Here is a 225,044-nt window from a genome sequence, read left to right on the forward strand (position 1 = left end):
GCCGAACACGACCTCCTCGATCGCGCCGAACACGACACGTCCCTGGTGCACGCCTGTCCTCCCCGGACAATTCGTTCTTGTTGTTAGGGACGCAATCTAGCCGACCCCGCCGGAGCCGTCATGCGCGAAGACGCTGGCCGTTTGCAGCGCAAAGGCGGGCTGTTGAAGATGAGATGTGGCGGCGGCCGGCGCGCACGCCTCGTCCTTCGAGACGGCGCTACGCGCCTGCTCAGGATGAGGCTCATCGGCGCCGGTGCCCGTCGAGAACTGCCGCCGCGCACTCCCCCCTCATCCTGAGGAGCCCGCTTAAAGCGGGCGTCTCGAAGGATGGCTGCAGGGAAAATCTCTCCAAGGCGAGTCCTTGCCAAAAAGGCAGGGCCAGCAACCGGCCGCTATTCCCTCAAAACACCACGCCCACGCGCGTGCCGCGCTTCCAGGCGATGCGGCAGCGCTTCTTGGTGTTGACGTGCAGCAGCTCGAAGCGATCGGGAATCGCCACCTGGCCGCCGAGATCGACGCAGGCCCCGCCGGGCGAATAGTCGATCAGCGTGCACGGGATCACCGGCGCGCGCGGGTCGGTGATGATCTTGGCCTGGCGTGACACCAGGCCCGCGGGCTTCACACGGACGAACTTTCGCGGATGCATTGGCACGTCTCCTCCAACTCCGCAGGTCGCGGCGGCTGATCTGTCCCCAATCATGGAAAAGAGTTGATGCGATCCGCCTAAGGCGCGCCCGAGAATTTTAACGAAAAGTGTCAGCGAAAGGCAAAAGCAGCGGTAGCGCAGTGCGCTTCCCCTCTCCCCTTGTGGGAGAGGGTGGCTTCGATGCGAAGCATCGAAGCCGGGTGAGGGGTTCTATCCTCGCGAACGGTCCCACGCGCGGCAACAACCCCTCATCCGGCGCCGTAGCCGACGCTACGCGTCGGCGTATGCTTAAGACGGCGGCCGTAGGCCGCCTATGCCACCTTCTCCCACAAGGGGAGAAGGGAAGTCACCCCGTCACCCCCTCCACCTCCGCCCCCACATCCGCCCCCGGCGGCACCGGCATCGGCACCGTCACGTAATCCTTCGGCAGGTTCACCGGCCGGTAGCCCGGCTCCACCGCCATGCGCTTCAGCACGCTCTCATGCACATGTGCGCCTTCGGGGATCAGGCGCGGCTCGCCATCGGGGATGTAGAAGCCGAAATAGACTTTCCGCGCCGGCCATTCCCTGTACTTCGCGCGCTTCGGCAAGAACTCCAGCACGCGCCAGGCCGCCGTCATGGAATCGTGCAGCATGCCGCTCTTCCCAGTATAAGCGGGCTCGACGTAGGTGAACGGCGAATTCTTGCGCTGGACGCCCCAGGCGAGCTGGTTCACCGTGCGCGGGTTGAACCTCAGCCCGGCCTTCTCGGCCTCGTCGATCATCCAGAGCAGCGGATATTTGGACTGCCCGCTCTCGGCCTCCGGATAGCCGCCGCCGACGTCGCAATGCACGCCGGCGAACCACACCTGCATGATGTCCTGCGGCACCTTCTTCTCGTCGGGCACGTAGCGGTTGCTCCAGAACTCCTGCGGCTCCGCGTAGGGCTTCAGGCGGAACATGCGCCGCCGCTCGTCGATCGCGATCGCCTGCCGGAAGATCCTGATGCTGGGATCGCGCAGTGTGAAGGCGAGCTCCTCCAGGCTCGGCCAGTAGAAGCGATCGGCGCGCGGCACGATCACGCTCGCCACCGTGTCCCAGACGCCGACGAAATGGATGGTCGGCCAGCGCGTCGAGGTGATGCGCGCGAATTGCGCGGCGAGGTCGAATTCGTCCTTCGGCAGCGGCCCGCTCTCGTCGAACACGATGTTCTTGATATCCTCGACGTCGTTGCCGCGCCCGCTGCCCGAATATTGCTTGTAGGCAATGAGGCCGCTGCCGGCGAGGTTCGCCTGCTCCGGCGAGATCAGACCGATCTTGTGGATCAGCCCCGCCAGCACGCGCACGGTGTAAGCCCCGCGCGAGAAACCGAACAGGTAGATCTTGTCGCCGGGCGCGTAATGCTGAACCAGGAAGCAATAGGACGACAGCACGTTGTCATCGAGCCCGTATCCGGTGGCGAGCCCCCACACCAGCTTGATGTTGGCCTTCCAGCGCCCCCACGTCGACGGCTCCGTCATGGTGCCGACCCCGGGATCGTAAAACACCATCTGCCTGGGCTGCGTCTTGTCCGTCTTGCGCAGGCAGCGATAGAGCTTCAGGACGTTGGAGATGTTCTCCGAGATCTCGTTGCCGGTGCCGTCACAGCAGATGACGAGATTCTTGCCGGCGGGCTTGTGGTCGGCGGGGTGGGCGGATTCCATGGGATGCGCCTCCGGGTGATGCTACCCGGGCGAGTATAGCGGAAAATGGAGGGCAGCGAGGAGGCGACGTCGCCGGCACCCGGTCCCATGGCCGAAGGCTGTGTTGACATTAACCTCTTGTTAACCATGCGGTTGCCTAATGTTGACGATGGGGGATCACCATGTCGGCCCATGTGACGCGGCGGAAGTTGATGCCTGTTTCGGCCGATCCGGCCATCCGGTCGGTGGCGAGGCTGGCGGTTCGCGCCAGGGCCGTCCTACAGGGCAGAACGCCTGTCCTACGGAGCAAAGCCATGTTCGCAAGGGACGACTTAGTGGACAATCTCAGCCGCGATCTCGATCGCGCGCGCGGCAGACGCGATGCGCTCGCATCCGAAGCCACGACCCTGGCGGCGCAGATCGCCGAAATTGAAGCCCGCCTTTCGGAGGAGAAGAAAAGGCGAGAGCGTGAGCGCGTCCTGAGCGAGATCGAACTGATCAAGACGCGAATCAAGCAAGCCGCCGGAGCGTTTGCACCTGTCGTGGACGGCCTCTCCCGGGCGGTCGAATCGGCTGCGGCCGTTGTGCCCGAGGCGCGCGAGCTCAATAGTTTCCTGGTGTCGGTGGCGACCGAGGTCGACAGCGTGCTCGATCCCCTGTTGCGTGAACTGGATCAGCGCGCGGATGCAGTGCGATCCGGCCACGCGGCGCTGGACTTGCCGAGTTCGGCCGTTGAAGCCCCGCCCATCGAGCTGCCGAAGGACACCAACGAACGCCTGCTTCGCTTTCCGGCCTGGCTGTCCCGCGACAAGGAAACGGACAAGAAGGAAACCGCCGAGAGCCCGCGCAGCACGGCGGCGTGAAGCATCGGCGGCTGGGCTCTACTCCGTCATTCCGGGGCGCGCCCCTTGGCGCGAACTACGGTGCGCAATTGCGCACCTGAGAATCCATTGCTCAACGGTCACCGCGGCTAAATGGATCCCGGGCTCTCGCTTCGCGAGCCCCGGGATGACGACCTGTTATTTGGCTCGCTGGTCGTCCGATCCGCAGCCCGGCTCGACCACTCAGCTCGCCGCGCGGCGCAAGAAGGCCGGAATATCGAGAACGGCCTCGTCGGGCGCATTGCGTGCAGGCGCGCGGCCGTAAGCATCGAGCGGCTGAAGCGCCGGCTGTCGCGCATGGTCCAGGCCCGGCCTGGCCGGTGGGCCCACGGGGTGGTGCGGCTGCGGGCGGAGCGGCGGGCTTCCCGCTTGCGGAAGGGCGGCGCTGCGCTCGATGCGATCGGCGATGCGGCGGCCGTCGTTGCGCAGCCTGCCGGCGAGCTGGGTGAGGGCGGTTTCCGCTGGTAGCGCCTGCGCCGGATCGAGATTATCGATACCGGTCGCCACCACCGAGACGCGGACGATGCCCTCTAAGCTTTCGTCAAACGACGCACCGACGATGATGTTGGCGTCCGGGTCGGCCTCGTCGCGAATGCGGGTCGCCGCTTCGTCGACCTCGTACAGCATGAGATCCTTGCCGCCGGTGATGGAGATGATGAGGCCACTGGCCCGCTTGATCGAGGGATTCTCGATCAGCGGATTGGAAATAGCGGCCACGGCGGCTGCGAGCACGCGCTTCTCGCCGGAAGCCTCGCCCCGTCCCATCATGGCCTTGCCCTTCTCCTTCATGACGGAGAGGACGTCGGCGAAATCGAGATTGATCAGACCTTCCTTGACGATGAGGTCGCTGATGCAGGCCACGCCCGAATAAAGCACCTGGTCGGCAAGGGCGAAGGCATCGGCGAACGTGGTCTTCTCGCTGGCCACACGGAACAGGTTCTGGTTCGGGATGATCAGGAGGGTGTCGACTGTCTTCAGCAGCTCCTCGATGCCGGCTTCGGCAAAGCGCATGCGGCGCTGGCCCTCGAAGTAGAACGGCTTGGTGACCACGCCGATGGTGAGAATGCCGAGCTCGCGCGCGATTCTGGCCACGACGGGTGCAGCCCCGGTGCCGGTGCCGCCGCCCATGCCTGCCGTCACGAACACCATGTGCGCGCCGGTCAATTGCTCGCGGATCGTGTCGATCGCCTCTTCGGCTGCGGCGCGTCCCAGTTCCGGCTGCGAGCCGGCGCCGAGGCCTGCGGTTACCCGCGTGCCGAGCTGGATGAGGCGCTTCGCCTTCGACATCGCCAGCGCCTGTGCGTCGGTGTTGGCGACCACGAACTCGACACCCTGCAGCCCGGCCGCGATCATGTTGTTGACGGCATTGCCCCCGGCGCCGCCGACGCCGAACACAACGATGCGGGCCTTCATTTCATGGATATCGGTATTGCCAGTCATTCTTCCCTCGCGATTGCTCCGGCAAGCCGGGGATTAAAGAAAGTCTCGCGTGCTACCTGCAAGCATGATCCGGAAAAGTGCGAAGCGGTTTTCCGAAAAGATCATGCTCGAACAAAAACCTGGAGCGCGATGACGATTCATCCCAATCTCATCGCGCTCTAGCCGCGCGGTCTGCTTGCACGATGAAGGCGGCCAGATGTCCCAACCGGCGCGCCGCGTGTCCTGCGATCGAGCCGCCAGGGCGGCGATCGCTCCGCAGCGCCGCCACTTCGTCTTCCAGTCGTGCCGCCCATGCATTGGCGGCCGTCGTCTCGGCGGTCGCCTGCGTCAGCTCGATGGCGAGGCGATCGGCACGCTCGCGCTCGCGCTCGAACACGGCCCTGTAGGCGGCTGCGACGGATTCGAGCCGCGCGATCTCCGCCTTGAAGACCTCGGTCTTGACGGCCTCGATCCTGGCCAGGGAGGTCGCGATGGGATCTGCCCGGCGGGCTCGTCGCGGGCGCGGCGTGTAGCGGAGAGCGGCGAGATCGACGCTCACCACCGCCTTGCCGTCAGCCGACCGCGAGCGCGGCAACCGCCGACGCCGCGCCAGTGCCCGCGCGGCCTCGCGCGAGACATTGAGGCGGGCACCGAGATCGGCATACGTCAACAACTCAACGCACATCGGCGCTTCTCCTGGAGCGAACCGGGAAGGCATTTCGAGCTAATGATGGCTGGACGATTACCGCAGGCTAGGGTGCGTTGGTTAATGGACGGTTAACGCGCGAGGGGGGTGTTTACGGGTGGCGTCACCGTGCCGGCCTTGGGTTCGCAGGGTACCAGCTGCCGCGGCTGCGTCGTGTCCGTCTTGCGCAGGCAGCGATAGAGCTTCAGGACGTTGGAGACGTTCTCGCTGATCTCGTTGCCGGTGCCGTCACGGCAGATGACGAGGTTTTCGGCTCGGTTTCCGGTCGGCATCGCGCGCGTGCTCCACGGGATGTGCCTCAGGGTGATGCTGCCGGGGCGAGTAGAGCGGAATAGAGGACCGCTGGTCGCGCTGATTTTGTCCCCTTGCTTACCCGTGCTGTTTTGAAGCCATTGGCGAATCTTAGAGATTCCGCTAACGATGCCCGGTGAAGGGAGGCTCATTTCTTGCCCGACATTGTTTCTAAGGCAAAGCGATCGTCAATGATGGCCGCCGTCCGGCAGCGGCATACCAAACCTGAGCTAAATCTCAGGCAGGCCTTACACCGCATAGGGCTTCGATATCGCTTGCATCGGAGAGATCTGCCTGGGACTCCGGACATCGTGTTCGTTCGGTCCCGTGTAGCGGTTTTTGTCAACGGGTGTTTCTGGCATCGACATCCTGGCTGCTCGAAGGCGACTACGCCGAAGCTCCGAGCTCGATTCTGGCGAGAGAAATTTGAAGGCAATGTCGCTCGTGATCGTCGAGCCCAATCTCAGTTGAGAAAGATGGGATGGAAAGTCGTTGTAGTGTGGGAGTGCCAAGTGAAGAATAATGAGTCGGCATCGAAGGTAGCCAAAGGCCTGTTATATGCTCGTCGAGCGCAAAATAGGCAGGCTGCACGGGGGCGATAAGGATAAATCGGATAGAATGCGCGTCGTAAGTCTCTTTAGCGGAATAGGCGGTTTTGAGTTGGGGCTGGCGCGGGCCGGCTTCCGAACGGTCATGATGTGCGAGAGCGATCCCTTGGCTCGCGCCGTGCTCCGTCATCATTTTCCCGACGTCCCAATTCGCACCGATATCCGCACACTCAAGAGACTGCCTGCATGCGAAATTCTAACGGCAGGTTGGCCATGTCAGGACTTGAGCCAAGCTGGTAGGACCGCGGGTATTGCAGGTGACCGTTCCGGATTGATCTCTGAAGTTTTCAGATTGGTGCAGGCAACCAAAACGAAACCTGAATTTATCCTGCTTGAAAATGTTGCCTTTGCGCTTCACTTGCAGAAGGGAGCGGCCCTAAGGTTCGTCACGTCTCAGTTGGAGATGCTCGGCTACAAGTGGGCTTACAGAATTCTCGATAGTCAGCATTTTGGGGTTCCTCAGCGGCGGCGCCGATTGTTCATTTTGGCATCACGACAACTCGCGCCAGAGACGATCCTTTTCCGCGGGGCGCTCAACATCTCGCCTGAGGCCCACTCACATCCGCAGCAGTATGGTTTCTATTGGACGGAGGGAAATAGAGGATTAGGGTGGTCGCCCGAAGCCGTGCCCCCATTGAAGGGAGGTTCTTCTCTTTCCATTCCATCACCTCCTGCCATCTGGAACAAGGATGCACGTTCGTTCGTGACGCCGGGCGTCTCCGACGCCGAACGAATGCAGGGATTTCCAGAAGACTGGACAGATGTCGGCGCTTTAAGGAACGTCAAGAAGAGGGCCCGATGGAAGCTAGTAGGTAACGCCGTCAGCGTTCCTGTGGTCGAATGGATTGCAAAATCGCTAGCGGAAGAGGTCTCAAGCCCCCTTGAGATGGTACCTGCGAAACGCGGGTCCAAAATCAGTACAGCGGCATTTGGTCAAGCAGATCATCAGGCGATTTTCCTCAATCCGGATCATGAAGGTCCTGAAGTTTCCCAAATTGCGACTCGCCAAACAGCCAATCGCTATTTCCGTTGAACGTGAGATTCGGCTTTTTACGCAAGGCGAGGCAGGTGCCGACGGCGACGGCCTCAAATCGGACTCGAGGGAGCGCTCCACCTTTGCCCGCGCGATAAAAGGCGCTCGGATAGTTGGCGTGTATGAACTGCATTGTCTTGTCGAATTCAGCGCGCTTCGCCTGAACCTTTGTCTCTGAAATAATCCTATTCGACTTGATGACATGCGAGTCGAGGAAACGACGCACGTCGTGCTTGAATTGACTGTAGTGGTCCGAATAGACCAAGAATCGAGTAACGAGTTCCTGACGCTCGCTCTCTGGATCGGCTGATTTTGCTATTCGCGGCGTTAGTTCCTTGAAGATAGGTGTTGCTGCGCATTCAAGAATTAAGTCAAGGAAGGGGCCACGGAAGGCTCCCTTTCTGATCTCGGCATCGTGCAGCGTTTTCCCTGTTGTATTGAGGCGCCTAAAGAGCTCGATCCGGGTGCTTTCGTCGGTCCCCTCATCGAGCACAAACGATCGGATTGGGGTGTTGAACAGTCGCTTTTGAATTGTCGACGGAAGCTGCGAGTACTTTAGTCCAGTTAAAACATCGAGCCTGTCTAACGCGCCTAGGGCGAACTCATCGTTCGCAAAGCGTACGAGGGTCCGGACCCGCTGTGAGCCGTCAACGATCTCTAGACGTCCCTTGACGTCGTAGAGGAAGATTGGCGGTATCGGAATTCTGAGGATGACACTCTCGATAAAGTACGACTGCGACTGGTCTGACCAACGCAGCGTTCTTTGGTATTCCGGAATATAGATGTCGCCTTCTTGCTCCGGTTCTTCTCTAAATTTTCGAACTAGGAGCTCTACAGGGTAGTCGGTAACGACATATCGAGCCTCCCGACGAGCTTCTTCGACGACCTCAATCATTTCATCGTCGGACGGATGGAGCGGCAGCTCCGGAGAATCTTCGTCGCTCATTCAAACTTCCTCGTAGGTGCAACATCCAAGCGCAACCAAGGGTGGTTGGTCAATCAGTCTAAAGAAGCGCTCCAAAGGAGGGGCGGCAGCGTGCTGCAATAACCGCTCGGCGTGCAAAAACAAAAACGGCCGGATCTTCCGATCCGGCCGCTACTCGAACTCTTACTCGGCTAAGCCTACGCCACGCGACGCAACTTAGCCCCCGCCCTTATCCTAAAAATCTCAGCTCGCCTGCTTCGCCGGCTGGGTGTCGCCGACCTTCTTCTGGATGGCGCGCTTCAGCTCGACCGCGCGCGGGGAGAGCGCATCGGTGTTGGCCTTGAGCAGGTAGGCGTCTAAGCCGCCATTGTGGTCGACGCTCTTGATGGCGTTGGTGGAGACGCGCAGGCGCACGTTGCGGCCCAGGGCTTCCGAGATGAACGTCACGTTGACGAGGTTCGGCAGGAAGCGGCGCTTGGTCTTGATGTTGGAGTGGCTGACCTTGTGGCCGACGAGGGGGCCCTTGGCCGTCAGTTCGCAGCGGCGAGACATGGCATAAATCCTTTAGTTCGAACCCCCAACGAGTGCGGCCGCCATTTCGGCGCCACGGGGGCAAATTCTTTCGTCCTTGCAGGGAGCGGGCGGACGTATAGGGGGGAAGGGGCCTTGCGTCAAGGCGACGGGCCGTTTTTGGCCCGTCGTCCCGGGGCAGGCAGAGCCCGAACCCGGGATCTCGTGCCCCGCGCTCGGTGTCATCGCCCGGCTCGACCGGGCGATCCAGTACGCCGCAGGGGCGCGGCTGACCAGAGGCACTGCGGCGTACTGGATGCCCCGCCTTCGCGGGGCATGACAGCTGAGGGTGGGGAGAGCTCGGAACGCCTCCCCTTTACCTTCCGATCACCAAAACGGCAATGATTGTCGCCCCTTACCATCACATAAAGGGCGTATTCGCCGTCGAAGAGTCCGGTGGAGTTCCCGGGGCTGCATGCCCCGACACATTGTTTGTCGCCGGTTTTGGCTTAAGTAACAGCATATCGCGCTCTGATTGGATTGTTTCGTGCCGATAACGCTTCATTTCGCGCAAGTCCTGCGCTCAGCCTGTCTGTGTCGGGGCGTCCGCTTGGACGTCCCCTTGGCCGGCCGGCTGATGGCGCTTTGTGGCCTGGCGGTGGTGCTGGGCTTGGCGTCCGGCGCAGCGCCCGCGGCGGCGCAAGGCAAGCTCGAGGCGCAATATGAGGCGACGCTGGCGGGCATTCCCGTCGGCAAGGGCGCCTGGAACATCGATATCCAGGACGACGTGTTCTCGGCGGCGGCCGCCGGCGGCACCACCGGGCTTTTGAAGTCGTTCACGGGCGGGTCCGGCACCGGCGCCAGCCAGGGGCGCGTCGTGGGCGGCGCGCTGGTTGCGACCGGCTACCAGGCCTCCACCACCACCCAGAAGAAGACCGAAGAGATCCGCATCACCCTCGACAAGGGCAATGTGAAGGATTTTGCCATCCTGCCGGAGCCGCCGGTCGATCCCGACCGCATCGTCGTCACCGAGGCGCACCGCCGCGGCGTGTGGGACCCCATGACGGCCTCGCTGCTGCGCGTGCCCGGCACCGGTGATCCCGTTTCGCAGGACGCCTGCCACAGCTCCGCGCCGGTGTTCGACGGCCGCATGCGCTACGAGCTCAAGCTCGATTTCAAGCGCATGGAGACCGTGAAGGCGGAGAAGGGGTACAAGGGCCCGGTCGTGGTCTGCGCGATCTATTTCGTGCCGATCGCCGGCTACATCCCCGACCGCCCGGTGATCAAATACCTCGCCGCCCAGCGCAACATGGAGATCGCGTTCGCCCCCATCGCCGGCACGCGCATCCTGGTCCCGTTCTGGCTGAAAGTGCCGACCCCGCTAGGCCCGGCCATGCTGGAAGCCACCAGCTTCATCACCGCCCCCCAGCCGCCACGGGTCGCCAAGACGCAGTAGGCGAGGAGGCCGCACCGCTCTCTCCGCCGTCATTCCGGGGCGCGCCCCCTTGGGCGCGAACCCGGAATCCATCAAGCCGCAGAGACGGTTGCGCGATGGATTCCGGGCTCGCGACTGCGTCGCGCCCCGGAATGACGAGCGTTCGGTGGCGCCCTAGCAATATCAACGACTTACCTACTGTGCATGGGGTTGTTTTCGCACTCTTCGTTTGACCAGCCCGCGTGCTCAGGGAATCCATTTGACTCCTCCCCGATTCTGATTCGACTCGCTGCCGTCCCCAGCTTTAACCACCCCGGTCGCTTGTGTGCCCTCGCAAAACTCCATCTAGTGCGCAACCAAGACGAGTCCCGCGACATGTTGCGTGAACGGAACGGGACTCACAGGGGAGTCAGCGATTCGGCCGCGATTCGTTCTAGAGTCGTTCCGAGGCTTAAAGCGAACGGGAAAAGCGTCGCAAAGTGAGACAGTTGCGCGGGATTTGGAGAGGGCGTTTTCACACGCCGGGCGATGACAGCGGCAGCGGGGGCGCCCACCCCAGCGTTCGGAGACATAGCCGACACCTCGGCGTCGCCCCTCCGCCCCATCCAGCACTGACATTCGCCCAAATCGCCATTACCTAATCCGATAGACATGGCTTTTTCCTCCTCCCCCTTCGCCTCCGAGCGCGCACCCGGCGCGGGCGTCACTGCGGTGCTCGGTCCGACCAACACCGGCAAGACCCATCTCGCCATTGAGCGGATGCTGGCGCATCCCTCGGGCATGATCGGCCTGCCGCTGCGCCTGCTCGCGCGCGAGGTCTACAACAAGATCGCCGCTCGATCCGGCGAGGCCAGCGTCGCGCTCGTCACCGGCGAGGAGAAGATCAAGCCGAAGAATCCGCGCTATTGGGTCTCGACCGTCGAGGCGATGCCGCGCGATATCGACGTTTCCTTCCTCGCCGTCGACGAGGTCCAGATCGCCGCCGATCTCGAGCGCGGCCACGTCTTCACCGATCGCATCCTCAACCGCCGCGGCCGCGACGAGACGCTGTTGTTGGGCGCCGCCACCATGCGCCCGATCATCGAGCGCCTGTTGCCGGGCGTGTCCATGATCACGCGGCCCAGATTGTCGCAGCTCGAATTCGCCGGCGACCGCAAGATCACGCGCCAGCCGCGCCGCACCGCCATCGTCGCGTTCTCGGCGGATGAAGTCTACGCGATTGCCGAGCTGATCCGCCGCCAGCACGGCGGCGCCGCCGTGGTGCTGGGCTCGCTGTCGCCGCGCACACGAAACGCGCAAGTGGCGATGTTCCAGAACGGCGACGTCGATTATCTCGTCGCCACCGATGCCGTCGGCATGGGCCTCAATCTCGACGTCGACCACGTCGCCTTCGCCTCCGACCGCAAGTTCGACGGCTATCAGTTCCGCCGCCTGACACCGTCCGAATTCGCGCAGATCGCGGGCCGCGCGGGCCGCGCCACCCGCAACGGCACCTTCGGCACCACGGGCCGCTGCGCGCCGTTCGAGCCCGAGCTCGTCAACGCGCTGCAGAACCACACCTTCGATGCGGTGAAGGTGCTGCAATGGCGCAATTCCAAGCTCGATTTCTCCTCGCTCGGCGCGCTCCAGGTCTCGCTGAACCTCGCCCCCGGCCACGAGACGCTGACGCGCGCGCCGATCGCCGAGGACATGCGCGTGCTCGATCACGCCGCCCGCGACGGCGAGGTGCGCGATATCGCGCATGGCAAGGCCGCCGTGGAGCGGCTCTGGGAAGCCTGCCAGGTCCCGGACTACAGAAAGCTGTCGCCGGCCGCCCATGCCGAGCTGGTGACGACGCTATACGGCTTCCTGATGCGCAAGGGCTGCATTCCCGATGCCTGGTTCGAGTCCCAGGTCACCCAGGCCGACCGCATCGACGGCGACATCGACACGCTGTCGGCCCGAATCGCCCAGATCCGCACCTGGACCTTCGTCGCCAACCGCCCGGACTGGCTGAAAGACCCGGAACGCTGGCAGGGGATCGCGCGGGAGGTCGAAAATAAATTATCGGATGCGCTCCATGAACGCTTGACTGAGCGTTTCGTTGATCGCCGGACCAGTGTATTGATGCGCCGCCTGCGGGAGAACACGAGCTTGAATACTGAAATCGGCAAGACCGGCGAAGTCATCGTCGAAGGCCATGTCATCGGCCGTCTCGATGGCTTCACCTTTGCACCGGATGCGGCGGAAGCCGGCTCCGATGCGAAAGCCTTGCAGGCTGCAGCGCAAGCGGTGCTCGCCGGCGAGATCAACGCGCGCGCCGAAAAGCTGGGCAATGCGCCGGACGAGCAGTTCGTGCTGACGTCCGAAGGCATCATCCGCTGGACCGGCGATGCCGTGGCCCGCCTTGCCGCCGCAGACGAGGCGCTGCATCCGCGCATCCGCATCATCTCCGACGAGCGCCTGACCGGCGCGCCCCGCGACAAGGTGCAGGCGCGGCTCGAGCTCTGGCTCAAGACGCACATCGAAAAGCTGCTCGGGCCGATGTTCGAGCTTTCGAAGGCCGAGGACGTCACCGGCATTGCCCGCGGCATCGCCTATCAGCTGGTCGAGGCGCTCGGCGTGCTCGAGCGTCCGAAGATCGCCAGCGAGCTGAAGGATCTCGACCAGCCCTCGCGCGCCGTGTTGCGCAAATACGGCGTCCGCTTCGGCGCCTATCACATCTATTTCCCCGGCCTGCTCAAGCCCGCCGCGCGTGCGCTCGCCGCGCTGCTCTGGGCGCTGAAGCAGGACAATGTCGATCTCTCCGCGCTCTCGGGCGCGCAGCATCTGGCCTCCTCGGGGCGTACCTCGTTCCCGGTCGACAAGGCGCTGCCGCGCGATGCCTATCGCGTGCTCGGCTACAAGCAGGCCGGCGAGCGCGCCGTGCGCGTCGACATCCTGGAGCGCCTCGCCGACCTGATCCGCCCGGCGCTGGCCTGGCGCGAAAATTCGCCGGGCGAAAAGCCCGCCGGCGCGTTCGACGGCCGCAGCTTCGTGGTGACGCAGGCGATGACCTCGCTGACCGGATCTGCCGGCGAGGATTTCGCCTCCGTGCTGCGCGCGCTCGGCTATCGCATGGAGAAGCGCCCGCCGCTGCCGCCGAAGCCTGTGGTCGCCGAGCAGGTCGTGACCGAGCAGATCGTCACTGAGACCGTCGCGGCCGAGACGCCGCCCGCTGAAGGCAGCGCAGAGACCTCGACCGAGACTGCGGCTGAAGCCGTTGCCGGCCTGCCGGCTGAGGCCCCGGCCGCTGAGGCTACGGCCGAATCCGTCACCGTCGAAGACGCGCCCGGCATGGAGCCGCACGACGAGCCCGCTCCTGCGGAGGCTCACGAGGAGCCGGCGCTGGAAGCGTCTCCGGAAGCGCCCGTCACGCCCGAGGACGCCCCCGGAATCGCGCCGCCCGCAGAAGAGGCTGCGACGCCCGCCGAGGCTGCCGGCCTCGAAGCGGCTGCCGCCGAGACCGCCGCGACGGAAGCTGCTGCATCCCCCGATGCTGCCGCGCCTGAGGCAACAGTCGCACCGGCCCAGCCTGAGCTGGTCGAGGTCTGGCGCCCTGCCGGTCGTCACGAAGATCGCAAGCCGCGCCACGAGCGCCATCGCCATCAGCGCCACAACAACCAGCGTCCGCGGCCCGGCGCTGAGGCTGGCGCTGCACCCGATGCTGCGAGCGCCGCGCCCGGCGAAGCCGCCGACGGCGCGAAGCCGGGCCATCGTCACGGCGGCGGCCATCGCCGCGATGGCGGCCGCGACTTCCGCAAGCCGCGTGAAGGCGGCGAGGGCGGTGAGCGTCGCGACGACCGCAATCGCAGCTTCCAGGGCAAGGGGGACCGCGACAAGGATCGCGATCGCAACCGCGACAACAAGAAGTTCGGCGGAGATCGCGACAAGGGCCGCGACAATCGCGGCCGCGACCGCGACAAGGGCCGCGACCGCCGTGATCGCGAGTCGGGTCCCTCGCTGCGTCCCTACGCCTCGAGCGCGAACCCGCGCGAGCGCGATCGTCCGATCGATCCGAACTCGCCCTTCGCCAAGCTCGCCGCGCTCAAGGAGCAGCTGGGGCGGAAGGAGTAATCCCACGACGACGACGACCGAGCGGCAGCGCATCGACAAATGGCTGTGGCACGCGCGCGTGGTGAAGGCGCGCACCTCCGCGGCCGAGCTCGTCGTCACCGGCCATGTCCGCGTCAACGGCGTGCGCGAGACATCGCCGGGCCATGCGATCAAGCTTGGCGACGTCCTCACCATCGCGCTCGATCGCACCGTGCGCGTGCTGAAGGTCACCGCCTTCAACGAGCGCCGTGGCGATGCCGCTTCGGCTCGCGTGCTCTACGAGGAGCTCGGGACGCGCAATTAATTGCGCTTTCTATTCATTTCTTGGTCGATCAAACACACAAAGCCGTCATGATCGGGCCTTCCCGACCTTGCGGCGCCCGGCCATCCGCGCTAGGCAAGCCGCGACTTCTAAAAGAGCTTTTCGGAGCGTTGGATGACTTACGTCGTCACTGAAAACTGCATCAAGTGCAAGTACACCGACTGCGTCGAGGTCTGCCCGGTCGATTGCTTCTACGAGGGCGACAACATGCTCGTCATCCATCCCGACGAGTGCATCGATTGCGGCGTGTGCGAGCCGGAATGCCCCGCCGACGCCATCAAGCCGGACACGGAACCGGGCCTCGAAAAGTGGCTCCAGGTCAACGCCGACTACGCCAAGAGCTGGCCGAACATCACCCAGAAGAAAGAATCACCTGCCGACGCCAAGGAATTCGACGGCATGGAAGGCAAGTTCGAGAAATATTTTTCTCCGAACCCCGGCTCTGGGGACTAATTCGCGTCCAAACTTAACCCTAATAGCGGCGCTGCCGCCGAAAACCAGCCCTCAAGACCCCTAAATCATTGATTTTTGCGGGAAATGTGCTATATTGGGCACATTAAGCCGAACCCCGTCAGCCCCGTTGGCCCCTCTGGGTTCCCGTGAAACCAAATGTCGAACAGGGGCGTGGCAGTTTCCGCGCGCAGGCTGTGTCACAGAAAACGCGTAAAAAGAGTACTTCAGCGAGGGCTTCCCATAAGGAGGCCAAAAAAGTCGCCGCGGCCAGCCGTAGCGCATCCAAGGGTCGGACCGCGACGAAGGCGCCGGCTGCAAAGTCCTCGAAGAACAAAAGAAGCGCAATGCCTAACAAGACTGCCAAACCGGCCGCGAAAGCGACCGCTGCCAAGCCTGCTGCCGCCAAGCCTTTGAATGTCAAGCCTGTGACTGCCAAGGCCCCCGCTGCCAAGCCCGCCGCGACGAAGGCCCCTGTTGCCGTTGCGCCCGCCAAGGCTCCCGTCGCCGCCAAGCCGGCTGCCAAGCCCGCGGCTGCGCCGAAGGTCGAGGAAAAGAAGGTCGTGACCCAGCGTCAGGGCTTCAAGGCCAACGAGTTCGTGGTCTATCCCGCTCACGGCGTCGGCCAGATCCTGGCCATCGAGGAGCAGGAGATCGCCGGTGCGAAGCTCGAGCTGTTCGTCATCAACTTCATCAAGGACAAGATGACGCTGCGCGTGCCGACCGCCAAGGTCGCCAATGTCGGTATGCGCAAGCTGTCCGATCCGGCCCTGGTCAAGAAGGCGCTGGAGACGCTCAAGGGCCGCGCCCGCGTCAAGCGCACCATGTGGTCGCGCCGCGCCCAGGAATACGAAGCGAAGATCAATTCGGGCGATATCGTCGCGATCGCGGAAGTCGTGCGCGACCTCTATCGCTCGGAATCGCAGCCCGAGCAGTCCTACTCGGAACGCCAGCTCTATGAAGCGGCGCTCGACCGCCTGTCCCGCGAGATCGCGGTGGTGCAGCACTCGACCGAGACCGAAGCGGTCAAGGAGATCGAGGCGCAGCTCGCCAAGAGCCCGCGCCGCAATGCCAAGGCGGAAGCTGCCGAGGGCGAGGCCGACACGGATGCCGAGGGCGATACCGACGATACCGATGGCGACGACAGCACCGTCGCCGACGAGGCCGCGTAAGCCGGCACCGAACGCAAGCAATCAAAAGCCCGGCCGTTTGGCCGGGCTTTTTGTTTGGCTTCCTGAGGCCGCGGGAGTTCGGCTCTACGCGCCGCGCGGCTGGGTCCAGATCGCGATCGGCTGCTGAATGCCGCGGACCGCCCGCGCCTCTCGCGCTTCCAATGACTGAAACGTTGCGGCTGCGCCGCCCAGCTCGGCCTTCGCCTGGCTGACGAGGTCGTCACTTGCCACCAGCGCGCAGCCCAGGGTGCGGGTCAAGGCCTCGAGACGGCTTGCCACGTTGACGGTCGCGCCGATCACGGCAAATTCCAGACAGGTCTGCCCGAGGTCGCCGAGCACCACCGGCCCATAATGCAAGCCAAAGCTCACATGCAGCTTTGGCTCGCCTGACGCTGCCCGCTGATCGTTCCAACGCTCCGCCGCCGCGATCATAGCCTGGGCACATCGCAGCGCGTTGCTGGCGTCGTGCTCGCCGGCAAAGGGCGTTCCGAACGTCGCCATCAATCCGTCCCCGAGATATTTGTCGAGCGTGCCGCTATGGCGGAAAACCTCCTGCTCCATCAATCCGTGGAATTCCCGCAACGTCCGCACAACCTCCTGCGGCGAGCGTCCATCGGCAAAGGCCGTGAAGCCGACGATGTCGACGAACAGCACCGCGACGTGTTGCGTGCGCACCTGCTTCAACGGCTCGTCCTGTTTCGACAATTCCGCCACGACATTGGGGGAGAAGTAGCGCGCTAGGTTGCCGCGCTCGCGCTCCACCGCGGCATGCCGGACCAGGAGGTCGTTGCTGCGGCGGACCGCGAGCGCCAAGGTCATGGCCACGATCATGAAGACGACGATCTCCTGGATGCGAACGTGGAACACGATCTCGCTCGGCGAGATCATCGCAAACAAGCGCTCATCGTTGCCTGTCGCGGCCGCGATGCGGGCCGTCAGCGCAGGATCGCGATCGGGTTGCCACCAGACCCAGGCGATGCCGATGATCCAGAGCGCAGCCGTCCACATGCCGACCGCAATCACAGTCCGCCAGGTATAGGCCAATGTGGCGCCCGCGAGCAGCACGAAGAAATAGATGAAGTTGCCGGAATGGAACTGCATCGCGACCGGCCAGTACGAGGCTCCGAACGGATTGGGAATCACGATGAGGCACGTGAGCAGCGCCAGGTCGCAAAACAGGAGTGCCAATTCCGGCCGTGACACGCCCACCCGCCCAACCCTGACCTGGGCCCAGCCGATCAGTGCGAACAAGCCGAGCAGCGCCACGTAGTAGAGCTGCTCCCAGGCCGGGTTGATCGCCATGATCAGGCAGCCAATGACGACCAGGGCGACATAGCGCGCCCGCACCGCAAGTTGCAGGCCCTCCCGCTTGGCGGACGCCAGCGCGGCCTGTGCGAACTGAACTGTTTCGGCACCGCGCTCGATCGGCGCGGGCGAAGCCGCAGCCGGCAGGTTGAAGCGCTCGACGAGCATTGTCACGGCAGTCTCCTCACAGTCTCCACACTTGGGCCTTCAGCCGCTGGTTCGCTGCGCCCTTGCCGAGACGCTGATTTCATTCCGGCGGCCTTCTCCGTCAGCCGCTGCCGCAACCGACGTCCACCAGTTCCCCAAGGCATCGATCAACGGCACGAGCGCGTGACCGGCGGCCGTCAGATCGTACTCCACGCGCAACGGATAACCGCCGAATTCCGTGCGGCTGACGATGCCGGCGTCCTCCAGCTTGCGGAGCTCGAGCGCGAGCATCCTGTGCGAGATGGTCGGATTGTCTCGGCGCAAGTCGCTGAAGCGCTTGGTGCCCTGCTTCAAATAATAGATCAGCAGCGTCGGCCAGCGACCGCTCAGAATCTGCATCACTTCCTCGATCGGACATCTCGACACGAGATCCTTCATCGGCGCCTCCAGGTTACAAAAAAGTTCGTAATTTACTTGATGCGGCGAGCGGCTAGGGTCGCATCACCGCTGCGCAGCGTGATCATCAGAAATCACGGAGAATGGATCATGGACCCAATTCTACTCTACGGCTTTCCGAAGGGAAGCTCCATGGGGCTCGTTGCGGCTCTCGAATGGCTGGGCAAGCCATATCGGCTGTGTCGGATCGATATGTTGGGCGAGATGCGAAACCCGTCATACGCCCGTATCAATCCGCGACACGAGACGCCGGTCTTTATCACCGGGCAGGGCGAGGTGCTGACGGAAACGATGGCGATCGCGGCCTGGCTAGAGGCCAGGGATGTCGAACGCCGCATCAGCTTCGATCCCTCTTCGCGGCAAGCCGATCGCATGCATCAGCTCATGGCATTCGTGAATACCGGTTTCACCGCCGCCTTCGCGCCGCTGTGGGCCGCATTGGAAGCCGAAGCCATGGAGCCTGCCGCGAAGTCGGTCCTGCGCGCCTTCGGCACAGCAAGGGTCATCGAGCGTCATGACAAGCTCGAAGAAATGATCGAAACGCAGCAATTTCTGCTCGGGGACCGGCCGACCCTCGCCGACGCCGTGCTTGTCGGTGTCGCACGCTGGCTCGACTTCCACGCGGTCGCGGAGAGGAGCCGCTGGCCGAAGCTGGCGGCGCTGCGCGCGCGCCTCGAAGCCGATCCCGCGGTCCTCTACGCCACCGCTCTGGAGGACGGCGGGTCTGATCCGGGAACGGGATCGTGCACAGGCCACGTCGCGCTAGCCGAATTGATCGCGCAGTTCGGCAAATAGCGGCCGGTGCGCACGCCTCGTCCTTCGAGACGGCGTTGACGCGCCTCCTCAGGATGAGGCTCATCAGCATCAGTGCTCGTTGAAAACTGCTGCCGCGCACTCCGCACTCATCCTGAGGAGCCCGCTTAAAGCGGGCGTCTCGAAGGATGGGCCGCAGGGAATGCTCTCAAATGGCGATAGCGCTCCTACTTCACCGGGCGCTTCTCGAGCTTCCTCGCCAGCGTCCGCCGGTGCATGCCCAGCCGGCGGGCCGCTTCCGAGATGTTGAAGTCGGTCTCGATCAAGGTCTGGTGAATGCGTTCCCATTCCAGCGTCTTGATCGAGGTCGGCCGCGAATCGAGCGCGACCTCGGCGTTGCCTTCGGCCTTGTGGAAGGCGGCCTCGATGTCGTCGGTGTTCGACGGCTTTGCCAGATAGTGGCAGGCCCCCAGCTTGATCGCCTCGACCGCGGTGGAGATGCTGGCAAAGCCGGTCAGCACCACGATCAGCATGTCGGGATCGTGCTTGTGCAGGAGCTCGACGCAGGCAAGGCCCGAGGCGCCGCCGAGCTTGAGGTCGACCACGGCATGACCGAAGGTGCGTTCCTCCAGCACCTGGCGCACCTCCTCGATCGAGGCGGCCAGCACGACATCGTAGCCGCGGCGCTCGAACGAGCGCTTCAGCGTGCGGGCGAAACCCGCATCGTCCTCGACGACGATCAGCGAACGGTCAGGCGTCAAAATTTCCTCCGATCGCCAATGTTGCGAGCGGCAGCGTGAGGCGCACCGTGGCGCCGCGCTTCCTGTGGTTCTTGGCGCTCACGGTGCCGCCCAATTTGCGCACGACGTTCACCACCAGGAACAGGCCGAGCCCGCCGCCGGCGCGGCCCTTGCTCGACTGGTAGGGCTTGCCCAGCTGCGCCAGCATCTCCGGCGCAAAGCCCGGGCCGCGGTCGGAGATCGACAGCACGAGATTGTCGCCCTCGCGCTCGGCGACGAGCTCGACCCACTCGCGCGAGACCTCATAGGCGTTGTCGAGCACGTTGAAGATCACCTGCTTCAGCGCGACGTCGGAGACGATTGCGACGTCCTCGCCGAAGGTGTTGACGAAGTAGAGCGTGCGGGCGGAGCGCGCATTGCGCCATTCGTCGACCAGCGCGGTGACGAAGGCCGTCACCGTCGTCGGTGAGGAGCCTTCACCGCGCGCTTCGCCCGCCGACACCAGGATGCCTGTCACGATCGACTTGCAGCGCTGCAACGAGGTTTCCATCTCCGCGAGGTCCTCGGCAAGCTCCTGATCGGCGGCAAGATCGGGCATGCGGCGCCAGTCGCTGAGGATTACCGAGAGCGAGGCGAGCGGCGTGCCGAGCTCATGCGCCGCACCGGAGGCGAGCAGGCCCATGCGCACGATATGGTCCTGTTCGGCGGCATGCTGGCGCAGCGCCGCCAGATGCGCGTCGCGCTCGCGCAAATTCCTGTTGATGCGGGTGACGAACACGACGAGCAGCACGGCGTTGAGCACGAAGCCCAGGAGCATGCCTGTTACGGTGAGCGTATAGGTCTCGCTCAACAGATTGGGCGGCAGATCGAGCGGCCGGTAGGCCAATGTCAGCCAGACGAAGCTGGCGCAGGTCAGCGCCACCAGCGACCAGGTCGATCGGGCATCGAGCAGCACCGCACCGAGCGTCACCTGGAGCAGGAACAGCGAGGTGAAGGGATTGGTGGCGCCGCCGGAGAGATAGAGCTGCGCGGTCAGCGCGGCGACGTCCAGTATCAAGGCGACCAACAGCTCGTTGTTGGTGATCGCAGCGCGATGGCGCACCCAGACCAGGCTGGAGACGTTGAGCAGCACCAGCGCGCCGATCACCGCGCCCATCCGCTCCAGCGGCAGGGGGATGTCGAGGCCGAAATGCACGGCACCGATGGTCACGATCTGGCCGACCACCGCGGTCCAGCGCAGCTGGATCAGCAGCGCCATGTTCTTGCGGTTGGTCTCGTCCTCGGTCGGCATGGTGCCGATCAGCTCGCTGCGCGCGTCGGCCTGCGATTGCAGCGCGACGGCTTGCCCGTCACGCCCAAGCGTCTGGGAAAGCGTTTTCCCGTCGTCAGGTCGGCTCGACGATCGTTCCAGCATCTGATCCCGTCCTGCGGGCGACGGCATCCGAGCCGCCGGCCTTGTCGTGGACGAAGCGCCTGCGACGGAACAGCCCGCCGCCGAATGTGACGAAAAGTCTGCCGGCCAGCATGAAAGCCAGGGTAAACCACGTCAGCGCGTAGATCAGGTGGTTATTGGGAAAGCGGATCACGGTCAATCCGCCGATTGGGCCGCCGGCGATTTGTGATCCGGCGTCGGCGTCCACGAAGAAGGGCGCGACCTCGCCAAGACCGCGCGCCGTCGCAATGGCGGCGACGTCCCGCGAGTACCAGCGGTTGTGCTGGGGCACGTTGGTCCGCAGGAAACCGCCCTTCGGCTCGGTGATGCGCAGGAGGCCGGTGATCTCGACCCGACCTTGCGGATTGCCGTCCCGGCGCGTCGATGCGTCGCGGCGCTCGGACGGCACGAAGCCGCGATTGATCAGGACCAGCGTGCCGTCGTCGCGCGCAAGCGGCGTCAGCACCCAATAGCCGGGGCCTTCCTCGGTAACGGCCTGAACCAGCGTCTCGCTCTCATGCAGGAAGCGCCCGCTGAGGCTGACGTGCCTGTATTCGTCATTTGCGGCGCTGACGGTGGACCACGAAGCGGGCGAGGGAATCGGCTGAGCCGGCGCGTGGACGCGCTGCTCGACCCGGTCGATCAGCGCCAGCTTCCAGGCGCGGCGCTCGATCTGCCAGACGCCGAGCGCGATCAGAAGCACGAAAGCGATCAGCGAGAGGACGGTGAGCCACAAGGACGGGGGCCGCGCAGCGTTGCTGCGGGCATCTCCGTCCTTGCCTGCCACGGTCCCGGTTTCGCTCACTTCATTCCGCTCATCTGGTGCATCGGCATCATGTTGCTGTTGAGGTGGCTCATCACCCACAGCGAACCCGACAGCGCAATCACCACCATCACAATGGTGAAGATCAGCGCCATCATGGTCCAGCCGTTCTCCGACGTCGTGTTCATGTGCAGGAAGTAGACCATGTGCACGACGATCTGCACGATGGCGAAGGCCATGATCACCAGCGCGGTGATCTGCTTGCTCGGCAGCGCGCCGCTCATCACCAGCCAGAACGGGATCGCGGTGAGCACGACCGAGAGCACGAAGCCGAGCATGTAGCCCGAGAACGTGCTGTGGGCGTGGCCGCCTTCGTGGTGATGGTCGTGCGCGCCGGCTGCGTGGGTATCGGTGCTCATCGCAGAACTCCCAGGAGATAGACGAAGGTGAAGACGCCGATCCAGACCACGTCGAGGAAGTGCCAGAACATCGACAGGCACATCAGGCGGCGGCGGTTGGCCTCGATCAGGCCGAACTTTCCAACCTGCACCATCAGCGTCACCAGCCAGATCAGGCCGCAGGTGACGTGCAGGCCGTGAGTGCCGACCAGGGTGAAGAAGGCGGAGAGGAAGGCGCTGCGCTGCGGCGTGGCGCCCTCGTGGATCATGTGGGCGAACTCGAACAGCTCGATGCCGATGAACGCGGCTCCGAACAGGCCAGTGATCGCCAGCCAGGCCTGCGTCTGCGCGACCTTGTTCTGCTGCATCGTCAGCATCGCAAAGCCGTAGGTGATCGACGACAGCAGCAGCATCGAGGTGTTCACCGCGACCAGGGTGAGGTCGAACAGGTCCTTCGGCGCGGGGCCGGCGGCATAGTTGCCGCCGAGCACGCCGTAGGTGGCGAACAGGATCGCAAAGATGAGACAGTCGCTCATCAGATAGATCCAGAAGCCGAGCGAGGTGCTCCAGCCTTCCGGATGCGGATGCTCGTCGGCGAGGTAGAAGACCGGTTCGCCGGTCTGCGAGGGATGAACAGCGGCAGTCATTTACTTGGCTCCGGCGAGCAGCTTGGTGCGCGCGTCCTCGGTCCGGATGACGTCGTCAGCCGGAATGTCGAAGTCGCGGTGATAGTTGAAGGTGTGGCCGATCCCGACGGCGAGCATCGCGATGAAGCTCAGGGCGGCGAGCCACCACATGTACCAGACGAGAGCAAAGCCCATCGCGGTGGCGAAGCCGGCGAGGATGATGCCGGTGCCGGTGCTGCTGGGCATGTGGATCGGCTTGAACCCGGTGAGCGGACGCTGATAGCCGCGCCGCTTCATGTCCCACCACGCGTCATTGTCGTGAACGACCGGGGTGAAGGCGAAGTTGTAGTCCGGCGGCGGCGAGGACGTCGCCCATTCCAGCGTGCGCGCGTCCCAGGGATCGCCGGTGACGTCCTTGAGCTGCTCGCGCTTGAGCAGGCTGACCGCGAACTGCATCAGCATCGCGAGGATGCCGATGAAGACGAACACGGCACCGATCGCGGCGATGACGAACCAGATCTGCAAGGACGGATCGTCGAACACGCGCAGGCGGCGGGTCACGCCCATCAGGCCGAGCACGTAGAGCGGCATGAAGGCCAGGTAGAAGCCCGTGACCCAGAACCAGAACGACATCTTGCCCCAGAACGGATCGAGCTTGAAGCCGAACGCCTTCGGAAACCAGTAGTTGATGCCGGCGAACGCGCCGAACACCACGCCGCCGATGATCACGTTGTGGAAGTGCGCGATCAGGAACAGGCTGTTGTGCAGTACGAAGTCGGCCGGCGGCACCGCGAGCAGCACGCCGGTCATGCCGCCGATCACGAAGGTCAGCATGAAGGCGATGGTCCACATCATCGGCAGCTCGTAGCGGATGCGGCCGCGATACATCGTGAACAGCCAGTTGAACATCTTCGCGCCCGTCGGGATCGAGATGATCATCGTGGTGATGCCGAAGAACGAGTTGACGCTGGCACCCGAGCCCATCGTGAAGAAGTGGTGCAGCCACACGAGGTAGGACAGGATGGTGATGACGACAGTGGCGTAGACCATCGAGGTGTAGCCGAACAGCCGCTTGCCCGAGAAGGTCGAGGTGACCTCGGAGAAGATGCCGAAGGCCGGGAGAACCAGGATGTAGACTTCGGGGTGGCCCCAGATCCAGATCAGGTTCACGTACATCATCGGGCTGCCGCCGAAATCGTTGGTGAAGAAGTTGGTGCCGACGTAGCGGTCGAGCGACAGCAGCGCGAGCACCACGGTCAGGACCGGGAAGGAGGCGACGATCAGCACGTTGGTGCAGAGCGAGGTCCAGGTGAACACCGGCATCTTCATCATGGTCATGCCGGGGCAGCGCAGCTTGACGATGGTGCAGATCAGGTTGATGCCGGATAGCGTCGTGCCGACGCCGGCGACCTGCAGCGCCCAGATGTAATAGTCGACGCCGACGTCGGGACTGTAGCCGATGTTCGACAGCGGCGGATAAGCCAGCCAGCCGGTGCGGGCGAATTCGCCGATGAACAGCGAGGCCATCACCAGCACCGCGCCGCCGACCGTCATCCAGAAGCTGAAATTGTTCAGGAACGGGAACGAGACGTCGCGCGCGCCGATCTGCAGCGGCACGACATAGTTCATCAGGCCGGTGACCAGCGGCATCGCCACGAAGAAGATCATGATCACGCCGTGGGCGGTGAAGATCTGGTCGTAGTGATGGGCGTTGAGATAGCCTTCGGAGCCGTTGAACGCGAGCATCTGCTGGCCGCGCATCATCAGCGCGTCGGCAAAGCCGCGCAGCAGCATCACGATGCCGAGGATCATGTACATGATGCCGATGCGCTTGTGGTCCACCGTGGTGAACCATTCGCGCCAGAGATAGCCCCAGAGGCGGAAATAGGTGAGGGCGCCGAGCAGCGCGGCGCCGCCGAGCGCGACCACCACGAACGTGCCGACGACGATCGGCTCGTGCAGCGGCAGCGATTCGAGGCCGAGCCGGCCGAAGATGAGCTTGAGAAGGTCAGGAGACATGCGCGTTCTCTTTAGGAATCTGACTTCAGGAATCGGACTTGGGACGCTGTCCGAGGAAGAAGGACGAGGACTTCAGCGGCGTGAACGACGGCCGCTTCAGGCCGGCACCCAGGAGCGGCGCGAAATCGGTCGGAGCCTTGATCGAGGCGGTGGTCTGCCCCTGCGGCGCATCCGGCGTGCAGGTGCCGGCGACGAAGGTCGGCTCGGGTCCGAGCACCGTGCCGCGGCGGGCATACTTGTCGTAGGCGAGCGGCAGGGTGTTGTTCAGGCCCTGATGGCCGTTGCCGCCCTTGGCGTCGATCGCCATCATCTCGCTTTGACACATCTTGCCGGTCTCGACGCACATGTTGAGGATCAGGCGGTAGAGATCGGCATCGACGGTGCCCCAGCGCCGCACCGGCTCGTTCTGGCTGGGCTTCTCCAGCTGGAGATATTCGGCGCGGCCGAGCGAGCCGCCGGCCGACTTGGCGCTGGCGATCCAGGCGTCAAAGCCGTTGTCGTCGAGCCCCTTGAAGTTGAAGTGCATGCCGGAGAAGCCGGCGCCGCTATAGTTCGCCGAAAAACCCTTGTAGGTGCCGGCGTGGTTGACGACGGCGTGGAGCTTGGTCTCCATGCCCGGCATCGCATAGATCTGGCCGGCGAGCGCGGGGATGTAGAACGAGTTCATCACCGAGGACGCAGTGATGCGGAAGGTGATCGGGCGATCGACCGGAGCTGCGAGCTCGTTGACGGTGGCGATGCCGTAGTCCGGGTAGATGAAGAGCCACTTCCAGTCGAGCGCGACGACGTCGACCTCGAGCGGGGCCTTGGACTTGTCCACCGCGCGCTCGGCATGAATGCGGCCGAGGGTGCGATAGGGATCGAGCAGATGCGTGCCCATCCAGGTCAGCGCGCCGAGGCAGACGATGATGAGAAGCGGCGCCGACCAGATCACCAGCTCGAGCTTGGTCGAGTGATCCCAGTCCGGCTCGTAGCGGGCCTCGGTGTTGGACTGGCGGTAGCGCCAGGCGAACAGCACCGTCAGCGCCATCACGGGCACGACGATCAGCAGCATCAGGACGGTGGAGATGATGACGAGGTCGCGCTGTTGCGCTGCGATATCGCCGGCTGGCGCCAGCACGACGTAGTCGCAGCCGCTGAGCGCGGCAGCCAGAGGTAGTAGCGCCAGGATCTTGAGACGAGACACGGGCCGAGCCTTATGAGAATGAGTTTCCTTTGTGGGGCCAAGGGGTAGCTGCGGCGCAACAATCCGGACATTGGACAATTTGTCCAATGTTGCAGTGCGGGAGGTTGGGCCAGATAGGGCCAGATTGCCTGGGCCCCGCCGGGCGGTCGGCTTTGGTTTTCAGGACGTTAAGGGCGCACGAATGGCGACGGCACAGACCCCCGAAATGGCAAACCTCCACACGGGCGAGCACGGCCACGACCAGGCCAGTCCCGGCGAGATCGCCATCGGCGTCATCATCGGCCGTACCTCGGAATTCTTCGACTTCTTCGTCTTCGCGATCGCCTCGGTGATCGTGTTTCCGCGTCTGGTTTTTCCGTTCGCGAGCGAGCTGACCGGGACCCTCTATTCCTTCATGGTCTTCGCGCTGGCCTTCATGGCCCGTCCGATCGGCACCGTCATTTTCATGACGATCGACCGGGAATACGGCAAGACGGCCAAGCTGATCTCGGCGCTATTCCTGCTCGGCACCGCCACCGTCGCGCTCGCGTTCCTGCCCGGATATCAGGAGATCGGCGTCGCCGCGATCTGGCTGCTGGCGCTGGCGCGCATCGCGCAGGGTCTGGCCTGGGGCGGCGCCTGGGACGGCATGGCTTCGCTGCTGGCGCTGAATGCGCCGGCCTCCCAGCGCGGCTGGTATGCGATGGTGCCGCAGCTCGGCGCGCCGCTCGGGCTGATCGTGGCGAGCGCGCTGTTCGCCTATTTCGCCGGCCTCCTCTCGGCCGATGATTTCTTCGACTGGGGCTGGCGCTATCCGTTCTTCGTCGCCTTCGCCATCAATGTCGTCGCGCTGTTCGCGCGCCTGCGCATGGTGACGACGGAAGAATACGCCACGCTGTTCGAGACCCGTGAACTCCAGCCGGCGCGGATCTCAGAGACGGTCGCGCGCGAAGGCCAGACCATCATGCTAGGGGCCTTCGCGCCGCTGGCGAGCTTCGCGCTGTTTCACATGGTCACGGTGTTCCCGCTGTCCTGGGTGTTCCTGTTCACCCACGAAAGCCCGGTGCGCTTTTTGATCATCGAGATCGTCGCCGCCGTGTTCGGCGTCGCCGCGATCGTGGCCTCCGGCATCATTGCCGACCGCGTCGGGCGCAAGTCGCTGCTGATGGGATCGGCGATCGCGATCGCAGTCTATAGCGGCTTCGCGCCGCAGCTGCTCGACGCCGGCGCGTTCGGCGAGACCATCTACATGGTGATCGGCTTCATCCTGCTCGGCCTGTCCTTCGGCCAATCCTCCGGTGCTATCGCCTCGAACTTCCGGCAGGCCTATCGCTATACGGCCTCGGCGCTGACCTCCGACATGGCCTGGCTATTCGGCGCCGGCTTCGCCCCGCTGGTCGCACTGCTGCTCGCCACCAATCTTGGCGTCATCGCCTCGGGTGCGTATCTGCTGTCCGGCGCGTTCTGGACCCTGCTCGCGCTCTGGCTCAGCGGCCAGCGCGAGGCGGGGGACATGGACGCAGGGCGCTGATCACGCAGCGCATGCAGGGTGGGCAACGGCGCTGGTGGCGCCGGGCCCACCTCTAGGCATCACCCCTCCCGCTGCCGCAACAGCGCTTCGACATCCAGCCGCTTGGTGAACATCGTGAGCTTCCCGTCAGGCCCGAACGGCCATTGCTCCCGCGGCTTGTCCCAATACAGCTCCACGCCGTTCTGGTCGGGGTCGCGCAGGTAGAGCGCCTCGCTGACGCCGTGATCGCTGGCGCCATCGAGCGCAATGCCGGCCGCGAGCACCCGATGCAGCGCATCCGCCAGCGCGGGGCGCGTCGGAAACAGGATCGCGGTGTGATAGAGCCCGGTCGCATCAGGCGGCGGCGGTGAGCCGCCCTTGCTCTCCCAGGTGTTGAGCCCGATGTGGTGGTGATAGCCGCCGGCCGCGATGAAGGCCGCCCCCGAGCCCATCCGCTGCATCAGCTCGAAGCCGAGCACGCCGCAATAGAAGCCGAGCGCACGATCGAGATCGGCGACCTTGAGGTGGACGTGGCCGATCCTGGTGCCGGCAGGAATGGTGGGGCTTTGCGACATGTGAATGTTCCCTCGAAAACATGCACGTAAGCCCCGCTTCGAGCCAGTGCTACGGCCAAACTCGAAACCCATCGTTTCTGAATGGGAAACTAAGCCAGCTCCGACACCTCGCCCTCGGGCAGGCCGAACTCGAACGTGTTCAGCGTCATCGACACCAGCGTGTAGTAGCCGCACAGCCCGATGACCTCGACGACGCCGCGCTCGCCGAGCAGCTTGACCGCTTCGTCGTAGAGACCTTTCTCGACGCCGTGGCCCTCGTGCAGCGACTTCGCGAGATCGTAGATCATCTTCCCCATGGGATCATCGAAGTCGGGGGTGCGGCGGTCGCGGATCGCATCGATGATCTCGCCCTTCATGCCGCCGGCGAGCGCGAGGCGCTTGTGCGCGTACCATTCGTAATGCGCGGTCCAGTGCCGCGCCGTCACCAGGATCGCGATCTCCGACAGCTTGGCCGGGAAGATCGTGTCGAACCGCATGACCTCGCCGAGCCGCGTGGCGTGCCGGGCCATCTCGGGACTATTGAGCCAGGCCATCATCGGCGGCGGCGGCTTGCCGCGCTTGCCGGCGATCGACTCGTCATAGGTCTGCCGCTGGCTCTCGTTCATTTCGCCAGGCGAAAGAAGTTTTAGGCGCATTGTCGTTTCCTCTTTGTTTTCAAAGCTCGCCGCAGCAATGACTATAACCGATAAGTGGTTGAATTCCGCGGGGGCTTGGCCCAGACTCGCTGGCAACAATTCGAATGTTGGGTGATGGAAACGACCAATGACCGATCTCAAAACCAGCGATTCCGAATCCGCCGATCTCGAAACATTCCGCAACGATACCCGCGCCTGGCTAGAAGCCAATTGCCCGCCGGAGATGCGCAAGCCCGCAACGTCCGATGCCGACGTGTTCTGGGGCGGACGCAACGCGAAATTCTCGTCCGAGCCGCAGCGCATCTGGTTCGAGCGCATGCGCGACAAGGGCTGGACCGTGCCGGATTGGCCGCGGGAATATGGCGGTGGCGGCTTGAGCGCGGCCGAGCACAAGGTGCTGCGCGCCGAGATGGCGCGGATCGGCGCCCGGCCGCCGCTGTCGAGCTTCGGCATCTGGATGCTCGGGCCGGCGCTCTTGAAGTACGGCAACGAGGCCCAGAAGAAGGAGCATCTGCCGAAGATCGCCGCGGGCGAGATCCGTTGGTGCCAGGGCTATTCGGAGCCGAACGCCGGTTCCGACCTCGCTTCGCTCCAGACCCGCGCCGAGAGCGATGGCGACGACTTCATCATCAACGGCCAGAAGATCTGGACTAGTTACGCCAATTACGCCGACTGGATCTTCTGCCTGGTCCGCACCGACCCGACCGCAAAGAAGCATGACGGCATCAGCTTCATCCTGTTCGACATGGCCTCGAAGGGCGTCTCGACCAAGCCGATCCTGCTGATCTCGGGCTACTCGCCGTTCTGCGAGACCTTCTTCGACAATGTCCGCGTGCCGAAGTCGCATGTCGTCGGCACCATCAACCGCGGCTGGGACGTCGCGAAATATCTGCTCCAGCACGAGCGCGCGATGATCTCGGGGATGGGCGAGCGCGGCGTCGGCCGGCCGCTCGGCCAGATCGCGGCCGATTCCGTCGGCACCGATGGGCAGGGCAGGCTCGACGACGCCATGCTGCGCGGTAGAATCGCGACCTTCGACGTCGATGAGGCCGCGCTGGCGGCCTGCGCCGAGCGCGCGGTCGATCTCGCCAAGGCCGGGCAGGCGCATCCGGCGTTCTCCTCGGCGATGAAATATTACGGCACCGAGCTCAACAAGCGCCGCCACGAGATCCTGATGTCGGCGGGCGGCGTCGATGCGCTGGAATGGGAGAGCGAGCGCTCCAGGCAGGGCGCGCGCCCGCGCGCCTGGCTGCGCACCAAGGCCAACTCGATCGAGGGCGGCACGTCCGAGGTCATGCTCGGCATCGTCGCCAAGCGCATCCTAGATCTGCCGGGGGCGTGAGGTTTCCGTCATTCCGGGGCGCGACGAAGTCGCGAGCCCGGAATCCATTCATCCTCCCCCTCTGCCGCCCGATGGATTCCGGGCCTGCGCCTGCGGCGCATCCCGGAATGACGAACCAGATAGATTTCGAATCGGAAACACGCATATGGCCCTCGTCCTCACCGAAGAACAATCCATGCTCCGCGACTCCGCGCGCGGGCTGATCAGCGACAAGGCGCCGGTGTCGCACCTGCGCCACTTGCGCGACAGCAAGGACCCCACCGGCTTCTCCAAGGATCTTTGGCATTCCTTCGCCGAGATGGGGTTTGCCGGCTTGCTCGTGCCGGAAGAGTTCGGTGGCAGCGGTCTCGGTTTCGTCGAAGCCGGAATTATCATGGAGGAGATCGGCCGCACCTTGATGCCATCGCCCTTCCTCGCGACGTCAGTGGTGGCGGCATCAGTGCTGACCCGCGGCGGCAATGCCGCGCAGAAATCGGAATATCTGTCGAAGATCGCGAACGGCTCGCTGCTCGCGACGCTCGCGATCGACGAGGGCGCCAAGCATCGCCCGCTGCAGACCAGCCTCAAGGCTGTGCGCGCCGGCAACGGCTTCAAGCTCTCCGGTGCCAAGGCGCTGGTGATCGACGGTCATGTCGCCGATCTCCTCATCGTCGCCGCGCGCACCGCGGGCTCTGCCGGCGAACGCGAGGGCCTGACGCTGTTCCTGGTCAACCCCAAGGCCAAGGGCGTTGCGATCGAGCGCACCATCATGGTCGATGCGCACAATGCGGCGCGGATTGAATTCGCCAATGTCGAGGTCACCGCCGACAGCGTGCTCGGCGAGGTCGACCAGGCGGCTGGCCTGCTCGATGGCGTGCTCGATATCGGCCGCGGCGCGGTGGCCGCCGAAATGGTCGGCCTCAGCGATGAAGTGTTTGGCCGCACCGTCGAGTATCTGAAGAGCCGCAAGCAATTCGGCAAGCTGATCGGCGAATTCCAGGCGCTGCAGCATCGCGCCGCCGAGCTCTACATCGACATCGAGATCACCCGTGCTGCCACCATGAAGGCGCTGCAGGCACTGGATGCCGACGTCGTCAAGGCCGCACCCGCCGTCGCCGTGGCAAAAGCCCGCGCCGGCACCACCGCCACGCGCGCGGTGCAGGAAGGCGTGCAGATGCACGGCGGCATGGGCATGACCGACCAGTTCGACATCGGCTTCTTCATGAAGCGCGCCCGTGTCTGCGAGGAGCTGTTCGGCGACGCGAACTACCACACCGAGCAGCTGGCGCGCGCGCGGGGTTATTGAGATGCTCTCGTAGGGTGGGTTAGCACTGCAGAAGCGCGAAGCGCATCTGCAGTGCGTAACCCACCATCTTCGTCCGGCAAACGCGGAAGCATGGTGGGTTACGCCGAGCAATTGCGCTTAGCGCAATTGCAAGGCTAACCCACCCTACGACGTTCGCCGGAGACACCCCTTACCGCATCGGCGGTGCGTACTGCACACCGCCTGCGTTCCACAGCTGGTTCATGCCGCGCGGGATCTTCAGCTTCGACTTTTCGCCGATGTTGCGGTCATACATCTCGCCGTAATTGCCGACGTGGCGGATGATGCGCGCGGCCCAGTCCTTGGTGAGGCCGAGCTGCTCGCCGTAACGGCCTTCGGTGCCGACGAGGCGCATCACCTCCGGCTTCTTCGACTTCAGGGCCTCGTCGATGTTCTCCGAGGTGACACCGAGCTCCTCGGCGTTGATCATCGCGTAAAGCGTCCACTTCACGATCATCATCCAGTCGTCGTCGCGCTGGCGCACCACGGGGGCGAGCGGCTCCTTGGAGATCATGTCCGGCAGGATCATGTGGTCGCCGGGCTTCGTCAGGTTCAACCTGAGAGCATAGAGCTGAGAAACGTCGGCGGAGAACGTGTCGCACTTGCCGGTGTCGTACGCCTTCACCACGTCGTTGAGGTTATCGAACTTCACCTCTTCATACTTCATGTTGTTGATGCGGAAGTAATCGGCGACGTTGAGTGTCGTCGTGGTTCCGTTCTGCACGCAGACCTTGCTGTCTGCCAGGTCCAGCGAGGTCTCCTTGTTGCGCGTGCGCGGCACCATGAAGCCGACGCCGTCGTAATAGGCCACGGCCGGGAAATACAAATCGTAGTCGAGCTCGCGCGCCATGCTCCAGGTCGTGTTGCGCGAGAGGATGTCCACCTTGCGGCTCTGCAGCTCCTTGAAACGCTCGTTGGCGTCGAGCGGAACGAACTTCGCCTTGCCGGGGTCGTTGAAGATCGCAGCGGCCACCGCGCGGCAGAAATCGACGTCGAAGCCGGTCCAGTTACCCTTGTCGTCGGGGATCGAGAAGCCCGGCAGGCCCTTGTTGACGCCGCACAGCACCTCACCGCGGCGAACCGTGCGCCTCAGGGTGCGGGTGTCGTAAAACTCGTAAATGATCGCGCCGATGGCGACCAGCACGGCGATGGCGACCCCGATCAGCAGGCCGCCACGAAAAGTGCGCATCATGTTGCTCTCTCGAAAAATCGGGAAAAGGAATCAGGCGAGGACGGAGTGCATGATCCGGATCCGGACGGCCGCGTTGGCGCAAGGCACGCTGCGGCCGTCCGAAGCAATCATGTCGGGATCATGAACCTTAGAGCTCGGGCTTCTGCCGGATGACCACCTTGGTGCCGACAGGGACGCGATCGTAGAGGTCGGCGACGTCGGCGTTGACCAGGCGGAAGCAGCCCGAGGACACCTTGGTGCCGATCGTGTCGGGTCGGTTGGTGCCGTGGATGCGGTAGACGGTGGTGCCGAGATACATGGCGCGGGCGCCCAGCGGATTGCCGGGTCCGCCGGCCATGAAGCGCGGCAGATAGGGCTGGCGCTGGATCATCTCCGGCGGCGGCGTCCAGTCCGGCCACTCCTTCTTGTTGGTGATGGTCACCAGCCCCTGCCACTGGAAACCGTCGCGGCCGACGCCGATGCCATAGCGGATGGCGCGCCCGCCGGGCTGCACCAGATAGAGGTGACGTTCGGCGGTCGAGACGATGATGGTGCCCGGCGGCTCGGTGGTGCGGAAGTAGACCACCTGCTTCTGCCATTCCGGCTCGAGCTGGTATCCGTCATCGGCGATCAGGCCCGGCTCGTCGCCGCGGTCCGGCTGCTGGGCGAAGGCGTGCGGCGTGGACAGGGCCAGTCCCATCGCAGCCACGAAAATCCCGGTCAGGCGACGAAAATTCGTCATTTCAAGCTCTCCCCGCTGCCACAGCGCAAATCATTCGGAACCATCAAACCTGAGGGGCAAGTTCATGGCAAGTTGATGGCGCGCCGTCCTGGCATGTCACGAGAATGCTTTGGTTTTTTGACGGGCTCGGCGCAATGCCACGAACAGGGGATGGCGCGAAAAGCATAGGTGGTACCGCAGTGGTGGTCCGCTCCCTCCCCCGCTTGCAGGGGAGGGTTGGGGAGAGGGTGCTTCCGCAATGGGACACTCCCCCAGAGGATAGAACCCTCACCCGCCGCGCGGGACGATGCTCGCATCGCCCGGAACGCGGCGACCTCTCCCGCAAGCGGGAGAGGCTTAGATCGAACGTGGTGAGATCGAGGCCGACAATTTGCGCCAGCTAAATCTTGTTGCTCTCCGCCGGGATCCCGAGCCGCCGCACGATCTCCGCCGCGACGGCGCGGGCTTCGACGCGCGAGCCGATGCGGGGGCTGCGAAACCGCCGCCCCGAATGCAGCCGGATCACCACGATGCAATGCTCGTCCTCGGAGCGGCCGCGGCGCTCGACCGTGATCGTTTTCACGTCGGGTCCGGCGATGCGGTCGGCGCGCAGGCTGCCGTCGCCCCACAGGCGCTCGACGCGAATATCGTTCGGCCCGATGATCCAGAACGCGCCAGTCGCAAGGTTGGCATAGCGATAGACGGCGAATGCGGCGATCGCGCCCAGCGGCAGCAGCAGGATATCAACATGGCTCGGCGAGAGGCCGCGCCACAGCTTGTAAGCATAGGGGGCCGCGGACAAAGCCACCGCGATCAGTGCGACGATGCGGATCTCCCGTGCAGGAAACGCCTCGAGAGGCTCGCCGAGATGCATCTCGGGATTGCTGGCATCGAGCGGGTTGCTCGGCGCCTCGACATTGGGAACGTCAAAATGCGCCGCGATCCACGCCACGGTGTCGCGGACATGGGTGACGTCGGAAATCGGCGGCGAGGTCAGCCGCTCGCCCGAGGCCAGGGTGAAGACGAGCTGGAAGCGGGCCTTCACCCGCTTGCTGCCGGGGACCTGTAGCGCCGTGATCTCGTCCTTGCCGACGAGGCGCGTCCGGAGCTTTCCGAACGGCCGCTGCCGCCCGATCAGGATCTCGTCCGGCGTGATGATCCACACCACCGCCGGCGCCATCATGATGCCGACGACGAATCCGGCTCCCACCAGCAGCGCCACCGTCGATATCGTGATTTCCAGGAGGTCCTGCGTGAACAGACCCGGCGTGAAGCAGAGCGCAACGGCAGCCGCACAGCCGGCCACGACCAGCCGCTGCGCGATCGAGGAACCTTCACGAAGGCGGATGTCGGTGCTGGTGGTCGCGTCCATTGCGGGCGGCTGATTGCGTCGATTGCGAAACTCCACGGACGGCTCCGTGGTGTCAAGCAACAAGGGCGACAATTGAAGCCCGCCGCGCGATGACCGTGCAGCGTCAGCTGCTCGCGTTCAGCAGCTTGGCCACCGTGCGATCGATCTCGTCATAGCTGCCTTCGCCGGCGTGCTGGAACACGATCTTGCCGCTCTGGTCGACGATGTATTGCGCCGGCCAATATTGATTGCGATAGGCGTTCCAGGTCTTGGACTCATTGTCCTGCGCCACCGGATAGGTGATGCCATGGCGCTTCAGCGCGGCCTGCACGTTGGCGGCGGAGCGCTCGAACGGGAATTCCGGCGTGTGCACGCCGACCACGACGAGGCCTCGATCCCGGTACTTGGCGTAGAGGCCGGTGACATGCGGCAGCGTGTTGACGCAGTTGACGCAGCCATAGGTCCAGAAATTGACCAGCACGACCTTGCCGCGGAGATCGGCGATATGAAGCGGCTTCGAGTTGAACCAGTTGGTGATGCCGGTGAAGTCGGGCGCGGCCTGCTGGTTCGCGGCGGCGGTGACGACAGGCGCGGCGCGTGCGGCCTCGTCGCAGATGCCGGGGATCACGGCGCCGGTCACTGTGATGCCGATCAGTGCAGCAGACATTGCGAGCAGCTTGAGAGTCATGGAAAGTGTCCTCCGGTGAAGATGAGGTGGGATCACAGGCCGATCTGGCCGGTGGGGTAGAAGCCGGTGAGCCACGCCACAATCAGCGTGTCGTATTGAAAATAGGCGGCGACCGCGAAGCCGATCACGACGACGCCAAAGCCCTGCTGCAGCCGCGGTGAGATCCGGGCCAAGCTGCGTACGCGCGTGGTCGCGGCCTGTCCGCCATAGGCTATTCCCAGCATCGGGATCGCAGCGCCAATGGCATAGGCGACCAGCAGCGTGCCGGCCCAGGCAACGTTCTTCGACGTCGCCACCAGCGTCAGGATCGAGCCGAGCACGGGCCCTGCGCAGGGCGTCCAGACCAGTCCCAAGGTGGTGCCGAGGATCAGCCCACCGAGTGCGCCGTCGCGCTGCGTAGCGCCGATGTTGCCGAGATCGAGCCAGCCGTTGATCCGGATCGACAGCCATTCGAACGGCGCCGGCCACAGCATCAACAGGCCGAAGCCGAGCAGCAGGACCGCTGCCGCCTCGCGCAGCACGTTCGGATCGAAATCGAAGGCCCGCGTGATCGCGCCGAGCGCCAGCGCGACCATCGAGAAGGAAAAGACGAAGCCGAGCGCGATCATCGCGGGTCGCAGATGCCCCGCGCGCCCGATCGAGGCGCCGAGCAGGATCGGCAACATCGGCAGCGTGCAGGGCGCGGCGATGGTGAGGATGCCGGCGAGGAGAGCAAAGAGCAGGTCGAGCATGAGGCACTCGTGAGGGAGGTCACGAGGGCTGTTCGCGTGCGGTGGGGCGGTCGTTACGCAGCGTCACGGCTTCGTGACGGGGGCTGTTGCTTTGCAGAGCACGGTGGCCGCGGGCTCCCGCTTCTCCCGCTTGCCGGAGAGGCCGGCGCACTCGCAGAGTGCGGCGGGTGAGGGTTCTTTCCTCTGGGGGGAGTGCCCCGTTGCGGAAACACCCTCTCCCCAGCCCTCCCCCGCAAGCGGGGGAGGGAGCGCACCGACCGCGGAGCCGGCAACCACTCAGGCCCAAATAAAAACGACCCGGACGGGGCATCGTCCGGGTCGCTGGAGGTCTTGGGAGGTTTAACGAAACCGTATGGAGCTTTATAGAAGGGAAGTTTTTCCGCCTGATGTTGTCGTTTGTTTCAATTGTTTCGTCAGTGGTAACGCTTCCGTGTCCGGGGAGAGGGCCAAAACGGAGATCCTATCCCCTTGAAAACATTGTTGTTAAGCGGCGAAACGGTCGACGCCGGCGCCCTTAAGCAAATCGGCGAGTTGCTTGCGCGCATAGAACATCCGCGTCTTCACCGTGCTCTGGGGGATGCCGATGATCTGGCCGACCTCCTCCACCGACTTCTCGTGGTAATAGACGAGGTTGATGATCTCCCGATGCGCCGGCGACAGCTTCTGCACGCAGGCGCGCAGGATGGCGCTGGTGTCGCTGCGGTCGAGCGAGGTCTCCGGCGTGTCGCAACCATCAGGGATCTGACGCACGTCCTCCTGATCGATGTCCTCAAAGCGGCGCTGGCGCATCGCGGTCAGCGCCTTGAAGCGGGCGATCGAGAGCAGCCAGGTGGACACCTGCGAGCGGCCCTGGAATTGGCCGGCGGTCCGCCACACGTCCAGAAACACCTGGCTGACCAGATCTTCCGCCGTGGTGGCGTCGCGCACGATGCGCAGGATGAATCGGTACACCCGTACATTGTGCCGGCAGTAAAGGATGTGCATGGCCGTCCGGTTGCCGTCGGCAATGCTTGCGAGGAGCATGTCGTCCGAGGTCGCCTGAGCGGCAATGATGCTCTGGCTGGCTTGGGCGTTGATGGCAATGACGTTCGGCATGGACTTGGCTCCCCGTAGCGCCGCAACCGAGCGGCGTTTCCTTGGGTCAAAGTGTTAATGAGCCAACGTTTCGGGACGTCTGCACGAAAAGCGGAAAATGGTTTCGTGCGCCGTCAAATTGTTTCGCCGGACAGGGTGCGACGAAACATTCGGGGCAAAAAACCTTGTGATTTCAACGTACGGAAAATACGGGGTGGGGATTCGGGGCCGGACGGGCGCGCCGCGGAACGAATTTAGGGGGATTGCGTTTGGTCGCGCCGCACCTACCGCTGTCGTCCCGGGGGCGATAATCTCGTAGCCCGGATGAAGCGCAGCGAAATCCGGGGCAACTCCATCCGCGGCTACAGCACCCCCGGATTGCGCTGTGCTCCATCCGGGCTACGGCAGAGCGGGTTGTGCCGCTCGCCCTACGCCTTCTCGCCCTGCGGCGAGAACAGATAGCCGCCGCCGCGGATGGTGCGGATTACGGCAGGCTTGGCCGGGTCGGGCTCGATCTTGCGGCGGATGCGCATGATGCGCAGATCGACCGCGCGGTCGAAGGCTTCGGCGTCGCGGGCGTTGGCAAGCTCGAGCAGGCGCTCGCGCGACAGCACGCGCTTCGGATTGGCGGCGAACACCTTGAGCAGCCCGAACTCGGATGCGGTCAGCGGATGCTCGTTGCCCTCGTCGTCGCGCAAGGCCTGCGCTTCGAGGTCGAGCCATTTGGTGCCGAAGCGCACCAGCTGCTCCTTGTCCGACTTCGCCGCCGGCGCGTCTGCCGCCTTGGCCGGTCCGCTCCGCCGCAGCACCGAGCGGATGCGCGCCATCAGCTCGCGCAGCTCGCAGGGCTTTGCCACGTAATCGTCCGCGCCGAGCTCGAGGCCGACGACGCGGTCGATCGGGCTCGCGGTCGCCGTCAGCATGATGACGGGCACGTTGATGCGGCTCTTGAGGTCGCGGATGATCGAGAGCCCGTCTTCCTCGGGCATGTTGAGGTCGAGCACGACGAGATCAGGCATGCTGCCCTGGATCGCGGCGCGCAAGGACTTGCCGCCGTCGCACAGCGTCACGGTGAAGCCGTGCATCTTGAGGTAATCGCCGACCATCTCCCGGGCCGGAGCCTCATCGTCGACGATCATGATGTGCTGGCTTTGGGTCATGGGCTTTGCATCATGGGCTTTGCATCACGGGCTTTGACATCACGGCGCTTCAGTCGCAGGGAGGGTGATGGTGAAGGTCGAGCCCTTGCCGGGGCCCTCGCTCTCGGCGGTCACCTCGCCGCCGTGCATGTCGATGATACGCTTGACGATGGAGAGACCAAGTCCCGTCGAGCTCTCCCCGGCGGTTGGCTTGGCCGACAGCCGCTGGAACCGGCCGAACAGCCGGCCGAGGTCCTCCGGCGACAGCCCGGCGCCCTCGTCGCTGACGCTGACGATGGTGTCGCTGCCCTCGTGGACCACGGTGACGTCGATCTTGCCGCCGATCGGTGAGTATTTGATGGCGTTGCTGATGAGATTGTCGATCGCCTCGCGGATGCGGTCGGTGTCGCACATGGTGACGATGTTGGGCGGCGCCGTGACGCTGATCGCCTGCTGCTTGTTGACCGCGAGCGGCTGGTTGGCCTCGGCGACCTCCTTGACCAGGGCGGCGACGTCGACCGGCTCGCGGCGGATGGTGATGTCGAAGGCATCGGCCATCGCGTCCGAGATCAAATGATCGACCATCGTGGTCAGGCGCTTGGTGGCGTCGCGGATATGGTCGACCTGGGCGACGACCCCGCTTTCCGAGGCGCCGGTCGAGATCAGCTCCTTGAGCATCTCGGTGCGCCCGAGAATGACGCCGAGCGGGTTCTTCAGGTCGTGCGCGACGGTGCCGAGAATCTCGTTCTTGAAGCCGTTGGCGCGCTGCAGCCGCAGCCATTGGGCCGAGAGGCGGCGGTTGGCCTGCATCAGGGCGCGGGTGCGCTGGGCGACGCGGTCCTCCAGCTGGGTGTTGGCGTCCTGCAGCTGCTGGTAGAGGATGACGTTGTCAAAGGCGATCGAGAGCCTTGAGGAGAAGATCTCGACCAGCGAACGGTCGGTCTCCGACAGCTCGCGCTCGGCCTGGAGCAGCACCACGACCTCGCGGCCCGATCCGGTGCGCAAATAGATCACGCTGCGATGGTCGGCGAATTCGTTCTTGCGGCGCTGGAACGCGGCCTCCACCATCTCGCGCAGCTCGGGGTCGAGCGCCTTCGACGAGGTGGTGCCGATGAAGCGGCTGTAGCAGCCGCTGCCGGCGAGCACCGAGAGCTCGGGGTCGATGCCGCCATTGTCGCGCAGCACCAGGATGCCGGCGCAGTCGACGTTGAGCAGCGAAGCGAGCTGGGTCAGGACGCCCTCAGCGAGCCGCTGCATCGACTTGAAGTCGTACAGCGTGGACGCCGCGTCGATGATGATCTCCAGCCCGCGCCGGGTCTGCACCATGCGCTCAAGCTGCTGGTAGGAGCGCAGCGCCGCGGTCAGCGAGGTGAACAGCTTGTCGGCGGTGAGCTCGGTCTTGGCCTTGTAGTCGTTGATGTCGTACTGCACGATGACGCGCCGCTCCGGCGCCTGGCCGGGCTGGCCGGTGCGCAGGATGATGCGCACGGTCTCGTTCCGGATCTCGTTGCGGATGAACTCGACCAGCTCGAGGCCGGCGACGTCGGTCTCCATGATGACGTCGAGCAGCACGGCGGCGACGTCGCGGTGCTCGGCCATCAGCTTGCGCCCTTCGGCCGCGGAATAGGCCGACAGGATCTCCAGGCTCTGGCCGTTCAGGCTGTAGTCCGACAGCGCGAAACGCGTACCGTCATGCACGGCCGGATCGTCATCGATGACGGCGATCTTCCATTTCCGGGCGTTGCTGTCCTCCGACGCGGTACCGGTGTCGTCGATCAGGTGGAGGACATCGTCCTGTTCGGCCATTGCGAAGATCCGTCACTTTCTGTGCTTTGCGCGCCGCCCTTGGCGACGCGGGGCATGATAATGCGAAAAGTAGTGCCTTGTCCCAGCTTGGATTCCAGCATCATCCGGCCGCCGAGCTGCTGGGTGACGAGGTTATAGACGATATGAAGGCCAAGTCCCGTGCCGCCTTCATTGCGCCGGGTGGTAAAGAAAGGGTCAAAGGCCTGGCGCTGCACGTCCGGGGTCATGCCGGCCCCGTCGTCGGAGAAGCTGATCTCGATGTCCTCGGTGCCGCGCGGCCGCGCCGAGATCGCGATCCGGCCGGCGCGGCCGTCGGCGAAGGCGTGGTTGGCGGCGTTGAGGAAGAGGTTGGTCAGGATCTGGCCGTAGGAGCCGGGATAGCCGTCGAGCAGCAGCCCCTCGGGGACGTCGACCTCCAGCGTGATCGGCGAGCGCTTCAGCACGGGCTTGAGGCTGGCGATGATCTGGTCGGTGGCTTCGCTCAAGGAGAATTGCCGCCGCTCGGCATGGGAACGGTCGACCGCGACCTGCTTGAACGACTGGATCAGCTCGCCGGCGCGGGTCAGATTGGCGACGAGCTGCTGCGAGGCGTCGCGCGAGGACTGCACGAATTCCTCCAGCTGTGAGCGGCGCAGGCCGCCCTCGCCCTTGAGCTGGGCTTCGAAAATCTCGGTGCGCCGGGCAAAGCTCGAAGCCACCGTCAGGCTGATGCCGATCGGGTTGTTGACCTCGTGCGCAACGCCGGCAACGAGGCCGCCGAGCGCGGCCAGCCGCTCGGCGTCGATCAGGTTCTGCTGCGCGGTGTTGAGCTCGAACAGGGCGCTCTCGGCCTTTTCCTTGGACGCGCGCAGCTCGTCCTCGGTCCGGCGCTTGGCCATCGCGTTCTCGCGGAACACCTCCACCGCGCGCGCCATGGCCCCGACCTCGTCGCGCGCTTTCGTGCCCTGCACCTCGCGGTCGAGATCGCCGAGCGTGATCGCCCGCATCGCGGACATGATCTGCTGCAGCGGCAGGCGGATCGACAGCGCGATCAGGACGCCCGCGGTGAGGATGATGCCGAGGAAGATCACCGCGATCGACAGCACCCGGCGTGAGATATCCGCCAGCGTGCGGTCGAATACCTCCTGCGCCTTCTGCTCGCGCTGGCGCATCTTGGTCGAGAGGTCGTCGATGGCGCCGATCGCCTCGGCCTGGCTGGCGTCGATGGTGTTGCGGAGCAGCTCGGTGCGGCTCGCAAGCTGCTCGGAGAGTTTTGCAAAGCCCTCGCGAAGTGCGGCGGTGCGGGCCGCGAGCCGCCGCAAGGCCATCTTCTGCAGGTCGTTGTCGGCGAGATCGATCATGACCGGGATGGTCCTCTCGATCGTCTCGGTATGGCGGCGCGCGTCGTCGGCGGCGCCCGACGACTGCGACAGGTAATAGGAATTGGCCGCGACCAGCATCGCGGTGAAGGCTTCGCGGGATTTGCCGAGCGAGGGCCAGATCAGCGCGTCGCGATGGCCGGTGGCACCCTCGATGATGGAGTAGAGTCCCGCCATGTCCCTGGCCGGGCCCTGCACCTGCTCCTCATAGGTCTTGGCGATGGTGGACTGCACGCTGCGCAGCTCGCCGAAGCCGTTGAGGAAGCGGTCGGTGGTGCGCTCCAGCTCCTCGACCGAGCCCGACAGCATCGGGTCCTTGGCGGCGCGATTGGTCAGCGTGCCCAGCACCGCCTCGCGCAGCAACAGGATCTCGGCGAACAGGTCCGGACTCGGCTGGTTGATGTAGCGGTGGATCAGGTTCTGCAGCCGCCCGGTCTCGCTTTCGAGCAGCGCCAAGATCCGGTCGGACTCGCGCACCTGGCGCACATCGTCCCAGGCCGAGCCGAGCACCTTGGCGCCGTTCCAGATCATCGCCACCAGCACCACGACCACGGCGGAGTTCAGCGCGGCGATCGACAGGATGCGCCAGCGGATCGGCACCGCCCGTAAGAGGCCGACGATGCGCGCGCGCAGCTGCCCGATCGGGCCGGGTGGCTTGTCCGCGTGATCGCTATGTCCAAGCGCAGCCAACAGGCCTCACTCCACCTTGCGAATCCGTTCGATCAGCGCGGCCGCCGCGGGGTCGCGCGCGGCCTTGGCGTAGATTGCGGCCATGGCGTCCTCGAACGGCTTGCGGTCGATGTCCCTGATGATGGTGACGCCGGCTTCCTGCGCCTTGCGCTGCGACTGTTCCTCGAGGTCGCGCCACTTCTCGCGCATGAACCGGCTGGAGCGCTGCGCGGCCTCCTTAAAGATCGTCTGCTCCTCCGCCGACAGGCTGTTCCAGGCCTTCAGAGAGATCACCAGCACCTCCGGGCTCATCGTGTGCTCGGTCAGCGTGTAATGGCCGGCATGCTTGTAATGGTTCGTGGTCACGAAGGATGGCCAGTTGTTTTCGGCGCCGTCGATCAGATGGTTGGCAAGCCCGGTGAGCACCTGCCCGTAGGGCAGCTCGACCGGTTCGGCGCCGAGCGCGCGCATCATCTGGCTCATCAACTCCGACTGCTGCACGCGGATCCGCAATCCCTTGAGGTCCGCGATGGTCTTCACCGGGCGGACCCCGTTATAGATCGAGCGCGCACCCGAATCGTAGAAGGCGAGCCCGACGAAGCCGTAGGGCTCGAAGCTACCGAGGATCTCGCTGCCGACAGCTCCGTCCAGCACCTTCTGCATGTGCTCGATGGACCGGAACAGGAACGGCATCGCCAGCACGTTCATCGCCGGGACGAAATTGCCGATCAGGGCGACATTGGTCCGGTTGAGGTCGATCGCACCGGCCCGGGTCTGCTCGATCGTCTCCTTTTCCTCCCCGAGCTGGCGGGAGTGGAACACCTTGATCTCGTGGCGGCCCTTGGTGCGCTCGGCGATCAGGGCGCCCATGTAGCGCAGCGCCTGGACGGTCGGGTAGTCCTCGGCCTGGGTGTCGGCGGCGCGAAATTCGCGCGCAACCGCACTCGTCGCGCGCATGCTCGACGAGACTGCGGCAAGCAGAAGCGCGACGAAGATCACCCCGGTCCGCGAGAGTTCGGCACGGCTCAACACTGGCACACTCAACCCCTCAGTGGTGGAGTCTATGGCGGAAGGAAAAGGTTCAATGCAATCTAAAGCGTTTTCAAGCGAAGTGGATACCGGTTCGCGTAAAGAAAACCCGTCAAATTAATAATTTAGAACCCGTTCCGATCGGAACGGGGCTCCAGCAGAAGTTAAGGGAAGCCCCATTCCGTCCCCGGCCAGCGGGCTGATTGTGCGGCGCGGCCGGCGTTCATTCCCGGTTGAAACGGCCACTGCCGGGCCTTAAGCAGGACAGCCGCCACGTCGACCGCGGCCTGGGAAGAGCCATCCTGATGTCAGCCTTGCGCCTTTTGCAGCTCGTTGCCGCCTTTGCGGCCCTCGCATTGGCCGCCCCTGCGCGGGCTGCCACCGAGATCGCCTGGTGGCACGCCATGTCCGGCGAGCTCGGCCGGCAGCTGGAAAAGCTCGCCGCCGACTTCAATGCCTCGCAATCCGATTACCGCATCGTGCCCGTCTACAAGGGCAATTACACCGAGACGGTGACGGCGGCGATCTTCGCCTTCCGCTCGCGCACCCAGCCCGCCATCGTCCAGGTCAACGAGGTCGCCACCGCCACCATGACCGCGGCCAAGGGCGCGATCTATCCGGTGTTCAGCCTGATGCGGGACCAGGGCGAGCCGTTCTCGCTCAGTGATTATCTGCCCGCGGTCTCCGGCTATTACACCGATGCGGCCGGCAATCTGTTGTCCTTTCCGTTCAATTCCTCGACGCCGATCCTCTATTACAACAAGACCATGTTCCGCGACGCCGGCCTCGATCCGGAGGCGCCGCCGAAGACCTGGCCGGAACTGGGAGCGGTCGCCAAGCGCCTGCGCGACCGCGGCGCTGCTTGCGGCTTCACCACGTCCTGGCCGTCCTGGATCCATGTCGAGAATTTCGCCGCCTTCCACAATCTGCCGCTGGCCACCCGCACCAACGGCTTTGCAGGCCTCGATGCGGAATTGACCATCAACAATCCGATCGTGGTCAAGCACGTCGGCCAGCTTGCCGAGTGGCAAAAGACAAAACTGTTCGACTATAGCGGCCGCGGCCAGTCGGCCGAGCCGCGATTCCAGAAAGGCGAATGCGGCATCTTCATCGGCTCCTCGGCCACGCGGGCCGACATCAAGGCGAATTCGAAGTTCGAGATCGGCTACGGCATGATGCCCTATTGGCCCGACGTGAAGGGCGCGCCGCAGAACTCGATCATCGGCGGCGCCACGCTGTGGGTGCTGCGCGACCGTCCGCGCGAGGAATACAAGGGCGTGGCGCGCTTCTTCGCCTATCTGTCCCAGCCCGGCGTGCAGGCCGCCTGGCACCAGAACACCGGCTATCTCCCCGTGACCCGCGCCGCGTTCGAGCTGACGCGCTCGCAAGGCTTCTATGAGCGCAATCCGGGCTCGGCGATCTCGTTCGAGCAGATCACGCTCAATCCGCCAACCGAGAACTCCAAGGGCATCCGGCTCGGCTCCTTCGTCCTGATCCGCGGCGTGATCGAGGACGAGCTCGAGCAGGCCTTCGCCGGCCACAAGAGCGCGCAATCAGCACTCGATTCCGCCGTCGAGCGCGGCAACAAGCTCTTGCGCCAGTTCGAGCGCGCGAGTCCCGAGCGGTAGGGTGTGTTGCGATTACGTCTCGCCGCCGCTGCGAACGAGGTGCGCTCCCTCCCCCGCTTGCGGGGGAGGGTTGGGGAGAGGGTTCTCTCCACGTTGGGATTGTCTGAAGTCTGCGGAGAGTGTCCCCACGTGGAGAGAGCCCCCACCCGGCGCTTCGCGCCGACCTCCCCCGCAAGCGGGAGAGGTGCACCGTTTCCTTGGCTTGCACCGGGTCAACCAAAGTTGCCCCTGCATTCGATACGCGAGTGCAGATGACAATCACGCCGCAACAGCTGCCTCACTTCGCCGACGCCGCAAGCTTCCGCGCTTTCCGCTCCGCGTCCACGCAATGGCTGCCGATCGCCCTCGACATCGCACGTAGCCATGGCCTCGATGCCGGCTCGCCGCATGTGTTTGCGACCGGCACCAATCTCGTGGTCGGCCTCGGCGAGACGCTGATCCTGAAGATCTTTCCGCCGCTGCTCGCAGCGCAGTTCGTCTCGGAGCGCGTCGCGCTGACGCAGCTCAAAGGCCGTCTGCACCTGCCGATCCCCGAGATCGTCGCGGAGGGGATGCGCGACGGCTGGCCCTATCTCGTCATCACGCGCCTCGCCGGCACGCTGGGTTCGGAGGTCTGGCCATCACTGCCGGAGCCGCAGAAGGAGCGCCTGCTGCTCCAGATCGGGGAGACCATTGCGAGCGTGCAGCGCGCGCCGCTTGGACCGCTCGCGCATATCGAGCCGCGCTGGGACGCGTTCATGCGCCGGCAGATGCAGGCTTGCCGTGCGCGGCACGAGCGTCTCGGCCTCGCACCAAAATTCCTCGAGGGCCTCGACGACTTCCTGCGCGATGCCGCAAAGCTGATCCCGATGGACGCGCCGCCGGTGATCCTGATCGGTGAATACATCCCCGAGAACTTTCTGCTCGCCTGTGACGACGGCCAATGGTCGCTCGGCGGCCTGTTCGATTTCGGCGACGTGCTCACGGGGTGGAGCGACTACGATCTGCTCGGCCCCAGCGCCTTCATGGCGGCGGGCCGGCCGGGCAGGGTGAAGAGCCTGCTCGAAGGCTTTGGCTATGCAAGGCTGGACGCGACGCTCAAGCGCCGCCTGATGGCCCTGATGCTGCTGCACCGCGCCAGCGACCTCAACAGCCACATCTGCATCGAGGGTTGGCAGGAGCGGGCGGATGATCTGATCGAGCTCCAGGAGCTGATCTGGGCTACCTGATCGACGGCGGTCACCGCCCCGTAGTTTGGCTTCTTGTCCGTCGAAACACGGTCAGCCCTTGGGGAAAAGCGGGATTGCCCACGGAAATCGTCAGGCCGGCGTGGACTCCGCCATCCGGGCACGCCACCATGCAACCTGCGATTCGGCTTCGCTGGTTCGCAATCGTGGATAGGAGCCGATCTTCCGCCAAGTCGACGCGGCTCTTTCCACTGGCGATCCCGCTCTAGGGCGGGACCCGGCGCTCCCTTCCATCAGGAGCGCTGCGCTACCAACGGCCCCCTCCACAAGGGCCACCCGTCTCCCCCTCCCGTTCGAAAGCGAGGGGTTCGAAGCGAAGGCCGTCCGGTCCACCCCGGGCGGTCTTTGTGCTTTCAGCAGGCTTCGAATCAAATTCTTCAGCACAACTGAAATCGCGTACACACTACGCACAGTAGGATTCCTCCTACAAGACACTTGAGGACACACAGTCCTCAAACAACGGGGACAAACTCGCGCCGCATCCTTGTCACGCGACCCACGAACACCCTGCGTGAAACCCCGGCGCCGTGCGCGAGCTCACCAAATAGGCTATCAAATTTTTCGGTCTATTTTTTATGCAAATATGCGTTTTTGTATGCACATGCGAAATTGTGCGTGGAGCTGCATCCACTTGGGGGCGCAGAAATCCTCTATAATTTCAGTTGCTTATGCATCTTTAGTCTTCCGTTAAGCCTTGGCACAAACCTTGCGAATCCAGTTCCAGCCAAAAACCTTTGTGTTGGAGCGATTTCATGAAGCGCCGCGATTTCCTCAAATCCGTTTCCGGGTTGGCCGCTGGCGCGGCGCTCCCGGCCATGCCGTCCGTGATCTCCCCGGCCAAGGCCGATGCCCGCTCGGAGACCTTGCTGATCGTTTCCGAAGGCGGCCCCAACAATCTCGACATCCATGGCATCGGCACCAACGTGCCCGGCTATGAAGTCTCCTGGAATTGCTACGACCGCCTGATCAGCCACGAGATGAAGAGCGGTCCCGGCGGCGTGCCCTATTACGACCGCGACAAGTTCAAAGGCGAGCTCGCCGACGACATGAAGATCGACGACATGTCGGTCACCTTCAAGCTGAAGAAGAACGCCAAATTCCACGACGGCGCGCCTGTTACCGCGAAAGACGTGAAATGGTCGCTCGACCGCGCCGTCAGCGTCGGCGGCTTCCCGACCTTCCAGATGAGCGCGGGTTCGCTCACCAAGGCCGAGCAGTTCGTCGTGGTCGACGATCACACTGTGCGCGTCGACTTCCTGAAGAAGGACAAGCTGACGATCCCCGATCTCGCCGTGATCGTGCCCTGCATCGTCAATTCCGAGCTGGTGAAGAAGAATGCCAGCGAGAAGGATCCCTGGGGCCTCGAGTTTACAAAACAGCAGACCGCCGGCTCCGGCGCCTACAAGGTGACGAAGTGGACCGCCGGCACCGAAGTGATCATGGAGCGCAATGAGGATTGGGTCGGCGGTCCGCTTCCCAAGATCAAGCGCGTGATTTGGCGCATGGTGCCGCAGGCCGGCAACCGCCGTGCGCTGCTCGAGCGCGGCGATGCCGACATCTCCTATGAGCTGCCGTTCAAGGATTTCCAGGAGATGAAGGCGAACGGCAAGCTCAACGTGGTGTCGCTGCCGTTCTCCAACGGCATCCAGTATATCGGCATGAACGTCACCAAGCCGCCGTTCGACAATCCGAAAGTGCGGCAGGCCATCGCCTATGCGCTGCCGTATCAGAAGATCATGGACGCCGTGCTGTTCGGTCTCGGCAATCCCATGTTCGGCGCAAAGGACAAGGCCACCGAAGTCGCCTGGCCGCAGCCGCACAAGTACAACACCGACATGGAGAAGGCGAAGGCGCTGCTGGCTGAAGCCGGTTACGCCAACGGCTTCGAGACCACGATCTCGTTCGATCTCAACTTCGCCGGCGTCAACGAGCCGCTCTGCATCCTCGTGCAGGAGAGCCTCGCCCAGCTCGGCATCAAGACCACCATCAACAAGGTGCCCGGCGCCAACTGGCGCACCGAGCTCAACAAGAAGGAGATGCCGCTCTTCACCAACGTCTTCTCGGGCTGGCTCGATTACCCCGAGTACTTCTTCTACTGGTGCTATCACGGCAACAATTCCGTCTTCAACACCATGAGCTACAAGTCGGCGGCGATGGACAAATTCATCGACGGTGCGCGCACCGCGGCCGCCACCGGCGACAAGGCCGCTTACGATGCCGACGTGAAGGGCTTCGTCGATCTCGCCTTCGCCGACGTCCCGCGGATCCCGCTGTATCAGCCGTTCGTCAACGTCGCGATGCAGAAGAACATCAGCGGCTACCAGTACTGGTTCCACCGGCGGCTGGATTATCGCGCGATGGCGAAGGGGTGAGGAAAGCGAATAGGGAGTGGCGAATAGCGAGTAGGGGGACGTGATGGTCGACAGGAGCGAATATCCATTCGCCACTCGCTATTCGCCATTCGCGCGAGCGGAGCGAGCACCATGCTGACCATGATCGGCAAGCGCCTGATGTTCGCGGTTCCCTCGCTGATCGGCGTCGTCATCGTCACCTTCCTGCTGACGCGCGCGCTGCCGGGCGATCCCGCCGCCTACTTCGCCGGCCCCGCCGCGACCAAGGAAGCCGTCGAGCAGATCCGCAAGAAACTCGGCCTCGACAAGCCGCTGATCGAGCAGTTCTTCCGCTATGCCAACGATCTCGCGCATGGCGATTTCGGCAACTCGCTGACGACGGGCCAGCCGGTCGCCACCGAGATCCGTAACCGCCTGCCGGCCTCGGCCGAGCTGACGCTGCTCGGCCTGTTCGTGTCCGTTGCGATCGCCATTCCGCTCGGCGTGCTCGCGGCAACGCGGCCGGGATCATGGATCGATCATCTCTGCCGGGTCACGACCACGGCCGGCGTGTCGCTGCCGGTGTTCTTCACCGGCCTCGTGCTGGTTTATGTCTTCTACTTTCGCCTGGGCTGGTCGCCGGCGCCGCTCGGCCGTCTCGACGTGTTCTACAGCGCGCCGCCGACGGTAACAGGCTTCTATCTGATCGACACTTTGATCGCGCGCGATCTCGAGGCGTTCCGCTCGGCGTTGAGCCAACTCATCCTTCCCGCAACGACGCTCGCGATCTTTTCGCTGGCGCCGATCGCACGCATGACGCGCGCGTCCATGCTCGCGGTGCTCGCATCCGAATTCGTCCGCACCGCGCGCGCCAGCGGCCTGTCGCCGGCGACGGTGATCGTCACCTACGCGTTCCGCAACGCGATGCTGCCGGTCATCACCACGCTCAGCATGGTGTTCTCGTTCCTGCTGGGGGCCAACGTGCTGGTCGAGAAAGTGTTCGCATGGCCGGGCATCGGCTCCTACGCGGTGGAAGCGCTGATCTCCTCCGACTTCGCGCCGGTGCAGGGTTTCGTGCTGACCATGGCCGTGATGTACGTGCTGCTCAATCTGATCATCGACATTTTGTACGGCGTGATCGACCCGCGCGTGCGGTTGGAGGGCTAGACTATGAGCTCCGTAGCGCCTGCTGTTGAACCTGTCGGCCCCGCCCGCACGTCAGGCCTCGTCGCGATCCTTGAACAGACCCGCTATGTCCTCGGCGAGAACAAGGTCACGGGCTTTGCCTTTGCGTTGCTCCTGATCATCGTGTTCGCCGCGCTGTTCGGCCCTTACGTGGTGCCGTACGATCCGCTCGCCTCGGATACGGCCGCTGCGTTGAAACCGCCGTCGGCGGCGCACTGGTTCGGCACCGACCAGCTGGGCCGCGACATCTTCAGCCGTGTCATCGTCGCCACGCGCCTCGACTTCTTCATCGCGATCGCCTCGGTCGCGCTGGTGTTCCTGATGGGCGGCCTTGCCGGCATCGCGGCCGGCTATTTCGGCGGCTGGACCGACCGCATCGTCGGCCGCATCGCCGACACCATTATGGCCTTCCCGCTGTTCGTGCTCGCGATGGGCATCGTCGCCGCGCTCGGCAACACCGTGCAGAACATCATCCTGGCCACCGCGATCGTGAACTTCCCGCTCTATGCCCGCGTCGCCCGCGCGGAAGCCAATGTCCGCCGCAATGCCGGCTTCGTGCAGGCCGCGCGTCTGTCAGGCAACGGCGAGTTCCGCATCCTCCTGGTGCACATCCTGCCGAACATCATGCCGATCATGATCGTGCAGATGTCGCTGACCATGGGCTACGCCATCCTCAACGCCGCCGGCCTCTCCTTCATCGGCCTCGGCGTCCGCCCGCCGACGGCGGAATGGGGCATCATGGTCGCCGAAGGCGCGGGCTTCATGGTGTCGGGCGAATGGTGGATCGCGCTCTTCCCCGGCCTTGCCCTGATGATCGCCGTGTTCTGCTTCAACCTCCTCGGCGACGGCCTGCGCGACATCGTCGATCCCCAGCGGAGGACGTGATGCTCAACCTCCAAGAAAAATTCTCCAATGATTTCAGTCGCCATTCTACTGTGCATGGGGTTGTTTTCGACCGTTTGAGTGACGGGAGCCGGCCATGACGGCCCAGCCCCTGCTCGACGTCCAGGACCTCACGGTCGAATTCACCACCCGACGCGGCATCGTCAAGGCGGTGCAGCACGTCAACATCTCCGTCGCCAAGGGCGAGACGCTCGCCATCGTCGGCGAGTCCGGCTCCGGCAAGTCGGTGACCTCCTACGCGGTGATGCGCATCCTCGACCGCGCCGGCAAGATCGCCGAGGGCTCGGTGATGTTCTCCGGCATCGACGTCAAGGCGGCGACCGAAGACCAGATGCGGGACTTGCGCGGCCGCGAAGTCTCGATGATCTTCCAGAACCCGCGCGCCGCTCTGAACCCGATCCGCAAAGTCGGCGACCAGATCGAGGACGTGCTGCGCACCCATGTGCAGCAGGCCCAGGTCGCCGACCACGGCGAGAAGGCGATCGAGGCGCTCGAGCAGGTCAAGATCGCCCGCCCACGCGAGCGGTATCACGCCTATCCGTTCGAGCTGTCGGGCGGCATGTGCCAGCGCGTCGTCATCGCGCTCGCGCTGGCCTGCAATCCGCAGCTGCTCATCGCCGACGAGCCGACGACCGGATTGGATGTCACCACGCAGAAGGCGGTGATGGACCTGATCGTCGAGCTGACGAAACGCCGCGCGATGTCGACCATCCTGATCACGCACGATCTTGGCCTCGCTGCCGCCTATTGCGACCGCGTCGTCGTCATGGAGAAGGGCCGCGTCGTCGAGACCGCCACCGCCGCCGACATCTTCGCCAACCCGCAGCACCCCTATACGAAGAAGCTAATGCGCGCGACCCCGCGGCTTGGTGTGTCGCTGCGCGACTTGCTGCCCGAGGAAGAAAGCAGAGCCGCCATGGCCGGGCTTGATCCGGCCATCCATCACACTTCGCAAGACCCCTCTCAGCTGACAGACCCCCGGGTCAAGCCCGGACGTGACGAGAATCCAAAACCCCTCCTTCTCGTCGACAAGCTCGTCAAGGAATATCCCCGCCAGGGTGCGACCGCCGTGCTCGGCAAGCTGTTCGGCCGCAAGCCGCCGGTCGAGCCGGACATGTTCCGCGCCGTCGACGGCATCTCCTTTGCCATCGGCCATGGCGAGAGCGTCGGTCTGGTCGGCGAATCCGGCTGCGGCAAATCGACCACGTCGATGATGGTGATGCGCCTGCTCGACCAGACCTCCGGCCTGATCCAGTTCGACGGCGAGGACATCGGCGGCATTCAGCCTGCCGCCTTCGCCCGGCTGCCGCAGCGCAGCCGCATCCAGATGGTGTTCCAGGACCCGACCGACAGCCTCAACCCGCGCTTCACTGCGGCACGCGCCATCGCCGATCCGATCATGCAGCTCGGCGACATCAGGGGACGCGATGCGCTGCGCGCCCGCTGCGAGGAGCTCGCCACCATGGTCGGCCTGCCGCACAATCTGCTCGACCGCTTCCCGCACCAATTGTCCGGTGGCCAGAAGGCCCGCGTCGGCATCGCCCGGGCGATTGCGCTGCATCCCAAGCTCGTCATCCTGGACGAGCCGACCGCGGCGCTGGACGTCTCCGTGCAGGCCGTCGTCCTCAACCTGCTGCAGGACCTCAAGGCGCGGCTAGGTATGAGCTATCTGTTCGTCTCGCATGATTTGAATGTAGTGCGCCTGTTGTGCGATCGTGTCATTGTGATGCGGACCGGACGGATCGTCGAGGAGGGCTCTTCCGAGCAGGTTCTCGGCGATCCCAAGGACGACTACACCAAGGAGCTGCTGACGGCGATCCCGCATCCGCCGTTGCCGATCCACTGAGACTGCACTGATTGCTTGAGAGCGTGATGGCCGAACCCCTGGACGACTATATCGACGCCGTATCGAAGGCGCTGGCGCTGCCGATCGAGGAGGCCTGGCGGCCTGCCGTGCGCGCCAACCTCGAGGTCTCGCTGCGGCTTGGCCGTCTGGTCGACGAATTCGCGCTGCCGGACGAGACCGAGCCGGCGCCGATCTTCACGGCCTGACACCATGTCCGCCAAGCCAGAGATGACGGCCTCCGAGATCGCAAGTGCGGTTGCGGGTCGCAAGATGTCCGCGCTCGCTGCCACCGAGGCTGCGCTCGCGCGCATCGAGCAGCATGACGGCATCCTCAATTCCTTCACCGACGTCACCGCCGAACGCGCCCGCGCGAAAGCGCGCGCGATCGATGCCGACATCGCCGCGGGCAAGAAGGTCGGCCCGCTTGCCGGCGTACCCTTCGCGGTCAAGAACCTGTTCGATGTCGCGGGCCTGCCGACGCGCGCCGGCTCGAAGATCAACCGGGACCTAGCGCCCGCCAAGCGCGATGCGACGCTGATCGAGCGGATGGAGGCGGCCGGCGCCGTTCTCGTCGGTGCGCTCAACATGGGCGAATACGCCTACGATTTCACGGGCGAGAACATCCACGACGGTCCCTCGCGCAATCCGCACGACACCACGCGGATGAGCGGCGGCTCCTCCGGCGGCTCGGGCAGCGCCGTCGGCGGCGCGCTGGTGCCGATCGCGCTCGGCTCCGACACCAACGGCTCGATCCGCGTGCCGTCGTCCTTCTGCGGCATCTTCGGCCTGAAGCCGACCTATGGCCGGCTGTCACGCGCGCGCTCCTTCCCGTTCGTGGCGAGCCTCGATCATCTCGGCCCGTTCGCGCGCTCCGTCGCCGATCTCGCGCTCGCCTATGACGCGATGCAGGGTCCGGATGCCGACGACGGCGCCTGCACTACGCGCGGGTTAGAGCCCGTCACGCCGCGGCTCGATGAGTCCATCTCCGGCCTGCGCGTTGCGATCGCCGGCGGACACTTCCAGAAGAACGTGTTTCCGGAAGCGGTCGAAGCCGTCAGCCGCGTCGCCCAGGCGCTGGGCGCAACGCAAGTGGTGGATGTTCCCGAAGCATCGCGCGCCCGTGCGGCGGCTTACGTCATCACCACCACCGAAGGCGCTTCGCTCCATCTCGATCGCCTGCGCAAGCGCCCTGGCGATTTCGACCCGGCGGTGCGCGACCGGCTGATCGCGGGCGCCATGGTGCCGGCCTCGCTGGTCGACCGCGCGCAAAAATTCCGCCGCTGGTATCGCGCGCAGCTTGCCGAGATCTTTCGATCGGTCGACGTGCTGCTGGCGCCGGCGACGCCCTGCACCGCGCCGAAGCTCGGACAGGTCAATTTCAATCTCGACGGCGTCGAGCTGCCGGTGCGCGCCAATATCGGAATCCACACCCAGCCGATCTCCTTCATCGGCCTGCCGGTGGTCGCGGTCCCCGTGCCGCTCGAGCCGCTGCCGATCGGCGTGCAGATCATTTGTGCGCCCTGGCGCGAGGACATCGCGCTGCGCGTCGCGCACGCATTGGAGAAGGTGGGCGTCGTCGCTGCGCCCGCGCCGAGAGGGTTCTAAGATGCAGATCGATCTCCCCGACGTGATCGCGGAAGTCAAAGCCGCGTTCGAGCGCTATGAGCAAGCCCTCGTCAGCAACGACGTCGCCGTGCTCGGCGAGCTCTTCCGCAACGATCCGCGCACCTTGCGCTACGGCATCGGCGAGAACCTCTATGGCTACGAGGCAATCTCCGGTTTCCGCGCCGGCCGTTCGCCGGTCGGGCTGAACCGCCGCACCGCCAAAACCGTGATCACCAGCTATGGCCGCGACACGGCCGTGGCGTCCACCTTGTTCTATCGCGATACGGCTCCCGGCAAGGTCGGCCGGCAGATGCAGACGTGGATACGTTTCCCGGAGGGCTGGCGCGTCGTTGCCGCTCATGTCAGCCTCATCGAGGAGCCGAAAGAGACCGTATGACGCTTGATGATCTTCCGCAGGGCGCATTGCCGGCCGAGCCGGTGGTGCCGCGCGTTGACCGTGCATCGCCGTCGCTGCTGAAGGTCACGCGCGCCGAGGAGCTGCGGCTGCAGCTTGCCGACGAGATCGTGCGGGGAACGCTGGCGCCGGGCTCGCCGCTGGACGAGACCGACATCGCGCGGCGCTTCAACGTCTCGCGCACGCCGGTGCGCGAGGCGCTGCGCCAGCTAGTGGCGAGCGGCCTCGTCGAGGCGCGGCCGCATCGCGGCGCCGTGGTGGCGCGGCCATCCGTCGAGCGGCTGAAAGGCATGTTCGAGGCGATGGCGGAGCTCGAGGCCTTGTGCGCCGGTCTTGCCGCCGAACGCATGTCGGCGGCGGAGCGTCACGGCCTGGAGGCCGTCCACGAGGAGCTGCGGGTGCTGAGCTACACCGGCAATCCCGAGCGCTTCCACGAGGTCAACGAGCGCTTCCACAACGCGATCTACGCCGGCTCGCAGAACGGCTACATCGCCGAGATCACGCTCGCGACCCGCGTCCGCGTGCAGCCGTTCCGCCGCGCCCAGTTCCGCAACCTCGGCCGCCTCGCCAAGTCGCAGGCCGAGCACGACCGCGTCGTCGTCGCCATCATGCGCGGCGACAAGCAGGGTGCCGCCGCCGCCATGCGTGCGCACATCGAGCTGGTGCGCGGGGAGTATGAGATCTACGCGGTGTCGGTGTGAGTTGCGTGTTCACCACGAGGTGAAGGAGAGGCGTCGGTTCTCAGGAACCCGGCTTTGCACCGATCGTTTCCTCCCATCGATCCGATAAGGAGAAAACACCATGGCCTCCTCCGAGAAAGATCCGCGCCATCACACCCAGAAGATGAAGCAGCGTCTACAGGAGACGGTGACGCATCTGCGCGAAGACATCCGCAAGGTCGACGAGCCCCAGCTCACCGCGATGTTCGAAACGTCCGCAGAGGTGCTGTCCGGCCTCGTCAAGGCGTTCGACGATTACGACAAGAAGAACGAAGCCGCCTGGCGCAAGTCGGCGTGAGGCCGCGGTCGCTGTCTACGCCGTCGTAGCTTCAGCCATAAACTTGCGCCAGCCGCCATAGGCGGTGATGTCGCGAGCTTCGCCCAGCACTTCCGGCTCGACCAAAAATCCCTTCACGCTGCGGCCGTCGGCGAGCCTGATCGTGCCGATCGCCATGGGCGCGGGAATCGCGTTGACGAACTTGCCGAAGGCGGAGGACGACAGCGACCAGATCTCCAGCTCGATCGCAGCGCCTTTGCTGGCCTCAACGCGCAGCATGCCCGGCTTCGGCGGCGTCGTCTTGAGCGCATAGAGCTTGTAGTCGGGCGCGGTCTTCGTCGCCTCGATCAGCTTTCCGTTCAGCGCCGTCAGCTCGCCGTTCAGCGCCATGCCAGTGAGATGCGCGCCGACCACCGCAATCGGGATTTCATCGCCATTGCTTGCGGGCAGTGGCGCGAGCGGGGCCTGTGCCACACCTTTCGCGCCGACCGTCAGTTTGGTATCGGCATGGAACACCCGGCCGATGCTCGCGAGCAGCGCGTCGCGCCCTGCGGGCGCCAGCAGCGTGATGCCGAACGGGATGCCGTCGCTGCGCATCGCAGCCGGCACGGCGAGGCCGCAGAGGTCGAGCAGGTTGACGAAATTGGTGTAGGTGCCGAGCCGGCTGTTGAGCTCGATCGGATTGGCCAGCACCTGCGCGGTCGTATAGGCCGTCGGCGCCGTCGGCAGCACCAGCGCGTCGATGTTGGCGAACGTGCGCTCGGCGATCTTGCGCAGGCCCTGCAGGCGATAGAGCGCCGAGAAGGTTTCCGCCGCGGTCAGCCGCGCGCCGGCCGCGGTGATCTCCCGCGTGACGGGGTGGATCGTGTCTGGCGCGGACGCCAGCAGGTTCTTGATCACGAGGTAACGCTCGGCGACCCAGGGGCCCTCATAGAGCAGCCGCGCCGTCTCGTAGAACGGCTCGAGGTCGAACTCGACCAGCTTTGCCCCGAGCGCGGTCCATCGCTTCAGCGCATCATTGTAGGCGGCTTCCGCTTTCTTGTCGCCGAAGAAGATCAGCTGGCCGTTGCGCGGCACACCCAAGCGCAGGTTTGCCGGCATCGGCGTGATCGCGCCGAACGGCCGGTCGCGCGAGAATGGATCGGCCTGGTCGGGGCCGGCCATCACCGACAGCGCGAGTGCGGCATCGTCCACGGTCAGTGCGAACACCGAGATGCAGTCGAGCGTGCGGCAGGCCGGCACCAGGCCTGCGGTCGAGATCATGCCGAGGCTCGGCTTCAGCCCGACGATGTTATTGAGCATCGCCGGCACGCGGCCCGAGCCGGCGGTATCCGTGCCGAGCGACAACGGCACGAGCCCGGCGCCGACCGCAGTGGCCGAGCCCGAGCTCGAGCCGCCGGGAATGAGATCCTCGCGGATCGAATTCCGGGGAATGCCGTAGGGCGAGCGGACGCCGACGAGGCCGGTCGCGAACTGGTCGAGATTGGTCTTGCCGATGATGATCGCCCCCGCTGCGCGCAGGCGCTCGACGGCGGTCGAGTCGTGCGTGGGCGTGTAGGAGAAAGCCGGGCAGGCCGCGGTGGTAGGGAAGCCCAGCGCGTCGATATTGTCCTTCACCGCGACCGGCACGCCGTAAAGCGGCAGGCTGGCAGCATCCGCCCGGGCCGCGAGCTTCTCTGCTTCCGCGATCGCGTCCTTCTCGTCGCGCAGGCTGATGAACACGGCAGGATCGTCGTGATCGCGGATGCGCTGATAGGTCCGCGCGACCGTCTGCGCCGGCGTCAGCGTCCCCGCGCGGTGCGCGGCCACAATCGCGGCGATCGTTTCAGGCTGCTCGGCCCCCATGGCGGCAAAACTCCGGCAATTCGTCCTCGCCCGGAGTGAAGCAAGCGATGTGCCATTGTGTGCAGAATCCGGGCAGGATGATCGTGCCGGATCCTATCGTGCGATCAGTGGCTTGGGGGACATTTCGGCCGGCGCCCGGCCGGTCGCCTCAGTGACCTATCTGCCCAAATCATAGGCAGTCGGGATCAGGTGAAGCCGGAGAGGATCCGGAGCAGCTGTGCCCGGTTCTCCTTGCCGATCTTCGCCTCGACGTGCCGCTCGTGCTCGGCTGCGAGCCGCTTGAATTTCGTCAGCGCCGTCTCGCCCTGCGCGGTGAGGTGCAGCGCATGCGAACGCCGGTCCTGCTTCGACTTGATCCGCTTCACCAGCTTGCGCTGTTCGAGGCTGTCGAGCAGGTGCACCAGCCGGGCACGCTCGATGCCGAGGCGTTTTGCCACCGCCATCTGCGACAGGCCCGGATTGGCGCCGATCACGGTCAGCACCGAATATTGCGTCGGCCTGATGTCGACCTCGCCGAGCGTCTTGATGAAGTCCTGAAAGATCCAGATCTGGAAGCGCCGTACCGCATAGCCGGCGTGGCCGACCAGTGCGTCGAGGCCGATGTCGTCGGCACCATCGCGTGGTGCTGCGCCGTTGCCGGCGCGCTTGCGCGGGGCGTGGCGGCCGTCGGCCCGGGATGCTGTGGCTGTCACGTCGTGTCTCCTGTCGCGCAACCCTAGCGCCCTTGGACCCGGAGCGAAAGATTGTTGTTGACGACAACAATTGGCGTGCCCAACATTATAGGCCAAAGCAGCCCGGAACGAGGCCGCGGCCGATCCTGTAACCGGGATGGAGGAGGAAACACATGACAGTCGCCTCACATGGTGACGTTGCAGGCCTGTTCGCAACGCCAAGGACCGTCGCAGAGCATCGGCCCGACGGCAGCATCGTTCTGCGCTCGCCCGAGCCTCTCGGCGAGACTGCGCGCTGCACCGGCGATTGGCTGGAGCAATGGGCGCAGCAAAGGCCGGATGCGATCTTCCTGGCCGAGCGCGGCAACGTCGAAATGCCCTGGACCACCGTCACCTATGCGCAGGCGCTGCGGAAGGTGCGCGCCGCCGCGTCCTGGATCCTGGCGCAAGGGCTCAGCGCGGACCGCCCCGTCGCGATCCTCTCGGACAACAGCATCGATCATGCGCTGCTCGCGCTCGCCGCCCAGCATGTCGGCGTGCCCTCGGCGGCGATCTCGCCGGCCTATTCGCTGATGTCGAAAGATTTCGACAAGCTCAAGAGCATGATTGCGCTGCTCGATCCGGGCGCGATCTACGTCTCTGCGCTCCAGCCGTTCGCGCCAGCGCTGGCCGCCATCAAGCCGTTGCACAGCGCACACATCATCAGCGGCAATGCCGATGACGTCGACGCGCTCGCGTTCCACGCCATTGCGGCAACGCCCGAGACGCCTGACGTCGCAAGAGCCTTCGCCGCGGTGACGCCTGATACGATCGCAAAATTCCTGTTCACCTCGGGTTCGACCGGCACGCCGAAAGCCGTCATCAACACCCAGCGCATGCTGACGTCGAGCCAGCAAGCCAAGGCGCAGACCTGGACCTTCCTCGAACGGAGCCGCGATCTCGTCATTCTCGATTGGCTGCCCTGGAGCCACACCTTCGGCGCCAACCACAATTTCAACCTCGTGCTGCGCAACGGCGGCGCGCTCTACATCGATGGCGGCAAGCCCGCGCCCGGTCTGTTCGCGACCTCGCTCGCCAACCTCAGAAGCGTGATGCCGACGGTCTATTTCAACGTGCCGCGCGGCTTCGACATGCTGATCGCGGCACTGCGCAGCGACGAGGAATTGCGCCGCCGCTTCTTCGGCGAGGTGAAATTCGCCTTCTATGCCGGGGCCGCGCTGCCGCAGAATCTGTGGGATGCTCTCGAAGAGCTCTCACTCGAGACGGTCGGCCGCAAGCTGCCGATGGTCTCGGCCTGGGGCTCGACGGAAACCTCACCGCTCGCCACCGACTGTCATTTTCTCGCCGAGCGCTCCGGCAACATCGGCGTGCCCATTCCCGGCACCGAGCTGAAGCTCGTCACCTCCGGCGACAAGCTGGAGGTGCGGGTGCGTGGCCCCAACGTCACGCCCGGCTATTGGAAGGCACCCGAGCTGACCAGGCAAGCGTTCGACGAGGAGGGCTTTTACTTGATCGGCGACGCGGTGAAGCTTGCCGATAGCGCGCGCCCCGAGCGCGGCCTGTTCTTCGACGGTCGCGTTGCCGAAGACTTCAAGCTCAATTCCGGCACCTGGGTCAGCGTCGGCGGCTTGCGCGTTGCCGGCATCGCCGCGCTGGCGCCGCTGGCTCAGGACATCGTCGTCGCCGGTCACGGCGGTGACGAGGTGCGTTTCCTGGTGTTCCCGAATATTGCGGCTTGCCGCGCCCATGCCGGTCTGCCCGAAACGGCGGCGGCCAGCGACGTGCTGGCGCACGACAAGGTCCGCAGCGCCATCGCGCAGGGTTTGGCGAAGCTGAAACAGCAGAGCGCCAACTCCTCCGGTCACGCCACCCGCGCGCTGCTGCTCGCCGAGCCACCGTCGGTCGACGGCGGCGAGATCACCGACAAGGGCTACATCAACCAGCGCGCCGTGCTGACGCGCCGCGCCGATGCGGTAGCGCGGCTGAACGATGATGCGTCGGGTGAGTGGATCGGATTGTAAAGGCCGAGTTAGCGACGCCACATTCCGCTGTCATTCCGGGGCGCGCCTCTTGGCGCGAGCCCAGAATCCATTTCACCGTAGGGGTGGTGCACGATGGATTCCGGGTTCGCGCTACGCGCGCCCCGGAATGACGAGTGGGATACGCCAACAACCCTGTCGCAATATCCTGCCGATTCTTTTGTTGCCTAAGCAACTAATCTGTGCGAACCGTTCCAGACAGAGATGACGGCGGGCGAACCGCCGCGTTCTTTTCTGGAGGAAGCAATGCGCGGCAGAAGGGGTGCCGTCGGCAAATGCCGGCGCATGATCGGGAGTGACGGGAGCTTGCGCGCCGCGCGCGACCCGTCAGGTGTCGACGCTGCCGGTGACTGCGCCGAGATTTTCGTGCAGCCGGCGCAAGAGATCGATCAGCACCTCGCGTTCGTCCTTGCTGAGGCAGGACAACAGCCGTCGCTCGCGTTCGAACGCAGCGACGATCACCTTGTCATGGGTGGCGCGGCCCCTTGCCGTCAACGAGATCGAGTGGGTGCGGCCGTCGTTCGGGTCGGTGCGGATCGACACCAGCCCGCGCTTTTCGAGGCCGGCAAGCGTCCGGCTCACCGGCCCCTTGTCGAAGCCGATGACGTGGCAGATGCGCGAGGCCGGGATGCCGGGTTCGATCGCCAACAGCGACATGATCCGCCATTCGGTGACGTTGACACCGAACTCGCGCTGATAGAACGCGGTCGCGCTGTTCGAGAGCTTGTTGGCGATGAAGGTGATGAACGCCGGGACGTAACGGTCGAGATCGAGCGTCGGCCCTGCATCATGGGGCGCGGGCTTGTGGCGGGCTTTGGTCGAGGACGGCGGCATATCGGGTTTCTGACTCGCGGCGGGCCCAAAGACCTAAGGGCATGCGTCGTCCTTTCACAAGATCAAAATGAGGGAGGTCTTCCATGACCGCATCCGGTGCTGCGGGATCGGGTGTCCCGCATCTCGACGTCGACCCCTTCGACATGAGCTTTTTTGCCGACCCCTATCCGGCGCATGAGCTGCTGCGGGAAGCCGGCCCGGTGGTCTATCTCGACAAGTGGAACGTCTATGGCGTGGCGCGCTATGCCGAGGTCCACGCTGTGCTGAACGATCCCGCAACCTTCTGCTCCAGCCGCGGCGTCGGCCTTTCCGACTTCAAGAAGGAGGCGCCGTGGCGACCGCCGAGCCTGATCCTCGAGGCCGATCCGCCGGCGCACACCCGCACCCGCGCCGTCCTGTCAAAAGTGTTGTCGCCGACCGTGATGAAGCAGGTCCGTGACCGCTTTGCCGAGGCGGCCGAGGCGCGTGTCGATGCCCTGCTGCAGATGCGCAGCTTCGATGCGATCGCGGATCTCGCCGAGGCCTATCCTCTGTCGATCTTTCCAGATGCGCTGGGTCTGAAACCGGAAGGGCGCGAGCATCTGATTCCCTACGCAAGCGTGGTATTCAACGCGTTCGGCCCACCCAACCAGTTGCGCCAGCAGGCGATCGAACGATCGGCGCCGCATCAGGCCTATGTCGCCGAGCAGTGCCAGCGCGAGAATCTGGCGCCCGGCGGCTTCGGCGCCTGCATCCATGCACAGGTCGACGAGGGCGCCATCACGGCCACCGAAGCGCCGCTGCTGGTGCGTTCGCTGCTGTCGGCCGGACTCGACACGACAGTCAACGGCATCGGCGCTGCGGTGTATTGCCTCGCGCGCTTTCCTGATCAATGGCAGCGGCTGCGCGACGACCTCACGCTCGCACGCGGTGCTTTCGAGGAGGCCGTGCGCTTCGAGAGCCCCGTGCAGACCTTCTTCCGCACCACCACCCGTGAGGTCGAGCTCTCCGGTGCGCGAATCGGTGAGGGCGAGAAGGTGCTGATGTTCCTTGCCGCCGCCAACCGCGATCCGCGGCGCTGGGATGCCCCCGACAGGTACGACATCACCCGCCGCACCTCCGGCCATGTCGGCTTCGGCTCCGGCATCCACATGTGCGTCGGCCAGCTCGTCGCCCGCCTCGAAGGCGAGGTGATGCTGACGGCGCTGGCGCGCCGCATCGGGAGAATCGAGATCACGGGCGAGCCGAAGCGCCGTTTCAACAACACGCTGCGCGGGCTCGACAGCCTGCCTGTGACGATCACCCCGGCCTGACGAGGAGCTTGATGCCTGCCATTACCTTCATCCATCCCGACGGCAAGTCCGATCGCGTCGAGACCGCAGGCGGCGAGAGCGTCATGCAGGCCGCGACCCGTCACGGCCTCGACGGCATTCTGGCCGAATGCGGCGGCAACGCGATGTGCGCGACCTGCCATGTCTATGTCGACGAGAGCTGGCTCGCGCGCCTGCCAGCGATGGCCGACGACGAGGATGCGCTGCTCGATGGCACCGCCGCTGAGCGGCGACCGACGAGCCGACTGTCCTGTCAGATCACGATCACGCCCGATCTCGATGGGCTCGTCCTGAAGTTGCCAGAGCGGCAGGTCTGATCTGCCAAGCCGTCGGATCTTCGCAAAATATCAAACAGGGAGGGAATGATGAAACATCTGAAGTGGACGCTCGCGCTGGCTGCGAGCTTGGTGACCGGCGCGGCCAATGCCGAAATATCGGACAACGTCGTGCGCATCGGCGTGCTCAACGACATCTCCGGCATCTTCCAGGACACCAATGGCATGGGCTCGGTCGAGGCCGCGCGGATGGCGGCGGAGGATTTCAACGGCGGCGGCAAGGGCATCAAGGTCGAAATCGTCTATGCCGATCACCAGAACAAAGCCGATGTCGGCAACGCCATCGCGCGCAAATGGCTCGACGTCGAAGGCGTCGACGCGATCGTCGACGTGCCGAACTCGGCCGTCGGTCTCTCCATCAACGCGCTTCTGCGCGACAGCCGCATGACCTTCCTGGCGTCCTCGACGGCGAGCTCGGATCTGACCGGCAAAGCGTGCTCGCCCAACACCATCCAATGGGTCAACGATGCCTGGGCGACCGGCAACACCACCGCAGCCGCCATGGTGTCGCGCGGCGGCAAGGATTGGTATTTCCTCACGGTCGATTACGCGCTCGGCAAGGGCATCGAGGCGGAGGCGCAGAAATACATCGAGGGTCACGGCGGCAAGGTGATCGGCTCGTCGAAGCATCCGCTCGGCACCTCCGATTTCGCGTCCTTCCTGCTGCAGGCGCAAAGCTCGAAGGCGCAGGTCATCGGGCTCGCCAATGCAGGCGGCGACACCATCAACGCGGTGAAACAGGCCGCCGAATTCGGCATCCAGCAGAGTGGGCAGAAGCTCGTCGCCTTCCTGCTCTTCATCAACGACGTTCACGGCATGGGCATCAAGGTCGCGCAGGGCCTCCAGCTCATGGAAGCCTTCTACTGGGACATGAACGATGATACCCGCGCGTTCGCCAAGCGTTTTGCTGCACGGCCCGGCATGAACGGCAAGATGCCGAGCGGCAATCAGGCCGGAGTCTATGCTTCCACGCTCGCTTATCTCAACGCCGTCGCCGCCACCGGCAGCGACAATGCCAAGCAGGTCGTGCCCGAGATGAAGAAGTTCAAGGGCAAGGACAAGCTGTTCGGCGACACCGCGATCCGTCAGGACGGTCGCGTCGTGCATCCGATGTACCTGTTTGAGGTGAAGAAGCCGGAGGAGTCGAAATATCCGTACGACTATTACAAGCTGGTCGCGACGATTCCCGCAGACCAGGCGTTCCGCCCGCTCGCGGAAGGCGGGTGCGAGCTGGTGAAGTAGCGGCCGCGAGCGCGGCGCAATTGCACCCTCTCCCCTTGTGGGAGAGGGTGGCTTCGCGAAGCGAAGCCGGGTGAGGGGTCTCTCTCCTCACGAACAATCGCGAGAGTTGAGAGAACCCCTCATCCGGCGCCGTAGCCGAAGCTCTGCTTCGGCGTTCTTAAGAACGGCGGCCGAAGGCCGCCTATGCCACCTTCTCCCACAAGGGGAGAAGGGAGTAAGACTACACCACCTTGCTCGACCCCTGCGTGATCAACCGCGCTGCGCGCTGGTCTCGCGCGTAGATCCACAGCCAGCTCAGCGCGACGCTGAGGCGGTGGCGCAGGCCGATCAGGAAGTAGATGTGGGCGATGCCCCAGATCCACCACGCGATGGTGCCGCGCAGCTTGATCTTGCCGAAATCGATGATTGCGAGCCGCTTGCCGATCTGCGCGAGGTTACCGGAATGCTTATAGCGGAACGGACCCGCTGCAGCGCCGCGCAGGCGCGCTTTGATGGTCTCCGCGACGTGACGGCCCTGCTGCTTGGCGGCCGGCGCGATGCCGGGCACCGGCTTGCCATCCCAGGCGTTGATGCTGACGGTATCCCCGATCGCGAAGATCTCGGGATGGCCTGATATGGTGAGGTCGGCCTCGACCAGCACGCGCCCGGCGCGATCGTGCACTGCGCCGAGCCATTCGGCAGCGGGCGAGGCGCGCACGCCGGCGGCCCAGATCCGTGTCTTGGCCTCGAGCAGTTTGCCGCCGAACACGACGCCCTCGCGATTGATCTCGGTGACGGCCTGCCCGAGCACGACCTCGACGCCGATCTTTTCCAGCGAGGCCTGCGCATAGGCTGATAGCTCGTCGGGAAAGCCGGCGAGCACGCGCTGGCCGGCCTCGATCAGCACGACGCGGGCCTTGTGCGTGTCGATGTTGCGGAAATCGGCGGGCAGGGTGTGATGCGCCATCTCGGCGATGGTGCCGGCGAGCTCGACGCCGGTCGGGCCGGCGCCGACGATCACGAAGGTCAGCCGTGCCGCGCGCCGCTTTGGATCGATCTCGCGCTCGGCGCGCTCGAACGCCACCAGGATGTGCCGGCGCAAGGTGGTCGCGTCCTCCAGCGTCTTCAGGCCGGGCGCGAACTGCTCCCATTCATCGTGGCCGAAATAGGCGTGCCGCGCGCCCGTGGCCAGCACCAGCGTGTCGTAGGGCACCTCGCTGCCGTCGTCGATCAGCACGCAGCGTCGTTCGGCATCGACGCCGCTCACGGTGGCGAACAGCGTCGTCACCTCGCGCCGGTCGCGCATGAGATGACGGATCGGCCAGGCGATCTCGCTGGTTGCGAGCGAGGCGGTCGCGACCTGGTAAAGCAGGGGCTGGAACAGATGATGATTGCGGCGGTCGATCAGCGTGATCTCGACGGGAGCGCCCGCAAGCCGGTAAGTCGCCTCCAGCCCGCCGAAGCCGGCGCCGACGATGACGACGCGATGGGGATTTGCGGCCATGATTTAACCCTCGATCTCGCTGCTGCTCGCCTTCATTTAAGTGCGGATTGGGCGCCGCGGTCCAATAGAGGTCATCAATCGTCGCATAGGCCTGATGTATCGATCCGGCGCGAAAAAGCGCCGCAGCCTCCCGGACCGGCCCTGGGCCGGCCTCGGCCGAAGTGAGTAGAATTATAATTCTTGCCATCTCAGATCGGGGCGAAATATGGTGCAGGGCGGGCGCTGAGCCATTGGCGGCGCGACATATTTTGCGTTCAATAGAGACAGGCCTGGAGCGGCGATCACCCTGCTTCCAGGACCGATAATTAAGGAGGGAGTGTTATGAGGACGGCATTCTGGCTGGCGGGCGCAGCGGCGCTGGTGCTGGCAAATCAGGCATTCGCCGGAGACACCATCAAGATCGGCTTCGTCTCGACCTTCAGCGGCCCGACCGCCGTGATCGGCAACGACATGCGCAATTCCTTCGAGCTCGCGCTCGATCATCTCGGCCGCAAGATGGGCGGCAAGCCGGTCGAGGTGATCTACGAGGACGACGGGCAGAAGCCCGACGTCGGCAAGCAGAAGACCGAGAAGCTGGTGCAGTCCGACAAGGTCGACTTCATCGTCGGCTATATCTGGTCGAACGTGCTGCTCGCCTCGCTCAAGACCGCGGTCGATTCGAAGACCTTCCTGATCTCGGCCAATGCCGGTCCGTCGCAGCTCGCGGGCGAGCTGTGCTCGCCTTACGTGTTCTCGACCTCCTGGCAGAACGACCAGACCCCGCAGGCGGTCGGCACCTATATGAACCAGAAGGGTGTCAAGTCGGTGTTCCTGATCGGCCCGAACTATGCCGCCGGCAAGGACATGCTGGCCGGCGTCAAGAGCACCTTCAAGGGTCAGGTCGTGGGTGAGGAATATACGGTGTGGCCGAGCCAGCTCGACTTCTCCGCCGAGCTCTCCAAGGCGCGTGCCTCCGGCGCCGAGTCGATCTTCGTGTTCTACCCGGGTGCTGCTGGCGTGCAATTCCTGAACCAATATGCACAGGCCGGGCTGAAGAGCACGATGCCGCTCTACACCGCCTTCACCATCGACGAGCTCTCGCTGCCGCTCCAGAAGGAGAATGCGCTCGGGGTGCCCGGTGCGCAGCAATGGGTCAACGACCTCCCCAACGAGCAGAACAAGCGCTTCGTCGCCGACTACCGCAAGAAGTACCCCGGCCTGCGCCCGACCTTCTACGGCGCGCAGTCCTATGACGCCGCGAACCTGATCAACAGCGCCGTCGTCGCCGTGAAGGGAGACACCTCCAAGAAGGACGAGATGAAGGCCGAGATGGAGAAGGCCAACTTCAAGTCGGTGCGCGGCGCGTTCAAGTTCGGCAACAACCACATCCCGATCCAGAACTTCTATCTGCAGGACGTGGTCAAGGATTCCGAAGGCCAGCTCGCCTTGAAGACCGTCGCCACCATCGTCGAGAACGATCAGGATCGCTTCCACGAGAAGTGCAAGATGAAGTGAGCCACAAGCGACGTAGCCCCTTCTCCCCTTGTGGGAGAAGGTGGCGCGAAGCGCCGGATGAGGGGTTCTCTCCCCTTGCAAGATTGTCCGTGAGGAGAGAGACCCCTCACCCGTTCCGCCGCTTTGCGGCGAGCCACCCTCTCCCGCAAGGGGAGAGGGGAAGCAGAATTGCCTACACCCTCGGCATGCTTGCCGGGCGCACCTCGCGCGCTTGCGCTGCGAGCCTGATGCCGGCGTTGGCCGCGCCAAAACCCTGATAGTTCCTGCGCTCGACGATCTCGAAGAAGAAGCGCTCGTCGAAGATGTGGGTGTAGACCTGGAAGAACTCGCCGTCGCCTTCGCGGTCGTAGAGGATGTGGTTGGCGCGCAGCTGCGCCATCAGTTCGGGCGAAAGATCGTATTTGGCTTCGATGTCGTCGTAGTAATTGTCGGGGATGTCCAGGAAGCCCGCGCCGCGCTGGCGCATCGCGGCGACGGTCGCAAAAATATCCTGACACGCGAAGGCGACATGCTGCACGCCCGAGCCGAAGAACTCGGAGATGAAGCGCGCCGGCAGGGTGCGGTTGGCAGAGGAGCCGTTGAGCACGAAGCGCAGGCTCTGGTCGGCGTTGATGACGGCCTGGCTCTGCACGAGGCCTCTGGGGTCGGCGATCTCCATCTGCGGCAGGCGTTTCAGATCGAGAATGCCGGTGTAGAACAGCAGCCAGGTCAGCATCTCGTCATAGGGCATCGACTGCGCGATGTGGTCGACGGCGACCAGCGCATCGGCGCTGGCGTCGCTTGCGACAGGCTCGAAATCGGTGTCCCAGTTCTTGCCGGCCTGGTCGAGAAAATAGAGCAGGCTGCCGCCGACGCCATGGATCGCGGGAATCTCGAGTTCACCCGGTCCGACCGGCTGGTAGAAGGTGCGCGCTTTCAGCGTCTCGGCACGCTGCATGGCGCGGTCGGCGTCGTCGACGTCGAGCGCGATGGCGCAGACGCCGGGCCCGTGGGTGACATAGTGCGAATGCGCAAAGCCGTCGGTCTCGCAATTGATGACGAGCTCGACCTTGCCCTGCGACCAGCGCTCCACCGCCTTGCTGCGGTGCTGGCCGCTCTTGCGGAAGCCGAGCTGTGAGAACAGGCGGCCAAGCTCGCCGGCCTTGCTCTCGTTCACGGCAAATTCGATGAAGCCGGTGCCGCGGCTCTTCGCCTTCGGGGCCAGCGCCTTGCCGGCGAAATTCGGCCAGTCCGGTGCGAGCTGGTCCTCCAGCAGAATCAGCGAGCGCAGGCCATCGACGGCGGTCTGTGCGGCCGAGCCGGCGCGGAACTGGTCGTTGAAGATTTCCAGCGACAGCGGTCCGGCATAGCCGGTCGCTGCGATCGCCGCCATGAACGCGCCGACCGGCAGGTCGCCCTGGCCGGGGAAAGAGCGGAAGTGCCGGCTCAATGACAGGATGTCGAGCTCGAGCCTTGGCGCGTCGGAGAGCTGCACCAGAAAGATCTTGTCGCCGGGGATCGAGGCCATGGCGCGGGTCGGAAAGCCAGGTGCCAGCGCATGGAAGCTGTCGAGGATGACGCCAATCGCGGGATGATCGGCGCGGCGCACGATCTCCCAGGCGTCGCGGTAATCGTTGACGTGGCGGCCCCAGGCCAGCGCCTCATAGCCGACGCGCAAACGACGTTTCGCGGCGCGATCGCCAAGCTCGCGAAAATCGTCAGCCGCGCGGTCGATGCCGCCGAGCGCGGCGGGTGAGACGTTGGAGCAGATCAGCAACAGATCGGTGCCGAGCTCCTGCATCAGATCGAACTTCCGCTCCGCGCGGGCGAAGTTGCGCGCACGCTGCGGCTCCGGCATGCCCTCGAAATCGCGGAACGGCTGGAACGCACAGATCTCGAGATTGAGGTCCGTGCACATCTTCGCGATATCGCGTGGGCCGGCGCCGAACGACAGCAGGTCGTTCTCGAAGATTTCGACCGCATCGAAGCCCGCGGCGGCGATGGCGCGGAGCTTTTCGTCGAGGCTGCCTGAGAGGGAGACGGTGGCGATCGAGCGCTTGTTCATGCGGCCTGCTCCATGATCTGCCCCGGCGAGATCGTTTGCCCGGTACGCGCGGCCGCGCTGACGGCTTCGACGACGGCGAGCGTTCCCATCGCGTCCTCGACCGAGATCAGCGGCTGTTCACGGCCGGCAATCATTGCGCAGAAATGCCGGAGCTGCTCGACCAGCGGATCGAACGCGGGCGGCGCGATGGTCGCGCGCGACAGCGGCGCGTACCAGCCGGGCTGCTCTGTGTATGACCACAGCTCCATGTTCGGCACGGAGAGCGAACCCGCCGTCCCTGCGAAGATGTAGCAGGGCTGGTCCTGCCTGGGATAGGCCGGGTTCTCGCCTGAGGAGAGCTCCCAGCTCCACGGCGCCGGCGTCGCATCCGACACGGTTACCGTGCCCAGCGCGCCGTTGGCGAAGCGCAGCAGCAGCGCGGCGGTGTCCTCGACCGCGAAGCCGCGCACCTTGTTCGAGGTCAGCGCCTGCACCTCGACGATCTCGCCGCAGATGAAGCGGAGATTGTCGATGTCGTGGATGAGATTGATCAGCAGTGGCCCGCCGCCTGCCTCGCGCCGCCAGGCGACTTCGAAATAATCGTCGGGCTTCTTGAGGAGCCATAGCCCGACCACGGCCGTGAGCTGGCCGAGCTTTCCGTTCGTCACGGCCTCGCGGGCCGACTTGATGACGGGATTGTGCCGCCGGTGGTGGCCGACCAGCATCGGCACGCCGGTGCGTCCCACCGCCGCGCACAGGCGTTGCGCGGTGGCAACCGTCTCGGTCACCGGCTTCTCGATCAAAGCCGGCACGCCGGCTTCGGCGCAGTCGAGCGCCATCGGCAAGTGCAACGTGTTGGGCGACGCAATGATGAGGCCGTCGGGCTTCTCTTCGGCCAGCAGCGCGCGATGGTCCGCATAGCAGGGCACGCCATGCGCCCGCGCATATTCCTTCGCGGCGGGCGAGGGGTCTGCGATGCCGGCGAGCACGCAATCCTGGGAGGACTCGATCAACTCGATATGGCGACGGCCGATCAGGCCGGCGCCGGCCACGGCGATCCGCATTCTCGCGCTCATGCTGCACTCTCCTCCATGGCGCCGCCGAGGAAGAGCTGCCCGATGCGCGGATCGTTCAGAATGCGCCTGGCGTCATCGACCATGCGGGTCTGGCCAAGCTCCAGCACGATGCCGATGTCGGAGATCTCCAGCGCCGAGCGCGCGTTCTGCTCGATCATCAGGATGGTGACGCCGCGATCGCGCAAGCTCTTGAGGATGTCGAAGGTCTGCTGCACCATCAGCGGCGACAGACCGATCGAGGGCTCGTCGACCAGCACCAGCTTCGGCTCGAGCAGCAGCGAGCGGGCGATCTCGAGCTGCTTCTGCTCGCCGCCTGATAGCGTCGAGGCCTGCTGCGCGGACTTGCGCCGCAATGCCGGAAACAGGTCGAGCGCCGCCTCGATCCGCTTGGGCAGGTCGAGGCCCTTGTCGGCGGCGACGCCGCCGAGCTCGATATTGTGGCGCACCGACAGCTCGGGAAAGATGTTGCGGCCCTGCGGCACATAACAGATGCCGGCGTTGAGCAGCGCGCGCTGGCTCAAATTGGTGACGTCGCGGCCGGCGAAGCTGATCTTGCCTTCGCGCAGCTTGAGCAGGCCGAAGATGGCCTTGAATACCGTCGATTTGCCGGCGCCGTTCGGGCCGATGATCGTCGTGATCGTGGCTGACGGCACGGCAAACGTCGTGCCGTTCAAGATCGTCATCTTGCCGTAGCCGCCGACGAGATTGTGGACCGAGAGAATGGGATCGCTCATTACGCGCTCCTAATGTCCGAGATAGGCTTCGATCACGGCGGGGTTCTTGCGGACCTCGTCGGGCCGGCCCATCGCCAGCACCTTGCCTTCCGCCATCACCATCACGCGCGAGCACAGCGACATCACGAACTCCATGTTGTGCTCGATCACGACGAAGGTGGCGTTCTTCTCGCGGTTGATCGCGACCAGGCGCTCCTTGAGGTCCGCCAGCATCGACGGGTTGACGCCGCCGGCTGGCTCGTCGAGCAGCACCAGGCGCGAGCCGCCCATGAAGGCCATGGCGGCATCGAGCAGTTTTTGCTGACCATAAGAGAGACCCCCAGCCGGCTCGTCGGCGAGATGGTCGAGCTTGAAGAATCCGATCATCTGGTTCGCGGCCTCCGTCAGCCCGGCATCGGAGCGGCCGACCAGGCGCGAGGCCATGTTGCCCTGGTGCTCCTGTCCGGCGAGGATCAGGTTCTCGCGCACCGAGAGCTTTGGGAACACCTGCAACAGCTGGAAGGTGCGGCTGACCCCGAGCTTGTTGAGCTCGGAGGGACGCAGGCCCGTGACGACCTGTCCGTCGAGCTTGACTTCGCCGCCGGTCGGCGTGAGCTGGCCGAGGATGCAGTTGAACAGCGTGGACTTGCCGCAGCCGTTCGGCCCGATCAGGCCGAGGATCTCGCCCTCGCGCACGTCGAACGAGACCCCGTTGACGGCGTGAATGCCGCCAAAGCTCTTCTTGATGTCGGTGACTTCGAGGACCGCACTCATTGCGCCGTCTCCAGGCGCGACTTTGCGACGGCGCGCAGCGCGGACGCCGCCTTGGTGCGGCGCTCGGCGAGATATCGGTCGAGGATTCCGAGAATGCCGGTTGGCGACCAGATCAGCAGCAGCATCACGGCGACGGCGTAGAGCATCAGGTAGTAGCCTTCCGTGAAGCGCAGCCATTCCGGCAGCAGCACCGCGATCATCGCGCCCAGGAACGGGCCGAAATAGAAGCCGGCGCCGCCGACGATCACCATCAAGAGGAGGTCGAGCGAGAGCGACAGGTTGAACGGCACGGGATCGATATATTGCGTCAGCGGCGCATAGAGCGCTCCGGCGACGCCGCCGAGCGCCGAGCCGATCGCGAACGCCATCAGCGTGTAGCGGCGGGTGTCGACGCCGAGGGATTGCGCGCGCAACGGATTCTCGCGCAACGCCATGAAGGCACGGCCCCAGGGCGAACGGATCAGCCACCACACCGCAAGCGAGACGATCGCGAGCGAGCCGAGGCAGACATAGTAGAACGGCAGCGGCTTGTTGGTCGCGATGCCGAAGATGTGCGGACGCGGAATGTTGGAGATGCCGTAGATGCCGCCGGTCAGCCAGCTCTCGTTGCGGAACACCAGGAAGGCGAGGGTGGAAAAGGCGAGGGTGACGAAGGCGAGGTAATGGTGCTGCACGCGCAGTGCGGGATAGCCGAGCACCCAGCCGATCGCAAAGCTCAAGACGATCGCCACCAGGATCGCCGCCGGCAGCGGCCAGCCATGTGTGGTCATGATCGCGGCCGCATAGGCGCCGATGCCGACGAAGGCGCCTTGCGCCAGCGAGACCTGGCCGGCATAGCCGAGCGTGAGATTGAGCCCCATGGCGGCGATGCTCATCACCGCCCATTGGCTCAGGATGAACAGGCCGTAGCGGTTGAAGTTCATGGGGACGATGATCAGCGCGGCGATGATGGCAAGGCCGAGCGCGATCTTCAGGGGTTTGGCGATGCCGCTCATACGGTGCGCTCCTCGGCACGGCCGAGCAAGCCCTGCGGCCGGAACAGGATGACGGCGATCAGGAACATCATCGGCACGGCGGCGCGATACTGCGTCGAGACATAGGCCGCCGCGAGATTGTCGAGTACGCCGATCAGCAGGCCGCCGGCGATGGCGCCGCGCACCTGGTTGAAGCCGCCGACGATCGCGGCGATGAAGGCGGCCTGGCCCAGCACCTCGCCGGACGAGAATTTTGCGAGGTAGATCGGTGTGATCAGCAGCGAGGCCAGCGCCACCAGGAAGGCGTTGATCAGGAAGGTCAGCAGGATCATGCGCTCGACCGGGACGCCGATGATGCGGGCCACCGTCGGGTTCTGCGCCGCCGCCTGCATCTGGTGGCCGAGCGAGGTACGGCTCAGCAGCGTGGTCAGGCCGAGAACGGCGAGGATGGCAACAGTGAGCACGCCGATGCTCTGCAGCGACACAGCATGGCCGAGGATGGAGATGTCGCCGGTCGGCACGATCGAGGGGAAGGGCGAAGCCTCCGCGCTGTAGAACTGCTTGACCGATTCCTTGATGGCGATCGCGAGCGCCATGGTCGCGATCGCCAGCGGTAGCACACCGTGACGCATCATCGGGTCCACCAGCAGCATCTTGAAGGCGAGCCCGAGCAGGATCAGCGAGAGCAGGATGCCGAGGATGATCGCGAGCCAGAACGGCGCGCCCACATGCATCGCGGCCAGCATCAGGAACGCCGGCAGCATCACGAACTCGCCTTGCGCGAAATTGATAGTCTGCGAGGTCTGCCACAGCAGCGTGAAGCCGACCGCGACCAGCGCGTAGATGGCGCCGGTGGCGAGCCCCGCGACCAGTAGATCGAATAGGTTGGACATGTTCCCCTCTTTCCTCTCCCTCTCCCCGCTCTCTTTCTTCTCCCTCTCCCCGTACTTACGGGGAGAGGGTTGGGGTGAGGGGCTGTCTCCGCGTAATCGATTGTCACCGTCGTCGCGGAAGCAGCCCCTCACCCCGCCCTCTCCCCGCGATGGGGCGGGGAGAGGGAGACGAAAGATCTCTCCCCGCGTAGAGCGGGGCGAGGGAGAAGGGCCACGCTTCACTTCACCTTGGGCAGCACCTGCTTCACCACCTGCTTGCCTTCGACCACCTCGACCAGGAAGCTCTGGCGGTCGATGTCGCCGGTGTCGCTGAAGGTGACGTCCATCAAAATGCCCGGCTCGTCCGCGGCCTTGATGGTGAGGCCGTGCAGCGTGTCGGCGAACTTCTTCGGGTCGACCTTGCCCATCTTTTCCGTGGTCGCCTTCACCATGTAGACGGCGAGGTAGCCCTTCAGGCCGTTATGATCGGGGACGTAATTGTACTTCTTGGAGAACTTCTCGCGGAACGCCTTGACCAGATCGACCGGCGCGTCGGTGGTGAGGCCGACATGGCCGCGCGCGCCGTTGGCGGCATCGCCCGCGAGCTCGATCACCTTCTGGCCGATCAGCGTGGTCTCGCCCATCAGCGGCGCGGTGACGCCCTGGCGCTTCAGCTCCTTCAGGATGCGCGCGCTCTCTTCCTCGTTCAGGTAGACGAACACGGCGTCGGGATTGGCGGCCTTGATCTTGCCGACGTCGGCGGCGAAGTCGGCCTGGCCCGCTTCGGTGGAGAGATCGGCGACGACCTTGGAGCCGAGCCGGTCGAGCTCCTTGACCACGACGTCGCGGCCACCGCGGCCGAAATCGTTGTTGACCCAGACCACCGCAACGGTCTTCGCCTTCATCTCGTCGTGGATGTACTTTGCGACCTTCGGCATTGAGGATTGCTGGCCGAAGGAGGTGCGGAACAGGAACTTGTTTCCTGTCTGCGTCAGCTCGGCGGCTTCGCCGCCCATGATCTGCGCGATGCCGGCTTCGGCCGCGAGCGGCGCGGTCACCTTCACCGAGCCGGAGTAACCGGGCCCGAGCAGCACATAGGGCTCGGCGTCGAGCGCCTTCTGCACCTGGGCGCGCGCCACCCCGGGGTTGGACTGCGAGTCGGCGTGGCTGACCTCGAGCTTGCGGCCGAGCACGCCGCCCTTGGCGTTGATCTCCTCGATCGCGAGGTCGATGCCGTTCTTCCAGTTCGTGCCGACGGTGGCGCCGCCGCCCGAGAGCTCCGCGACGTTGGCGAGCTTGATTGCCTGGGCAAAGGCGCCCGTTGCGGTCATGAGGGTGAGCAATGCGCCCACCACTAGCGTTGATTTCATCGTCCTCTCCTCCCGTTTCAAATCTTGCAAGCGGCCTTGTATCCGGCCGCTTCGCCTCAAGCTGCCTGATAGGCGGCGCTGCGCGCTGCCATCACGGCGTCGAAAGCCTCTCCCATGATCTCGGTGGATGGGGCAAGGCCTGTGAACAATTCGAAGGCGTCGGCGGCCTGGTAGATCGCGAGGTCGCGGCCGGTCATGATCTTCGCGCCCTTCTCTCGCGCTGCGGCCAGCAGCGGCGTGATCAGCGGCGAGTAGACGGCGTCGGCGACCCAAAGGTCCGCCCTGAGCAGTCTCGCCGGCACCGGCGTGTCACGGTTCGGCAGCATGCCGACCGGCGTGCCGTTGACGAGACCGGTCGCACCCTCGAGCGCATCCTCGACGCTGGCGGCGACGCGGGCGCCGCGCGGGGCGAGCATGGTGGCCAGCTTCTCGGCGCGCGCCGGCTCGCTGTCGAAAATGCGGATGTCAGCCACCTCTCGGCTCGCCAGCGCAAACGCGATGGCCTTGCCGACGCCGCCGGCGCCGATCAGGGCGATGGCGTTGCCGGAGGGCGCCAGCAACGGCGTCACCGCCCGCGCAAAACCCGTGGTGTCGGTGTTGTGGCCGGTCAGCCGGCCATCCCTGACGACGACGGTGTTGACCGCGCCCATGCTGGCTGCGCCCGGCGCCAGCGCGTCGAGCAGCGGCACCACCGCTTCCTTGTAGGGGTAGGTGACATTGACGCCGGCAAAGCCGAGCCGCCGGACGCCCTCGAGCATCATGCGCAGCCCGGCCGCATCGGCCCCGGCGACCTCGATGAGCTGGTAATGGCCGCGCAGGCCGAGCGCTTCGGCGGCGCGCTCATGCATGGCGGGCGAGGCGGAATGCGCGATCGGGGCGCCGATCAGGCCGGTGAGGAGCTTCTTACTGGCGGCGTATCCGCGTTTCGACATGGTTCGCTATCGTCTCAAGGGAGCGTCCGGCCCCGGCCATTAGCGGGGAAATCCGTGCAATTCCAGCTGCGACGATAGCCTTTCCCCCGCCTAACACAATTACCCTTTTATCTGGCAAACCTAACATCATGTTATTTCCTCCGCCCGCGGGCAGGGGCGGTCTTGCCACTGCCGCGGGAGGGCTCGACCGCGCGCATCTCGGCGCGCAGGGCCTCGATGAAATACTCGGCATGCAGCGACAGCGGCGTGCCGCGCTTGACTGCGATGTAGGTGTCGAACCGCGTCGGCTCGGCGATCTTCAGAAGCTCGATGCCGGGATAGCCGCCATGGGCGACGGTGAACTGGTCGATGATGGCGATGCCGAGCCCCGCCTTCACCAGCGCGCAGACGGTGGTGCCGAAGCGCGCGCGGATCGTGATGTTGTAGTCGAGCCGGTGGCGCGCGAAGATCCCGGCCATGATCCGGCCGTAGGGGTCGTTGGGATCGATGCCGATCAGCGGATAGCGCGTGATCTCGGCGGCGGAGACCTGCTTGCGGCCGGAGAGCTCGTGGCCGGGCGGCACGATGCAATAGAGCTCGCCCGAGGCGAGCGGCATGAAGTCGAGCCCGGAATGCTCGAGCCGATAGCTCATCGCCACGCATTCGCCGCGGCCGAGCATCAGGTAGTCGATGGCTTCCTCGAGCTTGAGGATGTTGATGTCGATGCCGAGATCGGGATAGCGGCGGCGGACGCGCTCGATCGCACGCGGCACCATCACCTGCGAGATGCTCGGCACCGAGCCGATGCGCAGCTCCGACAGGCCGCCGCGGCCGATCTTGGAGATGATCTCGGAGAGGTCGTCGACCTTCTTGTAGACGCCGTTGATCTGCTCGAAGATGTTCTCCGCTTCCGGCGTCGGGAAGTAGCGCCCGTTTTGGCGCTGGAAGAAGCGGATGCCGAGCGAGCGCTCGGTGTATTTGACGAGGCGGCTGATCCCCGGCGCCGAGACGTTGAGCAGCTTCGCCGCACCGCCGATGGTGCCCGTCACCATCACGGCACGGATCACTTCGACCTGGCGCAGCGTCATCATGGCCTTGAACTGTCCCTGGCATCGACAAGAGATCGCGGCGATCATCTCACGAGAGATGCGCTGTCATCCAGCGGCAAGTGTGCGCCGATGTGGCCGGAGGCTGGCGCTTTCCCTCTCCCCTTGTGGGAGAGGGTGGATCGCCGTAGAGCGGCGAGACGGGTGAGGGGTCTCTCTCCGCGACTTCAAATGGGAGTTGGATTCGCGGAGAGAGACCCCTCATCCGGCGCTTCGCGCCACCTTCTCCCACAAGGGGAGAAGGGAAGCCAAAATTCGCAGTCAGAGTGTTTCGACTAAAACCCGCGCGGTCAGATGGAGAGGCGTCCTCGTGACGCGATCTGTTGCTCCGGCGTCGTCTTTGCAACGGCGTTCTAGCTCGCCGGCCCTTCCGGCGACACGCTCTCGGCCAGCTCCGCGCGCTCGCTCTGCAGCACCTCGCGCGCAAACTCGATGATCTTCTGCTTGTTCGCCGTTTCGCGGACGGCAAAAAACACGCGGTTCAATTCCAGGCCGAGTACGCTGTTGAGGGCGATGTCCTCGTCTTCCATCGTTGGCTTCCCGCTTCGGATGTTCTCAGGTGTATCGTGGCGTCAATTCTGCCACAAGTAGTTAAATCCTCAGAGCGCATGAGCACCGGGAAACTACGGCCACAGCGAATTGAGGCGGTCTGTGAATACGTGCTATACGGAAGCGCGAGGGTCAGGAAACGTACGATGTCCGCCGTAGACTATGGCCGGGAGGCGCTCGACTTCATCGAAGGCCTGCAGACCTACCGCAAGGTACCAGAGGCCATGAACGCGCTCGAAGCGGCGTTCGGTCGCTTCGGCTTCGAAACCATCATCGTGACGGGGTTGCCCAATCCCGATCAGCAGTTTGCGCAGATGGTGCTCGCCAAACGCTGGCCTGCGGGATGGTTCAGCCTCTACACCGAGAAAAACTACGATCGTTTCGATCCCGTGGTGCGGTTGTGCCGGCAGTCGGTCAATCCGTTCGAGTGGTCGGAAGCGCCCTATGATGCGGAACTCGAGCCGAATGCGGCCGAGGTGATGAACCGTGCCAGCGAGTTCCGCATGTCGCGCGGCTTCATCGTGCCGATCCACGGGCTCACCGGCTACGAGGCCGCGGTCTCGCTCGGCGGCGTCCATCTCGACCTCAATGCGCGCAGCAAGCCGGCGCTGCACCTGATGGCGATGTATGGCTTCGACCATATTCGCCGCCTGCTCGAGCCGATGCCGCATCCGTCGACGCGCCTCACCCCGCGCGAGCGCGAGGTGATCGCCTGGGCTTCGCAGGGGAAGTCGGCCTGGGAAATCGGCGAGATCCTGCACATCACCCAGCGCACCGCCGAAGAGCATCTTGCAACTGCTGCGCGCAAGCTCGGCGCGGTCAACCGTACGCATGCGGTCGCGCTGGCGATTCGGAACAAGATCATCAATCCTTAAGCCGCCTTACTGGGAAATTTCCCAATACCGAAGCTGCGTCTTTTCGCAGAATCTCCCCCCATTGAGGATGAATGGGGGTTTTCATGATTCACGCAGTTTCCGCGGTAAATCGTCACCTTTATGAAGACGTAATCGAGCAGCATTTCCGGCTGCGTCACGACATCTTCGTCGAGGAGCGGCGCTGGGAGACGCTGCGCAGGCCGGATGGCCGTGAGATCGATTCCTACGACGACGAGGACACCGTCTACCTGCTGGCGCTGGAAGGCCGCCGCGTCGTGGGCGGTCATCGGCTCTATCCGACCACCAAGCCCTCGATGATGAGTGAGGTGTTTCCGCATCTGGCGGCGGTTCGCGGCTGGCCCGCCGATCCGCTAGTGTGGGAATGGTCGCGCTACTTCGTCGTGCGCGATCGCCGCGACGGCGCGCTCAACCTGCAACTGATGGCTGCGGTGCAGGAGTTCTGCCTCGACCAGGGAATCGCGCAGGTCAGCGCGATCATGGAGACCTGGTGGCTGCCGCGCTTCCACGAAGCCGGCTTCGTCGTGACGCCGCTCGGCCTACCGGCTCTGGTCGAGAACGCATGGACCATGGCGGCGACCATCGACATTCGTCGGGAGACGCTCGATGCCCTGCATCATCGGATCGGCACGGCTTCGGTCGTGCAGCAGGACGGCCCTCGTCTCGATGCCATCGCCCGTGCCAACCTCTGCGGTCATGTTGCCGCGCAACGAAAGAGCGCCTGAGATGTCGAACGTGATGCGGGACAGCCAGATCATGGCGCAAATGAAAGACGAGGATCTCGGCTACATGTCCGACATGGCGCTCGAACTGGCGCAAATGGCGGAGGACACCGGATTGACGACGCTCGCTTATCTGTTTCGGATGGCGGCCCTGGAGGCGTCGACGGCCAACAGCGTTCTCGCCGAGCCGGACGAGCTCCCCCGGCAGATGACGTCGCACTAGACGCAGCCCTGCTCGATTTTACGACGATCGTACCCTCTCACCGCCAGCCGGTGAGAGGGTGATGCCGTTTCGCTGCGGCAGGTTGCCTCATGCCGCGCGGCAGCTTTTTTGCATTGCGGGGCGCGTCCCGGCCGCAGGTGCCGAGATGCAACAAAGTGCATGTTTGATGTCGAATCGCTCTTGCCTTGGAACGATACTGCCATTACCCATTTTTCGGCCTTGAAGAGGCAGGGGGAGCTCTTTCACTGATGGCGACAGTGTTCGAACATCGGCGCGAGTCTGTATGCGCCTGAAAGAGTCCTGATGCTGCTCGTCGTCGAACAATTCTTGAATGGGTTGCAGTTCGGTCTGCTGCTGTTCCTGCTCGCCGCGGGCCTGACGCTGGTGTTCGGGATCATGGATCTCGTCAACCTCGCGCACGGCTCGCTCTATATGATGGGCGCCTATTTCGCCGCCACCTTCGCGGCCTGGACCGGCAGCTTCCTGCTCGGCGCGCTGATGGCGTTGGGCGCGACGCTCGTGCTCGGCATCGTGCTGGAGGTGAGCGCGCTGCGGCATCTCTATGGCCGCGACCATCTCGACCACGTGCTCGCGACCTTCGGCCTGATCCTGTTCTTCAACGAAGCCGTGCGGCTGATCTGGGGCCCGGCGGGCCTGGCGCTGCCGCTGCCGGCCTGGCTCACCGTGCCGGTGCCGATCCTGCCCGGCATTCACTATCCCGCCTATCGCCTCGCCATCATTGGGGTAGCGCTGCTGGTCGCGCTGCTGCTCTATCTCGGCGTGATGCGCACCCGCATCGGCATGCTGATCCGGGCCGGCGCATCCAACCGCGAGATGATCGGCGCGCTCGGCATCAACATCAAGCTGCTCTACACGCTGGTGTTCGGCCTGGGCGCCGCACTCGCGGGCCTTGCCGGGCTGATGCAGGCGCCGATCCTGACCGTGCAGATCGGCATGGGCGAGAACATCCTGATCCTCGCTTTCGTCATCATCGTGATCGGCGGCATCGGTTCGATCCGCGGCGCTTTCCTCGCTGCGATCTTCGTCGGCATGATCGACACGCTCGGCCGCGCCTTCCTTCCGAACCTGCTCCGCCAGGTGCTGAGCGGCGCCGCCGCATCCACCGCCGCGCCCGCGCTGTCCTCCATGCTGATCTATCTGCTGATGGCGATCGTGCTGGTGGTGCGGCCGGAGGGGCTGTTTCCGGCCAACCGTCGATGAAGAGTTTGAGCGTGAGCAAGGCCGTCACGGCCCTGATGCTGGCGGGCCTCGTGCTGCTGCCGCTCTACTCGCATCTGACTGGCAACATCTTCATCCTGACGCTGTTCACCCGCATCATCATCCTGGCGCTGGCGGCTGCGAGCCTCAACCTCATCATGGGATTTGCGGGCCTGATGAGCTTTGGCCATGCCGCGTATCTCGGCATCGGCGGCTATGCCGTCGGCATGCTCGCGCAGGAAGGCGTTGGGTCCGGCTTCATCCAGTTTCCGGTCGCGATTGCGGCGTCGGGGATCTATGCGCTGGTGATCGGCGCGCTGTCGCTGCGCACCCGTGGCGTCTACTTCATCATGATCACGCTGGCCTTCGCCCAGATGGCCTACTATGTCGCCTCGGGCCTGGCTCGTTACGGCGGCGACGACGGCCTGACCATCTACACGCGCAGCGACTTCTCGGGCCTGATCGATCTCGGCAACCGCACGCAGTTCTATTATCTCTGCCTCGCCTGCCTTTTCGGCGTCATGCTCCTGATATGGCGCATCGTCAACTCGCGCTTCGGTCTTGTCGTGCAGGGCCTGCGTTCCAACGAGCAGCGCATGCAGGCCATCGGCTTCCCGGCCAAGCGTTACCAACTGGTCTGCTTCGTCATATCAGGCACGATGTGCGGCCTTGCCGGCGCGCTGCTCGCCAACAACACCGATTTCGTAAGCCCGGCCGTGATGTACTGGACCCGTTCCGGCGACCTCATGGTGATGGTGATCCTGGGCGGCATGGGCACGCTGTTCGGCCCGGTCATGGGTGCGGTGGTGTTCCTGCTGCTGGAAGAACTGCTGTCGCAGATCACCGAATATTGGGCGCTGATCCTGGGCCCGCTGCTGCTGCTCATCGTCCTGTTCGGCCGCGGCGGCATCATGGGCGCACTCGGGAGGGCTGGCCGTGGCTGAACCCTTGCTCCGCGTCGAAAAGCTGGTGCGCCGCTTCGGCGGCATCGTCGCCACCGACAACGTCTCGCTCGACGTCGCATCCGGCGAGCTGCACGCCATCATCGGCCCGAACGGCGCCGGCAAGACCACGCTGATTAGCCAGCTCACCGGGCATCTCGAACCGCATTCCGGCAGCGTCTCGCTGGCGGGGCGCGACATCACCTATCTGCCGGCCTATCGCCGCTGCGCGTTGGGCCTGGCGCGTTCGTTCCAGATCACCTCGCTGCTGCTCGACTTCACCGCCGCGGACAATGTCGCGCTGGCGGCGCAGGCGCATGCCGGCACCTCGTTCCGATTCTTCGCCAATGCGCGGAAAGAGAAGGGTCTGCGCGATGCCGCCCAGGCGGCGCTCGATCGCGTCGGCCTCGGCCATCGCGCCGATATCGTGGTCTCCAGGCTCAGCCACGGCGAACGCCGCGAGCTGGAGCTCGCAGTCGCGCTCGCAAGTAAGCCGAAGCTGTTGCTACTCGACGAGCCGATGGCCGGCCTCGGCGTGACCGAATCCCAGCGCATGGTGAAGCTGCTCCAGGAGCTGCGGAAAGAGGTCTCGATCGTGCTGGTCGAGCACGACATGCCGGCGGTGTTCGCGCTGGCCGACCGCATCACGGTGCTGGTCTATGGCCGCGTCATCGCCTCCGGCGACCCGGCCGCGATCCGGGCCAATGAGGACGTCAAGCGCGCCTATCTCGGCGATCAGCATGTGGTGACGCATCATGGCTGACACGCTGCTCGAGGTCGACGGCATCGAGACCTGCTACGGCCTGTCCCAGGTGCTGTTCGGCCTGTCGCTGTCGATCAAGCCGGGCGAGATGGTCTCGCTGATGGGCCGCAACGGCATGGGCAAGACCACCACCATCCGCTCCATCATGGGCCTGACGCCGGCGCGCGCGGGCACCATTCGCTTCGCGGGCGCGGAGGTGCGGCAGCTTCCGTCCTACCGGATTGCGAAACTCGGTGTTGGTCTCGTGCCCGAGGGCCGGCAGATCTTTCCGAACCTCACCGTGCGCGAAAACCTGGTCGCGGCCGCGGCGGATCGCTTCAACAGCGATAATCCCTGGACGCTCGCCGCGATCTACGTGATGTTTCCGCGCCTCGCCGAACGCGCGTCCAACATGGGCAACCAGCTTTCCGGTGGCGAGCAGCAGATGCTCGCGATCGGCCGCGCGCTGATGACGAATCCAAAGCTCCTGATCCTGGACGAGGCGACCGAAGGCCTCGCGCCGCTGATCCGGCAGGAGATCTGGAATTGCCTGTCGCTACTCAAGAGCCGCGGACAGTCGATCCTGGTCGTCGACAAGAACGTCGACCATCTCGCCCGCATCTGCGATCGCCACTACATCATCGAGCGCGGCAAGACGGTGTGGAGCGGCACCTCCGACGAGCTGATGGCCGCGCCGGACCTGCAGCACAAATATCTGGGAATTTAAACGCGTTCGTCGCCTTCGCCGCGGCAATGCGAGCTACTCTTCGAGCAAATCCAAATTCGAAATCCTCCAAACAGCGCGCTGAGCTCTTGAGCGTGCCGCCGTCAGCCGTCAAAGAAGACGCGGCGTTGTGGATTCGATGCGGGACTTTTACGAGCAAATTGTCGGGTTGCCTGAGGACGACGTCGGTTCCGCACAGCGAGGGGCAGCCCAATGGCTGGATTATCCGGGCTGCGTGGTCGTCCAAGGTGAGTTCCGAGCCGACGCCGAGGGGCCTGCAATCGCAGCGCCGGGCTTGTTCATCTCGGTGGCGTTCGATCAAGCCGGTGCTGGCCCCGGCACTCTGACGCGCTCGATCGGCGAGAGGCGGATGGGGGTGATCGCGGTGCGCGAGTCCCTCGCCGTGAAGCGCTCAATGCGGTGCGCCATCGGCCTTGCGTTGCCCGGAGCATCCATCGATCAGCTCGGACTCGGCGCCGCGTTTCGGGCGCTGTTCAAGGACGAAGGATCTGGCGCGGTCGTCCTCTCGCTGGCCGCATCAGCGCGCGTGCGGGCCGTCGCGGCGGAAATGTTCTCGCCGCCGGTCGCCGGAAACGCGGCGCGATTGCTGATGTCGGCGCATGCCGCCGAGATCGTCGTCCATGCCTTGTTCGGCGAGTGCAGCCGGATCGCGGTCGATCCGGCAACAGACCTCCAGCGCATGCGCCTGCAATCGGTCAAGGAGCGGATGGATGCCGACCTCGGCTATCCCTGGAGCATCGACGAGCTGGCGCGGAACGCAGGCCTGAGCCGGCGATCTTTCAATCAGAAATTCCAGATCGCCTATGGCGAGAGCGCCATCGACTATCTGAGGGCGCGCCGGCTCGATACTGCACGAGCCCTTCTGATTCACCAGCGCCTGTCGGTCACCGAGGCGGCCTATCGGGTCGGCTATACCCATCCGGCGAACTTCGCGACGGCCTTTCGCAGGCGCTTCGGTCATTCGCCCAGTCGCTGCGAGTAACGGCAGCAGGCGATGCGCCGCCTCACGCCTCAGTCTTGAAAGCCTCCACGTGGACTCAAAGGCGATTTGCGCAGTCGCAAAGGCGTCGTGCGTCTCGATCTGATTACTCCCGGGTGGTCCAAAGACGGAGCTTGGGGAAGACAATGAGGCGTGGCGACGGACAGACGTTCGGTTGGGAACGGTTGATGAAGGCTGGTCTGGGGGCGGCCGGTCTGGGCGTGGTTTTGCAGGTGACACCGACCCTTGCACAGGTCTCCGGGACCAATTCGGGATCGACGGCCGCGTCATTGCCGCCCGTCACCGTGGAGGCGCCGAATCAGGTGCGCCCGCGCGCCGTGTCTGCCCAGCGCAATTCACCGTCGCAACGCGGCCGTGTCGCGGCGCAACGCAATGCCGCCTCCAGGCAAGCCGCAAGCCAGGATGCGCGCGAGGCAGGTGGCGGTCGCGCCACGATATCGAGCGAGAACAGCTACGTTGCCAGCAGCAGCTCCGCCGGCACCAAGACGAACACGCCCCTGCTGGAGACGCCGCAGTCGATCTCGGTCGTGACGCGCAAGGAGCTCAACGACCGCGCCGTGCAGACGCTGACGCAGGCAGTCGGCTATGAGCCGGGCGTGCGCATCGATGCCTCGGGCTACGATCCGCGCTTCGACGCCATCTCGATCCGCGGCTTCGACATCACCTATAACGGCATCTATCTCGACGGCCTGCGTCTCGTCGGCGCTGGCCTTGGCGTGTTCAAGACGGAGCCCTATGGGGTCGACAGCATCACCGTGGTCCGCGGCCCGAGCTCGGCGCTCTACGGCCTCGGCTCGCCAGGCGGACTGATCGATCTGCAAAGCAAGCTGCCGACCAGCCAGCCTTTCCACGAGGTGCAGACGCTGTTCGGCGATCGCGAACGCGTTCAGGGCAATTTCGATTTTTCGGGGCCGATCGATCCCAACGGCCAATTCTCCTATCGGCTGACCGGCATGGTGCGAGACGCCGACGTGTTCGTGCCGGGCGGCAAGGACAACCGCACCTATGTCGCTCCCGCCGTCACCTGGAGACCCGACCAATCGACAACCCTCACGCTTCTCGGCGCCTATCAGAAATCGAAGACGCCGGGCTCGATGTTCACCTATTCTTCGGGCATCGGGACGACGACGGACATCTTCACGGGCAGCCCGTCCTACAATTCGCTCGACCAGGAGCAGGGGCGCATCGGCTATCTGTTCGAGCACGCGTTCGACAACGCCGTGACCGTCCGCCAGAAATTCCGCTACGTCGATCTCGACGCTGTCACGCGCTATGTCGGCTTTCTCGGTGCTCCCGTCGGCAACGTCGTGTCGCGTTATACCGGCTACGTCCACGACACGCTGCAATCGGCCATCATGGACAACCAGGTCGAGGCGAAGCTCTCCACCGGCCCGGTGCAGCACACGCTTCTGGTCGGCACCGACTACACATCGTCGAAGTTCACCGACAAGCAGGGGTTCGGCTTCGGCGTGTCCGATCTCAATCTGGCTGCGCCGGTCTATGCGCCGGAATCCATTCCGGATCCCGCGATCTCCTCGTCCACGGCGCAGCGGCAAACCCAGTCCGGCGTCTACATTCAGGACCAGACCAAACTCGACCACTGGATCCTGACGCTGAGCGGCCGCAGCGACTGGGTCCGCACCACCGGCGAGGACCGGTTCGCGCTGACAAGACAGACGCAATCTGATCAGGCCTATAGTGGGCGGGCAGGCCTGACCTATTTGTTCGATTCCGGTGTGGCGCCCTACATCGCCTATTCGACGTCGTTTTTTCCCAATCTCGGCGTCGATCCCTCAGGCGCCTTCTTCAAGCCGACCACCGGCAAGCAGACCGAGATCGGCGTGAAGTATCAGCCGCCGGGGACGCGAAGCCTCATTACCGCTGCCGTGTTCGACCTGACGCAGGATGGCGGCCTGGTGACGACGGGCACCGGCGTGACGGTCCAGCGCGGCGAAATTCAAAGCCGCGGCTTCGAATTGCAGGGGCTTGCAAGCCTCGGCAATGGTTTCGACATCACCTCGTCCTACACCTATCTCGACATGGTCACCAAGCAGGCCGGCGACAGCGCGCTGGTCGGCAAGTTTCCGTCGGGCAATCCTCCGCACACCGTGACGCTGTGGGGCAATTACGCCCTGCCGCTGGCTGGTCCCTTCGCGGGCCTGAGCGTCGGTGCCGGCGCGCGCTACATGTCTTGGAGCTATGGCGACGACGCGAACACGTTCAAGAACAGCTCGGTGACCCTGGTCGATGCCGCGCTGAAATACGATTTCAGCCAGGCCGCAAAGGAGCTGAAGGGCCTCACGTTCCAGGTCAACGCCAAGAACCTGTTCAATGTGCACTACACGACGTGTCAGGTCGGTTACTGCTACCGGGGCGCGCCGCTGACCGTCATCGCCACGCTCGGCTATCGCTGGTGAGCGGAGCTGCCGGGCGGACGTCGCCGGACAATTACCAATAGATCCCGTGGCGGTGCAGTTCGCGGATCACGCGGGCTTCGACAGATGGCTGCCGGCGTTTCGGCTTTGGCGCTTCGGTCGTCTTTGCCGGCGTCGTGCTTGATTGCACCGGAGCTGCGGCGGTTGGTGCCGTTGCGGCGGGTGCGGTCGGCGTCTGGACGTTTGCCGGTGACGCTTGCGTCGCCTGCGGCGGCACGGCGGCCGGCGCGGCCGGCTGCTCGGTGGCCGGTTGCTTCGAATCGGCCGCCGCCAGGCTGAGGCTCCGCGAGCCTCCGGCATGGGCCTGGCTTGCGAGCAGCGACATCGCGGCGATCAGGATCAGCTTGCGCATGGCAATCCCCGTCATCTGGTCAATCGATCTTACCCAATTCCCTTGGGCTTCATGGACCTAACGCGCGAGGCGGTGCGTGCCGATCTCGATCAGGGTGGTCCGGCAGGACAGGCGATAGATCAGGCTGAAAAGTTGACCCCACATGACCGAACTCCGTTGTTGATCAATGCAGAGAATCTAGACCGCCTGCCTTTCCGGCGTTTTTCGCCGGGTGAGGAAAATGGCTTCGTCCGGGGGCGGCGCGATGTCGTCGCAACAGTCCGGAAGAAGTCGCCTCACGCGGGCGTGAAGCAGCGCGCCGAGCGGGGCCGATCGGATTCCGATCAAGGCCGGTAGTTCTCCCGGGATGAAGCGCCCGCAGCGCGGCAGTAACGTGCGGGCGCCTCAGCCCCGGTTATTGTATGAGTTCCGATCGCCAAGACGATCCGCCGATCCTCATCTGCTCAAAATGCAGGCGGCCAATGAAGTTCCTGGCGACACTACCTGGAATAGTCACGCTGCCTGCGGAGCACGTTTATCATTGCGTCCAGTGCCGTCGCGTCGACACGATTCGGCTGAAGTGACGCTCTGGTGGCCGGGGCGGGCCGCTTACAGCAGTTGTAGCTGCTCCCGCCGCCGCGAAACCGGTGCTATAATATCGTGAACACAAGAGAACAGGGAGGACACCATGAACCACACCATGGTTCCCAGTGATCGCGTGGAGCACGTCGCCGTCTACGGACGCGACGGCACGAAGCTCGGCACGATCGAGCGGTTGATGCTCGACAAGATGAGCGGAACGGTTGCCTATGCCGTGATCAAGACCGGCGGGCTGCTCGGTACGCGTCACCATTATCCGCTGCAGTGGAGCGCGCTGAAATACGATCCAGCACGGCAGGCGTTCCAGACCGAGCAGACGCTGGACGAACTCAGCAGCGGCCCGTGCGAGTTCGATGGCGACGCGTTCGACTGGGGCGACCGCTCGCGGCCCTACCCGCATCCGCATTACTGGTCGGTCTAGCGAGCAAGACGGTTCGGCCGCGGAGCAGTATTTGACGCGAGCGCCCGCTATCCCGCGAGCGGCTGCTCGCCGACCTTGGGCCAATAGGTGCCGAAGCTCCAGAGCCCGCCCTCCGGATCGCGTGCGGCGAAATCGCGGCTGCCATAATCGGTCGTGTAGGGCTCCATCTCGATCTGCGCCCCGGCGGCTTTCACCTTTTGAAAGAGCGCGTCGGGATCCTCCACGGCCAGATAGACGGCATCCGTCCGCCGGCCGCCGATGTCGCCAACCAATTTGCCGTAGGCATCGTCGCGATGCGCGCCCAGCATGAGGATCGACGATCCGAACGCCAGCTCGGCGTGAACGACCGTGCCCTCCTTGCGGTACACCACCCGTTCGGTGAAGCCGAGAACGTCCTTCAGCCAGGCGATCATCGCCTCGGCATCCCTACAGCGCATGGTGTGGTAGAGGCGCGGCGCTTCGTAGCCGTTCGGCTGGTTCATGACACTCTCCAGGTTCGGTGCAAGCTTGTTGCGAAGCCGACCCTAGTTCGGATCATGGCGGCCGGCTTGAACAAATGGGACCTGACCGTGCCTCGCGCCGTCTTGCCGCTGTTTTGGCGCTAGCCCCCGCCGTCCCGCATCAGGCGTGAATCGACGACATCGAGCCGCGCGGCCCATCCGGTCGGCGTCTCTCCGCTGAACATCCGGAAATCGCGAGCAAGATGTGCCTGGTCGGCATAGCCGGCGTCCGCGGCAATGGCCGCCCAGCCGCCTGCGCCATCCGTCCGGGCCAGGACGCAAGCGCGATGAAAGCGCAGCATCTGGGCCAGCGTCTTTGGCGGAGCGCCGATCTCGCGGTGGAAGCGGCGTGTGAGATGCTTGCGGCTCCAGCCGATGTCGGAGGCAATGTCGGCGATCCTGACCGCGCCCGCGCCTCGCCACAGCGTCTCCAGCGCGAAGGCGACCTCAGGCGAGGGCTCGTGTACGGCGCGGCGAAGCACGAAGTCTTCGACGATCTCGAATCGTCGCTGCCAGCCGGCCGCCTCGGCCACCCTGGCGCGGAGTTCCCTGCCGTGCCGTCCCAGAATGTCGTCGAGCCCGACGATCCGCGCGGTCAGATCGGGCACGGCGCCTCCGAAGAAGCGATACGCCCCGAGCGGCGTGAAATCGACCTGAACGCATTCGGCGCGCCCGTCGGATTCGATCACGACCGGCCCAGGAAACAGACCCGCTGCGAAACTCGGCCGCGCATCGGCGGTGTCCGGTCGGTGTCCGAGCGCAATGCGGAAGGGCGTTCCCAAATTCACCAGCAGAGGCAGTGCAAGCGGCGCGGCGTGGCGGAAGGCGGCCAAGCCGATCCCGCGCTCGCGGTAGAAGGAAATGCTGGAGATCAGCCGCGCAAGACGCGGCGAGGGCGGTCGACGGATGACATCGGGAGGTGCGTCCATCACGCGCTAACGCTCCGTTGCTTCGCGCTCCATGCGTATGGTGTCGCGGAGCATGTCGGTCATGCCTGGAGCTTAGCAGGCGATCGCAGCGGAACTCAAATGACCCGGTGCGTGGCACGCCGTCGAATTGCGCCGAAGCGCTGCCGCCCCGTCACGGCCGGTTGCGCATCCAGTCGGCCAGGCCCGCTATCGCCTTGTCGAGATCCTGGCGCGCGGCGGCGTCGGGGATCGTCTCCTCCAGCGCGCCGCGCATGCAGAGCATCCAGGCGTCGCGCTCGGCGTCCCCAATGGCGAAGCCGAAATGGCGCTGGCGCAGCCGCGGATGACCTTTCTCGGGTGTATAGAGCCGCGGGCCACCGGTCCATTCGGTGAGATAGCGCTTCAGCACGTCCCTGATCAGGCCAAGGTCGTCCGCATGCATGGCGCGGATGATCTTCGCCTCCGGCAGCGTGTCCATGCGGTCGTAGAAGCGGTCGACGAGGGCGTCGATCGTGGCGCTGCCGCCGATCCGCTCGAACATGGAGGTGGCGACGTCGGTGGACGTCATCGCTACAGCGCCACGCTGCGCAGGCCGAAGCTGCGGGCTTCGTTCTGCAGCACCGGCCGCACCGCATCGATCAGGCGTGCGGCGGCGGCATCGACGGAGAGGCCGGCGGTATCCACCACCGCGGTCGCGCGCGAATACAACGGCTCGCGGCTGAGCAGGATGTTGCGCAGCTCCGTCATCGCCGAGCGATCATCAGCCATCGGGCGTAGATCGCCCTGGCGACGCACGCGCGCCATGTGCTCCTCGGGCTCGGCCTTCAGCCAGATCGTGTAGAACGAGGAGAGGACCTGATCGAAGGTCAGGGGCTCGGAGACGATGCCGCCGCCGGTTGCCAGCACCATCAGCTCGTTGCGCGCGAGCAGCTGTTGCAGTGCCGCCTGCTCCATGCGGCGAAAGCCTTCCTGGCCGTACAGCGCGATGATCTCGGCGACCGAGAGCCCGTTCTGCTGCTCGACCTCCTTGTTGAGCTCGACGAAACTCCAGCCGATCCTCTTCGCCAGCATCCGCCCAAGTGTGGACTTGCCGGCGCCGCGCAGGCCGATCAGCGCGATCCCGCAGAACGGCGCGCGCCGAGGCGCGGTTGCGCTGCCGCCGGCGAGCAGATCCTTGGCCTGAGCAATCTGCGCGGGCGTCGCCTTGCGCAGGAGGTCGCGAAACACCTGCCAGTCCGGGGTCGGATCGGCGCTGGGCAGCAAATCTTCGAGATGGGCGCCCATCGCGTCGGAGACGCGGCGCAGCAGCACGATCGAGACATTGCCCTTGCCGCTCTCGAGCTGCGCGATGTAGCGCTCCGAAATTCCCGACACCTTGGCGAGTACCTTGCGCGACATGCCGCGCAGCGCGCGCATGGTGCGCACACGCTGGCCGAGTTGTTCGAGGAAGCGGGATTCGGCGTCGGGACTTTCGGTCATGAGTCTTCTTTACAGGGGTCCTGCGGCGCGTTTTAATGAAACATAGTGCCTGCTGGCATTGACAGCAAGCCGCCGTGGTGTCTTTCTATGAATTATAATTCTAATTCCGGGGAGATGTCCGTGAGCGAGGGATCCTATAACGCGGTGACCTGGCTGCTCGACCGTAACGTCAGGGAGGGCAGGGGCAGTAAGCTCGCCTTCGACGACACCGTCTCGCGACTCACCTATGGCGAGCTCCAGCAACAGACCCGGCGCGCCGCCAACATGCTGCGCCGGCTCGGCGTCCGCCGCGAGGAGCGCGTGGCGATGATCATGCTGGATACAATCGATTTCCCGATCGTGTTCCTGGGCGCGATCCGCGCCGGCATCGTGCCGGTGCCGCTCAACACGCTGCTGACCGCGGACCAATACGCCTACATCCTCGCCGACTGCCGCGCGCGCGTGCTGTTCGTGTCCGAAGCGCTCTATCCCGTCATCAAGGACGTTGTCGGCCGCATGCCGGATCTCGAGCATGTCGTGGTCTCCGGCGCCAAGCAGAACGGCCACAAGCAGCTTGCCGAAGAGCTCGCTGGCGAGAACGATCAGTTCACCACCGCCGTGACGCATCCGGACGAGCCGGCGTTCTGGCTGTACTCGTCGGGCTCGACGGGCATGCCGAAGGGCGTGCGCCATTTGCATTCCAATTTGCAGGCCACTGCCGACACCTATGCCAAGCAGGTGCTCGGCATCCGTGAGAGCGATGTGTGTCTCTCCGCGGCGAAATTGTTCTTCGCCTATGGCCTCGGCAATGCGCTGACCTTTCCAATGTCTGTCGGTGCCAGCGTGATCCTCAACAGCGAGCGTCCGACGCCGGCGCGGATGTTCGACCTGATGAACCGCTACAATCCCTCGATCTTCTATGGCGTGCCGACCTTGTTCGCCGCGATGCTCAACGACGAGACCATGAAGAGCGAGCGCGGCGGCAAGGCTTTGCGCATCTGCACCTCCGCCGGCGAGGCGCTGCCGGAATCCGTCGGCCACAGCTGGAAGGCACGGTTCGGTGTCGACATTCTCGACGGCGTCGGCTCGACCGAGCTGTTGCACATTTTTCTGTCGAACGCGCCCGGCGACATCAGATACGGTTCCTCCGGCAAGCCGGTGCCGGGCTATGCGGTGCGGCTCGTCAACGAGGCGGGCCAGGACGTCGCCGACGGCGAGGTCGGCGAGCTCCTGGTCGATGCGCCCTCCGCCGGCGAGGGCTACTGGAACCAGCGTCACAAGAGCCGCCGCACCTTCGAGGGGCCGTGGACCCGCACCGGCGACAAATACATTCGTGACGCCGACGGCCGCTTCACGTTCTGCGGCCGCGCCGACGACATGTTCAAGGTCTCCGGCATCTGGGTCTCGCCGTTCGAAGTGGAGAGCGCGCTGATCACGCATCCGGCCGTGCTGGAAGCTGCCGTCGTGCCCGAGGCCGATCCGGAAGGCCTCCTGAAGCCGAAAGCCTTCGTCGTGTTGCGCCCAGGCGCAAAGACGACGGACTTGCAGGAGATGCTCAAGGAGCACGTCAAGCAGAAGATCGGCCCCTGGAAATATCCGCGCTGGATCGATGTGGTGGACTCGCTGCCGAAGACCGCGACCGGAAAGATCCAAAGGTTCAAGCTGCGGGAAGGCGCGCGTTAATTGGCCACCTGCAACAGGCCGTGATGGCCGGGCTTGACCTGGCCATCCACGCGCCGCCACGCGTGAGAAAAGACGTGGATGCCCGGGTCAAGCCCGGGCATGACGATCGAGAGAGAAGAGCGCAGAAATGACCAATCTCACCCCCACCGGCTTCCTCGACATCGACGGCGCCAGCCTCGAATACAGATGGCTCGCGCCGCCAGTCCCCGACGCGCCCACCATCGTGATGCTGCATGAGGGCCTCGGCTGCGTCGGCCTCTGGGGTGATTTCCCCGAGAAGCTGCAGCAGGCCACGGGCGCGGGCATCTTCGCCTATTCGCGCGCAGGCTACGGCCAGTCCAGCCCGGTCGCGCTGCCGCGGGCGCTCGACTACATGCATCGTGAGGCGCTGGACGTGTTGCCGAAGCTGCTCGACATGATCGGGTTCAAGCGCGGCCTTCTGCTCGGCCATTCCGATGGTGCCTCGATCGCGACCATCTATGCCGGGGCGCATCAGGATCATCGCCTCAATGGGCTCGTGCTGATCGCGCCGCATTTCGTCGTCGAGGACATCTCGATCAAATCCATCGCCGCGATCAAGACGACGTTCGAGACCACGGACCTCAGGTCGAAGCTCGCGCGCTGGCACAAGGACGTCGACAACGCCTTCCATGGCTGGAACGGCGCCTGGCTCGATCCGAAATTCCGCGATTGGGATATCTCCGAATACCTCGCCTACATCCGCGTGCCCGTGATGATCGTGCAAGGCGCAGATGACCAATACGGGACGCTGCGCCAGGCCGAGATCGCACAGGAGGAATGTTACTGCCCGGTCGACCTGAAAATCATTGCCGGCGCGGCGCATTCCCCGCATCGCGAGGCCCCGGGGCCGACCCTCGATGCCATCATGCAGTTTGCAAAGGCCGCCTTGCGGGATGATCCAGGGCTTCAGGCCGCGTGACCTCCATGCGGATTTAGATGAAGCAAAGTGCATGTGAGTTCGAGATTCGGGCTGGACTAGCCCAGTTAGATGCACTATTGTGCATCTAACGCTCCAAATGCATAACCAAGCTTAAGGGTGGCTCATGGCCGGGGAAGATCGGCGCCTCGCAGGCGGCGCGACATTCATCGATTTCCAGACCGAACCGTCCCGCTACAAGCATTGGAAGCTCGCGGTCGACGGCGACGTCGCGACGTTGACCATGGACGTCGACGAGAATGGCGGCCTGTTCGAAGGCTACCAGCTCAAGCTCAATTCCTACGATCTCGGCGTCGACATTGAGCTCGCCGACGCGATCCAGCGCCTGCGCTTCGAGCATCCCGAGGTGAAGGTCGTGGTGCTGCGCTCGGCCAAGAACCGCGTGTTCTGCGCTGGCGCCAACATCCGCATGCTCGCGGGCTCGACCCATGCCCACAAGGTGAACTTTTGCAAGTTCACCAACGAGACCCGCAACGGCATGGAAGACTCCTCGGAGAATTCCGGCCAGCGCTTCATCACCGTCGTGAACGGCTCGGCCGCCGGCGGCGGCTATGAGCTCGCGCTCGCGACCGATCACATCATCCTCGCCGACGACGGCTCGTCCGCCGTGGCGCTGCCCGAAGTGCCGCTGCTCGCGGTGCTGCCGGGCACCGGCGGTCTCACGCGGGTGGTCGACAAGCGCAAGGTGCGGCGCGACCACGCCGATGTCTTCTGCACCATCGAGGAAGGCGTGAAGGGCAAGCGCGCCGTGCAATGGCGCCTCGTCGACGAGATCGCGCCGAACTCCAAGCTGGAAGCAAAGATCGCCGAGCGCGCCAAGGAATTCGCAGGCCAATCGAAGCGCAAGGGCAGCGGCAAGGGCATCGCGCTGACGCCGCTCCGGCGCCTGATCGACGAAAACAGCATCCGCTACGGCTTCGTCACCGTCGATATCGATCGCACAGCGCGCATCGCCACCATCTCGATCAAGGCGCCGGAGACCGCGCCGCCCGCCGACATCGACGGCATGATGGCGCAAGGCGCCTCGTTCTGGCCGCTGCAAGTGGCGCGCGAGCTCGACGACGCCATCCTTCACTTACGCATCAACGAGCTCGAGATCGCGATGCTCGTCTTCAAGAGCCACGGCGACCGTGCCCATGTGCTGGCCTGCGATGCGTTCCTCGAAGCCAACAAGGCGCATTGGCTGGTCAACGAGATCAGGCATTACTGGAAGCGCGTGCTCAAGCGCGTCGACGTCACTTCGCGCACGCTGGTGACGCTGGTCGAGCCCGGCTCCTGCTTTGCCGGCACGCTCGCCGAGCTCGTCTTCGCCGCCGACCGCTCCTACATGCTGATCGGCACCCGCCAGGGCGACAATCGTCCGCCGCCGTCGATCGAGCTGTCCGCCATGAATTTCGGCCCGTACCCGATGAGCCACGGCCTGACACGGCTGGAGTCGCGCTTCCAAGCCGACCCGTCCGATCTGGAGCGCGTGGAAGCAACGCTCGGCACCAGCCTCGACGCCGAGCAGGCCGAAGAGCTCGGCCTCGTCACCTTCGCGCTCGACGACATCGACTGGGACGATGAGGTCCGCGTGTTCCTCGAGGAGCGCGCCAGCTTCTCGCCCGACAGCCTCACCGGCATGGAAGCCAGCCTGCGCTTCGTTGGCCCGGAAACGATGGAATCGAAGATCTTCGCGCGCCTCACCGCCTGGCAGAACTGGATCTTCCAGCGCCCGAACGCCGTCGGCGAGGAAGGCGCGCTGCGCCGCTACGGCAGCGGCCAGAAACCGAAATTCGATATGACGCGAGTCTAGCGAGTAGGGAGCGGCGAATGGCGAATAGGGAATGCCCATTCGCTACTCGCCATTCGCCATTCGCCCCTTCAAACGAGCTAGTCCCACACGGGAGGTCCCCATGAACATGAACATCATGAACGTCGACTACTCGACCAAGATTCCGAACAACGTCAACCTCGCCGAAGACCGCCAGGTGCTCAAAGCGCTGGAGGGCTGGCATCCCGGTTACATGGACTGGTGGAGCGACATGGGGCCGGAAGGCTTCCAGGAATCGCTTGTCTATCTGCGCACCGCTTACTCGGTCGATCCGCGCGGCTGGGCCAAGTTCGACTATGTCCGCATGCCCGAATATCGCTGGGGCATTCTGCTTGCGCCGCAGGAAGAGAACCGCGTCGTGCCGTTCGGCGAGCATTATGGCGAGCCGGCCTGGCAGGAAGTGCCGGGCGAGCACCGCGCCATGCTGCGCCGCCTGATCGTGATCCAGGGCGACACCGAGCCGGCCTCGGTCGAGCAGCAGCGCCATCTCGGCAAGACCGCGCCCTCGCTCTACGACATGCGCAATCTGTTCCAGGTCAATGTCGAGGAAGGCCGTCACCTCTGGGCGATGGTCTATCTGCTCCAGAAATATTTCGGCCGCGACGGCCGTGAGGAGGCCGACGATCTCTTGCGCCGCCGCTCCGGCGATGCCGACGCGCCGCGCATGCTGGGCGCCTTCAACGAGGCGACGCCGGACTGGCTGTCCTTCTTCATGTTCACCTATTTCACCGACCGCGACGGCAAGATGCAGCTGCACTCGCTCGCGCAGTCCGGCTTCGATCCCCTGTCGCGCACCTGCCGCTTCATGCTGACGGAGGAAGCGCACCACATGTTCGTCGGCGAGACCGGCATCACCCGCGTCGTGCAGCGCACCTGCGATGCGATGAAGGCGGCCGGCATCACCGATCCCACCGACATCGCGAAGGTCCGCGCGCTCGGCGTGATCGATCTTCCGACCATCCAGAAGAAGCTGAACCTGCACTACACGCTGTCGCTCGACCTGTTCGGCTCGGAAGTCTCGACCAACGCGGCCAACGCGTTCAACGCCGGCATCAAGGGCCGCTACCACGAGACGCAGATCGACGACGATCACCAGCTCAAGAATTCGACCTATCCGGTGCTCAAGCTGATCAACGGCGAAGTCAAGCTGGTCGACGAGCCGGCGCTGACCGCGCTCAACATGCGCCTGCGCGACGATTACAGCCAGGATTGCGTCAAGGGCATGCTGCGCTGGAACAAGGTAATCTCGACCGCCGGCTACGACTTCAAGCTGACGCTGCCCAACGTCGCCTTCCACCGCCACATCGGCGAGTTCAAGGACGTGCACGCGACGCCCGACGGCATCCTGATCGACGATGCGACCTGGGCCAAGCGCAAGGACGAATGGCTGCCGTCGGCCAGCGACGGCGACTTCATCACCTCCCTGATGCAGCCCGTCACCGAGACCGGCAAGTTCGCCTCCTGGATCTCTCCGCCCAAGGTCGGCATCGACAACAAGCCGGGCGATTTCGAGTACGTGAAGATCGAGTCGTAGGGCGCTTGCGACGCACCACGACCGTTCCACACCCATAGCGTCATCGCCCGGCTTGACCGGGCGATCCAGTATTCCAGAGGCGGTGTGATAGACGCGAGGCGCCGCGGCGTACTCACACGCCAGCCTGCCCACCGCCTGCTTGCCCCAAGAACAAAGCTATTCGGGTAGTCCCGCCTTGATCATCGCTTCCAAGAGTTCCGCTCTAAGCTTGGGCGAATAGTGCGGGGCAGCCACAGTTGATCGTCGAGAGCCAGAAGATCGGCGGAGAATTTCTGCCATCAGCTTTTGAGCGTCGTCCAATCGTCCAGCGCCCACGTAGCAGAGGATGGCCTGAGCCATTCCTACATTAAACGCCGGGGGGAAGGCTCGAACGGCTTTGTCAGCCCACTCACCCGCTTCGGCATGTCTGCCGGCGTTGTGATGCGCTAGAGCAAGTCCCAGCATTGCGTTGTAGTTGAAAGGATCGCGCGGACTTAGGTGCAGAGCCAGCTCAAGGTCCGCAACGGCGGCATCGGATTCGCCTTGCCAACCTCGAATGAGGCCCCGCGCGTGAAGTGCGGGTCCATAGGTTGGATTGAAGTGGATGGCGCGCTCGACTAATTCAACCCCGCCATTGAGGTCGAGCGCGAACCAGAACAGGAGAAAGCCCACAACGGTTAAGGCCATTGCGTCGTCTGCCCCAAGCTCCTTTAAACGTTCGGCAATCTGCAAGACCTGAGCGTTGTCTTCGACAAAGTCTCCAGGCCAATTGTTGGCCCTTCGCCACGCTATGCAAGTTGCAACACCGCCATACGCAGGCGCAAAGCTGCGATCAAGAGCAATCGCTTGCTCGAAATGCCTCGAAGCAGCTTCATTATTCTGTGGAGTGGTTGGGAAACGAATATGAGGCAAACCGCGATAATACGCTGTCACCGCATCGATGTTACCGGTCCTTCTTCGACTGGCTCTGTCGATCTCGGCACGATCGACTTCTGGCGCGATGGCCCCGACCACGTGTAGCGCGACCTTGTCCTGTAAATCGAAAACGTTTCCCAAAGCGCCTTCAAACCGATCGGCCCAAAGGTGCGCGCCAGTTGCAACATCGATCAATTGTGCATTGATTCTTAGCTGCGACCCTTCCTTGCGCACACTGCCTTCGAGCACGTATCGCACGCCAAGCTCCTGGCCGACGCGCTTGATGTCGACAGCCTTACCTTTGTAGGTGAACGAGGAGTTGCGAGCGATGACAGAGAGCGTCCTGAAGCGCGAGAGAGCAGTAATGATATCGTCAACCAACCCATCGGCGAAGTATTCTTGTTCTGGACGGGCCGGCATGGACTGGAACGGCAACACGGCAATCGCGGGTTTGTCGGACGGCCCGGGAGCTGGTGTCGGGGGTTGAAGTGCGTCATTTGGGACCGCAGCATCATCCTGTCCGCCGATTTCCTGCACGCTGCCAATGAAGCGAAAGCCCTTCCTCTGTAGCGTCTTAATGAGGCGCTGCTGATCGCCGGCATCGTTGATTGCAGCGCGCGCTGCATTGAGGCGGGTCGCAAGCGCGGCATCCGAGATGGCGCGGCCGCCCCAAATGGCGGAAATCAGATCGTCCTTGCTAACCACGCGCTGGCGGTTGCGGATCAGGTAGAGAAGCACGTCGAAGGCCTGCGGCGTCACCGAAACCGCATCGATCCCCCTGCGTAGCTCCCGCTTGTCGGCGTCGAGCGCAAAATCTTCAAACAGATAGCGCATCAGCTCGTCCGTTCCTCCAGCAGCACGAGCGTAGCACAGCCTAGCAAGCGGGGAGTGTGCGAAATCAGCCGTCGATAATGAAAATGTAAGTGGTCAGTAAAGTGTTGAGGTCGCGCTTCGCGCATCCTTGCCAGGCGAAACCCTCGAGACCGGAGGTGATGGCGATGAACACAGCCTCAACAATGCTGCAGGATAGGCACGGCCCCATCGACTATGGCGAGGAGGGCACGGGCCCCACCATCGTGTTCGTTCCGGGATCGTGGGCGACCGCGTCAACCTGGCGGGGCGTGATCGAGGCGCTCGGCGGTCGTTTCCGGACGGTGACGACGAGCCTTCCGGGTTATGGCGGCACGAGGGACCGACGGACGGCTGCCGATACATCGATCGATCGGCAGGCGGAGATCATCGAAGCCGTGATCCGCCGGGCCGGCGGTCCCGTGCATCTCGTCGGACATTCCCTCGGCGCGCTCGCGTGTCTGGACGTCGCGCTGTGCGGGATGCTGCCGCTCATGAGCCTGACCCTGATAGAGCCGGTGGCTTTCGGCCTGCTGCGCCGGGAGAGCCAGCTTGCGCTGTATGAGCAGTTCACGGCGATGCGCGATGCATACTTCCAGGCGTTCGAAAACGGCGAGAGGGAAGCCGCGCTCCGGGCGATCGATTATCTCGGCGGTGAGGGCAGCTTCGATGCCCTGCCGTCCCGGATGCGACAATACATCGTTAGGACGACCGCGACCCAGGTTCTGGACATGCGTTCGACATTCGATCCACCATTATCGGCTTTCGCCAACATCCTGCTCCCAACCCGCCTCATCTGCGGTGAGCGTAGCCCGCAAGCGTTGCAGCGAAGCGCGGAAATCCTGACCCGTGCGTTGGCGAACGCGTCGCTATGCACGATAGCGGGCGCAACCCACTTTATGCCGGGCACGCACGCTGCGGAAGTAGCCCAGCGCATTGGTGACCATGTGTCTACGACCGAAGCGCTTGCTTGGGACAGCCTGTCCATCGCCTCTCCGTTCAGTTCACGATCGCTCGGCCATGCGGTCTAGATCACCAACTGCTTCCGCAGCGCCCTCGCCGGCTGCCTCGGTCATCGCAGGCGCGGAGCCAGCGCCCCGCGGCGCAATTTCCCGGGCGAACTGGTTGAGTGAAAGCAAGGTGGAACGCGCATGAGAGACTTGATTGGACAGACCGCATTCGTGACTGGCGCTGCCTCGGGCATCGGACTGGGGATCGCGACTGTGCTGTCGCGGGCGGGCGTGAGGGTCATGCTCTGCGATATCGAGGAGGAGGCGCTGAAAAAAGTGGTCGCGGACCTGAAGACACGAACCAAAGCCGATGTCGATGGCATGAAAGCGGACGTTTCGCTCAAGGGCGAACTTCAGACGGCAGCGGACGCGACCGTCGCGCGGTACGGCAGAATCCACATATTGGTCAACAATGCGGGCGTGGGTGGCGGCGGCACCTTTGGTGAGTGGACTGATTCAGGCTGGAACTGGGTCCTCGGCGTCAATCTGATGTCGGTGATCTGGGGCTTCGAGATATTCGGTCCGCTGATCGAAGCGCACGGCGAAGGAGGGCAGGTTGTTTCCACGGCGTCCGTCTCCGGACTGATTACGGGACCAAGTCCGGCATACGATGTAAGCAAATATGGAGTGGTGGCGCTCTCCGAGGGGATGCGTAACGTGCTCGCGCCGAGGAAGATTGGGGTCTCCGTTCTGTGTCCGGGCTTTATCCGCACGCAGATCATGAACTCTCGGCGCAACGTGCCGCACCGATTTGCCGGGGCTGTCGGCAACCCTCCGCCGACAGAAGGACCACGCGCGGAGATCATCAAGGCATTGCATGAACGGATCAACAACGGCGTTGATCCGCTCTACGTAGGCGAGCTGGTTCGCGAGGCCATCGAAAACGACTGGCCCTACATTTTCACCGATACTGAGCACGAACCATTCATCGAGCAGCGCTTCGCAGCGATCAAGCAAGGATTCGACCGGATACGCGGACGAACGCCGCGACGCTAGCTCTCGCATCCATAGATTTTGAGTACACGCGCCGCCTCGACGCGTGTTTTGCCCGACGTGTCAACTGCATGGCGGCTGCAAATGTTGTCTCCAGGCCGCTCGAAAGATCCCTTATCGATCAAGGGGCCCGCTACTGTGCATGGGGTTGTTTTCGACGTTTTGGTTTTGAGCCCCGATGCACGTGACGGGAGACCGCCGGATCAATCGCTATCCCACCCGCTGCCCTTGATCCCGGGGTTCGCATAGACGATGCCGCCGTCCACCGCGATGGTCGCGCCGACCACGTAATCGCCGGCGCGGGAGGCGAGGTAGATCGCAGCGCCCGCCATGTCCTCGTCGGTGCCGATGCGGCCCACGGGGACGCGCGTTGCGACCTCGTCGGCGTGGTCGCGCGCGGCGCGGTTCATGTCTGACTTGAACGGGCCCGGCGCGATTGCGGTGACCACGATGTGGTCCGGGATCAGCTTCACCGCCATGCGCCGCGTCAGATGAATCAGCCCGGCCTTGCTCGCGGCATAGGAATAGGTCTCGCCGGGATTGACGAAGATGCCGTCGATCGAGGCGATGTTGATCACCTTCGCCGGCCGTTCCGCGCTCGCTGACGTGCGCAGCGTCGGCGCCAACGCCTTGGTCAGGAAGAACGGCGCCTTGACGTTGAGGTTCATCACCTTGTCCCAGCCGTTCTCCGGAAATTCGTCGAACTCCGCGCCCCAGGCCGCGCCCGCATTGTTGACGAGGATGTCGAGCCGGGACTCGCGTTTCCCGAACTCGCTGGCCAGCAGCTCGGCGCCGGCAACGGTCGAGATGTCGATCGGCAGCGCGATGCATTCCCCGTCATATTGCGCGCTGAGCTCCTTCGCGGTGGCCTCGCACGGTCCGGCCTTGCGCGCGGTGATGTAGACCTTTGCCGCGCCGGCGCTGAGAAATCCCGCCGCGATCATCTTTCCGATGCCGCGCGAGCCGCCGGTTACCAGCGCGATGCGGCCTTTGAGCGAGAACAGATCGTTGAACATGCGTCCCTCCCTTGGTTGCCGCCGGTTGTGGGCGGAGCGGGGAGGGGTGTCAAGGAAGGCACGCTTGTCCTCGACCAGTGCAGATTGAGGCCTACGCCGCCGCGATGCGGCGGAAGCCGTTCCACATCGCGGTCGCGGCACCCGAGGTCAGCACCGGCAGGATCCGCGCGTCCTGATAATTGCCATTGAGCGAGACGCGGGGCAGCGCGGTCATGTGGCCGGCGTTCTCCGCGAACAGCATGCCGGGCCGCGTCGTCACCGCGGTCTTGAAACCGGCGGATGCGGCAAGGGCGAATTCGCGCGCGCCCGCGGCGTCGCGGTCGCCATAGGGATAGGCGAGGTGCAGCACGGGGCGCTCCAGCACCTGCTCGATCCGCGCGCGGCTTGCGGCCATCTCCTGCGCGGCGATGTCTTCCGTCTGCTTGGCGAGATTGCAATGGCTGATGCTGTGCGCGCCGATCGTGACCAGCGGATCGGCGGCAAAGGACTTGAGCTCGGCCCAGGACAGGCAGAGGCCGCGGCACTGCGCTTCCATGTCGACGCCGTGAGTCCTGCACAGCGCCCCGATCTCGCGCGCAAGATCGTGCTCGCCCGGCAGCGCGCGCAGCCAGTCGTGCAGGCGGTCGAATGCCGCCTGCTTCGCCGCGACACTGGTCGCATCGAGCCGCAGGGCGGAATTGCCGATCTGAATGTCGATCTGCTCGGCCTTGGCGATCACGGCCTCCAGCGCCGTCCACCACAATCGCCCGGTGCCGTCGGCAAAATCGCTCGTGACATAGACTGCCAGCGGCGCGTCAAATTCGCGCAGCACCGGCAGCGCGTAATCCAGATTGTCGCGGTAACCGTCGTCGAGGGTGAAGGCGGCGAAGCGACGGTCGAACCGGCCCTGCACCAGCCGCTCATGCAGCTCGTCCATGCTGACGATGTCGATGTCGCGCGAGCGCAAATGGCACAGCGTGGCGCGCAGGAAGTCGGGGGTGACCTCGAGATGCCGGTTCGGCTGGAACGCAGCCTCGCGCGCCGGCCGCACGTGGTGCAGCATGAAAATGGCGCCGACGCCCGACAAAAGCGGGCGCAACAGGTGGTGCGCCCCGCTGAGATAGAGTGCTCCCAGCCCGGCGCGGATGACGTTGTTACGCAGTTGTTTCATGACCGGGTGGGGGACTTTGGCATTCCGGCCTCAACTTACGGAAGAACCCTTGAAGAAAAAGTTATTCCGATTGTCCCACCCGGGCCTTGGGACCAGGGCCATTTCCGGTTTGACAGCCTGCCAAGGGTTTGTTTTGTCTCCGTTTCCAGAGGTCGGGTCGTCGAATGCAGAAGCTTTTCTCGTGGGCCAGCAAATGGTGGCCGGGGTTGATCCCCCTTGCCGTCATGTGGGGATTTGCGGCCTGGAATAATACCTTACCGGTCGAGGCTGATCTGTCGGCCCGCAGCTCGGCTGCGCTCAAGGACACCGTTCTGGACAAGACCCGGATCGCGGTCGACGGCCGCGACGTCAGCCTGGCCGCGGACGCCTTCTCCGAGGAGGGGCGCCGCGACGCAGTGATGGCGGTCGAAACCGTGCCCGGCGTGCGGCTGGTCGACGACCGGACCCGCCTCGTTCCCGAGGCCAAGCCCTTCGTGTGGAATGCCGAGCGCGACGTGGTGCGGGTGACGCTGTCGGGCTCCGCGCCGCTGCCATCGATGAGGGCCCGGCTGACCGAGGCGGCCCGCAAGGAAGTCGGCGGCGTCGAGGTCGCCGACCAGATGGGGCTGGCGCGCGGGGCGCCGCCTCGGTTCGAAGCCGCCGCGATGCTGCTGCTGGATCAGATCGGCAAGCTGAAGGACGGCAAGATCACGATCACCGACACCAAGGTCAATCTGTCGGGCATGGCGCGCGAGCTCGGCGGCCGTGAGGCGATCGCGGCTGCGCTGAAGAACCTGCCCGAGGGTTTTTCGATTGCGGCCAACGAGATCAAGGCGCCGCCCTACATCTTCCAGGCCTACAAGGATCCGGTGGCTGCGACGGTGACGCTGACCGGCTATGTTCCGGACAACAACGTCCACGCCGCGATCGGCACCAGCGCCTCGCGAAAGTTCTTCACCGAAAAGGTCGTCGACAATCTCAAGGCCAGTATCGGCGCCCCCGGCTCCTTCAGCACGGCTGTTATCGCCGCGCTCGGCGCGCTGTCGCGGCTGTCGACCGGCACGCTGGTCGTCTCCGACCGCGAGGTGAAGCTCTCGGGCGATGCGCTCTACGAGGGCGCCGCCAACGAGATGCGCGCAGGCCTCGGCAAGGACTTCCCGAAGAACTGGCAGTACAAGCCGGAGATCACGGTGAAGCCCGCCGCAGGCCCGGTCGACGGCACCGTGTGCCAGCAATTGTTCTCGGAGCTTCTGACCAAGGGCAAGATCCGCTTCGCGAACAGGCGCGCGGACATCGATCCTGACTCGGCCGGCATTCTCGATCGCCTCATCGAGACTGCGCTGCGCTGCCCCACCACCAATATCGAGGTCGTCGGACATACCGACGCCGATGGCGAGGATGCCTTCAACCAGGCCCTTTCGGAAAAGCGCGCGCAGGCGGTGATCGACTATCTGGTCAAGGCGGGCCTTCCTGCCAGCCGCTTCACCGCGGTCGGCCATGGCAGCACGCAGCCCGTCGCCGGCAACGACACCGATGAAGGCAAGGCGCAGAACCGCCGCATCGAATTTCTGGTGAGGTGACGATGCCTTATCTCGTCTCGTTCCATCTGGGCTGGCTGATCGGCTCGCTGCTGCTGGGCTTCTGCATGGGCTGGATCTCGGTGGTCCAGCGCGGCAACGGCACCTCGAAGGTGATTGCGCGGTGGCTCGCAGTGCTTGCCGCCGCCCTGGTCGCGGCCTCTCTCACCCATGTGGTCCCCGGTCGCTTCGGCTACTGGCTCGACCTCGGCCTGATCATGTTCGCCTGCTATCTCGTCGGCGGCACGATCGGAGCGTGGCTGCGCGATCGGGTGGTCTCGCGTACCGCGCCGCCAGCCGCTGTGTGATGTTGCTATGCACCCTCACGCGCGGGACGGGGTGTGCTCCGCCGCGGCCTTTCGGCGCATTGGAAAACCGGGACCTGGCCGCTCCAGTCACCCCTCTTTCAACAGGCAGGCCGGCTCCATAGATTGACGTTGGCTTAAGGCGTGACGGAACATTGTGCGGCCGAAATCATCAAAACTTCATGGCCCCTGCGCAGGATCGCCTGGAGATTCGCGCCAAGCCTTGCCGACGAAAGCGCCAAACCCTGCACTGGGAGCTGCAACCCTGCCTAAAATACTGAAGGCACGTGTTTTTGTTCGAATTGGCGAATTCCACTTCGGCCGAAAACGCGCTAGTGGAGGTGCAGGGGGCATGCGCGATTCCGGCGCCGGCGGCGAGGGTTCGTTGAATGCCTGCGCGTCCGCCTGTCCGCCGGCCACCCTGGCCGCTGAAGCGTTGTTCGAGGTCTAGATGCTGGAAGCCATACGCAGGGCGACGACGTTTCTGCGCCAGAAGCAAGTCCTGCATAAGCTTGGAGTCGTGATCAGCATCGCGGTCATCGGCATCGCTTGCTACGTGCTCTACCACATGCTGCGCGGCATTGATTTCAACGAGGTCCTCGAAGCGATCAAGAGCACTGAGCCGAGCCAGATTGCGATGGCGGCGCTATTCGTCACTGCGGGCTATTTCACGCTGACCTTCTACGACCTCTTCGCCACGCGCGCGATCGGCCATGCCCATGTGCCCTATCGCATCAACGCGCTCGCGGCCTTCACCAGCTATTCGATCGGCCACAATGTCGGCGCCTCCGTCTTCACCGGCGGGGCGGTGCGCTACCGCATCTATTCGGCCTATGGGCTCAACGCGATCGACGTCGCAAAAATCTGCTTTCTCGCCGGCCTGACCTTCTGGCTGGGCAATGCCGCGGTGCTCGGCCTCGGCATCGCCTACCATCCGGAGGCGGCAGCCTCGATCGACCAGCTGCCGGTCTGGCTGAACCGGACACTGGCGCTGATGATCATCGTGGCGCTGATCGGTTACGTGATCTGGGTCTGGAGCCAGCCGCGGGTGGTCGGCCGCGGCCCTTGGACGGTGGTGCTGCCGGGCGGCCCGCTGACGCTGCTCCAGATCGCGATCGGCATCGTCGATCTCGGTTTCTGCGCGCTGGCGATGTATGTGCTGGTCCCCGACGAGCCCAATCTCGGCTTCGTGATGGTCGCGGTGATCTTCGTCTCGGCGACCCTGCTCGGCTTCGCCAGCCATTCACCCGGAGGCTTGGGGGTGTTCGATGCCGCCATGCTGGTCGGGCTCTGGCAGATGGACCGCGAGGAGCTGCTGGGCGGCATGCTCCTGTTCCGCGTCCTCTATTATCTGTCTCCGTTCGTCTTATCTGTAATCTTGCTGACGTTTCGAGAGGTTATAATCGGCGCCCGATCGAAGCGCTTGCAACAGGCGGCGCTCAAGCTGGACCCCGGCCCGGCGCCTGAAGCCGCCTATGTGAGAGAGCGCAGCGACAGCGGCGCCTGACCGGTGTCAGGTCCTTAAGGACAGTCCCCAGGAGAAGTCCGCCCCGATGGCGATCGACGCCCCCTCTTCTCCCTCCGCCCAGCCCTGGTCCGATCGGCTGCGGCACTCGACCATCATCCTGATCGCCGCGGCGCTGGCGCTGTCCGTCGTGGTCTCGCTCGGCGAATTGTCGGCGCTGCACGCTGCAATCGTGTTCCTCTGCATCGCGGCGGCTGCCTTGATCCCGTGGCGGCTGCACGATCCCGCCACCTCCCGCGACGACGTCAGACGCATCAACCCGGTCGAGAGCGCGGCGGTGGCCGCGGTGGTCGCCGGCATGCCGGATCCGGCGGTGCTGCTCGACCGGGCCGGCCGCGTCATCCACCTCAACGCCGCCGCCGCCCAGCTCGCGCCGGCGCTGCGCAAGAACGAGCTCGCCCAGTTCGCGCTGCGCTCGCCGGAGATCATCACCGCGCTGCGCGAGGCCATCGCGACCACCGAGCCGCGGCGCGCGACCTATCTCGATCATGTTCCGGTTGATCGCTGGATGGAGCTGATCATCACGCCGGTACCGGTGCCGACCAGCTTCGGCGGCGCCGACAAATGCATGCTGATGACCTTCCACGACCAGACGCCGCTGCGCCGGGTCGAGGAGATGCGCGCCGACTTCGTCGCCAATGCCAGCCACGAGCTGCGCACGCCGCTGGCGGCGCTGTCGGGCTTCATCGATACGCTCCAGGGCCAGGCCAAGGACGATCCCAAGGCGCGCGAGCGCTTTCTCGGCATCATGCACAACCAGGCCACGCGCATGGCGCGCCTGATCGACGATCTCTTGTCGCTGTCGCGGGTCGAGCTGTCGGCCCATGTCCGGCCCGACACCCTGGTCGATCTCGTCCCGATCATCCGTCAGGTCGCCGACGGGCTCGAGCCGCTGGCGCGCGAGCGTCAGGTCGAGGTGGACATCCACCTGCCGGAGCCGCCGGTGATGATCGCGGGGGACCGCGAGGAGCTGCTCCGCCTGTTCGAGAACCTGATCGAGAACGCGCTCAAATACGGCGCCTCCGGCGGGCGCGTCATCGTGTCGCTGACCTCGAGCGCCGCCGCTGACGGAACTCAGGAAATCCGGGTCATGGTCCGCGATTTCGGCCCGGGCATCGCGCCGGAGCACCTGCCGCGGCTGACCGAGCGCTTCTATCGGGTCGACGTCGGCGACAGCCGCTCGCAAGGCGGCACCGGGCTCGGGTTATCGTTGGTGAAACATATCCTTAACCGTCATCGCGGCCGCCTTTTGATCGAAAGCGTGCCCAGGCAGGGCGCCACCTTCACCGCCTGTTTTCCCCAGATCAAGACTCCGGTTTGATTGGAAACGCAAGCCATTTCAATTGCTTGGTGTCGTCATCCAACTGTCACGAAACCTTCGTAAAAGCACAGCCGACCGCCCCTAAAGCGGCGGCGCGGGGAGCGCGATCGGGCGCGGATGGCGCTTCGCTCCCCTGTATGGAGACCAGCATGAATTTCCTCAAAACCATGGTCGCTGCCGGCTTGGTCGCCGCATCGACGACGGTAGCCTTTGCGGCCGACATCACCGGTGCCGGCGCGACGTTCCCGTTCCCGATCTATTCGAAGTGGGCTGACGCCTACAAAAAGGAGACCGGCAACGGTCTGAACTACCAGTCGATCGGCTCGGGTGGCGGCATCAAGCAGATCCAGGCCAAGACCGTGACCTTCGGCGCCACCGACGCGCCGCTCAAGGCCGAGCAGCTCGAGAAGGACGGCCTCGTCCAGTGGCCGATGGTGATGGGTGCCATCGTCCCCGTCGTCAACATCGAGGGCGTGAAGCCGGGCGAGCTGGTGTTCGACGGCGAGACCCTGGCCAACATCTATCTCGGCAAGATCACCAAGTGGGACGATGCCGCGATCAAGAAGCTCAATCCCAACGCGAAGCTGCCGTCAGAAGCCATCACCGTGGTCCGTCGTTCGGACGGCTCGGGCACCACCTTCAACTTCACCAACTATCTCTCCAAGGCCAGCGCGGACTGGAAGAGCAAGGTCGGCGAGGGCACCGCGGTCGAGTGGCCGGTCGGCGTCGGCGCCAAGGGCAACGAGGGTGTGTCGGGCAACATCAGCCAGACCAAGAACTCGATCGGCTATGTCGAATACGCCTATGCCAAGCAGAACAAGCTCACCCACACCGGTCTCGTCAACAAGGCCGGCAAGCCGGTGCAGCCGACCGTCGAGGCCTTCCAGGCGGCCGCCTCCAACGCCGATTGGTCCAAGGCTCCCGGCTATTACGTCATCCTGACCGAGCAGCCCGGCGAGAAGTCCTGGCCGATCACGGCGGCGACCTTCATCCTGATGCACAAGTCCGCCACCGACAAGGCGGCCGCGCAGGAAGCGATCAAGTTCTTCCGCTGGGCCTTCAAGAACGGCGGCAAGATGGCCGAGGAGCTCGACTACATTCCGATGCCGGACAGCGTCGTCCAGCAGATCGAGAAGACCTGGGCTGCCGAGATCAAGAGCTAAGGCGCTATATGTGTCCCGGACACGGTTCCGGGACGCTGCAAGATCTCCGCTCCGGATCGGCCTCCTGCCGCATCCGGAGCGCGCCACCAACAACAAGCGTACATAAAACGGGTATAGGGGATCGGCGTGGCTGAGATGGCTGTTGAGAGCAATGTGATTGATGCTGCCGGTCCATATGATCGCGCCAAGGCCTTGAGCGCGTTCAAGCTCGGCGACGTCACCTTCTACTGGATCACGCGGTTGTCCGCGATCTCGGTGCTGCTGATCCTCGGCGGCATCATCATCTCGCTGATCGTCGGCGCCTTACCGGCGATCCAGGAGTTCGGCATCTCCTTCCTGTGGACGCAGCGCTGGGCGCCCTCGGCCGATCCGCCGGTGCTCGGCGCGCTCGGGCCGATCTACGGCACGCTCGTCACCTCCTTCATCGCGATGCTGATCGCCATTCCCGTCGGTCTCGGCATTGCGATCTTCCTCACCGAGCTCTGCCCGCAATGGCTGCGCCGCCCGATCGGCATGGCGGTCGAGCTGCTCGCCGGCATCCCCTCGATCATCTACGGCATGTGGGGCTTCTTCGTGCTCGGCCCGTTCCTGGCCAACACCTTCCAGCCTTTCATGATCAGGGTGTTCGACGGCGTCCCCGTGCTGGGCGCGATCTTCGCAGGGCCCCCGTCCTATCTCAGCCTGTTCAACGCCGCGCTGATCCTCGCCATCATGGTGCTGCCCTTCATCACCTCGATTTCGGTCGACGTGTTCAAGACGGTGCCGCCGGTGCTGAAGGAAGCCGCCTACGGCGTCGGCTGCACCACCTGGGAGGTCGTCCGCAGCGTGGTGATCCCCTACACCCGCGTCGGCATCATCGGCGGCGTCATGCTGGCGCTGGGCCGGGCGCTCGGCGAGACCATGGCGGTGACCTTCATCATCGGCAACTCGTTCCGGATCTCCTCGTCGATCTTCGCGCCGGGCACGACGATTTCGGCGGCGATCGCCTCCGAATTTGCCGAGAGCGACGGCCTGCACCAGTCCGGCCTGATCCTGCTCGGCCTCCTGCTGTTCGTGCTGACGTTCTTCGTGCTCGCTGCCGCCCGTTTGATGCTGCTGCGCCTCGAAACCAAGGCCGGGAAGTGAAGCCATGAACCCGATCTATTCGCGCCGCCGCCGCTGGGACATCGTCATTCGCGGCCTCTGCATCGCAGCCGCCGCCTTCGGCGTCACCTGGCTCGCGCTGATCCTGGTCACGCTGCTCTACAACGGCTTGGCCGGGCTCAACCTCCAGGTCTTCACAGCTGACACGCCGCCGCCCGGATCGACCGAGGGCGGCCTGCGCAACGCCATCGTCGGCTCGTTGATCATGACCGTGATCGGCGTCGGCATCGGCGCGCCGCTCGGCCTGTTCGCCGGCACCTATCTCGCCGAGTACGGCCGCAACGACAAGCTGACCTCGGTGATCCGCTTCATCAACGACATTCTCCTGTCGGCACCCTCGATCATCATCGGCCTCTTCATCTATGGCGCGGTGGTGGTGCCGATGCGCGGCTTCTCGGCGATTGCGGGCGCGCTGGCGCTTGCCGTCATCGTGATCCCGGTCGTCGTGCGCACCACCGAAGACATGCTACTGCTGGTGCCGAATCCGTTGCGCGAAGCTGCCAGCGCGCTCGGCCTGCCGCGCTCGCTGGTGATCAAGCGCATCGCCTATCGTGCCGCGCGCTCCGGCCTCATCACCGGCGTGCTGCTGGCGACCGCCCGCGTCGCCGGCGAGACCGCGCCGCTGTTGTTCACGGCACTGTCGAACCAGTTCTTCAGCCTCGGCCTGAACAAGACGATGGCGAACCTGCCTGTCACCATCAACAACTTCGTGCAGAGCCCCTACGAGTATTGGAAGCAACTCGCCTGGAGCGGCGCGCTGTTGATCACCCTGACCGTGCTTGCCCTTAACATTGGCGCGCGCATCCTTGGCGCCGAGAGGACTGCAAAATGAGTGAAATGTCTGTTTCCGTCAGCGCACCGTCCGTTCATCCCGGCTCGCAGCCCCTGCCCGAGGCGCCCGCCAAGGTCACGGCGCGCAACCTCAACTTCTACTACGGCGACCACCACGCGCTGAAGAACATCAACCTGGCGCTCGGCACCAACCGCGTCACGGCGTTCATCGGCCCGTCCGGCTGCGGCAAGTCCACCCTGCTGCGCATCTTCAACCGGATGTACGACCTCTATCCGGGCCAGCGCGCCGACGGTCAGCTGTTGCTCGACCATACCAACATCCTCGACCCCAAGCTCGACCTCAACCTGCTCCGCGCCCGGGTCGGCATGGTGTTCCAGAAGCCGACGCCGTTCCCGATGACGATCTACGAGAACATCGCCTTCGGCATTCGTCTCTATGAGAAGATCTCCAAGTCCGAGATGGACGACCGCGTCGAGAAGGCGCTGCGCGGTGGCGCGCTGTGGAACGAGGTCAAGGACAAGCTCAATGCCTCCGGCCTGTCGCTCTCCGGCGGCCAGCAGCAGCGCCTCTGCATCGCCCGCACCGTCGCGGTGCGGCCCGAGGTGATCCTGTTTGACGAGCCCTGCTCGGCGCTCGACCCGATCTCGACCGCCAAGGTCGAGGAGCTGATCCAGGAATTGTCCGAGAACTACACGATCGCGATCGTCACCCACAACATGCAGCAGGCGGCGCGCGTTTCCGACAAGACCGCCTTCATGTATCTCGGCGAGTTGATCGAGTTCGACGACACCAGCAAGATCTTCACGTCGCCGAGCGATCGGCGCACGCAGGATTACATCACCGGCCGGTTCGGCTGAGGAGACGGAACATGGGTTCTGAACATACCGTAAAGGCTTTCGACAGCGACCTTCAGGAGCTCACCCGCCTGGTCGCCGAGATGGGCGGCATCGCCGAGCGCATGATCGTCGATTCCGTCGACGCGCTGATCCGCCGCGACGTCGCGCTCGGCCAGCGCGTCGTCGCCACCGACGTCGAGCTCGACGCGCTGCAGAAGCGCATCGAGGAGCGCGCCGTGCTCACCATCGCCCGCCGCCAGCCGATGGCCGTCGACCTGCGCGAGATCGTCGGCGCGATGCGCGTTGCGACCGATCTCGAGCGCATCGGCGATCTCGCCAAGAACATGGGCAAGCGCGTCGCGGCGCTGGAGACGGATTTCCATCCGCTCAAGCTGTTCCGCGGCCTGGAGCACATGACCGACCTCGTGCAGCAGCAGGTCAAGTCGGTGCTGGACGCCTATGCCGCGCACGACCTGCCGGCGGCGATGGCGGTGTGGAAGGGCGACGAGGAAGTCGACGCCATCTGCACCTCGCTGTTCCGCGAGCTCCTCACCTACATGATGGAAGATCCGCGCAACATCTCGTTCTGCATCCACCTGATGTTCTGTGCCAAGAACATCGAGCGGATCGGCGACCACGCCACCAACATCGCCGAGACCGTGTTCTACATGATCGAGGGCCAGGCGATCACCGACAAGCGGCCGAAGGGCGACATGACGACCTTCGCCACGACGGTGCCGAACACCTGACGACTTAAGGAGCTACGACCACATGGGCGCACGCATTATGGTGGTTGAGGACGAGGAAGCTCTCACCGAGCTTCTTCGCTACAACCTCGAAGGCGACGGCTATGACGTCGAGACGGTGATGCGCGGCGATGACGCCGACACCCGCCTCAAGGAGCACATTCCCGATCTGATCGTGCTCGACTGGATGCTGCCGGGCCTGTCAGGCATCGAGCTGTGCCGGCGGCTTCGGACCCGCCCCGAGACCAAGCAGCTGCCGATCATCATGCTCACCGCGCGCGGCGAGGAGAGCGAACGGGTGCGCGGGCTCGCGACCGGCGCGGATGATTATATCGTCAAGCCGTTCTCGGTGCCGGAACTGCTTGCGCGCGTGAAGGGCCTGCTCAGGCGTGCGAGTCCCGAGCGCCTCGCCACCGTGCTCGCCTATGGCGATATCGAGCTCGACCGCGACAAGCGCCGCGTGGCGCGCTCGGGCCGGCCGATCGATCTCGGTCCGACCGAATATCGCCTGCTGGAGTTCTTCCTGGAGCATCCCGGCCGCGTGTTCTCGCGCGAGCAGCTGCTCGACAGCGTCTGGGGCCGCGACATCTACATCGACGAGCGCACCGTCGACGTCCATATCGGCCGCCTGCGCAAGCTGCTCAACCTTGGCCGCGAGCAGGACCCGATCCGCACCGTCCGCGGCGCCGGCTACGCGCTGGACGATCGCTTCGCGAAGGCTGAGCAGACGTAAGGCGCCAGCGACAGCTGGTTTGGCGAACTGCGGCGCCGATCTCGGCCGTCATCCCGGGGCGCGCGCAGCGTGAGCCCGGGATCTCAGCGCGAGCGCTTGCGCTATTCGCGATTAGCCACAGGACGTGGTTTGGCGAAGACTCGGAGTGACCATCTCGCGCAACGATTGCGCCCCGCGGTTACGGATCCCGCATTCGCGGGGATGACACCGAGCGATTGGGAGCCGTCATCGTGTGGCGGCTGCAGTCTTGGCGATCAAGCTTGGCGATCAAAGCTTGGCGATCAGGGAATTCCGCAAGCTCACCGCGTGCCCGGTTTCGGTGCTGCGCGACGGCGATCCGCTGCGGGCTGATAGGCCACGCGCGAATGCTGGGCACAATAGGGCAGGCCGGAGAGCGCCTTGCCGCCGCAGAAGAAGAAATCCGGGCTCGAGGGATCGCCGACCGGCCAGTGGCAGGTCGCCTCGTTCAATTCCAGCAGCGACAGCCGCTGGCTCATCGGCACCACGTTGTCGTAGGTAACCGGCTCGGCTTCCAACTCGACCTCGAAGGCCTGCGCCAACGCGGTGTTGCCGCGCGCGACGGGGCGGGTCACCCGCATCATATGCTGCGCGGGCCGTGCCTTGCGCGGCCGCGGCGCTGCCGATGAAGGGCTCTTGGCGCGGCCGGACAGGCCGAGCCGGTGCACCTTGCCGATCACGGCATTGCGGGTCACATTGCCGAGCTCCGCCGCGATCTGGCTGGCCGAAAGTCCGGCCTCCCAGAGCTTCTTCAGCTGCTCGACGCGATCATCGGACCAGGTCAAAACCGTCATTGCACCCTTTCCCTCGCTGCGGGCCTGCCATCCTGGGGCCTTCGCAGCGAATGCTTTAGCCTTGAAAAACCCGTGCCGTCAGAATCCCTTAAGGCTCGCCGGGCGCGCTCAAGACGCCCGAACGTTTACGCCGGTACATGAGGACTTCTGGGATCAGAACTGCTGCACGAGATGTCGTATCTGACAGTCCAAACGCTACAATATGGCGTGACTCCCGCGCAAGAGTCCGCCGACTCGCTTCCACATGTTCCGTGGTGAAAAACCCGCAAAATCGGCACCGCAAGACTACGGAATCAGCGTTTCGCGAGGCTTTCCGGGCGGCATTGACACCCGTCTTGCCAGGCATAAGATAGTGCCACGTGCCGCCCTTAAAAGGCGGCACGTTTCGTTTTCCGGGGCCGGTCGATGGTGCGTCGCGCAATGCATGCCTCACACCGTCCGCAACATTCAAGTGACGTCATGACTAACAGCGCAGCGCCGCATTTGCTCCCCGTTTTCGCCAGGGCCGACCTCGGTTTCGAGCGCGGCGAAGGCTGCTGGCTGATCGCGACCAACGGCGATCGCTATCTCGATTTCACCTCGGGTGTCGCGGTGAATGCGCTCGGCCATGTCCATCCCGCGCTGGTCAAGGCGTTGCAGGAGCAGGCGACCAAGCTCTGGCACATGTCGAACCTGTTCCAGAGCCCTGACGGCGAGAAGCTCGCAAGCCGCCTCTGCAATGAGAGCTTTGCGGACTTCGTGTTCTTCTGCAATTCCGGCGCCGAGGCGCTGGAAGGCGTGATCAAGCTGGTGCGCCACCATCACTTCTCCAAGGGGCATCCGGAGCGTTACCGCATGATCACCTTCGAGGGTGCCTTCCATGGCCGCACGCTGGCGACGCTCGCCGCCACCGGCTCTGCGAAATATCTCGAGGGCTTCGGTCCGCCGATGGACGGCTTCGATCAGGTGCCGCACGGCGATCTCGACGCCGTGAAGAAGGCGATCGGTCCGCACACCGCCGGCATTCTCATCGAGCCGATCCAGGGCGAGGGTGGCGTTCGTTCTGCACCTCACGCCTTCCTGAGGGCGCTGCGCGAACTCTGTAACGAGCGCGGCCTGTTGCTCGCCTTCGACGAGGTGCAGACCGGCATGGGCCGCACCGGCGAGCTCTTTGCCTACAAGCGCACCGGCGTCACACCGGATGTGATGTCGCTCGCCAAGGCGCTCGGCGGCGGCTTTCCGATCGGCGCGGTGCTGGCGACCGCGGACGCGGCGGCCGGCATGGGGCCCGGCTCGCACGGCTCGACCTTCGGCGGCAATCCGCTCGCGATCTCGGCTGCCAATGCCATGCTCGACGTCATGCTCAAGCCCGGCTTCTTCGACCACGTGCAGAAGATGTCGCTGCTGCTCAAGCAGAAGCTCGCCTCCGTGATCGATCGTCATCCCGAAATCGTCAGCGAGGTGCGCGGCGAGGGCCTGCTGATCGGTATCAAGGCGGTGGTGCCCTCGGGCGATCTCGTCGCGGCGCTGCGCGCCGAAAAGCTGCTCACCGTCGGGGCCGGCGACAATGTCGTGCGCTTCCTGCCGCCCCTGATCGTCACGGAAGCGGAGATCGAGGACAGCGTCGGCCGGTTAGAGCGCGCCTGCGCTGCGATCTCCTCCAGCCAGACCAAGCGGGCGGCAAGCTGATGAGCACGACGCCCAACAAAGCCCCCAAGCACTTCCTGGACATCAACGAGCTGCCGCTCTCGGAGCTCAAGAGCATGCTCGCCGCCTCTTCGGCGATGAAGGCGAAGCAGAAGGCGCAGCAGCCGGTCAGGCCGCTCGAAGGCAAGACGCTGGCGATGATCTTCGAGCGTCCCTCGACCCGCACCCGCGTCTCGTTCGACGTCGGCATGCGCCAGCTCGGCGGCGAGGCGATCATGCTCACCGGCGCCGAGATGCAGCTCGGCCGCGGCGAGACCATCGCCGACACCGCGCGGGTTCTGTCGCGCTATGTCGACGCCATCATGATCCGCATCCTCAACCATGATGCGCTGCTGGAGCTTGCGGCCAACGCCACCGTGCCCGTCATCAACGGCCTGACGCGGCGTTCGCATCCCTGCCAGGTGATGGCCGACCTCATGACCTATGAGGAACATCGCGGCCCGATCGAGGGCAAGACGGTGGCCTGGACCGGCGACGACAACAACGTGCTGGCGTCCTGGGCCCATGCCGCCGAGCGCTTCAAATTCCAGCTCAATGTCGCAACGCCGCCGGAGCTCGCACCGAAAAAGGCCATGCGCGACTGGATCAAGGCGACGGGCGCGCCGATCGTGCTCGGCACCGATCCGGAAGCCGCCGTGCGCGGCGCCGATTGCGTCGTCACCGACACCTGGGTGTCGATGGGCGACAAGGAGGGCGAGCACCGCCACAACGTGCTCAAGCCCTACCAGGTCAATGCCAAGCTGATGTCGCTGGCGAAGCGAGATGCGCTGTTCATGCATTGCCTGCCGGCCCATCGCGGCGAGGAGGTCACCGACGAGGTGATCGACGGGCCGCAATCGGTCGTGTTCGATGAGGCCGAAAACCGCCTGCACGCGCAGAAGGGCATCTTGGCCTGGTGCTTCGACGCGGTGAAGTAGGCCCGCCAGAGGCCCCGCTGCGGCCTCACACGCAATTGTCGTCCCGGACAAGCGCGCCAAAAGCGCGCGCAGATCCGGGACCCATAACCACAGGAAGTCGTTTGGCGAAGACTCGGAGTTGCCATCTCGCTCGATGACGTGGTCCTGTGGTTATGGGTCCCGGGCTCGCGCGTTGCGCGCCCCGGGACGACACCGAGCTTGCTGTAGCGTTGTGCACCCTCATCGCATCCGGAACGCGCCCCTTCCATTTCCGCCCTCCGACCCCAGATAAAGCGCCATGGTTTCCCAATCTCCTGACATGAACACCGGGCCTGAAGGCCCGGTTCGCGCGCCATCATCGGTTCCGATCGATGACGCCGTGCTGCCTTACGAGGTCGACGCGCTTGACGTGCGCGGGCGCCTGGTGCGGCTTGGCCCCGCGCTCGACGACATTCTCACCAAGCACGATTATCCCGCAGCCGTGGGCAAGCTGCTCGGCGAGGCCATCGTGCTGACGACGCTGCTCGGCTCGACGCTGAAATTCGAGGGCCGCTTCATTCTTCAGGCCCAGACCGACGGTCCGGTGTCGTTCCTGGTGGTCGACTACAAGGCCCCGGACCGCCTGCGCGCCTATGCGCGCTTTGACGCCTCGCGCCTGGGCACGGCCAAGGATTCCGGCACGCTGCTCGGCCGCGGCCATCTCGCCATGACCATCGACCAGGGCCCCGACATGAGCCGTTACCAGGGCCTGGTTGCGCTCGACGGCGGCAGCCTGGAAGACGCCGCCCACGAATATTTCCTGCGCTCCGAGCAGATCCCGACGCGCGTGCGCCTCGCGGTCGGCGAGGAGTGGCGCTCGAGCGACGGCGGCAAGCATCGCTGGCGCGCCGGCGGCATGCTGATGCAATTTCTGCCGAAGGCGCCGGAGCGCGCGCGGCAGGCGGACTTGCATCCCGGCGATGCGCCCGACGGCACCGAGGTGCACAGCGTCGCGGAAGACGATGCCTGGGTCGAGGCACGCTCGCTGATCGAGACGGTCGAAGACGTCGAGCTGATCGATCCCGAGCTCTCCGGCGAGCGGTTGCTCTACCGCCTCTTCCAGGAGCGCGGCGTGCGTGTGTTCAATCCGCAGGTGCTCGAGGCGCGGTGCTCCTGCTCGCGCGATGCGGTCGCCGCGATGCTCAAGAGCTTCTCGCACGACGACCGCGCCGCCATGGTCAAGGACGACAAGGTCGTCGTCACCTGCGAATTCTGTTCGTCGGTGTACCAGTTCACGCCGCACGAGGCGGGCGTCGAGGACGCCTGAGCCTACCCGCGTCGCTGCACTCGCAATGTCGAGTGGAGCAGTGCCACACGCGCGGTGTCATCGCCCGACTTGATCCGGCGATCCAGTACTCCGAGACGATGCTGATCGAAACGAGAGGCCGCGGCGTACTGGATGCCCCGGTCAAGCCGGGGCATGACAGTTGTGAGTGTTACGGCGAACTCGCCTCTCTAATTCAACACCCGCTTGTTGTCGGGGCTGTCCAGCGAAAACGTCGGCACGTCGATCTCGAAACGCTCGCCGGTTTCGCTGACCATCTGGTAGCGGCCGGTCATGAAGCCCGAGGCGGTCGAGAGCGGCACGCCGGAGGTGTATTCGAAGCGTTCGCCGGGGGCGAGGATCGGCTGCTCGCCGACCACGCCTTCGCCCTTCACCTCCTGCTGGCGGCCGGAGGCATCGGTGATGATCCAGTGCCGTGTCTTGAGCTGCACGGTCTCCTCGCCCGAATTCGTGATGACGATGGTGTAGGACCAGAAGTAGCGCGAGCGGTCGGCCGACGATTGCTCCGGAACAAAGTTCGGCTCGACGGTCACTTCGATCTGGCGGGTCACGGCGCGGTACATGGCTGTCATCATACCGAATCCGCCTCGGGAACCAAACCCCGCCGGCGGCTTTGGCGACATCGTCCCGCCAGAATTGGAGGAAAAGCACACCACCGAGGGAGACACCCTTATGTGATCCGCGCGCTTTGCGAGACGACACCCGGACCATTACACTGCTTCGACGTCGCGATTTGCGGAACGGTTTCCAGGCCCCGATGACCATTGCCGACCAAGTGACGGGATCGACCATCGCAGGAACCGCGGGCGCCAAGCCTGCGGGGACCAAGGCGCGCGCCGCGGCACCGGCCATCACGCTGCCCGCCATCGGCGAGCGCGAGCTCCGGCTCGATCTGTTCCGCGGGCTCGCGCTGTGGCTGATCTTCATCGACCATCTGCCGCCCAGTCTGCTGACCTGGTTCACGATCCGCAATTACGGCCTCAGCGACGCCACCGAGATCTTCATCTTCATCTCCGGCTACACCGCGGCCTTCGTCTATGGCCGGGCCATGCTGGAGAGCGGCGTTCTCATCGCCACCGCGCGCATCCTGCGCCGGGTCTGGCAGATCTACGTCGCCCACGTCTTCCTGTTCACGATCTTTCTCGCCGAGATCTCCTATGTGGCGACCAGGTTCGAGAACCCGCTCTACACCGAAGAGATGGGCATCATGGACTTCCTCAAGCAGCCCGACGTCACCATCGTGCAAGCGCTGCTGCTGCGCTTCCGTCCCGTCAACATGGACGTGCTGCCGCTCTACATCGTGCTGATGCTGGCGCTGCCTCTGATCCTGTGGTCGATGAAATGGCGGCCGGACGTCACGCTCGGGCTGTCGGTCCTGCTCTACGCGGTGACCTGGGAGTACGACCTTTACCTGTCGGCCTATCCGAACGGCTTCTGGGCCTTCAATCCTTTCGCCTGGCAATTGCTGTTCGTGTTCGGTGCCTGGTGCGCGCTCGGAGGTGCGCGTCGCATGTCGGGCATCCTGGCCTCGCCCGTGACGATGTGGATCTCGATCGCCTATCTCATCGCGGCGTTCTACGTGACCTTGACCTGGTACGTGCCCCAGCTCTCCCAGTTCATGCCGAAGCAGATCGAACAATGGATGTATCCGATCGACAAGACCGACCTCGACGTGCTGCGCTTCGCGCACTTCCTGGCGCTGGCGGCGCTGACCGTACGCTTCCTGCCCCGCGACTGGCCGGGCTTGAAATCGCGCTGGCTGCGACCATTGATTCTATGTGGTCAGCATTCGCTCGAGATCTTCTGCCTCGGCGTCTTCCTGGCCTTTGCCGGCCATTTCGTCCTCGCCGAAATCTCCGGCGGGCCGGTCATGCATGCGTTGATTAGCCTCTCCGGAATCCTGATCATGTGGGGGGTGGCCTGGGTCATTTCGTGGTACAAGCGTGTGGCTGACAAGAGCGGTGCGAAAACCAAAAACGCCGTCGGCAACGCCGATCTGGCGGGAGGGGGCTGATGAAGGCGAAGGTTCTCCTGAGCCTGGTCCTGCTATGCGGTAACCTCGCCGCGCCCACGGCGCGCGCGGGCGATGCCGCGTCTGCCGCATCCCCTATGCCTGCGGCCTGCGAACTGCCGTCCTATCTGCTGACCAGCGAAAGCCAGCTGCCCAAGGTCGCCGAGGCGATCAAGGCCGGCAAACCGCTCGACATCCTGGTGATCGGCAGCCGCTCGACCACGATTCCGTCGTCGGAGAGCAGCTCCTATCCGGCGCGCATGGAGGCGATCCTCAAGGAGAAACTGCCGCCCTCCGAGCCGGTGCACGTCTCCGTAGAAATACAGAGCAAGAAAACGGCAGAGGAGACCGCGTCCACCTTCGTTAAGCTGATGGAAGCAAAAACGCCTACTTTGGTCATCTGGCAGACCGGGACCGTGGATGCTATCCGATCCATCGATCCCGACGAATTTCGTAGCGCGGTGACCGACGGGGTTGTTGCGTTGCAAAAGGCAGGGGCGGACGTCGTCTTGATGAATTTGCAATATAGCCCGCGCACCGAGACCATGATCTCGGCGCAGCCTTTTCTCGATAATATGCGCGTCGTGGCACAGGAGCACGACATCCCGCTGTTCGATCGTTTCGCGATCATGCGGCAGTGGAATGAACAGGGTCAGTTCGACCTGTTCAACCCGTCCCGCGGGCCTGAGCTGGCGAAGCAGGTCCATGATTGCCTTGGCCGGGCGTTGGCACAGTTCGTGATTGACGCTGCTCATCTGGAGCCGGCCCAGCAGCAAAATTGAGGTCTAGCGTTAATGAGTTCTCTCCGCCCTTTTTGCCTGACGTCATGGCTGGCCGTGCCTGCAACAGCAGTGCTGTTGTTGCTGACGCCCGCCTCGCATGCGCAGACGCCGGCTGCACAGCCGGCGACCCCCGCACCCGCCCAGTCGCCTGATCCCGCGCCCGCTACGCCGTCCCAGACCACCGTCGCCGCGAGGTCGCCCGAGCAGCGCGGCGTCACCTCGCGCGCCATCGACAAGGTGAAGGAGGTCGCAAAGTCCGCCGCCGACATCTTCAGCCGCGTGCCCTGCCTGCCGCCGAAGGGCGGCTCCAAGGCGATGGGCTCGCTGCCGCATGTTGCGAGCAAGCTGGTCGCCGGCCAGCCCGTCGTCATCGTCGCTTTCGGCTCCTCGTCGACCCAGGGGTTCGGCGCGAGCTCGCCGGAGTTCAATTACCCCAATCGTCTCGCCGCGCAGCTGCGCCGGCACTATCCGACCGCCGACATCAGCGTCATCAATGCCGGCGTCGGCGGCGAGGACGCCCCCGAGATGATGAAGCGTCTGCAGACGCAGGTGATCGACAGGCATCCGGATCTCGTGATCTGGCAGGTCGGCACCAACGCCGTGCTGCGCAATCTCGATCCTGCCGATACGGCCAAGCTGGTCGAGGACGGCATCAGCCGCATTCAGGCCGCCGGCGGCACCGACATCGTGCTGGTCGATCCGCAATATTCGCCGGCCGTCAACCAGCGCAAGGAGAGCGCCGGCAAGATGATCAAGCTGCTCGGCAACGTCGCCGAGCTCCGCAAGGTCGGCATTTTCCCCCGCTTCGAGGTGATGCGCGACTGGCACGAGAACCAGTCGATCCCGGTCGAGAGCTTCGTCATCGCCGACGGCCTGCACATGAACGATTGGGGCTATGCCTGCTTCGCCCAGCTGCTCGGCGACGACATCATCCGCTCCGTCGGCCAGATCAAGCTCGGTGTGAGCGTGCCCGCCGATGTGAGAACGTACCGGCCGATGTAGAGGTCATCGACGTAGGGTGGGTTAGGCGAAGCCGTAACCCACCGCTGTCTATCTCCGCGAATGCAGAAGAGGTGGATTACGCCTTCGGCTAATCCACCCTACGAGACCTCGCTTCCCTCACGCCTTTTCCAGCGCCGCGGTGAGATCCTCGATCAGGTCATCCGCGTGCTCCAGCCCCGCCGAGAAGCGGATGAAGCCCTCGCTGATGCCGAGCGCGGCGCGGTCCTCCGGCTTGAGGCGCTGATGCGTCGTCGTCGCCGGATGCGTGACGAGGCTCTTGGCGTCGCCGAGATTGTTGGAGATCTTGGCAAGCTTCAATTCGTTGAGCACACGGAAGGCCGCCGCCTTGCCGCCCTTCACCTCGAAGCCGACCAGCGTCGAGCCGCCGCGCATCTGCTTCTTCACCAGCGCCGCCTGCGGATGATCGGCCCGGCCGGGATAGACCAGTCGCGAGATCTTGGGATGGCTCGCCAGCACCTCGGCGATGCGCGCGGCATTGTCGGTCTGCGCGCGCACGCGCACGCCCAGCGTCTCCAGGCCCTTGAGCAGGACCCAGGCATTGAACGGCGAAATCGACGGGCCGGTCTGGCGCATGAAATTGTGGATGTGCTCGGCGATGAAGGCTTCGGAGGACAGGATGATGCCGCCGAGACAGCGGCCCTGGCCGTCGATGTGCTTGGTCGCGGAGTAGACGACGACGTCGGCGCCGAGCGCGAGCGGGCTCTGCCAGATCGGGGTTGCAAACACGTTGTCGACGACGAGCCGCGCGCCGCCCTTGTGCGCGATCTCGGCGATCGAAGGGATGTCGAGCACGTCCAGCGTCGGGTTGGTCGGGCTCTCCAGGAAGAACGTCTTGGTGTTGGGCCTCAGCGCCCGCTGCCACTGGTCGAGATCGAGCCCATCGACCAGCGTGGCCTCGATGCCGTAGCGCGGCAACAGGTCCTGGATGACGTAGAGGCAGGAGCCGAACAGCGCACGGGAGGCGACCACGTGATCGCCGGCCTTGAGCGGCGCCAGGATCGCGGTCGTCACCGCCGCCATGCCGGTTGCCGCCGAGCGCGCGGCCTCGGCGCCTTCGAGCTCGATCATGCGGCGCTCGAACATTGCAATCGTCGGGTTGGAATAGCGCGAATAGATGAAGCCGGGATCTTCGCCCTTGAAGCGCGCCTCGCACTCCTCCGCGCTGGCGTAGACATAGCCTTGCGTCAGGAACAGCGCCTCCGAGGTCTCGCCATATTGCGAGCGCAGGGTGCCGGAATGGACCAGGCGGGTTTCGGGGCGATAGGCAGCAGACGACTTCGACATAGGACCCTCTCCGACATGACCGTCGAGGCGAAAACGGTCACAAAAAAACCGGCCTGGATATCTCCACGGGCCGGGATCACAGAGGTCCCCGGCCTGTTTAGCGACTTATTTAACGTGGCTGCAAGCCGGCCGGCTCAAATCACCACGGGATAAGTGATGCTCATATTCCGCAATGCCCTTTCCGTCAAGGCGTCCATCGGATAGCCGTAAAAGACTTGTATTTCCGGCATGTCCGGATGCATTCGGCCCCTGATGAGGACCCCCGGTTGACGTTCACGGTCGCCGCCGACGCCAATGGTATCCTGCCCGACCGCATGATCGCGGCGATGGCGGAAGAAGGTCTCATCCTGCCCACCTACGACTTCGTCGAGAGCCAGATCCAGCCGGCGAGCCTCGATCTGCGCCTCGGCGACATCGCCTATCGGGTCCGCGCCAGCTTCCTCCCCGGGCCCGGTGCCACCGTGGCAGAGCGCATCGACGAGCTGAAGCTGCACGAGTTCAGCCTCGCCGACGGCGCGGTGCTCGAGACCAACTGCGTCTACATCGTGCCGCTGCTCGAGAGCCTCGCGCTGCCGCCGGAGATCGTCGCTGCCGCCAATCCGAAGAGCTCGACCGGCCGGCTCGACGTCTTCACCCGCGTCATCGCCGACGGCACCCGCCGCTTCGACATGATCGGCGCCGGCTATCACGGCCCGCTCTACGCCGAGATCAGCCCGAAGACGTTTCCTGTGCTGGTGCGCGAGGGCTCGCGTCTCAGCCAGGTGCGCTTCCGCACCGGCGATGCCATCCTCAATGCCGACGAGCTCGATGCGCTGCACGCCAGCGAGCGTCTCGTCGACATCGACCATGCCGATCTCTCGGGCGGCGTTGCCGTCTCGGTCGATCTCTCCGGCGAGAAGGCGAGCGGCTTCGTCGGGTATCGCGCCAAGCGCCACACCGGCGTCGTCGATGTCGACCGCCGCGCGGGCTACGCGGTGGAGGATTTCTGGGAGCCGATCTCGGCGCGTCCCGACGGCAGCCTGATCCTCGACCCCGGCGAGTTCTACATCCTCGCCTCCAAGGAAGCGGTGCAGGTGCCTCCCGACTACGCCGCGGAGATGGTGCCGTTCGATCCATTGGTCGGCGAATTCCGCGTGCACTATGCCGGCTTTTTCGATCCCGGTTTCGGCTATGCCGGCGCTGGCGGGCTGGGATCGCGCGCCGTGCTGGAGGTGCGCTCGCGCGAGGTGCCGTTCATCCTCGAGCACGGTCAGATCGTCGGCCGCCTCGTCTACGAGAAGATGCTGGCCCGCCCCGACGCGGTGTACGGCCAGCGCATCGGTTCCAACTACCAGGCGCAAGGCCTCAAGCTCTCGAAGCATTTTCGGGTGTAGCCCGATCCTGTAGCCCGGATGGAGCGCAAGCGTAATCCGGGAAGGTCTCACTTGTGGCGCGATCCCGGATTACGCTTTGCTCCATCCGGGCTACAAGGTGGTGACATGATTGAGCCATCCCAACTCGACGCACAGATCATCAACGACGTCGCGGACGCGCTGATCTATTCCGATCGCTCCGGCACGATCACACGCTGGAATCGCGCATCGACCGCGCTGTTCGGCTTCACGGCCGACGAAGCGCTCGGCCAGAACCTCGATCTGATCATTCCCGAACATCTTCGCGCCGCGCACTGGAAAGGCTTCGACGCCGCGCTCGCGAGCGGCACCATGAAGCTTGCGGGCAAGCCGACGCTGACCCGCGCGCTGCACAAGAGCGGGCGCAAGCTCTACATCGAGATGACCTTCGCATTGGTGCGAGACAACGATGGCGCGGTGCAGGGATCGGTGGCGATGGCTCGCGACGTCACGGAGCGCGTTGAGCGCGAACGGGCGGCCAAGGCGGCGCAAAATTCGTGATGCGGAATTGACGGAAAGCCGCGCAGGGAGGCCTGCACGCGCGTCATGTTGCCTGTCACCGGCGGCGGTGACACACTCGATCAAAACCATGATCAGGGAGCGAACATGACTATCGCACCAGACCTCGCGCAGCACGCGCAATGGAAGCGCTGGCGCGCCGTCGCCGATCTCTATCACGCTTACTTCACCGGGCTGATCCTCACCGTCGTCACGCGCCGCGGCACGGCGGATGCCGCAGAATTCGTCTTCCGCGTGTTTCGTCGCCAGCAGCAGGAGCGTTTCCTGCCGGGGCTCAGCAAGCTCGGGATCGACCATCTGCCGCCGGCGGTCGCGGCTGCGCAATACCACTATCTCTCCAACTGGATCGGCGGCGTGCATGTCGAATACATGTACGAGAGCGACACCAAGGCTTGGATCCGCTATCCGCCGCCGCGCTGGATCTGGAAGGGCACCGCGATCTGTGGTGTGCCGGGCGAAGTCTCCCGCGCCATGCTGCGCGGCTGGCACGCCAACAACGGAGTTGCGCTCGGCGATCTCAGGCTCGGCTTCGTCTGCACCAAGCAGAGCGTCGACGGCCAGGACGGGCTCGAAGGCTATTACCATCTTTACGACCATCCGCTCGAGCTCGACGAGCGCCTGGTGTTCGCGCGGCACCTGGAGGCGCCTTTGTTCGATGCGACGACGGCGCCCGCATTGCCGGTCGCGAGCTGGCCAAGACCGCGGCTGGAAAAGGCCTATCGCAATTACGCGATGGAATATGTCCGCACTGCCGCGCCCGTGATGGTGCAGCTGTTCGGTCCGGAGGATGCCGGCTATCTGCTGCACCTCACCGGCAAGCTGATCGGCATGCAATATTTCGACGAGGTCGCCGCGGCGCTGGCGACGACCCGCGGCGGCGCGCGAGAATTCGCATCGTTCCTGAACGCGCTGCTCGCCGCGCAGGATGATGCGGCCGAGATTACGCAATCGGAAGGCACGTTCGAGATCCGGCAGCAGAGCTGGAAGCTGATGGACGACATCGCCGATTATCATCGCGCCTGCGCGAAGGTGCTGGAGGGATTGTTTGAGGGTCTCGCCGCAGGCTGCGGACGGCATATCGGCGTGCAGATGCGCACCGCGGTAGGCGGGCGCCCGCCGCTGGTGTGGACCATCGGTTAGGCGACGGCCGCAACGGACTTCACCTCGCCCCGCTTGCAGGGAGAGGTCGGATTGCATCGAAGATGCAATCCGGGGTGAGGGGGAGTCTCCGCGAGTCCAGCTCTCGCCGTCTTCGCGGATAGAGCCCCTCACCCCGACGCTCTCGGCGCGAGCAAGGCTCGTCGCGGCCCCGTAAGAACGGGGAGAGGGAGAAGAACGAATTCCACCGCTTGAAATGCGCTGCCGCAGGGCACGCCTGCATCGGGCGCAGGCAGAATCGGAGCACGCCGTGCTAACACGCCTCAGCCGCGCCATTCGCGCGAACGACGCCATTGGCACACCAAGTGATTGCTGCGCTGCAAACGGCGCCTGCGCCCGGGAGAGGACATGTCCGACATCGCCGAAATCCCGGTCGATGAGCAAGAGCGCCCGCTGCCGCCGCCTCCGGCGCCGATCAGAAGCGCTCTGACGGATGGGCCGATCCTGCGGACGCTGCTCTCGCTCGCTTGGCCGAACGCGATCGGTCTGTCGGCCGGCATTTGCGTGGTGATCGCCGAGACCTCCTATGTCGGCCGGCTCGGCGTCGAGGCGCTGGCGGCGATGGCGCTGGTGTTTCCGACGATCATTCTGACCATGACGATGTCCGGCGGCGCCATGGGCGGCGCGGTGGCCTCGGCCATCGCGCGTGCGCTCGGCGCCGGCAATCGCGAGCGCGCCGGCACATTGGCCGTGCACGCGATGCTTATCGGCATCAGCTTCGGATTCGTCTTCATGCTGGGCGTGTTGATCTTCGGGCCGAGGCTGCTCGAGATGCTCGGCGGCCGCGGCGATGTGTTGACGCATGCGATCGCCTACACGCAGGTGTTCTTCGGCGGCGCCGTGCTGCCCTGGCTGCTCAACACCATGGCGGGCATCCTGCGCGGCACCGGCAACATGAAGCTGCCGTCGTTCCTGATCCTCAACTCCGCGGCCTGGCAGATCGTGCTCGGCGGCACGCTCGGTCTCGGGCTCGGGCCAGTGCCGCAGTTCGGCATGCGCGGCGTCGCCGCCGGCGCGCTGATCGCCTACACTATGAACATCGGCATCATGAGCTGGTACCTGTTCTCCGGCCGCGCGCGGATCACGCTGAAGCTGCGCGGCCTGCGCATCCAATGGGCGATGTTCTTCGACATCCTCAAGGTCGGCGCCATCGCCTGCTTCTCGCCGCTGCAATCGGTGCTGACGATCTCGATCTTCACGCACATGCTGGCGCAGTTCGGCACTGCGATCCTCGCCGGCTACGGCGTCGGCGCGCGGCTCGAATTCCTGCTGACCTCGATCGCATTCTCGTTCGGCATCGCCTGCGTGCCGATGGTCGGGATGGCGATCGGCGCCGGCCGCATCGCGCGGGCCCGGCGCATCGCCTGGACCGCCAGCGTTGCTGCTTTCGTGGCGGTCGGCGTGCCGGCGTGCCTCGTTGCGATCTTCCCCGATCTCTGGGTCAACATGTTCACCGACAGTGTGGCGGTGCGCGCGGCGAGCCATCAATATCTTTCGACGGTCGGGCCGTTCTACGCCTTCTTCGGCCTGGCAACGACGATGTATTTCTCCTCGCAAGGCGCGGCCAAGGTGATCGGGCCCGTGCTGGCGCAGACCGCGCGGCTGATCTACATCGCCGGAATCGGCTGGTGGCTGTCGAGGCACGGCGCCAGCGCGCAGAGCTTCTTCTGGCTCGCCGCGAGCTCGATGGTCGTGCTCGGCCTCTTGTCGTGCTCCAGCGTCGTGCTGACACGCTGGGGACCGCGCGAGACGAAGCCTGCGATCAAGCCGGCGCTTTCGGCTGCGGACTAGCGACGCTTGTGGCGGCGATGGCCGCCGCCGGTATTGGCGAGACGCATCAATTGCGGGATCATCGCCATCATGTCGCTGCCGCCGCTGCCGCCGAGCATGCCCATGATGTCGCCGCCGCCCATGCTGCCGATCCCGACCGGCATGGTGCCGCCGCCCATCGGCGTGTAGCCGCCGTAGCTCGGTGCACCCAATCCGCCGCCGAAATTGCCGCCGCCCATCAAGCCGCCGAGCCCGCCGCCGCCGTTCTCCATCATGCGGCTCATCATCGGCCCCATGGTCTGCATCAGCATGGCGAAGCGGCGCTTGCCCATCTTCGCCTTCATCATCTCCAGCATCGGCGCCATCTGGGTCATCATGTCCTCGCCGCCGGCTCCTCCGCCGCCGAGGAATTGCGCCTTTGCCGGCACGCTCGAGATTGAAAACAGCAGCAGCACCGCGGCCGCCTGGCAGATCACCTTGTCCGCACCTCTCATGGCATGCTCCTCGCGTGCGTGGCGCCGCCGGGAGAGCGGAGCCGACCGGACGCACGAGGGGCATGGTTAGGGCGGTCGAGGACGGGCTTCTGTGAGACAACTCACAGTGAATGATCAGGCCGAAGCGGGCGGAAACGCCTTGTGCATGGCGGCCACCGCCTCCTTGGTTTGCCCCTGAACGTAAGGCGCGAGCTCGTTCGGCAGCATGTCGATGATCCAGACGAGACGGCAGCTCGCCTCGCCCTCGGCAATGACCTGCACCGAGGCGCTGTAATGCCTCAGCCGCTCGTTGCTGATGGCATAGACGAGGCGCCGCCGCGTATCGTCGCAATCGACCAGTACCTCGCGCGCGACCGAGCCGTTGGCAAAGGTGACGATGCGCGCATCGCCGTCGAGCGTGCACGCGGTGACGAAGCCCGGCACCAGCCGCCGATGCAGCGCGCCGAAATCGCGCACCGCGTCCCAGACGTCGCGCGCGGAGGCGGGGAGGGAGATGTCGTTGTGGATGGAGGCCATGATCTCTCCTGGAATGCGTAGGGTGGGCAAAGGCGCGCTCTTCGCGCGCCGTGCCCACCATTCATCGGGCGTTGTCGCGAGCAATTGGTGGGCACGCTACGCTTTGCCCACCCTACGCGATCTCGCAATGACGGAGCGAGTGGCTAGCGCTCACACACAAACCGCCTCGACATTGTTGCCATCAGGGTCGATCAGGAACGCGGCGTAGTAGGTCGGGCTGTAATCCCTGCGTGGGCCGGCGCCGCCATTGTCGCGACCGCCGCTCTTCAGCCCTTCGCTATGGAACGCCTTGACTGCGTCGTGATCCTTGGCGCGAAACGCGATATGCGCACCATCTGCCTTGCGGCCCTTGTTCAGGTGCAGCCACAGCGCCGGCTCGCCCTTCGGCCCGAAACCGGCATAACCGTCGCCGCTCGAGCACAGGACAAAACCGAGCGGCGCCAGCACCGCGCTGTAGAAGCGCGTGGCGGCGTCGAGGTCGGCAACGCGCAATCCGATGTGGTCGTACATGTTCGTCTCCATTGCGAAGAAGCGTGCCGCGAAGGGCACGCGCCGGAGACGACCCTAGTCAGTTGAGGGCAAGCTGCTCTTGGAGAATCTTGCGCTCCCCCTTCGACGCCTGCCGGAACTTGGTCGGCGACACGCCGGCGGCGCGATGGAAGGTGCGGACGAAATTGGAGAGATCGCCGAAGCCGACGTCATAGGCGATATCGGTGACGGCGATGTCCTCGTCAGCGAGCAGCCGTGCCGCGTGGCGCAGCCGGGAGCGCACCAGATATTGATGCGGGGTGACACCGAGCACGGCCGAGAACAGCCGCAGGAAATGAAACGGGCTCAATCCCGCCTGCTTGGCTGCTTGCTCGAGGTCGAGCTCGGCATGCGAGTTATCGTCGATCCACAGCGCCGCCTCCACCGCGCGGCGGCGGTCGCGTGCGGTGGGAGTGGCCGGCTTGCGCGCTTTGCCCGAGACGGCGTCGACAAAACGGCCGGCCAGGATCTGGCCGATCTCGTCGAGGCCGAGATCGCTGTTGCCTTCTGCTGCCGTCTGGGCCAGCTCGCCCAGCACCATCAGCTCGGGCAGCGGCGGCGTTGCGCCGATCTGCCAGACCTCGCGCCGCCCGCCGAGGGCGTCGACCAAATCCTCGCTGAAGAAGAAGCCGAGGCAGACGTCGCCGGACACGTGCTCATGCGTGCAGGTGTATTCCTCGCCGGGGGCGCCGATCAGCATCGAGCCCGCCACCAGCTCGAAGAAGCCGGCGCGGCAATGGCAGCCGAAGCTGCCGGAGCGCACATAGGCGATGGAATGGCCGGTGCGGCATTCCGCAAACGGCCTGTCGTCCGGTCCCGCATCGCAGCGAAACTCGGAAGCCGTGATCGAGGGCGTCGTCAGCAACGTGGTGGCGTGCATCCCGCGTATTTAGGTAGGCGCGCGGGGCGGAGCAACCGGCAGCAGCACCTCGAACAGCGTCTTGCTGGCGATGGGATGGGCCCCTTCCAGCGCCAGCAGCCGCCGCTTGGAGATCACGCCGCCATAGGGCGAGAGCCGGTCAGTGTAATTGCCAGCCTCCAGCACCCGGTGGCTGGGCACGATCAGCATGAAGGGATTTTTCGCAATCGCCTGCGCCACGGAATAGGACGCGCCGGAGGCGCCCAGCGCCCGGGCGACCTCGTGATAGGTGCGTGTCTCTCCGCGCGGAATGCTGCAGGTGTACTCGTAGACGCGCCGGTCAAAGCCGGGCACCCCGCCGGCGTCCAGGCTGACCTCGGAAAAATCGGGATCGTGACCCTGCAGCAGGCCCGTGATGCCCTCGATCGCAAGCTCGGCGTTCTCGGACGGGCGCTGCTCCCGCGCCTCGGGATGGACCTGGAAAATCCGGCGGCGGGTGTCGATCTCCCGCGCCTCCGGCAATTGCACGGCGACCACGCCGGTGCCGCTCCAGATGATGCCGCAACGGCCGATGGCCGTATCGAATATCGCGTAAGCCCGCCCCACCATGCACACGCCCCACTCAGTGCACGTTTCTCCCCGGAGAAGCGATCATAACACCGCCACAATCCGGCGCACCTGGAATCTTATCAGGACGTTAACAACCGCCCCGCTGGTCGCGCCAAACCGCTTGGCGGCAGGCGCCGTCTCGGCTAATCAAGAGGGGCGCAAAGCGCACATCGCGGGCGTAGTTCAATGGTAGAACGGCAGCTTCCCAAGCTGCATACGAGGGTTCGATTCCCTTCGCCCGCTCCAAGCTCCTGAAAAGATAGCATCGGCCGTATCCTATCCAGCAGTCGGAGCTAGGCGAACTGCAACTGGCCTCAAGGTGTTGGTCCATGTGGGCATCCGTCAAAAAGATTCTGGCGAAATCCAATCTCCTGAATCAGGCCCTGGGCGACGTCGTGTTTGAAACGCCTGAAATCAAAGGCGGATATCCACGCTCTTTCCTTCAATGGCGAGTCAAGAAGAGCGTTGAGGGTGACCAATATTTCGTCGCTCTCAGAATGCGCCCCGACGCCTATGCAGGCCCGGAAGGGGAGCCGGTCAACTATATGAACTTCGACATCGAAGCCGCGCAGCGCCTACGGTCCGATCTCGACCTTTGTATTCGCGAGTATCACCGGCTGGTGGGCGATGCCTCCGCGCAGGGGCGAGCAAGGGGCGAATGACGCCGCGCTCGCGAACAGGATCAAGATTCTAATATATTGGTCTTGGAGACCCCGCATTGGCCACTCGTTGGCTTAAACTCCCTCATGCTTTGGCGGGGTGCGGTCCTCCTGTCGGGCCATATTCGGATGAAACCCATGGACCAGCAAAAACTCGATCGCGCCATCGGTCGGCGCCTGAAGACGCTGCGGACGCAGGCGGGCATGACGTTGAACGAGCTTGCAGGGCGCTCCGGCGTCAGCCGGGCCATGATCGGGCGGGTGGAGCGGGCGCAGAGCAGTGCGACGGCGGCGCTGCTGAACAAGCTCTGCGCGGCGCTCGACGTCACGCTCAGCGATGTCGTCGCGCTCGCCGAGAAGCCGCCGGAGCGCCTGGTGCGGCTGGCGGACCAGCCGCTCTGGCGCGACCCCGACAGCGGCTATCGCCGGCGGCACGCCTCGCCGCCGGATGCGGCCAGCGGCATCGAGATCATCGTGGTCGACCTTCCCGCCGGCGCGCGCGTCTCCTACAGCCCCTGGGGCCGCAACGCCTTCACCCAGCAGCTCCTGATGCTGGAGGGCGCCATCGCCGTGCATATCGACGCCAAGGCGGTGCGGCTGCGCGAGGGCGATTGTCTGGATTTCGACGTGATGCGCGCGGTGATCTTCGAGAACGAAACCAAGCAGGACGCGCGCTACGTCATCATCGTCAGGCGCGGCGCGTCCTACGGCAAGATGTGAGGGCAAAGCGTGGAGACGAGCACGATGCAGATCCGGACCGGCGACACCTATGATCCGCGCGTCGTCGCGCTGCTCGATCACCACGTTGCTGCTGCGCGGGCGCAGACGGCGCCGGGCAGTGCCCATGCGCTCGATCTCGCGGGCCTGCGTGCACCCGACGTCGCATTCTGGACCGGCTGGGACGGCGAGACGCTGGTCGCGACCGGCGCGCTGAAGACGCTTTCGACTGGCCACGGCGAGGTCAAGTCGATGCACACGCTGCAGACCGCGCGGCGGTGCGGCTATGGCGGCCAGATGCTGCGTCACATCATCACGGAGGCCCGTGGGCGCGGGATGACGCGGCTCAGCCTCGAGACCGGCTCGTGGGACTATTTCAAGCCGGCGCACGCACTCTATCTGGCGCACGGTTTCGTCGCATGCGGCCCGTTCGAAGGTTATGTCGAGGATCCCAACAGCCTGTACCTGACGCTGGACCTGTCGGCGCCGGCACACGAATAGGCTTAGGAGCGCGTCTCCTCGATCTTGTCGAGCACGCGCTCGGGGGCGATGTCCCGGGCCGCCTCCTGCAGGTCGCGCTCCGCGTCCGGCTTGACCTCGAGGCGCTCGGCGACCTGGGTGAGCAGGCGGGCAAGCTTGGTCAGTTCGTGCTCGGCGAGCAAGCTGATCTGGAGATCGAGATCGGCGCGCTTGTCGGCCGCCTCGGTCATGCGGTTCTGCGAGATCAGCACGAAGGTGGAGAGGAAGATCGCCTCCACCGAGGCGATCATCGCCAGCACGACGAAGCTCTCGTCCCAGGCCGGAATTCCCGGAATCCAATGCAGGTTGGCAATGATCCAGAACCCGAACAAGGCGAGGTGCAGGTAGACGAAGATCATGCTGCCGGTGAAGGCCGTGATCGCGTCCGCGACCTTGTCCTGCCCGCTTGCCGCCTGCTGCTCGCGGCGCCGCCGCGCCACCAGCGCCTGGATGTTGCGCTCGAGCGTCGGGCTCAGCCCCTCGCCGGAATCATGGGTGATGTCGTTACGCACGCCCCGGCAACGGCCCGCCGGGGAAGCCGTTCCTGGAAGGGGAAGCAAAAAGACCGATCCCCTCATCAAATGAGTTGCGTACCTCAAAACACCTCTGCTACCCTTCAGCCATGGCCGAGACCCTGAGCCCGACTGTGCTGACGTTGAAGGACATCGCCCGCGAGGCCGGTGTCAGCCTCGCCACGGTCGATCGCGTGCTGCACAACCGGCCGGGGGTCCGCCCGGATACGGTCCGGCGCGTCAAGGACGCCATTGCCCGCAATTCGTTCCAGCCGCATGTGGCGGCCGCCGAGCTCGCGCGCGGCCGGGCCCGCCGCTTCGCCTTCGTGATGCCGTCGGGCTCGAACCCGTTCATGCAACAGATCGAGGCCTATCTCGGCGAGATGGCGGGCTGGCTGTCGGCCCGCCGCCTCAATGTCGAGATGATCGCAACCGACGTGTTCGAGCCCGCCGCGCTCGCGGCCTCGCTCGAGGCGCTGTCCGGCGACTATGACGGCGTCGCCGTGGTGGCGCTGGACCATCCGAGCGTCCGCGCAGCCATCAATGACCTCGTCGATGCCGGCGCCAAGGTCGTGACGCTGGTCTCGGATGTGCCGTCCTCGCGCCGCCACCATTATGTCGGCATCGACAATATCGCCGCGGGCCGCACCGCCGGCGCGCTGGTCGGGCGCCTGGTCGGCCAGAGGTCCGGCAAGGTCGCGATCATCGCGGGCTCGCAGGGCCTGCGCGACCATGCCGAGCGCATCTTCGGCTTCAACCAGGTGATGGCGACGGAATTCCCCGATCTCAGCGTGCTGCCGGTGCTGGAAGGGCGCGATGAAGATGATCGTTCGGAGCAGCTGCTGGCGCGGCTGCTTGGCAAGCATGGCGACATCGTCGGCCTCTACAACGTCGGCGCCGGCACGCAGGGCGTCGCCAAAGCGCTGAACGACAAGGCCCAGAACGCGAAGGCATCCGGCGCGGCCGGGCGCGACAAGCAGGTGGTGTTCGTCGGGCACGACGTCACCGCGCTGACCCGCCGCTTGCTGCTGCAGGGCGTAATGGATGCCGCGATCTCGCAGAACCCCGGACATGAAGCGCGCGCGGCCGTCCGCGTGCTGCTCGCGCTCGCCCGCGGCGAGCCGATCTTGAGTGAACAGGAGAAGATCCGGATCGACATCGTGATGCGGGACAATCTGCCCTAGCGGCAGGTGAACTTGGAAACGGGACCGCCAGCGGGGAAAAGCGACGCAAGATCGCTCTCCCGCGGCAGGCGAAAGGGAGGACGATTTGTATCTCGGGATCGACATCGGCACGTCCGGTGTGAAAGCGGTGCTCGTGAGCGAAGCCGGCGCGGTTGTCGCGACGGCGGCGCGCGAGCTTGCGCTGTCGCACCCGGCGCCGCTGTGGTCCGAGCAGGATCCCGACGCCTGGGTCGATGCGGCCGTCGGCGCCGTCGACGATCTCGCCGCGCGCCATCCGCGCGAGGTTGCGCAGGTGCGCGGCATCGGGCTGTCGGGTCAGATGCACGGCGCGACGCTGCTTGGCGAGGACGGCCGGCCGCTGCGTCCGGCCATCCTCTGGAACGACGGCCGCTCGCAGGCCGAATGCGCCGCGCTGGAGCGGCGCTGTCCCTCGCTGCACGCGATTGCCGGCAATCTCGCGATGCCGGGCTTCACCGCGCCGAAGCTACTCTGGGTGGCACGGCACGAGCCGAAGATCTTCGACCGCGTGGCAAAGGTGCTGCTGCCGAAAGCCTATGTCCGCTATCGCCTCACCGGCGAGATGGTCGAGGACATGTCGGACGCGTCAGGCACGCTGTGGCTCGACGTCGGCCTGCGGCGCTGGTCCGCGCTGCTGCTGCATGCCACCGGGCTCGATCTGCACCACATGCCGCGCCTCGTCGAGGGCAGTGCGGTGAGCGCGGTGCTCGCGCCTGAATACGCGCAGCGCTGGGGCATGGCGAAAAATGTCGTGGTCGCGGGCGGCGCCGGCGACAATGCGGCCAGCGCGATCGGGCTCGGCGCCATCGCGCCGGGCGATGCCTTCCTGTCGCTGGGAACGTCGGGTGTCCTGTTCCGCGTCACCGATCGCTTCGCCCCCGCGCCGGCTTCGGCGGTGCATGCCTTCTGCCACGCGCTGCCCGGCCTCTGGCACCAGATGGGCGTGATGCTGTCGGCCGCAGCTTCGCTCGCCTGGCTGGCCGGCGTGATGGAGACGCCGGCCGCAGCGCTCCTGGCGCCGCTCGGCGAGCGCGTCGATGCACCTGGCACGGTCCAGTTCCTGCCTTATCTCGACGGCGAGCGCACGCCGCACAACGATGCCGCCGCCAGCGGCGCCTTCGTCGGCCTGCGCGGCGCGATCGGACGTTCCCAGATCGTGCAGGCGGTGCTCGAAGGCGTCGCCTTTGCCGCGCGCGACAATCTGGCGGCGCTGAGCACAGCCAGCGGGCCGATCGCCGAGGTCGATCTCGTCGGCGGCGGCTCGCGCTCGCCGCTATGGGCGCAGATCTGCGCCGACGTGCTCGGCATGCCCGTCCACCGCGTCGAGGAAGGCGAGGTCGGCGCCGCGCTCGGCGCTGCGCGGCTCGGCCGGCTCGCCGCGACCGGCGAGAACCCCGCGGACGTCTGCACGCGCCCGCGCAGGCTCGCAAGCTTCACACCCCGCCCGTCCGTCGCTGCGGCCTATGACGAGGCCTATCGGCGATGGCGCGCGCTTTATCCCGCATTGAAGGAGCCTTAAGTGAACGCGCCAGCCAAATTCTTCGATGCAAGTGCACCCGTCGCCTTCGGCGGCAAGGAGGCCGAAGGTGCGCCCGCCTTCCGCTGGTACGACAAGGACCGCCTGGTGCATGGCCGCCGGCTCGAGGATCACTTGCGCTTTGCGGTCTGCTATTGGCATTCGTTCTGCTGGCCGGGTGGCGATCCCTTCGGCGGCGAGACCTTCCTGCGGCCTTGGCACCACGGCACCGACGCGATGACGATGGCCCGCGCCAAGGCCGATGCCGCCTTCGAGCTGTTCCGCCTGCTGGACGTCCCCTTCTTCACCTTCCACGACGTCGATGCGGCGCCGGAGGGCGCTTCGCTCGCCGAATCCGTCGCCAACCTCAACGCCATCGCCGATCTGTTCGAGCAGAAGATGGCATCGAGCAAGGTCCGCCTGCTCTGGGGCACTGCGAACCTGTTCACGCACCGCCGCTACATGGCGGGCGCGGCCACCAATCCGGACCCTGACATCTTCACCTATGCCGCCGGCCAGGTCCGTGCTGCACTGGAGGTGACTCACCGGCTCGGTGGGCAGAACTACGTGCTGTGGGGCGGACGCGAGGGCTACGAGACGCTGCTCAACACCGATCTCAAGCGCGAGCTCGACCAGCTCGGCCGCTTCGTCTCGCTCGTCGTCGAGCACAAGCACAAAATCGGCTTCAAGGGCCCGCTGCTGATCGAGCCGAAGCCGAAGGAGCCGACCAAGCATCAATATGATTTCGACGTCGCCACCTGCTACGGCTTCCTCGAACGCTACGACCTGCTCAAGGACGTCAAGCTCAACATCGAGCAGAACCACGCCATCCTCGCCGGTCACTCCTTCCATCACGAGGTCGCGCTGGCCGAGGCGCTCGGCGTGTTCGGCTCGCTCGACATCAACCGGGGCGACGATCTGCTCGGCTGGGACACCGACCAGTTCGCGATGAACGTGCCGGAGCTGGCGCTGGTGTTCCACGAGATCCTGAACCGTGGCGGCTTCACCACGGGTGGACTCAATTTCGATGCCAAGATCCGCCGCCAGTCGATCGATCCCGATGATCTCATCCATGCCCATGTCGGCTCGATGGATGCCTGTGCGCGGGCCTTCCTCGCCGCCGCCGACATGCTCGACGCCGGCACGCTGAGTGCGCCGCTCGCAAAACGTTACGAGGGCTGGGCGAGCCCGGAGGGCCGCGCCATTCTCGGCGGCCAGCGCTCGCTCGCCGATCTCGCCGACCGTGCGATGTCTCCCGGGTTCGATCCGCAGCCGCGCTCGGGCCGGCAGGAATATCTGGAATCCCTGGTCAACCGCTATGTCTGAGGAAACGCCGCTGATGACGAAGACTGACGCGACGCCGGTGCTCGAGCTCACCGGCATCGGCAAGGAGTTCGGCGCGATCCGCGCGCTGCACGATGTCGATATGCAGGTCTGGCCCGGCGAGGTGGTCGGCCTGATGGGCGACAACGGCGCCGGCAAGTCGACGCTGGTGAAGATCATCGCCGGCAATTTCCGCCCCTCGCATGGCGAGATGCGCTTTGCCGGCAGCGCGGTGCATTTCAACCGGCCGGTCGATGCCCGCGCCGTAGGCATCGAGGTCGTCTACCAGGACCTCGCGCTGGCGGATAATCTCACGGCCGCCGCCAACGTCTTCCTCGGCCGCGAGTTGAAGCGCAGGTTCGGACCGATTGCCTTGCTCGACCACAAGGCGATGGCGTCGCGCGCGCTCGAGCTGTTTGGCGAGCTGCGTTCGGAGACGCGCCCGGACGATCTCGTCAGGCAGATGTCGGGCGGCCAGCGCCAGGCCGTCGCGATCGCGCGCACCCGGCTGTCCAATGCGCGGCTGGTGATGATGGACGAGCCGACCGCTGCGATCTCGGTGCGCCAGGTCGAGCAGGTGCTCGGCCTGATCCACCGGCTCAAGGAGCAGGGCGTCGCCGTGATGCTGATCTCGCACCGCATGCCCGACGTGTTCGCCGTATGCGACCGCGTCGTCGTCATGCGACGCGGCGAGAAGCGCGCCGACAAGTCGATTCACCAGACCTCCCCCGAGGAGGTCACCGCCCTCATCACCGGTGCGAAGGAGGCGGCGTGATGGCCATGCCCTTGGAATCCCCGATCAGCTTCACCAATGTCGGCAAGATCAGGTGGTGGCAGCGCGGCATCTTCGCCTCGCAGACCGGCTACGTCCTGCTCGCGCTGGCGGTGCTGCTGGTGATCATGCATTTCGCCAGCCCCTACTTCTTCACCCAGGGCAACATGCAGAACGTGGCGAAGAACTTTTCCTTCATCGCCATCGCGACGCTCGGCGTCACCTTCGTGATCATCACCGGCGGCATCGACCTGTCGGTGGGATCGATGATGTGCTTTTCCGCCATGATCACATCGATGGTGATGACCGAGCTGTCGGCGCCCGGATCGCCGCTGGTGCACATGGCGGCCGACGGCAAGACCGTGCTCGCCAATGTTCCGGGGCTGATCCTGCTCATCTCGATCCTCGCCGGCCTCGGCGTCGCGCTGATTGCCGGCCTCGTCAACGGCTTCTGCATCGCCGTGCTTGGCCTGTCGCCCTTCGTCACCACGCTCGGCATGCTCTCGATCGTGCGCGGGCTCGGCTATGTCGTCTCCAACGGACGCGGCAGCTTCCCGGGAGGGCCGGACGCCGATTATTTCTATGCGCTCACGTCCGGTGACGTGCTCGGCGTGCCGGCGCCGTTCATCTATCTCGTGATCCTGGCGCTGACCATGGCCGTGGTGCTGCACCACACCTCGTTCGGCCGCCACGTCTTCGCGCTCGGCGGCAACGAGAAGGCGGCCGAGCTCACCGGCATTCCGGTGGTGCGGGTGAAGATCGAGGTCTACGTGATCTGCGCGCTCGCCGCGGGCCTGCAGGGCATCATCATCTCCGGCTGGCTCGGATCGGCGCCGGCCAACATGGCGATGTCCTACGAGCTCAACGTGATCGCGGCGGCCGTGATCGGCGGTGCCAATCTCGCCGGCGGCATCGGCGGTCCGCTCGGGGCCATCGTCGGCTGCGTGCTGCTGGAGGTGATCCGCAACGGCCTCGTGCTGGCCCAGGTCTCCTCGTACTGGCAGCAGACGCTGGTCGGCGTGATCATCATTCTGGCTGTGCTGGTCGACCGCGTCCGCTCGCGGATGACCTGACATGACGACATCTCGGGAAGGCAAGGAAAACGTCGCCTATCCGCTTCCCGGGGGCTTTCGAGGGGATAGGCACCAACAAGAGTGGAGGAGACAATGAGGAAACTGCTTCTTGCCGGCATCGCGGTTGCGATGATGGCGACGCCGGCATTTGCTGCGAACTACCGCTTCGTCATCGTGCCGAAGGCGATGAACAATCCGTTCTTCGATTTTTCGCGCGACGGCTGCCTGAAGCGCGCCAAGGAGCTCGGCAACATCGAGTGCATCTACAAGGGACCGGTCGAGCATGAGCCGGCGAACCAGGCCCAGATCATCCAGGACTTCATCACGCAGAAGGTCGACGGTCTCGCCATCTCGGTCGCGGACGTCGCGGCCATGACCAAGTCGATCGAGGCGGCGACCGCCGCCGGCATTCCGGTCATCACCTTCGATGCCGACGCGCCGGGCTCCAAGCGCATCGCCTATATCGGCACCAACAACAAGGAGTTCGGCCTGGCCCTCGGCAAGGAATTGCTGAAATTGCGGCCTGACGGCGGCAAATACGCGATGGTCTCCGGCGGTCCCGGCGCAAAGAACCTGGCCGAGCGTGTCGACGGCGTGCGCGAGGCGCTGAAGGGCTCGAAATGGACCGAGGTCGCGGGTTCGCCGAGCTTCTGCAACGACGATCCCGCGCTCGCGGTCCAGCAGATGACGGACATGCGCACCGCAACGCCGGATCTCGCCGCCATCGTTCCGATCGGCGGCTGGCCGATGTTCGCGCCCGAAGGTTTCAAGGCCTTCGCCAGCAGGAACAAGAAGGACATCGATTCCGGCAAGTTCACGCTGGTCGTCGCCGATACGCTGAAGATGCAGCTCGAGCTGCTGCGTGACGGCTATGCCAATGCGCTGGTCGGCCAGCGTCCGTTCGAGATGGGCGAGAAGGCGATGGACACGCTGCTCGCCATCAAGAAGGGCGAGAAGGTGCCGGAGATCGTCTACACCGGCCTCGATCTCGTCACCAAGGACAACGTCGCGAAGATGTTGAAGTAGGAGCGCTGCCCAGCCCCGCGCTTCTGCATGCCTCTCCCGCTTGCGGTTTCCGCAAGCGGGAGAGATGATTTGGAATGGACGACGACTGCTGGAAGGCGATGGGAATGAAAAGGTCGCGGCTCGGCGCTCTCGATGTCACCTCGATCGGCCTCGGTTCAGCCCCGCTCGGCGGATTGTTCTCGCCCGTCAGCGATGCCGATGCGCAAGCGACGATTGAACGCGCCTGGTCGCTCGGTGTCCGATTCTTCGACACCGCCCCGCTTTACGGCTTCGGCCTCGCGGAGCGGCGGCTGGGCGCCTTCCTGCGGCAACAGAGGCGCGACTCCTACGCCATCTCGACCAAGGTCGGCCGCCTGCTGCGCGCACCGGACAATGCTGCGCCGGAGGACGAGCACTACAAGGGCACGCCGCGCGAGCGGCCGGTGTTCGATTTCAGCTATGACGGCGTGATGCGGTCGGTGGAGGAGAGCCTGCAGCGCCTCGGCCTCGACCGCGTCGACGTCCTGCTCGTGCATGATCCCGACGATCACTATGACGATGCCGTCACCGGCGCCTTCCGCGCGCTCCAGCGCCTGCGCGAGGACGGCACGGTCAAGGCGATCGGCGCCGGAATGAACCAGTCGGGGATGCTGGCTCGCTTCGCCGAGGCCGTGCCGGTCGACTGCTTCCTGCTCGCCGGCCGTTACACGCTGCTCGACCAGGGCGCACTGGATGCGCTATTTCCGCTGTGCCAGGCCAGCAATATCGGCATCTTGCTCGGTGGCATCTACAACAGCGGCATCCTGGCCAATCCGCGGGCGAGCGCGAAATTCAACTATCAGGATGCTGATGCTGCGCTCGTGGCACGCGCGCTGGAGCTCGACGAACTCTGCCGCAGGCACGGCACCGAGCTGAAAGCCGCCGCGCTGCAATTCTGCATGGCCCATCCGGCGGTGACGGTCGCCGTGATGGGCGCGCGCAATGCCGCCGAGGTCGCCGACAACATCGCGATGTCCGAGAAGGCGGTGCCGCCGGCATTCTGGCAGGAGCTGCGGACGCGAAAGCTGGTCGATGCGCGCGCGCCGCTTCCCGGCGGAGATTAAGGCATGATCGTCGATGCCCACCAGCATTTCTGGGACCCGGCGCGCGCCGATTATCCCTGGATGGAAGCGGACGAGCTGGCGCCGATCCGCCGTGCCTTCGGCCCGGCCGATCTCGCGCCGCTGCTACAGGCGAACGGCATCGAGGCCAGCATCCTGGTGCAATGCCGCTCAGCGCTGGAGGAGACCGAGGAGTTCCTGCGTATCGCGGCTGCGACGCCCTCGGTGATCGGCGTGGTCGGCTGGGCCGATCTCACCGATGCGGCGCTCGGCGAGACGCTCGACCGGCTGCGCGCTCTGCCTGGTGGCGACAAGCTGGTCGGCATCCGCCACCAGGTCCACGACGAGCTCGATGCGGATTGGCTGCTGCGCGAGGACGTCCAGCGCGGACTCACGGCCGTGTTCGCCCACGATCTCGCTTACGATTTCCTTGTCCGCAGCCGCGAGCTGCCCGCGGCGGTCGCAACCGCGCAGGCCTTTCCGCACGCGCGTTTCGTGCTGGATCACGCCGCCAAGCCGCCGATTGCCGCCGGCGGGAGCGCGGAATGGACCGAGCGCATCGCAGCGCTGGGTGCCTGCGGCAATGTCTGGTGCAAGATCTCGGGATTGGCGACCGAGGCGGTCTGGGACGACTGGAATGCGGAACGGCTGTTTCCGTTCGTCGCGCACACCGCAAAATGTTTCGGCGAGGACCGGCTGATCTTCGGATCGGATTGGCCCGTATGCCTGCTCGCGGGAAGCTACGGCGAGATCAAGACCGCGCTGGAGGCCTGCCTGGCGCGGCTCGGCCCGCGCGTGCGGGACAAGGCGTTCGGTGTGAATGCCAAGGCTGTGTATCGCTTGGGTTAATTGCAGTGGATGTGCGGTCTTACCCTCTCCCCTTGTGGGAGAGGGTGGCTCGCCGCGAAGCGGCGAGACGGGTGAGGGGTCTCTCTCCGCGAGCTCGCGTGTGGATAGATACCCCTCATCCGGCGCTTCGCGCCACCTTCTCCCACAAGGGGAGAAGGAAAAGGCGACGGGGCCCGCCTCGCTACTCCGACATCGGCTTGTCGGAGATGTCCCAGTCTTTCCCGGTGAAGGTGGAGATGAACAGCGTCTTCATCGGTGTGTAGTCCTCGGGCGTGTAGCTGTAGGTGACGCCGTCGAGGAAATAGGGCGAGTGAAAACCTTGCAGGTTCGATGCCTGCTTCAGCACGTTGGCGCGGGTGAGCTCGTTGCCGCAGCGGCGCAGGATCTCGGCCATCGTGGCGGCCTGCCCGTAGCCGGCGAAGGCGATGGTGTTGTCGGGGTCGATCGCCGGCGTGTACTTCTTGCGCAGCTCCTCGAACGCCATCACGTCCGGGTCCTTCTCCCATTTGGGCAGGCCGACCTCCTTGTTGTAGCGGATCGCGACGATGCCGGTGGCGTTCTCGAGGCCCGCGGCATTGAGGATCGAGCGGCCGGTGGAGCCGGCGGACAGGAGGTGCAGCGGCTTCCAGCCGAGCTCGGCCACTTTCCGGATCGACTGCGACGAGGCCTTGCCGGTCGAGATGTTGTAGAAGACGTCGGCTCCGGACTTCGAGAGATTGATGAGCTGGGAATCGACGGTCGGCTCGGTGAGATCGTAGGTCTGCTCCATGATCACTTGCGCGGTGCCGCCGGCGTCCGCCAGTACTTTCTTGAACGGACCGAGGAAGTCGCGGCCGAAATCGTCGTTCTGGTAGAGGATGCCGATCTTCGCGTTCGGCTTCACGCTGACGACGTGCCGCGCGAGGATGCGCGCCTCGGTCGGATAGAGCGGCAGGCCCGCCATCGTCCACTTGAACTCTTTCGGATTATTCCACTTCGACGCGCCGGTGTTGAGCAGGAGCTGCGGCACGCCCTTGGAGTTCAGGTATTTGTGCACGGCGGTCTGCGGCGCGGTGCCGAGCGAGCCGTACAGCGCGAGCACTTCTTCCTGCTCGACCAGGCGCCGCGTGGCCTCGACGCATTTCGGCGCGCTGTAGGCGTCGTCCATGGTGAGGAACTTGACCTTGCGCCCGTTGATGCCGCCCTTCTCGTTCAGCATCTGGAAATAGGCTTCGCCGACGCGGCCGAGCACGCCGTAGAGCGAGCCGGGGCCGGAATGCGGCACGGTCTGACCGATCTTGATCTCGGTGTCGCTGGCGCCCGCATCGTATTTCTTCTCCGCGGCCCAGACATAGGGCGCGGGCAATGTCGATGCGGCGATGGTGGCGAGCGCGGCGGCGCTGAAATCGCGCCGCGATGGATTCTTGGTCATTGTTGTTTTCTCCCTGATGCGCGCATTGTGCTGACATCGCAGCTCGGCTCGCAAGTGGGAAGTCGCAGCTTTGCGACGCAATGACGCTCATATCATGAGGCGTTAGCGCCTAGACTCAAGTTTTCTCGGCGACCACGATGAGGCCACGCACCGGCTCATTGTTCTCGTTGCGCGGCGAGGCCGGCTCCAGCGTCAGCAGCTTCATCCCCGCCTTCGCGATGGCGCCGCGCACATATTCCGCGGAATGGGCATAACGCAGGCCGTCGCCGAGCACGATGCCGTCGCCCGCATGCGTCTCCAGCGTGAAGGCGAGCACGCCGCCTGAGACGAGCACGCGCCTTACTTCGCTCAGCACCGGTGCGAGATCGGAGAGATAGACGAACGCATCCGCGGCCACGACGAGGTTCGCGCTGGCATCTGGCTTGCCGCGCAGGCCCTCGATCATGTCGGCGACTTCGAGCTCGGCATAGAGGTTCGTCGCCCGCGCCTCCTTGATCATGCCGGGTGACAAATCGATGCCGGTGAAATGGTCGACCTGCTTGGCGAAGGCAGCGGCCGCGAGCCCGGTGCCGCAGCCGAGATCGATGGTGCGCTTGAAGTAGGCGGGCTTCTTGGCGGCGACGCGCGCCGCCAGCACCGCCTTGAAGATCAGCGTCGGGGCACGATAGCCGAGATCGTTGATCAGCGCGTGCTCGAACCGCGGCGCGTATTGATCGAACAAGGCCTGCACGTAGGCCTTGGGCATCTCCGCCATTTCGGTATCGCCGAGCCGCATCAGGTGCAGGCCGGCGCCGTGCTGATCCCCGGGGTCGCATCGCCGCGCTTCACGAAAGGCCGCGATGGCCTTGTCGCGCTGGCCGAGCTGCTGACGGATCTCGCCGAGCGTGAACCAAGCCGAGGTGAAGTTGGGCGCGAGCTCGATCGCCTGCTCCAGGAGGTCGGCCGCGGCGGGAAGGTCGCCCTTGAGCTGGAGATCGCGCGCGAACTCGAAGCGGCGGTCGGCCATGAGATCGCCGGAGGTCAGGAACAGGCGGAGCGGCATTGAGGAACCAGGAAACGAAATGGGTAAGTGACTCGAAGATGTGATGGCTCGACTTATATAACAGGCATGCGCCCGCAAGACATCCTGCTGCCAAATGCTGCCGGCCTGTGCTGCAAGCCCGGCGGCTTCCATATCGACCCCGTCCGCCCCGTGGAGCGGGCCGTGATCACCCACGGCCATTCCGACCATGCCCGTGCGGGCCATGGCGCGGTGCTGGCGACGCAGGAAACGCTGGACATGATGCGGCTGCGTTACGGCGAGAACTTCGCCGGTTCGACCCAGGCCATCCGCTATGGCGAGGAGATCCGGCTCGGCGACGTCAAGATCAAGTTTCACCCGGCCGGCCACGTGCTGGGCTCCGCGCAGATCGCCGTCTCGTGCAAAGACACCTGCATCGTCGCCTCCGGCGACTACAAGGACGCGCCGGACCCGACCTGCGCGCCGTTCGAGCTGGTGCCCTGCGACGTCTTCATCACCGAGGCGACGTTCGGCCTGCCGGTCTTCAGGCATGGCGATGCGAGCGACGAGGTCAAGAAACTGCTCGCTTCCGTCGCGCTGTTTCCGGAGCGCGCGCATCTCGTCGGCGCCTATTCGCTCGGCAAGGCGCAGCGCGTGATCAAGCTGCTGCGTCAGGCCGGCTATGATGCGCCGATTTACCTGCATGGCGCGATGGACACGATCACGCATTACTATCAGAGCCGCGGGATCGACCTCGGCGAGCTCAAACCAGTGAAGGGCATGAAGAAGGCGGCGCTCGCCGGCACCATCACGCTGGCGCCGCCCTCAGCCACCTCCGATCTCTGGACGCGGCGCTTTCCCGATCCGGTCACCGCCTTCGCCTCCGGCTGGATGCGCGTGCGCGCCCGGGCGCGGCAGCGCGGCGTCGAGCTGCCGCTGGTGATCTCCGATCACGCCGATTGGGATGGCCTCACCGCAACCATCGCGGCGACCGGCGCCGGCGAGATCTGGGTCACCCACGGCCAGGAAGATGCGCTGGTGCATTGGTGCCGGAGCAAAGGCCTGAAGGCACGGCCGCTCGACCTCGTCGGCTATGGCGACGAGGAGGAGAGCGAGACGCCGATTCAAGCCGAGGCCGAAGCATGAACCGCTTCGCCGAGCTGCTCGACCGCCTCGCCTATGAGCCCGGCCGCAACAACAAGCTGCGGCTCATCACCGGCTATTTTCGCGAGGTTGGCGACCCCGACCGCGGCTATGCGCTGGCTGCGCTGACCGGCGCGCTCAGCTTCAAGCACGCCAAGCCGGCGCTGATCCGCGACCTCATCGCAGCACGCACGGATGAGGTGCTGTTCGGGCTGAGCTACGACTATGTCGGCGATCTCTCCGAGACGGTGGCGCTGATGTGGCCGAAGGCCGCCCTCGCCGCTCACAACAACCCGCCGCCGCCGAGCCTCACCGAAGTCGTCACCACGCTGCGCACGCTGGGCAAGTCCGAGCTGCCCAGGCAGCTCGAGCGCTGGCTCGACGAGCTCGATGAGACCGGGCGCTGGGCGCTGCTGAAGCTCGTCACCGGGAGCTTGCGCATCGGCATCTCCGCGCGCCTTGCCAAGACTGCGGCCGCAGCGCTCGGCGACAAGGACCCACACGAGATCGAGCTGATCTGGCCGGGGCTCGTCCCGCCCTATCTCGACCTGTTCGCCTGGCTGGAAGGCCGCGGCGACAAGCCCGTCAATCGCGATCCCGCGCCGTTCCGGCCGGTGATGTTGGCGCATGCGATCGAGGACAACGATTTCGCCGCGCTCGATCCCGCCGACTACATCGCCGAATGGAAATGGGACGGCATCCGCGTGCAGGCGGTGGCCGGGCGCGACGAGCGCGGCCATATCACCGCGCGGCTCTATTCGCGCACTGGCGAGGACATCACGGGAAGCTTTCCGGATCTCGTGCCGTCGCTGCGCCTGCCGGGCGCGATCGATGGCGAGCTCTTGATCCTGCGCGAGGGCCGGGTGCAGAGCTTCAACGTGTTGCAGCAGCGCCTCAACCGCAAGGTCGTGTCGCCGAAGCTGATCAAGGAGTTTCCGATTCACCTGCGTGCCTACGACCTGCTCGGCGACGACGAGAACGATCTGCGCGAGCTGCCTTTTGCCGAGCGGCGCGAGCGGCTGGAGCGATTCATCGCAAAGCTCGACGATCCCCGCATCGATCTCTCGCCCACCGTACCCTTCGATAGCTGGGAGGCACTCACCGCCGCACGCGCGGATCCTGCGAGCGCCGGCGCCGGCGAGGACGCGGACGCCGTCGAAGGCGTCATGCTGAAGCGGCGCGATGCGCCTTATCTGCCGGGGCGGCCGAAGGGGCAATGGTGGAAGTGGAAGCGCGACCCGCACATCATCGACGCCGTCCTGATGTATGCGCAGCGCGGCCACGGCAAGCGCTCGTCCTATTATTCCGACTACACCTTCGGCGTCTGGACCGAGACCGAGAATGGCGAGGAGCTGGTGCCGGTCGGGAAAGCCTATTTCGGCTTCACCGACGAGGAGCTCTTGCAGATCGACCGCTTCGTCCGCCGCAACACCACGGAAAAATTCGGCCCCGTCCGCCACGTCGTGCACGAAGCGGACAAGGGGCTGGTGCTGGAGGTCGCTTTCGAAGGATTGCAGCGCTCGCCCCGGCACAAATCCGGCGTCGCCATGCGTTTCCCCCGCATCAGCCGCCTGCGCTGGGACAAGCCGCCGCGCGAGGCCGACCGGCTGGAGACGCTGGAGAAGATGTTGAAAGCCGAGGCGGCGGAGATCGAGGTGTGAGGCATCTTCCCGGTGGTTCACCCGAATTAAACTCCCGTAACCCGATTGACGGCCCCTTGCGGGTTCCCCATGTCCCCCGCCGTGCCTATAATGGGGTCGAATCCCCGCGAGGAGTTTGCGATGGTCCAAGACGTCAGAGATTTGCCGGCCGGCCGCAGCGACGGCCTGCACCGCTTTCTCGGCGGTTCGCCGCTGGCGGTCGCGTTCCGCCTGGTGCTGCTCTCGATCCTGGTCGGCGTGGTGCTGGCGACGATCGGCTTCGACCCCTGGAACATCATCCACAGCATCCGCCTGTTGTTCCAGCGGCTGTGGGATCTCGGCTTCGATGCGGTGAACTGGCTGTGGCGCTACTTCCTGCTTGGTGCGGTCATCGTGATTCCGATCTGGCTGCTGTCGCGCGTGTTCGGCGCGCCGCGCGGCCGGTAAGGATCGGATTGAGGGGGTGCGCAGCCGATGCAATTGCGGTTCGTCGGCTGCGGTGATGCCTTCGGCTCCGGCGGCAGGCTCAACACCTGCTTCCACGTCTCGGGGCGCAAAGCGAACTTCCTGATCGACTGCGGTGCGTCGGCGCTGCCGGCGCTGAAGCGGCTCGAGATCGATCGGGGCGACATCGACCTGATCCTGATCACGCATTTCCACGGCGACCATTTTGCCGGTCTGCCGTTCTTTCTGCTCGACGCGCAATTCTCGCGGCGAACGCGGCCGCTGACGATCGCGGGCCCGCAAGGCATCGAGAGGCGGCTGCGCGAGGTGATGGAGGCGCTGTTCGAGCATTCCTCGAACACCAAGCAGCGCTTCGAGCTGAACGTGGTCGAGCTCGCGCCCGGGCAAAGCCAGCGCTTCGGCGCGGTGAATGTGACGCCCTATCCGGTAGTGCACGGCGAATCAGGCGGACCGTTCCTCGCCTATCGCATCGCGGCCGAGGGCCGCACGCTCGCCTACACCGCCGATACCGAATGGACGGAGACGCTCATTCCGCTGGCGCATGGCGCGGACCTTTTCATCGCCGAAGCCTATATGTACGAGAAGGTGGTCAAGAATCACCTCAGCCTGAAGACCTTGGAACAGCATCTGCCCGACATCGGCGCCAAGCGGCTCGTCCTCACCCATATGAGTGACGACATGCTGTCGCGCCTGGGCGAGGTCGAGCACCTCGCCGCCGAAGACGGCATGGTGCTCGTGTTCTGAAAGATGCACGCACCCGTCCATCACCGCGTCGGTAGCCGGCAGGTCTTCGCCATTGCAGGTCCGGCGATGGTCGCGAACCTCACGACGCCGCTGATCGGCGTGGTCTCGACCACCGCGATCGGGCGGCTCGACGATGCCGCGCTGCTCGGCGGCGTCGCGATGGCCTCCGTCATCTTCGACTGCCTGTTCTGGTTGTTCGGCTTCCTGCGCATGAGCACGCTCGCCTTCACCGCGCAGGCGCTCGGCGCGGGCGAGACGCGCGAGCAGACCGTGATCCTGGTGCGCGGTTTCATCGTCGCCGGCCTGATCGGTGCGGCGCTGATCGTGCTGCAGCTGCCGCTGGCAGGCGCACTGTTCGACCTGATGGGCGGCAGCGAGGGCGTGACGCAGGCCGCAAAGACCTATTTCATGATCAGGATCTGGTCCTCGCCTTTCGCCTTCGCCAATTACGTCATCCTCGGCTGGCTGGTGGGGCAGGCCCGCGCCAATCCGGCCCTTGCGCTCCAGGTCGTCATCAACCTCATCAACATGGTGGCGACGATCCTGCTGGTGCTGGTCTACGACACCGGCATTGCCGGCGCGGCGATCGCCGCGCTTCTGTCCGAGACGATCGGCTTCATGCTCGGCGTGATCGTGTGCAGGCGCCATGCACTCGGCGGTTTTGCCATACCTCGCGCAACGCTGTTCGATCGCGACAAGCTGATGCGGCTCCTGGCGGTGAATACCGACATCCTGATCCGCACCGCGGCGCTGATCGCCGTGTTCCTGTTCTTCACCGCCAAGGGCGCGCGGGCCGGCGACGTCACGCTGGCCGCGAACTCCGTGCTCAACAATTTCCTCCTGGTCAGCGCCTTCTTCCTCGACGGCCTTGCCAATGCGGCCCAGCAGCTTTGCGGCCGCGCCTTTGGCGGCCGCGACGCCAAGGGATTTGCGGATTCGACCAGGCTGGTGCTGCTCTGGGGGCTCGGCTTCGCAATTGTCGTCGCCGTGCTGTTCGCCGCGTTCGGCCCTGACATCATCAACGTCATGACGGCGAGCGAGGACGTCCGCCGCGCGGCGCGCGAGTTCCTGCCCTTCATCGTGCTGGCGCCGCTCCCCGGCGTGTTCGCCTTCGGTTTCGACGGCATCTATGTCGGCGCGACCTGGGCGCGGGAGATGCGCAATCTGATGCTGCTCTCGCTCGCGATCTTCTTCGCCGCCTGGCTGGCGCTGCAATCGTTCGGCAATGCCGGCCTGTGGAGTGCGCTGATCGCGTTCTACGTCGCGCGCGGCGGCTTGCAGGGCGCGAGGTATCCGGCGCTGTATCGCGCGACGTTCGTGAAGCCGTAGAAGAACCGTAGCCCGGATGGAGCGCAGCGTAATCCGGGGGCTTTGTCCATGCCGATAGCTTCCCGGATTGCGCTGCGCTCCATCCGGGCTACGAAGTCTGCGCAGGCGGGGAGAGGCGAAGAGCTACATCCCCGGCCAGTCTTCCGCCGTCAGCGTCGCCGCATCGGCGCCGACGATTTCGGCCAGCGAATCCCGCCCCGTTCTGAGCAGCGTGGAGGTCAGGTCGCGCTTGATCTCGTCGACGAGGCCGAGGCCCTTGTAGACCAGCGACGAATAGAGCTGGATCAAACTGGCGCCGGCGCGGATCTTGGTCAGCGCGGCGCCGCCCGAATCCACGCCGCCGACGCCGATCAGCGGGAATGCGCCCTCGACGCGCACATAGGTTTCCGCGACCATGCGCGTCGACAGACGGAACAGCGGCCGGCCGGACAGGCCGCCTTGCTCCTTCGCCCGCGTCTCTTCACGCAACGTGCTCGGCCGCGCGACCGTGGTGTTCGACACGATCATGCCGTCGACCCGGCGCGAGCGCGCGACCTGCACGACATCGTCGAGCTGGGCGAGGCTTAAATCCGGCGCGATCTTGAGCAGCACCGGCGTGTCGCCGGCCTTCTGCCTGACACGCTCGCGGGCTTCGATCACGCGCGCGAGCAGATCGTCAAGCAGCGCGCCTTCCTGAAGGTTGCGCAGGCCCGGCGTGTTCGGCGAGGAGACATTGACGGTGAAATAGCTCGCCACCGGCGCGAAGGTCTCGATCAGCTTGACGTAGTCGCCGACGCGGTCCGGCGAATCCTTGTTGGCGCCGACATTGACGCCGACGATGCCGCCGTGCTGCGCGCGCGCGGCAAGCCGGCGCAGAGCCGCCTCCGCGCCGTCATTGTTGAAGCCCATGCGGTTGATGATCGCCTCGTCGCGCTCGAGACGGAAGAGCCGCGGCCGCGGATTGCCGGCTTGCGGCTTCGGCGTCACCGAGCCGATCTCGACGAAACCGAAGCCGAGCCGCAGCAGCGCGTCCGGCACCTCGGCGCTCTTGTCGAAGCCCGCGGCCATGCCGATCGGATTGGGAAAGTTCAGCCCGAAGGCGCGCACCGCGAGCTTGGGATCATCGGCGCGCGGCTTGACCGGCGGCAGGAAGCGCAGGCCCTGGATCGCGAGGCGATGCGCGTCCTCGGGATCGAGCCAGCGCAGCACCGGCAGCGAAAAGGCGTCGAACGCGCGGATCACGGCAACAGCTCCGGAACATCGTGACTGCCGTCGGAGCGCATGTTGAGGTTCATCACCGCAAGGACCGCGCCGAGATCGAGCTCGCCATAGAGATGCGGGAAGAGCTCGTCATTGCGCGAGCGTTCCCAGCGCAACTCGCTGCCGAGCGCGTCGCCGTCGACCTCGACCAGGAACAGCGCGCGCTGCCCGAAATAGTGCTTGCGCAGGGTCTCGGGAACCTGGGCCGCAGTCGAGAAATGGATGAACCCGTCGCGCGCGTCATCTGCGCTGCCCCGGTAGACACCCTGCCGTTCCGCCTCGCGCCAGGCCGAGGCCGGACAGATTTTGTAGATCTTGACCACCGCTACCGCAGCCTTGTTTGTTCTTTGAGTCTCTTGGGTTTTTTCGCTTTTCGCGGGTCCTCGAAACCCGGGCGTGACCGTAAAGCCCGCCCCTTCCGAACTCAAGGCTTTGAGCCTTTTCCGCGCCGATGAAATCGGCACGGGGCTCCAGATTCCCGTTTTGCGCGCTTTCCTGACGCGAACGGCTACCCGCTTCGTTTGCGAACGCCGCCTCGGTCGCCTCTTGCGCGAAAAACGGAAAACCGGTTGATTTGAGGACAGTTTTCCTGAGTTGCGACGGGCTGGGCCTTCCATGGTCAGACAGGCCAAAGCGCAGAGGATGCTGACTCACGACCAGATCTGGGCCGCGCTGGACCGGCTGGCGGCGCGCGCCGGACTGTCGCCGTCCGGCCTTGCCAAGCGTGCCGGGCTCGACCCTACCACCTTCAACAGGTCCAAGCGCGTCACCGCCGACGGCCGCGAGCGCTGGCCCTCGACCGAATCGATCGCAAAAGCGCTGGCGGCGGCCGACGCCTCGATCGACAGCTTTGCGAAGCTGATTGATGACGACGGTGGAAGCGGCCGCGGCTCGGTGCCGCTGCTCGGCTTTGCACAGGCCGGAATGAGCGGCGCCTTCGATGAGGCCGGTCTTCCAACCGGCAGGGGCTGGACCGAGATCGCGCTTCCGATCGGAGAGGACGGTCAAGTCTTTGCGCTGGAGATTTCCGGCGCTGCGCTACTGCCTGCCTATCGCGACGGTGACATCATCCTGGTCTCGCCTGCGGCGCCGATCCGCAAGGGTGATCGCGTGGTGGTCAAGATCAAGACGGACGAGATCACGATTGCGACCCTGAAGCGCCGCACGGCAAAGACCCTGGACTTGGCGCCCCTCGATGCGTCACAGGAGGCGCGAACGGTCGCGGCGAGCGATGTCGCCTGGGTTGCGCGGATCCTCTGGGCGAGCCAGTGATGGCGCCGCTCACGCACTCCTCGCCAGGGCGCCGTCGATCATGTTGACCGCGTTCTGCACGCCGTAGACCGCGACGAAGGAGCCGAAGCGCGGGCCCTTCTCCTGGCCGAGCAGGACCTGGTAGAGCATGTTGAACCAGTCCAGCGTGACGCCGGGGCGGCCGTCCTTGCCCTTCTTGACCTGGTCGAGGAACGGCTCGCGGCGGCCGATCTCGTAGACGACGTTCTGGATGTCCTCGGCGGATGCGTCCTGCGCAAGCTGCGACAGCGCATCGCGCAAATCCTGCAGCGCGGCGCGCTCGCTGTCCGTGGGTACGCGGAACTGCTTCGTCGGCGCGACGAAGTCGCGATAATAGTTGATGGCATAGCCCACCATCGCATCCAGCTTCGGATGGGTCTGCGGGCTCACGCCGGGCCGGTAGCGGCCGATGAAGCCCCACAGCGTCTCGGCGTTCTCCGCGTTCGACGATGACACCAGCGTCAGGAGCAGCTGGAAGGTGACGGGCATGTCGCCCGTCGGCGGCTTGCCGTTGTGGATGTGCCAGACCGGATTGCCGAGCTGCTGCTTGCCGTCCTGCTTCGGAAAGCCGTCGAGGAATTGCTGGTAGTCGTCGACATTGCGCGGGATGACGTCGAAATACAGCCGCTTGGCCGCCTTCGGCTCGCGGTACATGAACAACGAGAGCGATTCCGGTGAGGCGTAGCGCAGCCATTCGTCGATGGTCAGGCCGTTGCCCTTCGATTTCGAGATCTTCTGGCCCTTCTCGTCGAGGAAGAGCTCGTAGTTGAAGCCTTCGGGCGGCGTGCTGCCGAGCGCTCTGGCGATCGCGCCGGACAGCTTCACGGAATCGATCAGGTCCTTGCCCGCCATCTCGTAGTCGACGCCGAGCGCGACCCAGCGCATCGCCCAGTCGGCCTTCCACTGGCACTTGACGTTGCCGCCGGTGACGGGCGTTTCAACTTCCTGGTTGGTATCGGGATCGACGTAGGTCACCGTGCCCGCCGCGACGTCGCGGCGGATCATCGGCACCTGCAGCACGACGCCCGTGGTCTTGCTGATGGGCAGGAACGGCGAATAGGTCGCGCGGCGATCCGGGCCCAGCGTCGGCAGGATGATCGCCATGATCTTGTCGTAGGCGGCGAGCATCTTCAGCAGCGTCGCGTCGAAGCGGCCCGACGTGTAGTAGTCGGTCGAGCTCGCGAACTCGTAGTCGAAGCCGAAATGATCCAGAAACGCGCGCAAGCGCGCGTTATTGTGCGCGCCGAACGACGGATATTCGTTCGAAAACGGATCCGGCACCCGCGTCAGCGGCTTGCCGATATGAGCGGCCAGCATCTCCTTGTTCGGAACGTTGTCGGGCACCTTGCGGAAGCCGTCCATGTCGTCGGAGAACGCCAAAAGGCGCGTCTTGACCTTGTCCTCGGTGAGCACGCGGAAGGCGTGGCGCACCATCGAGGTGCGCGCCACCTCGCCGAACGTGCCGATATGCGGCAGGCCAGACGGACCATAGCCGGTCTCGAACAGCACCTCGTCCTTCGGGCTTTTCTTCAGCCGCGCGACAATGGCCTTCGCCTGCTCGAACGGCCAGGCGTTGGATTGTTCGGCGAGCGCACGCAACTCGCTCGGGTTTGCGGCTAGATCAATAACGGACATCAGGGGCCTCCGGGCCGCGGAAAATAGCGATTTCCCGGCAGAATGCAAAAGCTGCGAGCTGATTCCCCCAGCCGTCTCCCGCTGGCGCAGGGGCTAGCGCATTTGGGAGTTTTCCCCTGCGGCCATCCTTCGAGACGCCCGCTTTGGGCGGGCTCCTCAGGATGAGGGCGGAGTGCGCGGCAGCAGGTTCAACGAGCACTGATGCCGATTAGCCTCATCCTGAGGAGGCGCGTCAGCGCCGTCTCGAAGGACGAGGCGTGCGCGCAGCCGCCGCCACAGGTCATATGCGCTAGCCCAGCGCTTGCGGAGAGGGTTGGGGGTGTCTCAGCGTTGGATCGAATGCGATGCGGCTCAATGCGCCGCTGAGGCCGAGCGTTTCGTCGCCACTTGCTTGGGGGCCGGCTTCGCGCTGGCCTGCGGTGCGCTGTCCCAGCCGCCGTTCGGGGTCGCAACGTTGACGGCATCGTCGGGCTGCGGCTCGGCGCTGAAGGTCTGGATCGCGAGCTTGGCGGCCGCCAGCGATTGCGGGTCGAGACGCTTGGCGACATCGTCGCGCTTGCCGGCGGCATCCGCATCGCCCTGGGCAGCTGCCAGATTGAACCATTTGTAGGATTCGGCGAGGTTCTGCTCGACGCCGATGCCGCGGGCATAGAGGATGCCGAGGTTGAACTGGCTGTCGGCGACGCCGCGATCGGCCGCTTTCCGGAACCACTGCGCCGCGCTCTTGTAATTGGCGCCGCGACCGCCGCCGTCGGCATCGAGCACGGCGAGATTGTGCATCGCCTTGGCGTTGCCGCGCTCGGCGGCCTGGGTGTAGTAGCGGCGCGCGATGTCGGCGTCCTTCTTCACCCCTAGGCCCTTTTCGTAGAGCGTGCCGAGGCGGAAGATTGCGGGGACGACCCCGGCCTGCGCCGCGCGGTCGTACCACTTCGCCGCTTCGTCGTAATTCGTGGCAACGCCCTTGCCTTCGGCAAAGCGCACGCCGATCTCGTAGGCCGCGGTCGCATCGCCCTTCATCGCGGCGCTGCGCAAGGCCGGGCCGCCGATGCCGTCAGGCAGCTTCTCGCTCGGCGGCACCTGAACGACGCCGAGCTTGGCGCGGCTCGTGCCCGACAGCGCGCCGGTGACGTCGCTTGAGGCCGGCGGCATCGCCGCGGCAGGCGCTTGCGGGATCTCAACGGAGGCCGAGCCGCCGGAACCGGGAAGAGGCGCCGGCGCGGCATTGTTCTGCGACTGCCGTCCGATCGGTGTCGGCGATGTCATCGACGGGGTGACCTGCTCGGGCGCGGCTGGCTTGGTCTCGACCGGCGGCGGCGCCGGCTGCGGTGCCGGCTCGCTCGGGATGTTTTGCATCGCCTGCGGCGTCGGTGACGAGCTGCCGCCTTCGAGCAGGTTCATCGCCATCTTGAAGGTGCCGAGCACGATCACGACCACGCTCGCGCCGACCAGCAGCGAGCGGATCTTCGAGGTGATGGTCGAGCCGCCTTCCTCGCCCTTCTCCTTGGCGCGGGCGATCGCGGCCTTGGCGCCGCGGGCCGGCTTCTCGGGCGGCTGTGCGGCGGCAGCTTGCGCCGCGCGGCGGGCGGCCGCGATGAAGCTCGACGACGACACCGGCTCCTTCGGCGCGGCGGCAATTCCGCTGATCGCGCTTTCGGAGGCGGCGATGCGCTCCGACGGCGTGGCGAGGCGTCCGCCCGGCCGTGTGCCCGGCTCGAGCGGGTGATCCGGCGGCAGTTCCGGCGCGAGTGCAGCGCGCGCCGTGTGCGGCTCCAGGATCTCGCTGATCGCACGCGGGGGAACCGGCGGCGGCGCCGGCACGGGCGGCGGCGCGGCGGGGGTGGCGGCGTGGAACTCGCGCGGTGCGGCGACGAAGGCAGCCGGCGGCGCCTGCGCGGCAGCTGGATTGGGCAGCTCGGGCTTCGGATCGTATTTCGGCGGCTGTGCTGGCGGTTGCGGCCGCGGCTCGCGCGCCATCGGCGCCGGCTCCATCGCCGCCGCCATCGGCATCGACATCGGCTGTGGGGCGGGGGGAGGCGGCGCGGTGCGCACCGCGCGCAGATCGCCCTCGATCATCGAGAGGCGATCGACGACGTGACCGAGCGCGCTGTGGACGGCCTCGAGCGAGTCCTGGGTGTGCCGGTTGGTCTCGGCCTGACTGAAGCGGATGTCGGAGAGCTCGCGCTTGACGAGGTCGACCATGCCGGAATCGGGCGGCGGCGCGGAGCTGCGGCTCTCGGCGAGGGCCGCATAGGTCGCCTGCTGCCGTTCCAGGTGCCTGAGGATGTCGTGCAGCCCGTCCTCGACGCGGCTCAAATTGCCGTTGCGCGGATCGGCGGCGGCCTCGATCCGCTCCAGGAGATAGGAAACACGCTGCTCGAGATGGGCGAAGGTCGAGGCGGAATCGTTGCCGACCTGCATGCGGTCGAAACGGTCCGACAGCGCGCGGATCGCAGCTTCGAGATGCTCGGTGCTCTCGGACGGCTGCGGCCGCTCGCGGGTTTCCAGCGCCGCCGTGAGCGCCGCGATGCGCTGCTCCAGCGCCGCGAAGCTGTCGCCATGGCCGGAGGCGCGGGTGATCTGGTCGACCTTGGACGACAGCAGCTGTACGTCTTCGGATAGCCGTGCCAGCGCCTCGTTGGAGGCGACGTTGGAGACGATGGCGCGCAGCGCGGAGATCGCGCCTTCGAGCTGCTGCACGGTCGAGGGATCGTCATTGGCGCGCAGGATCAGGTCGAGCTTGGCGCCGAGATTGCGGATCGCCTCGTCGTAGCCGGTGAGCTGCTCGGCCGGCGTCAGCGTGCGCAGTACCTGCTTGATGTCGGACAGTGCGCGCTCGATGCCGGCAAGAACCTGCCCGTCGGTGCCGTTGGAGCGGGTCTCGTCGATCCGGCGGTGCAGCGAGCGGATCTCGTTCTCGATCGATTCGATCGCGCGCCGCGGCATCGCCTCGGTGATGGCGGCGCGGATTTCGGCCAGCTCGCTGCGGAAGGCGTTGATGGCCTGCTCGGTATTGTCAGGCCGCTGCAGCGATTCGATCTGGCTCGTGATCTTGAGCAGATGGCGCTCGAGCGCGGAGAAATCCGGCCCCGGCTGCGGTGGCGGCGGCGCATAGGCAGGGGCGGGCGGCGCCATCGGCGGCGCGCAAGAAGCCGTTGGCGCAAGCGGCGGCGCGGCACGCGGCGGCATCTGCCGCGGCGCAAAGCCGTCGAGCTCGCTCTGGCGCGCGGTGATCTCGGCGACCGCAACGTCGAACGAAGCCGGGCTCAGGGGTGGTGAGCCGCGATAGACCTGCGCGGCGGCGCGCTCGACGGCATCGGCCTGGCGCTGGCGCGTCTCGGCCGGGGTGGGGCGAGGGGCCTGCGGCTGCGGCGCTTGCCGCTGTGGACGGGAGATCTGCGACAGGCGCGCGTCGAGCCGCGAGATCGCATCGTTGAGCTGGCGCGCGACGCCCTGCTCACGCGAGACGTCTGGTCGTGAGGAGTCTTGTCTTGAGACGTCTTGTCTTGAGGAGTCTTGGCGCGGCGCGGGTTTCGAGATCCGCTCGATCTGCTGGGTGATCGCGTCGAGCCGCTGGTGGATGTCGGCGACTTCGCGGCTCTCCTGACTCGGTCCTTGGCTCGGCACGTGCTGCGGACGCTGATCGTAGGATCCGCGGAAATTAGGCGGGGCAGTTTCGCCGAGCGTGGAGTTCAGCCAATCGTTGAGCGACATGCCGGCACGGCGCGCAGCAGCCTCGGCCCGCTCCCGGACGGATGGATCGATGCCGTCGACACTCCACGATACGCGCGAATTCATGACTCTGTCCGGTTCCGACTTCGGCACCCCACCCCGGCGCCTCCAGCTTCCCCACGCGTGCCGGTTGCAAAGACAATCGAATTTGGCGCGGGTCGTCTGCCTCGAAAACCGACTTTTTCCTGTTACGGTAAATAACGAGTTAAGGAATGCGGCGTGGCTGTCTTAAAGTTGGGCGGCGGGAACTGGGGGCGGTGTTGTGTCGCGCATCCGGCCCCGAAACAAACCGGTGTCATGCCCCGCGAAGGCGGGGCATCCAGTACGCCGCGGCTCCTCGGTTCTAGCCGCGCCGTCTCTGGAATACTGGATCGCCAGCCTTCGCGGGCGATGACAGCGGGGAGGCGGAAAGGGCTCGCGTAACGTCGGCGCCCTCAGCCCTTCTCGCGCTTGCCATCCTCGATCGGCACCACCGTCGCCTTGCCGCTCATCGCCGACAGCGCTTCCAGCGCCTCCTCGCAGAAATCGGCCACCATCTGCTCGTGGCGGGCGCCGAGCTGGAGCAGCAGCAGATTGCCGAGATCGAGCCGTCCCTCCGCCGTGCCGTCGGGAAAGCGCTTCTTCAGGATGCGCTCGTAATTGGCGTGGCGGTCGCGGTGGTGCTCCAGGCGGGCCATCAGGTCGGTGCGCATGGGCTCGATGTCGATGCTGTCGAGCGCATGCAGCCGCACCAGGAGGTCGTCCTTGATCGAGGGCGGCGTGCTTGGCCGCGCGGCCCAGTGCCGCAGTGCTGTTCGGCCCTCGGGAGTCAGCGTATAGATCAGTTTATTGGGCTTGCCCGACTGCACGACCTCGCGGCCCTGGATGTAGCCGCGGTCCCGCAGCTTGGAGAGCTCGCGGTAGATCTGCTGATGGTCGGCCTTCCAGAAGAAGCCGATCGAGGAATCGAACGTCTTGGCGAGTTCGTAGCCCGTCATCGGGCGTTCCGTCAGGCATGCGAGGATTGCGTCGCCCAGTGCCATGACCGGCCCCCTTCTTTAGGTTTGACCAAGTTGCTTGACTTTATGCGCATCGGCGCATATGCGTCAATGTGCATATGAGGCAGCGTGCAGGCGGGCCGCAGGCCCGACTGAATAATCAAGTGAAATCAATCTCCTCGCTACTGTGCATGGGGTTGTTTTCGCACTTTTGCCCTTAGCCTAGGGAGGCACCTGAGAATGACCGGCCTCGATTCCTGGTACGCCTACATGAAGTCTCACGACCGCACCGCGCTCTGGGACCTCCTGCATCCCGACGCCGTGTTCGAAAGCCCGGTCGTGCATACGCCGCAGCGCGGCCGCGACATCACCTTCAAATACCTCTCCAGCGCCGAGAAGTTGCTCGGCGGCCCCGGCTTCACCTATGTCGGCGAGTGGCGCAGCGACAATGGCGCGGTGCTCGAATTCAAGAATGTCATCGACGGCATCGAGATCAACGGCGTCGACATCATCAGCTTCGATAGCGAGGGGCGCATCACCCACTTCAAGGTGATGGTGCGTCCGCTCAAGGCGATCAACATGCTGCACCGCCTGATGGCGGAGCAGCTTGCCGCCGCCCAATCATAAGCCCAACATCCTCCTCAAGCCCCATGCCGGGAGACCACTATGCCGATCTATAAAGCCCCCGTCGAAGACGTGAACTTCCTGCTCAACGACGTCTTCCAGATCGATCGCTACGACAATCTCGCCGGCTTCTCCGATGCGTCGAGCGACGTGCGCGAGGCCATCCTCGGCGAAGCCGCCAAGCTCGCCGAAGAGGTGCTGCAGCCGCTCAACCGCGTCGGCGATCTCGAAGGCTGCAAGCGTGCGGATGACGGCAGCGTCACCACGCCGAAGGGGTTCAAGGAGGCGTTCAAGCAGGTCGCCGAGGGCGGCTGGCTCGGCCTGTCGGCGCCGACCGAATATGGCGGCCAGGGCCTGCCGGTGACCCTGAGCCAGGCGGTCAATGAATTCCAGATCTCCGCCAACATGGCGTTCTCGATGTATGGCGGCCTCACCATGGGCGCGACCGCGGCGCTCTTGGTGCACGGCACGCCCGAGCAGAAGAAGACCTACGTGCCGAAGATGGTGGCCGGCGAATGGACCGGCACCATGAACCTCACCGAGCCGCATTGCGGCACCGATCTCGGCATGCTCCGCACCAAGGCAGTGCGGCAGGCGGACGGCAGCTTCAAGATCACGGGCACCAAGATTTTCATCTCGGCCGGTGAGCACGATCTCGCCGACAACATCATCCATCTCGTGCTCGCCCGCATCGAGGGCGCGCCGGCCGGCATCAAGGGCGTGTCGCTGTTCGTGGTGCCGAAGTTCCTGGTCAATGCCGACGGTTCGGTGGGCGCGCGCAACGGCGTCGTCTGCGGCTCGATCGAGCACAAGATGGGCATCCACGGCAATTCGACCTGCGTGATGAACTACGACAACGCCACCGGCTGGCTGATCGGCGAAGAGAACAAGGGCATGCAGGGCATGTTTGTGATGATGAACGAGGCGCGGCTCGGCGTCGCCGTGCAGGGCCTCGCGCAGTCCGAGGTCGCCTATCAGAACGCGGTCGCCTATGCCCGCGAGCGCATCCAGGGCCGCGCGCTGTCAGGCGTCAAGGCGCCGGACAAGCCGGCCGACCCGATCATCGTGCATCCCGACGTGCGCCGCACGCTGCTCTCGATCCGCGCGTTCAACGAGGCCGCGCGAGCCTTCGTGATGTGGACCGCGCTGAAGAGCGACGTCGCCCATCGCTCCGAAGACCCCAAGGACCGCCAGGCCGCCGACGACCACATGGGCCTGATGACCCCGGTGCTGAAGGGCTTTCTCACCGATTACGGCTTCGCCAACGCGGTGCAGGCGCAGCAGATGTATGGCGGCCACGGCTACATCGCCGAGCAGGGCATGGAGCAGTTCGTGCGCGATGCGCGCATCGCCATGATCTATGAAGGCGCCAACGGCATCCAGGCGCTCGACCTCGTCGGCCGCAAGCTGCCGCGCGACGGCGGACGCGCCATCATGGCCTTCTTCGGCGAGGTCATGGCGTTCGCCAAGGAGAACGGCGGCGACGAGGCGCTGAAGCCCTTCATCACGCCGCTCTCGACCTCGCTCGGCCATCTGCAGCAGGCGACGACTTGGCTGATGCAGAACGCGATGGCAAAGCCCGACAATGCCGGTGCCGCCGCAACCGATTACCTGCATCTCTTCGGCTTCGTCGCGCTCGGCTACATGTGGGCGCGGATGGCCAAGGTGACGAATGCCAAGATTGCCGAGAGCGGGGCGACGCCCTATCTCTCCACAAAACTCGTCACCGGCCGCTTCTTCGTGGAGCGGATGCTGCCGGAGACCGCCGCCAATCTCGCGCGCATCCAGGCCGGTTGCGCCACCATCATGGAACTGCCGGCGGAAGCGTTCTGAGCCTGCTTCCGCTGCCTGCTCCCAATCGTACAACATCACATCAGGAGGGCGTCATGCCTGAGGCATTCATCTACGACCACGTTCGTACCCCGCGCGGCCGCGGCAAGCCGGACGGCGCGCTGCACGAAGTCACCGCCCTCGCGCTCGCGACCGTGCCGCTGAAGGCGCTGAAGGACCGCAATAATTTGCCTGAGGATTCGGTCGATGACGTCGTGCTCGGCGTGGTCGATCCGGTTGGCGAAGCCGGCTCCGACATCGCGCGCTTCGCGGCGCTGAAGGCCGGCCTTGGGGAGGCCGTGCCCGGCGTGCAGATCAGCCGCTTCTGCGCTTCCGGCCTCGATGCCGTGAACTTCGCAGCGGCGCAGATCATGAGCGGCCAGCATGAGCTCGTGATCGGCGGCGGCGCCGAATCCATGAGCCGCGTCGGCATCGGCGCCTCCGGCGGGGCCTGGCCGATGGATCCCTCGATGGCGGTGCCTGCCTACTTCATGCCGCAGGGCGTGTCGGCCGACCTGATCGCCACCAAGTACGGCTTCTCGCGCGACGACGTCGACGCCTACGCCGTGCAGAGCCAGCAGCGCGCCGGCAAGGCCTGGGACGAAGGCCGCTTCAACAAATCCGTGGTGCCGGTGAAGGACATCAACGGCCTCACCATCCTCGCCAAGGACGAGCACATGCGCCCCTCGACGACGATGCAGTCGCTGGCGCAGCTGCAGCCGTCGTTCACGATGATGGCGCAGATGGGCGGCTTCGACGGCGTCGCGGTGCAGTCGCATCCGGAGATCGAGCGCGTCAATTACGTGCACCATGCCGGCAATTCCTCGGGCATCGTCGACGGCGCCGGCGCCGTGCTGCTCGGCAGCAAGGAAGCTGGCAGCAAGTACGGCCTGAAGCCGCGCGCCAAGATCCGCGCATTCGCCAACATCGGCTCAGAGCCGGCGATGATGCTGACCGGTCCGGTCGACGTCACCGAGAAGCTGTTCGCGCGCTCCGGCATGAAGAAGTCGGACATCGACCTGTTCGAGCTGAACGAGGCTTTCGCCTCGGTCGTGCTGCGCTACATCCAGGCCTTCGACATCGACAATGCCAAGATCAACGTCAATGGCGGCGCGATCGCGCTCGGTCACCCGCTGGGGGCCACCGGCGCAATGATCCTCGGCACCGTGCTCGACGAGCTCGAGCGCACCAACAAGTCCACCGCCCTCGTCACGCTGTGCATCGGTGGCGGCATGGGCACCGCGACCATCATCGAGCGCGTCTAAGGGTAGGGAGCAACCAACATGTCGTACAAGAACTTCAAGGTTGAGACCGATTCGGACGGCATCGCGCTCGTCACCTGGGACATCCCGGGCCGCTCCATGAACGTGCTCGACGAGACCTCGACCAACGAGCTCGAGGCGATCGTCAAGGCGACCACGGCGGATGCCGCGGTGAAGGGCATCGTCATCACCTCCGCCAAGGAAGCGTTCTGCGCCGGCGCCGATCTGTCCATGCTCGAAGGCATGAACCAGGCCTATGCGAAGGTTTTCAAGGAGCAGGGCGAGATCGCGGCGAACCAGATGCTGTTCGACCAGAGCCGGCGCTTCTCGCAGGTGCTGCGCGGAATCGAAACCTCAGGCAAGCCGTGGGCGGCGGCGATCAACGGGCTCGCGCTCGGCGGCGGCTTCGAGATCACGCTGTGCTGCCATTATCGCGTCGCGGCGGAGAATCCCAAGACGCGCCTCGGCCTGCCCGAGGTCAAGGTCGGCCTATTCCCCGGCGCCGGCGGCACGCAGCGCGTGCCGCGCCTGGTGCCGCCGCAGGACGCCATGACCATCCTGCTCAAGGGCGACCCCGTCACGGTCGACAAGGCCAAGGCGCTGAACCTGATCCACGCCATCGTTCCCGCCGCCGACCTCATCAAGGCGGCGAAGGACTGGATCAAGGGCGGCGGCAAGGCCGTCGCGCCGTGGGACGAGAAGGGCTTCAAGCTGCCCGGCGGTCCGGTGTTCTCCAAGGCCGGCATGATGATGTTCCCGGCCGGCAACGCGATCTATCGCCGCGAAACCTACGACAATTACCCGGCCGCGCGGGCGATCATGAGCTGCGTCTATGAAGGCCTGCAGCTGCCGATCGATGCGGCGCTGCGCGTGGAGTCGCGCTACTTCACCTCGGTGCTGCGCTCGAAGGAAGCGGCTGCGATGATCCGCAGCCTGTTCCTGTCGATGCAGGAGCTCAACAAGGGCGCGCGTCGTCCGAAGGATGTGCCCGCCACCAAGGTGAAGAAGATCGCCGTGATCGGCGCCGGCTTCATGGGCGCGAGCGTCGGCTATGTCTCGGCCCGCGCCGGCCTCGACGTCGTCCTGATCGATCGCGACCAGGAGAGCGCCGACAAGGGCAAGGCGCATGCCCAGAAGGTGATCGAGGAGCAGATCAAGAAGGGCCGCGCCAAGCCTGCGGACGCCGAAGCGCTGCTCGCGCGCATCACGCCGACCACAGACTACGCCGCGCTGAAGGACGTCGACCTCGTCATCGAGGCCGTGTTCGAGGACCGCAAGGTCAAGGCGGAGACCTTTGCCAAGGCGCAGCAATATCTGAAGCCTGATGTGATCTTCGCCTCCAACACTTCGACGCTGCCGATCACCTCGCTGGCCGAGAGTTTTAAGGATCAGGGGAAGTTCATCGGCATTCACTTCTTCTCGCCGGTCGAGAAGATGATGCTGGTCGAGATCATCCTCGGCAAGAACACCGGCGACGTCGCGCTCGCGACCGCGCTCGACTACGTCCGCCAGATCGGCAAGACGCCGATCGTGGTCAACGACTCCAGAGGCTTCTTCGCCAATCGCTGCGTCGGCCGCTACGTCGCCGAAGGCAACGAGATGTTCCTGGAGGGCGTGCCGCCCGCGATGATCGAGAACTGCGCCAAGATGGCCGGCATGCCGGTCGGCCCGCTCTCGCTCTCGGACGAGGTCGCGCTCGATCTCGGTCTCAAGATCATGAAGGCGACCGAAGCCGATCTCGGCCCCAACGCGATCAATCCCGAGCAGAAGAAGCTGATGGTGGAGATGGTCGAGAAGCAGGGCCGGCTCGGCCGCAAGAACAGCAAGGGCTTCTACGACTATCCCGAGAAGGGCAAGGGCCAGAAGAGCCTGTGGCCGGGCCTCTCGGCCTTGCAGCCGAAGCAGCTCGATCCCGATACGCTCGATATCGAGGAGCTGAAGCAGCGCTTCCTGGTGGTGCAGGCGGTGGAAGCTGCGCGCACCGTTGAGGACCACGTCATCACCGATCCGCGCGAGGCCGATGTCGGCTCGATACTCGGCTTCGGCTTCGCGCCGTTCACCGGCGGCACGCTGTCTTACATCGACTTCATGGGCACGAAGAAGTTCGTCGAGCTCTGCCACAAGCTGGAGGCGAAGTACGGCTCGCGCTTCACCCCGCCGAAGCTGCTCGAGGAGATGGCCGCGAAGGGCGAGACCTTCTACGGCCGCTTCGCGCCGAAGAAGGCGGCGGCCTGACGAGAGGCTTGTAGCCCGGATGGAGCGCAAGCGAAATCCGGGAGCAGTCCTTCAACGCGAGAACCCCGGATTGCGCTTCGCTTCATCCGGGCTACGCAAATAAAGGCCGGATCGTCGATCCGGCCTTTTTCATTTTCCGTCGCCGAACGGCGAGAAGGCGCGCCCTCCGACGACATCGTCGTCGAGACGGGCCTTCCAGCTGCCTTCGTCGCCGCGGCCGATGCGCACCTCGAAACGCCAGCCATTCTGGTTGGTGAAGGCGACGTCCGCGCCGCTCTTCGTCCTGGCGTAGCGGCAGGGATATTCGGTCGGCCGGTTCGGAAAGACGATCTTTCCTTCTCTGCTCTCGAACACGGCCGAGGTGATCTGCGGAGGGATCGTGAAGATGCAATTGCGTTCCGGCGCGACCGGCGTCGAGAGCCCGAGCATCGCCAGCGGCGCGCCCGCGGCGGTCATGAGGACGATCATGTTCATGGAGGCAATTGTCTCCTGGAGATGCTCCTTCGACGTCGCCGCGGATCAGATGGTTCACAAAAGGAAGGGCTGGATCATCGCTTGGGCGCTCTGCCTTGAGCCTTGTCACATCGATTGATGCGCTTTCGTCTCACCCCAGCACCCAATCCTCCACCCCGGCCACGCTCGCTTCGCCCTGGCACCGCTCTTGCTGATGATCCACCGGATGGCCCATCGACATTGAAGGTGTCTCGCAATGATCCCCACGGTGTCTCAAGACAGCGCAGCCGGCGTTGCGGTAAGATACGCCCCCTTGTTGCTGCTGGATCGGCCGTGGCGCCGCCGCAGGCTCCTCCGGTGGCGCAGAAAAATTCCTTCGTGGTTTGGCCTGGTCTTACTCGTCCTCGTCTTTGATGTTGCGCTGGCCGTGCTTGCCTGGTTCGCCGTCGATCTCGTCCTGCACTGAAAGCTCACCTCTGTGCACGTAGAACGTCGCCGCCAAATAGGCGACCTGGCCGGCAATCAGGCAGCCGACGATGATTGGAACGCCCGTCCAGAATCCAAAGCCCGAGGTCTGAAGCACCGTCGCGGCAAGGATCGCAGTCGCCGGCGAGACCAGCAATAGAGTCCAGACCCGGAAGAACAGACCCGTCGCCAAGCCGGTGATTGCGCTCGCGAGCAGGAGGAGGATTACAGTCGTCACAATAGCTTTCCGGTCCGACGGTTAGCGTCCTGTCCCTCGCTGAAGTTGAGGCACAGGAGGATTGCTCTCACAAGGATGGCGACGTCCGCGGAGCGCAAAAGGCGGAGTTATTGTTAACCCGGACAATGCTCGTAAAATCCCCGTCAGCGCATCGCGAATCATCGGATTAGCGAATGACGCAAGCAAAGAGCCGAATCATCGGTCCGGCTCTTCGTCGACCCCGCCCGTTACGCTTCGCGAACGGCGGACCAGAGCTGATCGGCGATCATCTGGACAATCACTTGGCCTTCCGTCACGATCTGATTGCCGTCGAGGCCCAGCGCAGGGACTTGGCCCGAAGGAGGCCCCAACTTCAGATAATCCTCACCATTTCGGGCTTCTTGGCGCCGCTACCGACCTCGACCAGGCCACAGAGCGGGCTGGCCTCCAGGAGCACGAGGCGGGGACGGCGGGCACACACCGGGGAAACCATCCGGTTTCGAGGAATTTCCTTCCCCTGACGCTTGGCTCGGCCGAAAGAACGACTACATGCACCTGCTTGAAATAGTCAAGATTGATGCAGGTGCATCGAATGGAGTAAGAGACGGGCGACGAGCTTGAGCGGGACCATGAAACGCAAACCATCGACCGAGGCAACCGCCGCCTGGATCCGCCTGATGCGGGTGCAGAGCCGCGTGCTCGATTGCGTCGAGCAGGACTTGAAGAAGGCCGGCTTCCCACCGCTGGCCTGGTATGACGCCCTGCTCGAACTGTCGCGGGCGCCCTCGGGCGAGCTGCGGCCGGTCGAGCTCGAGCGGCAGATGCTGATCCCGCAATATTCGACCTCACGCCTGATCGACCGCCTGGTCGACGAGGGCCTCGCCTCGCGGCGCGAATGCAAGATCGACAAGCGCGGCCAGTTCGTCGAGATCACCGAAGCCGGCCGCGAGCTGCAGAAGCGAATGTGGGGCGCCTATTCGGCCGCGATCGAAAAATATGTCGGCTCGAAACTGTCGGACGCCGACGCCGTCAAGCTCAGCAATCTGCTCGATCGCCTGGGCTGCTCGTGCGGCGAGATGAAACTGCCGCCCGCGGCCGCCAACGAAACCATGCCATCGCGATGATCGCGCGGCAAACCCGCTCGCCCGTGCAACCGGTGGGTTCGCGGGCCGTCCCTGTCACCCGCGCGCGTTCGGTCGAAGCGCTTTTGATTAGAGTTTGATATGGCGCGAGACCAGATCGACATGACGCCGCTGCAATCACGCGACGAGCTCGTCGCGTGGTTCGAGGCAGGCTGCAAGGACCCGTCCGAGTTCCGCATGGGCACCGAGCACGAGAAAACGCCGTTCACGCTCGACGGCCATCGTCCGGTGCCTTACGAGGGCGCGCGCGGCATCGGCGCGCTGCTCGAAGGCATGAAGCTCCTGCTCGGCTGGGAGCCGATCATGGAGCAGGGCAACATCATCGGCCTCTACGACGTCACCGGCGGCGGCGCCATCTCGCTCGAGCCCGGCGGACAGTTCGAGCTGTCCGGCGCGCCGGTCGAGAACGTGCACCAGACCCAGAGCGAGCTGATGGCGCACTTGGCGCAGGTGCGCGAGATCGCAACCCCGCTCGGCATCGGCTTCCTCGGCCTCGGCATGACGCCGTCCTGGTCGCGCGCCGATATCCCGGTGATGCCCAAGGGCCGCTACAAGATCATGACCAATTACATGCCGAAGGTCGGTCAATACGGCCTCGACATGATGTACCGGACCTGCACGGTGCAGACCAATCTCGACTTCTCCTCCGAAGCCGACATGGTCAAGAAGCTGCGCGTCTCGCTCGCACTTCAGCCGGTCGCAACTGCACTGTTCGCTAATTCACCGTTCACCGAGGGCAGGCCGAACGGCTTCCTCTCGTTCCGGTCCGAGATCTGGCGCGACACCGACAATGCGCGCGCGGGCATGATGCCGTGGGCGTTCGAGGACGGCATGGGGTTCGAGCGCTATGTCGATTATGCGCTGGACGTGCCCATGTATTTCGTCAAGCGCGGCGAGGAGTACATTGACGTCTCGGGCTCCTCGTTCCGCGCCTTCTTCGACGGCCGCAACAACAACCTTCCCGGCGAGCGTCCGACCTTGTCGGACTGGGCCAACCACCTCTCGACGATCTTCCCGGAAGTGCGGCTCAAGCGCTATCTCGAGATGCGCGGCTCGGACGGCGGCCCGTGGGGCCGCTTGCCGGCGCTGCCGGCGTTCTGGGTCGGGCTGCTCTACGACGATGCCTCGCTCGATGCCGCCTGGGAGATCGTCAAGCACTGGAGCGCGCATGAACGTCAGGCCCTGCGCGACGACGTGCCGCGCATGGGCTTCAAGGCGCGGATCAAGGACCGCTATCTGTTCGAGATCGCCAAGGAATGCCTCGTTCTTGCCCATGCCGGCCTTCGCCGGCGCGGCCGGATCGACCAGCTCGGGCGCGACGAAACACGGCATCTCGAACCGCTCGATCGCATCATCGATTCCGGCCGGACGCCAGCCGAGGAGATGCTGGATAAATTCAACGGACCCTGGAAGGGTTCGGTGGAACCGGCCTACGCGGAATACGCGTTCTAGACCTCTGAAGCCGGGCACCCAGGATTCAGTCGTTCATCGCCCATACAGGTTTGCGGCGATCAAATGACCGGCTGAAAAACCTGAGCGTCGTCAATAACTCGAAAGCTGTTCCGATGTGGAAGGGCCGCCTGTCCGGGGCCATCATGGCCAGCGCCGCGGCATGTGTCACGCTGCTTTCGCTTGCGTTTGCGAGCGCGCCGGCGCTTGCCCAGACGGCGTTCGACCGGCCCGGCGGCGACTATTTCAGTACGCCCGTCACCTCCGGCGATCCCGAGGATTGCGCGCTGCTGTGCGAGCGCGATCGCCGTTGCCGCTCCTGGAGCTTCAACTATCCCGATGTCGAAGGCGGCTCGGCCGTGTGCTGGCTGAAGAACACCGTGCCGGCCCGCGTGCCGGGTAGCTGCTGTATCTCCGGGGTGCGCGGCGCCGGCGTGATCGAGCCGCGCGTCGAAGGCGTCGAGACGTCGATCGACCGTCCCGGCGGCGACTTGCGCAATTTCGAGCTCAAGGACGGCGAAAGCGTCGAGGCCTGCAAGGCCGCCTGCACCGCCGACAACAAATGCCGCGCCTTCACCTATGCCCGCCCCGGCTACACCGGGCGCGAGGCGCGCTGCTTCCTGAAGAAGGAAATCAAGCCGCCGCGAAGGAAGGCGGGGTTCACGTCGGGCGTGGTGCGGTAGCATCCATACTCGTGCCCCGGACGCCATCAGCGCGTTTACGCGCGTCTTCGACGCGCTATGGCGGCGCTTCTTCAGCGCCGCACTGCGGAGACGGGACACGTGAGGCACCTCACTCCGCCGCGATCACCGTGATCTCCGGCCACAGCGCTTTCCAGCGCTTAGCCTTCGCTTCGTAGTTCGCCGCGGAAAAATTCGGTCCTGGATTTGGCCGCGCGATCAGTGCCGCAATGTCGTCAAACCCGCGCGGTGCGTAGACTTCGTGGCCATCGCTTGCGCGCCTGACGCCGACCTGCGTGTTCTGCGTGAGGAAGCGGTCGATGCCTTCCCTCGAGCTTCTCAGCGGCGGATACGGCAGGCCGTGCTTGGCCGGGTACCACATGTGCACGCGGGCCTGGTTGCGGACCTCGATCTTGGCGCCGAGATGCGCGAGGCGCGCATGGAGGGTGCGGATCACCGCGTCCTCGGCCTCCCACAATGTGCCGGCGTCGAAATAGAACACGTCGTAATCGGCGATGCCGTGGTCGATCGGGCGCCCCGTGAGCACGTTCCATACCGTCTGCACCAAGCATCCCGACACCAGCCACGCATCCGGCAGCGCGAGCCGGTGCAGTTCGTCGAGGATCGCGGCGTTGACCGGATTGCGTAAGGCGAGCGCGAGGAATTCGTCCTTGCTCACCTGCGACCGGTCAGTGCACGGCGGTGAAGAACCGCGACAGCCTGAATCCGGACAGCCAGGTCCACACCGGCTGGCTGCGCATGCCGAGGTCCCAGGAGCCGACCACGGCGTCCGCACGTCCGATCAGATTGTCGATCGGCAGCAGGCCGACGCCGCCGGAGCGCAGCGGCACGCGGCTATCGGCGGAATTGTCGCGGTTGTCGCCGAGCACGAACAGATGCCCGGCCGGGACCGTCACCTCGGGCGTGTTGTCGAGCGGACCGCTGTCGCGCATTTTGAAGATCAGATGCGAGACGCCGTTCGGCAGCGTCTCGACATAGCGATAGGCGGGCTCGCTGCCGCCACGGTCGTTCTCGGCGGCACCGACGCCGTCGGGCTTCAGCTCGGCCGGACGGTCGTTGATGAAGAGCTGGCCCTGCCGCATCTGGATGCGGTCGCCGGGCAGACCCACGACGCGCTTGACCCAGGCCTGCGAGCGATCGCCGGGCCAGCGGAACACGACGACGTCGCCGAGCTTCGGCGTCTCCGCGAACACGCGGCCGCTCTCCGGCAGGCTGATCTGAATCGGCAGCGACGAGGTGCCGTAGCCATAGGGGAATTTCGAGGCGAGCAGCGCATCACCGATCAGGAGCGTCGGCTCCATCGAGCCCGATGGCACGTAGAACGGCTCGGCGAGCGCGCCCTTGGCGATGAAGACCGCGGCGACGATGCCGGCGAGCTGAGCGATCTGTCCGCCCCAGCCGCTGCTTTTGCGCTTGGGGCTGACCGTGACCTTGTCTTCAACGCTCATGCGCCGGTTCCACCCACGGTGATGCGTTCCATCAGTAGCGACGGCTGGCCGACGCCGACAGGCACGCCCTGGCCGTTCTTGCCGCAGGTGCCGATGCCGGTGTCGAGCGCGAGGTCGTTGCCGATCATGCGGATGCGATGCAGGTCGGTCGGTCCGTTGCCGATCAGCATGGCGCCTTTCAGGGGCGCCCCGATCTTGCCGTTCTCGATTTTGTAGGCCTCGGTGCACTGGAACACGTATTTGCCCGAGGTGATGTCGACCTGTCCGCCGCCGAAATTCGCGGCGAACACGCCGTTCTTCACCGAGGCGATGATCTCGGCCGGATCGCGGTCGCCGGCGAGCATGTAGGTGTTGGTCATGCGCGGCATCGGCACATGGGCATAACCCTGGCGACGGCCGTTGCCGGTCGGCTTCATGTTCATCAGCCGTGCGTTCTGGCGGTCCTGCATGTAGCCGACCAGGATGCCGTCCTCGATCAGCACGGTGCGATTGGTCGGCGTGCCCTCGTCGTCGATCGACAGCGAGCCGCGGCGCGAGGCGATGGTGCCGTCGTCGACCACGGTGACGCCCTTGGCCGCGACCTGCTGGCCCATCAGGCCCGCAAAAGCAGATGTCTTCTTGCGATTGAAGTCGCCCTCGAGGCCGTGGCCGACCGCTTCATGCAGCATCACGCCGGGCCAGCCGGCGCCGAGCACGACGTCCATCTCGCCGGCGGGCGCCGGAATCGACTCCAGATTGACCAGCGCCTCGCGCAGCGCGCCGTCGGCGGCCTCGCGCCAATTCCTGCTCTCGATGAACTCGGCATAGCCGGCGCGGCCGCCATAGCCCTTGCTGCCGCTCTCCTGGCGGTCGCCCTGGCCGGCGACGACGGAGATGTTGACGCGCACCAGCGGACGGATATCGCGATAGCTCTCACCGTCGGGCCGCAGGATCTCGACGACCTGCCAGGTCGCGCCGAGACTGACGCTGACCTGCCGCACCCGTGGATCCTTGTCGCGCAGGTAAGCGTCGATCTCGGCGAGCAGTTTTACTTTTGTCTCGAAGCCTGGGGCATCCAGGGGATTGTCGTCGCCATAGAGGCGGACATTGGTATGCGGCGGCGGCGTCGAGAAGCTGCCGGAGTAGCCGCCGCGCACGGCGGCAACCGCATCGGCAGCGCGGATCAGCGCCGGCAGCGAGACGTCGGAGGAATGCGCGTAGCCGACCGCATCGTCCTTGACGGCGCGCAGGCCAAAACCCTGCGAGGTGTCGTAGGTCGCCTGCTTCAGCCGCCCATTGTCGAACATCAGCGCTTCGGTCTGGCTGTATTCCAGGAACAGCTCGCCGTCGTCGGCGCCGGAAAGCCCACGCGCGACCTCGCTGCGAACCTGGTCGCGGTCGAGATTGGCACGGTCGAGCAGGGAGGTCGTGGCAGGATTGGTCATGCGTCCGTCCATTAGCCGGGGATGTGGGGCAAGATAATGGTTTCGGATCGGTTCCGCGAGAGCGCGAAGCCTCACATTACGGAAACAAAATGATTGTCAAGGTTAGCCGCTGCTACGGCAGCTTGTCATAGCCCTCACCCAGTCCGTTCAGGCTGAGCGGGAAGCCGATGCCTTCTTCCGGCGTCTCGAAGATGATGAAGGTCGCGGTCTTGGCGCTGCGGAGCTGGCCGAGCAGCTTGTCTTCCAGCACGACCTCGGCGACGCAGCCATTGGGCAGGCAGCGGACGAAGCCGGCGCGGCCGACGTCCTGGTTGTCGAGCTTGAGCCCGAGGCCGGAGGGCAAGAGGACCCCGAGCGGAGCGACCACGCGCATCAGCCGGCTCTTCTGGTCGGCGGTCTTGAGCACGATCACGGTCAGGCCGGCATTGGAGCGGTCTTCGGCCACCACGCTCTGGATCAGGGCGCATTGCTCGGTCTGGGCGCCGGGCGGGGTGTCGCAGCGGATCTGCCAGTCGCCATGGACGGAGCGCACCGCGCCCTGCGCATGGGCGAGCCCCGGCAGCGCCAGCAGGACCATCGCAGCCACGAGGCCGGCGAGCGCCGGGAGGCCGTTCGCCGGCCTTGCCATCGATCTCGAAAGCCCCATCGGGTCGGTCCCTCTGCTCGCCTGGGTTGCTCGCGCTTGGCGGACTGATCTGGCGGACTGATACGGAATGACGGCGTCTTGAAGGCGATTCCCAAGCAAATTCCGCGCCGCCCACACCGCCATTGCCCGCACGAATCAGGCTGCCGCGTGGCAGTCTTCCAGTGCCTACCGCGGGCAATTCCGCTGTCAAGCCGCAGCGTCCCGGGAAACGGTATTTTTGTCTGATCTTGCTGGGAAATATCTTGCCGGTGATGGCTGGCAGGCGGGGCTCAAGACTGCATTGCGATAGATCAAGAATTATGGTTTGAGAGGCTTGATTTCGCGTTCTAGCGATCTGGCCCCAATTCCTCTTAGAGGTATTCTTGCGTGGCGGTTTGTCGGACTGGCGGATCGAATAAGCGTTTCCCGCAAGCAGGGGAATGCACGTGGGGTGATCTCGGAAGGGGAGCGCGAACGACATGAGGATGTCGATGGGTCGGGTGGGCCGGCAATTGCTGGGATTGGCCACCATCGCCTTGGTGGCGACTGGAGTCACGCTGGCGACGGGTGGTGCGGCCTTGGCCGAGCTCGGGCAGCCGGCGCCGTGGGAGTGGACGCTTCAGCAGTCCGGTTCCCCGGTGATGGACAACATCGTCTGGTTCCATAACTTCCTCTTCGTGCTGATCACTCTGATCACGCTGTTCGTCCTGGCGCTGCTCGTGATCGTGGTCGTCAAGTTCAACGCGAAGGCCAATCCGGTGCCGTCGCGGACCACCCACAACACGCTGATCGAGGTGGCTTGGACGCTCGTCCCGGTGCTGATCCTGGTCGGCATTTCGGTGCCGTCGTTCCGGCTGCTGTTCCTGGAGCTCGACATTCCGAAAGCGGACCTGACCGTGAAGGCGACCGGCAAGCAGTGGTACTGGTCCTATGCCTATCCGGATAACGGCAAGTTCGAATTCGATTCGCTGATGGCGCAGGACAAGCAGCCCCGTCTGCTCGGCGTCGACAACGAGATGGTGGTGCCGGTCAACAAGGTGATTCGCGTCCAGACCACGGGTGCGGACGTCATCCATGCGTTCGCGCTGCCGGCTTTCGGCGTCAAGATCGACGCCATTCCCGGCCGTCTGAACGAGACCTGGTTCAAGGCTACCAAGACCGGCATGTACTACGGTCAGTGCTCGGAACTGTGCGGCAAGGATCACGCCTTCATGCCGATTGCGATCCGCGTGGTGAGCGACCAGGAGTTCGCCTCCTGGGTCGAGACGGCGAAGAAGAAATTTGCGAGCGGCGGCACCAGCACCTACGCCTCCGCGGCCGGCCCGACGCAGTAAGCGCCGGGGGCGGCCTGAGGGACTGAAAGCGATAAGGGTGGGACCTCCAAAGGTCCGAATGGGACGCAAGGCAGGATTTGAAAATGGCAACGAGCGCAGCGGCACACGGCGATCACGCGCATCATGACGAGCATGCCCATCCGACCGGATGGCGGCGCTACGTCTATTCGACCAATCACAAGGACATCGGCACGATGTACCTGATCTTCGCGGTCGTCGCCGGCATCATCGGTGCGGCGATGTCGATCGCGATCCGGGCCGAGCTGATGTATCCGGGCGTGCAGGTCTTCCACGAGGCCCACACCTACAACGTGTTCGTGACCTCGCACGGCCTGATCATGATCTTCTTCATGGTCATGCCCGCGATGATCGGCGGCTTCGGCAACTGGTTCGTGCCGCTGATGATCGGCGCGCCAGACATGGCGTTCCCGCGCATGAACAACATCTCGTTCTGGCTGCTGCCGGCATCGTTCGCGCTGCTCTTGATGTCGACCTTCGTCGAGGGCGAGCCGGGCTCCAACGGCGTCGGGGCGGGTTGGACCATCTACGCGCCGCTGTCGACCTCGGGCCATCCCGGCCCGGCGGTCGACTTCGCGATCCTGTCGCTGCACCTCGCCGGTGCTTCCTCGATCCTGGGCGCGATCAACTTCATCACCACCATCTTCAACATGCGCGCGCCGGGCATGACCCTGCACAAGATGCCGCTGTTCGTGTGGTCGATCCTGGTGACGGTGTTCCTGCTGCTGTTGTCGCTGCCGGTGCTCGCCGGTGCGATCACCATGCTGCTCACCGACCGCAATTTCGGCACGACGTTCTTTTCGCCCGACGGCGGCGGCGACCCCGTGCTGTTCCAGCATCTGTTCTGGTTCTTCGGTCACCCCGAGGTCTACATCCTGATCCTGCCCGGCTTCGGCATGATCAGCCAGATCGTCTCGACCTTCTCGCGCAAGCCCGTGTTCGGCTATCTCGGCATGGCCTATGCCATGGTCGCGATCGGCGGCATCGGCTTCGTGGTGTGGGCGCACCACATGTACACGGTCGGCATGTCCTCGGCGACGCAGGCCTATTTCGTCGCCGCCACGATGGTCATCGCGGTTCCGACCGGCGTGAAGATCTTCTCCTGGATCGCCACGATGTGGGGCGGCTCGATCGAATTCCGCGCACCGATGATCTGGGCGGTGGGCTTCATCTTCCTGTTCACGGTCGGCGGCGTGACCGGCGTCGTGCTGGCGAACGCGGGTGTCGATCGCGTGCTCCAGGAGACGTACTACGTCGTCGCCCACTTCCACTACGTGCTGTCGCTCGGCGCGGTATTCGCGATCTTCGCCGGCTGGTACTACTGGTTCCCGAAGATGTCGGGCTACATGTACAATGAGGGCCTTGCCAAGCTGCACTTCTGGGTCACCTTCGTCGGCGTCAACCTGGTGTTCTTCCCGCAGCACTTCCTCGGCCTGTCCGGCATGCCGCGCCGCTACATCGACTATCCCGATGCGTTCGCGGGCTGGAACCTGGTCTCGTCGGTCGGCTCCTACATCTCCGGCTTCGGCGTGCTGATCTTCCTCTACTGCGTGCTGGACGCCTTCATGAAGAGGGTGCCGGCAGGCGACAATCCCTGGGGTGCCGGCGCGACCACGCTGGAGTGGACGCTGTCCTCGCCGCCGCCCTTCCACCAGTTCGAAGTGCTGCCCCGCGTGCAGTAACCAATCCCCCGCGGCGCCCGTGACGGGCGCCGCGGCGCTGTAACGAAGCGAGTAGATCTAAGTGTCCGTCCTCGACCACAACGCCATCGACATCAATCCCCACATCTCCGAAGCGGAGGTTGGCGATTATCTCGCATTGCTCAAGCCGCGGGTGATGTCGTTGGTGATCTTCACTGCGCTGGTCGGGATGGCGATGGCCCCGGGGCATTTCCACCCGGTGCTGGCGATCACCTCGCTGCTCTGCATTGCCGTCGGCGCCGGTGCCTCCGGGGCGCTCAACATGGCGCTCGAAGGCGACATCGACGCCAAGATGTCGCGCACGGCGAACCGGCCGATCCCGCGCGGCCGCATCACCCGCCCCGAGGCGATGGCGTTCGGCATGACGCTCGCCTTCTTCTCGGTGATGACGCTCGGCATCCTCGTCAACTGGATCGCGGGTGCGCTGCTCGCCTTCACCATCTTCTTCTACGTCGTGATCTACACGATGTGGCTGAAGCGCTGGACCGCGCAGAACATCGTGATCGGCGGCGCCGCCGGTGCGCTGCCGCCGGTGGTGGCCTGGGCCTCGGTGACGGGCACGGTCGATGTCGAGCCGCTGCTGCTGTTCGCCATCATCTTCTTCTGGACCCCGCCGCATTTCTGGGCGCTGGCGCTGTTCCGCTCCGACGACTACGCGCGCGCCGGCATTCCGATGCTGCCGAACGTCGCCGGTCCCGACGCCACGCGTCTGCAGATCCTGCTCTACACCATCGTGCTGATCGCGGTCGCCGCCGCGCCCTGGGCGCTCGGCTATTTCGATGCCGTCTACGGCGTGGTCTCGCTGATTCTCGGTGCCGGCATGCTGGTGCTCGCCATCAACGTCTATCTGCGCCGCGAGCGCAGCCAGTCGCTGCGCGCGACCCGCAAGCTATTTGCCTTCTCGATCCTGTACCTGTTCGCGCTGTTTGCGACCCTGCTGGCCGAGGTCGTGTACCGGGCGCTTGCTCCGATGGTTGGGGGCGCATGATCACCGCGATGGCCGACAAACCCGAGCCGGAAGGAATCGTCCTCACCGAGGCGCAGCGGAAGAGCCGTCGTCAGCGCTCCATCGCGATCGCTTTGGCGCTCGGCGTGCTCGTGGTGCTGTTCTTCGCCGTCACCATGGTCAAGGGGCCGGCCGTGCTCGTGCGGCCGATGTAGGAAACATGGATCACGAGCCCACCATATCGCAGGACGTCAGCGCCAGGCCGGGCCATCGCAACCCGGGCAAGGGCCGCGGGCTGGGGCGCGATGTGGTGGTCGCGTCCATCTGCGGCGGCGTGGTCGCGCTGATGGTCGGCGCCTCCTACGCGGCGGTGCCGTTCTACAATTGGTTCTGCCGCGCCACCGGCTTCAACGGCACGACGCAAGTGGCGACCTCTGCGCCGGCCACGGGCCCGATCGCGCGGAAGATCTCGGTGCGCTTCGATTCCAACGTCGCGCCCGGCCTGCCCTGGAAGTTCGAGCCGGAGCAGAGCGAGATCGAGGTCAATATCGGCCAGGTCGTGACCGTCTTCTACACCGTGACCAACCAGGCGGCGCGCGCCACCGCGGGCCAGGCCGCCTATAACGTCGCGCCCCTGACGGTCGGCGCCTATTTCCAGAAGATCAACTGCTTCTGCTTCACCGAGCAGACCATGGCGCCCGGTGAGAAGCGCGAGATGCCGGTCGTGTTCTACGTCGACCCGTCGATCGCCGCCGACCACGAGAACGACGGGCTGAGCACGATCACGCTGTCCTACACGTTCTATCCGGTGCGCGATCCCGTAGTGAAACCGCTGGCATCGGGCGAAGCCGACAAGCGCAAGGGAAATCTTTGACCGCAGGGCTCACGCGCAGGCGGTTGGACGCAAGGGGATAAGTGCCGGACAGGCACGGGATTGAGGAGAGAGACGGAATGGCCACGGCGCACACCAAGCATCACGACTATCACCTGGTCGATCCCTCTCCCTGGCCGGCGGTCGGCTCGCTCTCGGCCTTCATCATGGCGGTCGGCGCGGTCGCCTGGATGCACCACATGTTCTCGGCGGCACCGATCGTATTCGGCGTCGGCACCGTGGGCGTGCTCTACACCATGGCGAGCTGGTGGGCCGACGTGATCAAGGAGGCCCAGTACAAGGGCGATCACACCCGGGTCGTGCAGCTGCATCACCGCTACGGCATGATCCTGTTCATCGCCTCCGAGGTGATGTTCTTCGTCGCCTGGTTCTGGGCCTATTTCAACGCGGCGCTGTTTCCGGCCGATGCCGTCCACGCCACCCGCGATGCGGTGTTCGGTTGCGGCCTCGGCACGCAGCCCGGCGCCTGCGCGGTCCCGGGCACCTGGCCGCCGAAGGGCATCGAGACCTTCGATCCCTGGCATCTGCCGCTGCTGAACACGCTGATCCTGCTCACGTCAGGTACCACCGTGACCTGGGCGCACCATGCGCTGCTCGAGAACGACCGCCAGGGCCTGAAGTATGGCCTGATCCTCACCGTCGTGCTTGGCGCGCTCTTCACCTGCGTGCAGGCCTATGAGTACGCCCACGCGGCGTTCTCCTTCGGCGGCAACGTCTATGGCGCGACGTTCTTCATGGCGACCGGATTCCACGGCTTCCATGTGCTGGTCGGCACCATCTTCCTGCTGGTGTGCCTGTTCCGCGCCTATGCCGGCCACTTCACGCCGAAGCAGCATCTCGGCTTCGAGTTCGCGGCCTGGTACTGGCACTTCGTCGACGTGGTCTGGCTGTTCCTGTTCCTCTGCATCTACGTCTGGGGACGCGGCGCCGAGACCATGGCCAGCGCCGCGCACTGAGCCCGATCGAACCGATCAGGAAGGGCGGCCGCAGGGCCGCCCTTTCGCTTTCCGGCCGCCCGAAGTTTCGTCGGAAACTGTGATAGAGTCCGCCATCATGAACGACAGTGCCGGCACACCCCCGTCCGAAACCACCGTCCTGCAAAGCGCGCTGCGTGGGCTTGCCTGCAAATGCCCGCGCTGCGGCCAAGGCAAGCTTTATGCGGGCTTTCTGACGCTCGCGCCCGCATGCGACCGTTGCGGGCTCGACTATGCCTTCATCGATACCGGCGACGGCCCGGCGATCTTCATCATCATGCTGGCCGGCGGCATCGTCGTCGCGTGCGCCCTCATCGTCGAAGTCAAATACCAGCCGCCATATTGGCTGCATGCGGTGCTCTGGCTGCCGCTCATCCTCGCCACCACGCTGTTGCCGCTGCGCTCGATGAAGTCGTTGCTGATCGCGCTGCAATTCCACCACAAGGCGGCGCCGGGCCGGTTGGTCGATCGCGCGAAATGAATGAGCCTGCGTCGCGCAAGGCCCCCGTGGCCGGCTTCGCGCTGTTCACGCTGTTCCTCACGGCTGTGTTCGTGGCGCTCGGTGTCTGGCAGCTGCAGCGCCGCACCGCCAAGCACGAGTTGATTGCGGCGCTCACCGAGCGGCTTGCGGCCGCGCCGGTTGCGCTGCCGCCGTCCGCGCAATGGGTCGCGCTCAATCCCGCCCGCGACGAATTCCGCCGCGTCAGCTTCACCGCGACCTACGCAGCCCTCCCCGATGCAATGGTCTATTCCTCCGGCTCGGCGGTGCGCAAGGACGCCTCCGGCCCCGGCACCTGGGCGTTCCTGCCGGCGCGGCTTCCCGGCGGCGAGATGGTCGTGATCGACGCGGGTTTCGTCGAGAACACGATGCAGGACCGCGGCGTCGAGGATCGCGCGGTGAACAAGCTTATCACGGGCCAACCGGTTGAGCTCACCGGCTATCTGCGCTTTCCCGAGGCGCCAAGCTGGCTGACTCCGGCGGAGAATCGCGGCAAGCGGCTCTGGTTCGTGCGCGATCATCTGGCAATCGCAAGCGTGCTGGGCTGGGGCACGGTTGCGCCGTTCTATATCGATCTCGAACGGCCCGCGCCGGCGAACGGCATCCCGCGTCCGGGACCGCTCCAGGTGAATCTCAAGGACGACCATCTGCAATATGCAATCACCTGGTTCACGCTTGCAGGCGCCGTGCTCATCGCCTTCGGCGTGTGGGCAAGAGGCCGGCGGCAGAGCTGAGCTCATTGGCAGGTCCATCGAGGGAACCCGGTATCGCCCGGGGTTTATTATTCAGCGCATATTCACGAGGGTGGTTCTAAGCCGCCAATATTGTCCGCGGCAGATTGGGTGCGGCGTGAGTGATTTCGACCAGATGGGAATTATCGTCGACTGGGTGGATGCCTGCCGTAAGGGCGACCTCACAGCCCTGCTCGACCTCTATGCCGACGACGCGCAGCTCGAATGCACCTGCGACGGCGCGCGGCGCTTTCGTGGCCGGAGCGAGATCGAGGCCTATTGGCAGCCGCGGCTCCGCGCCTTCTCCTCGGCGGGGTTCGGGCTGGAAGAGATCAATCCCGCGCCCCACGGCGTCCACCTCGAATATTCCGTCGCCGGCGCGCTGCGCATTCAGGCCTCGTTCCGCTTCAGCCCGGATGGCAAGATCCGCAGCACGCTGTGCGAACCGGCGCGACAGAATGCGCATGATGGTTGCGCCTGCTGAATTAGCCTGGTGACGGAACGTCCCGCATCGTCTCCGCCGGAAGGCGGCAGCGCACGTAGGTTCGGTCATCCACGCGCAACAGCGATAGCGATCCGCTGAGCGCGCGCACGCGCTCATGCATGCCGGTCAGGCCCCGGCCGAAGACGTTGTCCGCAGGGAAACCGCCGCCATCGTCGGAGATCTCGACGACGAGCGTCTTGTCGGCAACCGTCGCCTGCACATGTGCGTTGCCCGCGTTGGCATGTCGCAGCACGTTGGTCAGTGCCTCCTGGATCACTCGATAGACGGTCTGCGCCAGCGGTCCGCCGATTGCGCTGAGATCGCGATCGATCGCGTCCGTCAGCACGATATGAGGTGCCTGCTTGCGAAAATTCCGGAGCAGCGTTTGCACGCTCCTCGAAAGGCCGAGCTCCTCGATATAGAGCGGCCGCAGCCGGTCGAGGATGCGGCGGTTGGTCTGCTGCAGGGCCTCGACCGATTGCAGCAGGTCCTGTGCCGAATTGCCGAGATGTCCCGTTGGCTCGGAGGCATCGGTCAGCGCGATCGTGCCGGCGCGGATGCTGAAGAGGAGGGGCCCGAGCTCGTCGTGCAGTTCGCGGGCGAGATCGCGCCGCTCGTCATCCTGCAGCGACACCAGGCGGTGCATCAGATCGCGATTGTCCTGGCTGAGTTGCGCCAGTGTCGCTGCCAGCGCATTGGCTTCCTCGCAGCTCTGCCGGATCTCCGGCGGTCCTCCGACCGGGATCGGCCTTGCGTAGTCGCCGCGCCGAATCCGCGTAAGACCGTCGCCGAGATGTTGCAGGGGGCGCAGGGCCGAACCGGCGAAGACATAGGCAACGGTGCCGGTGAGCACCATCAGGACAGCGACCAGGCTGGTCAGCGCAAGGAAGCCGATCCACTTCTCGAACAAGTCGGCCGATATGTCCGGGAAGAACACGATATCGCCGACATGTCTGCCGTCTATGACGATCGGAAACGCCGCTTCCATCTCTGGTATGGTGATGAGGTTGACGAACCATTGCGGAACCTTCTTCAGGTTGCGCAAGTCTTTCGGAGAAGGCGGGGGACCTCCGTCCATGCGGCGGAATTGAATATCCGTGGAGGCGTCCAAGGACTGAACAAATGCATCGAGGGTCTTTTGCGGATTGTCCGATGCGCGCAGGGTGCTGTTGAGCGCGGCGGCGATGGTCTGGATCGAGCGTCGAGCCGGCTCGTGTTCATCAGCTACCTGACCTGGTGCAAATATCTGCAGTAATATGCCGCCCAGGATCAGGGCTGCGAGAAGGCTCGCGCCGAGCGGGAGAAACAATTGCGTTCGGAACGAAAGTCGTCGCCACATTAGGTCAATTCTAACGCGTATCGGCCGGATTTGCTCTTTCCATTTATTCCCGGCGGGCTATGAGTCGAAAAACAAGAGAGTGCGCGATGCAAGATACCGCCAAGCTGGCGACGAGGGTCCTGATCGTCGACGACCATCCCGTGGTGCTGTCCGGCTGCCGCACCCTGTTCGCATCCGACCATTCAATCCGCATTGACGAGGCGAGCGATGCCAAATCCGGGCATCGCGCCTATGTCAGCAAGCGACCCGACGTCACCGTGATCGACATCAGCCTGCCCGACGTCTCCGGGTTCGAGCTGATGCGGCGCATCCGCAAGGACGACCCCGACGCCAAGATCATCATGTTCAGCATGAACGACGATCCGGCGTTCGTCGTGCGGGCCGTCGAGCTCGGGGCGCAGGGCTATGTCTCCAAAGGCGACGATCCCAGGATCCTGCTCAAAGCGGTGCGCAAGGTGGTCGCGGGTGACAACTTCATCTCGCCGCAGCTTGCGGAAGCCGTGACGTTTTCCGGCGCGGCGATCAAGGCCAACCCCGCGTCACAGATGACGCCGCGGGAGCTCGAAATTCTTCGCTTGCTCGGACGCGGCGACAAGATCGTCGAGGTCGCCGAGGCGCTCGGCATCTCCTACAAGACGGTCGCCAACACCACGTCCCTGCTCAAGCAGAAGCTTGGCGCCAAGAACCATTCCGACCTGATCCGGATCGCAGTGGAAATCGGAATGAACTGACTTTCGCCATCGACCGAACCGGCTGCTCCGGGATGCAGCGGTTCGGCCGACGGATCGACGCCGCCGTTGGCCGGGCAATGCATTGGACAACGGGCTGACACCCATCCGCCGACACAATGGGCCGAGGCTGTATTCGTTCCCGCGACTGATTCGGGAAAAAGCGGAGTTCAGGGTCAGGATCACGGCCGAGACTTGGCTGCAACTGCCAAAAGCGAACCAGAGCCGGATCGGGAAGAATAGGAACATTTTCGACACGCGCGGGGTTTTGGACTTGACGATTTCGTGACAGGCGACGAAAGCTTGCCGGAACAGTTTGAGGGGTCGGCGACCCCGACGAGGCAATTGGTCTGCACACAACGACAGGCCTTCCAAGAGAAGGGCTGCGGCAATGCCGCAGCCCTTTTTCATTGGGCGAGGGGGTACGCCGGAAGCGGTTTCCCGATGCCGCAAAACACTCTATGGTGGTTCAAAGCCACCGGCTGTTGACAAGTAATTACGTAAAATCAAAGGCTTAAGGGTCGAGCTCCGGCCCGGCCGCCTTTGGAGGGCAGTTTGACTCGCTATATCTCGACCCGGGGCGAAGTCCCCGAACTCGGCTTTTGTGACGTGATGCTGACCGGGCTTGCCCGCGACGGCGGCCTGTATGTGCCGGCGGTGTGGCCACAGCTTCCGAGCGAGACGATCGCCGGCTTCTTCGGCCGCCCCTATTGGGAGGTCGCGGTCGACGTGATTCGTCCCTTCGCCGGTGGCGAGATTTCCGACGCCGAGCTCGGGCGCATGGCGAACGAGGCCTATGCCACCTTCCGCCATCCTGCAGTGGTGCCGCTGCGCCAGATGTCCCCGCACCAGTTCGTGCTGGAGCTGTTCCACGGTCCGACGCTCGCCTTCAAGGACGTGGCGATGCAGCTGATCTCGCGGCTGATGGACCATGTGCTCGAAAAGCGCGGCCAGCGCACCACCATCGTGGTCGCGACGTCAGGCGATACCGGCGGCGCCGCGGTCGAAGCCTTTGCGGGCCTCGAGAACGTCGATCTGATCGTGCTGTTTCCGCACGGCCGCATCTCCGAGGTGCAGCGGCGGATGATGACCACGACGGGCGCGGCCAACGTCCATGCGCTCGCCATCGAGGGCACCTTCGACGACTGCCAGGCGCTCGTGAAGGGAATGTTCAACAACCATCGCTTCCGCGATGCGACCTCGCTCTCCGGCGTCAATTCCATCAACTGGGCGCGCATCGTCGCGCAGGTGGTCTACTATTTCACCTCTGCCGTCGCGGTCGGTGCTCCGGCGCGCGCGGTCGATTTCGTCGTTCCGACGGGCAATTTCGGCGACATCTTCGCCGGCTACGTCGCCAAGCGCATGGGGCTGCCGGTGCGCACCCTGCGCATCGCCGCCAACGTCAACGACATCCTGGCGCGCACGCTGAAGACCGGCATCTACGAGGTGCGTGAGGTGCACGCGACGGCATCGCCGTCGATGGACATCCAGATCTCCTCGAACTTCGAACGGCTGCTGTTCGAGGCCGGCCGGCGCGATGGCGCCGGCGTGCGTCGCCTGATGGAACAGCTGAAGCAGTCCGGCCGCTTCGTGCTACCCGATGCGACACTCGCCGCGATCCGCGAGGAGTTCGATGCCGGGCGCGCTGACGAGACCGAGACTGCGGCTGCGATCCGCGCCGCCTGGCGCGAAGCAGGCGAGCTGGTCGATCCTCATACCGCCGTGGCGCTCGCCGTCGCGGACCGCGACACCACCGATACGAAGGTGCCGAGCATCGTGCTCTCCACCGCCCATCCGGCCAAGTTCCCCGACGCCGTCGAGGCGGCTTGCGGCCAGCGGCCGCAACTGCCGGCCTGGCTCGACGGCCTGATGACCAAATCCGAACACATGAGGGTGATGAAGAACGATCAGGTCGAGCTCGAGCGGTTCGTGCTGTCCGCCAGCCGCGCCGCAAAGCAGGGAGTTGCCGGATGAGCGTCGAGATGTCCAAGCTTGCCTCCGGCCTCACCGTCGTCACCGACGAGATGCCCCACCTCGAGACGGCGGCGCTCGGTGTCTGGGCCGGCGTCGGCGGACGCGACGAGAAGCCGAACGAGCACGGCATCTCGCATCTGTTGGAACACATGGCGTTCAAGGGCACGACCAGGCGCTCCTCGCGCGAGATCGTCGAGGAGATCGAGGCGGTCGGCGGCGACCTCAATGCCGGCACCTCGACCGAGACCACGTCCTATTACGCGCGGGTGCTGAAGGCCGACGTGCCGCTCGCGCTCGACGTGCTCGCCGACATCCTTGCCAATCCCGCCTTCGAGCCCGACGAGCTGGAGCGCGAGAAGAACGTCATCGTGCAGGAGATCGGTGCCGCGCAGGACACGCCCGATGACGTCGTGTTCGAGCATCTGAACGAGCTCTGCTATCCCGACCAGCCGATGGGCCGTTCGCTGCTCGGCACCGCCAAGACGCTGCGCGCCTTCAACCGCGACATGCTGCGTGGCTATCTGTCGACGCATTATCGCGGGCCCGACATGGTGGTGGCCGCGGCCGGGGCGGTCGACCACGGTCAGGTCGTCGCCGAGGTCGAAAAGCGTTTTGCGAGCTTCGAGGGGACGCCCGGGCCGAAGCCGCAGGCCGCTCGGTTCGGCCAGGGCGGCGCCAAGGTGGTGCATCGCGAGCTCGAGCAGGCGCATCTGACGCTGGCGCTCGAGGGGGTGCCGCAGACCGATCCTTCGCTGTTCTCGCTGCAGGTCTTCACCAATGTCCTTGGCGGCGGAATGTCGTCGCGCCTGTTCCAGGAGGTGCGCGAGAAGCGCGGCCTCTGCTACTCCATCTACACCTTCCACGCCCCCTACACCGATACCGGCTTTTTCGGCCTCTATACCGGCACCGATCCCGCCGATGCGCCGGAGATGATGGAGGTCGTGGTCGACATCATGAACGAATCGGTGGAGACGCTGACTGAGGCCGAGATCGCCCGAGCCAAGGCACAGATGAAGGCGGGGTTGCTGATGGCGCTGGAGAGCTGCTCCTCCCGCGCCGAGCAGCTCGCCCGGCATGTGCTGGCCTACGGGCGGCCGCAGACAGTGCAGGAACTGGTTGCCCGGATCGACGCCGTCAGCATCGAATCGACGCGGGACGCGGCCCGTGCGCTCCTGTCGCGCAGCCGGCCTGCGGTCGTCGCATTGGGCAGCGGCAGGGGTCTGGACACGGCGGTGTCTTTTGCGGAAGGATTGACACGGGCGCGCGCCAAGGCGCGGCTGCATTAGGAGCCGCGCGCGGGCCTCGCCCCGGGAAGCATCACATGGCCCTCTTTCGCCTGCCATCCAGTGGACCCGCCGCCCTGGCGCCGCGCGGCAACGGGCTGCTCCTGCGCGCGCCGCAGATGTCCGACTTCCTGCAATGGGCTCATTTGCGCGAGACCAGCCGCGACTATCTGACGCCTTGGGAGCCGATCTGGCCGTCCGACGATCTCACCCGCTCCGGCTTCCGCCGCCGCCTGCGCCGCTATGCCGAGGACATTGCCGCGGACCGCTCCTATCCCTTTCTGATCTTCCGCGAGCTCGACGGCGCCCTGGTCGGCGGCATCACGCTCGCCAATGTCCGGCGCGGCATCGTGCAGGCCGGCACCATCGGCTATTGGGTCGGCCAGCCTTATGCCCATCGCGGCTACATGACGGCCGCACTCCGGGTGCTGCTGCCGACGCTGTTCGGCGAGCTCAATCTGCACCGGGTCGAGGCCGCCTGCATCCCGACCAATGCGCCGTCGATCCGGGTGCTGGAGAAGTGCGGCTTCTCGCGCGAGGGCCTGGCGCGCCGCTATCTCTGCATCAACGGGGTCTGGCAGGATCACCTGCTGTTCGGCCTGCTGCACGAGGACTTCCGCGGCTGAGCAGCCTGATGGATGCAGCCAAATCCCTTTTTGCCGCCTTGGGTTCGCCGATATTGGCGATATAACCCGGCCGGAACATTGTCATGGAGTACGGGTGTTGATGGTGCAGGAGCTTCGGTCATCGCGGACGAGGTTGCGGCGGGGCGCAGCGGTCGTGCTGGCATTATCGGTCGGGCTCGCCTCCGTCTCGCCGGTGGCGGCACAGTCGTTGACCGACCGCTTCAAGAGCCTGTTCGGCGGCAAGTCCGACGAGCCGGCGGAGCCGAAGCCGGCGCCTGCGCCCGGGCAGCCGGCCGAAGACGACCTCGATTGCCCCCAGGTCACGGTGCGCGCGGGCGCCTCGACCTACGCGGTCGGCGCCAGCGGCAAGCCGGCGGTCGGCAATGACATCCGCTTCCAGGCCTCGATCACCAAGATGGCGCGCGAATGCTTGCGCAGCAGTGCCGGCATCACGGCCCGGATCGGCATCCAGGGCCGTGTCATCGCCGGCCCCGCCGGGGCGCCTGCCTCCGTCGAGGTGCCGCTGCGCATCGCCGTCGTGCAGGGCGGCGTCGGCGAGAAGGTGATCGCCTCGAAGGCCTACCGGACCACGGTGGCGATGTCGGAAGGCGGCAGCGTGCCCTTCACCTTCGTCGCCGAGGATCTGGCCTATCCGGTGCCGGCGCCCGCGGTTGCCGATACCTACATCTTCTATGTCGGCTTCGACCCGCAGGCGCTCTCGCCGGAGCCGAGAGGGAAGAAGAAGAAGTAGGGGAGATCTTGCGGCAATGTCAGCTGTCATTGCCCGCGAAGGCGGGCAATCCAGTATTCCAGAGGCCGCGGTGCTTGAACTGAGAAGCCTCGGCGTACTGGATCACCCGCCCCAGTGCGCAAGTGCGCACAAGGTGGGTAATGATACCGCACTTGTGGATGCTGTTACCCGACAGACAAAAAAGCCGGCGCTCGTCGCGCCGGCTTTTTGATTGGGTAAGGCAAATCCCTCAGTTCAGCTTCTGCCTGACTTCGTTGATGCCCTTGGCGAGCAGGTCGTCGGCGATCTGGCCCTTGACTGACTGCGACAGGATCGTGGAGGCAGCCTGCACGGCGGCTTCCGCGGCGGCTGCCCGGACGTCCGCGAGAGCCTGAGCCTCGGCGAGTGCGATCTTGCCCTCGGCGGTCTTGGTGCGGCGGGTGACGAAATCTTCCAATTTCGCCTTGGCCTCCGCTGCGATGCGCTCCGCTTCGGCGTTCGCGTTGGCGATGATGTCGGCGGCCTCGCGCTCGGCACCGGCAGTGCGCGCCTTGTAGTCGGCGAGCACCTTGGTGGCCTCCTGCTTGAGGCGCGCCGCCTCGTCCAGCTCGGCCTTGATACGAGCGGCGCGATGATCGAGCGCCGACATCGCCGTCTTGAACACCCCCACATAGGCGAAGATCACCATCAGGATCACGAAGGCGACGGCGACCCAAAACTCAGGTGTGAAGAACATCGAGACTAACCCTTCAAGGTCGCATCAACGGCGGCATTGACCGACGTTGCATCCGGAACGACGCCCGTGAGCTGCTGAACGATGGTGCCGGCTGCATCGGCCGCGATGCCGCGGACGTTGCTCATGGCGGTCGCGCGGGTCGAGGCAATGGTCTTCTCCGCCTCGGCGAGCTTGGCGGACAGTTGCTCTTCCAGCGCCTTGCGTTCGGCTTCCGCCTGCGCATTCGCCTTCTCGCGGGATTCGTTGCCGATCGCCTGTGCACGTGCGCGCGCCGACGCGAGCTCGCCTTCATAGGCCTTGAGCGCCGCCTCGGACTGGTCCTTCAGCTTCTGCGCTTCGGCGAGATCGCCCTCGATCTTGTTCTGACGCGCCTCGATCGCACCCCCGACACGCGGCAGCGCGAACCGGGAGACGATCAGATACAGCGCGACGAAGGCGATCGCGAGCGACACCAGTTGCGAAGCAAAGGTGCTGCTCTCGAAAGGCGGAAAGCCACCGCCGTGGTGACCGCCGTCGGCCTCCGTGTGAGCGCCGGTACCTTTGGCGCCGCCATGACTTTCAGCCATGGAGTTCTCCTGTTGCTGTCAGACGCGCCGCCTCCCACCTGGAAGCGGCGCGAAACGCGTTCAGAGCGGGACGAACAGCAGCAGCAGAGCGATCAGCAGCGAGAAGATGCCGAGCGCTTCGGTCACGGCGAAGCCGAAGATCAGGTTGCCGAACTGGCCCTGAGCAGCTGCCGGGTTGCGCATGGCTGCGGACAGATAATTGCCGAAGATGAAGGCCACGCCGATGCCGGCGCCGCCCATGCCGATGCACGCGATGCCCGCGCCGAGAAACTTAGCTGCTTGCGGATCCATTTTTGACTCCTTGGAAGAAAGACAGGTGTGGGTGGAAAAGCACCCGGATCACTCAGTGTCCAGGGTGAATGGCGTCGTTGAGGTAGATACAGGTCAAGATCGCAAACACATAGGCTTGCAGGAACGCGACCAGCAGTTCGAGCGCGGTGAGCGCGACGGCGAGCGCCAGCGGCATGACACCGCCGATCCAGCCGACCACGCCAAGAGACGCGCCGAGCATGGCAACGAAGCCGGCGAACACCTTCAGCGCGATGTGGCCCGCGAGCATGTTCGCGAACAGTCGAACGCTGTGCGAGACCGGCCGCAGGAAGAACGACAGCACCTCGATCGCCATGACCAGCGGCAGGATGTAGCCGGGAACGCCCGAGGGCACGAACACTTTCAGGAACTTCAGGCCGTTCTTGTAGAGGCCGTAGATCAGGACCGTGAAGAACACCAGCAGCGCCAGCGCCGCAGTGACGATGAGATGGCTCGTCACGGTGAACGTGTACGGAACGATGCCTACGAGGTTCGAGACGCAGATGAACATGAACAGCGAGAAGATCAGCGGGAAGAACCGCATGCCATCCGCTCCGGCAGTGCTGCGGATCATGCTGGCCACGAACTCATAGGAGAGCTCGGCCACCGACTGCAGACGCCCCGGAACCAGCTGCTTGCCGCTGGTGAGCAGAAGCAGCGCAATGATCCCCACCGCGACGAACATGTAGAGAGAGGCATTGGTGAAGGCGATCGTGTGATCGCCGATACGGCCGATTGTGAAGAGCGGTTCGACGTTGAACTGATGGATCGGGTCGATTTTCATCCGCGCGGCATCTCTCGTCTGCTGGACAAGCCGACCAGTGAAGATTGGTCGGCCGGCTGTGCCGGCGAGCGGCACGACAGTTAACCCGGCTAGGCCAATTACGAACCACCGCGCCTGTTCGGACCCGCGCCTGCCGTTCTCACCACATTCACCACGCCGGCGATGAAGCCCAGCAGCAGGAACGCGATGAATCCGAAAGGCGACGTCGACAGCAAGTGGTCGAACCCCCAGCCAATCCCCGCTCCGACAGCGACGCCGGCGACCAACTCCGAGGATAGTCGGAAACCAAGCGCCATCGCCGAGGCTCTGGCCGCTTTGTCTCCATCGTCACCTGCGGGTTGCTCGGTCTTGGCCCGGCGGTCGCGAAATTCGGACAACCGCTGATCAAGATTTCCGAGCCGATCGGAAAGCGCGGCTTCCTCGGGCGATCTATCGCGATCTCCATCATCGCCGTGTCCCGTGCCCTGTGTCATGCAACGAAGACCCGAAACGCTGCGGCTGAATGGAAATTGCGCCCGTCACCCTCAAAAGCCGCGCGGACCATACTGATGGCCTATAATCAAGTCAAGCCAAGTCACGATTGCGTCGCTTCCGATTATGTATTTGATTTACTTGATGATATTGACGCGCACGGCAGCGCTGCACACAGCGTGACGCCGCACCGCAGCAGGTCTGCTTGCGAACGGCGGACGCAGCCGTGCTTTCGCCGCGCTCGCGGGATCAAAGAAGCCGCCGCGTTCGTTGATTTCGGGGGCGGCTTTTTGGCGGCGGATTGCCGGCTGGGGGTGTAGAATTGCAACCGCAGCCGCAGCAGTGCCGGGCGGAGACAATGATGAGACCTGCGACGTCATCCACGACATCATGGCTCGCGGCGGCGGCCGCGGTGATGGTAGTCAGCGGCGGCCTCGCGGCCGCGCAATCTACGCCCGACGGCGAAAATGGCCGCTACAGCATGACGCCCATCCCCGAGGGCGTGCTGCGGCTCGACACGCGCACCGGCACGGTGTCGACCTGCACCAGGAACGGCGCCGGTTGGGCCTGCTACGCGGTGCCCGACGAGCGGACCGCACTCGACGCCGAGATCGGCAGGCTCCAGGCCGAGGTCGAGCGGCTGAAGGCACAGCTCGCGGCGGGGCCAACGGTATCGGGCAAGATCGACGAGGCGCTGCCGAAATCCGATCCACTCAGGAAGCCCGAGCCCAAGGTCGCCGAGGGCGAGCGCAAGATCGAGATCCCGCTGCCGAGCGAGCAGGACGTCGACCGTGTGATGTCGTTCCTGGAAAAGGCCTGGCGGCGGCTGATCGACATGGCCAACCGCGTGCAGAAAGACGTGTCGGGGAAGATCTGATGCGGGCCCCTCCATGACATCTGCCAGATCCGTCACCCGCTCCGCACCATCGTCCGTACAGGCCACGACCGTCACATCGGCACTGCTCACCGTGCAGACGCCTGGCCGCGGCTTCACCGATCTGACCAGCGAGGCCGCGAGATTCATCGCCGAGGCGCACGCGGGTGAGGGCGCGTTGACGCTGTTCATCCGCCACACCTCGGCCTCGCTGACGATCCAGGAGAACGCCGATCCCTCCGTGCTGGTCGATCTTACGACGGCGCTGTCACGGCTCGCGCCGGAGAACGCGGGGTGGACCCATGATACCGAGGGGCCGGACGACATGCCGGCCCATATCAAGACCATGCTGACGCAGACTTCGCTTCAGGTCCCGGTCCTGAGCGGCAAGCTCGCGCTCGGCACCTGGCAGGCGATCTACCTGATCGAGCATCGCAGCCGCCCGCACCGCCGTGAGATCGTGCTGCAATTCATCGGCAGCGATCGATAACCACACAAAGCAAAACCGGCCGCGGAGACCGCGGCCGGTTGGTGTCGTCGATTGCTGCTGCGATCAGGTCGCCTTGATGTCGACGTCCTTGGTTTCCGGCAGGAACAGGAAGCCGATCACCACGGTAATCGAGGCGAAGATGATCGGGTACCACAGACCGGCATAGATGTCGCCTGTCGAGGCCACGATGGCGAAGGCGGTGGCAGGCAGGAGGCCGCCGAACCAGCCGTTGCCGATGTGGTAGGGCAGCGACATCGAGGTGTAGCGGATGCGGGTTGGGAACAATTCGACCAGCATCGCCGCGATCGGGCCGTACACCATGGTCACGAACAGGACCAGGACGAACAGCAGGCCGATGATCGCCGCCGGCTGCGGACGGAAGACGTCGAACGGATGCGACATCTTCACGATGCCGGTGTCACCCGCCTTGGGATAGCCGGCCGCCTGCACCGCGGCGAGAACCGCCGGGTTGCTGTCCTTGGCGTTGGCGTAGGGCACGTCCTTGCCGTTGACCACGACCTTCACGTCCGAGCCGGCCGGACCTGGCGTCGTCGTGTACCTGACCGACGATTGCGACAGGTAGGCGCGCGCGGTGTCGCAAGGCGCGGTGAAGACGCGGGTGCCGACCGGGTTGAACAGATCGCCGCACTTGGCGGGATCGGCCACCACCTCGACCTTGACCGTCTCGATGGCCTTTTCCAGCGCCGGGTTGGCGTTGGAGGTGATCATCTTGAAGATCGGGAAGAAGGTCAGCGCCGCGATCAGGCAGCCGCCGAGGATGATCGGCTTGCGGCCGATCTTGTCGGAGAGCATGCCGAACACGATGAAGAAGCCGGTGCCGAGCAGCAGCGACCATGCAATCAGCAGGTTGGCGGTATAGCCGTCGACCTTCAGGATCGATTGCAGGAAGAACAGCGCGTAGAACTGGCCGGTGTACCAGACCACGCCCTGGCCCATCACACCACCGAGCAGGGCGAGCAGCACGAGCTTGCCGTTCTGCCAGTTGCCGAAGGCCTCCGTCAGCGGCGCCTTCGAACCCTTCCCCTCTTCCTTCATCTTCTGGAAGATCGGCGATTCGTTCAGGCGAAGCCGGATCCAGACCGAGATGCCGAGCAGCAGCACCGAGACCAGGAACGGAATGCGCCAGCCCCACGCTGCGAAATCGGCCTCACCGAGCGCGGTGCGGGTGAACAGAATCACCAGCAGCGACAGGAACAGGCCGAGGGTTGCCGTGGTCTGGATGAAGGAGGTGTAGAAGCCGCGCTTGCCGTTCGGCGCATGCTCCGCGACGTAGGTCGCCGCACCGCCATATTCGCCGCCGAGCGCCAGACCCTGGGCGAGGCGCAGCACGATCAGGATGATCGGGGCCGCGATGCCGATGGTCGCCGCGTTGGGCAACAGGCCGACGATGAAGGTCGACAGACCCATGATCAGGATGGTGACGAGGAAGGTGTATTTGCGGCCGACGATGTCGCCGACACGGCCGAACACAATCGCGCCGAACGGACGCACCAGGAAGCCCGCGGCAAACGCCAGCAGCGCGAAGATATCGCGGGTTGCCGGCGGATAGGCCGAGAAGAACTGCGCGCCGATGATGCCGGCCAGCGAACCGTAGAGATAGAAGTCGTACCACTCGAAGACGGTACCGAGCGAGGAGGCGAGAATGACGAACCGTTCGTCCTTCGTCATCCCCTGCGCGCTCGATTGAGACACAGCCATTGTCGACATGTTTGAGTCGCTCCCCGAAAATCGTTTCCTCTCGCCCCCAGAATGTCCGGACGTGCCGGATCAGCCCAGGTCTTGGCCACAAGGTAACATCGGCGTGAAACCCTCCCCAATACGACTTTCGGCCTTGCGCACTGGTGCTGCGGTATCCAGCGCCGGTGTGCAAATGCCAAGCCGGGGGGATTAACCCCTTTGCAGCAAAGGGATAATGTCCACTTGCATGCCACGGCCGCTCGGGGAAGAATTGACGCACCCGGGATCTGTTCGCCGATCCGCCGCGAACGACAGCTAGAGAACGATGAACGCTCCTTCGACCCATCTCGTCATCGCCGACGATCATCCCCTGTTCCGCGATGCGCTGCGGCAGGCGGTGGCGGGCGTTCTCCCCTCGGCCCGGATCGACGAGGCCGGAACCTTCGAGGATTTGACCAAGCTCCTGGAGCAGACCTCCGAGGTCGATCTGGTCATGCTCGACCTCTCCATGCCCGGGATCTCCGGCTTTTCCGGCCTTATCTATCTGCGCGCGCAATACCCGGCGATTCCGGTCGTGATCGTCTCGGCATCCGACGACAGCGCCACGATCCGCCGCTCGCTCGATTTCGGCGCGTCCGGCTTCATCCCGAAGCGGTTCGGGGTCGAAACCTTGCGCGATGCCATCCTCAAGGTGATGGAGGGCGACGTCTGGGTCCCCGCCGATACCGACCTCTCCGCCGCCGCCGATCCCGACATGACCCGCCTGCGCGACCGCCTGGTGACGCTGACGCCGCAGCAGGTCCGGGTCCTGATGATGCTGTCGGAAGGCCTTCTCAACAAGCAGATCGCCTACGAGCTCGGTGTCTCAGAGGCCACCATCAAGGCGCATGTCTCGGCGATCCTGCAAAAGCTCGGCGTCGAGAGCCGGACGCAAGCGGTGATTGCCGCGGCGAAGATCGCCGGCAGCCAGTGGAAGCAGGGCACGCCGACGGGGTAGCGTTTGCGCGTCAACTGGCGGATGTCCGGGCTCGCGGCAGAGCGCAATCATTCGTCGCGATGAGAGCTTCGGCGGTTTTGACCCGTGTGGGCATGTCGATCGATGGATTAGCTGGACCGCTAAACCGTCGTTTGGAATAGACCGCCAGTAGCTGACGCGGCTAAGTTGGGGTCAAACCCCGGAGGATGAAGATGCCGTACTTCACAGCCAACCAGACCCAATCCGATCGCACGTCTAAGGTGCTTGCAGATGTCTTCTGTGCGCTTTTACTAGGGACCTTTTCCATCGTCTTTTTCGGCCTGGTTGGCGGCCTTATTGCTTTAGTTCTGCTGGAAGCTTGCTTGCTCGCCCTCGATTGGGTGATGCCGAGCGACGATGATGCCGCTGGGGTTGTCCGCTAGGAGATCAAGGGCCAACGAATGAGCAAGCCCGTAAAATCTGAAAGCGAACTCGTCGCCATGGCGAGAGCCGAGTTGAAGGTCCACGCCGACTGTCCCGATGGAATGACGATTTCCATCCTCCGCGACGGAAAATCCTGGGAGTTTCGGGCCAGCGCTGATCAGGCGACCTCTGATCGGCCGGGCTATCCTGAATGCGTTGCCATGCTGGTCCAGATTGGGGATCACCTCTGCAGGCAGTACGACGTCGAGGGTTAGGCGCGCCTCGACAGCCGACACCGGTCAGAAGATGCGGTCGATCACCATCGTCAGGCCAGCTGAGAAGGCCATGATGATCACCAGGGGGACTCCTGTCTCAAAGAATGGCAGCTCCATCCACCGATGTGACTGCCCGTTGCGAGGCAGGAAGACCCAGAGGAGAGCGATCGACAAGACGACCAGGAATGCGCCGATCACGAAATCCTCCTCTGGAGCAGTGATATCTCGCTGGAGGTTGTCCTCCGCCGGTCGCGTCGCCGGTAAGCCCCGAAGGTCAACCCAATTAAGCCTAGTGACGCTAACTTAGACATTGCTGCGGCAAACTGTCCATTTTCCTGTTGACCGGGAATTGGCCGACGGTAAAGGTGGCCCTGCTTCACGCGGCGGCTGAGACCTGAACGTGTCTTGCCGAAAACCGACAGCAAGAACGGGCGGAAGCATCAGGAGGGGTCAACTAGCTCCCGCGCAGACGTGGCAGGCAGCTGATGCAGCGCCATGGTCCTGCTCGCCTGGGGGATAGTACTCAGCGAGCGGGGACAAGGCATCGATGCGCCCATTGTTGGCGATGAGTACGGCTATCGACTGGCTGAACGAAAAGGTCGGCAACGTCTGCAATATTCTGGTGCTCGCGGCCTGCGTCGTGAGTGCTGTCAATGCGATGATCCGCTACGCCTTCAGCTACAGCTCGAACAGCTGGCTAGAGACACAGTGGTATATGTTCGCCGTCATCGTGATGTTCGGCGCGTCCTACACCTTTAAGCGCAACGAGCACGTCCGCGTCGAGATCCTTTATCTCATGCTCACCGAACGCGGCCAGCTGTGGCTGGACCTGATCGGGACATTGGTCTTCCTCGTCCCTGCCTGCCTGCTCCTCAGCTACCTCTCTTGGGGGATGTTCTACAATTCGTTCGTCATCGGCGAAATGTCCAACAATGCAGGCGGCCTTCTGCGGTGGCCGATCAAGTTCGTCCTGCCGGCCGGCTTCTTCATGGTGGCTTTGCAGGGTATCTCGGAGGTCATCAAGCGCGCCGCCGCCTTACGCGGTGAAGTCACCATCGATGCGAAATACGAGCGGCCGACCCAATGATCACGATCGAGATGATGCCGCCGCTGATGTTCGGCGGACTTGTGCTGGCGATGCTCATCGGCTTTCCGGTCGCCTTCACGCTGGCCGCCCTCGGGCTCTCGTTCGGATTTCTCGCGATCCATTTGGGATTTTTCGAGTTCAGCTTCCTCCAGGCGATCCCGGAGCGCATCTACGGCAGCGTTCTGTCCAACGAGCTGCTGCTGGCCATCCCATTCTTCACGTTCATGGGCGCGATCCTCGAACGATGTGGCCTCGCAGAGGACATGCTGGATTCGATGGGACAGCTGTTTGGCCCCGTTCGCGGCGGTCTCGGCTATTCCGTGATCATCGTCGGCTTCATCCTTGGGGCCATCACAGGCACAGTGGCGGCGCAGGTCATCGCCATGGCGCTGATCTCGATGCCGGTCATGATCCGCTACGGCTACAACGTGCGCTACATCACCGGCGTGCTCGCAGCCTCCGGCACCATAACCCAGCTGGTGCCTCCCTCGCTGGTTTTGATCGTGCTCGCGGACCAACTCGGAAAGTCGGTGGGTGACATGTATCTGGGCGCCTGGGGGCCATCGATACTCCAGATCGCGCTGTTCGCGGGCTACACCTTCGTTCTGAGCATCGTCAAACCGGGCCATGTTCCGGCGGTGCCGAAGGAAGCGAGGACGCTCAAGGGCTGGGCACTCTGGCGCAAATGCCTTCTGGGCATCATTCCGTCCGCCGTTCTGATCTTCGTGGTGCTCGGCACGATGATGCTGGGGCTCGCCACGCCGACCGAAGCGGGTGCCATGGGCGCCGTCGGCGCGATCGTCCTCGCCGTCATCCATCACAAGGATTTCAGCTCGGCCGGTCACAAGGTCTTGCTCGTGGGCGTGGCCGCGGCCGGCGTGGGCACCATCATCGGCATCTACTTCACGCCTAATCTGCCGTTCAAAATGGCGTTCGCGATTGCCTATCTGGCGGTGGCCTGGGCGTGTCTCGAGGTAATCAGGATTCCCGACCTGCGCTTGCTGGTTAAGCAGGGTTATGAGACCACCATGCGCATCACCTGCATGGTGACTTTTATCCTCATTGGATCGACCTGTTTCTCGATTGTCTTTCTCGGCTGCAACGGGGGCGTCTGGCTGGAACACATGCTGACATCGTTGCCGGGCGGTGTATGGGGCTTCTTAATCTTCATCAATCTGTTCATCTTCTTTGTCGCCTTCTTCCTCGACTTCTTCGAGATTGCCTTCATTATCGTTCCCATGATCGCGCCGACCGCCCTCAAGCTCCTCACGCCTGTCGTCGGCGCGGATGCCGCCTTGATCTGGTTTGGGATCATGCTGTGCGTGAACATGCAGACCTCCTTCCTGCATCCCCCCTTCGGCTTCGCACTGTTCTATTTGCGCGGCGTGGCGCCGAGGGAAGTCAAGAGTTCAGACATCTATTGGGGCGCGGTGCCGTGGATCGGTCTGCAGGCGATCATGGTTGCGGTCGTGATCGCATTCCCGATCACTGTGACCGGGTTGCTGGACGCCCCGATCAAGGTGGATCTGGATAAGATCAAGATCGAGATTCCGGACATCGAGTTGCCGCCACCGCTGGTCGATTTCGGGCAGCCCAAGAACTAAGGGACGTCCGCCGAAGCACTTCCGCTTTTCGTCCAACCCGGGCGGTTGACGCTCTCCGCTTTTCGCGCTGCTGCTGGAGACGACGGGACATCATGTGCGCGTTCTTCGAAACATGATTTGCAGGGACGTGACCGAGCCACCCCTAGGGGTTGGGCCGTCGTCGCGCAAAACAGCAACGGCTGGGTCAACCGATCGGCGGCCATATATTCTGCTTTACAGAAATTCGGATTCAACGTAAATGTCGCCCACCCTGATCCGGCGAAAGGGGCGGTCGTACGTCGTCACGAGCCGCGGATCGGGCTGCGGTGGACGCATTTGCGCCGTCGCGGATGTGAGACGCAGGGCGGGGTGATGGATTGAGCCGAGCCCCGTGAGCGCCTCGCAAGCCGCGTTGTACGAACGGCGCTGGTTGCGTAACGGCAAAACCGTGTGGTCCTGGCCGTCGTTGCTACGGTCAAGCGCTTGCGGATGCGGCATCTGCGCCAACCGGCGCGGTGCCGGTGACTTTCGTGAGGGCGAGGGAGGCCAGAGGGAACTCGGCTCCCGGGAGAGCACGGCATAAGCCGTCCGACCATCGCGCAGGGAAGGCCGTGTGTTCGGCTCCACCTGTATGCTGCTGTGCGGTTCTTCCTGCGTGTGCATTTCGCGCAGCGGACCGCGGGTGCGATGTCAGCACCCGGCCTTCCCTGCGCCCTTTCTCCAGGAGGGCGTGACGCGAAGCGCAAAACTCGGGCGAAACGCGCCGCGAGAAGGCGAAGCCATGTCTGCGAGTCGAGACGCTGGTTTGAGGTCGATAACGGTTCACCTTGCGCCGTCATTGCGAGGAGCGCAGCGACGAAGCAGGGTACGCCGACGGGGTGATCCGCTACAGCGTGGTCAGAAGCACGCTGGCCGCTTTGATATCCGCCGTATCGGCGCCCTCGGCAAAGCCCTCGAGCGCCGATTGGAGCCATCGCTTCGCCTCGTCGCGCTGCCCGCGTCCGGCAAACAGCCCGGCGAGATCGATCGCAGCGCGCAGCTCCCAGGCCGCGGCGCCTTGCCGGCGGCTGAGATCCAGGGATTGCATGAAGTGGGCTTCTGCCTGCTCGGCGTCGGGCTCCGGCAGCGACAACAGAACTCTGCCTTTCATCCGCAGCAACTCGGGCATGTAGAGATGATCGCCGCTCTGATCGACGAGGCGGATCGCATCGTCGATCAGGCGCGCACTCTGCTCGACCTGTCCAAGCGCCAACAAGCCTTGAACCAGTGCGATGTTGAAGGTCGTGGTGAGCAGTTCGTAGCCGGCCTCGTGGAGCTCGCGTAGACAAGCCATGATCGTATCGACGCCTTGCGCGGCGTCTCCCCGACGGATCGCCAGTTCGCCTTTCACGCCGCGGCCCACCACGAGATAGGGACCCATCGAGCGAGATTCGGCATGCGCGATGAATTGGTCGATGCTCTGCTCGGCGCCGTCGAGATCGCCGTCCCAGAGCGAGATCGAGACCGCCCAGATCAACGCGATGCACAGCGTGATCGGATGCTCCATCTGCGCGGCTTCAGTCACCGTCTGTTGCGCCAGCTGCCGCGCGTCCGCGGGCCGACCCTGTAACCAGAGTTCGCGCGCCAGCGTGATGCCGGCCCGGTTGCGATGATCGAAGCCATGGATGGTGCTGATTCGTTCGGCGCCCGGCCCTTGCCATGCGACCTCCAGCATCTTGAGCGCGTCGCGGTGCTCGCCGGCCAGATGCAGCGAGACCCCGAGCAACGAATGGGCGAGGACGATCGAGCCGAGATCGCCGAGCGGCTGCGCGACCGCAAGGCTCTGCTGCGCATAGCCAAGCGCGGCATCGAACTGTCCCATCCGTTCGTGGAAGATGTGCATGCGGCCGAGCAGCTGGAGCTGGTTCGGCGCGTCGCCGCGCGCCTCCGCGATCGCAAGGCTCCTGCTCAAGGCCACGCGCGCCGCCTCGCTGCCGCCGCGCGTGAACATCAGGGTCAGCCCGAGGGCAGCCTGGATGTGCATTTCATCGGCGCTGCCGCGCGCGGACGGGGTCATCGCAAGCAGTGCCCGTTCCGACCAGCGCCGGCATTCGATCAAGAGGGACATCGCGAGGAAGATCGGCGCTGCCGCGGCGGCGAGCGCAATGCCGGCGGTGGCGTCGCCGCCCGCGCCAAAGCACCAGTCCAGCGCGGCACGCACATTGTGGAGCGCGGAGAAGTGGATCGCCCGTTCGTCGGCGTTCGGCGTTGCCGCCCATGTGCTGCCGGCCTGCTCCAGCCATCGCCGGTAGTAGGTCGCGTGGCGGGCGGCGAGCGCGGCGTCGTTCGGCTCGATCTCGAGCAGATAGGCGCGCGTGGTATCGAGCAGACGGTAGCGCATCATGGCGCCGACCGGCCGCGGCGCGACCATCGATTTGGCAACGAGACTGTCGATGGCATCGAACAAATGGGAGCGGTCGGCACGTTCATCCGGGACGACCTCGAGGGCGGCGTCGATGGTGAAGTGACCTGCGAAGACCGCCAGCCTGCGGAGGACGAGGCGCTCGATGTCGGACAGCAGCCCGTAGCTCCAGTCCAGCGTCGCCCGCAACGTCTTCTGTCGCGGGGGCGCGGTGCGCTGGCCCTGCCAGAGCAGATTGAGACGCTCATCGAGCAGCGCGGCCGTCTGCTCCAGGCCGTAAGCTTCGACCCGGCCGGCGGCGAGCTCGATCGCCAGGGCCATGCCGTCGAGGTTGCGGCAGATCCTCGCGATAGTCGCGGCGTTGGTATCGTCGAGCGCGATCTGCGCGCCGCCAGCGGTCGCCCGTTCGATGAAGAGCTGAAGCGCGGGATAGGTCTGTGCAGCCGCCGCACTCAGCCCGGCACTATCAGGCGGTACGGCGAGCGGCGCCAGTCGATAGACCTGCTCGCCCTCGACGCGCAGGGCTTCGCGGCTGGTGGCGAGGATGTGGACATCAGGCGCAGCGTGGAAGATCGCCGAAGCCAGCGGTGCCGCCGCGGCGATGACATGCTCGCAATTGTCGAGGATGAGCAGCAACCGCTTGTCCCTGACATGCGCGAGCAGCGCGGGCAGGGGATCGTCGGTCTCGGCCGGCAAGCCGAGCATCAACAGGATCGAGGTGATCACGAGATCGGGATCGCTGAGCGCGGCAAGGTCGACGAAATGCGCGGCGTCGGAGAACGTCGCGAGCAGGTCGTGGGCGATCGCCACCGCGACGGCAGTCTTGCCGACGCCGCCCGGACCGACGATCGTGACGAAGCGCGAGGTGAGAAGCTTGTCGGAGATGGTGGCGACGGCCTGGTCGCGCCCGACCATCCGTTGCAGCCGATTTGGCAGCTTGACCGGCGGCAATTCCGTTGGCGGGGACGAGCGCCGCGCCGCCGGAAGCTGCGTGTGCGAGATCGGCGCCACGAAGCAATAGCCGCGCCCGGAAAGCGTCGTGATGTAGCGTGCGCCGTCCTTGCCGTCGCCGAGCGCCTTGCGGAGAGCGGCGATGTGAAAGCGCAGATTGGCCTCTTCGACGGTGATGCCGGGCCACACCAGCGCCATTAGATCCCATTTGCTGACGACCTCGTTCGGCCGCGACATCAGTGCGGTCAGCGCGTCGAAGGCCTTCGCACCCAGCGGCACTGTGACGCCGTCGCGCGTCACGAGCCTTTCATGTGGCGCCACGGTGAATGGTCCGAACGAGAGTCTTGGCCCGGTCGGCGTGGTCATCGCGAAATCTTGCTCATTTGCGAACCGGATAGCCAGAGGGCAGCCATCCCGCAAGGCCTGCGTTGCATCGGCCTCAGACCTTGTTTGCAGACCTCGCATCAGCTTCTGCGCCGGCCTCACAACTTCTCACAAGTCCAAACGGGTCTCCGGGGCGCGTCGCTGCTAGTCAGTTTGCGCGACGGCAAGGAGCTCTTCATGACGCAAACGGCAAAACTGCTCTACACGGCCCGGACCCACACCAGCGGAGGCCGGCACGACGGCATATCGCGCAGTTCCGACGGTCGCCTCGACGTCAAGCTGTCGCCGCCGGGCGGGGCCGGCATCGGCACAAATCCCGAGCAATTGTTTGCGGCCGGCTGGTCGGCCTGCTTCGAAGGCGCCATGGAACTCGCCGCGCGCAAGCAGAAGGTGACCCTTCCCAGGAAAAGCGCGATCGATGCGGAGATCGATCTGGTGCTCGACGAGGGCGCCTACGCGCTGAGGGCGCGCCTCAATGTCAGCCTGCCGGGACTCGACCCCGAGATCGCACGCGGCATCATCGATGAAGCGCATCAAACCTGCCCCTACTCCAAGGCCGTCCGCGGCAACATCGACGTCACGGTCGCGCTGATCTGACGCACCATCATCAACCACGACGAGGTAACACCATCATGAAGCAGCTCATCGATCAGCACCGCCGCCAGTTTCTCGGCATCGCCACCGGAGCCGCCGCCGCCGGCATCGGCGTGATCGCGTTCGCTCGTGCCGAGACGGAACCGCAGCGATCCCAAGCATCGAATGCGTCCTTCGGCGCGATCAAGCAGATCGATGCCGGCGTTCTCAACGTCGGCTATGCCGAGGCGGGTCCCTCGAACGGTCCGGTGGCGATCCTGCTGCACGGCTGGCCCTACGACATTCACGCCTTCGTCGAGGTCGCGCCGCTCCTGGCCAAGGCCGGCTATCGCGTGATCATCCCATACCTGCGTGGCTACGGCACGACGCACTTCCTCTCCAGCGAGACGCCGCGCAACGGCGAGCCTGTGGCCATGGCCGCGGACATCATCGCGCTGATGGACAAGCTCGAGATCAAGAAGGCCGTCGTCGCCGGCTTCGACTGGGGCGCGCGTACCGCCGACATCATCGCCGCGCTGTGGCCGGAGCGGTGCCGCGCGCTGGTGTCTGTCAGCGGCTATCTGATCTCCAGCCAGGCTGCGGGCAATATGCCGCTGCCGCCGTCGGCCGAGCTGCAATGGTGGTACCAGTTCTACTTCGCGACCGAGCGCGGCCGGGCCGGATACGAGAAGTACACGCACGATTTCGCCAAGCTGATCTGGAAGCTGGCCTCGCCGCAGTGGAAGTTCGACGACGCCACCTTCAACAGGAGCGCGGCGGCGCTCGACAACAGGGATCATGTCGCGATCACGATCCACAATTACCGCTGGCGGCTCGGGCTCGCCCAGGGCGAGGCAAAATACGAGCATCTCGAAAAGAAGCTGGCCGCGGCTCCGCAGATCGAGGTGCCGACGATCACGATGGAGGGCGACGCCAACGGAGCGCCGCATCCCGAGCCGAGCGCCTATGCCAAGAAGTTCTCAGGCCGATACGAGTTTCGCCTGATCACAGGCGGCGTCGGCCACAATCTGCCGCAGGAAGCGCCACAAGCCTTCGCCAAGGCCGTCATCGACGCCAACGGCGCCTAGGCATTCGTCGGCACCTCCGTCCAGCCTCATTGATCGAGCCCGATGAAACATCATGACGATAGCCGAACCCGAAAAGAAGAAATCTCTCCACACCACGATGATCGTACTGACCGTGGTCCTCCTCGTCGTGCTCCTGACCTGCATGCCCTACCTCGTCACGATCGCCTTCGCGGAAGGACCAGCGGAACAGAGCGCGGCGGACGCCTCGCCGATCTTCGGCGTCACAATTCCAGCCGGCTATAAGCGGTGGGAGCTGATCGCGCCGGCCGAAGAGGCGGCGCCGCTCGACGAGCTGCGCGCTGTTGTCGGCAACCAGACTGCAATCGATGCCTATCAGGCCGGAAAACTGCCGTTCCCGGACGGCACCATTCTGGTCAAGCGCGCCTGGAAGCGGAAACAGTCACCCGAGTTTGCGTCCGCGACGATTCCCGGCGCCGCCACCACGGTCCAGGTGATGGTGAAGGATTCCAGGAAATACGCGGCTACCGGCGGCTGGGGCTTTGGCCGCTTCGTCAACGGCAAGCCGGTGGACGAGGCGCAGCACCGCACCTGCTTCGCCTGCCACGAAGCCCGCGCCAAGAGCCGCGACTATGTCTTCACGCGGCTTGCGCCTTGAGACATACGGTGACTGGCTTGAAGACTTGGTTCATCAGCGGCAGCTCTCGCGGGCTTGGCCGTGCCATCACGGAAGCGGCACTCGCCGCGGGCGACCACGTGGTTGCCACTGCGCGGACGCTCCAACCGCTTGAACCGTTGCGGGAACGTTTCGCTGAAAGACTGTGCCTTGCAACGCTCGACGTCACGGATGAAGCTGCCGCGCCGGCAGCCATCGCGCTTGCTGCGGAGACGTTCGGCGGACTCGACGTGGTCGTCAACAATGCCGGCTACGGCGACCTCGGATCGGTCGAGGATACTGGCCTGGACTCGTTCCGGCGGCAGATCGAGGCCAATTTGATAGGCACCATTATCGTCACCAAGGCGGCGATTCCGGTGCTGCGCCGGCAGCGCCGTGGCCACATCGTGCAAGTCTCGTCCGTAGGCGGCCGGATCGGCGCCCCAGCCCGCGCCGCCTATTCGGCCGCGAAATGGGGTATCGAGGGCTTTTCGGAATCGCTGGCGCGCGAGATGGCGCTGATCGGCGTGAACGTCACGATCGTCGAGCCCGGCGGCTTTCGCACCGGCTTTGCGCGAGCCGCACATGGGACCGGCGAAGGACGCCCGGAATACGATGCGCTCGTCGGCGCTGCCGTCAGGATGCAGCGCGATTACGACGGCCGGCAGCCCGGCGATCCAGCCAAAGCCGCGGCCGTGGTTCTGAAGCTTGCCGATATGGAGCGCCCGCCTCTGCGCATTGCGCTCGGAAGCGATGCCGTCGACGCCATCGCTGCGATCGATAAGCTCCGCCTCGAAGAGCTGGAGAGGTGGCGAGCGCTCAGCGTATCGACTGACTATTGACCCCGGGGGCCTCACTCCGCCGCCACCATTTGTTGCGTGCGCCACTGGCCCAGCAGGGCACGCAGCGAAGCCGGCTTCACCGGCTTGTTGAGCACCGCGATCTTCTCGTCACGCGCGGCGACCTGCACGGCGGGGCTGCGGTCGGCCGTGATCAGGATCGCAGGGATGGTATCGCCGAAACGGCGGCGGATCTCGCGGATGGCGGCGATGCCGTTGCCGCGATCGAGGTGATAATCGACCAGAAGGCCGGTGACGCGGCGGCCGGCGGTTTCGATCGCAGCGATCGCGCCTTCGGGATCGGCGACCGCGATCACCTCGGCGTCCCAGGCCTTGAGCAGCGTGCGCATGCCGTCGAGGATCGCCGCATCGTTCTCGATGCAGACGATCAGCGCGCCCGAGATCGGTGTGCGCGCCAGCGGCGTCGCGCTGGTCACGGCCGCGGTATGGGTGACCGCCTTCGCTGTCGGCACGGTCACCGAGAACACCGAGCCGCCGCTTCGATTGCCGTCGATGGCGATGCCGTGCTTGAGCACGCGAGCCAGGCGTTCCACGATCGAGAGGCCGAGGCCCAGACCGCGCGCGATCCGCGCGCCCTGCTCCAGGCGATGGAATTCCTTGAAGATCTCGCCGCGCTTGACCGCGGGGATACCGACGCCGGTGTCGTAGACGCAGATCTTGAGCGAGGCGCCGCGGCGGCGGCAGCCGACCAGCACGCGGCCGCGCGGGGTATACTTGATCGCGTTCGAGATCAGGTTCTGGAGCAGGCGCCGCAGCAGGAGCCGGTCCGACTCAACCGGCAGCGAGCAGGGCACGAAGGCGAGCTCCAGTCCCTTGGCGCGCGCGATCGGCGCGAACTCGATTTCCAGCGAGCGCATCAGATCGGCCATCTTGAAGCTCGAGATCGAGGTCGCCATCGCGCCAGCGTCGAGCCTGGAGATGTCGAGCAGAGCGCCGAGGATTTCCTCGATCGCCTGCAAGGATTCGTCGATGTTCTCGACCAGCCGCGTCTCCTCGCCATTGTGCTGGCGCTCGACGAGGCTTGTGACGTAGAGCCGCGCCGCGTTCAGCGGCTGCAGGATGTCGTGGCTGGCGGCGGCGAGGAAACGCGTCTTGGAGATGCTGGCGTCCTCCGCCGCGCTCTTGGCGATGGCCAGCTCGGAGTTCAGCCGCGTCAGCTCCTCGGTGCGGTCGCGTACGCGCTTTTCCAGCGTCGCATTGGCGCGCTCCAGCGCTTCGGCGGCTTCGAAGCTCGGCGTGACGTCGGTGAAAGTGATGACGAAGCCCCCGCCGGGCATGCGGTTGGTGAGCACTTCGATCACCATGTGGCGTTCCGGCAGCCGCTCGAGATAAGGCTCGCTGTCGGTGGTGTAGGCCGCAAGGCGCCGTTCCAGCAGGGCCTCGCGCTCGAGCGGATCGTTCGGATCGCCGAGGCCGATGAACTCCAGGATCTCGCGCAAGGGCGTGCCGAACTGGATCAGATGCAGCGGCACATTGAGGAGGTCGCCGAACTGCCGGTTGGAGCAGATCAGTTGCAGATCGGCGTCGAACACGGCGATGCCCTGGCGCACATGGTTGAGCGCGGTCTGCAGGATCTCGCGGTTGAAATGCAGCGCGGCGTGCGAATCGTCGAGCAGCTTCAGCGCGGCCTTGGCGGAGACCGTCCGCTTGCGCAGCAGCAGCGACATCACGAGGCGGGAGGAGGCCGCGCCGATCGAGGAGGCAATCAGATGCTCGGCGTGTTGCAGCAGCTCGAAATCGGCGGGCGCACCGGGCTCCAGCCGCACGTTGCGCCGCGCCGAGAAGGCCTCGAAGGAATGTCGCGCGCGGTCGGGCCCGAGATATTGCGCCACCGTGGTCTGGATGTCCTGCACGGTGACGGTGCTGCGCCAGCGGCGGAAGCTCGGGGAGATCGGTGCGAGCGTATTGGGCACGAACAGATCGGCTTGCAGCAGCTCGATGGAGGATGGCCGGCGTGCCAGCGACAGCAGCACATAGGTCAGGATGTTGAGGGACAGCGACCAGATCACGCCGTGCATCAGGGGCGGCAGGTCGGCGCCGAACAGTGCCTGCGGCCGCAGCGCCTCGATGCCGAACGGGCCGTGCTGCAGCAGCAGGATGCCTGACGTCGAGGAATCCATGAAGCTCGGCATGAACAGCGTGTAGAGCCACACCGCAAACCCGACCAGCATGCCGCCGATCGCCCCGCGCGCGGTCGCGCGCCGCCAGAGCAGGCCGCCGAAGAAGCTCGGGGCGAGCTGGGCGATGGCGGCAAAGGAGAGCAGGCCGATCGCCGCGAGCTGGGTGCTGCCGAGCGCGCGATAGTAGAAATAGGCCATCACCATGATGGCGAAGATCGCGAGCCGGCGCGAGCGCAGCAGGAAGTTGCTGAAATCGGCCCCGCCGGCGCGCCCCTCCGGCCGACGTTTCAGCACCAGCGGCACCACGAGGTCGTTCGAGACCATGATGGAGAGCGCGACGCATTCGACGATCACCATGGCGGTTGCCGCCGACAGCCCGCCGACGAAGACGGCGACGCTGAGCAGGTTCGCGCCGCTCTCGATCGGCAGGGCCAGCACGTACATATCAGGGTCGGCCGTGCCGAACGGGAAGGTCACGAGGCCGGCGAGCGCGATCGGGATCACGAACAGGTTGATGGCGACGAGGTAGAGCGGAAACAGCCAGCGCGCGCGGCCGACCTCGGCATCCGAGGAATTCTCCACCACGCTGACGTGAAACTGGCGCGGCAGCAGCATGATCGCGCACAGCGACAGCAATGTCATGGTCAGGAAGTTGCCGATCGACGGCGAATAAGTGATGGCGCGCACCGCTTCCGGCGTCCTCATCGCGCGCTCGATCAATTCATGCGGCGAGAACATCCAGAAGGTGACGAAGATGCCGGCGGCGAGGAAGGCGACCAGCTTGATGATGGATTCGGTCGCGATCGCCAGCATCAGGCCGTGCTGGTGCTCGGTCGCGTCGGTCTGTCGCGTGCCGAACAGCACAGCGAAGGCCGCCATCGTCAGCGTCACCATCAGCGCCATGTCGCCGAGGATCGGGATGTGCGAGAAGGCCTGGTCTTCGCTCAGGATTGTGCCCAGCGAAGAAGCCACCGCCTTGAGCTGGAGCGCGATATAGGGCACCGAGCCGATGATCGCGATTGCGGCGACGGTCGCCGCCACCGCTTGGCTCTTGCCGTAGCGGGCCCCGATGAAGTCGGCGATCGAGGTGATGTTGTGGGCTTTCGCCAGCTGGATCACGCGTCGGAGCACCCCGGCCCCCAACCCGATCATCAGGATTGGGCCGACATAGATCGCGAGGAAATCGGTCGAGGTGCGGGTCGCGAAGCCGACCGACCCGAAGAAGGTCCAGGACGTGCAGTAGATCGCCAGCGACAGCGGATAGATCAGCCCGGAGGCGCGGCCGCGACCGGCCGGCGAGCGGCGGTCGCCGTGGCTCGCCACCAGGAACAGGAAGCCGATATAGCCGAAGGCGGCGGCGATCACGCCCCAATCGTGCAGCATGGGTCGGGGGCTCTCTCCCTGGGCGCCGGCGGCGCCCGAGCTCATTTTCCTTGCAAACCTAGCGCGTTGAGCGAGTGCAGGCGACAGCGAAATGCCGTGCGGCGGTAGGAACTGCCGGCGTCGTTAAGCGGTGGGGCGAGCTGTCCGCCCGCTCTTACCCTCCAGGGGAGGGTAAAAGAGGCCTATTCCGCGGCCAGCGACTTCGCGCGCAGCGGCAGGCCGAGGCGGTCCCACACTTGCAGCAGCGCTTCGGCGAGCTGATCGATCAGGCCGTCGTCGTGATAGGGCGAGGGCGTGATACGCAGGCGCTCGGTGCCCTTGGCGACGGTCGGATAGTTGATCGGCTGGATGTAGATCCCGTGCTGTTCGAGCAGCAGGTCGGAAGCCTGCTTGCACTTCTCGGGATCGCCGACGAACAGCGGTACGATGTGTGTGTCGCTCGACATCACCGGCAGGCCGGCGGCATTGAGGATCGCCTTGACGCGGGCGGCACGGTCCTGGTGGCGCTCGCGCTCCCAGCTCGACGTCTTCAGGTGCCTGATCGCGGCGGTCGCGGCCGAGCAGACCGCCGGCGGCAGCGCGGTGGTGAAGATGAAGCCCGGCGCATAGGAGCGCACGGCGTCGATGATCTGGCCGTTGGCGGCGATGTAGCCGCCGAGACAGCCGAACGCCTTGGCCAGCGTGCCCTCGAGAATGTCGATGCGATGCATCACGCCGTCGCGCTCGGCGATGCCGCCGCCGCGCGGGCCGTACATGCCGACGGCGTGGACTTCGTCGACATAGGTCATCGCGCCATATTTCTCGGCGAGATCGCAGATCCTGGCGAGCGGCGCGACATCGCCGTCCATGGAATAGAGACTCTCGCAGACGATCAGCTTCGGCCGATCGGGACCGGCCGCTTTCAACAGCTCTTCGAGATGCGCAACGTCGTTGTGGCGGAACACGATCCGCTCGCAGCCGGACTGGCGGATGCCCTCGATCATCGAATTGTGGTTGAGCTCGTCCGACAGGACCAGGCAGTTCGGAATGAGCTTTGCGATGGTCGGGATGCCAGTCTGGTTCGAGACATAGCCCGAGGTGAACAGCAGCGCGGCTTCCTTGCCGTGGAGATCGGCGAGCTCGGCCTCGAGCTGCACCAGCGGATGATGCGTGCCGGCGATGTTGCGGGTGCCGCCGGCGCCGGTGCCGACGCGCGTCGCGGTCTCGACCATGGCGCCGACCACCTTCGGATGCTGGCCCATGCCGAGATAGTCGTTGGAGCACCAGATCACGACGTCGCGCTTGCCCTTGGGCGAGTGCCAGACCGCATGCGGGAACCGGCCGGCCGTGCGTTCGAGGTCGGCGAACACGCGATAACGCCGCTCGGTGTGGAGACGATCGAGGGCGGAATCGAAGAATTGGGCGTAATCCATCGGCAAACCTGCAACGGAACCTGACCAAGGGGACGGGTCTACTTAGAGCTTTTCCAGCTCCAATGTCTATGCGCTATCCCACATTTGGATCTGTGGGGCATTTGGGCAAAATGCCCTATCCGGCGCGTCTCAGTTTGATCCCGATCAATCCTGCGCGACATATAATGCTGCTCTGCACCATCTGCCGGGGCGACCCAGCCTATGGTCTTCCGTCGCAGCCCGGCGCGCGCTTTCCTTGCTCAACCAGGCTCTCGAAAGGACCCTTCCATGAAGCGCGTGATGATCCTCAACGGCCCCAACCTCAACATGCTCGGCATCCGCGAGCCGCACATCTACGGCACGACGACGCTCGCGGAGGTCAACGCGAGCTGCGAGGACGCGGCCGCCAGGCTCGGCCTCAAGCTCGCCTTCCACCAGTCCAACCACGAGGGCGTGCTGGTTGATCTGATCCAGTCGGCGCGGCAGGACGCCGAGGCCATCGTCATCAATCCGGCCGGCCTCTCCTTCACCTCGGTCTCGATCATGGACGCGATCAAGACGTTCGAGGGTCCGGTGCTGGAGGTGCACATCTCCAACATCCACGCCCGTGACGAATATCACCGGCACTCCAAGATCTCGTACGTGGCGACCGGCGTGATCTGCGGGCTCGGGCCGTTCGGCTACATCGCGGCGCTGCACGCGATCGCGAATATGAAGTGAGGCGCCAGCCGCGCCGGAGGTCTGCTCCCTCGCCCCGTTCTTACGGGGAGAGGGTTGGGGTGAGGGGCTGTTTCGGCAATGATGGTGAGAGTTGGACTCGCGGAGACTCCCCCTCACCCGCCACGCTTCGCGTGTCGGCCTCTCCCCGCAGGCGGGGAGAGGCGAATAACTCACGTCGTCCGAAACTGCAGCACGCCGTCCTGCATCTCGGGCGTGAGGCGGCCCTCGACGATCATGTAGTTGACGTGGGCGACGAGCTCGCCGGCGGCAAAGCCCATCTGGTGCTCGTCCAGCACGTGCTTGTTGAACACCACGGGCACCAGAGCGCGCGAGGTTTGCGGCACCTCACGGCAGGCTTCCGCGATCAATCGGCAGCGCTCTTCGTGGTGGTCGGCGAGCTGCTTGATGCGGGTCTTCAATCCGTAGAATGGCACGCCATGGCCGGGCAGCACCAGCACGTCATAGGGCAGCGTCGTGGTCAGGCTGGCGAGCGAGGCCAGATATTCGCCGAGCGAGTTCTGGTCGGGCTCGACCGCCCAGACGCTGACATTCGGCGAGATCTTGCTCAGCACCTGGTCGGCGGAGAGGAACAGCTTGTCGTCGGCGCAATACAGCATCACCTGGTCGAGGGCGTGGCCGCCGCCGGTGATGACCTTGAAGCGGCGCGTGCCGATCACGACGTCGTCGCCATGCGAGATGCGGCGGTAGGACGGCGGCAGCACCGAGACGCGCTTCAGATAGTCCTGGCCGCGGCCGAGCAGCTTTTCGGTGAGCGACTCGTCCATGCCATGGCGGCGGAAGAACAGCCGCTGCGCCTCGCGCCGCTCCTCGGTGCCGCGGTTCTGGTGATAGACCGATTGCAGATATTCGACCTGCGACATCACCAGCGGGCAGCCGAACCGCTCGACGATCCAACCGGCGAGGCCGACATGATCCGGGTGGGAGTGGGTGACGATCAGGCGCGTGATGTTGACGCCTTTCAGCGGTCCGTCGAACAGCTTCGTCCAGGCCTCGATCGTCTCCTCGTTGCCGAAGCCGGCATCGATCATCGCATAGCCGTCGCCATCGGCGAGCAGGTAGATGTTCACGTGGTTGAGGCGGAACGGCAGCTTCAGCCGCGCCCACAACACGCCGGGCCGCACCTCGACCACCTGTTCGGGGCCGGGATGCTGTTCCCAGGGGTAGCGCAGGGCCTCGGCCGAGGACTGCGGGGTGTCGGTTTTCGAGCTCATGCTATCGGCTTAAACCCAGCGCGCGCGGGGCGCCAGCCGAAAAAGGATGCTGGGCGGCGACAGCATGGCGGTCATACCGAGGCAGTTTTCCGTAGCCCGGATTGCGCTACGCTCCATCCAGGCTACAGGACAGGGCCTTACGCCGCCCGCATGTCGTTGAGGAAGGCGTCGATCTCCCCGCGCAGCATATCGGCCTCGCGGCGCAACGCGTCCGAAGCGCCCAGCACCTCGGTGGCCGCAGCGCCGGCTTCGGCGGACGCGGTGGAGACGCCGACGATGTTGCTGGAGACCTCGCTGGTGCCGCCGGCGGCATGCTGGATGTTGCGGGCGATTTCGCGCGTCGCGGCGCCCTGCTCCTCGACCGCCGCTGCGATCGTGGTGGTGACGTCGTTGATCTCGCCGATGATCCGGCCGATGCCCTGGATGGCGCCGACCGCGGAGGTCGTGACTGACTGCATGCTGGCGATCTGGGTGCGGATCTCGTCGGTCGCCTTGGCGGTCTGGCTCGCCAGGCTCTTCACCTCGGAGGCAACCACCGCGAAGCCGCGGCCGGCCTCGCCGGCGCGCGCCGCCTCGATGGTGGCGTTGAGCGCGAGCAGATTGGTCTGCGAGGCAATGGTCTGGATCAGGTCGACGACGACGCTGATGCGGCTCGCGCTGTCGGCAAGGCTCTGCACCGTGGCGTCGGTCGCTCCCGCTTCGTCGACCGCCTTTTTGGCGATCTCGGCGGAGGTCACGACCTGACGGCTGATCTCCTGGATCGAGGAGGACAGCTGCTCGGTGCCGGCCGAGACGGTCTGCACGTTGACCGACGTCTCTTCCGCCGCGGAGGCGACCGCGTTGACCAGCGCGTTGGACTGGTCGGCGGTGTTCGACATGCTCTGCGCGGTCGATTGCATCGAATTGGCCGATTGGGCCAGATTATCGAGCGCGGAGCGCACCGTGCTTTCGAACTGGGCGATCTTCGCCTCCATGCGCGCGGCGCGCTCGGCCTTGGCGATACGGTCCTTGTCCTGCTCGCTCGTCAGCGCGCGGGTCTCGATCATGCTCTCCCGGAACACCTGCAGCGTGTTCGCCATCACCGAGATTTCGTCGTTGTGATTCTTCGAGCGGTAGATCTCGGTTTCGAGATCCCCGTTCGCGAGCAGCTGCATCGACTGCTGCAAGGCGCCGATCCGGCGCAGGATGTTACGGCCGACATAGAGCCAGACGAACAGCGCCGAGCCGACCAGCATCAGCGCGCCCAAGCCCAGCATGACCGACGTCGCGAGCGAAATCTCCTGCCGCGCCTGGAAGGTCGAGGTGTTGGTCTCTTTCTGCACGCCGTCGACGAGCTGCTGCACGCTGATGCCGAGCCCGACATTGAGCTTGCGGGTCTCGTCCAGGATGGTCTGGCCGTAGTCGATGGAGTCGAGCTCTTTCTCGCGCAGATTGAACACGCCGGTCTTGCCGGTGCCGAGCGCGAGCAGCTTTTCCGCGGTGTCGCGCAGCATCTTGTTGCCCTGGTTGTCCGGCAACAGATCGAGGTTCGACCGCAGGCGCCCCTGCGCCGTCTTGAATTCCTTCTGGATGTCATCGAGCTTGTCGCTGGTGTTCGCCGACAGCGCCGCGCTCATGTTGGCGGCGGCGAGATTACCGCTGGCGACGACGTTGCCGAGCTGACCGACGGTCTGCGCGGCGTCGGTCGCGTCTGCGGCTGACAGGTCGGCTGAACCGAGAATGGCATTGACGCGGGTCTGCGCGTCCAGCATCGCCGGACTCGCTGCGCCGACGAAGGCGCCCTGCGCGGCGCGAAGCGCGTCATATTGCTTGTCGTGCAGCGCCGCGATGTCGAGCCGTTCGCGGGCGGCTTTCGTCAGGCTCTGAGCCGCCTCGTTGATGCTCTTCATCGTCTCGCTGAGCCCGGAGACGACGCTCTTGTCGCCGCCGAGCTCGATGATCTCGTTGAGCTTCTGCTGCGTCTGCTCCTGTAATTCCCTGAGTTTCTTGGTGCGCTCGTTCAGAGCGTCCTCGCTCTGCGCCGCAAGCAGGGCCGGTCCCTGCGCCGCGAGGCTCGCACTCAGCGCCGACAATTGCAGGCTGGCGGAAAGGCGCGGAATGTCCCGTCCGCTCAGTTCAGTCATGCGTCCGCCGAGATTCTGCAGCGCAAGGCCGGCGCCGGCCGCGATCACGAGGCCCATGCCCGCGATGACCGCAAACGCCGCGAACAGGCTGCCGCGCACGCCCCATTTGGGCATTTTGAAACGCGGACGGAAACTGCCAAGGAAGCGGCCAAGGCCCAAACGGATCGGCATCGAAAATTCCCCCAATGTTCTTCTATTTGTGGCTGCAGTATCGGCAGCACCGGTTAAGGAATCGCAATGAGCCCAATCGGTTGACGTTGTTCCGCAGAGCGAAAAAAGAGGGGCCGGCAACGAGGCCGGCCCCTTCATCTTGATAAGGTCCTGGTAACCGATCAATAGCGCGCCATGGCCGGGCTCGCCCAGTTGAAGCGGTAGTTGACGCCCGCCTTGAAGGCATGGTCGTCGGTGGTGAAGGCGCCGGTGCCGGCGAGCGGACCGGCGGTGAAGCTGGCGTCGCCGAAATTGTAGTACTGGTACTCGGCCTTGGCCGACCAGTTCGGGGCGAACATGTATTCGAGGCCGGCGCCGACGGTGTAGCCGTTGCGGTGATCGCCGGTGATGACGAAGGCGGCCGGCACGCCGCCGACGGTGACCCTCTCGTTGTTGTCCGAATAGGCGTAGCCGCCCTTCACATAGACCAGGCCGGGACCCCAGGTGTAGCCGACGCGGCCCGTGATCGAGCCGAGGCCGCGCTGGTCGTTGGTGTAGGCGATGCCGCCCGGGAACACGGCGCCGACGCTGCCGGAGAGCCAGGAATACTGGCCTTCGACGCCGACCACGAAGTTCGGGTGGAACTGCCAGTCCGCACCGACCTGCACGCCGCCGAGGAAGCGGCCGTTGCCGTTGTTGCCGGTGGAGAGGCCATTGAAATTGTTGTCGCTGGAGAACGCGCCGCCGACATGGGCGCCGAGATAGAAGCCCGTCCAATTGTAGATCGGCGCGGCGTAGGCCGGCGCGGGCGTCTTGTAATAATTGCGGTTGCCGAGATCGGCACCGACGGCCGGCGCAGCCGCGCCCAACACGAGCAGCGCCACGGTCGCAAACAGAATCTTCTTCATCGTCTTGAACTCCAACACGTAAGGTCCCCGGCAGGCGCGTTTGCTGCGCCGCATTGGTTTTGCAGATAGCTCGCTTTTGACGAAAATGCTGTCACATCCGTGGCACAGCGACGGCCAACGTAACTTGTTGGGCCGTAAATGATTTTCGTGCTTAATGGCAACTTAAGAAGTGGTGAAGGAAGGCTTAACGGCGCACTCTGTCGGTAACTTGCGCGCGCCTTGCGTTAACCAAGACGCCGCCGTGCCTCATCGCGCATCTGCGCGCGAAAGGCGGCGCGCTTTGCCGGCCTGTCTTCCTCACGCACGTCGTGTCGATCGAAGATGTCGAACTTCTCCAGGATCGGATAGCGCTCGCTCGCCATCGCGAGCACGCGCAGTATCCTGGTCCCCTCCGGCGTCGGGCCGCTGACCTCCCAGCGCCGGATGGTGTCGGCGCCGCCTCTTTCCGGCAGTCCGCAAAGCTTGGCCATGTCGGCCGCGCTGAGCTTGCGCTCGAGGGCATCGGAGAGGTCGTTGCGAAGCTGCTTCAGTTCGGCGCCGGTCATGCTTGCGTCCAGGGAAGTCACTGAAAGCAATGCACTAGCGCTGATTCGGGTCCATCCGAAGACGGTATGAGTCCGCCGCGCTCCGGCACCTTCGTCCGCACACGGAATTATGAAGGGAGAACCCATGGAAATTTGCCGATGCATGAACACTTGGCATATCGGGGCGCGCAACGGGTGAAGGGATCAGCCATGAAAACCATCAGACTCGCCATTTCCGCGCTGATCACGACGGGACTGCTTGCCGCACCATTCGCAGCTGAGGCGAAAAAGGTCCGGTCCAGCCGGCAATACAGCACTGGTGTGGTGGCTCCGACCTATGGCGGAGCCGGAGCGCCGGCCGCGCAACCGAGGGCGGCCTACGGATCGTCGGGACAGTCGGTTGGCACTGTCACCGCGCCGTCGATCGGATCATACAATTGGCCCTCGGTCGGCGTGACCAACTCGGCTCCCACCTGGAGCAACACCACGAGATAGAGGGCTCCGGCAAGGTGGAGGCCACTGGCGGATCAACGCATGCCGCTCGCCGATCCCGAGAGCAGATAAAGCGCGATGAGCAATGTCGCGACCGACAGCATCGTCGTGATCGAGACCGTGGCCGCAACCAGCTTCTCCTCGACCTTGTGTTCATGTGCGAGGACGTAGACGGTTTTCGCCGTCGGCACGGCCGCGCAGATGACCGCCGCAACCGTGTAGAGAGGGGTGAGGCCGATCACGACGCAAAGCCCGTAGACGATGAGCGGCATGACCACCAGTTTCACCGCCGCGAGCGCAAACGACGCTTTCAGGTTGGACCGCAAGCCCTCGATGGACAGGCCAAGCCCGATGGCGAACAGCGCGCACGGCGTGAGCGCGGCAGCGATCATGTTGAGATAGGCCGCGACCGGTGCCGGAATCGGCAGTCCCGTCACCGCCCAGGTGAGGCCGATGAACGTCGACAGCACCATGGGATTGAGCAGGATCTGCTTTGCCAGTCCCATAGAGCCCACGGAGGCCCCGCGTGCATCGCGCTTTTCCAGCAGGATCACCGTGATCGGAAACATCACCGCGGCCACGAACACCGTCGCGACGGCCGCGGGCAGGACGGCGGGTTGGCCGTAGATCGCATGCAGGATCGGCAGCGCAACGAACCCGGTGTTGGTCATCGCCGCCGCCATCCCGTGAATGGTGCTGCTGGCGAGGTCGTGTTTGCCGCCTGCGCGGACCGGCACGAACACGAGCGCGAAGCAGATCAGCGAGCCGCCGCCGAAGGCGAGCAGAAAACGCCATTCCAGGAGATTGCGCGCCGGCTCCTGGGCGATCGTGACAATCAACAGCGCCGGCATCGCCACGTTGTAGGCGAAATGCACCAGGGCATCGGCCAGCGCCCGCGAGAGATAGCCGAGCTCGCCGGCGAGCCAGCCGGTGACGATGATCGCGAATACGGGAAGAACGAGGCTGGCGACCTCCATCCGGCTTCCCCCTCATTTTCGAACAGGGAGGGTAGACCGGCAATGGACTGGCGTCACTCCGTGATTTGTGGGTCGCCTTGATTTGTCGGAGGAGAATCCGCCTCGCTAGATTCCCCGGCGCCCCTGGTCTCCGATCACGCAGCGCCAGGCCGCCAGGCGCTCGGCCGGATGCTGGTTCATCCATTCGGCAAGCTGCGGCGCGCCCATCAGGCAGGCCTGCACCGAGATTTGCGCAAAGTCCGACGTGGTGACGATCTGCTCGTGACAATTGGAGGGAGAGGCGAGGCTGCAAAGCACGGCGATGATCTTGATCACGATACGTTACCTCCGTCGCGGCCGATGAACGGGCGACGGATCGCCGGCCTTCCCTGGCCCTCGTCCGTCGGATCGACCGGCGGGAAGATGCTGTCGTAGATCGCCCGCGCTTCCTGGATGAGGCGCGTTCGCTCGCGCTCGGACTTCGAGACAAATCGAATAACTTCGCCCATGTTGGCTCCGAATAACAGTGTGAGTCCGTCATGAGATGACGTCGATCATTCAAACGTCATCTATGGTCATGCCCTTAAGCTTTGAAGCGGCCGGTCCGGTCACGACCGGATAAAAAGCGCGTGACCAGGCTGCGCAGTTCCCAGCATCCCGGTGCGTCTTGCTTGCTGGGTTGTTGAGCTGCCCATCACATCACGTTCGTTGTACGACGCCAGCCGCGACGAGCGACTATGGCGTCAAGTCACCCCTTGCCGACATGAGCAAGGATGATCTCACGAAAGCAAATGCCGCTGAATCGAATATGTTTCGCCTCGCTCGGCGTGCAAGTTTTTGGAACCATCACGGAAATCAATGAACGAGGACGAGCCGCCTCAGGCCGCCGGCGCGTGCTCCTTCCGTCCGGGCACGGCTGCGAGCAATTCGCGCGTATAGGCGTGCTCGGGCGCGGCGAAGAGTTGCGCCGTCGGCTTCAGCTCGACGATGGCGCCGCGCTGCATCACCGCGATACGGTCGCAGATCTGGGCCGCGACGCGCAGATCGTGGGTGATGAACAGCATCGACAGGCCAAGGCGCGCCTTGAGATCTTCCAGCAGCTTCAACACCTGCGCCTGCACCGAGACGTCGAGCGCGGAGACGGCCTCGTCCGCGACGATGATCTCCGGCTCGAGCGCAAGCGCGCGGGCGATGCCGATGCGCTGGCGCTGGCCGCCCGAGAATTCATGCGGATAGCGCTCGAGCGCGCCGGCGTCCAGGCCCACCATCTTGAGGAGATCGCGGGCGCGGTCGAACGCCACCTTCGAATCGGTCCCGGCTGCGATCGGCCCGTCGGCGATGATGTGGCCGATCTTGCGGCGCGGATTGAGCGAGGCGAACGGATCCTGGAAGATCATCTGGATGCGATGGCGCTCGCCGCGCAGCGCCTTGCCGGAAAGCGAGGTCAGGTCGGTCTCGCCGATCCGCACCGTGCCGCGGTCGGCTTCGATCAGTCGCATCACCAGGCGCGCTACCGACGACTTGCCCGAGCCGGATTCACCGACGAGGCCGAGCGTCTCGCCCTTGAGGATGTTGAAGTTGACCGCGCGCGCCGCATCGACGCGGCGGGCCTGGCGGAACCAGCCGCCCGACGTGACGTAGGTCTTGTCCAGCCCGATCACCTCGACGGCCTTGGCCCGATCGTCCAATGGCTCTCGCGGCGGCGGATCCATCGAGGGCACGGCGGCAAGCAATGCCTTGGTGTAGTCGTGCTGCGGCTCGTTGAAGATGGCCGCGGCCGGACCTTCCTCCACGACCTTGCCGTGGCGGAGCACCACGACCTGGTCGGCGATGTCGGCGACCACGCCGAAATCATGGGTGATGAACATCACCGCCATGTTGCGGCTCCGCTGGAGGTTGCGGATCAGCTTCAGGATCTGGGCCTGCGTGGTGACGTCGAGCGCGGTGGTCGGCTCGTCCGCGACCAGCACCGCGGGCTCGAGCGCGAGCGCCATCGCGATCATGGCGCGCTGGCGTTGGCCGCCGGAGAGCTGGTGCGGATAGGCGCGCACGATACGCTCAGGGTCGGGCAGGCCGACTTCGCTTGCCAGCGCCAGCGCCTTGGCCCGCCGCTCCTTCGGCGTGAGCAGGCCGTGCGCCTCGAACATCTCCGCCATCTGGTCGCCGATCCGCATCAACGGATTGAGCGCGGTCATCGGCTCCTGGAAGATCATCGCCAGCCGACGGCCGCGCAGATCGCGCCAGCCGTCGTCAGCGAGCTTGAGCAGGTCCCGGCCCTCGAACTGGATTTCACCGGAGGTGACCGAGACCGTATCCGGCAAAAGGCCCATCAGCGCATGCGCGCACATCGACTTGCCGGAGCCGGACTCGCCGACGACGCAGACGATCTTGCCGGGCTGCAGATCGAGCGAGACACCGTCGACCGCGAAGGGGCGCTCGGCGCCCTTGGGCAGCGCGATCCGCAAGTTCCTGATGGAGACGGCGGGCGAGGCGGTCATCGTCAGCGGCCCTCCCGCGACAGGCGCGGATTGAGCGCATCGTTGAGGCCTTCGCCGATCAGGTTCAGCCCGAGCACCGAGATCAGGATGGCGATGCCGGGAAACACGGTGATCCACCAGGCCTGTCGGATCACGGTGCGGCCGGCGCCGACCATGTAGCCCCAGGAGATCAGATTGGGATCGCCGAGGCCGAGGAAGGACAGCGAGGATTCAAGCAGGATCGCGGTGGCCACCATCAACGAGGCCAGCACGATCACGGGCGACAACGCGTTGGGCAGGATCTCGCGCAGGATGATCCAGCTGTTGCTCTGGCCGGTGACGACGGCGGCCTGGACATATTCGCGCGTGCGCAGCGACAGCACCTCGCCGCGCACGAGGCGAGCGACCGGCGGCCAGCTCACCACCGCGATCGAGGCGACGATCGAATAGATCGAGGGCTGCAGGATGGCGACCAGCACGATCGCGAGCGCGAAGCTCGGAATGGTCTGGAAGAACTCGGTGAAGCGCATCAGGGCGTCGTCGACCTTGCCGCCGAAATAACCGGCCATGGCCCCGATCGGCACGCCCACGATCAGCGCCGCCAGCGTGGAGACGAGACCGACCAGAAGCGAGACGCGGGCGCCGAAGATCATGCCGGCGAAGATGTCGCGGCCGAGCGCGTCGGTGCCGAGCGGCACGGCCCCGAGCGTGAACGGCGGCAGGAACGGCCGCTGCACCATGCGCCAGGGCGAGTTCGGGAACAGCATCGGTCCGAACACCGCGACAGAGATTGCAACCAGGAGGATGACGAGCCCGATGACGCCGCTCGGGCTCTTCAGCATCGATTTCCAGAACTGTTTCATGCGGCGTATTCGATCCGCGGATCGACCAGGCGATAGACGAGGTCGGTGATGAGGTTGAAGGTGAGGACCATGGCGGAGCAGATCACGAACACGCCGAGCAGCAGATTGTAATCCCGCTGCAGCAGTGCGTCGTACATCAGCCGCCCGATGCCGGGCCAGGCGAATACGGTCTCGGTGATGACGGCGCCGCCGATCAGCGTGCCGGAATGCACGCCGGCGAGCGTCACCACCGGCAGCAGCGCGTTGCGCAGCACGTGGCGGCGCTGGATCACGGCGTCGGAGAGCCCCTTGGCGCGCGCCGTCTTGACGAAGTCGAGGCGTTTCACCTCCAGCATCGAGGCGCGCGTCATGCGGGTGTAGGTCGCCATGAAGAACAGTCCCAGCGTCATCGCCGGCATGATCAGGTGCTTTGCGACGTCGAACGCGTGGGCAAGGCCGGTGAGATTGGCGCCGACCGTCTCGTAACCGAAGCTCGGCAGCCAATCCATCGTGACCGAGAACAGGAGGATGCCCATCAGCGCCACCCAGAAGATCGGCATGGCGTAGAAGATCAGAGCGAACACGGTGATGGCGGTGTCGAGGAAGGTTCCGGCAAAGCGCGCGGCGAAGGTGCCGAACAGGATGCCGAGCGTGAGCGAGATCGCGAAGGCGGTCAGCGTCAACAACAGCGTCGCCGGCAGCCGCTCGCCGATCAGTTTTGCGACCGGAGCCTGCTGGCGGAAGGAAAAGCCGAGGTCGAGGCTGACGACGCCCTTGACGTAGATGAAGAGCTGCTCGGGCAGCGGCTTGTCGAGCCCGAACTTCTCCCGGAGCTGCTTGACGAAGACCTGATCGCTGGCCCCGGCCTCGCCCGCCATCACGATCGCGGGATCGCCAGGCGCCAGGCGGATCAGGAAGAAATTGAGAACGACGATCGCGAGCAGGACGATCACGCCCTTCAGGACGCGCTGAGCAACGAAGGAGAGCATCTAGTGAGTCATATTGGTGATGTGACCTGGCGCCACGGAGACGGAGTGACTCCCTCGCCCCGCTTGCGGGGAGAGGGTTGGGGTGAGGGGGACTTCCCGCGAACGTATCAGCAGTTGGACTCGTGGAGACTCCCCCTCACCCGAATGTGCGCTATGCGCACATTCGACCTCTCCCCGCAGGGGAGAGAGGTAAGAGGCTTCACTTGTCGAGCCATGCGTCCTTGAAGCCGTCATTGACCCCGATCCCCGTGGTGATCAGGTTCTTGACCTTGCAGCGCATGATGGTCGGAAATTGCAGCTCGAGCATCCAGGCAACCGGCACGTCCTCGACCAGGATCTTCTGCGCCTTCTCGTAGATCTCCTTGCGCTTGGAATCCGGCGTTGCAACCGCGCCCTCGGCGAACAGCTTGTCGATATCCGGGTTGGAGTAACCCTCGACGTTGTTGAACATCTGGCCCTTGGCGATGTTGCTGGAGATGTAGTTGCGTCCCACTCCGAGCGCGGGGTCGCCGTACTGGTAGAGATAGGTAAAGGCGATGTCGTAATCCCACTCGGCGATCTTCTGGTTGCCGCCGGCGACGTCGGTGGCGATCGTCTCGATGGTCATGCCGACATCCTGGAGGTTCTGCTTGACGGCTTCGCCCCAGCGCTGCCAGGTCTCGCCATAGGCGAGCGGCAGCAGGCGGATCTTTTCGCCCTTGTAGCCGGCTTCCTTCAGCAGTGCCTTGGCCTTGGCCGGATCGTAGGGGTATTTCTTCACGTCATCGGTATAGAACTTGATGGTCGAGGCCGACGGGCCGGTGGCGACCTTGCCGAGCCCGTTCCAGATCACGTCCTTGGCGAAGTCGCGGTCGACCGCATACATGATCGCCTGCCGCACCCGCTTGTCGGCGAGCGGACCCTGGCGGTTGTTCAGCCACAGCCAGGCCAGCGGCGAGAAGAATTCCCAGCCGGCGCCGGTGACGCAGGTGTCCTTCAGCTTGGACAGCCGCGGCACGTCGAAATTCTCGACCGAGCCGCCGGGCAGCACGTCGACCTTGCCGGTCTCGTAAGCCACCGAGCGCGCGGCGGCGTCCGGGATGATCTGCCAGTAGATCTCGTCGAGATGGGGCTTGCCCTTTTCGTGGTAGTTCGGATTCTTGACCAGGCGGATGAACGAGCCCTTCTGCCATTCCTTGAACATGAATGGGCCGGTGCCGATGGGTGCGTTGTTGTAGGGGTTGGTCTTCCAGTCGGTGCCTGCATAGAGATGCTTCGGCACCATCGGCATCGAGCCGACCTCGAAGATGCCGAGGAACGGGCCGAACGGCTGCTTCAGCGTGAAGACCACCGTATGATCGTCCGGCGTCTCGACCTTGTCGACCTGCGCCAAATTGGTGCGGGCGCGCGCATGGGTCTGCTTCAGCATCTCGATCGAGAACAGCACGTCGGCGGCGGTGAAGGGCTTGCCGTCGTGCCAGGTCACGCCCTTCTTCAGCTTGAAGATGTAGGTCTTGGCGTCCTCGCTGACGCTCCAGCTCTCGGCGAGCTCCGGCAGGGGATCGAGCTTGGGGCTGTAGCGCAAGAGGCCTTCGAAGATGTTGCCCGAGACCATCTGGGTCGGGCCGTTCTGGACCTGCGCAAGCATCAGGCCGGGCGGCTCGGGCTGGATCACGGCATTGATCACACCCCCCGTCTTCGGCTCTTGCGCCAGCGCAGGGGCCGCAAGGCCGCAAGCCAGGAGGAGACCAAGCAACACTCGTTTTGGCATGTCGTAATCTTTCTCAAGCGAGACCAGCCGGAAACGCTTCGCACGCGCCCTCGCGCGCAAAGCGACGGTCGGTCCATCCCAGTCCCCATCCGCCATCGAGGCTCACACAGTCCCGTTCAGCGCGGCAAGATGAAAGTCGCGACAGTGCTCGCACAAAAAATGTACAGCTCGTCCTGTTTCTCCGCCTGTGCGACGGCACGGTAGATCGGCCAGCTCCGAGGGATCAGGCGGCCTTCAGAAGTGATGAGAGCATGCCGGGGCAGTGCACAAGTCCGCGCCTGCGACCAAAAGCATCAGCCCGTCATTTTGCGCCGAGCGCCCGCCGCAATTCGTCGAGCGCCTCTGCAAGCTGCTCGCGGTGCGCGATGTCGTTCTTGGGAAGCGCGGCGACGCTGCCGGCGAGCTCCCGCAGGATGCCGGCCAGCAGGCCGAAGTTGACGTGCAGATGCACCGATTTGCGTTCATCGGCCGCACCAGGATGTTGCAGCACCAGCGCAATGCCGCTGCCGTCGAGCTTCGCCTCGAAGCGGGACGAATGCTCGAAGGTGCCGACATAGAATTTGTCGGGATATTCGAGTGCGACTTCTGCCTTGTCGGGAACCGGCTTGGACATGCGAACCTCATCTATGCCCGCGCATTCTGGCCGGGAATGAGCCGGCCCGCCTTGCGCCAGGTCAGAGGCGGTCGACGCCAAATTTGATCCGGATCAAAGCCGGCCCGCCGCTTTTGCGATCGAATGGCAAGTAGCGGGACGCGGCTGCGCATCCCGTTTGCTTGAGCCGTGAGACGATGGATGGACATTCAGGCCACGACTATCCCTGCGGATGACGACGGCGGATCCGATATCGCCGGTCTTGAGCCGTCGCCGGATGCGGGCGTGCAGCACTGCCTGCAATTGCTCGGCAATGCCGGCTTGCGCCCGACACGCCAGCGCGTGGCGCTGGGCCGACTGCTGTTCCTGGGCGGCCATCGTCACGTCACCGCAGAAAGTCTCTACGCAGAAGCGATGGCTGCGAACGCATACCTGTCGCTCGCCACCGTCTACAACACGCTGAACCAGTTCACCGAAGCGGGCCTCTTGCGCCGGATCGCGGCCGACGGCATCAAGTCGTTCTTCGACACCGACACGTCCCTGCATCCGCACTTCTATCTCGAAGGCGAGGACGTGCTGGTCGACGTGGCCGAGGGCCTCGCCTTCACCAAGATGCCCGAGGCGCTTCCCGGCCACGAGATCGCGCGGCTCGATGTCGTCGTCCATTTACGCCGGAAGCGAACTTAGCGCTTGCCCTGCAGGGAGGGTAAGACGCCTCACTGCAAGCCTGCGCGGCGGAATCCCTCCAGATAGTGTTCGCGATCTCGCTCACTGGCCCACGGCAGCTGCGTCGCGATCCAGTGCAGCGAGATGCCCGGCTGGGTGCGGCGGAGCTCTCCGAGTGCCATTTCCGCAAGCGTGCCATCGCCGGTCATGCCGGCGGAGACGGCGAGCACGCGGTATGCGCCGGTAAGATCGCCGCGGTGGCGGATCGCCTCGCGCGCCAGCGCGATGGCCTCGCCATAGTGCCGTTCGGTGAAGCGCGCATAGGCGGCGATACCGTGATAGATCGCCAATGACGGATCGCGCGGCGACAGCCGGATCGCCTTTTGCGCGGCCTCGAACGAGTCGTTCGAGCGTCCGGCATAGGACAGTGCCAGCGCGTAATAGCCCTGCGCCAGTGAGAAGTTCGGATTGAGCGCGAGCGCCTGCTCGAACTCGGACAGCGCGTCTGGGAGCCTGCGGGTCGAGAAGCAGACGCTGCCGAGCGCGGCATGTGCCCAGGCGTCCTCATGGTCGCAGCGCACCGCTTTGAGCGCGGCGGCTTCCGCGGACGGCGCAACCGCGGCCAGCTCGGTCCAGCCGAGATGCACGCCGAACATGTCGTTCACGGCCAGCACCGACAACGCCTGGCCGTAATCCGGATCGATCGCGATCGCGCGCGCGAGCAGCGCCTTCGCGGCCGCATGGTCCTGCCGGGTCACGCGCCAATAATGCGACAGCGCGCGCATCAACAGGTCCCAGGCGTCGAGGCTCGCCGGCGGCTTACGACGGCTGCGGAAATTCTCGGCGGCGTGGATCTGCGGCTCGATCGCGGCGGCGATCGCGTTGGTGATCTCGTCCTGCACGGCGAAGACGTCGACGAGCTCGCGGTCATAGCGCTCGGCCCAGAGATGACCGCCCGACACGGCGTCGTTGAGCTGCGCGGTGATGCGCACCGTTTTGTCCGTCTTGCGCACGCTGCCTTCGACGATGTAGCGGACGCCGAGCTCCTCGGCGATCTGCCTGATATGGACCGCGCGTCCCTTGTAAGTGAAGGAGGAGTTACGGGCGATCACCATGAACCAGCGCTGCTTCGACAGCGCGGTGAGGATGTCCTCGCTGATCCCGTCGCCGAAATAGTCCTGCTCGGGATCCCCGCTCTTGTTCTCGAAGGCGAGCACCGCGACCGCCGGGCGGTCCGCCATGCGCGGGGGAGCGAGCCTGGCTTCGGTCCGCGCGGGCGATGCCGCCACCTCTTCCCGGACCTCGCCGACGAACCGAAAGCCCTTGCGCGGAATGGTCTTGATCAGGCGCTGGCTCGCGCCGTCGTCGCCGAGCGCCTTGCGCGCGGCGTTGATCCGGCTGTCGAGGGCGGAATCCGAGACGATGCGGTCGTTCCAGACCTGATCAGGTCATCCTTACTGACCACACGCGCCCGTTGCGTGACCAGATAAAGCAGCAGATCGAACACCTGCGGCTGCAACGGGACGGGTTTTCCGTCGCAAGTGAGCTCCCGGAGGTCGCCGTCCAGCACGTTGTTTTCAAAGCGAAATCGCACGTTCTCGTCGTCTCAAGCAAAAATCAAAGTCGTCTCAGGCGAAAATCAATCGTCCGCGAAAGCCGCGGGACGTCCGATCCGGCATGGTGCGAAGACCAAACCGTGTCGATGCCTCGGCACAACGGAGTGTTTCATGACCCAAATTGATCATCAGGTTCATTCTCTCGGCCCGGAGGTTACGGGCTCTCGTATTTTCAGGTTCATCGCCTTTCTGTACGGAATTGCGGCATATCTCGTGTTTTTCGTCACCATTCTCTACGCGATCGGCTTCGTCATGGGGGTGATGGTGCCCAAGACCATCGATACCGGTGCCGAAGCGCCCGTCGTTCGCGCGGTCGTCATCAATCTGCTGCTGATGTCGCTGTTCGCGGTTCAACACAGCGTGATGGCGCGCCAACAATTCAAGGCATGGTGGACGCAGTTCGTCCCCAAGCCGGTCGAGCGAAGCACGTATGTGCTGTTCGCGAGCCTGTCATTGCTCCTGCTGTTCTGGCAGTGGCGTCCGCTACCCGCGGTCATATGGGAGGTCGAGAACCCCGATCTTGCCGTGACACTGGTCACATTGTCCTTCGCTGGCTGGGTGCTGGTGTTCACCTCGACCTTCATCATCAACCATTTCGAACTGTTCGGCCTGCATCAGGTGACGAATCATCTCGTCGGCAAGGAAATGCAGCCGCCGCGTTTCAAGACGCCGCTGCTCTACAAATTCGTCCGCCATCCGATCTATCTCGGTTTCATCATCGCGTTCTGGGCGGCGCCAGTCATGACCGCGGGTCATCTCTTGTTCGCGGCCGTGACCACGCTCTACATCTTCGTCGGCATCGCGCTGGAGGAGAGCGATCTCGTCGATCTCTTCGGCGACGAGTACCGGCAGTACAAGCAACGCGTCTCCATGCTTATTCCCTGGCGCCGGTCGGTATAGTCTAGGTCAAGCCCCGCGCATCCAATCGAAACGGCGCGCGGGGCGCCGACGCGCGATAACGATCCATCAGAAAAAGGGAGACGTCCAAATGAAACATGTCGGAAACTGCTTCTGCGGCGCGGTCACGGTCGAGGTCACGGGCGCGCCGGAGGCGATGGGCTATTGCCATTGCCGCTCCTGCCGCTCGTGGTCGGGCGGTCCGGTCAACGCTTTCAGCCTTTGGAAGCCGGAAGCCGTGCGCATCATCGAAGGCGCTCAGAATGTCGAGACCTTCGTCAAGACGCCGCTCAGCCAGCGCAAATATTGCAGGAAGTGCGGTGGCCATCTCATGACCAACCATCCGCCGCTCGGTCTGGTCGACGTTTTCGCCGCCACCATCCCCACCCTCGCGTTCACGCCCAGCGTCCACGTCAACTATGCCGAGACCGTGCTGCCGATGCGCGATGGCCTGCCCAAGCTGAAGGATTTTCCCGCCGAGTTCGGCGGAAGCGGCGAAA

216 protein-coding genes, 1 tRNA gene, 2 pseudogenes and 1 riboswitch (2 of these 220 running past the window's edge) are annotated in these 225,044 nt (G+C 64.9%); of the genes and pseudogenes, 121 read left to right on the forward strand and 98 right to left on the reverse strand.

The genetic code is table 11. The features are described 5' to 3' along the window. The 3 genes from GA0061099_RS08235 to GA0061099_RS08245 all read right to left on the reverse strand — a co-directional run. Window positions 1-51, reverse strand: partial view of an iron-containing alcohol dehydrogenase gene (locus GA0061099_RS08235; protein ID WP_036020175.1) — the start only. Its footprint begins 1,104 nt before the window's first position; the window shows 51 of its 1,155 coding nt (coding positions 1-51); the start codon lies at window positions 49-51; its stop codon lies beyond the left edge, outside the window. A gap of 349 nt (window positions 52-400) precedes the next feature. Further along, entirely contained in the window at window positions 401-646 is a 246-nt protein-coding gene (locus GA0061099_RS08240; RefSeq protein ID WP_036020176.1) for a PilZ domain-containing protein, read from the reverse strand. 346 nt (window positions 647-992) lie between these two features. Next, the gene (locus tag GA0061099_RS08245; protein WP_036020178.1) at window positions 993-2,327 is read right to left on the reverse strand and encodes a DUF2235 domain-containing protein; all 1,335 of its coding nucleotides are present in this window, start codon (window positions 2,325-2,327) and stop codon (window positions 993-995) included. 314 nt (window positions 2,328-2,641) lie between these two features. Between GA0061099_RS08245 and GA0061099_RS08250 the strand changes: the two genes are divergently transcribed. Then, on the forward strand, window positions 2,642-3,169 hold the full coding sequence (locus GA0061099_RS08250) for a hypothetical protein (RefSeq protein ID WP_244429293.1): 528 nt from the start codon (window positions 2,642-2,644) through the stop codon (window positions 3,167-3,169). A 201-nt stretch (window positions 3,170-3,370) separates the two neighbouring features. Here the strand turns inward: GA0061099_RS08250 and ftsZ are convergent, their stop codons facing one another. From ftsZ to GA0061099_RS08265, 3 genes and pseudogenes are all read right to left on the reverse strand, one after another. Next, a complete protein-coding gene (gene ftsZ / locus GA0061099_RS08255; RefSeq protein WP_036020184.1) occupies window positions 3,371-4,627 on the reverse strand; it encodes a cell division protein FtsZ in 1,257 nt (418 codons plus the stop codon). Window positions 4,628-4,775: 148 nt separating this feature from the next. After that, window positions 4,776-5,291, reverse strand: coding sequence for a hypothetical protein (locus tag GA0061099_RS08260; RefSeq protein WP_036020186.1), 516 nt, complete (start codon window positions 5,289-5,291; stop codon window positions 4,776-4,778). A 116-nt stretch (window positions 5,292-5,407) separates the two neighbouring features. Beyond that, window positions 5,408-5,584 (reverse strand): annotated as a pseudogene (locus GA0061099_RS08265) (phospholipase effector Tle1 domain-containing protein); the annotation flags it as partial. Between the two features lie 174 nt (window positions 5,585-5,758). Between GA0061099_RS08265 and GA0061099_RS08270 the strand changes: the two are divergent. Both GA0061099_RS08270 and GA0061099_RS08275 read left to right on the forward strand, forming a co-directional pair. Next, window positions 5,759-6,205 (forward strand): very short patch repair endonuclease, encoded by a 447-nt coding sequence (locus tag GA0061099_RS08270; RefSeq protein ID WP_074447636.1) that lies wholly within the window; start codon window positions 5,759-5,761, stop codon window positions 6,203-6,205. Further along, entirely contained in the window at window positions 6,162-7,244 is a 1,083-nt protein-coding gene (locus tag GA0061099_RS08275) for a DNA cytosine methyltransferase (RefSeq protein ID WP_074447637.1), read from the forward strand. Before GA0061099_RS08270 ends, GA0061099_RS08275 begins: the two co-directional genes overlap by 44 nt. On the opposite strand, the gene GA0061099_RS08280 is transcribed toward GA0061099_RS08275, so the two are convergent. Next, complete coding sequence (locus tag GA0061099_RS08280) at window positions 7,171-8,190, reverse strand: DUF262 domain-containing protein (protein ID WP_074447638.1); 1,020 nt, start codon at window positions 8,188-8,190, stop codon at window positions 7,171-7,173. The genes GA0061099_RS08275 and GA0061099_RS08280 overlap by 74 nt on opposite strands. A 222-nt stretch (window positions 8,191-8,412) precedes the next feature. Then, window positions 8,413-8,721, reverse strand: a complete 309-nt coding sequence (gene rpmB / locus GA0061099_RS08285) for a 50S ribosomal protein L28 (RefSeq protein WP_036001998.1) — start codon at window positions 8,719-8,721, stop codon at window positions 8,413-8,415. 592 nt (window positions 8,722-9,313) lie between these two features. Between rpmB and GA0061099_RS08290 the strand changes: the two genes are divergently transcribed. From GA0061099_RS08290 to GA0061099_RS08310, 5 genes are all read left to right on the forward strand, one after another. Next, window positions 9,314-10,135 carry a DUF3108 domain-containing protein gene (locus tag GA0061099_RS08290; protein ID WP_036020213.1) on the forward strand — a complete coding sequence of 274 codons (822 nt, stop codon included), beginning with the start codon at window positions 9,314-9,316 and terminating at the stop codon, window positions 10,133-10,135. Window positions 10,136-10,765: 630 nt separating this feature from the next. Continuing rightward, window positions 10,766-14,209: a helicase-related protein gene (locus GA0061099_RS08295; protein ID WP_074447639.1), complete on the forward strand. Its 3,444-nt coding sequence runs from the start codon at window positions 10,766-10,768 to the stop codon at window positions 14,207-14,209. A 31-nt stretch (window positions 14,210-14,240) separates the two neighbouring features. Then, window positions 14,241-14,492, forward strand: coding sequence for an RNA-binding S4 domain-containing protein (locus GA0061099_RS08300; protein ID WP_074447665.1), 252 nt, complete (start codon window positions 14,241-14,243; stop codon window positions 14,490-14,492). Between the two features lie 132 nt (window positions 14,493-14,624). Continuing rightward, complete coding sequence (gene fdxA / locus GA0061099_RS08305) at window positions 14,625-14,963, forward strand: ferredoxin FdxA (RefSeq protein ID WP_018643465.1); 339 nt, start codon at window positions 14,625-14,627, stop codon at window positions 14,961-14,963. Between the two features lie 344 nt (window positions 14,964-15,307). Beyond that, complete coding sequence (locus GA0061099_RS08310) at window positions 15,308-16,132, forward strand: CarD family transcriptional regulator (protein ID WP_074447640.1); 825 nt, start codon at window positions 15,308-15,310, stop codon at window positions 16,130-16,132. 84 nt (window positions 16,133-16,216) lie between these two features. Here the strand turns inward: GA0061099_RS08310 and GA0061099_RS08315 are convergent, their stop codons facing one another. Beyond that, complete coding sequence (locus GA0061099_RS08315) at window positions 16,217-17,605, reverse strand: adenylate/guanylate cyclase domain-containing protein (RefSeq protein ID WP_036020231.1); 1,389 nt, start codon at window positions 17,603-17,605, stop codon at window positions 16,217-16,219. 39 nt (window positions 17,606-17,644) lie between these two features. Further along, window positions 17,645-18,022 carry a winged helix-turn-helix transcriptional regulator gene (locus GA0061099_RS08320; protein WP_036020233.1) on the reverse strand — a complete coding sequence of 126 codons (378 nt, stop codon included), beginning with the start codon at window positions 18,020-18,022 and terminating at the stop codon, window positions 17,645-17,647. A 108-nt stretch (window positions 18,023-18,130) separates the two neighbouring features. On the opposite strand from GA0061099_RS08320, the gene GA0061099_RS08325 reads away from it, so the two are divergent. Then, window positions 18,131-18,835 carry a glutathione S-transferase family protein gene (locus tag GA0061099_RS08325; protein ID WP_074447641.1) on the forward strand — a complete coding sequence of 235 codons (705 nt, stop codon included), beginning with the start codon at window positions 18,131-18,133 and terminating at the stop codon, window positions 18,833-18,835. A 185-nt stretch (window positions 18,836-19,020) separates the two neighbouring features. Here the strand turns inward: GA0061099_RS08325 and GA0061099_RS08330 are convergent, their stop codons facing one another. The 7 genes from GA0061099_RS08330 to cyoA are packed head-to-tail and all read right to left on the reverse strand — an operon-like array spanning window position 19,021 to window position 25,957. After that, window positions 19,021-19,554 (reverse strand): response regulator transcription factor, encoded by a 534-nt coding sequence (locus GA0061099_RS08330; protein ID WP_036020240.1) that lies wholly within the window; start codon window positions 19,552-19,554, stop codon window positions 19,021-19,023. Continuing rightward, window positions 19,544-20,947, reverse strand: a complete 1,404-nt coding sequence (locus tag GA0061099_RS08335; RefSeq protein ID WP_036020243.1) for an ATP-binding protein — start codon at window positions 20,945-20,947, stop codon at window positions 19,544-19,546. The genes GA0061099_RS08330 and GA0061099_RS08335 overlap by 11 nt, the downstream gene beginning before the upstream one ends. Beyond that, the gene (locus GA0061099_RS08340) at window positions 20,919-21,770 is read right to left on the reverse strand and encodes an SURF1 family protein (RefSeq protein WP_036020246.1); all 852 of its coding nucleotides are present in this window, start codon (window positions 21,768-21,770) and stop codon (window positions 20,919-20,921) included. Before GA0061099_RS08340 ends, GA0061099_RS08335 begins: the two co-directional genes overlap by 29 nt. Then, on the reverse strand, window positions 21,767-22,147 hold the full coding sequence (gene cyoD / locus GA0061099_RS08345) for a cytochrome o ubiquinol oxidase subunit IV (RefSeq protein ID WP_036001948.1): 381 nt from the start codon (window positions 22,145-22,147) through the stop codon (window positions 21,767-21,769). Before cyoD ends, GA0061099_RS08340 begins: the two co-directional genes overlap by 4 nt. Next, entirely contained in the window at window positions 22,144-22,773 is a 630-nt protein-coding gene (cyoC, locus tag GA0061099_RS08350; RefSeq protein WP_036020249.1) for a cytochrome o ubiquinol oxidase subunit III, read from the reverse strand. The genes cyoD and cyoC overlap by 4 nt, the downstream gene beginning before the upstream one ends. Continuing rightward, window positions 22,774-24,771, reverse strand: a complete 1,998-nt coding sequence (gene cyoB, locus GA0061099_RS08355) for a cytochrome o ubiquinol oxidase subunit I (protein WP_036020252.1) — start codon at window positions 24,769-24,771, stop codon at window positions 22,774-22,776. It lies immediately after the preceding gene. Between the two features lie 25 nt (window positions 24,772-24,796). Beyond that, window positions 24,797-25,957, reverse strand: coding sequence for a ubiquinol oxidase subunit II (gene cyoA / locus GA0061099_RS08360; protein ID WP_036020256.1), 1,161 nt, complete (start codon window positions 25,955-25,957; stop codon window positions 24,797-24,799). Between the two features lie 181 nt (window positions 25,958-26,138). On the opposite strand from cyoA, the gene GA0061099_RS08365 reads away from it, so the two are divergent. Next, window positions 26,139-27,467: an MFS transporter gene (locus GA0061099_RS08365; RefSeq protein WP_036020259.1), complete on the forward strand. Its 1,329-nt coding sequence runs from the start codon at window positions 26,139-26,141 to the stop codon at window positions 27,465-27,467. A gap of 59 nt (window positions 27,468-27,526) precedes the next feature. On the opposite strand, the gene GA0061099_RS08370 is transcribed toward GA0061099_RS08365, so the two are convergent. Together GA0061099_RS08370 and GA0061099_RS08375 are read right to left on the reverse strand one after the other, a co-directional pair. Then, window positions 27,527-28,021, reverse strand: a complete 495-nt coding sequence (locus GA0061099_RS08370) for a VOC family protein (RefSeq protein WP_036020262.1) — start codon at window positions 28,019-28,021, stop codon at window positions 27,527-27,529. An 89-nt stretch (window positions 28,022-28,110) separates the two neighbouring features. Beyond that, the gene (locus GA0061099_RS08375) at window positions 28,111-28,656 is read right to left on the reverse strand and encodes a carboxymuconolactone decarboxylase family protein (RefSeq protein WP_036001930.1); all 546 of its coding nucleotides are present in this window, start codon (window positions 28,654-28,656) and stop codon (window positions 28,111-28,113) included. Between the two features lie 127 nt (window positions 28,657-28,783). Here GA0061099_RS08375 and GA0061099_RS08380 point away from each other — a divergent pair, with 127 nt between their 5' ends. Both GA0061099_RS08380 and GA0061099_RS08385 read left to right on the forward strand, forming a co-directional pair. Beyond that, complete coding sequence (locus GA0061099_RS08380) at window positions 28,784-29,998, forward strand: acyl-CoA dehydrogenase family protein (protein ID WP_036020265.1); 1,215 nt, start codon at window positions 28,784-28,786, stop codon at window positions 29,996-29,998. A 145-nt stretch (window positions 29,999-30,143) separates the two neighbouring features. Next, entirely contained in the window at window positions 30,144-31,283 is a 1,140-nt protein-coding gene (locus GA0061099_RS08385; protein WP_036020267.1) for an acyl-CoA dehydrogenase family protein, read from the forward strand. Between the two features lie 169 nt (window positions 31,284-31,452). On the opposite strand, the gene GA0061099_RS08390 is transcribed toward GA0061099_RS08385, so the two are convergent. From GA0061099_RS08390 to GA0061099_RS08440, 10 genes are all read right to left on the reverse strand, one after another. Beyond that, window positions 31,453-32,490 carry an amino acid ABC transporter substrate-binding protein gene (locus GA0061099_RS08390; protein ID WP_036001959.1) on the reverse strand — a complete coding sequence of 346 codons (1,038 nt, stop codon included), beginning with the start codon at window positions 32,488-32,490 and terminating at the stop codon, window positions 31,453-31,455. Window positions 32,491-32,620: 130 nt separating this feature from the next. Then, window positions 32,621-33,214: a L,D-transpeptidase gene (locus tag GA0061099_RS08395; RefSeq protein ID WP_036020272.1), complete on the reverse strand. Its 594-nt coding sequence runs from the start codon at window positions 33,212-33,214 to the stop codon at window positions 32,621-32,623. A 379-nt stretch (window positions 33,215-33,593) separates the two neighbouring features. Then, window positions 33,594-34,565 (reverse strand): hypothetical protein, encoded by a 972-nt coding sequence (locus GA0061099_RS08400; RefSeq protein WP_036020275.1) that lies wholly within the window; start codon window positions 34,563-34,565, stop codon window positions 33,594-33,596. Between the two features lie 103 nt (window positions 34,566-34,668). Continuing rightward, window positions 34,669-35,232: a thioredoxin family protein gene (locus tag GA0061099_RS08405; RefSeq protein WP_036020278.1), complete on the reverse strand. Its 564-nt coding sequence runs from the start codon at window positions 35,230-35,232 to the stop codon at window positions 34,669-34,671. Window positions 35,233-35,264: 32 nt separating this feature from the next. Continuing rightward, window positions 35,265-35,963: a cytochrome c biogenesis CcdA family protein gene (locus GA0061099_RS08410; protein ID WP_036020281.1), complete on the reverse strand. Its 699-nt coding sequence runs from the start codon at window positions 35,961-35,963 to the stop codon at window positions 35,265-35,267. Between the two features lie 483 nt (window positions 35,964-36,446). Beyond that, window positions 36,447-37,058, reverse strand: coding sequence for a sigma-70 family RNA polymerase sigma factor (locus GA0061099_RS08420; RefSeq protein WP_036020284.1), 612 nt, complete (start codon window positions 37,056-37,058; stop codon window positions 36,447-36,449). A 407-nt stretch (window positions 37,059-37,465) separates the two neighbouring features. Continuing rightward, window positions 37,466-38,197: a response regulator gene (locus tag GA0061099_RS08425; RefSeq protein WP_036020286.1), complete on the reverse strand. Its 732-nt coding sequence runs from the start codon at window positions 38,195-38,197 to the stop codon at window positions 37,466-37,468. 39 nt (window positions 38,198-38,236) lie between these two features. Then, window positions 38,237-39,982 (reverse strand): ATP-binding response regulator, encoded by a 1,746-nt coding sequence (locus GA0061099_RS08430; RefSeq protein WP_074447643.1) that lies wholly within the window; start codon window positions 39,980-39,982, stop codon window positions 38,237-38,239. After that, window positions 39,952-41,982 (reverse strand): sensor histidine kinase, encoded by a 2,031-nt coding sequence (locus GA0061099_RS08435; RefSeq protein ID WP_074447666.1) that lies wholly within the window; start codon window positions 41,980-41,982, stop codon window positions 39,952-39,954. Before GA0061099_RS08435 ends, GA0061099_RS08430 begins: the two co-directional genes overlap by 31 nt. Before the next feature lie 54 nt (window positions 41,983-42,036). After that, window positions 42,037-43,047, reverse strand: coding sequence for a TRAP transporter substrate-binding protein (locus tag GA0061099_RS08440; protein WP_036020362.1), 1,011 nt, complete (start codon window positions 43,045-43,047; stop codon window positions 42,037-42,039). A 296-nt stretch (window positions 43,048-43,343) separates the two neighbouring features. Here GA0061099_RS08440 and ugpB point away from each other — a divergent pair, with 296 nt between their 5' ends. From ugpB to GA0061099_RS08495, 11 genes are all read left to right on the forward strand, one after another. Further along, the gene (gene ugpB / locus GA0061099_RS08445; protein ID WP_193375169.1) at window positions 43,344-44,666 is read left to right on the forward strand and encodes a sn-glycerol-3-phosphate ABC transporter substrate-binding protein UgpB; all 1,323 of its coding nucleotides are present in this window, start codon (window positions 43,344-43,346) and stop codon (window positions 44,664-44,666) included. A gap of 251 nt (window positions 44,667-44,917) precedes the next feature. Then, entirely contained in the window at window positions 44,918-45,874 is a 957-nt protein-coding gene (locus GA0061099_RS08450; RefSeq protein ID WP_036020297.1) for an aminoglycoside phosphotransferase family protein, read from the forward strand. 770 nt (window positions 45,875-46,644) lie between these two features. Continuing rightward, a complete protein-coding gene (locus GA0061099_RS08455) occupies window positions 46,645-48,264 on the forward strand; it encodes an ABC transporter substrate-binding protein (protein ID WP_036020299.1) in 1,620 nt (539 codons plus the stop codon). Between the two features lie 111 nt (window positions 48,265-48,375). After that, complete coding sequence (locus GA0061099_RS08460; protein ID WP_036020302.1) at window positions 48,376-49,389, forward strand: ABC transporter permease; 1,014 nt, start codon at window positions 48,376-48,378, stop codon at window positions 49,387-49,389. Between the two features lie 3 nt (window positions 49,390-49,392). Beyond that, a complete protein-coding gene (locus tag GA0061099_RS08465) occupies window positions 49,393-50,292 on the forward strand; it encodes an ABC transporter permease (protein ID WP_036020304.1) in 900 nt (299 codons plus the stop codon). Window positions 50,293-50,386: 94 nt separating this feature from the next. Further along, on the forward strand, window positions 50,387-52,156 hold the full coding sequence (locus GA0061099_RS08470) for a dipeptide ABC transporter ATP-binding protein (protein WP_036020306.1): 1,770 nt from the start codon (window positions 50,387-50,389) through the stop codon (window positions 52,154-52,156). Window positions 52,157-52,182: 26 nt separating this feature from the next. Then, window positions 52,183-52,362: a DUF4089 domain-containing protein gene (locus GA0061099_RS08475; protein ID WP_036001861.1), complete on the forward strand. Its 180-nt coding sequence runs from the start codon at window positions 52,183-52,185 to the stop codon at window positions 52,360-52,362. 4 nt (window positions 52,363-52,366) lie between these two features. After that, window positions 52,367-53,761: an AtzE family amidohydrolase gene (locus GA0061099_RS08480; protein WP_036020308.1), complete on the forward strand. Its 1,395-nt coding sequence runs from the start codon at window positions 52,367-52,369 to the stop codon at window positions 53,759-53,761. Between the two features lies 1 nt (window position 53,762). After that, window positions 53,763-54,158 carry an oxalurate catabolism protein HpxZ gene (gene hpxZ, locus GA0061099_RS08485; RefSeq protein WP_036020310.1) on the forward strand — a complete coding sequence of 132 codons (396 nt, stop codon included), beginning with the start codon at window positions 53,763-53,765 and terminating at the stop codon, window positions 54,156-54,158. Then, window positions 54,155-54,877, forward strand: a complete 723-nt coding sequence (locus GA0061099_RS08490; protein ID WP_025033634.1) for a GntR family transcriptional regulator — start codon at window positions 54,155-54,157, stop codon at window positions 54,875-54,877. The genes hpxZ and GA0061099_RS08490 overlap by 4 nt, the downstream gene beginning before the upstream one ends. A 100-nt stretch (window positions 54,878-54,977) precedes the next feature. After that, window positions 54,978-55,193, forward strand: a complete 216-nt coding sequence (locus GA0061099_RS08495) for a hypothetical protein (protein ID WP_036020312.1) — start codon at window positions 54,978-54,980, stop codon at window positions 55,191-55,193. 15 nt (window positions 55,194-55,208) lie between these two features. Here the strand turns inward: GA0061099_RS08495 and atzF are convergent, their stop codons facing one another. Further along, window positions 55,209-57,017 (reverse strand): allophanate hydrolase, encoded by a 1,809-nt coding sequence (gene atzF / locus GA0061099_RS08500; protein WP_036020316.1) that lies wholly within the window; start codon window positions 57,015-57,017, stop codon window positions 55,209-55,211. Between the two features lie 185 nt (window positions 57,018-57,202). Beyond that, window positions 57,203-57,709: a MarR family winged helix-turn-helix transcriptional regulator gene (locus GA0061099_RS08505; protein ID WP_036020367.1), complete on the reverse strand. Its 507-nt coding sequence runs from the start codon at window positions 57,707-57,709 to the stop codon at window positions 57,203-57,205. Between the two features lie 152 nt (window positions 57,710-57,861). On the opposite strand from GA0061099_RS08505, the gene GA0061099_RS08510 reads away from it, so the two are divergent. Further along, window positions 57,862-59,709 (forward strand): feruloyl-CoA synthase, encoded by a 1,848-nt coding sequence (locus GA0061099_RS08510; protein WP_036020320.1) that lies wholly within the window; start codon window positions 57,862-57,864, stop codon window positions 59,707-59,709. 345 nt (window positions 59,710-60,054) lie between these two features. Here GA0061099_RS08510 and GA0061099_RS08515 read toward each other — a convergent pair whose 3' ends face one another. Then, a complete protein-coding gene (locus GA0061099_RS08515) occupies window positions 60,055-60,561 on the reverse strand; it encodes a MarR family winged helix-turn-helix transcriptional regulator (protein WP_036001836.1) in 507 nt (168 codons plus the stop codon). A gap of 83 nt (window positions 60,562-60,644) precedes the next feature. Between GA0061099_RS08515 and GA0061099_RS08520 the strand changes: the two genes are divergently transcribed. The 3 genes from GA0061099_RS08520 to GA0061099_RS08530 are packed head-to-tail and all read left to right on the forward strand — an operon-like array spanning window position 60,645 to window position 63,448. After that, window positions 60,645-61,853: a cytochrome P450 gene (locus tag GA0061099_RS08520; protein ID WP_036020323.1), complete on the forward strand. Its 1,209-nt coding sequence runs from the start codon at window positions 60,645-60,647 to the stop codon at window positions 61,851-61,853. An 11-nt stretch (window positions 61,854-61,864) separates the two neighbouring features. Continuing rightward, window positions 61,865-62,188, forward strand: a complete 324-nt coding sequence (locus GA0061099_RS08525; RefSeq protein ID WP_036001831.1) for a 2Fe-2S iron-sulfur cluster-binding protein — start codon at window positions 61,865-61,867, stop codon at window positions 62,186-62,188. 48 nt (window positions 62,189-62,236) lie between these two features. Then, window positions 62,237-63,448: an ABC transporter substrate-binding protein gene (locus GA0061099_RS08530; RefSeq protein WP_036001888.1), complete on the forward strand. Its 1,212-nt coding sequence runs from the start codon at window positions 62,237-62,239 to the stop codon at window positions 63,446-63,448. 220 nt (window positions 63,449-63,668) lie between these two features. Here GA0061099_RS08530 and GA0061099_RS08535 read toward each other — a convergent pair whose 3' ends face one another. Next, window positions 63,669-64,931 carry an NAD(P)/FAD-dependent oxidoreductase gene (locus GA0061099_RS08535; RefSeq protein WP_036020326.1) on the reverse strand — a complete coding sequence of 421 codons (1,263 nt, stop codon included), beginning with the start codon at window positions 64,929-64,931 and terminating at the stop codon, window positions 63,669-63,671. A 321-nt stretch (window positions 64,932-65,252) separates the two neighbouring features. On the opposite strand from GA0061099_RS08535, the gene GA0061099_RS08540 reads away from it, so the two are divergent. Next, the gene (locus GA0061099_RS08540) at window positions 65,253-66,425 is read left to right on the forward strand and encodes an ABC transporter substrate-binding protein (RefSeq protein WP_036020328.1); all 1,173 of its coding nucleotides are present in this window, start codon (window positions 65,253-65,255) and stop codon (window positions 66,423-66,425) included. Between the two features lie 172 nt (window positions 66,426-66,597). Here the strand turns inward: GA0061099_RS08540 and GA0061099_RS08545 are convergent, their stop codons facing one another. The 10 genes from GA0061099_RS08545 to GA0061099_RS39845 all read right to left on the reverse strand — a co-directional run bounded on the left by GA0061099_RS08545 (window position 66,598) and on the right by GA0061099_RS39845 (window position 76,774). Continuing rightward, window positions 66,598-68,469, reverse strand: coding sequence for a bifunctional sugar phosphate isomerase/epimerase/4-hydroxyphenylpyruvate dioxygenase family protein (locus GA0061099_RS08545; RefSeq protein ID WP_036020331.1), 1,872 nt, complete (start codon window positions 68,467-68,469; stop codon window positions 66,598-66,600). Beyond that, entirely contained in the window at window positions 68,466-69,524 is a 1,059-nt protein-coding gene (locus tag GA0061099_RS08550; RefSeq protein WP_036020335.1) for a Gfo/Idh/MocA family protein, read from the reverse strand. Before GA0061099_RS08550 ends, GA0061099_RS08545 begins: the two co-directional genes overlap by 4 nt. Next, window positions 69,521-70,258: an ABC transporter ATP-binding protein gene (locus GA0061099_RS08555; protein WP_036020339.1), complete on the reverse strand. Its 738-nt coding sequence runs from the start codon at window positions 70,256-70,258 to the stop codon at window positions 69,521-69,523. The genes GA0061099_RS08550 and GA0061099_RS08555 overlap by 4 nt, the downstream gene beginning before the upstream one ends. A 9-nt stretch (window positions 70,259-70,267) precedes the next feature. Then, entirely contained in the window at window positions 70,268-71,011 is a 744-nt protein-coding gene (locus GA0061099_RS08560) for an ABC transporter ATP-binding protein (protein WP_036001814.1), read from the reverse strand. Next, window positions 71,008-72,006 (reverse strand): branched-chain amino acid ABC transporter permease, encoded by a 999-nt coding sequence (locus GA0061099_RS08565; protein WP_036020342.1) that lies wholly within the window; start codon window positions 72,004-72,006, stop codon window positions 71,008-71,010. Before GA0061099_RS08565 ends, GA0061099_RS08560 begins: the two co-directional genes overlap by 4 nt. Continuing rightward, complete coding sequence (locus GA0061099_RS08570; protein WP_036020345.1) at window positions 72,003-72,878, reverse strand: branched-chain amino acid ABC transporter permease; 876 nt, start codon at window positions 72,876-72,878, stop codon at window positions 72,003-72,005. Before GA0061099_RS08570 ends, GA0061099_RS08565 begins: the two co-directional genes overlap by 4 nt. A gap of 218 nt (window positions 72,879-73,096) precedes the next feature. Next, window positions 73,097-74,227 carry an ABC transporter substrate-binding protein gene (locus tag GA0061099_RS08575; protein ID WP_036020347.1) on the reverse strand — a complete coding sequence of 377 codons (1,131 nt, stop codon included), beginning with the start codon at window positions 74,225-74,227 and terminating at the stop codon, window positions 73,097-73,099. A gap of 56 nt (window positions 74,228-74,283) precedes the next feature. Further along, a complete protein-coding gene (locus GA0061099_RS08580) occupies window positions 74,284-75,159 on the reverse strand; it encodes a shikimate dehydrogenase (RefSeq protein WP_036020348.1) in 876 nt (291 codons plus the stop codon). Between the two features lie 131 nt (window positions 75,160-75,290). Next, complete coding sequence (locus GA0061099_RS08585) at window positions 75,291-76,229, reverse strand: LysR family transcriptional regulator (RefSeq protein WP_036001799.1); 939 nt, start codon at window positions 76,227-76,229, stop codon at window positions 75,291-75,293. Between the two features lie 368 nt (window positions 76,230-76,597). Then, entirely contained in the window at window positions 76,598-76,774 is a 177-nt protein-coding gene (locus GA0061099_RS39845; RefSeq protein WP_036001797.1) for a hypothetical protein, read from the reverse strand. A 165-nt stretch (window positions 76,775-76,939) separates the two neighbouring features. On the opposite strand from GA0061099_RS39845, the gene GA0061099_RS08590 reads away from it, so the two are divergent. From GA0061099_RS08590 to GA0061099_RS08630, 9 genes are all read left to right on the forward strand, one after another. Continuing rightward, on the forward strand, window positions 76,940-77,668 hold the full coding sequence (locus GA0061099_RS08590) for a helix-turn-helix transcriptional regulator (RefSeq protein WP_036001794.1): 729 nt from the start codon (window positions 76,940-76,942) through the stop codon (window positions 77,666-77,668). Window positions 77,669-77,751: 83 nt separating this feature from the next. Beyond that, window positions 77,752-78,411, forward strand: a complete 660-nt coding sequence (locus GA0061099_RS08595) for an acyl-homoserine-lactone synthase (protein ID WP_036020350.1) — start codon at window positions 77,752-77,754, stop codon at window positions 78,409-78,411. Between the two features lies 1 nt (window position 78,412). Beyond that, window positions 78,413-78,631 (forward strand): hypothetical protein, encoded by a 219-nt coding sequence (locus tag GA0061099_RS08600; protein ID WP_036001783.1) that lies wholly within the window; start codon window positions 78,413-78,415, stop codon window positions 78,629-78,631. A 303-nt stretch (window positions 78,632-78,934) separates the two neighbouring features. Next, window positions 78,935-79,852, forward strand: coding sequence for a branched-chain amino acid ABC transporter permease (locus GA0061099_RS08605; protein WP_036001780.1), 918 nt, complete (start codon window positions 78,935-78,937; stop codon window positions 79,850-79,852). Continuing rightward, window positions 79,849-80,793 (forward strand): branched-chain amino acid ABC transporter permease, encoded by a 945-nt coding sequence (locus GA0061099_RS08610; RefSeq protein ID WP_036020352.1) that lies wholly within the window; start codon window positions 79,849-79,851, stop codon window positions 80,791-80,793. Before GA0061099_RS08605 ends, GA0061099_RS08610 begins: the two co-directional genes overlap by 4 nt. Next, window positions 80,786-81,553, forward strand: coding sequence for an ABC transporter ATP-binding protein (locus GA0061099_RS08615; protein ID WP_036020354.1), 768 nt, complete (start codon window positions 80,786-80,788; stop codon window positions 81,551-81,553). The genes GA0061099_RS08610 and GA0061099_RS08615 overlap by 8 nt, the downstream gene beginning before the upstream one ends. Beyond that, on the forward strand, window positions 81,546-82,259 hold the full coding sequence (locus GA0061099_RS08620) for an ABC transporter ATP-binding protein (protein WP_036001768.1): 714 nt from the start codon (window positions 81,546-81,548) through the stop codon (window positions 82,257-82,259). Before GA0061099_RS08615 ends, GA0061099_RS08620 begins: the two co-directional genes overlap by 8 nt. A 232-nt stretch (window positions 82,260-82,491) precedes the next feature. After that, window positions 82,492-83,259, forward strand: a complete 768-nt coding sequence (locus GA0061099_RS08625; RefSeq protein WP_244429297.1) for a helix-turn-helix transcriptional regulator — start codon at window positions 82,492-82,494, stop codon at window positions 83,257-83,259. 185 nt (window positions 83,260-83,444) lie between these two features. Further along, window positions 83,445-85,694: a TonB-dependent siderophore receptor gene (locus GA0061099_RS08630; protein ID WP_036020373.1), complete on the forward strand. Its 2,250-nt coding sequence runs from the start codon at window positions 83,445-83,447 to the stop codon at window positions 85,692-85,694. 31 nt (window positions 85,695-85,725) lie between these two features. On the opposite strand, the gene GA0061099_RS08635 is transcribed toward GA0061099_RS08630, so the two are convergent. Continuing rightward, a complete protein-coding gene (locus GA0061099_RS08635; RefSeq protein WP_370142355.1) occupies window positions 85,726-86,079 on the reverse strand; it encodes a hypothetical protein in 354 nt (117 codons plus the stop codon). 652 nt (window positions 86,080-86,731) lie between these two features. Here GA0061099_RS08635 and GA0061099_RS08640 point away from each other — a divergent pair. Beyond that, the gene (locus tag GA0061099_RS08640) at window positions 86,732-87,064 is read left to right on the forward strand and encodes a PRC-barrel domain-containing protein (protein WP_036001758.1); all 333 of its coding nucleotides are present in this window, start codon (window positions 86,732-86,734) and stop codon (window positions 87,062-87,064) included. Between the two features lie 47 nt (window positions 87,065-87,111). Here GA0061099_RS08640 and GA0061099_RS08645 read toward each other — a convergent pair whose 3' ends face one another. From GA0061099_RS08645 to GA0061099_RS08660, 4 genes are all read right to left on the reverse strand, one after another. Next, entirely contained in the window at window positions 87,112-87,546 is a 435-nt protein-coding gene (locus GA0061099_RS08645; RefSeq protein ID WP_036020379.1) for a VOC family protein, read from the reverse strand. A 119-nt stretch (window positions 87,547-87,665) separates the two neighbouring features. Next, a complete protein-coding gene (locus GA0061099_RS08650; RefSeq protein ID WP_225113437.1) occupies window positions 87,666-88,397 on the reverse strand; it encodes an AraC family transcriptional regulator in 732 nt (243 codons plus the stop codon). A gap of 247 nt (window positions 88,398-88,644) precedes the next feature. Further along, window positions 88,645-89,040, reverse strand: a complete 396-nt coding sequence (locus GA0061099_RS08655) for a group II truncated hemoglobin (protein WP_036020392.1) — start codon at window positions 89,038-89,040, stop codon at window positions 88,645-88,647. Between the two features lie 2 nt (window positions 89,041-89,042). Further along, window positions 89,043-89,951: a helix-turn-helix transcriptional regulator gene (locus GA0061099_RS08660; protein ID WP_036001723.1), complete on the reverse strand. Its 909-nt coding sequence runs from the start codon at window positions 89,949-89,951 to the stop codon at window positions 89,043-89,045. Window positions 89,952-90,071: 120 nt separating this feature from the next. Here GA0061099_RS08660 and GA0061099_RS08665 point away from each other — a divergent pair, with 120 nt between their 5' ends. The 4 genes from GA0061099_RS08665 to boxB all read left to right on the forward strand — a co-directional run bounded on the left by GA0061099_RS08665 (window position 90,072) and on the right by boxB (window position 95,918). Further along, on the forward strand, window positions 90,072-91,613 hold the full coding sequence (locus GA0061099_RS08665) for a benzoate-CoA ligase family protein (protein WP_036020441.1): 1,542 nt from the start codon (window positions 90,072-90,074) through the stop codon (window positions 91,611-91,613). A 127-nt stretch (window positions 91,614-91,740) separates the two neighbouring features. After that, complete coding sequence (locus GA0061099_RS08670; protein ID WP_036020394.1) at window positions 91,741-92,553, forward strand: alpha/beta fold hydrolase; 813 nt, start codon at window positions 91,741-91,743, stop codon at window positions 92,551-92,553. 124 nt (window positions 92,554-92,677) lie between these two features. Continuing rightward, entirely contained in the window at window positions 92,678-94,366 is a 1,689-nt protein-coding gene (boxC, locus tag GA0061099_RS08675; protein ID WP_036020396.1) for a 2,3-epoxybenzoyl-CoA dihydrolase, read from the forward strand. Between the two features lie 100 nt (window positions 94,367-94,466). Continuing rightward, complete coding sequence (gene boxB, locus GA0061099_RS08680; RefSeq protein WP_036020399.1) at window positions 94,467-95,918, forward strand: benzoyl-CoA 2,3-epoxidase subunit BoxB; 1,452 nt, start codon at window positions 94,467-94,469, stop codon at window positions 95,916-95,918. A gap of 156 nt (window positions 95,919-96,074) precedes the next feature. On the opposite strand, the gene GA0061099_RS08685 is transcribed toward boxB, so the two are convergent. Continuing rightward, complete coding sequence (locus tag GA0061099_RS08685; RefSeq protein WP_074447645.1) at window positions 96,075-97,646, reverse strand: winged helix-turn-helix domain-containing protein; 1,572 nt, start codon at window positions 97,644-97,646, stop codon at window positions 96,075-96,077. A 164-nt stretch (window positions 97,647-97,810) separates the two neighbouring features. Between GA0061099_RS08685 and GA0061099_RS08690 the strand changes: the two genes are divergently transcribed. After that, on the forward strand, window positions 97,811-98,692 hold the full coding sequence (locus GA0061099_RS08690; protein WP_244429298.1) for an alpha/beta fold hydrolase: 882 nt from the start codon (window positions 97,811-97,813) through the stop codon (window positions 98,690-98,692). Window positions 98,693-98,812: 120 nt separating this feature from the next. Next, window positions 98,813-99,667: an SDR family NAD(P)-dependent oxidoreductase gene (locus tag GA0061099_RS08695; RefSeq protein ID WP_036020403.1), complete on the forward strand. Its 855-nt coding sequence runs from the start codon at window positions 98,813-98,815 to the stop codon at window positions 99,665-99,667. Window positions 99,668-99,867: 200 nt separating this feature from the next. On the opposite strand, the gene GA0061099_RS08700 is transcribed toward GA0061099_RS08695, so the two are convergent. Together GA0061099_RS08700 and GA0061099_RS08705 are read right to left on the reverse strand one after the other, a co-directional pair. Next, window positions 99,868-100,680, reverse strand: a complete 813-nt coding sequence (locus GA0061099_RS08700; RefSeq protein ID WP_036001696.1) for an SDR family oxidoreductase — start codon at window positions 100,678-100,680, stop codon at window positions 99,868-99,870. 91 nt (window positions 100,681-100,771) lie between these two features. Further along, on the reverse strand, window positions 100,772-101,830 hold the full coding sequence (locus GA0061099_RS08705) for a polysaccharide deacetylase family protein (protein ID WP_036020404.1): 1,059 nt from the start codon (window positions 101,828-101,830) through the stop codon (window positions 100,772-100,774). A gap of 164 nt (window positions 101,831-101,994) precedes the next feature. On the opposite strand from GA0061099_RS08705, the gene GA0061099_RS08710 reads away from it, so the two are divergent. The 10 genes from GA0061099_RS08710 (at window position 101,995) to phoB (ending at window position 111,951) form a co-directional block, all read left to right on the forward strand. After that, a complete protein-coding gene (locus GA0061099_RS08710; protein ID WP_036020406.1) occupies window positions 101,995-103,389 on the forward strand; it encodes an OmpA family protein in 1,395 nt (464 codons plus the stop codon). Window positions 103,390-103,391: 2 nt separating this feature from the next. Continuing rightward, window positions 103,392-103,694: a hypothetical protein gene (locus tag GA0061099_RS08715; protein ID WP_036001688.1), complete on the forward strand. Its 303-nt coding sequence runs from the start codon at window positions 103,392-103,394 to the stop codon at window positions 103,692-103,694. Between the two features lie 448 nt (window positions 103,695-104,142). Then, the gene (locus GA0061099_RS08720; protein ID WP_036001683.1) at window positions 104,143-105,198 is read left to right on the forward strand and encodes a lysylphosphatidylglycerol synthase domain-containing protein; all 1,056 of its coding nucleotides are present in this window, start codon (window positions 104,143-104,145) and stop codon (window positions 105,196-105,198) included. A gap of 46 nt (window positions 105,199-105,244) precedes the next feature. Continuing rightward, entirely contained in the window at window positions 105,245-106,537 is a 1,293-nt protein-coding gene (locus GA0061099_RS08725) for an ATP-binding protein (RefSeq protein WP_036020408.1), read from the forward strand. A gap of 149 nt (window positions 106,538-106,686) precedes the next feature. Next, window positions 106,687-107,700 carry a phosphate ABC transporter substrate-binding protein PstS gene (pstS, locus tag GA0061099_RS08730; protein WP_036001732.1) on the forward strand — a complete coding sequence of 338 codons (1,014 nt, stop codon included), beginning with the start codon at window positions 106,687-106,689 and terminating at the stop codon, window positions 107,698-107,700. A 135-nt stretch (window positions 107,701-107,835) separates the two neighbouring features. Next, window positions 107,836-108,825 carry a phosphate ABC transporter permease subunit PstC gene (gene pstC, locus GA0061099_RS08735; protein WP_036020411.1) on the forward strand — a complete coding sequence of 330 codons (990 nt, stop codon included), beginning with the start codon at window positions 107,836-107,838 and terminating at the stop codon, window positions 108,823-108,825. Between the two features lie 4 nt (window positions 108,826-108,829). After that, a complete protein-coding gene (gene pstA, locus GA0061099_RS08740) occupies window positions 108,830-109,675 on the forward strand; it encodes a phosphate ABC transporter permease PstA (RefSeq protein WP_036001676.1) in 846 nt (281 codons plus the stop codon). Further along, window positions 109,672-110,493, forward strand: a complete 822-nt coding sequence (gene pstB / locus GA0061099_RS08745) for a phosphate ABC transporter ATP-binding protein PstB (RefSeq protein ID WP_036020413.1) — start codon at window positions 109,672-109,674, stop codon at window positions 110,491-110,493. The genes pstA and pstB overlap by 4 nt, the downstream gene beginning before the upstream one ends. Before the next feature lie 11 nt (window positions 110,494-110,504). Beyond that, entirely contained in the window at window positions 110,505-111,221 is a 717-nt protein-coding gene (gene phoU, locus GA0061099_RS08750) for a phosphate signaling complex protein PhoU (protein WP_036001670.1), read from the forward strand. 22 nt (window positions 111,222-111,243) lie between these two features. Next, window positions 111,244-111,951, forward strand: a complete 708-nt coding sequence (gene phoB, locus GA0061099_RS08755; RefSeq protein ID WP_008143479.1) for a phosphate regulon transcriptional regulator PhoB — start codon at window positions 111,244-111,246, stop codon at window positions 111,949-111,951. A 299-nt stretch (window positions 111,952-112,250) separates the two neighbouring features. Here the strand turns inward: phoB and GA0061099_RS08760 are convergent, their stop codons facing one another. Continuing rightward, on the reverse strand, window positions 112,251-112,763 hold the full coding sequence (locus GA0061099_RS08760) for a GcrA family cell cycle regulator (protein ID WP_036001664.1): 513 nt from the start codon (window positions 112,761-112,763) through the stop codon (window positions 112,251-112,253). 459 nt (window positions 112,764-113,222) lie between these two features. On the opposite strand from GA0061099_RS08760, the gene GA0061099_RS08765 reads away from it, so the two are divergent. From GA0061099_RS08765 to GA0061099_RS08775, 3 genes are all read left to right on the forward strand, one after another. Then, window positions 113,223-114,431, forward strand: a complete 1,209-nt coding sequence (locus tag GA0061099_RS08765) for an aspartate aminotransferase family protein (RefSeq protein ID WP_036020415.1) — start codon at window positions 113,223-113,225, stop codon at window positions 114,429-114,431. Beyond that, complete coding sequence (gene argF, locus GA0061099_RS08770) at window positions 114,431-115,366, forward strand: ornithine carbamoyltransferase (RefSeq protein ID WP_036001658.1); 936 nt, start codon at window positions 114,431-114,433, stop codon at window positions 115,364-115,366. The genes GA0061099_RS08765 and argF overlap by 1 nt, the downstream gene beginning before the upstream one ends. A gap of 277 nt (window positions 115,367-115,643) precedes the next feature. After that, a complete protein-coding gene (locus tag GA0061099_RS08775) occupies window positions 115,644-116,651 on the forward strand; it encodes an Hsp33 family molecular chaperone (protein WP_036020418.1) in 1,008 nt (335 codons plus the stop codon). A gap of 188 nt (window positions 116,652-116,839) precedes the next feature. On the opposite strand, the gene apaG is transcribed toward GA0061099_RS08775, so the two are convergent. After that, on the reverse strand, window positions 116,840-117,232 hold the full coding sequence (gene apaG / locus GA0061099_RS08780; RefSeq protein ID WP_024337101.1) for a Co2+/Mg2+ efflux protein ApaG: 393 nt from the start codon (window positions 117,230-117,232) through the stop codon (window positions 116,840-116,842). 194 nt (window positions 117,233-117,426) lie between these two features. Here apaG and GA0061099_RS08785 point away from each other — a divergent pair, with 194 nt between their 5' ends. Genes GA0061099_RS08785 through GA0061099_RS08795 form a run of 3 tightly spaced genes read left to right on the forward strand, consistent with a single transcriptional unit; the run spans window position 117,427 to window position 120,464 of the window. Beyond that, the gene (locus tag GA0061099_RS08785; protein WP_036020420.1) at window positions 117,427-118,683 is read left to right on the forward strand and encodes an OpgC domain-containing protein; all 1,257 of its coding nucleotides are present in this window, start codon (window positions 117,427-117,429) and stop codon (window positions 118,681-118,683) included. Then, window positions 118,683-119,462, forward strand: a complete 780-nt coding sequence (locus GA0061099_RS08790; RefSeq protein WP_036020422.1) for an SGNH/GDSL hydrolase family protein — start codon at window positions 118,683-118,685, stop codon at window positions 119,460-119,462. Before GA0061099_RS08785 ends, GA0061099_RS08790 begins: the two co-directional genes overlap by 1 nt. 12 nt (window positions 119,463-119,474) lie before the next feature. Beyond that, the gene (locus GA0061099_RS08795; RefSeq protein ID WP_036020425.1) at window positions 119,475-120,464 is read left to right on the forward strand and encodes an SGNH/GDSL hydrolase family protein; all 990 of its coding nucleotides are present in this window, start codon (window positions 119,475-119,477) and stop codon (window positions 120,462-120,464) included. Window positions 120,465-120,581: 117 nt separating this feature from the next. Here GA0061099_RS08795 and GA0061099_RS08800 read toward each other — a convergent pair whose 3' ends face one another. Further along, window positions 120,582-121,769 carry an O-succinylhomoserine sulfhydrylase gene (locus GA0061099_RS08800; RefSeq protein ID WP_036020428.1) on the reverse strand — a complete coding sequence of 396 codons (1,188 nt, stop codon included), beginning with the start codon at window positions 121,767-121,769 and terminating at the stop codon, window positions 120,582-120,584. 76 nt (window positions 121,770-121,845) lie between these two features. Beyond that, a riboswitch (SAM riboswitch) is annotated at window positions 121,846-121,925 on the reverse strand. A gap of 80 nt (window positions 121,926-122,005) precedes the next feature. On the opposite strand from GA0061099_RS08800, the gene GA0061099_RS08805 reads away from it, so the two are divergent. From GA0061099_RS08805 to GA0061099_RS08820, 4 genes are all read left to right on the forward strand, one after another. Next, the gene (locus tag GA0061099_RS08805; RefSeq protein ID WP_085971949.1) at window positions 122,006-123,142 is read left to right on the forward strand and encodes a 2'-deoxycytidine 5'-triphosphate deaminase; all 1,137 of its coding nucleotides are present in this window, start codon (window positions 122,006-122,008) and stop codon (window positions 123,140-123,142) included. A 105-nt stretch (window positions 123,143-123,247) separates the two neighbouring features. Then, a complete protein-coding gene (locus GA0061099_RS08810; RefSeq protein ID WP_035996379.1) occupies window positions 123,248-123,661 on the forward strand; it encodes a PAS domain-containing protein in 414 nt (137 codons plus the stop codon). 105 nt (window positions 123,662-123,766) lie between these two features. After that, window positions 123,767-124,819 (forward strand): hypothetical protein, encoded by a 1,053-nt coding sequence (locus GA0061099_RS08815; RefSeq protein WP_036020446.1) that lies wholly within the window; start codon window positions 123,767-123,769, stop codon window positions 124,817-124,819. A gap of 366 nt (window positions 124,820-125,185) precedes the next feature. After that, entirely contained in the window at window positions 125,186-126,628 is a 1,443-nt protein-coding gene (locus GA0061099_RS08820; protein ID WP_036020448.1) for an MATE family efflux transporter, read from the forward strand. Here the strand turns inward: GA0061099_RS08820 and GA0061099_RS08825 are convergent. From GA0061099_RS08825 to GA0061099_RS08845, 5 genes are all read right to left on the reverse strand, one after another. Next, window positions 126,625-127,101, reverse strand: a complete 477-nt coding sequence (locus GA0061099_RS08825) for a hypothetical protein (RefSeq protein WP_036020431.1) — start codon at window positions 127,099-127,101, stop codon at window positions 126,625-126,627. The two genes, GA0061099_RS08820 and GA0061099_RS08825, sit on opposite strands and share 4 nt — an antisense overlap. A 114-nt stretch (window positions 127,102-127,215) precedes the next feature. Then, on the reverse strand, window positions 127,216-127,617 hold the full coding sequence (locus GA0061099_RS08830) for an SRPBCC family protein (RefSeq protein WP_036020433.1): 402 nt from the start codon (window positions 127,615-127,617) through the stop codon (window positions 127,216-127,218). Window positions 127,618-127,767: 150 nt separating this feature from the next. Next, the gene (locus GA0061099_RS08835; protein ID WP_035996395.1) at window positions 127,768-128,127 is read right to left on the reverse strand and encodes a VOC family protein; all 360 of its coding nucleotides are present in this window, start codon (window positions 128,125-128,127) and stop codon (window positions 127,768-127,770) included. A 58-nt stretch (window positions 128,128-128,185) separates the two neighbouring features. Continuing rightward, window positions 128,186-129,025, reverse strand: a complete 840-nt coding sequence (locus tag GA0061099_RS08840) for a helix-turn-helix domain-containing protein (protein ID WP_036020435.1) — start codon at window positions 129,023-129,025, stop codon at window positions 128,186-128,188. Window positions 129,026-129,034: 9 nt separating this feature from the next. Continuing rightward, complete coding sequence (locus tag GA0061099_RS08845) at window positions 129,035-129,613, reverse strand: methylated-DNA--[protein]-cysteine S-methyltransferase (RefSeq protein WP_036020437.1); 579 nt, start codon at window positions 129,611-129,613, stop codon at window positions 129,035-129,037. A gap of 172 nt (window positions 129,614-129,785) precedes the next feature. Between GA0061099_RS08845 and GA0061099_RS08850 the strand changes: the two genes are divergently transcribed. The 4 genes from GA0061099_RS08850 to GA0061099_RS08865 all read left to right on the forward strand — a co-directional run bounded on the left by GA0061099_RS08850 (window position 129,786) and on the right by GA0061099_RS08865 (window position 131,490). Further along, window positions 129,786-129,859 (forward strand) — tRNA-Gly (locus GA0061099_RS08850). Between the two features lie 83 nt (window positions 129,860-129,942). Continuing rightward, on the forward strand, window positions 129,943-130,275 hold the full coding sequence (locus tag GA0061099_RS08855) for a hypothetical protein (protein ID WP_035996388.1): 333 nt from the start codon (window positions 129,943-129,945) through the stop codon (window positions 130,273-130,275). Between the two features lie 135 nt (window positions 130,276-130,410). Beyond that, the gene (locus tag GA0061099_RS08860; RefSeq protein ID WP_074447667.1) at window positions 130,411-130,992 is read left to right on the forward strand and encodes a helix-turn-helix domain-containing protein; all 582 of its coding nucleotides are present in this window, start codon (window positions 130,411-130,413) and stop codon (window positions 130,990-130,992) included. Window positions 130,993-131,016: 24 nt separating this feature from the next. After that, complete coding sequence (locus GA0061099_RS08865) at window positions 131,017-131,490, forward strand: GNAT family N-acetyltransferase (protein WP_036020460.1); 474 nt, start codon at window positions 131,017-131,019, stop codon at window positions 131,488-131,490. Between the two features lie 2 nt (window positions 131,491-131,492). Here the strand turns inward: GA0061099_RS08865 and GA0061099_RS08870 are convergent, their stop codons facing one another. After that, entirely contained in the window at window positions 131,493-132,020 is a 528-nt protein-coding gene (locus GA0061099_RS08870; RefSeq protein WP_036020463.1) for a DUF1003 domain-containing protein, read from the reverse strand. Between the two features lie 110 nt (window positions 132,021-132,130). Between GA0061099_RS08870 and GA0061099_RS08875 the strand changes: the two genes are divergently transcribed. From GA0061099_RS08875 to GA0061099_RS08910, 8 genes are all read left to right on the forward strand, one after another. Further along, the gene (locus GA0061099_RS08875; RefSeq protein WP_074447646.1) at window positions 132,131-133,204 is read left to right on the forward strand and encodes a LacI family DNA-binding transcriptional regulator; all 1,074 of its coding nucleotides are present in this window, start codon (window positions 132,131-132,133) and stop codon (window positions 133,202-133,204) included. An 85-nt stretch (window positions 133,205-133,289) separates the two neighbouring features. After that, window positions 133,290-134,741, forward strand: coding sequence for a xylulokinase (xylB, locus tag GA0061099_RS08880; RefSeq protein ID WP_036020471.1), 1,452 nt, complete (start codon window positions 133,290-133,292; stop codon window positions 134,739-134,741). Beyond that, a complete protein-coding gene (gene xylA / locus GA0061099_RS08885) occupies window positions 134,742-136,064 on the forward strand; it encodes a xylose isomerase (protein ID WP_036020473.1) in 1,323 nt (440 codons plus the stop codon). Between the two features lie 13 nt (window positions 136,065-136,077). Further along, window positions 136,078-136,836: an ATP-binding cassette domain-containing protein gene (locus tag GA0061099_RS08890; protein WP_036020484.1), complete on the forward strand. Its 759-nt coding sequence runs from the start codon at window positions 136,078-136,080 to the stop codon at window positions 136,834-136,836. Next, the gene (locus tag GA0061099_RS08895) at window positions 136,836-137,906 is read left to right on the forward strand and encodes an ABC transporter permease (RefSeq protein WP_036020476.1); all 1,071 of its coding nucleotides are present in this window, start codon (window positions 136,836-136,838) and stop codon (window positions 137,904-137,906) included. Before GA0061099_RS08890 ends, GA0061099_RS08895 begins: the two co-directional genes overlap by 1 nt. A gap of 93 nt (window positions 137,907-137,999) precedes the next feature. Continuing rightward, window positions 138,000-138,932 carry a sugar-binding protein gene (locus GA0061099_RS08900; protein ID WP_057028437.1) on the forward strand — a complete coding sequence of 311 codons (933 nt, stop codon included), beginning with the start codon at window positions 138,000-138,002 and terminating at the stop codon, window positions 138,930-138,932. Between the two features lie 104 nt (window positions 138,933-139,036). Next, window positions 139,037-140,014 (forward strand): aldo/keto reductase, encoded by a 978-nt coding sequence (locus GA0061099_RS08905; protein ID WP_036020513.1) that lies wholly within the window; start codon window positions 139,037-139,039, stop codon window positions 140,012-140,014. A 3-nt stretch (window positions 140,015-140,017) separates the two neighbouring features. Beyond that, window positions 140,018-140,860, forward strand: a complete 843-nt coding sequence (locus GA0061099_RS08910) for an amidohydrolase family protein (RefSeq protein WP_036020492.1) — start codon at window positions 140,018-140,020, stop codon at window positions 140,858-140,860. 181 nt (window positions 140,861-141,041) lie between these two features. Here GA0061099_RS08910 and GA0061099_RS08915 read toward each other — a convergent pair whose 3' ends face one another. Next, window positions 141,042-142,271: an ABC transporter substrate-binding protein gene (locus tag GA0061099_RS08915; protein ID WP_036020496.1), complete on the reverse strand. Its 1,230-nt coding sequence runs from the start codon at window positions 142,269-142,271 to the stop codon at window positions 141,042-141,044. A gap of 115 nt (window positions 142,272-142,386) precedes the next feature. Continuing rightward, a complete protein-coding gene (locus tag GA0061099_RS08920) occupies window positions 142,387-143,313 on the reverse strand; it encodes a class I SAM-dependent DNA methyltransferase (RefSeq protein ID WP_036020499.1) in 927 nt (308 codons plus the stop codon). 66 nt (window positions 143,314-143,379) lie between these two features. On the opposite strand from GA0061099_RS08920, the gene GA0061099_RS08925 reads away from it, so the two are divergent. The 5 genes from GA0061099_RS08925 to GA0061099_RS08945 all read left to right on the forward strand — a co-directional run bounded on the left by GA0061099_RS08925 (window position 143,380) and on the right by GA0061099_RS08945 (window position 148,592). Further along, window positions 143,380-144,417, forward strand: coding sequence for a ligase-associated DNA damage response exonuclease (locus GA0061099_RS08925; RefSeq protein WP_036020502.1), 1,038 nt, complete (start codon window positions 143,380-143,382; stop codon window positions 144,415-144,417). Continuing rightward, window positions 144,414-146,075, forward strand: a complete 1,662-nt coding sequence (locus GA0061099_RS08930; protein ID WP_036020505.1) for an ATP-dependent DNA ligase — start codon at window positions 144,414-144,416, stop codon at window positions 146,073-146,075. The genes GA0061099_RS08925 and GA0061099_RS08930 overlap by 4 nt, the downstream gene beginning before the upstream one ends. 120 nt (window positions 146,076-146,195) lie before the next feature. Further along, on the forward strand, window positions 146,196-146,501 hold the full coding sequence (locus GA0061099_RS08935) for a DUF6460 domain-containing protein (RefSeq protein ID WP_035996474.1): 306 nt from the start codon (window positions 146,196-146,198) through the stop codon (window positions 146,499-146,501). Window positions 146,502-146,528: 27 nt separating this feature from the next. Then, window positions 146,529-147,263 (forward strand): MBL fold metallo-hydrolase, encoded by a 735-nt coding sequence (locus tag GA0061099_RS08940; RefSeq protein WP_036020509.1) that lies wholly within the window; start codon window positions 146,529-146,531, stop codon window positions 147,261-147,263. Window positions 147,264-147,266: 3 nt separating this feature from the next. Further along, window positions 147,267-148,592: an MATE family efflux transporter gene (locus GA0061099_RS08945; protein ID WP_074447647.1), complete on the forward strand. Its 1,326-nt coding sequence runs from the start codon at window positions 147,267-147,269 to the stop codon at window positions 148,590-148,592. Between the two features lie 123 nt (window positions 148,593-148,715). Here GA0061099_RS08945 and GA0061099_RS08950 read toward each other — a convergent pair whose 3' ends face one another. Both GA0061099_RS08950 and GA0061099_RS08955 read right to left on the reverse strand, forming a co-directional pair. Beyond that, window positions 148,716-149,813 carry a quinone-dependent dihydroorotate dehydrogenase gene (locus GA0061099_RS08950; protein WP_036020519.1) on the reverse strand — a complete coding sequence of 366 codons (1,098 nt, stop codon included), beginning with the start codon at window positions 149,811-149,813 and terminating at the stop codon, window positions 148,716-148,718. Next, window positions 149,810-150,154 carry a DUF952 domain-containing protein gene (locus GA0061099_RS08955; RefSeq protein WP_035996479.1) on the reverse strand — a complete coding sequence of 115 codons (345 nt, stop codon included), beginning with the start codon at window positions 150,152-150,154 and terminating at the stop codon, window positions 149,810-149,812. The genes GA0061099_RS08950 and GA0061099_RS08955 overlap by 4 nt, the downstream gene beginning before the upstream one ends. A 292-nt stretch (window positions 150,155-150,446) precedes the next feature. On the opposite strand from GA0061099_RS08955, the gene GA0061099_RS08960 reads away from it, so the two are divergent. Next, window positions 150,447-151,103, forward strand: coding sequence for a S24 family peptidase (locus tag GA0061099_RS08960; RefSeq protein ID WP_081492859.1), 657 nt, complete (start codon window positions 150,447-150,449; stop codon window positions 151,101-151,103). 9 nt (window positions 151,104-151,112) lie between these two features. Here the strand turns inward: GA0061099_RS08960 and GA0061099_RS08965 are convergent, their stop codons facing one another. The 3 genes from GA0061099_RS08965 to GA0061099_RS08975 form a co-directional block, all read right to left on the reverse strand. After that, window positions 151,113-152,756 carry a lysine--tRNA ligase gene (locus GA0061099_RS08965; RefSeq protein ID WP_036020521.1) on the reverse strand — a complete coding sequence of 548 codons (1,644 nt, stop codon included), beginning with the start codon at window positions 152,754-152,756 and terminating at the stop codon, window positions 151,113-151,115. Window positions 152,757-153,107: 351 nt separating this feature from the next. Next, the gene (locus GA0061099_RS08970; RefSeq protein ID WP_074447648.1) at window positions 153,108-156,551 is read right to left on the reverse strand and encodes a tetratricopeptide repeat protein; all 3,444 of its coding nucleotides are present in this window, start codon (window positions 156,549-156,551) and stop codon (window positions 153,108-153,110) included. A 368-nt stretch (window positions 156,552-156,919) separates the two neighbouring features. Next, window positions 156,920-157,507: a PadR family transcriptional regulator gene (locus GA0061099_RS08975; RefSeq protein WP_036020538.1), complete on the reverse strand. Its 588-nt coding sequence runs from the start codon at window positions 157,505-157,507 to the stop codon at window positions 156,920-156,922. A gap of 195 nt (window positions 157,508-157,702) precedes the next feature. On the opposite strand from GA0061099_RS08975, the gene GA0061099_RS08980 reads away from it, so the two are divergent. From GA0061099_RS08980 to GA0061099_RS08995, 4 genes are read left to right on the forward strand one after another with little or no spacing between them, the layout of a single operon-like run. Then, window positions 157,703-158,089 (forward strand): nuclear transport factor 2 family protein, encoded by a 387-nt coding sequence (locus tag GA0061099_RS08980; protein ID WP_074447649.1) that lies wholly within the window; start codon window positions 157,703-157,705, stop codon window positions 158,087-158,089. 39 nt (window positions 158,090-158,128) lie between these two features. Further along, window positions 158,129-159,919, forward strand: coding sequence for an acyl-CoA dehydrogenase C-terminal domain-containing protein (locus GA0061099_RS08985; RefSeq protein WP_036020543.1), 1,791 nt, complete (start codon window positions 158,129-158,131; stop codon window positions 159,917-159,919). Between the two features lie 53 nt (window positions 159,920-159,972). Further along, window positions 159,973-161,181, forward strand: a complete 1,209-nt coding sequence (locus GA0061099_RS08990) for an acetyl-CoA C-acetyltransferase (RefSeq protein WP_036020547.1) — start codon at window positions 159,973-159,975, stop codon at window positions 161,179-161,181. Window positions 161,182-161,199: 18 nt separating this feature from the next. Continuing rightward, window positions 161,200-163,413 carry an FAD-dependent oxidoreductase gene (locus GA0061099_RS08995; protein ID WP_036020549.1) on the forward strand — a complete coding sequence of 738 codons (2,214 nt, stop codon included), beginning with the start codon at window positions 161,200-161,202 and terminating at the stop codon, window positions 163,411-163,413. A 129-nt stretch (window positions 163,414-163,542) separates the two neighbouring features. On the opposite strand, the gene GA0061099_RS09000 is transcribed toward GA0061099_RS08995, so the two are convergent. The 3 genes from GA0061099_RS09000 to GA0061099_RS42975 form a co-directional block, all read right to left on the reverse strand. After that, window positions 163,543-163,887: a hypothetical protein gene (locus GA0061099_RS09000; protein WP_036020551.1), complete on the reverse strand. Its 345-nt coding sequence runs from the start codon at window positions 163,885-163,887 to the stop codon at window positions 163,543-163,545. 373 nt (window positions 163,888-164,260) lie between these two features. After that, window positions 164,261-164,569, reverse strand: coding sequence for a hypothetical protein (locus GA0061099_RS09005; protein ID WP_225171891.1), 309 nt, complete (start codon window positions 164,567-164,569; stop codon window positions 164,261-164,263). Between the two features lie 227 nt (window positions 164,570-164,796). Beyond that, window positions 164,797-164,919, reverse strand: a complete 123-nt coding sequence (locus GA0061099_RS42975) for a hypothetical protein (protein WP_338060675.1) — start codon at window positions 164,917-164,919, stop codon at window positions 164,797-164,799. 258 nt (window positions 164,920-165,177) lie between these two features. On the opposite strand from GA0061099_RS42975, the gene GA0061099_RS09010 reads away from it, so the two are divergent. The 3 genes from GA0061099_RS09010 (at window position 165,178) to GA0061099_RS09020 (ending at window position 167,822) form a co-directional block, all read left to right on the forward strand. Continuing rightward, complete coding sequence (locus tag GA0061099_RS09010) at window positions 165,178-165,672, forward strand: MarR family winged helix-turn-helix transcriptional regulator (RefSeq protein ID WP_035996519.1); 495 nt, start codon at window positions 165,178-165,180, stop codon at window positions 165,670-165,672. 99 nt (window positions 165,673-165,771) lie between these two features. After that, window positions 165,772-167,142, forward strand: coding sequence for a glutamate--cysteine ligase (locus GA0061099_RS09015; protein WP_036020556.1), 1,371 nt, complete (start codon window positions 165,772-165,774; stop codon window positions 167,140-167,142). 113 nt (window positions 167,143-167,255) lie between these two features. Next, entirely contained in the window at window positions 167,256-167,822 is a 567-nt protein-coding gene (locus GA0061099_RS09020; RefSeq protein WP_035996547.1) for a PAN domain-containing protein, read from the forward strand. 109 nt (window positions 167,823-167,931) lie between these two features. On the opposite strand, the gene GA0061099_RS09025 is transcribed toward GA0061099_RS09020, so the two are convergent. From GA0061099_RS09025 to GA0061099_RS09040, 4 genes are all read right to left on the reverse strand, one after another. After that, window positions 167,932-168,498, reverse strand: a complete 567-nt coding sequence (locus GA0061099_RS09025) for a nucleotidyltransferase family protein (RefSeq protein ID WP_036020558.1) — start codon at window positions 168,496-168,498, stop codon at window positions 167,932-167,934. Window positions 168,499-168,508: 10 nt separating this feature from the next. Next, window positions 168,509-169,288 (reverse strand): signal peptidase I, encoded by a 780-nt coding sequence (gene lepB / locus GA0061099_RS09030; RefSeq protein WP_036020560.1) that lies wholly within the window; start codon window positions 169,286-169,288, stop codon window positions 168,509-168,511. Beyond that, complete coding sequence (gene tldD / locus GA0061099_RS09035) at window positions 169,285-170,712, reverse strand: metalloprotease TldD (protein ID WP_036020617.1); 1,428 nt, start codon at window positions 170,710-170,712, stop codon at window positions 169,285-169,287. Before tldD ends, lepB begins: the two co-directional genes overlap by 4 nt. A 112-nt stretch (window positions 170,713-170,824) precedes the next feature. Beyond that, a complete protein-coding gene (locus GA0061099_RS09040) occupies window positions 170,825-171,358 on the reverse strand; it encodes an invasion associated locus B family protein (RefSeq protein ID WP_035996576.1) in 534 nt (177 codons plus the stop codon). 458 nt (window positions 171,359-171,816) lie between these two features. Between GA0061099_RS09040 and coxB the strand changes: the two genes are divergently transcribed. From coxB to GA0061099_RS09085, 9 genes are all read left to right on the forward strand, one after another. After that, window positions 171,817-172,671 (forward strand): cytochrome c oxidase subunit II, encoded by an 855-nt coding sequence (coxB, locus tag GA0061099_RS09045; protein ID WP_035996579.1) that lies wholly within the window; start codon window positions 171,817-171,819, stop codon window positions 172,669-172,671. 83 nt (window positions 172,672-172,754) lie between these two features. Beyond that, complete coding sequence (gene ctaD, locus GA0061099_RS09050; RefSeq protein WP_036020563.1) at window positions 172,755-174,371, forward strand: cytochrome c oxidase subunit I; 1,617 nt, start codon at window positions 172,755-172,757, stop codon at window positions 174,369-174,371. 61 nt (window positions 174,372-174,432) lie between these two features. Beyond that, window positions 174,433-175,377, forward strand: a complete 945-nt coding sequence (locus tag GA0061099_RS09055) for a heme o synthase (RefSeq protein ID WP_035996584.1) — start codon at window positions 174,433-174,435, stop codon at window positions 175,375-175,377. Beyond that, window positions 175,374-175,550, forward strand: a complete 177-nt coding sequence (locus tag GA0061099_RS09060) for a hypothetical protein (RefSeq protein WP_035996586.1) — start codon at window positions 175,374-175,376, stop codon at window positions 175,548-175,550. Before GA0061099_RS09055 ends, GA0061099_RS09060 begins: the two co-directional genes overlap by 4 nt. Window positions 175,551-175,555: 5 nt before the next feature. Next, window positions 175,556-176,209 (forward strand): cytochrome c oxidase assembly protein, encoded by a 654-nt coding sequence (locus tag GA0061099_RS09065; protein ID WP_036020565.1) that lies wholly within the window; start codon window positions 175,556-175,558, stop codon window positions 176,207-176,209. A gap of 77 nt (window positions 176,210-176,286) precedes the next feature. Next, the gene (locus GA0061099_RS09070) at window positions 176,287-177,183 is read left to right on the forward strand and encodes a cytochrome c oxidase subunit 3 (RefSeq protein ID WP_035996590.1); all 897 of its coding nucleotides are present in this window, start codon (window positions 176,287-176,289) and stop codon (window positions 177,181-177,183) included. A 97-nt stretch (window positions 177,184-177,280) separates the two neighbouring features. Then, on the forward strand, window positions 177,281-177,682 hold the full coding sequence (locus GA0061099_RS09075; protein WP_035996593.1) for a DUF983 domain-containing protein: 402 nt from the start codon (window positions 177,281-177,283) through the stop codon (window positions 177,680-177,682). After that, the gene (locus GA0061099_RS09080; protein WP_035996596.1) at window positions 177,679-178,434 is read left to right on the forward strand and encodes an SURF1 family protein; all 756 of its coding nucleotides are present in this window, start codon (window positions 177,679-177,681) and stop codon (window positions 178,432-178,434) included. Before GA0061099_RS09075 ends, GA0061099_RS09080 begins: the two co-directional genes overlap by 4 nt. 115 nt (window positions 178,435-178,549) lie before the next feature. Further along, on the forward strand, window positions 178,550-178,915 hold the full coding sequence (locus tag GA0061099_RS09085) for a nuclear transport factor 2 family protein (protein WP_036020568.1): 366 nt from the start codon (window positions 178,550-178,552) through the stop codon (window positions 178,913-178,915). A 1-nt stretch (window position 178,916) separates the two neighbouring features. Here GA0061099_RS09085 and GA0061099_RS09090 read toward each other — a convergent pair whose 3' ends face one another. After that, window positions 178,917-180,254, reverse strand: a complete 1,338-nt coding sequence (locus GA0061099_RS09090) for a histidine kinase (RefSeq protein ID WP_036020569.1) — start codon at window positions 180,252-180,254, stop codon at window positions 178,917-178,919. Between the two features lie 86 nt (window positions 180,255-180,340). Between GA0061099_RS09090 and GA0061099_RS09095 the strand changes: the two genes are divergently transcribed. The 6 genes from GA0061099_RS09095 (at window position 180,341) to GA0061099_RS39850 (ending at window position 185,827) form a co-directional block, all read left to right on the forward strand. After that, a complete protein-coding gene (locus GA0061099_RS09095; protein WP_028178165.1) occupies window positions 180,341-180,985 on the forward strand; it encodes a response regulator transcription factor in 645 nt (214 codons plus the stop codon). A 552-nt stretch (window positions 180,986-181,537) separates the two neighbouring features. Further along, the gene (gene thrC, locus GA0061099_RS09105; protein ID WP_036020575.1) at window positions 181,538-182,956 is read left to right on the forward strand and encodes a threonine synthase; all 1,419 of its coding nucleotides are present in this window, start codon (window positions 181,538-181,540) and stop codon (window positions 182,954-182,956) included. Then, the gene (locus GA0061099_RS09110; protein WP_036020577.1) at window positions 182,953-184,242 is read left to right on the forward strand and encodes a M16 family metallopeptidase; all 1,290 of its coding nucleotides are present in this window, start codon (window positions 182,953-182,955) and stop codon (window positions 184,240-184,242) included. Before thrC ends, GA0061099_RS09110 begins: the two co-directional genes overlap by 4 nt. Window positions 184,243-184,277: 35 nt before the next feature. Beyond that, window positions 184,278-184,865: a GNAT family N-acetyltransferase gene (locus tag GA0061099_RS09115; RefSeq protein ID WP_035996611.1), complete on the forward strand. Its 588-nt coding sequence runs from the start codon at window positions 184,278-184,280 to the stop codon at window positions 184,863-184,865. A gap of 100 nt (window positions 184,866-184,965) precedes the next feature. After that, window positions 184,966-185,616, forward strand: a complete 651-nt coding sequence (locus GA0061099_RS09120) for a hypothetical protein (RefSeq protein ID WP_035996613.1) — start codon at window positions 184,966-184,968, stop codon at window positions 185,614-185,616. Between the two features lie 16 nt (window positions 185,617-185,632). Further along, a complete protein-coding gene (locus GA0061099_RS39850; RefSeq protein WP_141697573.1) occupies window positions 185,633-185,827 on the forward strand; it encodes a hypothetical protein in 195 nt (64 codons plus the stop codon). Window positions 185,828-185,845: 18 nt separating this feature from the next. On the opposite strand, the gene GA0061099_RS09125 is transcribed toward GA0061099_RS39850, so the two are convergent. The 5 genes from GA0061099_RS09125 to GA0061099_RS09145 all read right to left on the reverse strand — a co-directional run bounded on the left by GA0061099_RS09125 (window position 185,846) and on the right by GA0061099_RS09145 (window position 188,463). Continuing rightward, window positions 185,846-186,331: a F0F1 ATP synthase subunit B family protein gene (locus GA0061099_RS09125; RefSeq protein ID WP_035996616.1), complete on the reverse strand. Its 486-nt coding sequence runs from the start codon at window positions 186,329-186,331 to the stop codon at window positions 185,846-185,848. A 5-nt stretch (window positions 186,332-186,336) separates the two neighbouring features. Next, the gene (locus GA0061099_RS09130) at window positions 186,337-186,897 is read right to left on the reverse strand and encodes a F0F1 ATP synthase subunit B (RefSeq protein WP_036020580.1); all 561 of its coding nucleotides are present in this window, start codon (window positions 186,895-186,897) and stop codon (window positions 186,337-186,339) included. Between the two features lie 60 nt (window positions 186,898-186,957). Further along, a complete protein-coding gene (locus GA0061099_RS09135; RefSeq protein ID WP_008541273.1) occupies window positions 186,958-187,188 on the reverse strand; it encodes a F0F1 ATP synthase subunit C in 231 nt (76 codons plus the stop codon). Between the two features lie 52 nt (window positions 187,189-187,240). Further along, on the reverse strand, window positions 187,241-187,990 hold the full coding sequence (locus GA0061099_RS09140) for a F0F1 ATP synthase subunit A (protein WP_035996621.1): 750 nt from the start codon (window positions 187,988-187,990) through the stop codon (window positions 187,241-187,243). 98 nt (window positions 187,991-188,088) lie between these two features. Beyond that, complete coding sequence (locus GA0061099_RS09145) at window positions 188,089-188,463, reverse strand: AtpZ/AtpI family protein (RefSeq protein WP_036020584.1); 375 nt, start codon at window positions 188,461-188,463, stop codon at window positions 188,089-188,091. Between the two features lie 75 nt (window positions 188,464-188,538). On the opposite strand from GA0061099_RS09145, the gene GA0061099_RS41050 reads away from it, so the two are divergent. Genes GA0061099_RS41050 through GA0061099_RS09155 form a run of 3 tightly spaced genes read left to right on the forward strand, consistent with a single transcriptional unit; the run spans window position 188,539 to window position 189,825 of the window. Continuing rightward, entirely contained in the window at window positions 188,539-188,781 is a 243-nt protein-coding gene (locus GA0061099_RS41050) for a hypothetical protein (protein WP_162130829.1), read from the forward strand. Window positions 188,782-188,822: 41 nt separating this feature from the next. Further along, a complete protein-coding gene (locus GA0061099_RS09150) occupies window positions 188,823-189,338 on the forward strand; it encodes a hypothetical protein (protein ID WP_036020619.1) in 516 nt (171 codons plus the stop codon). Window positions 189,339-189,351: 13 nt separating this feature from the next. Beyond that, window positions 189,352-189,825: a secondary thiamine-phosphate synthase enzyme YjbQ gene (locus GA0061099_RS09155; protein WP_036020587.1), complete on the forward strand. Its 474-nt coding sequence runs from the start codon at window positions 189,352-189,354 to the stop codon at window positions 189,823-189,825. Between the two features lie 63 nt (window positions 189,826-189,888). Here the strand turns inward: GA0061099_RS09155 and GA0061099_RS09160 are convergent, their stop codons facing one another. Further along, the gene (locus GA0061099_RS09160) at window positions 189,889-191,514 is read right to left on the reverse strand and encodes an MFS transporter (protein ID WP_193375171.1); all 1,626 of its coding nucleotides are present in this window, start codon (window positions 191,512-191,514) and stop codon (window positions 189,889-189,891) included. Window positions 191,515-191,848: 334 nt separating this feature from the next. On the opposite strand from GA0061099_RS09160, the gene GA0061099_RS09165 reads away from it, so the two are divergent. The 3 genes from GA0061099_RS09165 to GA0061099_RS09175 all read left to right on the forward strand — a co-directional run bounded on the left by GA0061099_RS09165 (window position 191,849) and on the right by GA0061099_RS09175 (window position 193,176). Beyond that, the gene (locus GA0061099_RS09165) at window positions 191,849-192,520 is read left to right on the forward strand and encodes a response regulator transcription factor (RefSeq protein WP_036020594.1); all 672 of its coding nucleotides are present in this window, start codon (window positions 191,849-191,851) and stop codon (window positions 192,518-192,520) included. 191 nt (window positions 192,521-192,711) lie between these two features. Next, entirely contained in the window at window positions 192,712-192,921 is a 210-nt protein-coding gene (locus GA0061099_RS09170) for a hypothetical protein (RefSeq protein ID WP_036020622.1), read from the forward strand. An 18-nt stretch (window positions 192,922-192,939) separates the two neighbouring features. Then, window positions 192,940-193,176 carry a hypothetical protein gene (locus tag GA0061099_RS09175; RefSeq protein ID WP_025033504.1) on the forward strand — a complete coding sequence of 79 codons (237 nt, stop codon included), beginning with the start codon at window positions 192,940-192,942 and terminating at the stop codon, window positions 193,174-193,176. Window positions 193,177-193,200: 24 nt separating this feature from the next. Here the strand turns inward: GA0061099_RS09175 and GA0061099_RS41055 are convergent, their stop codons facing one another. Further along, window positions 193,201-193,374 carry a hypothetical protein gene (locus tag GA0061099_RS41055; RefSeq protein WP_157785976.1) on the reverse strand — a complete coding sequence of 58 codons (174 nt, stop codon included), beginning with the start codon at window positions 193,372-193,374 and terminating at the stop codon, window positions 193,201-193,203. A gap of 349 nt (window positions 193,375-193,723) precedes the next feature. Between GA0061099_RS41055 and GA0061099_RS09180 the strand changes: the two genes are divergently transcribed. Beyond that, window positions 193,724-194,263, forward strand: coding sequence for a TRAP transporter small permease subunit (locus GA0061099_RS09180; protein WP_036020596.1), 540 nt, complete (start codon window positions 193,724-193,726; stop codon window positions 194,261-194,263). Further along, window positions 194,260-195,867 (forward strand): TRAP transporter large permease, encoded by a 1,608-nt coding sequence (locus tag GA0061099_RS09185; protein WP_036020598.1) that lies wholly within the window; start codon window positions 194,260-194,262, stop codon window positions 195,865-195,867. The genes GA0061099_RS09180 and GA0061099_RS09185 overlap by 4 nt, the downstream gene beginning before the upstream one ends. A gap of 865 nt (window positions 195,868-196,732) precedes the next feature. Here GA0061099_RS09185 and GA0061099_RS09195 read toward each other — a convergent pair. Next, window positions 196,733-199,564, reverse strand: a complete 2,832-nt coding sequence (locus GA0061099_RS09195; RefSeq protein ID WP_036020603.1) for an ATP-binding protein — start codon at window positions 199,562-199,564, stop codon at window positions 196,733-196,735. Window positions 199,565-199,759: 195 nt separating this feature from the next. On the opposite strand from GA0061099_RS09195, the gene GA0061099_RS09200 reads away from it, so the two are divergent. From GA0061099_RS09200 to GA0061099_RS09215, 4 genes are read left to right on the forward strand one after another with little or no spacing between them, the layout of a single operon-like run. Then, window positions 199,760-200,179: an organic hydroperoxide resistance protein gene (locus GA0061099_RS09200; protein WP_035996651.1), complete on the forward strand. Its 420-nt coding sequence runs from the start codon at window positions 199,760-199,762 to the stop codon at window positions 200,177-200,179. A gap of 35 nt (window positions 200,180-200,214) precedes the next feature. Then, entirely contained in the window at window positions 200,215-201,243 is a 1,029-nt protein-coding gene (locus GA0061099_RS09205; protein WP_036020605.1) for an alpha/beta fold hydrolase, read from the forward strand. A gap of 52 nt (window positions 201,244-201,295) precedes the next feature. Next, window positions 201,296-201,859 (forward strand): cytochrome P460 family protein, encoded by a 564-nt coding sequence (locus GA0061099_RS09210; protein ID WP_085971953.1) that lies wholly within the window; start codon window positions 201,296-201,298, stop codon window positions 201,857-201,859. 17 nt (window positions 201,860-201,876) lie between these two features. After that, window positions 201,877-202,698, forward strand: a complete 822-nt coding sequence (locus tag GA0061099_RS09215) for an SDR family NAD(P)-dependent oxidoreductase (RefSeq protein ID WP_036020610.1) — start codon at window positions 201,877-201,879, stop codon at window positions 202,696-202,698. Between the two features lie 11 nt (window positions 202,699-202,709). Here GA0061099_RS09215 and GA0061099_RS09220 read toward each other — a convergent pair whose 3' ends face one another. Beyond that, window positions 202,710-206,219: a PAS domain-containing hybrid sensor histidine kinase/response regulator gene (locus GA0061099_RS09220; protein ID WP_036020628.1), complete on the reverse strand. Its 3,510-nt coding sequence runs from the start codon at window positions 206,217-206,219 to the stop codon at window positions 202,710-202,712. Window positions 206,220-206,401: 182 nt separating this feature from the next. Continuing rightward, a complete protein-coding gene (gene hemA / locus GA0061099_RS09225; RefSeq protein ID WP_036020612.1) occupies window positions 206,402-207,631 on the reverse strand; it encodes a 5-aminolevulinate synthase in 1,230 nt (409 codons plus the stop codon). A 267-nt stretch (window positions 207,632-207,898) separates the two neighbouring features. On the opposite strand from hemA, the gene aroQ reads away from it, so the two are divergent. After that, on the forward strand, window positions 207,899-208,330 hold the full coding sequence (gene aroQ / locus GA0061099_RS09230) for a type II 3-dehydroquinate dehydratase (protein WP_036020614.1): 432 nt from the start codon (window positions 207,899-207,901) through the stop codon (window positions 208,328-208,330). 170 nt (window positions 208,331-208,500) lie between these two features. Here the strand turns inward: aroQ and GA0061099_RS09235 are convergent, their stop codons facing one another. The 4 genes from GA0061099_RS09235 to GA0061099_RS09250 all read right to left on the reverse strand — a co-directional run bounded on the left by GA0061099_RS09235 (window position 208,501) and on the right by GA0061099_RS09250 (window position 213,288). Next, window positions 208,501-209,562 carry an MBL fold metallo-hydrolase gene (locus tag GA0061099_RS09235; protein WP_035996672.1) on the reverse strand — a complete coding sequence of 354 codons (1,062 nt, stop codon included), beginning with the start codon at window positions 209,560-209,562 and terminating at the stop codon, window positions 208,501-208,503. A gap of 137 nt (window positions 209,563-209,699) precedes the next feature. Continuing rightward, window positions 209,700-211,856, reverse strand: coding sequence for a methyl-accepting chemotaxis protein (locus GA0061099_RS09240; RefSeq protein WP_074447650.1), 2,157 nt, complete (start codon window positions 211,854-211,856; stop codon window positions 209,700-209,702). A 161-nt stretch (window positions 211,857-212,017) separates the two neighbouring features. Continuing rightward, window positions 212,018-212,743, reverse strand: coding sequence for an outer membrane protein (locus GA0061099_RS09245; RefSeq protein ID WP_036020688.1), 726 nt, complete (start codon window positions 212,741-212,743; stop codon window positions 212,018-212,020). 224 nt (window positions 212,744-212,967) lie between these two features. Then, window positions 212,968-213,288 carry a hypothetical protein gene (locus GA0061099_RS09250; RefSeq protein ID WP_035996689.1) on the reverse strand — a complete coding sequence of 107 codons (321 nt, stop codon included), beginning with the start codon at window positions 213,286-213,288 and terminating at the stop codon, window positions 212,968-212,970. Window positions 213,289-213,477: 189 nt separating this feature from the next. Here GA0061099_RS09250 and GA0061099_RS09255 point away from each other — a divergent pair, with 189 nt between their 5' ends. After that, window positions 213,478-213,762: a hypothetical protein gene (locus GA0061099_RS09255; protein WP_036020690.1), complete on the forward strand. Its 285-nt coding sequence runs from the start codon at window positions 213,478-213,480 to the stop codon at window positions 213,760-213,762. Window positions 213,763-213,794: 32 nt separating this feature from the next. Here the strand turns inward: GA0061099_RS09255 and GA0061099_RS09260 are convergent, their stop codons facing one another. From GA0061099_RS09260 to GA0061099_RS09290, 8 genes are all read right to left on the reverse strand, one after another. Further along, complete coding sequence (locus GA0061099_RS09260; protein WP_036020644.1) at window positions 213,795-214,736, reverse strand: AEC family transporter; 942 nt, start codon at window positions 214,734-214,736, stop codon at window positions 213,795-213,797. A 105-nt stretch (window positions 214,737-214,841) separates the two neighbouring features. Continuing rightward, the gene (locus GA0061099_RS09265; RefSeq protein WP_035996696.1) at window positions 214,842-215,051 is read right to left on the reverse strand and encodes a hypothetical protein; all 210 of its coding nucleotides are present in this window, start codon (window positions 215,049-215,051) and stop codon (window positions 214,842-214,844) included. Next, entirely contained in the window at window positions 215,048-215,224 is a 177-nt protein-coding gene (locus GA0061099_RS41060; RefSeq protein WP_167361648.1) for a hypothetical protein, read from the reverse strand. Before GA0061099_RS41060 ends, GA0061099_RS09265 begins: the two co-directional genes overlap by 4 nt. A gap of 369 nt (window positions 215,225-215,593) precedes the next feature. After that, window positions 215,594-217,213: an ABC transporter ATP-binding protein gene (locus tag GA0061099_RS09270; protein WP_036020646.1), complete on the reverse strand. Its 1,620-nt coding sequence runs from the start codon at window positions 217,211-217,213 to the stop codon at window positions 215,594-215,596. Between the two features lie 2 nt (window positions 217,214-217,215). After that, the gene (locus GA0061099_RS09275) at window positions 217,216-218,055 is read right to left on the reverse strand and encodes an ABC transporter permease (RefSeq protein WP_035996700.1); all 840 of its coding nucleotides are present in this window, start codon (window positions 218,053-218,055) and stop codon (window positions 217,216-217,218) included. Next, entirely contained in the window at window positions 218,052-219,023 is a 972-nt protein-coding gene (locus GA0061099_RS09280) for an ABC transporter permease (RefSeq protein ID WP_035996702.1), read from the reverse strand. The genes GA0061099_RS09275 and GA0061099_RS09280 overlap by 4 nt, the downstream gene beginning before the upstream one ends. 199 nt (window positions 219,024-219,222) lie before the next feature. Further along, entirely contained in the window at window positions 219,223-220,773 is a 1,551-nt protein-coding gene (locus GA0061099_RS09285) for an ABC transporter substrate-binding protein (protein ID WP_035996790.1), read from the reverse strand. Between the two features lie 301 nt (window positions 220,774-221,074). Beyond that, on the reverse strand, window positions 221,075-221,386 hold the full coding sequence (locus GA0061099_RS09290) for a hypothetical protein (protein WP_036020648.1): 312 nt from the start codon (window positions 221,384-221,386) through the stop codon (window positions 221,075-221,077). A gap of 180 nt (window positions 221,387-221,566) precedes the next feature. Between GA0061099_RS09290 and irr the strand changes: the two genes are divergently transcribed. Beyond that, on the forward strand, window positions 221,567-222,052 hold the full coding sequence (irr, locus tag GA0061099_RS09295; RefSeq protein ID WP_036020650.1) for a Fur family transcriptional regulator Irr: 486 nt from the start codon (window positions 221,567-221,569) through the stop codon (window positions 222,050-222,052). 29 nt (window positions 222,053-222,081) lie between these two features. On the opposite strand, the pseudogene GA0061099_RS09300 reads toward irr, so the two are convergent. Continuing rightward, window positions 222,082-223,625, reverse strand: a pseudogene (locus tag GA0061099_RS09300) (winged helix-turn-helix domain-containing tetratricopeptide repeat protein). A 133-nt stretch (window positions 223,626-223,758) separates the two neighbouring features. Between GA0061099_RS09300 and mddA the strand changes: the two are divergent. Together mddA and GA0061099_RS09310 are read left to right on the forward strand one after the other, a co-directional pair. After that, window positions 223,759-224,547: a methanethiol S-methyltransferase gene (gene mddA, locus GA0061099_RS09305; RefSeq protein WP_035996713.1), complete on the forward strand. Its 789-nt coding sequence runs from the start codon at window positions 223,759-223,761 to the stop codon at window positions 224,545-224,547. Window positions 224,548-224,635: 88 nt separating this feature from the next. Continuing rightward, on the forward strand, window positions 224,636-225,044 hold the 5' portion of the coding sequence (locus GA0061099_RS09310; RefSeq protein WP_035996716.1) for a GFA family protein. 14 nt of this gene lie beyond the right edge of the window; the window shows 409 of its 423 coding nt (coding positions 1-409); it begins with the start codon at window positions 224,636-224,638; its stop codon lies off the right edge, out of view.

The sequence above is a fragment of the Bradyrhizobium yuanmingense genome (assembly GCF_900094575.1).
Classification (GTDB): Bacteria; Pseudomonadota; Alphaproteobacteria; order Rhizobiales; family Xanthobacteraceae; genus Bradyrhizobium; species Bradyrhizobium yuanmingense.

Bases quoted from the DNA above. Each gene is read 5' to 3' on its own strand.
- GA0061099_RS09145 (WP_036020584.1), bottom strand. From the start codon at position 188,463: ATGACACAGGGCACGGGACACGGCGATGATGGAGATCGCGATAGATCG.
- GA0061099_RS09080 (WP_035996596.1), top strand. From the start codon at position 177,679: ATGAATGAGCCTGCGTCGCGCAAGGCCCCCGTGGCCGGCTTCGCGCTG.
- coxB (WP_035996579.1), top strand. From the start codon at position 171,817: ATGAGGATGTCGATGGGTCGGGTGGGCCGGCAATTGCTGGGATTGGCC.
- GA0061099_RS09130 (WP_036020580.1), bottom strand. From the start codon at position 186,897: ATGGCTGAAAGTCATGGCGGCGCCAAAGGTACCGGCGCTCACACGGAG.
- GA0061099_RS08860 (WP_074447667.1), top strand. From the start codon at position 130,411: ATGGACCAGCAAAAACTCGATCGCGCCATCGGTCGGCGCCTGAAGACG.
- GA0061099_RS09205 (WP_036020605.1), top strand. From the start codon at position 200,215: ATGAAGCAGCTCATCGATCAGCACCGCCGCCAGTTTCTCGGCATCGCC.
- GA0061099_RS08660 (WP_036001723.1), bottom strand. From the start codon at position 89,951: ATGACCGAAAGTCCCGACGCCGAATCCCGCTTCCTCGAACAACTCGGC.
- GA0061099_RS08720 (WP_036001683.1), top strand. From the start codon at position 104,143: ATGCTGGAAGCCATACGCAGGGCGACGACGTTTCTGCGCCAGAAGCAA.
- GA0061099_RS08490 (WP_025033634.1), top strand. From the start codon at position 54,155: ATGACGCTTGATGATCTTCCGCAGGGCGCATTGCCGGCCGAGCCGGTG.
- GA0061099_RS09125 (WP_035996616.1), bottom strand. From the start codon at position 186,331: ATGTTCTTCACACCTGAGTTTTGGGTCGCCGTCGCCTTCGTGATCCTG.
- GA0061099_RS08785 (WP_036020420.1), top strand. From the start codon at position 117,427: ATGACCATTGCCGACCAAGTGACGGGATCGACCATCGCAGGAACCGCG.
- GA0061099_RS09135 (WP_008541273.1), bottom strand. From the start codon at position 187,188: ATGGATCCGCAAGCAGCTAAGTTTCTCGGCGCGGGCATCGCGTGCATC.
- GA0061099_RS08590 (WP_036001794.1), top strand. From the start codon at position 76,940: ATGTCCGCCGTAGACTATGGCCGGGAGGCGCTCGACTTCATCGAAGGC.
- GA0061099_RS08460 (WP_036020302.1), top strand. From the start codon at position 48,376: ATGCTGACCATGATCGGCAAGCGCCTGATGTTCGCGGTTCCCTCGCTG.
- GA0061099_RS08450 (WP_036020297.1), top strand. From the start codon at position 44,918: ATGACAATCACGCCGCAACAGCTGCCTCACTTCGCCGACGCCGCAAGC.
- GA0061099_RS09120 (WP_035996613.1), top strand. From the start codon at position 184,966: ATGGTGCAGGAGCTTCGGTCATCGCGGACGAGGTTGCGGCGGGGCGCA.
- GA0061099_RS08935 (WP_035996474.1), top strand. From the start codon at position 146,196: ATGGTCCAAGACGTCAGAGATTTGCCGGCCGGCCGCAGCGACGGCCTG.
- GA0061099_RS08515 (WP_036001836.1), bottom strand. From the start codon at position 60,561: ATGCCGCCGTCCTCGACCAAAGCCCGCCACAAGCCCGCGCCCCATGAT.
- apaG (WP_024337101.1), bottom strand. From the start codon at position 117,232: ATGTACCGCGCCGTGACCCGCCAGATCGAAGTGACCGTCGAGCCGAAC.
- GA0061099_RS09220 (WP_036020628.1), bottom strand. From the start codon at position 206,219: ATGCTGCACGATTGGGGCGTGATCGCCGCCGCCTTCGGCTATATCGGC.
- GA0061099_RS08875 (WP_074447646.1), top strand. From the start codon at position 132,131: ATGGCCGAGACCCTGAGCCCGACTGTGCTGACGTTGAAGGACATCGCC.
- GA0061099_RS09200 (WP_035996651.1), top strand. From the start codon at position 199,760: ATGACGCAAACGGCAAAACTGCTCTACACGGCCCGGACCCACACCAGC.
- GA0061099_RS08535 (WP_036020326.1), bottom strand. From the start codon at position 64,931: ATGGCCGCAAATCCCCATCGCGTCGTCATCGTCGGCGCCGGCTTCGGC.
- GA0061099_RS08320 (WP_036020233.1), bottom strand. From the start codon at position 18,022: ATGAAGGATCTCGTGTCGAGATGTCCGATCGAGGAAGTGATGCAGATT.
- GA0061099_RS08825 (WP_036020431.1), bottom strand. From the start codon at position 127,101: ATGAGAGGTGCGGACAAGGTGATCTGCCAGGCGGCCGCGGTGCTGCTG.
- GA0061099_RS41060 (WP_167361648.1), bottom strand. From the start codon at position 215,224: ATGGGCGAAGTTATTCGATTTGTCTCGAAGTCCGAGCGCGAGCGAACG.
- GA0061099_RS09155 (WP_036020587.1), top strand. From the start codon at position 189,352: ATGACATCTGCCAGATCCGTCACCCGCTCCGCACCATCGTCCGTACAG.
- GA0061099_RS08805 (WP_085971949.1), top strand. From the start codon at position 122,006: ATGCATTCGGCCCCTGATGAGGACCCCCGGTTGACGTTCACGGTCGCC.
- GA0061099_RS08685 (WP_074447645.1), bottom strand. From the start codon at position 97,646: ATGCGCTATCTGTTTGAAGATTTTGCGCTCGACGCCGACAAGCGGGAG.
- GA0061099_RS08640 (WP_036001758.1), top strand. From the start codon at position 86,732: ATGAACCACACCATGGTTCCCAGTGATCGCGTGGAGCACGTCGCCGTC.
- GA0061099_RS08890 (WP_036020484.1), top strand. From the start codon at position 136,078: ATGACGAAGACTGACGCGACGCCGGTGCTCGAGCTCACCGGCATCGGC.
- GA0061099_RS09195 (WP_036020603.1), bottom strand. From the start codon at position 199,564: ATGACCACGCCGACCGGGCCAAGACTCTCGTTCGGACCATTCACCGTG.
- GA0061099_RS08400 (WP_036020275.1), bottom strand. From the start codon at position 34,565: ATGGACGCGACCACCAGCACCGACATCCGCCTTCGTGAAGGTTCCTCG.
- hemA (WP_036020612.1), bottom strand. From the start codon at position 207,631: ATGGATTACGCCCAATTCTTCGATTCCGCCCTCGATCGTCTCCACACC.
- GA0061099_RS08480 (WP_036020308.1), top strand. From the start codon at position 52,367: ATGTCCGCCAAGCCAGAGATGACGGCCTCCGAGATCGCAAGTGCGGTT.
- GA0061099_RS08260 (WP_036020186.1), bottom strand. From the start codon at position 5,291: ATGTGCGTTGAGTTGTTGACGTATGCCGATCTCGGTGCCCGCCTCAAT.
- mddA (WP_035996713.1), top strand. From the start codon at position 223,759: ATGACCCAAATTGATCATCAGGTTCATTCTCTCGGCCCGGAGGTTACG.
- GA0061099_RS08240 (WP_036020176.1), bottom strand. From the start codon at position 646: ATGCATCCGCGAAAGTTCGTCCGTGTGAAGCCCGCGGGCCTGGTGTCA.
- GA0061099_RS08315 (WP_036020231.1), bottom strand. From the start codon at position 17,605: ATGCTCGTCGAGCGCTTCAACCTGCCGGCTGCGGCTTCGCCCGCGCCG.
- GA0061099_RS08430 (WP_074447643.1), bottom strand. From the start codon at position 39,982: ATGGCCGAACAGGACGATGTCCTCCACCTGATCGACGACACCGGTACC.
- cyoD (WP_036001948.1), bottom strand. From the start codon at position 22,147: ATGAGCACCGATACCCACGCAGCCGGCGCGCACGACCATCACCACGAA.
- GA0061099_RS09115 (WP_035996611.1), top strand. From the start codon at position 184,278: ATGGCCCTCTTTCGCCTGCCATCCAGTGGACCCGCCGCCCTGGCGCCG.
- GA0061099_RS09160 (WP_193375171.1), bottom strand. From the start codon at position 191,514: ATGACGAAGGACGAACGGTTCGTCATTCTCGCCTCCTCGCTCGGTACC.
- ftsZ (WP_036020184.1), bottom strand. From the start codon at position 4,627: ATGACTGGCAATACCGATATCCATGAAATGAAGGCCCGCATCGTTGTG.
- GA0061099_RS08690 (WP_244429298.1), top strand. From the start codon at position 97,811: ATGAACACAGCCTCAACAATGCTGCAGGATAGGCACGGCCCCATCGAC.
- GA0061099_RS09240 (WP_074447650.1), bottom strand. From the start codon at position 211,856: ATGCCGATCCGTTTGGGCCTTGGCCGCTTCCTTGGCAGTTTCCGTCCG.
- GA0061099_RS09245 (WP_036020688.1), bottom strand. From the start codon at position 212,743: ATGAAGAAGATTCTGTTTGCGACCGTGGCGCTGCTCGTGTTGGGCGCG.
- GA0061099_RS08365 (WP_036020259.1), top strand. From the start codon at position 26,139: ATGGCGACGGCACAGACCCCCGAAATGGCAAACCTCCACACGGGCGAG.
- GA0061099_RS08900 (WP_057028437.1), top strand. From the start codon at position 138,000: ATGAGGAAACTGCTTCTTGCCGGCATCGCGGTTGCGATGATGGCGACG.
- GA0061099_RS08705 (WP_036020404.1), bottom strand. From the start codon at position 101,830: ATGAAACAACTGCGTAACAACGTCATCCGCGCCGGGCTGGGAGCACTC.
- ctaD (WP_036020563.1), top strand. From the start codon at position 172,755: ATGGCAACGAGCGCAGCGGCACACGGCGATCACGCGCATCATGACGAG.
- GA0061099_RS08655 (WP_036020392.1), bottom strand. From the start codon at position 89,040: ATGACGTCCACCGACGTCGCCACCTCCATGTTCGAGCGGATCGGCGGC.
- GA0061099_RS08790 (WP_036020422.1), top strand. From the start codon at position 118,683: ATGAAGGCGAAGGTTCTCCTGAGCCTGGTCCTGCTATGCGGTAACCTC.
- GA0061099_RS09075 (WP_035996593.1), top strand. From the start codon at position 177,281: ATGAACGACAGTGCCGGCACACCCCCGTCCGAAACCACCGTCCTGCAA.
- GA0061099_RS08390 (WP_036001959.1), bottom strand. From the start codon at position 32,490: ATGCGCACTTTTCGTGGCGGCCTGCTGATCGGGGTCGCCATCGCCGTG.
- GA0061099_RS08595 (WP_036020350.1), top strand. From the start codon at position 77,752: ATGATTCACGCAGTTTCCGCGGTAAATCGTCACCTTTATGAAGACGTA.
- GA0061099_RS08245 (WP_036020178.1), bottom strand. From the start codon at position 2,327: ATGGAATCCGCCCACCCCGCCGACCACAAGCCCGCCGGCAAGAATCTC.
- GA0061099_RS08275 (WP_074447637.1), top strand. From the start codon at position 6,162: ATGCTCGTCGAGCGCAAAATAGGCAGGCTGCACGGGGGCGATAAGGAT.
- GA0061099_RS39845 (WP_036001797.1), bottom strand. From the start codon at position 76,774: ATGGAAGACGAGGACATCGCCCTCAACAGCGTACTCGGCCTGGAATTG.
- GA0061099_RS08800 (WP_036020428.1), bottom strand. From the start codon at position 121,769: ATGTCGAAGTCGTCTGCTGCCTATCGCCCCGAAACCCGCCTGGTCCAT.
- GA0061099_RS08585 (WP_036001799.1), bottom strand. From the start codon at position 76,229: ATGATGACGCTGCGCCAGGTCGAAGTGATCCGTGCCGTGATGGTGACG.
- GA0061099_RS09000 (WP_036020551.1), bottom strand. From the start codon at position 163,887: ATGAACATGATCGTCCTCATGACCGCCGCGGGCGCGCCGCTGGCGATG.
- GA0061099_RS08910 (WP_036020492.1), top strand. From the start codon at position 140,018: ATGATCGTCGATGCCCACCAGCATTTCTGGGACCCGGCGCGCGCCGAT.
- GA0061099_RS09270 (WP_036020646.1), bottom strand. From the start codon at position 217,213: ATGACCGCCTCGCCCGCCGTCTCCATCAGGAACTTGCGGATCGCGCTG.
- GA0061099_RS09235 (WP_035996672.1), bottom strand. From the start codon at position 209,562: ATGAGCTCGAAAACCGACACCCCGCAGTCCTCGGCCGAGGCCCTGCGC.
- lepB (WP_036020560.1), bottom strand. From the start codon at position 169,288: ATGAGCGTTGAAGACAAGGTCACGGTCAGCCCCAAGCGCAAAAGCAGC.
- GA0061099_RS08325 (WP_074447641.1), top strand. From the start codon at position 18,131: ATGGACCCAATTCTACTCTACGGCTTTCCGAAGGGAAGCTCCATGGGG.
- GA0061099_RS08980 (WP_074447649.1), top strand. From the start codon at position 157,703: ATGACCGGCCTCGATTCCTGGTACGCCTACATGAAGTCTCACGACCGC.
- GA0061099_RS08835 (WP_035996395.1), bottom strand. From the start codon at position 128,127: ATGTACGACCACATCGGATTGCGCGTTGCCGACCTCGACGCCGCCACG.
- GA0061099_RS08630 (WP_036020373.1), top strand. From the start codon at position 83,445: ATGAAGGCTGGTCTGGGGGCGGCCGGTCTGGGCGTGGTTTTGCAGGTG.
- GA0061099_RS08455 (WP_036020299.1), top strand. From the start codon at position 46,645: ATGAAGCGCCGCGATTTCCTCAAATCCGTTTCCGGGTTGGCCGCTGGC.
- GA0061099_RS08670 (WP_036020394.1), top strand. From the start codon at position 91,741: ATGACCAATCTCACCCCCACCGGCTTCCTCGACATCGACGGCGCCAGC.
- GA0061099_RS08845 (WP_036020437.1), bottom strand. From the start codon at position 129,613: ATGGTGGGGCGGGCTTACGCGATATTCGATACGGCCATCGGCCGTTGC.
- GA0061099_RS09165 (WP_036020594.1), top strand. From the start codon at position 191,849: ATGAACGCTCCTTCGACCCATCTCGTCATCGCCGACGATCATCCCCTG.
- GA0061099_RS08375 (WP_036001930.1), bottom strand. From the start codon at position 28,656: ATGCGCCTAAAACTTCTTTCGCCTGGCGAAATGAACGAGAGCCAGCGG.
- GA0061099_RS08545 (WP_036020331.1), bottom strand. From the start codon at position 68,469: ATGAACAAGCGCTCGATCGCCACCGTCTCCCTCTCAGGCAGCCTCGAC.
- GA0061099_RS08410 (WP_036020281.1), bottom strand. From the start codon at position 35,963: ATGCTCGACCTGCTCTTTGCTCTCCTCGCCGGCATCCTCACCATCGCC.
- GA0061099_RS08335 (WP_036020243.1), bottom strand. From the start codon at position 20,947: ATGCTGGAACGATCGTCGAGCCGACCTGACGACGGGAAAACGCTTTCC.
- GA0061099_RS09110 (WP_036020577.1), top strand. From the start codon at position 182,953: ATGAGCGTCGAGATGTCCAAGCTTGCCTCCGGCCTCACCGTCGTCACC.
- GA0061099_RS09090 (WP_036020569.1), bottom strand. From the start codon at position 180,254: ATGTGGCGACGACTTTCGTTCCGAACGCAATTGTTTCTCCCGCTCGGC.
- ugpB (WP_193375169.1), top strand. From the start codon at position 43,344: ATGTCAGCCTTGCGCCTTTTGCAGCTCGTTGCCGCCTTTGCGGCCCTC.
- GA0061099_RS09285 (WP_035996790.1), bottom strand. From the start codon at position 220,773: ATGCCAAAACGAGTGTTGCTTGGTCTCCTCCTGGCTTGCGGCCTTGCG.
- GA0061099_RS08975 (WP_036020538.1), bottom strand. From the start codon at position 157,507: ATGGCACTGGGCGACGCAATCCTCGCATGCCTGACGGAACGCCCGATG.
- GA0061099_RS08695 (WP_036020403.1), top strand. From the start codon at position 98,813: ATGAGAGACTTGATTGGACAGACCGCATTCGTGACTGGCGCTGCCTCG.
- GA0061099_RS08930 (WP_036020505.1), top strand. From the start codon at position 144,414: ATGAACCGCTTCGCCGAGCTGCTCGACCGCCTCGCCTATGAGCCCGGC.
- GA0061099_RS08830 (WP_036020433.1), bottom strand. From the start codon at position 127,617: ATGGCCTCCATCCACAACGACATCTCCCTCCCCGCCTCCGCGCGCGAC.
- GA0061099_RS08865 (WP_036020460.1), top strand. From the start codon at position 131,017: ATGCAGATCCGGACCGGCGACACCTATGATCCGCGCGTCGTCGCGCTG.
- boxC (WP_036020396.1), top strand. From the start codon at position 92,678: ATGGCCGGGGAAGATCGGCGCCTCGCAGGCGGCGCGACATTCATCGAT.
- GA0061099_RS08580 (WP_036020348.1), bottom strand. From the start codon at position 75,159: ATGTCGAAACGCGGATACGCCGCCAGTAAGAAGCTCCTCACCGGCCTG.
- irr (WP_036020650.1), top strand. From the start codon at position 221,567: ATGGACATTCAGGCCACGACTATCCCTGCGGATGACGACGGCGGATCC.
- pstC (WP_036020411.1), top strand. From the start codon at position 107,836: ATGGCTGTTGAGAGCAATGTGATTGATGCTGCCGGTCCATATGATCGC.
- GA0061099_RS09255 (WP_036020690.1), top strand. From the start codon at position 213,478: ATGAAAACCATCAGACTCGCCATTTCCGCGCTGATCACGACGGGACTG.
- GA0061099_RS08945 (WP_074447647.1), top strand. From the start codon at position 147,267: ATGCACGCACCCGTCCATCACCGCGTCGGTAGCCGGCAGGTCTTCGCC.
- GA0061099_RS08420 (WP_036020284.1), bottom strand. From the start codon at position 37,058: ATGCCGAACGTCATTGCCATCAACGCCCAAGCCAGCCAGAGCATCATT.
- GA0061099_RS09185 (WP_036020598.1), top strand. From the start codon at position 194,260: ATGATCACGATCGAGATGATGCCGCCGCTGATGTTCGGCGGACTTGTG.
- GA0061099_RS08895 (WP_036020476.1), top strand. From the start codon at position 136,836: ATGGCCATGCCCTTGGAATCCCCGATCAGCTTCACCAATGTCGGCAAG.
- GA0061099_RS08525 (WP_036001831.1), top strand. From the start codon at position 61,865: ATGCCTGCCATTACCTTCATCCATCCCGACGGCAAGTCCGATCGCGTC.
- GA0061099_RS08795 (WP_036020425.1), top strand. From the start codon at position 119,475: ATGAGTTCTCTCCGCCCTTTTTGCCTGACGTCATGGCTGGCCGTGCCT.
- GA0061099_RS08715 (WP_036001688.1), top strand. From the start codon at position 103,392: ATGCCTTATCTCGTCTCGTTCCATCTGGGCTGGCTGATCGGCTCGCTG.
- GA0061099_RS09150 (WP_036020619.1), top strand. From the start codon at position 188,823: ATGAGACCTGCGACGTCATCCACGACATCATGGCTCGCGGCGGCGGCC.
- GA0061099_RS08940 (WP_036020509.1), top strand. From the start codon at position 146,529: ATGCAATTGCGGTTCGTCGGCTGCGGTGATGCCTTCGGCTCCGGCGGC.
- GA0061099_RS09275 (WP_035996700.1), bottom strand. From the start codon at position 218,055: ATGAAACAGTTCTGGAAATCGATGCTGAAGAGCCCGAGCGGCGTCATC.
- GA0061099_RS08965 (WP_036020521.1), bottom strand. From the start codon at position 152,756: ATGTCCGTTATTGATCTAGCCGCAAACCCGAGCGAGTTGCGTGCGCTC.
- GA0061099_RS08495 (WP_036020312.1), top strand. From the start codon at position 54,978: ATGGCCTCCTCCGAGAAAGATCCGCGCCATCACACCCAGAAGATGAAG.
- GA0061099_RS09040 (WP_035996576.1), bottom strand. From the start codon at position 171,358: ATGGGGCTTTCGAGATCGATGGCAAGGCCGGCGAACGGCCTCCCGGCG.
- GA0061099_RS08600 (WP_036001783.1), top strand. From the start codon at position 78,413: ATGTCGAACGTGATGCGGGACAGCCAGATCATGGCGCAAATGAAAGAC.
- fdxA (WP_018643465.1), top strand. From the start codon at position 14,625: ATGACTTACGTCGTCACTGAAAACTGCATCAAGTGCAAGTACACCGAC.
- GA0061099_RS08610 (WP_036020352.1), top strand. From the start codon at position 79,849: ATGAAGAGTTTGAGCGTGAGCAAGGCCGTCACGGCCCTGATGCTGGCG.
- GA0061099_RS09210 (WP_085971953.1), top strand. From the start codon at position 201,296: ATGACGATAGCCGAACCCGAAAAGAAGAAATCTCTCCACACCACGATG.
- GA0061099_RS09250 (WP_035996689.1), bottom strand. From the start codon at position 213,288: ATGACCGGCGCCGAACTGAAGCAGCTTCGCAACGACCTCTCCGATGCC.
- GA0061099_RS08465 (WP_036020304.1), top strand. From the start codon at position 49,393: ATGAGCTCCGTAGCGCCTGCTGTTGAACCTGTCGGCCCCGCCCGCACG.
- GA0061099_RS09140 (WP_035996621.1), bottom strand. From the start codon at position 187,990: ATGAAAATCGACCCGATCCATCAGTTCAACGTCGAACCGCTCTTCACA.
- GA0061099_RS08395 (WP_036020272.1), bottom strand. From the start codon at position 33,214: ATGACGAATTTTCGTCGCCTGACCGGGATTTTCGTGGCTGCGATGGGA.
- GA0061099_RS08310 (WP_074447640.1), top strand. From the start codon at position 15,308: ATGCCTAACAAGACTGCCAAACCGGCCGCGAAAGCGACCGCTGCCAAG.
- GA0061099_RS08520 (WP_036020323.1), top strand. From the start codon at position 60,645: ATGACCGCATCCGGTGCTGCGGGATCGGGTGTCCCGCATCTCGACGTC.
- GA0061099_RS08760 (WP_036001664.1), bottom strand. From the start codon at position 112,763: ATGACGGTTTTGACCTGGTCCGATGATCGCGTCGAGCAGCTGAAGAAG.
- tldD (WP_036020617.1), bottom strand. From the start codon at position 170,712: ATGACCAATCCTGCCACGACCTCCCTGCTCGACCGTGCCAATCTCGAC.
- GA0061099_RS08985 (WP_036020543.1), top strand. From the start codon at position 158,129: ATGCCGATCTATAAAGCCCCCGTCGAAGACGTGAACTTCCTGCTCAAC.
- GA0061099_RS09180 (WP_036020596.1), top strand. From the start codon at position 193,724: ATGCGCCCATTGTTGGCGATGAGTACGGCTATCGACTGGCTGAACGAA.
- GA0061099_RS08920 (WP_036020499.1), bottom strand. From the start codon at position 143,313: ATGCCGCTCCGCCTGTTCCTGACCTCCGGCGATCTCATGGCCGACCGC.
- GA0061099_RS08620 (WP_036001768.1), top strand. From the start codon at position 81,546: ATGGCTGACACGCTGCTCGAGGTCGACGGCATCGAGACCTGCTACGGC.
- GA0061099_RS09095 (WP_028178165.1), top strand. From the start codon at position 180,341: ATGCAAGATACCGCCAAGCTGGCGACGAGGGTCCTGATCGTCGACGAC.
- GA0061099_RS09260 (WP_036020644.1), bottom strand. From the start codon at position 214,736: ATGGAGGTCGCCAGCCTCGTTCTTCCCGTATTCGCGATCATCGTCACC.
- GA0061099_RS09065 (WP_036020565.1), top strand. From the start codon at position 175,556: ATGGATCACGAGCCCACCATATCGCAGGACGTCAGCGCCAGGCCGGGC.
- GA0061099_RS08925 (WP_036020502.1), top strand. From the start codon at position 143,380: ATGCGCCCGCAAGACATCCTGCTGCCAAATGCTGCCGGCCTGTGCTGC.
- phoB (WP_008143479.1), top strand. From the start codon at position 111,244: ATGGGCGCACGCATTATGGTGGTTGAGGACGAGGAAGCTCTCACCGAG.
- GA0061099_RS08995 (WP_036020549.1), top strand. From the start codon at position 161,200: ATGTCGTACAAGAACTTCAAGGTTGAGACCGATTCGGACGGCATCGCG.
- phoU (WP_036001670.1), top strand. From the start codon at position 110,505: ATGGGTTCTGAACATACCGTAAAGGCTTTCGACAGCGACCTTCAGGAG.
- cyoB (WP_036020252.1), bottom strand. From the start codon at position 24,771: ATGTCTCCTGACCTTCTCAAGCTCATCTTCGGCCGGCTCGGCCTCGAA.
- GA0061099_RS08530 (WP_036001888.1), top strand. From the start codon at position 62,237: ATGAAACATCTGAAGTGGACGCTCGCGCTGGCTGCGAGCTTGGTGACC.
- GA0061099_RS08605 (WP_036001780.1), top strand. From the start codon at position 78,935: ATGCTGCTCGTCGTCGAACAATTCTTGAATGGGTTGCAGTTCGGTCTG.
- pstB (WP_036020413.1), top strand. From the start codon at position 109,672: ATGAGTGAAATGTCTGTTTCCGTCAGCGCACCGTCCGTTCATCCCGGC.
- GA0061099_RS08405 (WP_036020278.1), bottom strand. From the start codon at position 35,232: ATGACTCTCAAGCTGCTCGCAATGTCTGCTGCACTGATCGGCATCACA.
- GA0061099_RS08915 (WP_036020496.1), bottom strand. From the start codon at position 142,271: ATGACCAAGAATCCATCGCGGCGCGATTTCAGCGCCGCCGCGCTCGCC.
- argF (WP_036001658.1), top strand. From the start codon at position 114,431: ATGAGCACGACGCCCAACAAAGCCCCCAAGCACTTCCTGGACATCAAC.
- GA0061099_RS08560 (WP_036001814.1), bottom strand. From the start codon at position 71,011: ATGAGTGCGGTCCTCGAAGTCACCGACATCAAGAAGAGCTTTGGCGGC.
- GA0061099_RS08380 (WP_036020265.1), top strand. From the start codon at position 28,784: ATGACCGATCTCAAAACCAGCGATTCCGAATCCGCCGATCTCGAAACA.
- aroQ (WP_036020614.1), top strand. From the start codon at position 207,899: ATGAAGCGCGTGATGATCCTCAACGGCCCCAACCTCAACATGCTCGGC.
- GA0061099_RS08855 (WP_035996388.1), top strand. From the start codon at position 129,943: ATGTGGGCATCCGTCAAAAAGATTCTGGCGAAATCCAATCTCCTGAAT.
- GA0061099_RS08280 (WP_074447638.1), bottom strand. From the start codon at position 8,190: ATGAGCGACGAAGATTCTCCGGAGCTGCCGCTCCATCCGTCCGACGAT.
- GA0061099_RS08555 (WP_036020339.1), bottom strand. From the start codon at position 70,258: ATGAGCGATCCCATTCTCTCGGTCCACAATCTCGTCGGCGGCTACGGC.
- pstS (WP_036001732.1), top strand. From the start codon at position 106,687: ATGAATTTCCTCAAAACCATGGTCGCTGCCGGCTTGGTCGCCGCATCG.
- cyoC (WP_036020249.1), bottom strand. From the start codon at position 22,773: ATGACTGCCGCTGTTCATCCCTCGCAGACCGGCGAACCGGTCTTCTAC.
- GA0061099_RS08470 (WP_036020306.1), top strand. From the start codon at position 50,387: ATGACGGCCCAGCCCCTGCTCGACGTCCAGGACCTCACGGTCGAATTC.
- GA0061099_RS08990 (WP_036020547.1), top strand. From the start codon at position 159,973: ATGCCTGAGGCATTCATCTACGACCACGTTCGTACCCCGCGCGGCCGC.
- GA0061099_RS09015 (WP_036020556.1), top strand. From the start codon at position 165,772: ATGGCGCGAGACCAGATCGACATGACGCCGCTGCAATCACGCGACGAG.
- GA0061099_RS09060 (WP_035996586.1), top strand. From the start codon at position 175,374: ATGATCACCGCGATGGCCGACAAACCCGAGCCGGAAGGAATCGTCCTC.
- GA0061099_RS09070 (WP_035996590.1), top strand. From the start codon at position 176,287: ATGGCCACGGCGCACACCAAGCATCACGACTATCACCTGGTCGATCCC.
- GA0061099_RS08550 (WP_036020335.1), bottom strand. From the start codon at position 69,524: ATGAGCGCGAGAATGCGGATCGCCGTGGCCGGCGCCGGCCTGATCGGC.
- GA0061099_RS09170 (WP_036020622.1), top strand. From the start codon at position 192,712: ATGCCGTACTTCACAGCCAACCAGACCCAATCCGATCGCACGTCTAAG.
- GA0061099_RS08725 (WP_036020408.1), top strand. From the start codon at position 105,245: ATGGCGATCGACGCCCCCTCTTCTCCCTCCGCCCAGCCCTGGTCCGAT.
- GA0061099_RS08510 (WP_036020320.1), top strand. From the start codon at position 57,862: ATGACAGTCGCCTCACATGGTGACGTTGCAGGCCTGTTCGCAACGCCA.
- atzF (WP_036020316.1), bottom strand. From the start codon at position 57,017: ATGGGGGCCGAGCAGCCTGAAACGATCGCCGCGATTGTGGCCGCGCAC.
- GA0061099_RS08370 (WP_036020262.1), bottom strand. From the start codon at position 28,021: ATGTCGCAAAGCCCCACCATTCCTGCCGGCACCAGGATCGGCCACGTC.
- GA0061099_RS08295 (WP_074447639.1), top strand. From the start codon at position 10,766: ATGGCTTTTTCCTCCTCCCCCTTCGCCTCCGAGCGCGCACCCGGCGCG.
- GA0061099_RS08815 (WP_036020446.1), top strand. From the start codon at position 123,767: ATGACTATCGCACCAGACCTCGCGCAGCACGCGCAATGGAAGCGCTGG.
- GA0061099_RS08385 (WP_036020267.1), top strand. From the start codon at position 30,144: ATGGCCCTCGTCCTCACCGAAGAACAATCCATGCTCCGCGACTCCGCG.
- GA0061099_RS08710 (WP_036020406.1), top strand. From the start codon at position 101,995: ATGCAGAAGCTTTTCTCGTGGGCCAGCAAATGGTGGCCGGGGTTGATC.
- GA0061099_RS08840 (WP_036020435.1), bottom strand. From the start codon at position 129,025: ATGCACGCCACCACGTTGCTGACGACGCCCTCGATCACGGCTTCCGAG.
- GA0061099_RS08540 (WP_036020328.1), top strand. From the start codon at position 65,253: ATGAGGACGGCATTCTGGCTGGCGGGCGCAGCGGCGCTGGTGCTGGCA.
- GA0061099_RS08905 (WP_036020513.1), top strand. From the start codon at position 139,037: ATGAAAAGGTCGCGGCTCGGCGCTCTCGATGTCACCTCGATCGGCCTC.
- GA0061099_RS08570 (WP_036020345.1), bottom strand. From the start codon at position 72,878: ATGTCCAACCTATTCGATCTACTGGTCGCGGGGCTCGCCACCGGCGCC.
- GA0061099_RS08575 (WP_036020347.1), bottom strand. From the start codon at position 74,227: ATGAAATCAACGCTAGTGGTGGGCGCATTGCTCACCCTCATGACCGCA.
- GA0061099_RS08645 (WP_036020379.1), bottom strand. From the start codon at position 87,546: ATGAACCAGCCGAACGGCTACGAAGCGCCGCGCCTCTACCACACCATG.
- GA0061099_RS08970 (WP_074447648.1), bottom strand. From the start codon at position 156,551: ATGAATTCGCGCGTATCGTGGAGTGTCGACGGCATCGATCCATCCGTC.
- GA0061099_RS09010 (WP_035996519.1), top strand. From the start codon at position 165,178: ATGAAACGCAAACCATCGACCGAGGCAACCGCCGCCTGGATCCGCCTG.
- GA0061099_RS08810 (WP_035996379.1), top strand. From the start codon at position 123,248: ATGATTGAGCCATCCCAACTCGACGCACAGATCATCAACGACGTCGCG.
- GA0061099_RS39850 (WP_141697573.1), top strand. From the start codon at position 185,633: ATGTCAGCTGTCATTGCCCGCGAAGGCGGGCAATCCAGTATTCCAGAG.
- GA0061099_RS09020 (WP_035996547.1), top strand. From the start codon at position 167,256: ATGTGGAAGGGCCGCCTGTCCGGGGCCATCATGGCCAGCGCCGCGGCA.
- rpmB (WP_036001998.1), bottom strand. From the start codon at position 8,721: ATGTCTCGCCGCTGCGAACTGACGGCCAAGGGCCCCCTCGTCGGCCAC.
- GA0061099_RS41050 (WP_162130829.1), top strand. From the start codon at position 188,539: ATGGCCTATAATCAAGTCAAGCCAAGTCACGATTGCGTCGCTTCCGAT.
- GA0061099_RS09290 (WP_036020648.1), bottom strand. From the start codon at position 221,386: ATGTCCAAGCCGGTTCCCGACAAGGCAGAAGTCGCACTCGAATATCCC.
- GA0061099_RS09280 (WP_035996702.1), bottom strand. From the start codon at position 219,023: ATGCTCTCCTTCGTTGCTCAGCGCGTCCTGAAGGGCGTGATCGTCCTG.
- GA0061099_RS08775 (WP_036020418.1), top strand. From the start codon at position 115,644: ATGGTTTCCCAATCTCCTGACATGAACACCGGGCCTGAAGGCCCGGTT.
- GA0061099_RS08960 (WP_081492859.1), top strand. From the start codon at position 150,447: ATGGTCAGACAGGCCAAAGCGCAGAGGATGCTGACTCACGACCAGATC.
- GA0061099_RS08475 (WP_036001861.1), top strand. From the start codon at position 52,183: ATGGCCGAACCCCTGGACGACTATATCGACGCCGTATCGAAGGCGCTG.
- GA0061099_RS08425 (WP_036020286.1), bottom strand. From the start codon at position 38,197: ATGACCCAAAGCCAGCACATCATGATCGTCGACGATGAGGCTCCGGCC.
- GA0061099_RS08765 (WP_036020415.1), top strand. From the start codon at position 113,223: ATGACTAACAGCGCAGCGCCGCATTTGCTCCCCGTTTTCGCCAGGGCC.
- GA0061099_RS08700 (WP_036001696.1), bottom strand. From the start codon at position 100,680: ATGTTCAACGATCTGTTCTCGCTCAAAGGCCGCATCGCGCTGGTAACC.
- GA0061099_RS08565 (WP_036020342.1), bottom strand. From the start codon at position 72,006: ATGAGCGGCATCGCCAAACCCCTGAAGATCGCGCTCGGCCTTGCCATC.
- GA0061099_RS08820 (WP_036020448.1), top strand. From the start codon at position 125,186: ATGTCCGACATCGCCGAAATCCCGGTCGATGAGCAAGAGCGCCCGCTG.
- boxB (WP_036020399.1), top strand. From the start codon at position 94,467: ATGAACATGAACATCATGAACGTCGACTACTCGACCAAGATTCCGAAC.
- GA0061099_RS09175 (WP_025033504.1), top strand. From the start codon at position 192,940: ATGAGCAAGCCCGTAAAATCTGAAAGCGAACTCGTCGCCATGGCGAGA.
- hpxZ (WP_036020310.1), top strand. From the start codon at position 53,763: ATGCAGATCGATCTCCCCGACGTGATCGCGGAAGTCAAAGCCGCGTTC.
- GA0061099_RS08635 (WP_370142355.1), bottom strand. From the start codon at position 86,079: ATGACGGGGATTGCCATGCGCAAGCTGATCCTGATCGCCGCGATGTCG.
- pstA (WP_036001676.1), top strand. From the start codon at position 108,830: ATGAACCCGATCTATTCGCGCCGCCGCCGCTGGGACATCGTCATTCGC.